Source organism: Brenneria populi (assembly GCF_036016195.1).
In the GTDB taxonomy this organism is placed as follows: Bacteria; Pseudomonadota; Gammaproteobacteria; order Enterobacterales; family Enterobacteriaceae; genus Brenneria; species Brenneria populi.
The window spans coordinates 56,933-229,388 of sequence record NZ_JAYWTM010000011.1 but is presented as its reverse complement, the minus strand read 5'-3'; the positions used below and the strand labels follow the sequence as shown (position 1 = coordinate 229,388).

Genomic DNA, 172,456 nt, shown 5'->3' with positions numbered 1-172,456 from the left:
TGAGCGGTCTTATGATGCGATAACAGAATCAAACTGAGCCTCGCAATAGCGGGGCTTTTTGTTGTAACCAGAAGACGAAGAAGGAAGCACAATGTTTACAGTAAAAACGATCATTGATGGTGTGACCCATATCTGCGAATTACCTAGCGTCACTATTGCCTATCCAGACTCAGAGCGATTCGGGGATATATTGAAACAGACCAATGAGCACTCAAATCCCGACTTTGCTATTTGGCTCCCGGCCGTTTATGAAGACGCTGAATGCACTAAAGCCCTGCAGGAAGAAGAGTTGATCGTCAGCGAGCGAGACGGGGTGTTGGATGAGAACGCTATCGCTATCCTGATTGAAGATTTCGAAAGCCCGATCAGCGCTCCGAGAAAAGCATTTGATGGGGTTCGGTATCAGTACATTTATCCCGGCGATCAAGTTTATGTGATGAACTCGCATGGCTCGACGATTGAGGCGGTCAAGTAGGCATTTAGCTGGCATTCACTGAGTGCCTGTGATAATGCTTGAAAAAACTCGTAAGTGCTACAAGATCAATGGTGCCAGTTAATTAGGGCTGGTTCTGATGATGGAGATAGTGATGCTGGAAAAATACAACACATATAGCCGTGAGAGTTTAGACAGACTTGAAGCCGTTAAAGCAGCTTTAGAGATAATTAAGGCTGGCGCTTCAGGGGATAACGTTGGTAGCGTGATCTCTTTTGCTAAAGAAGAAATTTCGAATCTTGCTGATGCGATACAGGCGGCAGTGGACAAGAAAAAATAGCACGTATGACGTGACATCATGCCGCTCTGGATGAAGCGTGACGCTGTTATAGGCGGGTGAGTGGTGCAGAGGATTATACCCAGTCGCTCATGGGTTCGAATTCCTTTCTTATTACCACTTTTAGCCCTGGCATCCGCCGGGGCTTTTTGTTTGGATAAGGACTGTATATGCCTGGGCTTAAAGAGTTGTCGGCAGAACTACGGCGTATTAGAAAGCAAATCCCGTTTGCCACCGCCCAAGCATTAACCAGTGTAGCTCGTAAGATTCAGTCAGCACAAAAGACCGCATTCCAGCGAAATCTGGAAAACCCAACACCATTTACTGTTAACTCGCTCGGCTCTGTCGGTGCTCGAAAGGACAACTTACACGCGAGGGTATTTGTTCGTGACATTGCGGCCAGTTACCTCGAACCATTTGAGTTCGGCGGCACGCATAAGTTGAACAGCAAAGCCTTGCTCAATCCCAAAAACATTAAGCTGAACAAATACGGCAACCTGACGCGTAACAAAATGGCGCAGCTCAAGGCCAAGCCTGATGTGTTTATTGGTGAGGTTGATGGTGTTAATGGTGTATGGCAGCGCCGCAAGGCAAAGAAAGTTAAGAAGGGCAAGAAGCGTCAAAAGCGTTCGGCAAATGGCACACGCCGCCCTCGTCAGAAAATGCCAGCACCGAAGCTGCTAATCCAGTTTGGCGATGCGTTACCAGTTAAACCCACACTGGGCTATATGGACAGGGCTAACACGATGGCCGCTGCGTTGATGCCGAGTGAGTTGAGTAAGGCGATAGCCGAGGCGATGAGGACCGCGAAATGATGGCAATAAATGACAATGATTATCATCTACATAAAAATGGGTCCTTCCTGACACTTTTGTAAAGCACGGGCATTGCGCGCCCCGTTTTTTCACTAGCTATGAAGTTTTGAAATTTGGGTAACAACCTTCCCAGGGTAACAACATGAACCAGTCCGATTTTGCGAAACTCCATGGCGTCAGCCGAAAGACCGTAACCGCCTGGAAGGCCCGCGGCTGGCTGGTTTTGGACGGAGAAGAGATTGACGTCGACGCGTCAAATTCCAACATTGAGCGTTTCCGAAAAACTGTTACCCGACCCGAAAAAAAACCAGTGGGTAACACCAAAGGTAACAAGAAAGGTAACAATCAGGGTAACAAGTCGGGTAACAAACAAGGTAACACTGTCGAGGGTAACAAATCGCCCGAGGACACCCCGGCAAAGATCGTTGAGCGGATGATCGCCGAACGCGGTGTAACGATGACGCTCGATGAAGCCAGGACGATGAAGGAAAACTTTTTGGCCCTGCTGACCCAATTGGAATACGACATCAAATCCGGTCAGGTGCTGCCGTACCAGGACATGATCGATGCTGTCCGTAAAGAGTATTCCCGAATGCGTACCCGTCTGATAGCCATTGCACCCGAACACGGCCCCCGCCTGCGCGTGCTGGCTTCCACTTCTACCGATGCGGAGTTTGTCCAGGCACTGCAGGAAGTGGTTCATGAGGCGATGGAGGAGTTGAGTATTGATGCGGCAGATGACAGAGGAGAGGGATAACGCTGCCGCCTGGCTGAATTTCTCGCGGGCCTTGATCAAGGCGCGTCAAGATATCCGTCCCCCGGAGCCGTTGTCGCTGAGCGAGTGGGCCAACCGGTACGCGGTATTGTCGAAGGAAACCAGCGCGCAAACCGGGAAATTCCGGTCATTCGCCTATCAGGACGGCATCATGGATGCCTTTACCGATCCGATCGTCACCCAGGTCACGGTAAAAAAATCGGCTCGCGTCGGCTATACCAAAATCCTCGACCACGTTACGGCCTATTACCTGTCGCACGACCCATCCCCGATCCTGGTGGTGCAGCCACGCGTCGAGGATGCGGAGGACTACAGCAAAACCGAAATCGTGCCGATGCTGCGGGATACGCCTGCGCTGGCGGAGATCTGTCCTGACCCAAAGGCGAAAGACAGCAACCAGACCATCCTGAAAAAAACGTTCGCCAACGGCGCCAACCTGACGCTGACGGGCGCTAACAGTCCCGGCGGTTTTCGGCGCATCACCTGCCGCATTATCCTGTTCGATGAAGTGGATGGCTACCCTGCCGGCGGTGCCGGGATGGAAGGGGACCAGATAGCTCTGGGCATCAAGCGATCGGAAACGTTCTGGAATCGCAAAATCGGTGTTGGCTCCACGCCCACAGTGAAGGGAACCAGCCGCATTGATACCGCATTCGAAGATTCAGATCAGCGCTATTACTACGTTCCATGTCCGCACTGCGGCGAGTATCAGGTGCTGGAGTGGGGCGGGCCGGATACGCCCTACGGCATCAAGTGGGAAAAGGATGCCGACGGCAACCACCTGCCGGATACCGCGTACTACGTCTGCCGACACAACGGTTGTGTGATCCATCACAACGAAAAGGCCGCGATGATAAAGCGCGGCGAGTGGCGTGCGACGAAACCGTTTACCGGCAATGCCGGGTTTCATATCTGGGCCGGCTACAGCCTGTTCCCCAATGCGGCCTGGAAATATCTGGCGGCTGAGTGGCTGCGCGTCAAAGATGATCCACTGGCGCGCCAGACGTTCATTAACTTGGTGCTGGGCGAATCGTACGAAGATCGCGGAGAAAAGGCGTTGAGCGAGCGCCGCCTGGCGGAACGCTGCGAGGTCTACCCGGCGGAAGTCCCGGACGGCGTGGCGGTACTCACTGCCGGCGTCGATACTCAGGATGACCGGTTTGAAATTTCAGTGTGGGGCTGGGGAACCAACGAAGAAAGCTGGTCTATCGTGCACGACGTGATTGAGGGCGATCTGGAAACCGCTGAACCCTGGCTGCGCCTGGATGCCTATCTGCAACAGATATGGCGGCGAGCTGACGGGCGCGGGCTTACCCTGATGGCGGTCTGCATGGACTCCGGCGGACACCATACCCAGAAGGTGTACGAATTTGCAAAGGAAAGGCTGGGACGGCGCATCTGGGCTATTAAGGGCGAATCGGCACGCGGTGGGCAGCGCTCCCCGGTGTGGCCGACGAAGCGGCCGACATCTCGGAGTAAGTCTCAGTTTCGTCCGATCATACTCGGGGTTAATGCGGCGAAAGACGCCATTCGTAGTCGCCTGCATATCGAACTGCCGGATGATTATGCGCCGGGCAATCCAGTGGCCGGCTACATGCATTTTCCCGTTGATCGCGATCTCAACTATTTCGGCCAGTTGCTGGCGGAACGGTCTGTGATGAAAACCTCCGGCGGTCGGCGCTATCGCATATGGGAGCAGTTACCGGGCCGCGCTAACGAGGCGTTGGATTGCCTAGTATACGCTTACGCTGCGTTATGCGGACTGCTGTTCTTCGGACTGAAACTCAACGTGATGGCGGCTAACCAGCAGAAAGACCCGTCTTCACTGCTGCCGCCACCGACAGAGCCGGAGGAAAAACAGAATCTACGCCTTCCCGGCGTCACCATTAAAACCCCGGATAAACCGGCGCCGAAATCGCTGCACAGGCGACTGGCTCACTAACGAGGCTCCTTTATGTTCGACCCCAACTCCAGTCTATTGGCTGGTGCGATGACTCGCGCCCAGTTGCTGGCCGCACTCACCACTGCACAACAGGCATACATAGAGTTGTCTTCCGGCGCCAAGGGGGTGTCGTTTTCCTATGCGCAGGGCGACGGCACGCGATCGGTGACGTATCAGCAAACGGACATCGGGCAACTGATGTCCCTGATCCAACTGTTACAGGCACAACTGGGCATCGTGAAACGTCCGCGCCGGACGTTAAGGTTTCGGTACTGATGAATGAAATTCGAATTCTGGGCGCTGATGGTCGGCCTCTGCCAACTTCCGGAGGCCCACGCCGTTCCGCGTTGAACGGAAGCGGACGTGTTCCTTACGATGCAGCCGATTCGTTCAGCGACCAGTTGGCAAACTGGCAGCCGGCGCTGTGGTCCCCGGACAACGAGATCAATATCTATCGTGACCGAATCGTCTCTCGCGTCCGGGATATGGTGCGCAACGATGGCTGGGCCGCCGGCAGCGTTACCCGCATTCTCGATTCTGCTGTGGGGGCGACGTTTCGGCCGCTGGCAAAAGCTGATTACCGCGCGTTACAGATGATGAGCGGGGTTAAGGGGTTTGATGCCGCATGGGCAGATGAATATGGGCGAGCCATTGAGGCCGCATGGCGGCGCTGGGCGAATGATCCCGGACGTTACTGCGATGTTGAGCGTAAGAAAACCGTTTCGCAGATCCTACGCATTGGGTTTCGCCACAAGCTGATCGACGGCGACACACTGGCAGTGATGCAATACCGTACTGACAGGCTGGGAACGGGCAAAGCTCGATATGCGACTACGGTGCAATTAATTGACCCCGATCGCCTGAGCAATCCCCAGGAGCAGTTCGATATGCCTAACGTTCGCGGCGGCGTGGAAATCGACGCCGACGGTGCGCCGGTGGCCTATCACATCCGCAAGGCACACATCGGAGACTGGTGGAGCGGTGAGAAAACCATGACGTGGGACCGCATCGAGCGGGAAACCTCATGGGGTCGCCCGATCGTCATCCATGACTTTGACGGCGACCGGGCGACTCAGCATCGCGGAACCAGCATGTTCACCCCCATTGTACAGCGCCTGAAAATGCTGACGAAGTACGACCAGACGGAACTGGAAGCGGCGATCCTGAATGCCGTTTTCGGCGCCTACGTTACATCGCCCTATGACCCGCGTCTGTTCGAAGATGGACTGCGGCAGGATGATGTGCTCGCCTATCAGGATATGCGCACCGATTTTCATAACGATCATCGCATTTCACTGCATGGCGGCGCGAAGATGCCAATTCTGCCGCCGGGCGAGACTATCACGACCGTCGATGCTTCACGGCCGAACAGTAACTTTGCCGCGTTTGAAAGTGCAGTGTTACGTAACTGTGCGGCAGCCACGGGCATTTCAACCCAGCAACTTACGCAGGACTGGAGCGACGTTAATTACAGTTCGGCCCGCGCTGCCATGCTGGAGGCGTGGAAAACCCTGACGCGCCGGCGTGAGGATTTTGCGGCCGGGTTTGCGCAACCGATCTTGTCCTGTTTTATCGAAGAGCTCCACTCTTTGGGAGAGGTTCCGCTCCCTGCCGGAGCACCGGATTTTCTTGAGGCGCGCGCGGAATATGTGCGCGCCAAGTGGATGGGGCCTGGTCGTGGTTGGGTTGATCCGGTTGCAGAAAAGAAAGGTGCCATCCTGGGACTTGAAGCGGGCATGTCCACATTAGAAAAAGAAGTGGCTGAAAATGACGGCGAGGACTGGGAAGAGGTGATGGACCAGCGCGCTCGGGAAATTGAAGCCTGTAAAGAGCGCGGATTGCCGTTGCCGTCATGGGCGCAGGCAAACGAATTCGCCAGTGACACAATCAAGGAGCCGGAGGCATAGTGAATTTACCCCATTTGGCGCAGCGGCTGTTTAATACTCCGCTGGCGCTGCATCCCCGAAAAGCCGAAGTGGTTATGACCGCATTGGCCGAGCGGATGGGCATTAGCAAGATACAGTCGAATGCCGCGTTCCTGGGTGACGGACTGGAGTTTGAGCGCGAGGGGCGCGACTGCGGCTATGACGTACTGGAGGGCGTCGCCGTCATCCCGGTATACGGCACGCTGGTGCAAAAACTCGGTTCGCTGCGCCCTTGGAGTGGCATGACCGGTTATGACGGCATCCGCCGCTGTTTCCTGACGGCAATGAATGATCCGGAAGTTCGGGCCATCTGCCTGGATATCGACTCCCCCGGCGGAGAGGTGGCCGGCTGCTTTGACCTAGTGGACACCCTTTACGGCGCCCGCGGCGAAAAACCAATCCATGCCATCTTGACCGAAAGCGCATACTCCGCAGCGTATGCCATCGCCAGCGCCGCAGACAAAATCATTGTGCCGCGCACCGGTGGCGTCGGCTCTGTCGGCGTCATCGTCATCCATTGTGACTGGTCTCAGGCCATCGCGGACGATGGGGTCAATGTCACTATCGTGACCTACGGATCGCGCAAGGCGGAAACGAATCCGTATAAGCCGCTGACCGATGAGGCGTTGGCATCTATTCAGGCCGAGGTCGACGAGGTCGGAAAACTTTTTGTGTCCACGGTATCTCGGAACCGTGGCATATCGGAATCAGCAATACGAGATACACAGGCCGCCACCTTCCTGTCATCTGAGGGAGTCCGCATCGGTCTGGCTGACGAAGTGAAAGCGCCCGATGCAGCCTTTCGTGATTTATTAAAAACCATAGGAAACTGACATGAGCAATAAATTCAGCTTTGCGCACCTACTCGGTCGATCCGCCTCTGCCAAAGTGGAAGAGGATGACGAGAAGGAAGAAAGTAAGAAATCCAAAGCCCGCAAGGCCGAGGATGAAGAAGACAAGAAGGACGCCGAAGAGGACGACCAGGACGACACTGACGCGAAAGAGGATGAAAAGGACGATCCGGACGCCGAAGATGACGACGACGAAAAGGACGCGGAAGACGATGGGGATGATGACGGTGATGACGAAGACGACTCAAAGGCCAAAAAAGCCGGGCGTCGCGCTGAACGTCAGCGCTGTGCAAAAATATTCGGCAGCAAGCATGCCGCGGCAAATCCGGCACTGGCCGCCTCTCTGGCGTTCAATACTGGCATGAGCTCTAAAGCAGCGATCCAGGTGATGGCCTCATCTGGTACGTCCCCTGCTCCGGCGCGCGTCACGCTCGATCAGCGCATGGCGTCGGTCAAAAACCATCAGTTGGGGGTGGACGCCAAGCCCGCCGACAAATCAACCAAATCAGGGCTGGCTGCAGCCATGTCCAGCCTCTACAGTAAAACGAAAGGGGGTAAATAATGGCGACGCTAAACGAATATGGGCAAAACGCCTGGGGGCCGTTGTATCGTCAGGATACGTTTATCCCCGACCAACTGATTGCGGGTCCACTTCAACTTGTGACCGACACCATAACCATTTTAACCGGCGCCACGGCGACGTATAAGCGCGGCACGGTATTAGGGCGGATCACGGCGTCGGGTAAATATACGCTGAGCCTGTCCACTGCAACGGACGGAAGCGAGGATCCGGTCGCCATTCTTGTCGATGATGTCGACGCCACTGCCGCGGACGTGACTGCGGGGATTTACGTGATGGGCGAGTTTAACGCCACTCGTATCACGTACGATGATTCCTGGACGCTGGCCGACCTCAAAGTCGCGCTGCGCCCGCACACTATTTTCCTGAAAGATGTTGTCGATGCGCCGGTAACCGTCGCTACCGAATAAATTCCCTTCAACGCCTGAATCCATGCTCTCACGGGTAGGGGTTTTCGCTTTTAAAATTCAGAGAGAAACAAACATGGCTGAACCGAATATTTTTGATACCGGGGTGCTGGTGCAGGTTGTACCTAATCTTATCACCTCACAAAACTGGCTGTTGGACCGGTTTTTCCCCAACGTAGTGACCAGCGATACCGAATTCGTCAGCATTGATGTGGATGTGGGGCTACGTCGTATGGCACCGTTCTGCTCACCGCTGGTGGAGGGGAAATTGGTGGAAAGCCGCCGCTACCAGACCAACACCTTTCGCCCCGCATATATCAAGGACAAGCGCGCACCTGATCTGCGCAAGCCCATCAAGCGCCAGATCGGCGAGCGTATCGGCGGGGAGTACACCGCCGCTCAGCGCGAGATGCTGAACATCCAGTTCGAGATGGAAGATCAGATCGATATCCTGAATCGCCGCCTGGAGTGGATGGCCGCAAGCGCTATGGTTTCCGGGGCAGTCACTATTGCTGGCGATGGATTTGAAACGACGGTGGTGGATTTCGGACGAGACAGCGCACTAACGATTGCCCTGTCGGGGAGCGATCTGTGGCCTACGTCCGTATCCGCCGGTGCCACGAACACCTTGCCTTCTGAAAACATTGAAGAATGGCAAACGCTGGTACTTCAGAAGTCAGGCGCAGTGCCCACCGACTTGGTATTCACCAATAAGTCATGGAAGGCATTTCGACTGGATACCTCCATTAAAGACAACGCCATTACGTTCCCCGCCCTAAGCCCGTTCGGCAATCAAATCGATGCAGGCGCGCGCATCCAGAAGGGGGCGGTATATAAAGGGCGTTGGGGGCAGTTCGATCTGTGGGTGTATAACGACTGGGTTATCGATCCCGTCACCGGTGTCGAAAAACCGATGATCCCCGACGGGTCTGTCATCATGAGCGGTGCCGACCTGATGGGAACCCGTGCATTTGGCGCTATCATCGATCCGGAATTCAACTACGGGCCGATGGCCTACGCCCCGAAAACGTGGGTCAATCCCGACCCGGCGCAGCGTTTCCTGATGATGCAGTCCTCGCCGATTGTCATCCCCAGCCGCGTTAACGCGGCCCTGTGCGCGACGGTGGTGGAATGATGGTAAAAAAAACCGAAGAGTCAACCCCATCTCAGGAGGAAACGGGGAATGAGGAGGAAACCGCCGCGATCGCTGTCGTGGTGCTCAAGGGGAAAACCGTGAAATACAACGGTGCCACTTATGAGGCTACCAACCGTCTGGAAGTATCTGAATCGGACGCTGTTCGGCTGGAAAAGTTGGGTTTCGTAGCCCGCCAGGATGCCCTGGTTGCCGTCGCTGCGGAGAAATCCGAGTCGGCCGTAAAAATTACGGTGTCTGACGGCGTGAAAATCACGCAGGGGTAACCTATGCCGGTGAACTGGGATATCAACCTGCTGCAACCGCTGCAAAACGTCTTTGGTGAGACGGTGAACTACCGTCCGACGGGTGCGGAGGCATACGACATTACAGGTATTTTTGATCGTGCCTACACCCGCGATGTTGAACCTATGGACCCCGGCGATCCGACGGTAAACACCACGCGCCCCGTCCTGGGCGTTCGTGATGCCTCATTCGCTGCCCTGCCGAAAAAGGGGGACCGGGTCTACGTCTACAGAGTAGAAACCCTGTTCGTGGTGAGTGACGTCCAGCCGGACAGCCACGGCGGAATGCGTCTGGAGCTTAATCGCGTGGGGTCATCGTCATGAACGCCGCCGATATTCGAGTGCTGGTAGTTTCCGCCATAAAGGGGAAAACTGACGCAGAAGATCGCGTCTATTCCCCGCGGGATTGGCCGACGTCAGAGGATATGTATCCGATTATTCTCGTGCAAACCCCAATGGACGTAAAGGATTCGCTGGGCCGCAACGCGCCGCAGTTCAACACCGTTACAACGGTGCGGATCACCGGGCGTTTACAGGAGTTGGACGGCGATTTCGATGATGGCGCAACCAAAGCCGAAGTGGCACTGGAAACATTGCGGGAACAAATTGAGCGGGCGGTCATTAACAGTTACGACCTCACCCGTCAGACACAGCAATTCATGCAGGTGCGCTCGACGATTGACATTGACGCCAGCGGCGAGGGGCATCTGGCCCAACTGCTGATGGAAATCGATATCGAATACTACCAGGGCCCCGAGGATTTTTATCCCATCGAAACCCATATGCTGGAGGGCATTGACGTCACCGTCAAGATGCCGGACGGCACCACCGAACCTATCGTAAAAATCGATCTGGAGTAATCCATGAAAGTTAAACCGACCGCCGGGCGCGCTGTACGCGACCCGGTCAAGGGTGTCCTTTTGCCTGAATCCGGCGCCGAGGTGGGAGATTCGCCGTTCTGGCGCCGCCGCCTGCGCGATGGCGATGTGGAGCTGGTGACGGAGAAATCCTCCAGAGCCAAAACTGGAGAAACTGAATAATGGTCTCATTCTCGAAAATTCCCGATCAGATCCGGGTGCCGCTGTTCTATGCGGAGTTTGACAACTCGCAGGCCAATACGGCCACGGCGACCCAGCGGACCCTGATTATCGGGCAAATGCTGGACGGCAGTTCACAGGCGGCGAACGTGCCGGCCGTGTCCGCCGCCGCCAGTACAGCGGCTGGTCTGTATGGAAACGGCTCAATGCTGCATTCGCTGATCACCGCGTACCTGGAAAATGACGCGTCGGCGATTATCCATGTTCTGCCGCTGGCCGACGACACCACATCCATGACGGCGGCGACGGGCACGATCACGGTGGCATCAGCCGCCACGGCAACGGGCGTCATTTCGCTGTACATTGCCGGGCTGCGTGTCCAACTGACCGTTACCGAGTCCGATACGGTAAACGAAATCGCGACCGCGCTGGCCGGAAAAATCAATGCAAAATCGGGTATGCCTGTAACCGCTGTCGCTGTAGCCGCGGTTATCACGCTGACCGCAAAGAACCGCGGTGCCCACGGCAACACTATCGATATTCGCCAGAACTATCAGGGTATCGCCGGCGGGGAATCCACGCCGGCCGGGTTGTCCCTGGCCGTTGTCGCCATGTCCGGCGGTGCGGGCGCGCCCGAGCTGGATGACGCACTGGCGAACCTGGGGGATACGACCTACGACTTTATCGTCAATCCGTATACGGACACCACGTCGCTGGATGCCGTAAAATCGTTCCTGGACGACTCCACCGGCCGCTGGAGCTATAACCAACTGCTCTACGGCCATTCGTTCGGCTGCGTGGCAGGCACCTACGGCGAACTGACTACTATCGGTGAGGCCCGCAATAACCCGCATGAAACCCTGCTGGGCGTTTATGACTCTCCGACACCGCCGTATATCTGGGCGGCTGCATTGGTGGGCGCCATTGCACCTGCGCTGCGCAACGATCCGGGACGTCCGACTCAGACGCTGAACATTTCCGGCGTACTGGCACCGTCGTCGGAAAGCCGTTTCGAATGGACCGAGCGCAATAATCTGCTGTTCAGCGGCATCTCAACGTTTACCGTTGCCAACGATGATTCCGTGCAGGTGGAAAACACTATCACCACGTATCGGAGCAACAGCTACGGCGAGGAGGATGACAGCTATCTGCAGATCGAAACTTTGTACCTGCTGGCGTTTGTCACCCGCTACATGAAAACCCAAATCACCTCCAAGTTCCCGCGCATGAAACTGGCGGCCAATGGCACGCGATTTGCGCCGGGGCAGGCGATTGTGACGCCGAACATCATCCGGGCAGAGCTGATAGCGCAGTACACCACGCTGGAAGCCAACGGCTATGTGCAGGATGTGGACGGGTTCTCCGACGGGCTGATCGTAGAGCAGGACGGCCGCAACCCGAACCGGGTTAATGTGCTGTGGGATGGCGTACTGATCAACCAGTTACGTATTTTCGCTGTTCTCAACCAGTTCCGGCTACAAGCGTCGGCGTAAGGAGTAAAACATGGCAGATACATCGAATCGCCTCGCCGGTACCGCGTATGTCACGGTGGACGGCGTGAGCATTATGGTCGCGGGCCAGTTTCAGTATCGTCCGTCCGGCGTAGAGCGTACCTCGCTGGTGGGAATGGATGGGGTGCATGGGTACAGCGAAAAACCCACCGTAGGGTTTATTTCCATTCAGGTGCGCGACGGCGGCGGCGCAAAAGTGGAGGACTTCAACGGCATGACAAATGTTACGGTCACCGCTGAACTGGCGAACGGCAAAACCATCATTGGCACCGGGTTGTGGTCGGTCAACACCCAGGATGTCGAATCGGAAAACGCAACGTTTACGCTCCGCTTCGAGGGCGGCAGTGTGAAGGAGTATTAATATGCTGGAAAAAACGAAAACCATCACCCTGTCGAAGGCGCTGGAAGACAAGACGCAGAAAACCGCGTGGGAGCAGATCGAGCTGCGTGAGCCGGCATTGCTGGAGGTCGAGCAGTTTTATGACAAGGAATCCAAATCCTCCCCTCTGGCTGCCATGCGGCTGCTCATCTCCCTGGTTTCCGGTATCCCTGAGTCAGTGCTGGGGCGGATGGCGTTTACCGATTACCGTGCCTGTGAGGGCTATTTACTGGGTTTTTTGACATACGGGAAATAGAGGAATGGCGGCAACTGGCCGCTGATGTTACCTACTATTTCCGCTGGGAACCGCATGTTGCCTGGGGCATGTCCCGTGCTTGTTTGGAGTGGTGGGAGTCCCAGGGCAGGCGCATCAAAAATATAAGGGCTGGCAATGGCTAACGCATTTGATTTTCAACTTAACGCTGATGACAAGGCGTCTGCGGCGATCATTCGCATTGAAGATGCTATTCGCCACCTTAATCCCCAACTGGACAAAACCCGTGAGGGATTAAAGTTGGGCGGCAACGACTCCGCGGACGGTGTGAGCAAAATCAATAAGGTGATCGACGGCCTGGGAAAGTCGGCAAAAGACAGCGTTCAACACATCGGCGATATCGTCCCGCCGCTGAAAATGGTCGGCGAGTTGGCCGGGAAATACTCTGGCATGGCGTTGAAGTTCGGCGCGGTGGGTGCTGCGGCCTACGGGATTGGGAAAGGAGTTGCGGCGGCGGCGGCCGGCTTGCGTCATGCGGCAGAAGGAGCCAACCGCCTGGACGTAGCCGCGAAGAATGCAGGGATGCGCGTGGATGATTTTTCCCGCATTTCCGGTGCGTTGCAAATTGTAGGAGCGGATGCGCAGTCAGCAAATGCGGCTGTTGAGGGGTTTTCCAAAAAGCTTTATGACGCTACACACGGAGATGCGCCAGAGGTGATTGGTGTATTCAATCGGCTTGGCGTTCAGATCGCGAAAACGAAAGACGGCACGATTGATGTTGTGAAAACGTTCGAGGATTTGGCGCGCGTGATACCGACGCTTAACCCTCAAGACCAGAAATCGGCCGCCGATCTGCTGGGATTCGGTGAACACGAACTGGCATTGTTGCGGCGTGGCGCCGAGTACAAGGAGTTATTGACGAAGTCGGACAACTTCGGCCTGACGATGGACCCGGCGCTCAACGATCAGTTGACCGACGCCAACGCGGCCATGAATGAGCTATCTGCTTCTTGGGATGGGTTTAAGCAAAAGGTGGCAAATACTCTCTGGTCGGCACTATTGTCTGATGGTTCAGTAAAAGATGGCATTGAGGGGATATCGGATTTTCTGACCAATGGTGACACCATTGGTTTTAACCATATGTTGGGCATCACTCGCAGTGACTCCGCTAAGACGCTGCGAGAAATTGAAGGTAATAAAGAATTTTATAATTCCCTGCCGTGGGATGAACAGGGTAGCGTTAATGTTGGTTACCTGACCGATAATGTCAAAAACAAATACGAACAGTGGAATCGCCCGGTCAATGCCGCCATACAATTGCAGCGAGACATTTACGCTGCGACACATCCCCGGTATTCCCCCGGTACGAACCAGAACGAACAGGCGTGGCTGTCTCAAATGGAGGGGAAATACAAGCTACCGTCCGGTGTTCTGGATAAGATATACGACGCTGAATCCAGCCGTGGTCGGTTTTTACATTCTCCAGCAGGGGCTCAGGGGCCATTTCAGTTCATGCCCGCCACAGGGCGCGATTATGGGCTGAATACGCAGGCCGATAGGATGGATTTCAAGAAGTCCAGCGAAGCCGCTGCGAAGTATTTTCGTGATCTGCTAAAAATGTTTGATGGTGATGTGGCGAAAGCAGTAGCGTCCTACAACTGGGGGCAAGGTAACGTGTCGAAGTATGGACTTGGACGAGCCCCTGCGGAAACGCGGGGTTATCTCGCAAAAGTGATGCCTGGACTGCCGCTAAATCATCCCGTTGAAAATAGTGCCGGCGGGACGTTTAACCGGGAATCTCTGTTTAGTGGGGGCGGGTCGGTATCCGAAATCTCTCAGCAGGTGGAAAACGGTGTTCGTGCAGGCATGGTGGATAGCAAAACCCAGGTGGAAGTCACGCTGATAAACCAGAATACCGGAGATCGGCAGACAGTTACCGGCCAGGGGGCGAAGGTGTCCACCTCTCTGCCGTGGTAAACATTTTTCCATTTCTGCCGATAACTTTGCAATAAGTTGGAGATATCTTTGTATCGAAGAGTGCAAATTAAATAAGGGAAAAATATGTTTGCAATAGCTGCTATTCTTGGTTTGGCTTTTGGTGCAGTGGCATATAGAAAGGGATATTCATTGTTTTTCTGGTGGTTATATGGATTTGTTGTTTTTATCCTTCCTACTTTTTTATTTGGGCCGATAGTTGGGATAGTTATTTATTTTGTCGTTTTGATTATTCTTTATTTTAAAAACCCTAACCCAAGAAAATTTAAGAAATGCGATAGTTGCGCAGAGATTGTTAGGATTGAAGCTGTGAAATGTAAACATTGTGGTGGGGATTTGCCTCATACCAGATAAACGTATCTCACAAATAAATTGAACCCCTCCAGTAGGGGTTTTTTTATACCCGAAGGAAAGCAAATGGCGTTAATTCCAACCCTACAAAGTCTGGTTTCCACCGGTAGCGATAGTTGGGACTGGACCGAACACCTTCAGCCCGCATCTTTCCGCGGCGTGCCGTTCGCGGTTGTGTCGGCTGATGGCGCATTCGGTCGCCGGCAGGCCGTGCATGATTACCCATACCGGGACATGCCCTGGATTGAAGATATGGGGCGATCTGCACGCCGGATAACTATTCGTGGGTTTATCGTTCAAAGCAGCCAGTCATACGCCGCATCTGATGTGTTCACGCAGCGCGATTCATTGATTGCTGCCTGCGAAACCGGGGAGGCTGGGACGTTGGTTCATCCCACGCTGGGCGAGCTGACGGTTAGCGTGCCGGATGGCGGTCTGCGTATTTCGGAGAGCATGGAGCAGGGGCGCATGTTCTCGTTCACCCTGACCCTGATCGAGTCCGGCGAAAAGCAGTTCTCTATCACCGACGCCTCGACGGCTACATCCTCCGTTACTACGTCATGGGCATCTCTGCTGTCAAAAACTGCCGCCGCCTACCTTGGGACAGTAAAGGGCGCAATCCGCACCGTTACGCAGGCGATCAAGACTATCGAATCAACCGCCGAGCACTGGACGGATTCTGTAACTTCGCTGGTGGATCAGGTAACAAACCTGGGTAATGTCTTGTCGGACACTTTCGGTAGCGATCGTTATGGGCGTTACAACAGCGGGGCTGTAGGCGGCAACAGTTCCGGTTCAACCGCCACAACGAGCATCGCCGATGATACGAGCGATTATGACGCCCTGGTGGAGTCTACTATTGCGGCTGTGGTGCAAGATCGGGCCGCTGTGGAAGCAACTGTTGAAAACCTGCTGGCTACCGACGAGCCGGACGGTTACCCGGATAATGTCGCAGCGGTCATCACTGCCGTTATTGAGTCAGTCCCGAGCGTCTATGACCAGATCCGGGTTTTTGAGAGTCTTTCCGGCACAACGGACGCGACGCTGTACGCATCAAATAGCGATACGACGGTGCAGTCGGCCACTTTGAACTACCTCAACATCATCAGTGCAGGCGCAATGGCTTACGTTGCCGCCAGTTATGCGCCAGCCAGCCGCGATGATGCCATGTCGATACTGAACCGCGTGATCGCCGTACTGGATGCGGCTGCCGTTACTGCTGCGGACGCCGGATACGTGGCGGTATACCAGGAACTGCTGATACTGCGCGCCCATATCACCGAGGTGCTGAAAAACGCCGGGGCAGATCTGGCCGGCGTGCGTACGGTGACATTCCCCAGCGCCCGACCGGCGCTGACCATCGCGAACCAACTTTACCAGGACGCCGGACGTTCTGCGGGGCTGATCAAGTCAGCCAATCCGGTTCATCCGGCATTCATGCCCACATCGTTTAAGGCGCTGACATCATGACCGACGAATTAACGCTGATCGTAGGAAACAAATCCTTGAAGGGGTGGGATCGCGTGCGCGTGACGCGCGGCATTGAGCGATTGCCATCTGATTTCGATCTGGGGGTGATGGACTACTACGCCGCCGATAAAGAACGGCAACTCGTAAAGCCCGGTGACGAGTGCCAGGTATTGCTGGGTGATGACCTGGTGATAACCGGCTACATCGATCGCTGGGCGTCAAGCATTGCCCGATCCCGCCACGAAGTCCGCGCGATGGGGCGTGGAAAATGTCAGGACCTGGTGGATTGCTCAGCGGAGTGGCCGAACAACGTTATTAGCCAGGCTACAGCGTTACAGATAGCCCAGAAACTGGCGCAACCCTACGGCATATCTGTAAAGAGCGACATCACGGATATGACTATTGTCCCGCAGATAACGCTCAACTGGGGTGAATCGCCTCAAGAAGTCATCGAACGTATATCACGCTGGGCAGCATTCCTGTATTACGACCAGCCTGACGGCAACCTGTACCTGACCCGCGTTGGCACGAAGTCCGCCGCCAGCGGGGTGGAGCAGGGAAGGAACGTTGAAGAGGCATCATATCAGTCCAGCATAGATGAGCGGTTCTCAGATTATGTGGGAGTATCATTGTCGACCACTCCATTGAGTGGTGATTACAGCAATGTGACGATCGCCACTGAACGCGACCCGGAAGCCGCCACAATGCGCTACCGAAAACGCATCATCATCGTCGAAAGCACAATGCAAGCAGCTAAGAGAGAGCATGACTGTATCCGGTGGGAGATGAACCGCCGTTACGGCCGCGCCAGGCAGCTAAGTGTCACCGTGGACAGTTGGCGTGACAGCCGCGGGGCGTTATGGGAGCCGAACACTCTGATCCCGATCTACATCCCCACTTTAGGGTTAGTGGACGAAAACTGGCTGCTGGGAGAGGTGACATTTATCCGTGACGACAACGGCACCCACGCCCACATGATGCTGATGCCGCCGGAAGCATTCATCGTTCAGCCCTACGAGTTCTATTCACAGCTATGGTGGGTGCAATGAACTTGAACGAGCTTTGCCGGCGGGTGCTCATGATGCTGGGTCTTGGGACTGTTACGAGATCATCTGATGGCGGGAAGGTGCAAAAAATCCAATACCGGGCATCTGGTGAGATTCGTGGCGACACGCCCCGCATGGCGGAATTCGGCTTCTCCTCTGGGCTACCAGCCGGCAGTGATGTGGTACTGGCGTTCCTGGGGGGAGACAGATCAAGTGCGGTAGTGATCGCGACTAATAACCAGTCCTACCGGCATACCGGGCTGAAACCCGGCGAGACGGTGATCTACAACCAGTGGGGGATGTTCGTCAAGCTGACGGAAACCGGTATCGAGGTTGAGGCCAATGGCCAACCCGTGGATGTCAAAAACGCCACCACGGTGACGGTGGTTGCAACCGAAAAAATCCGCCTGGAAACACCTGAACTGCTGGTGACTGGGGATATCACTGACAACTGTGACAGCCAATCTTCAACGCTGAAACAACTTCGGGACGCCTATAACCGGCACGACCACGATGTGCCGAATGTCGAGGCCGGCAGCGCCACGGCAATCAGCAACTCGCCGACGGAGACGGTCTGATGACGGACATTAAAACTGTGTGGATAGTCGATGAAGCGCGAGGGGACTGGGAGCTATCGCGGGGGGATTTGTCAAAAGGCGACGACCTGCGGACGGCGATCCTGATTAGCCTGTTCACTGATCGCCAGGCGCGCAGCGATGATGATTACGACGGCTCCGACCGGCGCGGTTGGTGGGGGGATTCAGGGGCCGGCTACAACATTGGCTCCCGGTTGTGGCTGCTGAACCGGCAAAAACTCACCACGAAGACCGCTCAGCGCGCGGAGGATTATGCCGCCGAGGCGCTGAAATGGTTGATTGATGACGGCGTGGTCGCGTCCATCGCAGCCGAAGCGCAAATCGTACATCCATCGCGGCTCTATCTCACGATCACTTACCAAAAGCCGGGCCAGGACCAGGCATCGATAAAATTCTACTGGGTATGGGAGCAAATCAATGCCATTTAACCGCCCGACACTGACAGAGCTACGTGAGCGTAACAAGGCGTTCGTCGAATCCGAACTTAAAGACGTTGGTGCGCTGCTGCGGTTTTCCAACCTGCGGGTTATCGCCGACGCTGATGCCGGCATGTCCTGGCTCCACTACGGCTATCTTGATTGGATCGCAAAACAGGCGGTGCCATACACGGCCACCGATGAGCATCTTGCCGCCTGGGGAGCGATGAAGTCGGTATACCGCAAGGCAGCCACGGCTGCGACCAGTCCGACCGCCCTGTTTACCGGCACTGCGGGATCGGTGGTATCCGCCGGTGCCGTGCTGAACCGTAGTGACGGTTATCAGTACACGCTGGACGAGGAGATCACGATCGGCAGCGACGGCGCGGCGACGGGCAGCATTACGGCCGTATTGCTCGATCCGGCTGATGACGCCAGCGCCGGGGGTGATGCCGGTAATGCTGACGCCGGCACGTTTCTGACGCTGGACACATCGTGGAGCGGCGTCGATTCGACCGTCACTATGACAGCAGCAGCTACCGGCGGTGCGGATATCGAGGACGAAGACGATTTCCGAATTCGTGTGCTGTACGCCTACCAACACCCGCTACAGGGCGGCGCAGAGGCTGACTATGTCCAATGGGCCACCTCTGTTCCCGGCGTCACGCGTGCATGGTGTTTAAAGCATTTGCTGGGGATAGGCTCTGTCGGTGTCTACATCATGACGGATGGTGATGACCGCACTAACGATGCCGGGTTCCCGGTTGGCACGGACGGCGTGGCCACGAAAGAAGTTTGGGGGATTGACGGGACAGGAACAGGCGCAGCAACCGGCGTGCAGCTTGCTGTTGCAGACTATATTTGGAATCGTCAGCCGGTAACGGCGCTCGTCTGGGTCTGCTCACCGATAGTCAAGGCCGTAGATTTTGTAATCGATGGTATCGCGGGTGCAGATAGCACGGTGAAATCAGCCATCGCCAAAGCGATCAACAGCGTGTTTTTCGATAAAGGCGATCCGCGTGGTGATGCCGGTGCCGGTGTCATATACCTATCCGATCTGGTCTATGCCATCGCAGACGTTCCTGGTTCGACGGGCTTTGTTCTGACCTCTCCCTCCACAAACATTACCCTGAATACTGGCGAGTTACCCGTTCTGGGTAACATGGAGTACACATGAGCGCGGGTTACAGTATCGACGATTACACTTCAGCCATCCAATCATTATTCCCCGTTGGCCGCGTCTGGCCTCGCGCCTCCGATTCAGTAATAACAACCCTGATCCGGGCGCTGGCGGCCGCGTATCAGCAAAACGATGCTGATGCTATACAGTTGCTGGTGGACGCGTTTCCGGCAACTGCTTCTGCGCTGCTGCCGGAGTGGGAGGCTACGCTGGGCCTCCCTGACGACTGCGCATGCAATACCTCCAATGACGAAATAATTCGCCGGCAGACGGTAGTGTCGAAACTGATCGGCACCGGCGGGCAATCAGCAGCCTATTTTTCCTCGCTGCTGGAGGCAATGGGGTATGGCATATCCATTAAACAATTTCGCACGGCGCGTTGCGGATTATCCGTATGTGGTGATGCGATAAATGGGGATCGCTGGCCGTATGTGTGGGAGGTTACTGTTACCGACGCGGCCAGCAACGCAGCGTGCACGCTGAAATTGCTGCTATGCCGGCTGGAAGAGTTTTCCCCCGCTCATACCAAGCTGATGACATCCTATGACGCCATAGCACTGTATGGCATAGGCATCTCGCTTACTTACGTTGATGGCATCCTGTCCGGAATTTTAACCGGAAGCGCTTGCATTGATACCGCCGACCAGGATGTCACGTTGATTTACACGCTGCCGGGCGGCGGGACTGTAACAGAGCGTCTGGTTACTGATGCCAACGGCCATTTCAGTACGACGCCATCCGTTGGTGACGAGTTCACTGTAGTCGCCCGCGCGCAGGTATTAACGCCGCTGTGTGAATGGGAAAACGTCGAATCGGGCGAGGTGGCTACGAATCTTTTTTTTGATGGGGCTGTGACGTACAGCGGCCAGCACACGTACAGAGGATAATATGGCGAATCTGACCGAAACCGCAGAATTCACCGCGGACGTGCCGCGCCTAGATGTTGACACGCCCGTAAAAGGGTGGGATGGCGCAGAGTTAGGTCCAGCAAACGAGCAGGCTCAGGCGCTGGCGAATCGGACCGCGTGGCTGCGTCAGCGAATTCAGGGGCAGGTAACATCCGTAAACGGTAAAACAGGAAGCGTCACGCTAACCGCTGGCGATGTATCTGCGGACAATGAAGGAACGGCAGACGGCCTGATGACTGCGCATCTTAATGATGCCGACCCGCATACGCAGTATTTCGATGAGTTGCGCGGCGATGCGCGGTATGTTCAGGCATCACTGGCGAATGCCGGCAACGGCTGGCTGCAGCTTGACGCATCCGGCAAAATCCCTGCGGCAATGCTGCAAACGCTAACGTCCCGGTATGTTGTTGTTGCAGATGAGGTGGCGCGGCTGGCGCTGGCGTCGTCGTCGAACCTGACAATTTGTGCGCAGGCCGACATTGATACGTTGTTTTACTTGAACGGCGGCGATAACCCGGCTGTGGCGGCAAATTGGGTGCAGGGACAAGCGGCCACGGTTTCCGGTGTTTCATCCGTCTACGGACGCACTGGCGCGGTAACTGCGCAGTCCGGGGATTACGACGCAGACCAGATTAACGAGACAACTAACCGTAAATTCGTCAGCGCGGCAGAAAAAACAGCGTGGAACGCGAAACAGGCTGCGCTGGTATCCGGCTCCAACATTCGCTCGCTGTTCGGCAACTCCCTGTTAGGTTCCGGCAATCTAGCACCAACTCCCGCGCAAATGGGTGCCGCGGCGGCGGTTCATGCTCATACAACGGCGGATATCACGGACTTCACCCAGCAGGCGCAGGCGTTGATTACCGCATCGTTGGAAGCGGGTTCGGGCGTTACGCTGGGGCAAAATCCTGTCAGCGGGAAAACGATTATCAGTGCGTCGGGTGGTTCAGGCGGAGGCGGTGGTTATATTGTTGTTGATCGCGATGGTGCAACGGCGAATCAAAATCATGTGTTTAATTTCTCGGCTCAATCTGATTATTCGTATTACGCGTATGCGCTGAAAGAAGAGGCGGGCGCACAGAACCAGACATATTTAATTGATGATTTTAGCGCGTCCAATATCTCCAATTACAATATTACGAGTGCGGTTATTTTTGATGGTGCTGCAAAATCTTATATCGGAGAAACATACGCGCTGAGTTCTGATGGCGTTTTTTATTCTCAGGAAATAAAAGCAGATGGTGAATCAATATCGATCAATATGATTGATGAATCACTGGTTCCCGCAATGGCATCTAATTCGCAAGATGGATTCACTGTGTCAGCATCTTCTCAATATAGTACTAACTATATGCCATATTTTGCCTTTGACAGAAAGGATACTGCTGGCGATACGAGAGATGCATGGGTTTCAGCGGCAAATACCAATCCCACCGAGTCATCGCCTCAGTGGCTTAGAGTAGACTTGTCATATTCAGTCATTTTGTCTGGCTATTCACTAACTAATCGGTCATATTCCAATGCGGTATTGAGCCCCAACAGTTGGCAGTTACAGGGAAGCAATGACGGTAGTGTGTGGGAAACTTTGCATCAAGTGTCTGCAGATACAAACAATAGCGCGGGAGCGATTAGAGAGTTTGGCATAGAAACGGAGAAAAGTTTTTCGAAATACCGCTTGCTGATTACGGCGAAAAACGGCAGTTCATATAATTATGTGGCATTGAAAGAACTATCTTTATTTCCTGCGGGACGTTCTCTTTTAATTAACAGTGCTGGTGGGGATTTTTATACGGTTAATAACGGCCAGTTATCATTAGTTCCCACCCCATCAGATGAAAATGGGTTTGATACAGGTTTTACATCATCGGGAGAAATAGTTAGTGATGTCTTGGCTGGATTATTACCGATTTCAATTTATTCACCCGCAAGTTTAAATATAAATACAGTTTACACGCCTCACCCGCAAATAGTCATTCCGCAATCACTTAGTGCGCTTGCGAGTTATTCGGAAGTCAATTCCGTAACCCTGACCGCCACGCAAACCGGCGCCGGCGTGGTGCGAGCGGCCGTGTCGCGCGACCTGTCCGACTGGATCACATGGGACGGCTCTGCATGGGTGTCCATCGGAGCTCTGTCAGCCAACACGGCAAGCGCGGAGAAACTCATCGCGCAGGGCATGACGCCGGCAGCACTGAATGCCATCACAACTGAGCAATGGGCGTTATTGTTCGGCGACAACGGCGGCGTGCCGGACGATCTGGCGTTCGCGCTGGCGCTGGATATCACCGACCCGGCGGCAGACGCGGTGACGATCGATAACCTGGCTCTTAACGTCAACGAAGCATCGAGTTGGAAGTTGCAGACGCCGGCGGAGGTGGAGATTCGCTGGCGCCCCAATAGCGTTACGTTCAAAACCGTCACGGCAGGCAATTACAAACTCGCGTATCAGATTCCGTAAAAATTCCCATCAAAACATCCCGGCCGCATATAGCGGCCTTTTTTATTTCTGGAGCACTCATGAAAAAAGTTGGTTCGGTAACGAATACCGCAGATGATAACGGTGAATTTACTGACGGTGTTGCCGCTGCCGGTATTAAGTCTACTCATTTGCTGGCGGGATGGTTTAATACCGTTCAGCGGGAACTGGTCGCCATTGTTGAGGGAGCGGGTGAAGACCTTGACGTAAATGATGATAAGCAAATCAGTAAAATAATCGGGAAAATATCGGCGGTTATTACGCATTACAGAAATTATGGATACCCGGACTGGGAAAGCGCCATCCCCTATTACGAGGGGGCTGTGGTTTATTATAACGGTGACCTGTATTTATCCTTGCTGGATAATAACCTCGCGCAGGTGCCAGGAACGGATGATTCAAAATGGCAGCCTTACATCCAGCGCGAGGCCACCGAATCGGAAGCGATATCGGGTGAGGGGAGCGAGCAGGTTATTACGCCGCGGCGATTGCCCCCGGTCCTGAACGCATTTAAATCAGATCTTAGCCCCTATTTGATGAATATTGGATTTATTGGGTTGTGGGGTGGCCCAGAGTCAACTATTCCGGCCGGATGGCTTAGAGCCAACGGACAGGCATTTGATACAGAACTAAATCCAATTCTGGCATCAATATATCCCGATGGCCGCGTACCCAACGCGGACGACCGCTATGTTATTGGTGCCAGCGATACGAACCCTGTAGGCACGTTACGCGCGGCGAAATGGGATCACCGGCATTTTACGGGGCAAATGAATAGAGATAATGGCCTCGGTGCGGATGATGTGTTTTTGTCCTATGTCATTGGGAAGACGGAATTTATAGACATCGGCGAGGAAATGGGCGCGCGGGGCGTATACGGCGATGATAAATCTAATTCGTTTGTCGGTGTGGGCCCGACGCAAGCCCGTGGTTATTCCCTGTTTACGGGCAAGCAACCCACTGATTTAGATGGTGACGGTGAGGTGGCAGAACTCCATCCCGCTGACATTTCACTGTACTACATAATCAAAACAGATCAGGCAGAATCAGAGCAGGGCACCGGCGCGCCGACATCCATTGTTATCACGCCTGGGTCTGTTTCGGTCAACGCAGGGACCACACGGCAATTCTCCGGCACTATTCTCCCCGTCGCATCGGCGGAGGGGTACACGATATCGTGGGCGGTCTCAGATAGTGCGCTCGGCAGCATCAACAGCAATGGACTGTACACCGCAACCGCAGGACAGAGCGGTACACAAACGATTATTGCCAGTCTGACGACCGGACTGACCGCAACGGCTACTGTAACGCAGCATATTTATCTCACGTCAATCACTATTGGCACGGTGCCATCGGAGCTTATTGCTGGGAATACGTACAATATCCCAGTTACATACTCGCCCGCTGGCTATACAGAGGCCATTAATCCTGCGTCATCTGACGCATCAGTCGCCTCACTATCAGCTGGTGGCGCATTAACAATCAGTAGTGCGGGCACAGTTACATTATCTCTGACGGGGGCCAGTTCTGGCGTAACTGCGTCGATCACGATTACGGCAACTGAAGAGGAGGTGCCGGAAGTCTATCTGCAGATCAGCGAGAATCTGTCGGAAATTGCTGGCGCTGGTGCAGCAGCACAAGTAGAGGCACGGAATAATCTGGGGCTGAAAGCGCTGGCGACGAAAGACAGTCTGGCTGCAGCAGATGTCGGCGCCGTTCCGCAGGACACGGAATCGCTCGGCACCGCTGACTTAAACACCGTTGTTTCGCCTGGGCGCAAATTCCAGTCGCTGGCGAGCAACGCGACCACCGCCATGCATTACCCCGTCGCGCTGGCTGGCATGCTTGATGTTATCAAAACCACCGGAACCGGCGTCCGGCAGATTTATTATCCGTACAACAGCACGGACGTTTATCACCGCTATTGTACTGACACGGCAACGCAGGAATTTGGCGCATGGGAGCAATCAGGCGGGGATTTCCTTGCCTTAGAAAACAATCTGTCTGATGTTGCGGACGTAGCAGAATCACGCGAGAACCTGGGCGTGAGCTATACGATATCGACCGATGCCGCGCCGACCGACGCCAGCGGCTATGCTGCAGGTCATATGTGGTATCAAACGGAGGCATAATGCCAATTTATCGCAAAACAGAAGGGGGCGTTTTCGCCCCTATTTCGTCGCTGAATATTAATTACGGGGGGGCGTTTAAATCTGTCAATGCCGCATGGGTGAATGATAACGGAACGTTTAAGAAGGTATTTCCGAATTATGTAGAGCAAGACGCATCACTTGCGTACGACACAGGAAATGCATCAGTAACGTGGCAATCTGCTGATGCTGGTTATTATAACAACACCGGAGCGGCGTCAGCGTATAGTTATATCCCGCTACTTGACGGATCGTCAGCCGACGCCAGCATTGTTTACACAAGAATTTCACTTGTGACTGCAAATGGCGAAGAAATCCCGTTTACAACGTCGTTTTCTGCATCATCTGGCACAGTGTATGACTTCTATGAGTATAACAACGGTAGTTATGTCGGGCCGAATAATAACGTAAGGCTGTCTGTCACAGATATATCTGGTGTCGGTAATTCATTGCGATCGGGAATTGCGATAGCACTTAATAAAAACATTGTCGATTACTCCAACCACATTGGTAAGACGGTTTATTTGAAGTGGAAATGGAGAGAAGAGGGCAGCAATATAATATGGACGTTCACATTTCCACAGGGGCAGTTAATAGATTACACGTTGTAATCATGCAAAAAAAGATAAGTGACCAGCGATGATGTCTAGTGCGTCTTCAAGCGTCGGAACGGGATCGATGTGTATCGCCGGCGCTTCTTTCTCTCCGACGCATACAGAAACATAGAAACCTGAATCTTCGATCACTGCGTATGAGTCGGCGGGACAGTCAGTGAGCATGTCATTCTTGTCGAGTATGCAGATCGTCGCTCCGTGATAATCGATTTGTCTCACCGTGTTTCCGCTCCAATCTCATGCATTTTCGTGATAACGCGCTGTAGCTCGTCGTCAGTGAGCGCAAGCTGTGCAGCCATATAGAACAGGATATGCGGAGACATCGCCCGCGGCGATTCGCCACCGGTATATTTTCGCCACTGGCTATTACTGGCGACGCCTGCCAGGTCCGCCATTTGGTTACCGGTATAGCCAAGTGCATCCTTCAGACGGTTTAGATCATCTGGTGATGGTGGAGTGTACTCATTGAACAATCGCATGTTGCACCTATTAAAAAGCCCCTTCCGGGGCTTCTGTTAGATAAACTTGATGATGATGGTTGTTACTGTAGCTACCGCACCGATCAGACCTGTTGCGACAGCGACGGGATACCACATTGTTTCCCTGTTAATCTTTGCTGTCTCGGCCATTAACTTGGCGATTTCAGCGTGAATCTTTTCAAGTTCGGCGGTAGTCATATCGTTCGTGCTCATCTTTTCTTCCTTTCGGGTTTGGGCTGCGGCCTTTCCGCTACCTCATGTGATAAATAATAGCCCCTTTGGTGCTAGTTGTCAACGAGTATTATCTAAAATTTTTTCGAGAATGAATTTATTGTGTGTACATAATTGAGTACATAAATAATGAATTTTTGAGGTTAAATTGCAATTAAAACATTATGTTATTGCTTTTATTTCATATATCCATTTAACTATGGGGACGCAACGCGGGGCCATTATACTCATTTTAACTCGGATAATAAGCACTTAACCGCGCGTTTGCTTAAACTGTCAGCAGTCGAGCGTATTTGGGGCCTCTCGCCTCGGGGCTATCTTTTCCTGCGCGCCGCGGCTTTGTGGGTTTTCTTGCTCATATCGTTACGTATTTGAGCATGGCTCATCAGGGCGAAAATAAAGGTGCCGCCGATGATGTTGCCCGCCAGCGTCGGCAGGGCGAACGGCCAGATGAAGTCCTGCCAGGCGATATTGCCGATAAACACCAGGTAAAAAATTTCCGACGCGCCGGCAACGATATGCGTGAGATGGCTGAATGCGATCATCCAGGTCATGAGGATGATTACCCAAATTTTGGCTGAACCGGCGTGCGGTATCATCCAGACCATCGTGGCGACGATCCAGCCGGAGACCACCGCGTTGGCGAACATCTCCGTCGGCGAATTCTTCATTACCTTCATGGATAGCTCGATCAGCGCATCGCGGGTGGCGCCGTCAAAAACGGGCATATGGGTGAATGCCAGAGCGGCAAGCGCCGTGCCCGCCAGATTGCCCGCCAGCACCACCCCCCATAGCCGGAATAACAGGTAGAAGTTATGCCGGGAGGGGTTTTGCATAATGGGGAGCACCGCGGTGACGGTATTCTCGGTAAACAGCTGTTGGCGCGCCATAATGACAATCACAAAGCCGATGGTATAGCCGAAACACTGCAGCAAAAAACCGCCGGGCACGCCCTCCAGGTTGCTATGCAGCATGCCGATGGCCATGAACGAGGTGCCCATCGACAGGCCGGCGGCAATGGCCGACCAGAACAACGCCATGGCGTCGCGCTCCAGCTCTTTCTCCCCCTCCTGACGAATTTCTTCATGTATGGCGGCGGCAGGCGACGGCAGCGTATCTTCATTGATTTCGATCTCTTTCCCCTGGCTTTTTTCTTCGCTTTCCACTTCTTCGACGTTTTGGCGATCGTGACGGCGGCTGCCGGTTTGCAGCCGATGGGCGCGCTCTGTGACGGGCGGTTGATTCATCTGAACTCTCTCCGATCTCTTTTTCTTATTGTGATAAGCGTAGTCGTTTTCACCCTATAGGGTAGCGCCGGCGTCACCGGCTTGCCGACCCTATGCTATTCTCGTCGTATCGACGGCGTCTGTGCGCGGATGCCGGTCATGACTCTGCGCGTGATTTCCGCCCGAGCGGGCGGGGATGGATTGAGAATGCTCTGGTAAACGCCGCAAAGCGTATGAATGTACAAGCCAAAGTAGAAGCGGGGCCATAAAATGTTACACTATCGGCAGATATCCCGCCTTTGTTCCCCGTTCTCATGGGTTGAGCAGGCTCGGGGAATTCCCCATTCCCGGCTGCGGGTATAACGCAATGTAATCAGGGAGAACAGATATGAATTACCGCCTGAGCGGGGTGGTGTTTGCCAGCGTATTGCTCATCGGCTGCGCCAGTACCGGAGATCGGTCTCAAGAAGGGCGTTCAGACCCGCTTGAGGGTTTCAACCGTTCGATGTTCAGTTTTAACTACAACGTGTTGGATCCGTATCTGGTGAGACCGGCGGCCGTCGCGTGGCGTGATTATGTGCCGACGCCGGCGCGCAACGGGTTGAATAACTTTTTTGGCAACCTGTCTGAACCCGCGTCCATGGTGAACTATTTTATCGAGGGCAAGCCGTATAAGGCGATGATTCATTTCAACCGCTTCTTCCTGAATACCCTGTTGGGGATGGGCGGCTTGATTGATGTGGCCTCGATGGCCAACCCCAAACTGGCGAAAGAGGAGCCGCGGCGTTTCGGCAGCACGCTGGGGTATTACGGCATGGGCTACGGGCCGTATGTGGTGCTGCCCGGCTATGGCAGCGCCACCATCCGCGAGGACGGCGGCGGTTACGTCGATACGCTTTATCCGGCGCTGAGCTACCTGACATTCTGGATGTCGGCGGGTAAATGGGTGCTGGAAGGGCTGGAAACGCGGGCCCAGCTGCTGGATTCGGACGCCATTTTGCGCAATTCCGCCGATCCTTACCTGATGATGCGCGAAGCCTATTTCCAACGCCACGATTTCTTGGCGAGCGATGGAAAAGTCGCCCCGGCGGAGAATCCGAATGCCGCAGCGATCGAAGATTCGCTGGGGGAAATCGACTCCGCCAAATAGCCCTATCTTGTTTATGCGGTTCAAAAGGCGCCTTCGGGCGCCTTTTTACGTTATCAGGGGGACAAACGCTTTCTATCGCCTGAATCGTGGGTTGTTTCGGAAACGTTACTCTATTGTTGTTGGTTTATTTACTTACAAAAATGTCTTTTCTCGTCATAGGTAACAATAATGTTACGTCGTCAGCCAGCGCTGGCGCTCTTTTCTGCTGAAAAGAGTCAGCCTATTGATCTTTTTGTTAAAAGACTTATTAACAAAAGGGTCATAAATAATGGCTCCGCCGCAAGGGGGAGAGTATGCTGACGATAAGGGATGCCAGAGTCTATTGCCTGCAATTATAAAAATTCAATGAATAGAGACATAAGCATGAAGAAACTACTCACTATGATTTTATGCCTAGGTGTGGCTGGGGTTTCCCAGCAGGTAACGGCGCAGGAAAATAACGCCGCGGAGAAAAGTACGGATGTCGTCCTGATTGGCGGCGGTATTATGAGTTCGACGCTCGGCGTTTATCTGCAAGCGCTCCAGCCGGACTGGTCGATCGATATGATCGAACGTCTGGATAACGTGGCGGAGGAGAGCTCCAACGGGTGGAACAACGCCGGTACCGGCCACTCCGCCTTTATGGAGCTGAACTACACGCCGGAGCCGGAGAATGAAACCGACCCGGTCAATATCAGCAAAGCGGTGGAAATCACCGAAGCCTTCGAAGTATCGCGCCAGTTCTGGTCGTATCAGGTTAAAAACGGCGTTCTGCATGATCCTAACTCCTTTATCAACAGCGTGCCGCATATCAGCTTTGTATGGGGCGATGAAAATAGCCGCTTCCTGCAGCGCCGTTATGAAGCGATGCAGCACAGCACCCTCTACCGCGGAATGGAGTTCTCCAACGATCCGAATACCATTAAAGAGTGGGCGCCGCTGATCATTGAAGGGCGCGATCCGGCGCAGAAAGTCGCCGCGACCCGCATGCCGATCGGCACCGATGTAAACTATGGCGAAATCACCCGTCAGTTGGTGGATTCGCTGAAGCAAAAACAGAATTTCGCCCTGCATCTCAACTCCGAAGTCAGGGCCATCAAGCGTAATGCGGATAATACCTGGAGCGTGACTTACGCCGATCTGAAAAACGGCGACAAAGAAACGGTGATTAAAGCCAAGTTCGTCTTTATCGGCGCGGGCGGGGCGGCGCTGCAGCTGCTGCAGAAGTCCGGCATTCCCGAAGCGGATCTGTACGGCGGTTTCCCGGTCGGCGGCGATTTTCTGGTAACGGAAAACCCGGATATCGTGAAGCGTCATCTGGCGAAAGTGTATGGCAAAGCTTCCGTCGGCGCGCCGCCGATGTCGGTTCCGCATCTGGATACCCGTATTTTTGACGGCAAGCCGGTGCTGCTGTTCGGCCCGTTCGCCACTTTCTCCAGCAAGTTCCTGAAAAACGGCTCGCTGTGGGATCTGCTCGGTTCAGTAACCTTCTCCAACGTGATGCCGATGACTCACGTAGGGCTGGATAATTTCGATCTGGTCAAATATCTGATTAGCCAGGTGATGATGGATGACGACGATCGCTTCGCGGCATTGCGGGAATATTTCCCCGACGCGAAGAAGGAAGACTGGAAACTGATCGTGGCGGGGCAGCGCGTTCAGGTCATCAAGAAAGACGAGGAGAAAGGCGGCGTGTTGAAATTGGGCACCGAGATCGTCAGTTCGCAGGATGGCTCGATAGCCGCGCTGCTCGGCGCTTCTCCCGGCGCGTCCACCGCGGCGCCGATCATGCTGAGCCTGCTGCAAAAAGTGTTTAAAGACAAAGTGGCTACGCCTGAGTGGCAGAGCAAGCTGAAGGAGATCATTCCTTCCTACGGTCAGAAGCTGAACGGCAATATTGAGTTGACCAATAAGATCCGCAGCTACACCAGCAGCACTCTGCATTTGAACTACATTGAAGTAAAACCGGAATAACGGTTAAGCGTATTTCTGATGAAAAGGCCGCGCATGCGGCCTTTGTTGTATGTTACGCCAACCAATCAGAACGAATAGTTAAAGTTTGCGCCATACAGCCAGGCCTGCCCCTTTGAACTGAAGCGGTAGCTGGGCGCATTCGCCCGATCTGAAATCGGCTCGTCAATTGAGACTTTCCGTCCGTGCATATAGGAGACGCCGACATCGAGCGACGCGTCTTTATTAAAGGCGTAGGTGGTGCCCGCGCTCAGCCAAAAGCGATCCTGATCGGGGATGGAGATCGAGCGTTTGTCCGCCGGAACCGGGCTGTCGTCAAAGGCGACGCCGGTACGAAAGGTCCAGCGCTCGTCGTGATAGTAGGTGGCGCCTAACGCGATACGGTAAGCGTCACGGAACCCCTCTTCTTTGCGGAACAGCGTTTGGCCGTCGCCGCCCGTCGCCCTCAGCTCCTGAAACTGACTCCAACTGGTGTAGGCGATGCTGTAATGCACCGCCCACTGCGGCGCGACGCGATGGTAGGCGGACGCTTCCCACATTTCCGGTAAGGTCAGCGTCAATTTGCCGGGAATGGTCGCGCCGCCCGTGCCGACGGGCGGGCCGGGCACCTGTGCCGGCAAATCGCTGCGATAGTCGCCTTTAAAATCGATATCGACCTTGGAGCGGTAGGTCAGGCCGAAGCGGTGCCGGTCGTTCACCTCATATAAAATACCGGCGTTCCAGCCGTAGCCCCACTCCTTGCCTTCCAGGCGCGCCAGCTCGGATGATGAACCGGCCACCAGCCCCTGTAATCCGCCTGCCGCCGTCGGAACATTGGCCAGTTCGCCGGCGCGCCGCACAATTTTTGCATCCGCGTAGACGGCATTGACGCCCAAGCCAACGCTAACGCGCTGATTCAGCCGGTAGGCCGCGCTGAAATTCAGATTAGAGGTAACCAGATCGGTCTGCCCGCCGATCGAGCCCGCGGCGTAATCGTCGTTAAAATCGGTCGCCAGACCGTAGTGGGTGACGGCGGAGGCGCCGATGGCCCAGCGATCGTTGAGCGGCATAATAAAGTGCAGGTTCGGCACCCAGGCGTGCGGCGCGATGTTTTGCGCGCTGCTATTTTGGCCGGTGAACGAATTTTGACCTTTTATATCAATATCCGGATTAATGTAGGTCGCGCCGCCGGAGAAAGCCGGGCGGGTGAAACGCGTCATGGTGGCCGGGTTGCGGCTACCGGACGCGGCGTTATCCGCGACGGCGCCTTCGCCGGAAAAGGCGCGCCCGAGCGCGGACGATGAATACTCGTTCAGTTGGAAGCCGGCGGCGGACGCGTTGGCCGAGATGACGGCCGCTACGACGGCCGTTGCGGCATGTTTTAGCGGTTTGTTACAGCTCATGACCAGAACCTCTATATGGCGGGTTGTGCCAAAGTAGCAAGGGCGCATTGCCGGGGGCGGCTCGGGCTGGCAAATCAGACCAGCGGCTAAAGTATAAGATGTGGAAAATTACAATGTTAATTAAATGTATGTAAATTGATAATAAATGATACACAAATAACATTTTTGTTATTTTTCCACCGGAGGATAACGATAATTTTACCTTCGCGCGGCGATGGCGCGTGACCAATCTCACTAAATGTCCCCGTGGGCAGTAAGTTCTAGTGCTGCGTCGACTCGGTGAGTAGAATGGGGGAACAATTCTTTTTTGAACCCGATCATATCTGTATACCCTAAATAATTCGAGTTGCAGCCAACGCACATGCCGCTTGAAGTAGACGGGGATACATAGGTTACCGCCCGTAGAGGAGCTCATGATGACGAACCCGATCAATAAATGTAATGCTGAAGAAACTGCCGCCTGCTGCTGCGTCGATGTCGGCACGATAATGGATAACTCGGATTGCACCGCGTCTTACAGCAAGATCTTCGCCGATCGCGCGCAGGCCGAAGCGACGCTGAACGCGTTGACGGAAAAAGCCCGCTCCGTGGAGTCCGATCCATGCCAGATCAGCAGCAAGCTGGACGCGGTGGAAGGCGGCGTGAAGCTGGACGTCGATTTTACCTTCAGCTGCGAGGCTGAAACGCTGATTTTCCAGCTCGGTCTGCGTTAATTCCCCTGATGTTCGCCGTGGCGCGCCATTTCCGGGCGCCACCCTTGCGGTAGCGATTTCCCACTCTCTTCCTGCTTCATTCCGCCCTATTTCTTGTCGATAGCGCCACTTTCGCGCGCCCTCGTTTGCGTAATAGCGGTATCTGGTTAACACTGATCTCAGGTCAGACCTGTTGTGCGCATCGTTAATTTTCTCGGTTGACAGGAGCCTTTATGAGCGAGGTATTGCCGTTGCTCACCCGTCGCGGCGATCGCGTGGCGATTGTGGGCGGATTGCGAACCCCGTTTGCCCGCCAGGCGACGGCCTATCATGGCGTGCCCGCCTTGGAACTGGGGAAAATGGCGGTGGGCGAACTCCTCATTCGCACCGGCATCGACCCCGAATTGATCGAATTATTGGTGTTCGGTCAGGTGGTGCCAATGCTCGAAGCGCCCAATATCGCCAGAGAAATTGTGTTGGGAACCGCAATGAGCGTGCATACCGACGCGTACAGCGTGTCCCGCGCCTGCGCGACCAGCCTTCAGGCGGTGGCCAACGTCGCCGAAAGTATTCTGGCGGGCGCCATCGATATCGGGATCGCCGGCGGCGCGGATTCCTCTTCGGTGCTGCCGATCGGCGTGAGTAAGACGCTTGCCAGAACGCTGCTGGACCTGCACAAGGCCCGCACGCTGAAGCAGCGCATGAAACTGCTGGCCCGGCTGCGCCCCCGCCATTTGCTGCCGATAGCGCCGTCGGCGGCGGAATATTCCACCGGCTTGCTCATGGGCGACATCGCCGAGCAAATGGCGAAAACATACGGGATCGCCAGAGACGAGCAGGACGCATTCGCCCATCGTTCGCATCGGCTGGCCGCCCGCGCCTGGGATACGGGCAGGCTGCGCGATGAGGTGATGACCGCCTATGCGCCGCCTTATCTGCAAGCGCTGAGCGAGGATAATCACATCCGCAGGGATTCGTCGCCGGAGCATTACGCCCGCCTGCGTCCGGTTTTTGACCGCAGGCACGGCAGCGTCACGGCGGCGAACAGCACGCCGCTGAGCGACGGCGCCGCGGCGATCCTGATGATGAGCGAATCCCAAGCCGCGCATTTGGGCTTTACGCCGCTCGGGTATCTGCGCAGCTATGCCTTCAGCGCCATCGGCGTGCGCCAAGATATGTTATTAGGCCCGGCCTACGCCTCGCCTATCGCGCTGGATAGGGCCGGGATCGCGCTGGATGATTTGACGCTGATTGATATGCATGAAGCGTTCGCCGCGCAGACGCTGGCGAACCTGAAGATGTTCGCCAGTCAGGATTTCGCGCGTAATAAGCTTGGGCGCGCCGCGCCGCTGGGGGCGGTCGATATGGATAAATTCAACGTGCTCGGCGGCTCTATCGCCTATGGGCACCCGTTCGCGGCGACGGGAGCAAGAATGATTACGCAAACCCTGCATGAACTGCGCCGTCGCGGCGGCGGTCTGGGGCTGGTCACCGCCTGCGCGGCGGGCGGCCTGGGCGCGGCAATGGTTTTGGAGGTGGCGCCATGAGCCAACGGCACGCCTTATTCGCCGAGGTTTCGGCTTTTTCCCTGACTCTCCGCCCGGACAATATCGGCGTCATCACCATCGATGTGCCGGGTGAAAAGGTCAATACGCTGAAAAGGGAGTTCGCCGGGCAACTGATAGCGGTGCTTGAGCAGGCGCAGCGGCACGCTTCGCTGAGAGGCCTGGTGCTGGTTTCCGCCAAGACGGATTCGTTTATCGCCGGCGCCGACATCGCCATGCTGGACCGCTGTACCAGCGCGCAGCAGGCGGAAAATTTGGCGCGGCAAGGGCAGGAGACCTTTGCCCGCGTCGCGGCGCTGCCTTTCCCGGTGGTGGTGGCGATTCACGGCGCCTGCCTGGGCGGCGGGCTGGAACTGGCGCTGGCCTGTGATTATCGGGTGTGTTCGCTGAGTGACAAAACGCGGTTGGGCTTGCCGGAAGTGAAACTCGGCTTGTTGCCCGGCGCCGGCGGCACCCAGCGTTTGCCCAGGCTGATCGGCGTGGATAATGCCCTGGATATGATCCTGACCGGGCGGCGCATTCGTCCTCGCCAGGCGGTGACGCTGGGGCTGGCGGACGATGCGGTGCCGCTCGACATTTTGTTGGAAAGCGCCGTCGAGATGATTCGACAGGGAAAACGCAGGGCCTCGCCGCCGGGCTGGCGCTCGCGCGCGCTGGGCAGTCCGGTTATTCGCAGGCTGTTGTTTAAGCTGGTTAAAATAAAAACGCGCGCCAGGACGCACGGCAACTATCCGGCCGCCGAGCGAATTATTCAGGTTATCCGCCGCGGAATGGAAAAGGGCATGGAGGAGGGCTGCCGGCAGGAGGCCAGCGCGTTCGGCAAGCTGGTGATGACGCCGGAATCCGCCGCGTTGCGGCATCTGTTTTTCGCTTCGACGTCGTTAAAAAAAGAGTCGGGGCTGGCGACCGACGCGCAACCCGTGCGCCGGGTCGGGATCCTGGGCGGCGGACTAATGGGCGGCGGCATTGCTTATGTCACCGCGGCGCGCGCCGCTTTGCCGGTGCGGATTAAAGATATCAATGAACAGGGAGTCGGCCATGCGCTGAGGTTTTGCTGGCAAGCGCTGACGGAGCAGGCGCGGCGTCGGCGCATAAAGCCCGGCGAGCAGCAGCGTCTGATGGCGTTGCTTTCCGGCGCTACCGATTATCGGGGGTTCGAGCATGTCGATATGGTGATTGAAGCCGTATTTGAAGACCTGGCGCTGAAACAGCGGATGGTGGCGGAAATCGAACAACATGGCGCGCCGCATACCATTTTCGCCTCCAACACTTCGTCACTGCCTATTCATCAGATCGCGCGGCACGCGCGCCGTCCGCAGCAGGTGATCGGTCTGCACTATTTCAGCCCGGCGGACAGAATGCCGCTGGTGGAGATTATTCCTCATGCGCAAACCAGTGCGCAAACTATCGCCGCCGCGCTGGCGCTGGCCGGAAAGCAGGGGAAAACGGCGATAGTAGTCGCCGATCGCGCGGGTTTTTACGTGAACCGCATATTGGCGCCGTATATCAATGAGGCCGCCTACTGCCTGCTGGAGGGCGAGCCGGTCGAGTCTATCGATAATGCGCTGGTGCGTTTGGGGTTTCCGGTCGGTCCGTTAACGCTGCTGGATGAGGCCGGTATCGATGTGGCGACGCGCATCGTTCCGGTGCTCAGCCAGGCCTACGGGGCGCGATTCGCATCGCCCCCCGCGCTCGACGCCGTGCTGAACGATGGCCGCAAAGGGCGCAAAAACGGCAAAGGATTCTATCGCTATAGCGAGAAAAGCCGCTTTTGGCGCGCCGCGAAACAGGCGGACGGCGCGATCTATTCGCTGCTCGGCGTTACGCCGAAGGTCCATATCGATCCAGCGCTGATCGGCCAGCGCTGCATGATGATGATGCTGAACGAAGCGGCGCGCTGCCTCGACGAGCAGGTGATTCGCTGCGCCCGCGACGGAGACATCGGCGCGGTGTTCGGCATCGGTTTTCCGCCGTTCCTGGGCGGGCCTTTTCACTATATGGATCGGCTGGGCGTGGCGACGGTGGTGAGCGCATTGCAGGCGTTGCAACAGCAGTACGGCGATCGCTTCGCGCCCTGCGCGCGCCTGCTGGCGATGCGCGAGCGCCGGCAGCGTTTCTATCCGCCGCCGGATAATGCCGCGCCCGCCGCGAGTGAAGAATCCGCCGGCGTTAATTAATCGTCACGGTGATGGTGACGGTATCGCTATAGGCGCCCGCCGGCTGATTGGCCTGGCTGGCGTTAATGCGCGCGGTGTAGGGAATGCTTTGCGTCACGCCGGCGCCGGTGCCGGCGTAATCCGCGTTTTCGGTCCAGGAGGTGTTATCCGTATGGTATAGCTGATATTGCAGATAATACTCGGCGCCGCCGACGGTGGCGGTCATTCTGCGCCAGCCGGCGTCGTCCGGATGAGAGCTGGTCAGCTTTACCGTATAGGCGCCCTGATTGGTGCAGTTAACGCCCAGGCTATTGCCGACCGTCGGAAAATCGGCCGGCAGAGCCGCCGAGCCGAAATTGACGTCGGGCGCGCTGGTGATCTGGCAGTCGTTGGTGATGGTCATCGACAGATTGAGCGTTGAGGTTAGCGTGCCGGTATCGTAGATACATATGCCCAGCAGCCCCAGCGCGCACAGGCTGTAATCCCATTGGATGGTCACCGTATCGGTATAGGTTCCCGCCGGCACGTTGTTGCCTATGCTGGTTCGGACATATATCGGCAGGGTGCCGTCGCTGGCGTTGAACAGGCCCAATATGCCCAGAAAGGATGTCTGGCTCCAGGTATAGCTTGAACCGATGCTATAGAGCGTTCCGCAGCTGGCGTCCATACACAGGTCGTAGGAGATGACGTCGCTGCCGCCGATGCCGCCTTTTAGCCGCATGCTGGAGCCGCTGGCGTTGGTGTCGCCGATAACGGTGGCGGTGATGGTATTGGTGCTGATAAGGCTTAATGCGCTGCCGCTGCAGCTAAAACCGCTGCCGGAGGTGATGATTTGCGGCGTCCCGTTGGGGCCGACGACGGAAGAGGCGTAAGATCCCAGCGCGGTGGAGCTGGCGGGGGCGGTGCAGCTCGCCATGCCGTCGCCCGCGTCGGCCAGCCCCAGCAGTAACATCAGCAGGCGTACGCCTAACCCTAATTTATTCATCTTTATCTCCTGGGGAAGCGGGTTGGCAGGTTAGCGGACCGACGCTGGCCATCATCCGGGCCGCCGCCGGCAGGGAAAATTCCACCCGGCAGTGTTGTCCGTCTTCCTGTTTAAAATGCAATCGATTTACAGTCTGAAGGTTGGAGAAATAGACCAGCCCGTCATGGCCGCTAATGGTGGTGGCGCCGCTGGCCTCATCGGTGATCCAGGTGCCGAGCGCCAGGGGGCGGCCCTGGCTGTTGCGTAGGGCGATATTGGCGGAAAGTACGTTGCGCACCGGGAATTTCACCACCATGCCGCTGCCTTCTTTTACCGATACGCGCGCCTCTACGTTGGGCGTTTCAACATTCGCCGGCAGCGGCAGCGGGTCGATCTCCACTTTTGCCGGATAGTTGGAAGTTACCCACGGCACCAGCAGATGGCCGTTATCGTTGGTTGTTCCCACCAGTTGGTTTTCATATTTAACCGGCACCCCCGCATAGCCCTCGGTATCGACGACAATAAAAGCGTCGTTGATACGGTTGCTGGGATAGACGCCGCCGTCCATATATATCAACGAGCCGCTGAGTTCCCCCCACCGCGTGGCATCGCCCTCATTGCCGTAAACGCCGCCCTGTATCAGGTTATACGGCCCGCGCCAGCTTAACGTGCCCTGCTGGTAGGGGGTTCGTCCCGCGGCGTAAGCCAGATTCCAGCCGAAGCCGCCCTCGGCCGGCGCGGAGTGCGTCACGCCGACGCGCGCCGAATAGTCGCCGTTGGCGTCGCGCTGTATGCCTGAGCTGGCGGTGTTTTGAGCGCCGAAGGGAATAACGAACTGAATCTGTAGGCTGTAGTCGCGTTCTCCCAGCGTTTTATTGAGCGCGGCGTAAACCGAGTTGTTTTGCCATAGCTGCCGGCTATACGACAGGTTCAGCAGTTTGACCCGCGAACGGTCGAAGGATTGAATATCAAAATAACCGACGCCCAGGGTGCCGTTCCCCTGTCCGAAGATCTGGCTGCTTACGGTCGCCTGATTGCTCTGGCGGCTGAGCCGTCCGCCGTTATTGACGGCGGTTAAATCGCGATATCCTTCGTCGCGCCCGGCGTGCTGAATATTCAGGCCGAACAGTCGGGAATAGTAGGAGTACCCCAGCGTATATTGCTGACCGAGCCGCTCTTTTTCGCTACGGCTATAAGAGGAGCTGAGGGTTCCCCAGCGGCCGGCGGTGAAGTCGGCGCCGACGCCCGCCAGATAAAGATCCCGCGTGGTTTCCGCGTGGGTCGATAGCGTTAGCCAGTTGGTTAATCCATAGCGGTAAATGCCGCTGAATGCCGGTTCGGACGTATAGTCCGCGTTTCTGACCCCATAGTCCCGGCGCAATGCGCCCAGGGAAAAATCGAAATCGCTTAGCCCGGCGCGCAGCAGGGTATTGGAGACATAAAATGGGATGGTGGTGGCGATGCGTCGTCCCTGGGCGTCCGTGGTGACGACGGTCGCTTCGCCGGCGCCGTTGAGATACGGCGTATTCGTCAGGGTGAAAGGGCCGGGGTCCAGGGTCGAACTGTTGGCTTTATAACCGTTGATGAACAGATCCAGCGTGCTGGGAACGGCCGCGGAGCCGGAGTACTGCAGCAGCGGATAGGTAACGATATCGGGGCGCAGGCCGAAGTTGCGGCTGATACGCATGCCGCCCATGCGTACGGAGTTGCTCCAGGTCAGCGAGTTACTGATCAGATCGCCCAACTGATATGAGATCATCCGCTCGCTGTCGCTGTACCGCCAGTAGGTATCGAAGCGCCGATAGCGATGATATCGATCGGCATGGCTTCCTGTCGTCGCGTCGTAAATGCCGGTGTTGGATAGTGCGCCGTAGTCGTTGAAGATTCGCTGCTCCATCCAGGTGCTCAGCGTATCGCCGCCGCCGCGCGGCGAAGAGTAGTAGGCGTTATAGTTAAACAGCATGCCGGGGCTGCTGCTCGGAACCAGACGCTCCGTTCCGCTCCCCTCATTTTCCACCCGCTGCGCCGGCAGCCAGTCGACCGGCACGGTCAGCTTTAACCGCTGTTCGCCGGGGTCATATTGCGCGCTAACGTTAGGCAGACGGTTTACGTTAATCTGACCGGCGCTGTGCGCGGGCAAGCGGATGCTATTTTTGCGCAGTACGTCGGCGTCGACATAATAGTCGTTATTGCGATAGTTAACCGGCACCACGCTCTGGTCGCTGCGATCGTTAACCGAAAGGGTTAAATAATAGATGGCTTCAGGGATTGACGGTTGAACGCGCGGCGGAGCGGGCAGGTCGGTATACTCTTCCTCATGAAGCGGCGCGGCGTCGGTATCTTCTTCCGCATGAAGAGAAGCGGAATAGCATAATGAGCAGACAAACGTGTCCAATAGAAAACGCCGCAGCGACGCGACGCCCGTTCTCGTATTGTCGGCACGCTTTTTCATATCCCTATTCCCCGCCGTGAGAACACACTACCTACGTTTAATCAGGACCGGATCGGGAATATCCGACAAATGGGTAAACAGGTTCATGGATGAAGCGGGGGCGGATATTCCCGCGGGCAAAGGCCAGCGCATCTCTTGTCCCGGCAAAACGTACCCTAAAAAGCCTTGCGTCATTGAGATTTTGCCGCCTTTGGCCGGCGACGATGACCAGAAAACGTTGCTTAAGCGCGCATGCACTTTGCCCTGATTGCGCACGTAAAGGTGCGGTTTCCCCGCGACGGCGGCGATGCGCCAGGACAACTCGGGCATGGTTGGCTCGCTATTGACGCGCGTCTTCCCAGGCCGCACCTGCGTCCATATCCCTTCGCCGTCAATAAACAGCGGCAGCAGGTAGCGCATTTGAAACTGCAGCCCCATGCGGGGCGTTTCCTGCTGTTTGGCGTAGGGCGCGCTGATTTCATCGATGATGATGCGGTAGGCGCGTTCGGTGCCGGCCGGGGCCGGGACAGCGCGCATCAGCCGCACCATATGGCGTTTTCCCGGCTCCAGCGTGGTAAATGGCGGGGTGCCGATAACCTCTTTTTGCTCCGCGTAGCGATCCTGAAAATTCATCTGTTTCCAGGCCATAATGCGAATTTGCAGAGCCACGGGCGCGCTTCCTTTATTCTCCAGCCACAGGGCGGAGCCGTTCTCATCGGATTCGATCACTTGATAAATCGGCCAGACAAGAATGCTGCTGGCGGCGAAGGAGGGCGCGCAGAAGAGGGCGCAGATGAAGGCGGCTGATTGAATAAAAATGGCTAATGTTCTTTTCATCTTTCTTCTACGCTTGTTTTAGTAGGTCAGGCTAACGGTTACGCTATCGGTATACACCCCCGCCGGCGGCAGCGGCGAAGCGCCGAAATAGCGCGCGTAAACGGTGTAGGTCTGGGTTGTCGTGGGAAAGGAGGCGATGCTCATCGCCAGGTCGCCGGTGCCCCAGACCTGCGTGCGGGCCGAATCGCGGTAAAGCTGATAAGGCAGCGAAACGCTGCCGGCGGTATTCATCACGTAACGCCGCGCGCTGCTTCCGCCGTGCAGCCCGTAATCCAGTTCGATGGAGATGGCGACGCCCGGCGTACAGGTCACGACTATCGAACCGCCCCCCACGGTGCTGGTTGCGTCGACATTGGTTGCGGATGCGCTCTGCGTGCCGAAATCGATGGCGCCCATATCCGTCTGGGCGGCGTTGGCGTCGTTGCCGAAAGCGCACCCTTTCACAATATCGGCGCTGACGGCGAAGGTGTCGCTTACCGTCAATGCGACGGCCGATAAAGGGTGCGAAGCGATGAACAAGAGTAGCAACCAGGGCGATATCTGCTGGAAAATCATCCTAATCCTCGCGCATGAGTAACCGTAGACAGGTCGGAAGCGCGGCGTTCCGGCCTGAACTCAGAACTACCACTCGACGGTGGCGGCAACCGTGTCGGTATAGGTGCCGGCGGTCGGAGATATAATGGTCTGATCGGCGGGCAGGATGCGGGCATAAACGGGAATTGACTGGGCGACGCCGGTTGCGGTGAGCGTTATGCCGTTGGTGTCGTTAAGCGGTATTTCCGTTGTGCGGGCCGAATCGCTGTAGAGACGATAGGGGATCTTATAGCTGCCGGAACTGGGCGCTAATGTGCGCAGCGTTGAGGAGTCGTTGGCGCCGGAACCGATGTAGACGGTGGCCGGCGTGCCTTCGGAGCAGGTGACCGCCAGGCCGCTGCCCGACGTGTTGGTGGTTTGCCCGTCGATATTGGCGGACAGGCTGCTGTATGAGCCGAAATCGATAGTGCCCCATGTACTGCCGGAACTGGCGCCGTTCTCCACCGTACAGGCCGTGGTGATGGTTAATGTCACGCCTATTTGGCCGGTGACGGTTGAACTATAGGCGGTGGGCATGACGCCCAGCGTTAACAACGCTGCCAGCGCGGACAGTATTTTTTTCTTGGCATTCATAGCGATTCCTTTATATGTGCATCGTATTTATTTCACCGGCATGGATTATTCAGAGTATAAATAGTCCATATCTATATTATTCATTAATAATGTTAGACGCGCCTATCTGTATATCGGCGTCAAGGTGGAAACACTATTAATTAAATATCCTGTATTTACAGTCTATTTTCGTTATTCCCGTAAGGTGAAATACAAATAAAACGTCACATGATAAAGTTAATTCTTTGGGCGTAATGCCGATCGTTTAAGCATCGAGATACGCGGGGCGACCACCGGGGTGAGGCGTCCCTACGGGAACTTCCCCCTGTGTTTCCCCTAAAAACCGGCTTAAGTGAGCGGAATTAATTCTCTGGGCGAGGGTTATTCGCCTTCCGCTATACTCGTCATACCTCAAGCTGCCTGTGCGTTGGCCTTGTTACTCGCTCCATCCGTGGAGTTGGCCCCGTTGGGGCCGCCGCAAGGCGCCGTGCAAAAACGTTTGTATTCTGCGGCTCGAATTATTTGGCGTAGAGAAAATATGCCGTTTTTTTCTTGCCGCTCACTCTTCTCTTAATTTATCGTAGGCGGCACTTCGCCTTTTAGACAATACGCCGCCACCGGCGCAGTCTGACCATAAAGGCGCGGACTTCACGCGGTATGAAAAATTTTTCTGGGGGCGGCTTTTAATTATTAAATTATGGCGTTCATTATGAATCATTTATTTTTATCTATTAATAAATAAATTTAACCATTCGCAGTAAAGATAGAAGCAGAATTAATGTTTAACAATACGGAACCGCCGATTTGCGATAAAAAAGTTTAAAAATATGTGATGTTATTTATTTTTGTTTATTTATGTTGAATTTTAAGATTTTATGGTATTTTAATCCGAATTATCGGCGACCGTCTCTGCGATGCCGCGGCGGGGTCGCCGGACGGAAATAGGTTTCATTTATACCCGTCATACTTCAAGTTGCCTGTGCGTTGGCTTTGTTACTCGCTCCATCCATGGCGCTCGCCCCGTTGGGGCCGCCGCAAGTGGCGTTCAACTCTGCTCTTGGCAGATTTGTCGCTCACCGCAGGCCAGCCTTTGGCTGGTCAAATTCGTTCCTGACGAATTTGTCACTGCGTCGCTGCCTTCCTGCAACTCGAATTATTTAGGGTGTAGTGATTAAATTAGCAGCGGAAATCTGCGATAATCAATCCCCTTTACGGGCCGAGATAAGGCTGGCTTGAAGCGGATATTCATTCAAGTTATACCCAAAATCATTCGAGTTGCGGGACAAAAACGGCGAAACGTTTTTGTACGGCGCTTTGCGTTGGTCCGAAAGGGCGGAGCCCTGTCACAGGACGAGTAACAAAGCCGCCGCGCGCGCAGCCTGAAGGATGAAGGTCTATTGCTTTTCCGGCTTTTTATTGCGATGTCCTATCAATATAGCGGTGTGATATGCAAGTTTTAATTATGCGTCATGGCGACGCGGTGCCTGAAGCGGCCAGCGATTCGCAGCGGCCTCTGAGCGCGCGTGGCTATGATGAGTCGCAGAAAATGGCGTATTGGCTGAATAACCAGACGGTAAATATCGATCGCGTCCTGGTCAGCCCGTATCTGCGCGCGCAGCAAACGTTGGCGGCCATGCGAGATATTTTGCCCCTGTCCGCGGAAGATGAATGCCTGTCTGAGTTGACTCCCGGCGGCAATGCCAAACTGGTCGGCTACTATCTGCAAACCCTGGCGAAGGAGGGGACCGGCGCGGTGCTGGTGATCTCGCATCTGCCGCTGGTCGGCTACCTGGTCGCGGAGCTATGCCCCGACGAAACCGCCCCGATGTTCGCGACTTCGGCTATTGCCTGCGTCAGCGTCGATTCGCAGTCGGGGAGCGGGGTGTTTGACTGGCAGGTCGGCCCATCTCAGCTGGCGCATAAGCCTTCATAACGGCGGCGCTTCCAGCGCGACGAGCACCAACAGCGCCGCATCCCCGCCAAATTCCTTGGGCGCCTGATGAAAGGCCAGCACGTCGGGATGCTGCGCCAGCCAGAGCGGCGTCTGCTGCTTTAGAATATGTTTGCCGTGGCCGTGCATCACGCAGGCGCAATAAACCTGTTCGCGACGGCAGGCGGCCAGCAGCGCCCCCAGTTCCTGTTTGGCCTGCAATTGCGTCAGGCCGTGCAGATCGAGGAACAATTCGGGCGAGTAGTCTCCGCGCCGCAGTTTTTTCAGCTCATAGTGGCTGGCTCCGGGACGGACGTAGCGCGTCGGCCCCTCGCTTTCCAACTGCGGCTGAAATTCGTCGGAAAAATAAAAACTGGCGTCCACCTGCTCCTGCAGCGCGCGTCTGGGCGGCAGCTCGCCGAGTTTGCGGCGCGCCGGCCTATGCCGATAGGTATCCTGGCGCAATTTTTTCGTACCGGAAACGGATGCGCGAAAAAGCTGCAATTCCTCGTCATTCAGTGAATATTTATTATTCATTGGTCGTTCGCCCTATATCAATCTGGCGACAGTTTACCTTTTCCCCCGCCCGTCGCTAAATAAAAGTCGCGCTAACCTTAGTTCGACAGGTTATAACTACTGATTTGTCGCGGGCTTCATGGCAAACTAGGCGCCAAATTTCCATTCAGATGTGTCTGCGGAGGATAATCTTGGACAAAATTTTCGTCGACGAGGCCATCAACGACCTTCATACCATACAGGATATGTTGCGTTGGTCGGTAAGTCGGTTTAACGCAGCCAATGTCTATTATGGTCACGGTACGGATAACCCCTGGGATGAGGCGGTGCAGCTGGTGCTGCCTACCCTGTTTTTACCCCTGGATATTCCGGAAGATATGTATACCTCGCGCCTAACCTCCAGCGAGCGCCACCGCATCGTCGAGCGTGTGATTCGCCGGGTGAACGAGCGTATCCCGGTCGCTTATCTGACCAATAAAGCCTGGTTCTGCGGCCTGGAGTTTTATGTCGACGAGCGGGTTCTGGTGCCGCGCTCGCCGATCGGCGAGCTGATCGGCAACTATTTCGCCGAGCTTTTGCCTAGGGCGCCGGGGCATATCCTGGATATGTGCACCGGCAGCGGCTGCATCGCCATCGCCTGCGCCCAGGCTTTTCCGCAGGCGGAAGTGGACGCCGTGGACATCTCCAGCGACGTGCTGGCCGTCGCCGAACAAAATATTCAGCAGCACGGTATGGAGCACTGCGTCACGCCAATCCGTTCCGACCTGTTCCGCTCACTGCCCGCCATCCGCTATGACCTGATTGTCACCAATCCGCCTTATGTCGATGAAGAGGATATGTCGGACCTGCCGGATGAGTTCCGCTACGAACCTGAATTAGGGCTGGCGGCAGGAAGCGACGGCCTGAAGCTGGTACGCCGAATTTTGGCCTGCGCGCCGGATTATCTCAGCGACGACGGCGTGCTGATTTGCGAAGTGGGCAACAGCATGGTTCACCTGATCGAGCAGTATCCCGATATTCCGTTCACCTGGCTGGAGTTCGATAACGGCGGCGACGGGGTATTCATGCTGACCAGGTCTCAGCTGGTTGATTGTCAAGAGCATTTCAGCATCTATCGCGACTGATTCGATGCGTAAGTTAATACTATTACCGATAGGCTAAGGAGTTGTGATGGCAGGAAACAGTATCGGACAGTTTTTCCGCGTCACCACATTTGGTGAGTCCCACGGCATTGCCCTGGGCGCGATTGTAGACGGCGTGCCGCCGGGGATCCCGCTGACGGAGGCGGACCTGCAACAGGATCTGGATCGCCGGCGTCCGGGCACGTCGCGCTATACGACGCAACGCCGCGAGCCCGACCGGGTGCGCATTCTTTCCGGCGTGTTCGAAGGGGTGACCACCGGCACCAGCATAGGTTTGCTGATCGAAAATACCGATCAGCGCTCGCAGGATTACGGCGCCATTAAAGATCTTTTCCGCCCCGGCCACGCCGATTACACCTATGAACAAAAATATGGTCTGCGCGACTATCGCGGCGGCGGCCGCTCTTCGGCGCGCGAAACCGCGATGCGCGTCGCGGCGGGCGCGATAGCGAAAAAATATCTGCAACAAAAGCACGGCGTGAAGATTCGCGGCTATCTGTCCCAAATCGGCGACGTGACCTGCAAATTGAAAGATTGGGATCTGGTTGAACAGAATCCTTTCTTCTGTCCGGATGCCGATAAGCTGGAGGCATTGGATGCGCTGATGCGGACGCTGAAAAAAGAGGGCGATTCCATCGGCGCCAAAGTCAGCGTGGTGGCCGAGTCGGTTCCCGCCGGATTGGGCGAACCGGTATTCGACCGACTGGATGCCGATCTGGCGCATGCGCTGATGAGCATCAACGCGGTGAAAGGCGTTGAAATCGGCGACGGCTTTGCGGTAGTGACGAAACGCGGCAGCGAAAATCGCGACGAGATTACGCCTCAGGGTTTCCAGAGCAATCACGCCGGCGGTATTTTAGGCGGCATCAGCAGCGGGCAGCATATTATCGCCCATCTGGCGTTGAAACCCACCTCCAGCATCATGGTGCCGGGAAGGACCATTGACCGTCAGGGCGAGGCGACGGAAATGGTGACCCGCGGGCGTCACGACCCCTGCGTGGGGATCCGCGCGGTGCCGATCGCCGAAGCGATGATGGCGATTGTGTTAATGGATCACCTGCTGCGCCAGCGCGCACAGTGCGGCGATGTCGATAGTCAGGTTCCCCGCTGGTAAGAAGATAATGAAAAAAGGATGTATTGGGTTTATCGCTTTAGCATGCTGCGCTCCGCTGTGGGCGAAAACCCCCTGGCAGGAAATAACCGCCCCGGTCGCGGGCGCGCCTCAGTCCATCGGCGCTTTCGCCAACGGTTGCATCATCGGCGCGCGGCCGCTGCCGCTGCAGTCGCCGGATTATCAGGTGATGCGCGTCGATCAGCGGCGTTATTACGGCCACCCCCATCTGCTGAATTTTATCACGCGCCTGAGCGCGACGGTTAAACGGCGTACGTCGGCCAATGTGCTGATCGGCGATATGGGCATGCCTGCCGGCGGGCGGTTTAGCAGCGGCCACGCCAGCCATCAGTCCGGCCTGGATGTCGATATCTGGCTGCAACTGCCGAAACAGCGCTGGAGTCAGCAGCAGCTTCTTAGCCCCCTGCCTATCGATCTGGTGGCGGGAAACGGCCGTCAAATTAATCCCCGTCTCTGGCAGCCCGAAGTGACGACGCTGGTGAAGACGGCGGCGCAAGATAGCGAAGTGACGCGGATTTTTGTCCATCCGGCGATAAAAAAACAGCTGTGCGCCGACGCCGGGCAGGATCGCGACTGGCTGCGCAAGATTCGTCCGTGGTTCGGCCATCGCGCGCATATGCACGTGCGCCTGCGTTGCCCGGCCGATAGCCTGGAGTGTCAGGAACAGACGCCGCCGCCCGCAGGGGATGGGTGCGGCGCCGAGCTGACCAGCTGGTTCCAGCCTAAGCAGCCGGGACAAGAGCCGCCGGCGAAAACCTCGCCGCCGCCTTTACCCGCGTCTTGTCAGGCATTAATCGATAGGCATTTTGCACCGGAATAACTATGGACATGTTTGTGATTGGCCCGGAAATGTTGGGCGTGCTGTTTTTTGTCGCCATACTGGCGGGATTTATCGACTCGATCGCCGGCGGCGGCGGCTTATTGTGCGTGCCGACGCTGTTGGCGGTAGGGCTGTCGCCCGCACAGGCGCTGGCGACGAATAAATTGCAGTCCGTGGGCGGCTCGTTTTCGGCCAGTCTCTATTTTATCCGCCGCCGGGCGGTTAATTTGGGTGAGCAGAAACTGGCGATCGCCTTGACGTTTATCGGGTCAATCACCGGCGCCTGGCTGATTCAGCAGATTCACGCCGATTTTCTGCGCCAGCTGTTGCCGCTGCTGATTATCGGCATCGGGCTCTACTTCCTGCTGTCGCCCAGAATTGGCGATGAGGATCGGCAGCACCGTCTGTCCGGGTTGCCTTTCGCCCTGATTGCCGGCGGCTGCGTCGGGTTTTATGACGGCTTCTTCGGCCCGGGCGCCGGTTCCTTTTACGCCCTGGCCTTCGTCACCCTGAGCGGTTTTAATCTGTCGAAGGCGACGGCCCACGCCAAGGTTCTCAACTTCACCTCTAACTTCGGCGGGCTGCTGTTCTTTATCCTGGGCGGAAAGGTGGTATGGATGCTGGGCCTGGTGATGCTGCTGGGGCAGTTTATCGGCGCGCGCATCGGCGCCAAAATGGTGCTGAGCAAGGGGCAAAAGCTGATTCGTCCCATGCTGGTGATGGTTTCCGCCATCATGAGCTGCAAACTGATTTACGACAATCACGGCGCTGAGATTGCACATTGGCTGGGGCGACTTTTCTGATGACGGCGAAAACGACGCAGGTTACGCATCATTACCAGCAGTTAATCGATATTTTTAATCATTGCTTTAGCGACGAGTACAACACCCGTCTGGTGAAGGGGGAGGATGAACCTATCTATCTGCCCGCCGACGATCGGGTGCCGTATCATCGGATTATCTTTGCCCACGGCTTCTATGCCAGCGCGCTGCACGAGATTTCCCACTGGTGTATCGCCGGCGAGCGGCGGCGCCTGCAGGTCGATTTCGGCTACTGGTATTGCCCGGACGGGCGCGACGCCATGACCCAGTCGCAGTTTGAGTCGGTAGAGGTTAAACCTCAGGCGTTCGACTGGCTGTTCTGCGCGGCGGCGGATTTTCCGTTTAACGTAAGCTGCGACAACCTGAATGGCGACATTGAGCCGGACCGTATAGCGTTTCAGCGCCGGGTTCATGCGCAGGTGATGCTCTACCTGGAACAGGGGATTCCGGCGCGGCCCGCGCGCTTTATTCATGCGCTGCGCGCGTTTTACCATACGCCGCCGCTGACGGCGGCGAATTTTCCCTATCCGGCCGATCTCCGCTGAGTCGCGCCGAACATCGATGAATTGAGGATGAGACATGATCGCAGAATTTGAGGCGCGCATTCTGGCGCTGATTGACGACATGGTGGAACATGCCAGCGACGACGAACTTTTTGCCGGCGGTTATCTGCGCGGTCATTTGACGGTTTCGGTGGCGGAAGCGGAGGAAAACGGCGAGCATACGCCGGAAGCGCTCTATGCGCGGGTTAGCGACAGCATTAGCGCCGCGATAAAGAACGGCGAGCTCTCCCCGCCGGATCAGGTTCTGGTGAACGGGATGTGGGAAAGGTTATTTCAGCAGGCGAAGAATCAGTAACGCCGCTTAAGATACGGTGAGCGCCTGCGCGGAGGATGGCGCGCAGGCGCTCGCCGTTACGCCGGAATCCGGAATCGCGCCGCGCGGTTTTAAAGAAACAGACACAGCAGATAAAAAAACAGCAGGCTGATCAGAACGCAAATAACCATGCTGCGGATAAAAAACGCGATAATGGCGCTGAAAATCGCCCCCCAGAAATAGGGGTTGTCGGGAAAAGGGCGCAATTCCCCCTGGGCCAATAAAATCACCGGCCCGCAGATGGCGCTAAGCAGGCAAGGAGCCGAGTATTTCAGCGCTTCGCGCACCCATCCCGGCAGCCTTACCGGCGTTCGGGGCTCAAGGAAAATATAGCGATTAAAAAATACGATCCCGGCCAGCGCGCACAGTAATAACCAACTCATTTCTTCTCCCCCGTTATACGGGCAATCATCACGGAAAATAACATTCCGCACAGGCCGGAAATAACGATGGCGCCTTCAATACGGTAATAAGAGAGCAGCATTGAGGCGGATAGCGAAAATATCACCCCGACAAAGACGCCGATCTGTTTAATCATCGGGACGATAAGCGTGATAAAGGTAGCGATGATGGAAAAATCGAGGTGATATTTCTCCAGATCGGGAATGGCGTTCGCCATAAAAATGCCCAGCAGGCTGCATATATTCCAGCAAAGATAAAAGACCAATCCCGCGCCGATTAAATAACCCGGCGTCATGGTTTTTTTATTCTTTTGCGCCATGCTCAGGGCGAACAGTTCGTCCGTGAGCAGGAAGCCAATGGGAATACGGTAGCGGGCATGCAGCAGGGAAACGAACTCCCGCAGCGTCAGGCCATAAATGAAATGCTGGGCGGTGAGAAAAAAGATGGAAATAATAATGGTCAACATGCTGGCGCCGGATAGTAATAGGCCGAGCGTAACAAGCTGCGCGGCGCCGGCGAAGATAATGGCGGACATCCCGATGGCCTGCCATAGGCTCAGCCCCGACTGTATCGCCATCGAACCGGCGAGAATTCCCCAGGGAATGACCGATAAACACAGGGGAAGCATCGCCACCGCTCCGGCGGCGAAACCGCGCCACGGGGATGGCGCATTATGCTTATCCGGCGCCGCCAGGCCAGTATCGGGTGTATTCATGGTTCACGGGTTCCTTAGACATATCTTATGGATATAGCTTACGGTGATGGCCTGAGGATGTATTGAATAAAATTGCTCTATGCCCGCGATACTTCAAGCCGCAGGCGCGTCGGCTCGGCTACCCGTCCCGCAGGGGGCGGCGCAGGCGTTGCGTAAAAACGCGTTTAGCGTTTCAGGCTGTTGATAAATAAGCGGATGATATAATTTTTTATGTCGGGCAGGGAAAAAATTTCGGGCGGATTGATCTCGGTATTTCTCTGCCGAACCATCGTCCGCCCGACAAGGAGCGCTCAAACGCCGCTGCTCCTTGACCTCATGGCTTGCGGCTGAAATTGCGTCGCTACGCGATGCCTTCGGCGCTAGCGATCACGATTCGGGCCGCCATTGACGCGCTCCCGGCGCGACACTGGCTTTCGCGGCGTCCTGCCGCTCACCCGGCGGCCGCTATCACCTCAGCGCAATTCCTTATGCCGGAAAAACAGCAAAGAACTCGGACATCCCAGACTTTGTCAGCAAACTCAAAACGCGTTTAGCGTTTTTATCTTATTTCAGGAATAGCGATAACATGCGCTTCTGGCGGCGTTATGGTTTTATTAACGCCGGCATGGTCACGCAGCGATCGTATAAATTCGCCCGGCGTAATCCCCTGCGCTTTTTTAAAGTGGCGGCTGAAATGGCTCTGATCGGAGAATCCGCACAGCGAGGAAACCGTTAATATGCCGTATCCCGCCAGTAATAGCGATTTCGCTTTTCGCAGCCGCGCCTGCGTTAAATACGCGTGCGGCGTCATGCCCGTCATTTTTTTGAACTGACGTAAAAAATGCCACGGGCTGAGCGTCGCGATATCCGCCAGTTCGATCAGCGAGAGATCCTGTTCCGGGCAGGCGTCGATTAACGCTTTAGCGCCGGCGATATGGCTGGCGGCGTCAGGCAAGTCGCGCCCGGAAACGCGGCTTTTTCCGTGGCGCGTCATCAGCCAGGCGAGCGACGAAAAGAGCAGCGTCTCTTTCAGCAGAGTATTGCCGCTCTGCGCCAGCAGGGTGAACGTCAGGCGTAGCTGTTCCGACAGACCGGGATCGTGCACCACGGCGGCGGGAAACCAGGGGATCGCCCCCTGCGGCCGCTGCAAATCGCGCGACAGGGAGAGCAGCAAATCCGGGCTAGGGTAAATGGCCCGGTATGACCATCCGCCCGCCGCCGCGGAATGCCCGGTGTGAACCTCATCGGCATTAACCAGAATAATATCGCCTTTGGGGGCGACATGTTCGCCGCCCGTGCGGTAAAACCGCTGCGCGCCTTCTTCAATGACGCCGATGCAAAAATTTTCATGCGAGTGGCGGGAGAAACGCTGCTGTTTGTAGTGGGCATGCAGCATTTCCAGGCCGCCAAACTCCTGCAAATGGCGAAAATGGGCGCGTTCCCGCTGCTTTTTCTTTTCCGTCATTGAACGCCCTCTTATGATTCTAATACCGTTCACTTAAGCCGCTTGTTAGGGGAAACGCAGGGGAGGTTCCGGTAGGGACGCCTCACCCCGGTGGTCGCTCGTGTATCTCGATGCTTAAACGATCGGCATTACTCTTATGCTTCGGCGGTTTTGGCACAAAATTGCCCTGTTACCTTTAGACCGGCCTGCCTTTCAGCAGTTTTCTGATCCAAAAACGATTAGGGTTCAGCGCGGCCAGCGTTTCGCCATCCAACGGCAACGGCTCGTCATAAATTTGCGCGGCCAGTATCTCCGCCGCCAAAGGCGCCGAGCACAGCCCGCGCGACCCCAGCGCGCCGATAACAAACAGATTGGGGTAGACCGGCGCCGGCGGCAGATCCGCCGCGTGGTCTTGTTGTTTCAGTAAATCATGATAATAGGCAATCGTCCGTGGGTAATCGGCAACCGCGCCCGCCAGAGGCATATGGTCGCGCAGCGCGCAGCGCACCCCCTGACGCGCCTGACGCGCGCTTATATCGATCTGCCGCGCCCATTGCGCCTGCGGTAAACAATCCAACAGGCGTTGATGGTTTTCCCGCTGTTCGTCTTCCCGGTAGTCGGTGGCGGTCTCGCCGCGCCGGTAGCTGGCGCCGATGCAGTGTTCCCCGCGCCGCGGGCTGACCGGCGTCAGATAGCCGTCATAGCACAGCACCTGTTTCAGCCGCTGCAACGCCGGCGTCGTCGGGATATGGCTGACCTGGCCGCGCACCGCATAGCACGGCAGGTGCCGCGTCTGCGTCCACTCGGAGAGCTGATGGCCGTTCGCCAGAATCAGCGTCGCATGTTCCGCCTGACGATCGCCATCCAGCGTCAGGCGCCAGCCTGCGTCGGTTTGCGTAAGCGCGCGCACCTTGACGTTCATGCGCGCGATCGCTCCCTGCCGCCGGGCCAGTTCCAGCGCGGAGGCGGTGAGCTCCGCCGGGCAGAGCCAGCCGCCCGCGGGGTAGGTGACGCCGCCGGCGCCTGAGATCACGCCGCTCGCCGCCGCCAGCTGTTGCTCCGTGACGGCGCAAACCAGCTCCGGCGGCCACTCTCCCTGCAAAATGCCGGCGATCTTGCGGGCGCTCTTTTCGTCATAGGCCAGTTGACTCACGCCGCACCACTGGTGTTCGAAATCGACGCCCTGCGCCGCCAGTTGGTCATAGCGGCGGCGCGCAAAAGCGAACGCGGCGGCGAAAAAGCGCGCCAGCGCGTCGTGCTTGCTATTCAATAAAGGATAGAGCGCGCCTTGACGGTTGCCCGAGGCGCCCTGCGCCGGCTGCGCATCGGCGCAGTACAGCGTTACCGACGCCCCGCGTCTTTGCAGCGCCAGCGCGGTTAACACGCCGGCGATACCGCCGCCGATAATGGCGATATCCTGAGGGGCGGCGGCGGGCGGACGGGCATACCAGGGCGCGGCGCGCGGCGCGGGAACGAATTCGGGAAGATGGCCGCTCAGCATTTCGCGCTTGCGTCCGAATCCTTTGACTTTACTGACGCTAAAGCCGGCCTGTTGTAGCCCGCGGCGGACGAATCCGGCGGCGGTGAAGGTGGCGAAGGTGCTTTGCCGGCGGCCGAGGCGCGCCATGGCGCGGAACAGATTTTCCGTCCACATATCCGGATTTTTCGCCGGGGCGAAACCGTCGAGAAACCAGGCGTCGACCTTATGGTTCATCGAGGCGTCCAGCGTCGGCAGCAGCGCATTGACGTCGCCGAACCAGAGATCGAGCGTTACGCTGCCCTGAGCCAATAGCAAACGGTGGCAGCCGGATAAGGGCAGGGGCCACTGTTGACGCAGCGCCTGCGCATATTTCTCCAGTTCGGGCCACTGTGCGTGGGCCGCCGCCAGATCGCGCCGGCGCAGCGGAAACTTCTCGAAGCTGATGAAGTGCAGGCGGCGCAGCGGCGCCTGCGGCGAACGGGCGCGGAAATCTTCGAAGGCCTGCCACAGCGTCAGAAAATTCAGCCCGGTGCCGAAGCCGGTTTCCGCCACCACGCAATTGTCGCGCGGGTGCGAGAGAAAGCGCTCGGGGAAGCGGTTGCCGGTTAAAAAAACATAGCGGGTCTCCGCCAGCCCATCCTGATTCGAGAAATAGACGTCATCAAACTGTTGCGATACAGGTGTACCCTGTTCGTTCCAACTCAACGTCGCTTGCTGGATAGGGGGGTTATTCACGGCAACTGACTCATTATTCAAGCGGTGACGCGATTTTAACGAGCTGAATGTCGAGGCGCAAATTTAGTAAAAGTTCGGCTGATCGGACTTGTTCAGCTTACAACTGTACGCTAAAGTGCGATGCGAAATCCCAAACTATATAAGTGGAAGAGGTATTGAATGAAACGTGCAGTGATTACAGGTCTGGGGATCGTATCAAGCATAGGTAATAACCAGCAGGAAGTTCTGGCGTCTTTGCGGGAAGGCCGCTCGGGTATTACTTTCTCTCAAGAGCTGAAAGATTCCGGCATGCGTAGTCACGTCTGGGGTAACGTCAAACTGGACACCACAGGCCTCATCGATCGCAAAGTTGTGCGCTTTATGAGTGATGCATCGATTTATGCTTATCTGTCTATGGAGCAGGCGATTAAAGATTCCGGCCTGAGCGACGATCAGGTTTCCAACGATCGCACCGGTCTGATCGTGGGCTCCGGCGGCGGCTCTCCGCGTAATCAGGTCGCGGGCACCGACGGCATGCGGGCGAAAGGTCTGCGCGGCGTGGGTCCTTATATGGTCACCAAATCCATGGCTTCCGGCGTTTCCGCCTGTCTGGCGACGCCGTTCAAAATCCGCGGCGTTAACTACTCCATCAGCTCCGCCTGCGCGACCTCCGCGCACTGTATCGGCAACGCGGTGGAAATGATTCAGCTGGGTAAACAGGATGTGGTATTCGCCGGCGGCGGCGAGGAGCTGTGCTGGGAAATGGCCTGCGAGTTCGACGCCATGGGCGCGCTCTCGACCAAATATAACGATACGCCGGAAAAAGCCTCCCGTACCTATGATGCGGATCGCGATGGTTTTGTTATCGCCGGCGGCGGCGGCATCGTGGTGGTTGAAGAGTTGGAACACGCGCTGGCGCGCGGCGCGCACATCTATGGCGAAATCATCGGCTACGGCGCGACGTCCGACGGCGCGGATATGGTCGCCCCGTCGGGAGAAGGCGCGGCGCGCTGCATGAAGATGGCGTTGCAGGGCGTAGATGCGCCGATCGACTACATCAACACCCACGGTACTTCTACGCCGGTCGGCGATGTGAAGGAGCTGGGGGCGATTCGCGAAGTGTTCGGCGAGAATATTCCGGCGATTTCCGCCACCAAAGCGATGACCGGCCACTCGCTGGGCGCGGCCGGCGTTCAGGAAGCGATCTATACGCTGCTGATGCTGGAGCACGGTTTTATCGCGCCGAGCATCAACGTTGAAACGCTGGACGAACAGGCGGTGGGGATGAACATCATCACCGAGCCGACGCAGCGCAAGCTGACGACGGTGATGTCGAACGGCTTCGGCTTCGGCGGCACCAACGCCACGCTGGTTATGCGCAAGTTCGATAAGTAACCGTCTGTAAGCATCAGGCGATAGCCCGCGCGCAGCGGGCTGAAATGATTCCGCGCCCCGTGAACACCATGTTGACGGGGCGTTTTGCGTTTTAACGTTTATCTATCGCGTTTGCCCGCCGCCGGCGCTAAAAGAGCACCCACAATAGAAAGAGCGCGACGCAGATGCCGATAATCACCGTCAGCATCGGTTTTTGCCATAGCGCTTGCCAGTTGGGCGGCAGCGCGGCGATCAGCGGGTTCAACAGCGGCTGCGGCGCCGTCCATCCGGCCGGCTGCGATGGCTGTAAGCGCTGACTGAACAGAAAGGCGAGCGCCTCGCCAAGCTGTGCCGGCGTCAGCGGCGCCGGCGCGCCGGCGTTAAGGGCGGTCTGCATATGCTCCAGCAGCATTTGCCGCTCCGGCGCGCTGATGGGATGCGGCAAGACCGACTGCAATAGCGCCAGGCTTGCGGCCGCGGCGCGTCCCGATGCGCCGGCGGCCGTATCGGCGCCGTTTGCGGCAGGTGGGTTCGGCGCGCCGGCGTTCGCGGCGGATGCCGGCGTGGTCGCCGTTTGCGGCGGCGGCGATAAGGTTTGCGCCTGCCGCAGCGCGATCTGCGCCTGCAGAAACTGGGTCAGCAGCGGCAGATTTTTCACCGGCACGGCGTCGCCCGCGGTTAAATTCTGCATCGTCATCAGCGACGCCCAGATTTTGGCGGCGGGCTCGCCGCTCTGAGCGGCCAGCCGGACGATCAGCTGATTCAGGCCATCGCGCTCGGCGGGCAGAAGCGGGCGTTCGGGCGCGCTGGCCGCCGGCTGCGGCTGGGCGGCCGCGGCGTTGGCCGTCGACTGCGGGGCTCGCCCGTGTTGCAATAACGCCACCACCTGTTGCAGCTGGGTATTATCGAGCGAGCTCAGAACGGTATGGCCGAACTGGCGGCGGATAAAGTCGCTCACCGCCTGACGGTTATCGCCCTCGGGCAGCATCGCCGTTAAGCGCTGCATCAACTGCTGACGGCCGCTATCGTCAGGTTTTTGTGCCGCGGTTAATTGTGTTTGCAGCAGTTGCTCCGCGGGCTGATAGTGGCGCGAGCTCAGCTCGGCGTTCTCCGTCAGCCCCAGCCGCTGTTTCACGCCGTTCCAGATATCGGCGGCTTTTAACGTGCTGAGCGCCGCGATTTTAACGATCAGGTTTTCAAGCGTCGCGCGCTGCGCCGGCGTCAGCGGCGGATCGCCTCCGTCGCCGGCCGTCGCGACGGGCGCCGCCGACGTCGTCGTGCCGACGGCGCGTTCGCCCGGCAGCGGGGCGCCTGGACCGTTTACCGGTTGCATATCGATTTTCCTCACCGCTCTTATCAGCGCCTGGCCCGGTGCCGGCGACGTCATCTTCGGGACGATAATAGCAAGCGCGGCCGTCATCCGATAGTCACGCACAAAACTGCCATGCATCGGCCGCCGTGCCGCACCAATACGGTGCGTTCCTCGGCTTTCTACGCTCATCCCTTACGGCTATCGGCATAAAATCATCTGAGAGATAAGTCGGTTATATCACCCCGACGCGTAACGCTGCGCTGCCTGAATCTCCCGTTTCCCCCGCCGGCCTATGGCTGGCATGAAATGTGCTTAATGTAAAAAATAGCAACAAAAATCAGATTGTTGACAAACCTACCCTCCGTTTATCGAACGATGAACCGGTGCCGATACATTATCCGAGGAGAAACGATGCCTTTTAATCGACGTTATTTTATGCCGCTGCTGGCGGGTTCGCTGCTGTTTGGCGGCTATGCGCATGCGCTTGATATCCCGCCGAAGACCGGGAAGTATTGCGACACGCCGTCGCGCTGCCTCAATCCCATGACCACGCAGGGAATGGTGACTTCGCCGAACTATCTGGCGACGCAGTCCGGGGTCGACGTCCTGCGCAAAGGCGGCAACGCGGTGGATGCGGCAATCGCCGTGGCATCCACGCTGGCCGTGGTCTATCCGCAGATGAACACCATCGGCGGCGACAACTTCTGGCTGATCTACAACGCGAAAACCGGTGAGCTGCGCGGCCTCAACGCCAGCGGGCGCGCAGGGGAGCGGGCGACGATCGATTTTTATAAACAGAAAGGGCTGGATAAGATCCCGGCGCGCGGCTATCTGGCCGCCAATACCGTCCCCGGCGCGGTATCGGGCTGGGATGAGGCGTATCGTTACGCCGCGGCCAGCATGGGACGCTCGCTGCCGTGGTCGTCTCTGCTCTCTTATGCCGTCGACTATGCGGAAAACGGGTTTGCCGTTAGCGCCAGCCTGAACTACTGGTCTACGGTAAACATCGACGCCGCGGACAAAACATTTCGCGCCCTGCAACGTTTTCCCGAATTCAAGAAAGTGTTCCTGAAAGACGGCGGCAAGGCATATGAGGTGGGGGAAACGCTCAAACAGCCGGATCTGGCGGCATCACTGCGTACCCTGGGGGCGCAAGGGGCGCGCGCGTTCTATCAGGGGGAGCTGGCGGATAAGATCGTCGCCGATCTTCAGGCTCACGGCGGCGTGCTGACGCGGAATGATTTCGCCAAACACAAAGCAACCTGGGTAACGCCGATTCACGTAAATTACCGCGGCTACACGGCCTATAACCTGCCGCCGAATACGCAGGGGATGGCGTCGCTGGAAATTCTTAACGTGCTGAATAACTTCGATGTGAAAGCGCTGGGCGAGGGCAGCCCGGATTATTACCACCTGCTGATTGAAGCGACGAAGGAAGCGTTCGTCGATCGCGATCGTTATCTGACCGATCCCGACTTCAACGATATTCCGCTGGATAAACTGCTGTCGCCGCGGCACGGGCAGGAGCAGGCCGCGCGTATCGATATGAAAAAGGCGCGCGCCGATTTGACGCCGCTGGATCCCAAAGGCGATACCGTCTGGTTCGGCGTCGTGGATGCCGAAGGCAACGCGGTGTCGCTGATTCAGAGTATTTATCACGATTTCGGATCCGGTATCGTCGCCAAAGACACCGGCATTTTGCTGCAAAACCGCGGGAGCTTCTTCTCGCTCGACCCGGCCAACGTGAATCATCTGGAGCCGAATAAGCGCACCTTTCATACCCTGAATCCGGCGATGTTGATGAAGGACGGACGGCCGTATCTGGTCTATGGCACGATGGGAGGGGAAGGACAGCCGCAGACGCAGGCCGCCATCGTGACCCGCATCGTGGATTTCGGCATGACGCCGCAGGATGCGCTGAATGCGCCGCGCTGGCTGCACGGCCGCACCTGGGGCGCCTCATCCAACGACCTGAAAATAGAGAGCCGGGTCGGCATGGCGGCGGCTGACGAGTTAAAACGGCGCGGTCATCCGGTGAAGATCGTCGCACCCTATACCGACACCATGGGGCACGCCGGCGCGATATTAATTACGCCGAAAAACCGTCTGATGCTGGGCGCCACCGATCCGCGCGGCGACGGGCTGGCGGCCGGTTACTGATGTAACGCGAACGCAAAAATTATCGGCTTCATAAGCCTGATCCGGGCGCAGCGCCGCATATGGTCGAAGGGCGGAGCGCTGCGCCGGCATTAGGCGCCTGCCTCATCGACGCGTCGAAGGCGTTCGCCGCAGCCAAAGCGTTGGGCTTCCTCGTCATTCAGTGGCAAAATATGCCCCCTAATTTGTTCAGGGCCACTGGCTATCGGGGAAAACGATGAAAATTCTGGTTGATGAAAACATGCCGTACGCGCGCGAGCTATTTAGCCGGCTGGGCGAAGTTCAGGCGGTGCCCGGACGGCCGCTGCCGCGTGAGGCGCTGCACGGCGCCGCCGCGCTGATGGTGCGTTCGGTGACCAAGGTGAACGCCGCGCTGCTGGCCGGCAGCGACGTGAAGTTTGTCGGCAGCGCCACGGCCGGCACCGACCATGTTGACCAGAACTGGCTCGACGCCAACGGTATCCGCTTTGCGGCGGCGCCGGGCTGTAACGCCATCGCCGTCGTCGAATATGTTTTTTCTTCCCTGCTGATGCTTGCCGAACGCGACGGATTCCAGCTGCGCGATAAAACCGTCGGCATCGTCGGCGTCGGCAATGTGGGCGGGCGGCTGAACGCGCGTCTTAAAGCCTGGGGCGTCAAAACATTGCTGTGCGATCCGCCGCGGGCGGAACGGGGGGACGATGAGGACTTCCGGCCGTTCGACGAACTGGTCAGAGACGCCGATATCCTGACGCTGCATACGCCGCTATACCTTGACGGCCCCTACAAGACTCACCATCTGGTCGATGCGTCCGTGCTGAGCCGGTTCGCCGCGGGCCGGATCCTGATAAACGCCTGCCGCGGGCCGGTGGTGGATAACGCCGCCTTGCTGGCGGTATTAAACCGGGGAAAAAAATTCAGCGTCGTCCTTGATGTCTGGGAGCCGGAGCCGGCGCTATCGGCGGATCTGCTGGCGCTGGTCGATATCGGCACGGCGCATATCGCCGGCTATACGCTGGAAGGAAAAGCCCGCGGCACCACGCAGGTGTTTGAAGCCTGGAGCCGGTTTATCGGCAATCCTCAACAGGTGGCGTTATCGTCCCTGCTGCCCAAACCGGAGGTCGCCGAAGTGGCGCTGACCTCGCCGTTAAATGAAGCGTTGTTCAAGCGTCTGACGCATTTGGTGTATGATGTCCGCCGGGACGACGCCCTGCTGCGCCATGCGGCGCATCAGGAGGGCGGGTTTGATCGCCTGCGTAAAAATTATCAGGAACGCCGCGAATGGTCGTCACTTCACGTTATCTGCGCCGACAGCGACAGCGCGGATTGTCTGAATAAGCTGGGGTTCAATGCCTCCGTGGCGCCTGGGCGTTAATCCGCATCTATTTTTATGATATCGGTTTTACGGGCGATAGGCTTATCGCCCCTGGATGTTTCATTCATCAGTTTGGAGAGAAAATCACATGTCCGACGGCTGGAATATTGCTCTGCTGGGCGCAACGGGGGCGGTGGGTTCGGCATTGCTGGAGCTATTGCAGGAGCGCGAATTCCCGGTGGGAGAGTTGTATCCGCTGGCCAGCGAACGCAGCGTGGGTGAAACTATCCGTTTTAACGGCAGGTCTTGTCCGGTGCAGGATGCCGCCGATTTTGACTGGTCTCAGGCGCAGCTGGCGTTTTTCGTCGCCGGTCAGGACGCCAGCGCGCGTTATGCCGAAGAGGCGGGCGACGCCGGGTGTTTGGTTATCGACAGCAGCGGTCTGTTTGCGCTGGAGCCGGATGTTCCGCTGGTGGTGCCGGGGGTTAACGCCCATACGCTGGCGGATTACCGGAACCGCAATATCGTGGCGGTGGCGGATAGCCTGACCAGCCAACTGCTGAGGGCGATAAAACCCTTGACGGATGCGGCCGGCCTGTCCCGTTTGCATGTGACGACGATGCTGTCGGTTTCCGCCCGCGGCAAGGCGGCGGTGGATGATCTGGCCGGACAAAGCGCGCGCCTGCTGAACGGCATTCCGCCCGAAGCGGGCGTGTTTCCCAAACAGCTGGCGTTCAATCTGCTGCCGCTGTTGCCGGATAACGAGGGCAGCGTGCGCGAGGAGCGTCGTCTGGTGGAGCAGACGCGCAAAGTGCTGCAGGACGAAGGTTTGCCGCTTTCCGTTTCCTGTATTCAGTCGCCGGTTTTCTACGGCCATGCCCAGGTGGTTCACCTTGAGTCTTTGCGTCCGCTCTCCGCGGAGGAGGCGCGCGATGAACTGCTGCGCGCCGACGACGTGCAGGTCAGCGACGAGCAGGACTATCCCACGCAGGTTGAGGACGCCTCCGGCAATGTGCGGCTAAGCGTCGGCTGCCTGCGTAATGACTACGGTATTCCCGAGCTGTTGCAGTTCTGGTCTGTCGCGGACAATGTTCGTTTCGGCGGCGCGCTGATGGCGGTGGAAACGGCGGAGTGTCTGGTGCGGGAGTATTTGGGGTAATGTCTGAATCGACTCGGGCGGCGGAAAGCGCCGCGCTGAAAATCGCGCTGGGAATTGAGTATGACGGCAGCCGCTATTATGGCTGGCAGCGGCAGGCCGAGGTCGGCAGCGTTCAGGCCTGTCTTGAAAAGGCGTTAAGCAGCGTCGCCAATGAGCCGATCGGCGTCTTTTGCGCCGGCCGTACCGACGCCGGCGTGCATGCGACCGGACAGGTGGTGCATTTCACCACTCAGGCGCGGCGCAAAGACGCCGCCTGGACGATGGGCGTTAACGCCAACTTGCCGGCGGATATCGCGGTGCGCTGGGTAAAAACGGTTGACGACGATTTCCACGCACGCTTCAGCGCCACGGCGCGCCGTTATCGCTATGTCATCTATAATCATCGCTACCGCCCCGCGGTGTTGGCCCATGGGGTCACGCACTATTATCACCCGCTGGACGCGGAGCGGATGGAGCGCGCCGGTCAATGCCTGCTGGGCGAGAATGATTTCACCTCGTTTCGCGCCGTTCAGTGTCAGTCCCGCAGCCCCTGGCGTAATGTAAATCATTTAAAGGTTACGCGTCATGGCGCTTATATCGTGGTAGATATCAAAGCCAATGCGTTCGTTCACCATATGGTGCGCAATATCGTCGGCAGCCTGATGGAAGTGGGATGCGGCAATCAGCCGGAAACCTGGATTGCGCAGCTGCTGGCGGCCAAAGATCGTACGTTGGCGGCGGCGACGGCCAGAGCCGAAGGGTTGTATCTGGTCGCGGTGGATTATCCCGCGCGTTTTGCGCTGCCGCGACCGGCGATGGGGCCGCTGTTTTTAAATGATTAGTTTTAACAAATTGATTTATATACCCTAAATAATTCGAATCGCAGAAAAGCCAACGCGCATGCCACTTGAAGTATGGCGGGTATAAAATATACGTTATTGCATAATCGGTTTGTGAGTGACGCTTTTCCAAGCGCCTAAACGGCCGCTCGGAGGCAAACGGCGCCAAGAAAGCAATGCCGATCGTTTAAGCGCCGAGATACGCGGGGCGACCACCGGGGTGAGGCATCCCTATGGGAAGCTCCCCCGGTGTTTCCCCTAAAAACCGGCTTAAGTGAACGATATTAGCCAAGAAAGAGATGTTTTAATGGAATTCATACGGTTTATTATCGATTTTATCCTGCATATCGACGTTCACCTGGCTGAACTGGTTGCGCAATACGGCGTCTGGATTTACGCCATACTGTTTCTGATTTTGTTCTGTGAAACCGGGCTGGTGGTGACGCCTTTTTTACCGGGCGACTCTTTGCTGTTTGTCGCGGGCGCCCTGGCCGCTTTGCCGTCGAACGAGCTGGACGTTCATATGATGGTCTTCCTGATGACCGTCGCGGCGATCCTGGGCGATGCGGTGAATTACACCATCGGCCGGCTGTTCGGCGAAAAGCTGTTCAGCAATCCGCAGTCAAAAATTTTCCGCCGCAGCTACCTGGATAAAACGCATCAGTTTTATGCGCGTCACGGCGGTAAGACAATAATTCTGGCACGCTTCGTTCCTATTGTGAGAACATTCGCGCCGTTTGTCGCAGGTATGGGGCACATGAGCTACCGGCATTTCGCCGCTTATAACGTCGCCGGCGCCCTGCTGTGGGTACTGCTGTTTTCCTATGCGGGCTACCTGTTCGGCGATTTGCCGGTGGTGCAGCAAAACCTGAAGTTACTGATTGTCGCGATTATTTTCGTCTCTATTCTGCCCGGCGTGATTGAAATCATCCGCCACAGAAGAGCGGCGGCGCGCAAGAATGTAAAGTAAATGAAATAAACTTTAACATCCGGTTTTACCAGTTTTTTATCCACAGCGCCGGAACGTTATGGTTTAATGGGCAGCATTTATGGTCTGTTCCTGGAGCAATCCCTGGCGCCGATATCGATGCCGCAATCAACGCGCGCCTCAGCCGTCTTTTCATCGGCGCGTCGTCAGGGAAAAGTAGCGCATGAACAGTGGACTGGCGTGTGCCAGGTTCAAGCAGAAAGGTTATCAATGAGCTGGATTGAACGAATTCTTAACAAAAGCAATATCACGCCGACCCGTAAAGCGAATATTCCTGAAGGCGTTTGGACGAAATGTGATAGTTGCGGGCAGGTTCTTTATCGCGCGGAGCTGGAGCGTAATCTGGAAGTTTGCCCTAAGTGCGATCACCACATGCGCCTCTCCGCGCGCGCCCGTCTACAATCTTTCCTGGATAAAGAAGGGACGGTGGAGTTAGGCAGCGAGCTGGAACCGAAAGATATCCTGAAATTCCGGGATTCGAAAAAATATAAAGATCGCTTGGTTGCCGCGCAAAAGCAATCCAATGAGAAAGATGCGCTGGTGGTGATGAAGGGCACCCTATACGGTATGCCGATCGTTGCGGCGTCGTTTGAGTTCGCCTTTATGGGCGGTTCGATGGCTTCGGTGGTCGGCGCGCGTTTCGTGCGCGCCGTTGAGCAGGCGCTGGAAGACGGTTGCCCGCTGGTCTGTTTCTCCGCCAGCGGCGGAGCGCGGATGCAGGAAGCGCTGATGTCGTTGATGCAGATGGCGAAAACCAGCGCGGCGTTGGCGAAAATGCGCGATCGCGGCCTGCCGTATATCTCGGTGCTTACCGACCCGACCATGGGCGGCGTGTCCGCCAGCCTGGCGATGCTGGGCGATCTGAATATCGCCGAACCCAAAGCGCTGATCGGCTTTGCCGGGCCGCGGGTTATCGAACAGACGGTGCGCGAAAAATTGCCGCCGGGCTTCCAGCGCAGCGAATTTCTGATTGAAAAGGGCGCTATCGATATGATCGTCCGCCGCCCGGAAATGCGTTATAAACTGGCGTCTATCCTCGCCAAGTTGACCAACTATCCGGAGCCGAGCGACGAAGTGGCGGAACACCATCAGGATGCCGCCGCCGAATCGCAGGACGACGCATAGTCGAAAGAATGAACAGGAAGCGGCGATCCGAGCGGACGTTATGCTTCCTGTATAAATGAACCGTAAGCCAGTGAACGGGACTCATGGATAATCTTCAAATACCCCAAGCCACGTCGCCTTTGGCCACGTGGCTTCATTATCTTGAGCACCTGCACGGTCAGCCCATCGATTTGGGACTGGCGCGCGTCAAGCAGGTCGCCGAGAATCTCCAATTATTACAGCCCGCCGGGGTGGTTTTTACCGTCGCGGGAACCAACGGCAAGGGCACGACCTGCCGTACGCTGGAGTCGATACTGCTGGCCGCCGGGCTGCGGGTCGGCGTGTACAGCTCCCCGCACTTGCTGCGCTATACCGAGCGGGTAAGGATTCAGGGGAAAGAGCTGCCTGAATCGACGCATTGCCAGGCGTTTGCGCATATCGAAGCCGGAAGAGGGGCGGTTTCGCTGACCTACTTCGAGTTCGGCACCCTGGCCGCATTGCAGATGTTTAAGCAGGCCGAACTGGACGTGGCGATTCTGGAGGTCGGTTTGGGCGGACGCCTTGACGCGACCAATATCGTCGATGCGGATGTCGCCGCGGTGACCAGCATCGCGCTGGACCATACCGATTGGTTGGGCGGCGACAGGGAGTCTATCGGCAGAGAGAAAGCCGGGGTGTTCCGTCAGGGGCGGCCGGCGGTGGTCGGCGAACCCGATATGCCGGCGTCGATCGCGCAGGTCGCCGAAGAAAAGGGCGCGCTGTTACTACGACGCGGCCGCGACTGGGACTTTTCCATTCAGCGCGACGCCTGGAGCTGGCAGAATAAACAGCGCGAATTATCGGGGCTGCCGCTGCCGAACGTGCCGTTAGCCAATGCGGCGACGGCATTAGCCGCGTTGCATTCCTCGCCTTTGAACGTAAATGAAGAGGCGATTCGTCAGGGGTTGCGCGCGGCGGCGTTGCCGGGACGTTTCCAGATCGTCGGCGAGCATCCGCTGCTGATACTGGATGTCGCCCATAATCCCCACGCCGCCGCTTATTTGGCGCGGCGGCTTGCCGCGCTGCCGAAGAGCGGAAAAGTCCGCGCGGTGGTGGGCATGCTGGCGGATAAAGATATCGGCGGCACGCTGGAGCATTTAAAACCGCAGGTCGACGAGTGGTACTGCGCTCCGCTGGAAGGCCCGCGCGGGGCGACGGCGCGGCAATTGGCAGAACATCTGGACGATTGCCGGCAATGTTCCGACGTGGCCGCCGCCTGGCGGCAGGCGATGGCGGCGTCGGCAAAAGAGGATATCGTTATTGTCTGTGGATCTTTTCATACGGTAGCGCACGTTATGGAAGCGCTGGATGAGGAGAGTTCGTATGGCGAGTAAATTTCAGAATCGGCTGGTGGGCACCATCATTCTGGTCGCGCTGGGCGTCATCGTATTGCCGGGGTTGTTGGACGGCAAGAAGAAGCACTATGAAGACAAGTTCGCGGCGATCCCGCTGGTTCCCTCATCCGATGAGAGCAACGAAATGGATTCGCTGCCCGCTCTGACGCAATCGCTGCCCAGTCAGCCGCCGGAAGGCGCCGAGGCGGCGATCAAGGGCAATGAGGCTGAGAGCGATACGGAAAATAGCGCCGCCGACGTTAAAGCGGAGAGCGCGCCTCCCGCGACCAGTGCGCCGCCCGCCGCCGCCGAACGGCCGGTGAAGAAACCCGCTGAGGTAAAACCGCAGCCTAAACCCGAGGTGAAGCCCAAGCCGGAACCGAAGCCTGAGCCGAAACCGGAAGCCAAACCCGAGACGAAACCGGAAGTTAAGCCGGAAGCCAAACCCGCGGAACAGGCGCCGGCCGGACAGGCTTACGTCGTACAGCTCGGCGCGCTGAAAAACGCGGACAAGGTTAACGAGATCGTCGCCAAGCTTCGGCTCTCCGGCTACCGGGCGTATACCCAGCCGGCGACCCCGGTTCCGGGGCAGATTACCCGAATTTATGTCGGCCCGGATGCGTCAAGGCAGAAATTACAGTCTTCGCTGGCGGAACTTCATCAGATCAGCGGGCTGAGCGGTCAGGTAAAATCGTATAGCGTGCGCTAAGGGATTGACGCGCCGAACGGCGTTTTTTGTTTGATTTCCGATTAATCAAATCGGCGGAAATACGCTACGCAAACGTTTTCTTTTTCTGTTAGAATGCGCCGCGAACAGGATGACGTGGCGACCTGACGGTTGACATCGTTCATTATTAGGATGACTCATGATTTGGGTTGATTACGTCATTATTGGCATCATCGGATTCTCGGCGTTGGTTAGCCTGATCCGGGGGTTCGTACGTGAAGCGTTGTCGCTGGTAACCTGGGGATGTGCATTTTTTATCGCCAGTCACTACTATGTTTACCTCGCGGTGTATTTCACCCGTTTTGATGACGAACTGGTACGTAATGGCATTGCCATCGCCATTCTGTTTATTGCGACATTGATTGTGGGTGCTATCGTCAACTATGCGATCGGTTCGCTGGTTGAACGCACCGGACTCTCTGGCACCGACCGCGTATTGGGCATTTGTTTCGGTGCGTTGCGCGGTGTGCTGATCGTTTCTGCGCTGCTATTCTTTCTGGATACCTTCACCGGTTTTTCACAGAGTGCTGACTGGAAACAGTCCCAGTTAATTCCGCAGTTCAGTTACATTATCAGGTGGTTTTTTGACTACCTGCAAAGCACGTCAAGTTTCTTGCCGCAGCATCTATAGCCGCGGCAGCGCTGATGAGGAAAAGACACCATGTGCGGTATTGTCGGTATCGCCGGTTTTACGCCGGTCAACCAGTCGATTTATGACGCGTTAACGGTGTTGCAGCACCGTGGGCAGGATGCCGCGGGCATCATCACCATCGATGCCTTAAATTGTTTTCGCCTGCGCAAGGCCAACGGCCTGGTGAAGGATGTGTTTGAAGCGCGGCACATGCAACGCCTACAGGGCAACATGGGCATCGGGCACGTGCGCTATCCCACCGCGGGCAGCTCCAGCGCTTCGGAAGCGCAGCCTTTCTACGTTAACTCGCCGTTCGGCATCACGCTGGCGCATAACGGCAACCTGACCAACGCGCACGAACTGCGTAAAAAGCTGTTTGAGCAGGGTCGCCGTCATGTGAACACCACGTCGGATTCTGAAATACTGCTGAATATTTTCGCCAGAGAGCTGGACCGTTTCCAGCACTATCCGCTGGAAGCCGATAATATTTTTGCTGCGGTGGCGGCGACGCATCAGCAGATTCGCGGCGCCTATGCCTGCGTAAGCATGATTATCGGCCACGGCATGGTGGCTTTCCGCGATCCAAACGGCATTCGGCCGCTGGTTATCGGTAAACGCGATCTGGAAGACGGCCGCAGCGAATATATGGTGGCGTCGGAAAGCGTCGCGCTGGATACGCTGGGCTTTGAATTCCTGCGTGATGTCGCGCCGGGAGAGGCGATTTACATCACGGAAAAAGGGCAGCTGTTTACCTGCCAGTGCGCCGAGAACCCGAAAAGCAATCCTTGCCTGTTCGAATACGTTTACTTTGCCCGTCCCGATTCGTTCATCGATAAAATTTCCGTTTACAGCGCCCGGGTGCGCATGGGGCAGAAGTTAGGCGAGAAGATCGCCCGTCAATGGGAAGATCTGGATATCGACGTGGTGATCCCCATCCCCGAGACCTCTTGCGATATCGCGCTGGAGATCGCGCGTATCATCAACAAGCCGTATCGTCAGGGATTCGTGAAAAACCGCTACGTAGGCCGTACCTTTATCATGCCGGGACAGCAGGCGCGCCGTAAATCGGTACGCCGCAAGCTGAACGCCAACCGCGCCGAGTTCCGCGATAAAAACGTTCTGCTGGTCGATGACTCCATCGTGCGCGGCACCACGTCCGAGCAGATCGTCGAAATGGCGCGCGAGGCGGGGGCGAAACGCGTCTATCTGGCTTCGGCCGCGCCGGAAATTCGTTTTCCCAACGTGTATGGCATCGATATGCCGAGCGCGAATGAGCTGATCGCCCACGGGCGCGAAGTGGATGAGATCTGTCAGCTTATCGGCGCGGACGCGCTTATCTTCCAGGATCTGGACGATCTGATCGCCGCCGCGCGCGAAGATAACCCGGATATCACCCAGTTTGAATGTTCGGTATTCAACGGCGTTTACGTGACCAAAGACGTCGATCAGCGCTATCTGGACTACCTGGAAGTGCTGCGCAACGACGATGCGAAAGCGCTGCGTAGCCAGAATGAAGTGGAAGATCTGGAACTGCATAACGAAGGCTAAGCGCTGAATCTTCAGCTGTCCGCCCGCGATGCCGCGCTGAGAGATGATTGAAGCAAAAGGGAGAACGGTGATGCGTTCTCCCTTTTCTTATTCTTGCTTATCGGTAATCAATGCGGCAAAGTCTGCGCAGATAGACGATCCGTGTAAATTATGCATCCGCGTTAACCATCTGGCGCGAGCGGTCAGAGGCACTATTGATGAAGCGACTTATTGTAGGTATTTCCGGCGCCAGCGGGGTGATTTATGGCGTTCGCCTGTTACAGGTTTTGCAGGCGATTGACGAGGTGGAAACTCATCTGATTATCAGTCAGGCGGCGCGGCAGACGCTGGCCTTGGAAACGGATTTCAGCCTACGCGACGTTCAGGCGCTGGCTGATGTGGCGCATGACATTCGCGATATCGCCGCCAGCATCTCCTCCGGCTCGTTTAGAACCGACGGCATGGCGATTTTACCCTGTTCGATCAAAACCCTGTCGGGGATTGCCCACAGCTACAGCGACAATCTGCTGACGCGCGCCGCCGACGTGGTGCTGAAAGAGCGCCGCCCCCTGGTGCTCTGCGTGCGTGAAACGCCGCTTCATCTGGGGCATTTGCGTATGATGACCGCGGTGGTGGAGTTGGGCGCGGTTATTATGCCTCCGGCACCTGCTTTCTATCACCGTCCGCAAAGCGTAGAGGATATCGTCGATCAAACGGTAAATCGCGTTCTCGATCAGTTTGATATCAGGCTGCCCGCAGATCTTTTCACGCGCTGGCAGGGCGCGTAAACGCCGGGCGTGTTACGCGCCGTGACGCCCAGGCAACGCCTTTCGCCCCTTTTTGGGGCTTTTTTATGCCATTGCACTATTCCATTCCGCCGTTGCTCCTTTATGGCGCCAGCCAGCGACTCCCTTTATTGGTTTACGCGCCGCTTTTTGCCCTTTTTCCGAAGTAAATGCTCTAATATTTTAATTATCAATTAGTTATGTTTCTCTGCCGCCGTCGGCGTTATACCCTTTGGTTAATGCGGATTTCTTATTGTGGCATGAAAACTGCAAGGATTTGGCCGTCGACGAACGATCTTTGACCTTCAATCACTCATTGGTAAAGGTAGCGATATGAAAAAACTGATAAAAGCTTTGCCGCTCGCACTGATTTTGGCCGCAGGAAGCGCCATGGCCGATATTCCCAAAAATCTTAAGCTGGGCACCGATCCCACCTATGCGCCGTTTGAATCTAAAAACGCCGGCGGCGAGCTGGTCGGGTTTGATATCGATCTGGCGAAAGAGTTATGCAAACGTATTGCGGCTAACTGTACCTTTGTCGAAAGCGATTTCGATGCGCTCATCCCGTCGCTGAAAGCGAAAAAAATCGACGCCATTATCTCTTCGCTCTCCATCACCGAAAAGCGCCAGCAGGAGATCGCCTTTACCGACAAACTTTACGCGGCCAACGCGCGTCTGATTGCGAAGAAGGGCTCCGGCATTCAGCCGACGCTGGCATCCCTGGCCGGCAAACGCGTCGGGGTGCTGCAGGGCACCACGCAAGAGTCCTACGCCAATGCATACTGGCAGCCGAAGGGCGTTGATATCGTCGCCTACCAGAACCAGGATCTGGTTTATGACGATTTGAGCGCCGGCCGTATCGACGCCGCATTCCAGGATGAAGTCGCGGGCAGCGAAGGCTTTCTGAAGCTGGATGTGGGCAAAGACTACGAATTCGCCGGGGCGTCGGTGAAAGACGATAAGTATTTCGGCGTAGGCACCGGTATGGGGTTGCGTAAAGAGGATACGGCGCTGAAGGCCGCGCTGGATAAGGCATTCGCCGCCATGCGCGCCGACGGCACCTATGACTCCCTGGCGAAGAAATATTTCGATTTCGACGTCTACGGCGGCTAACCGCCTATTCCGGCGGGGAGCGCACCATCTTGCTCCCCGCCGTTTGGCGCGGTTTGGGCAGCCGCTGGCGCGGCAAGCGCGGTGAAAATAGGCGCCGAAGCGTGCCGATTGGCGATTAACCTCTGTTCCACTTTAAGCGGAAATAAGCGATGTTCTACGGCTATTCCCAATTGATTCTGGATGGCGCGGCGATGACGCTGGAGCTGGCGGTGAGTTCGCTGATTCTGGCGTTGATCATCGGCTTGATTGGGGCCGGCGCGAAGCTGTCCGCCAATCGATTATTGTCCGGCGGTTTTTCCTGCTATACCACGCTGATTCGCGGCGTACCCGATCTGGTGCTGATGCTGCTGATTTTTTATGGCCTGCAAATCACGCTCAATAATGTGACCGAGGCGCTGGGCTTCAGGCAAATCGATATCGATCCGCTGACCGCGGGCATCATCACGCTGGGCTTTATCTACGGCGCCTATTTTACCGAAACCTTTCGCGGCGCCTATCTGGCGGTATCCCGCGGCCAGATTGAGGCCGCCGTCGCTTTCGGTTTTACGCCGATGAAAGTGTTCCGCCGGATTATGTTTCCCGCAATGATGCGCTTTGCCTTACCCGGCATCGGCAATAACTGGCAGGTCATCTTGAAAGCGACGGCGTTAGTGTCGTTGCTCGGCCTGAATGATGTGATTAAGGCCACGCAGCTGGCGGGCAAAGGGGCGCGCGAACCCTTCTATTTCGCGCTGGTCGCCGGGGGGATGTATCTGATCTTCACCACCGTCTCCAACGGGGTTTTGTGGTGGCTGGAAAAACGCTATTCCGCAGGAGTAAAAAAAATCAATTATGAGTGAGATCCTGCAACAATATTGGCAGCCGCTGCTGTGGAGCGACGGCTACCGTCTGACCGGCCTGGCGATGACGCTGTGGCTGCTGATCGCCTCCGTGACGATCGGCGGCGCGCTGGCGCTGCCGCTGGCGGTGGCCCGCGTCTCGCCCCGGCGCCGCTTCAGCCTGCCGGTTTGGGCGTTTACCTACGTCTTTCGCGGCACGCCGCTCTATGTGCAGCTACTGGTTTTCTACTCCGGCGTTTACAGCCTGGAAATCGTGCGGGGAACCGATCTGCTGAACGCGTTTTTCCGCAGCGGCTTGAATTGCGCCGTGCTGGCGCTGGCGCTGAATACCTGCGCCTATACCACGGAAATTTTCGCCGGCGCGATTCGCGCGCTGCCTTACGGTGAAATTGAGGCCGCCCGGGCCTACGGCTTCTCCCGCTTTAAACAGTATCGCTGCATTATTCTGCCGGGCGCTCTGCGCATTGCGCTGCCGGCCTACAGCAATGAAGTGATTCTGATGCTGCATTCCACGACGCTGGCCTTTACCGTCACCGTACCGGACATTCTGAAAATCGCCCGCGATATCAATGCGTCGACCTATCAGCCGTTTTACGCCTTTGGCATCGCCGCGCTGATCTATCTGACGATCTCCTTTGCGCTAATCGGGCTGTTCAGAAAAGCGGAGCGGCGCTGGCTGCGCCACCTCTCCCCCGGTTCATCCAACTAAACGCAGGAATAATAGCTATGTCGAATAATAAGCTGATGGTGACGGAACTGCGTAAACGTTATGGCCAGCACGAGGTTTTGCAGGGGATTTCGCTGCGGGCGCGGGCCGGAGACGTGATTTCGATTATCGGCTCGTCCGGGTCGGGCAAGAGTACGCTGCTGCGCTGTATTAATTTTCTGGAAAAACCCTGCGAGGGAGCCATCTACGTCAACGACCAGGAGATCCGCATGGTGCGCGATAGCGATGGTCAGTTAAAGGTTTTCGATAAACAGCAGCTGCGGCTGCTGCGCACGCGTCTGACGATGGTATTTCAGCATTTCAATCTATGGAGCTTTATGACGGCGCGGGAAAACGTCATGGAGGCGCCGGTTCAGGTGCTGGGGCTCAGCAAAGCGCAGGCGCGCGAACGTGCGATATTTTATCTGAATAAGGTGGGCATCACCGGCGACGCGCAGGATAAATACCCGGCCAACCTCTCCGGCGGCCAGCAGCAGCGCGTCTCGATTGCGCGCGCCCTGGCGATGGAGCCGGAAGTGCTGCTGTTTGATGAGCCGACGTCCGCGCTGGATCCCGAGCTGGTGGGCGAGGTGCTGCGTATTATGCAGCAACTGGCGGAGGAGGGGAAAACCATGGTTGTGGTGACGCATGAGATGGAGTTCGCGCGCCATGTTTCCAGCCACGTGATTTTTCTGCATCAAGGGGTCATTGAAGAAGAGGGGCCGCCGGGAGAGCTGTTCGGCAACCCGAAGAGCGCTCGTCTGCAGCAGTTTCTCTCCGGTTCTTTGAAATAATTTCATGGGGGCCGCCGCCCGGCCGGCGGCGCGTCAGCGGGATCTCCCGGTTACGTCTTCCAGCGCTTCTTTCAGCTCGAAGAAGCGAAAGCCGAAACCGGCGGCTTCCAGCCGGGTCGGAATAGCGCGCTGCCCGCCGAGCACCAGCGTCGCGGCTTCTCCCATCAGCAGTTTGATGGCGAATACCGGCGCGCGGAGGAAACCGGGGCGATGCAGCACCTCCGCCAGCATGGCGGAAAACTGTTCGTTGCGTACCGGGTAAGGCGACACCATATTAAACGGCCCGCTGAGAACCGGGGTATCCAGCAGATAAATAATCCCGTTCACCATATCGTCGAGATGAATCCACGGCATGTACTGTTTACCGGAGCCGATCGGCCCCCCCAGCCCTAAACGAAACAGCGGCAGCATTTTCGCCAGCGCGCCGCCCTGGTCGGAAAGCACAATGCCGGTGCGCAACAGGCAGACGCGGGTTTTATCGCTTTCGGCGGACTGCGCCAGCGCTTCCCAGCGCGCGCACAAATAGTGCGTGAACTCGTTGGCCGGCGTCTCATCTTCGGTGACCAGCGCCGCCCCCTGATCGCCGTAGTAGCCCACCGCGGAGCCCGAAATAAAAACCGCGGGCGGTTCGCTGCTGGCGTTGATCAGTGTGGCGAGCCGTTCGGTAATTTTCCAACGGCTCTGGCACAGGCGCTGTTTCTGCGCGGCCGTCCAGCGCTTGTCGGCGATAGGCTCGCCCGCCAGATTAATTACGCTGTCGAAATCGTTCAGCGAGGTTTTATCGTCCAGCGCGGACCAATACGCCACCCCGTCGCCCAGCAGCGTTCGGGCGCGTTCAGGATGGCGGGTCAGGACGGTAATATCGTGGGAAAGTATCAGTAATCGTTGAATCAAATGGCGCCCGATAAGGCCGGTGCCGCCGGTAATTAATAATCGCATCTCTGGCCTCGCTTATTACCTGCATTTTTATCGCGGTTTCTTCGTTCGCAGCGTATTGAAAGCGCTGGGGACATCACCCCGGTTTTACCGATTCCCGGCGCCCGACAGGCTAACGCAGCCCTTTATAGTAGCGCATGCTTATGGATACGGAGTCGGCGTACCGCAGGGCGAACAATTTGTCCACCTCAACTTCAGCATAGGTGATCCAGTCATGATTGCTGGCGATATCAAGCACATCCTGCGTTAATTTTTCCAGCAGGGCAAAGCGGTGCTCTTCCACGTGGCGGATAATATTCTTGGTGATGGTGCGGTAATTCAATGCGTCATTGATATCCTCGCTGGCGCGTGACTTTTCCGCCGGGTAGTGGATCTCGACGTTGATGACGATATCCTGCCTGTTGTTGATCTCCTCCTCCTTAATCCCAACGAAGGTACGCAGTCGCAGGTTTTTTATCCGAATAATGGCATCAGTATTACGGTGTGGCATTTATCGCCCCTTTTTATTTGCAATTACCGTGGTGAGGGTGTCGCGGAGGCGCATACGCCGCCGCCGCTGCGCCTCGGGTTCGCTTTACTACGTCAGAATAGCGAGATTTATCTATTTTGCCTTACCCCAGCCCCGCTTTACCACCGCGCCGTTGCCGCGGGGCAAGCGATTTTCCCCGCCGGTCTGCGCCGTGGCGGTTGCCGGCATAAACCCGCGCTGTATCGTCGGCGACAGGCATGGATCGTTACCCGGCGTCGGGGTATTCCGGCGGACGAATGCCCCAGCGCAGTGCATGCTCTCAAATTACGCATTAAATGCATCATGATGGAACCCGATGCTTCGGCGCGGTGCGCGTCCGGCGATAGCGGACTTTCTTAGGCCAGATCTTTCTGCTATTTCAATATCCTGATTTTTGGTACGGCCTTTGCAACGCCCTGCATACTTTATTGAAACCAGGGGCTGGTAATTATGGAAAATAATAAGACGGAGTCGGGGTTAAAACGCACCCTCGGCAGCTTTCATCTATGGGGAATCGCCGTCGGTCTGGTGATCTCGGGGGAATATTTCGGCTGGAGCTACGGTTGGGCGCAGGCCGGCACGCTGGGCTTTTTGATTACCGCGCTGGCGATCGCCGCCATGTATTGCGCGTTTATCTTCAGCTTTACTGAATTGACCACATCAATCCCCCATGCCGGCGGACCCTTTGCCTATGCTTACCGCGCTTTTGGTCCCACCGGGGGCTTTATCGCCGGGTTTGCGACGCTGATTGAATTCGTGTTTGCTCCACCGGCTATTTCGATGGCTATCGGCGCCTATCTGAACGTTCAGTTTCCATCGCTGGATCCCAAGTGGATCGCCGTCGGCGCCTACCTGATCTTTATGGGCCTCAATATTCTTGGCGTCGGCATCGCCGCGACCTTTGAACTGCTGGTGACGCTGTTGGCGATTTTTGAACTGCTGGTGTTTATGGGCGTGGTGGCGCCCGGTTTCGATTGGGGCAATTTCACCCGTTTGGGCTGGGCGGGCTCTGATGAATTCAGTACGCTGGCGATCTCCGGTATTTTTGCCGCGATCCCGTTCGCCATCTGGTTCTTCCTGGCGATCGAGGGGGCGGCGATGGCGGCGGAGGAAGCGAAGGATCCCCGGCGCACCATTCCGCGCGCGTTTATCTGCGGCATCCTGACGTTAACCCTGCTGGCCGTTGGGGTGATGCTGTTCGCCGGCGGCGTGGGCGACTGGCGCCAGCTGTCGAACATCAACGACCCGCTGCCTCAGGCCATGAAGCTGATCGTCGGCCACAACAGCGGCTGGCTGCATATGCTGGTATGGCTCGGCCTGTTTGGGCTGATCGCCTCGTTCCACGGCATCATCATGGGGTATTCGCGTCAGATCTTCGCGCTGGCGCGCGCCGGATATCTGCCCAAGCCGCTGGCGCGGATTCATAGGCGTTTTCGCACGCCTCATCGGGCGATTCTGGCCGGCGGGGTGGTCGGCATCGCCGCCATTTTCTCCGATTCGCTGATAACCATCGGCGGACAGCCGCTGACCGCCAACATCGTTACCATGTCGGTATTCGGCGCGATTGTAATGTACATCACCTCCATGGCTTCACTCTTCAAACTGCGCCGCAGCGAGCCGAATCTGAATCGCCCGTTCCGCGCGCCCTGGTATCCGATCGCCCCGGCTTTTGCGCTGGTGATGGCGGTAATCTGCCTGGCTGCTATGGTTTATTACAACACGCTATTGGCGATGATTTTTGCCGTCATGATGCTGATAGGCTACGGATGGTTCCGTTTGACCAGCGGCGCGCGCGATTCGGCCGAGTTTGATCCGCAACTGAGCACATCCAAGTAAGCGCCGGGCGCTCACTGGTTGCCGCGATATTGACGTGCCGGCTGTTTCGGCGGGATCGCCATCCTCCGTTCAGCCGTTATCAATAAGCGGTGAATGTCGAATAAAAGCGGCTCGTTATCCCGATGGCGGGCCGTGCCGAGTATGAATGAGGCGAAAGCATGTATCAGACTACGCTGAGTCACCGCAGTTACCGTTTCCATGATTTGCGCGAGCTGATGGCGAAGGCGTCCCCCGCGCGTTCCGGCGATATGCTGGCCGGCGTGGCGGCGGAAAGCGCGGAGGAGCGTATGGCTGCGCGTATGGCTCTGGCCGACCTGCCGCTGAGCGTTTTTTTGCAGCAGGCGTTAATTCCCTATGAGCGGGACGAGGTGACGCGGCTGATTATCGATAGCCATAACCGGGAAGCATTCAGTCTTATCTCCCATCTGACGGTGGGCGATTTCCGCAACTGGCTGTTAAGCGAAAGCACGGATAGCGCGCTGCTGGCGCGGGCCGCGCCGGGCGTCACGCCAGAAATGGCGGCGGCGGTCAGTAAAATCATGCGCAACCAGGATCTGATCCTGGCGGCCAAAAAATGCCGGGTAACGACAAAATTTCGCAACACCATCGGCCTGCCGGGCCACATTAGTGTGCGCCTACAGCCTAATCATCCGACTGACGATTTGAAAGGCATCGCCGCCAGCATGCTGGACGGTCTGTTGTACGGCAGCGGCGATGCGGTGGTCGGCATCAACCCCGCCAGCGACAGCCTGCCGCTGCTGGAGAAGCTGAATTATATGCTGGATGACGTGATCGGCCGTTTCGACATTCCGACCCAGTCCTGCGTACTGACGCATGTCACCAACACCCTGCAACTGATGGAGAGAGGGGCTCCCGTCGATCTGGTGTTCCAGTCGATTGCGGGAACCGAAGCCACCAACGCCAGCTTTGGCTTTAACCTGGCGACGCTGGAGGAAGCGCATCAGGCGGCGTTGAGCCTGAAACGCGGTACGCTGGGCGATAACGTGATGTATTTTGAAACCGGGCAGGGCAGCAGCCTATCCGCCAATGCGCATCACGGCGTCGACCAGCAAACCTGCGAGGCGCGCGCCTACGCGGTGGCCCGGCGCTTTTCTCCGCTGCTGGTGAATACGGTGGTGGGCTTTATCGGTCCTGAATACCTGTATGACGGCAAACAGATTATCCGCGCCGGCCTGGAGGACCATTTCTGCGGCAAGCTGTTGGGGGTTCCGCTGGGGTGTGACGTGTGTTACACCAACCACGCCGAGGCCGATCAGGATGATATGGATACGCTGTTGACGTTGCTGGCCAATGCCGGACTGACTTTCCTGATGGGCGTGCCGGGCGCCGACGATATTATGCTCAACTACCAGAGCACCTCTTTCCACGACGCGCTATATATTCGCGAGCTGTTGGGGCTGAAGCATGCGCCGGAATTCGGCGCCTGGCTGGAGAAAATGCGCATTATCGACGCGCGAGGCCGGCTGCGCGATACCGGCAGCCAGCACCCGTTATTGCAGCATCAACCCTATCTGGAGAAAAGCGCATGAGCAAGGTGATCCACGCTAATCCCTGGGAAGCGCTGCGCGAGTATACCGCCGCGCGCATCGCTTTGGGGCGCTCCGGCGCCAGTATGCCGACCAGCGAACTGCTGAAATTCGGCATGGCGCACGCTCAGGCGCGCGATGCGGTTCACCAGGCATTCGATAGCGAAACGCTTGCCGGCCAGTTGGAGCAGGCCGGGCTGAAAACGCTCAGCGTGCACAGCGCGGCGGAAAATCGGCAGCAATATCTTTGCCGGCCGGATTTGGGCCGCCGCCTGTCCGCCGCCAGCCGGGGGTTGCTGCTGGCGTCGGCCGGCAAATCCGCGGATTTGCTGCTGGTGGTGGGCGACGGCCTATCATCAAAAGCCGTACACCGGCAGGCCGTCCCCCTGATTAACGCTTTGCTGCCCTACATTTCCCAGCTAGGGCTCTCGTTGGCGCCCGTCGTTCTGGCGCACCAGTCCCGCGTGGCGCTGGGCGACGAGGCGGGCGAGTGCTTGCAGGCGAAAGCGGTCGCGATTTTGATCGGCGAGCGGCCGGGGCTTTCTTCGCCGGATAGCCTCAGCGTCTATATGACCTGGGGGCCGAATACCCGGCGGCTGGAGTCTGAGCGCAACTGTATTTCCAATATCCGCCCTGAAGGATTGGATTACCCCCTGGCGGCGTTTAAGCTGGCCTGGCTGCTGGAGCAGAGCTTTCAGCGCCGGCTATCGGGCGTGCAGCTTAAGGATGAGAGCGATAACCCCGCGCTTCACGGCCGCGTTAAGCCGCCGGCTTCCTGGCTGCTGCCGCGCTAGCCGTTTTTCCGCTTCGCGCGGAGCTCGGCAGAGGGGGATTTATCCGGAATTGGTGGTGAGACCCGAGACGCAACTTTGTTAAACTATACCCAATCGCAACCTCAAGTGAGAAAGGTATAAACGATGAAATTGATGTTTGCATCAGATATACACGGATCGTTGACCGCCACGGATCGGGTATTGGATATCTTTGAACAGAGCGGCGCCCGGTGGCTGATTCTGCTGGGCGATTTTCTCAATCACGGCCCCCGGAACCCGCTGCCGGAGCGCTATCAGCCCGGCGACGTCGCCGCCCGGCTGAATGCCTACGCGGAACGTATTATCGCGGTACGGGGCAACTGCGACAGCGAAGTCGATCAGATGTTGATTGACTTCCCGATCACGGCGCCTTGGCAACAAGTGCTATTGCCGCACCAGCGTCTTTTCCTGACGCACGGACATCTCTATCATCCCGACAATCCGCCGCCGCTGCATGACGGCGATGTGCTGGTTTATGGCCATACGCATATTCCGGTGGCGGAGAAACGCGGCGAGCTGTATTACTTTAACCCTGGTTCGACCAGCCTGCCGAAAGGCGGCTATCCCGCCAGTTACGGCATGCTGGAGCAGGGCGCTTTGCAGGTTCTTCCGCTGCTGGGCGGCGAGCCTATTGCGCAGGTGACCATTAGGCATTAATTTAGCGGGCAGCGGAAATCGATTACTCAAAACAGATGCGCGTAGCAACGCGCCCATACTAACTAAAGGGTTTCAGAGGATGGCGGAACAAAGTCAGTCAGCAGGCACAGAGTGGGTTGATATTGTCGATGAAAACAACGAGGTTATCGCCCAATCGAGTCGTCAGCAGATGCGTGCCCAGTGTCTGCGCCATCGGGCTACTTATATTGTCGTGCATGATGGTATGGGGAAAATCCTGGTTCAGCGCCGGACTGAAATCAAAGACTTCTATCCGGGGTGGCTGGACGCAACGGCGGGCGGCGTGGTGCAAAGCGGCGAGAATATGCTTGAGTCCGCCCGCCGCGAGGCGGAGGAGGAGCTGGGCATCGCCGACGTGCCGTTTGCCGAGCATGGTTTGTTTTATTACGAAGGGGACAACTGCCGGGTATGGGGCGGATTGTTCAGCTGCGTGACTCATGGGCCGTTTGCTTTGCAAGAGTCGGAAATCGATGAGGTAAGCTGGCTGTCGCCGGAGGAGATCACGGCGCGCTGCGACGAATTTACGCCTGACTCGCTTAAAGCGCTGTCGCTATGGTTAACGCGTTACAACGAACAAAGCTATGGCAAACCTCTGGCGCGCCTAAACAGCGTCAGCGGCGACGGCCAGAGCGGCGCCGAAGATAGCGGATTCATCGAACTGGAGAAGTGAGATCGCCGCCTCTCGCCGCCGCCGGGAATAATCACCGCCATATTAAGCAGATACAACGCGAACATGCCGATAATGCCCGCGGCGAAGCCGCTAAGAAAACCGACCAATACCGCATTCGGCGCATAGGGAAATACGATTGGGCAATCAAGTGCCGGTTTGGCATTGGGCGCCAGCCGGTCGGAGACGCCTTTAAACGCCGGCACGATTTCGGCAATCAGCATACGCACGCCCTGCGAAATGATATAGACGCCTGCCGCAAAGGTAATTCATTAATGATGCGGAGACCTTTGATGCGCTATCTTTACGGCGGTTACAATAGGACTATATGTCATCCAAATACCGTGGCGTGGCGGAGAACTATGTCGGCGTTGGCATGATGACCGTCTCACGCGCGCTGAGAACGCCGAAACAGGTATCGGATAGGCTGCGTGAAAAAATAGAGCGGGCGGTGGAGGCGCTGGGGTACATACCAAACCGTGCCGCGGGGTCGTTGGCTTCGGGGTACAGCAACACCGTCGCCGTGCTGATTCCTTCTCTCGCCGATAAGGCCAGTTCGCTGTTTATGCAATCGCTGCGACAGGCGCTTAATCGCAACAATTACCAGCTGCTATTGGGCTGCCATGATTACAGCCAGCAGAACGAGGCCAGCATACTCGGCACCCTATTGCAAAATAATCCCGATGCGCGGGTGGTATTCGGCTCGCCGCTTACCGATAACGCCTGGCAAGCTATTTCACATGGAGTGGTATAAAAAAATCCCCGCTTGCGCGGGGATCGGTATAGCGGCGGCAGAGGCGATTAAAGCTGGGTCGCCTGAATCGCCGTTAGCGCAACGGTATAAACGATATCGTCAACCAGCGCGCCGCGGGACAGATCGTTCACCGGTTTACGCATGCCTTGCAGCATCGGCCCGATGGAAACCAGGTTGGCTGAACGCTGTACCGCTTTATAGGTGGTGTTGCCGGTGTTCAGGTCAGGGAAGATGAACACGGTGGCTTTACCGGCGACCGGCGAGTTCGGCGCTTTGGATTTCGCGACGTCGGCCATAACGGCGGCGTCATATTGCAGCGGACCGTCGATAACCAGATCCGGACGTTTTTCCTGCGCCAGACGGGTCGCTTCGCGCACTTTCTCCACATCGCTGCCGGCGCCGGAGTTGCCGGTGGAGTAAGAGATCATGGCGACACGCGGGTCGATGCCGAAAGCGGTCGCGGAATCCGCGGACTGAATGGCGATTTCCGCCAGCTGCTCCGCGGTCGGATCCGGGTTGATGGCGCAGTCGCCGTAAACCAGAACCTGTTCAGGCAGCAGCATGAAGAATACGGAGGAGACCAGCGAACTGCCGGGCGCGGTTTTAATCAACTGCAGCGGCGGACGGATAGTGTTCGCCGTGGTATGCACCGCGCCGGAAACCAGCCCGTCGACTTCGCCCTGCTCCAGCATCAGCGTGCCGAGAACGACGTTGTCTTCCAACTGTTCACGGGCAACGACCTCGGTCATGCCTTTGCTCTTACGCAGCTCGACCAGGCGCGGAACGTAGCGTTCGCGCACCGCTTCCGGATCGACAATCTCTATGCCTTTGCCCAGCTCTACGCCCTGAGCGGCCGCGACACGCTGAATCTCTTCCGGGTTGCCCAGCAGCACGCAGTGAGCGATACCGCGTTCGGCGCAGAGAGACGCGGCCTTGACGGTACGCGGCTCGTCGCCTTCCGGCAGAACGATGCGCTTGGCGGCTTTGCGCGCCAGTTCGGTTAACTGATAACGGAACGCCGGCGGCGATAGGCGGCGCGAACCTTCAGAGGCCGCGCTCAGCGAGTCGATCCACTCCGGATCGATATGGCGGGCGACGTATTCCTGCACTTTTTCCACTCGCTGGTGGTCGTTCGGCGGAACTTCAAGGCTGAAGCTTTGCAGGCTGAGCGAGGTCTGCCAGGTGTTGGTCTTAACCATAAAGACCGGCAGGCCGGTCTGGAACGCGCGTTCGCACAGCTTGCTGATGCTGGCGTCCATTTCATAGCCGCCGGTCAGCAGAAGGGCGCCGATCTCCACGCCGTTCATGGCCGCCAGGCAGGCCGCGACCAGCACGTCAGGACGGTCGGCCGAGGTCACCAGCAGCGAACCCGGACGGAAATGCTCCAGCATATGAGGAATGCTGCGCGCGCAGAACGTCACGGATTTGATGCGGCGCGTCTGAATATCGCCTTCGTTGATGATATTCGCCCCTAGGTGGGTGGCCATATCGATGGCGCGGGTGGCGATCAGATCGAAATTCCACGGAATGGCGCCCAGCACCGGCAGCGGGCTGTTGGTAAACAGCTGACGCGGGTCGACGTTCGCCACGTTGGCTTTGGTGGAGTCGTCGAAAATTTCGGACAGATCGGGGCGGGTACGGCCCAGTTCGTCCACCGGCGCGTTCAGTTTGTTGATGATAACGCCGGTGATATTTTTGTTCTTGCTGCCGCCGAAGCTGGAGCGGGCCAGTTCGATACGCTCTTTTAATTGCGCCGGCGAGTCGTTGCCCAGCGCGATGACGAAGACGATTTCCGCATTCAAGGTTTTGGCGATTTCATAGTTCAGCGCGTTGGCGAACTGATGTTTGCGGGTTGGAACCAGACCTTCGACCAGGACGACTTCCGCATCTTGGGTGTTTTCATGGTAGCGGGCGATGATCTCTTCCATCAGTTCATCTTGCTGATTGGCGCTCAGCAGAGATTCGACGTGGCCCATTTGCAGCGGTTCGGCCGCATTGATGGTGGAGGAGTTGGCGCGAATAATGGCGGTTGTCTGGTCTGGCGATTGATCGCCGGAGCGGGGTTGAGCGATGGGTTTGAACACGCTCAGGCGCACGCCTTTTTGTTCCATGGAACGAATGACACCCAGGCTGACGCTAGTCAGACCGACGCTGGTGCCCGTAGGGATCAACATGATTGTTCGAGACACGGCTAAACCTCTTTACGGTTGCTCGTTGGTCAAAAACAACTCCGTCAGCCTAAGCTGACGGAGTTGGGATTCATTATTTACGCGGTTAGACGGAGGGCGTCTTGCGCGATAACTAACTCTTCGTTGGTTGGGATAACCAGCGCCGGACGGCTGCCGTCTTTGGCGATATTGCCGCTGTTGCCGAAGCGGGCGGCCAGGTTACGTTCGTGGTCGACTTCAAAGCCCAGCAGGCTCAGTTTGTTCAGCGTCAGTTCACGCACCATTGCGGCGTTTTCACCGATGCCGCCGGTAAAGACAATCGCATCCAGACGGCCTTCCATCAGCGCGCAGTAGGCGCCGATGTATTTGGCCAGACGGTGGCAGAATACGTCCATGGCGCGTTTCGCGTCTTCTTTGGTGGCGTAGTTTTCTTCCACATAGCGGCAATCGCTGGTGACTTCCGTCAGACCCAGCAGGCCGGACTCTTTCGTCAGCAGTTTGTTGATCTGCTCTACGCTCATGCCCAGGGAGTCATGCAGGTGGAAAACGATCGCCGGGTCGATATCCCCGCTGCGCGTTCCCATTACCAGACCTTCCAGCGGGGTCAGCCCCATGGAGGTATCGACGCATTTGCCGTTGCGCACCGCGGTAACGGAGCCGCCGTTGCCCAGATGGCAGGTGATGACGTTCAGCTCTTCCACCGGTTTGTTCAGTTCTTCGGCCGCGCGCTGGGTAACAAAGTAGTGGCTGGTTCCGTGCGCGCCATAGCGGCGAATGTGGTGGTCTTTATACAGTTTGTACGGCAGCGCATACAGGTAGGACTCTTCCGGCATGGTCTGATGGAACGCGGTGTCGAATACCGCCACGTTTTTATCAGCCAGTTGCGGGAATGACTTCATGGCTTCGGCGATGCCGATCAGGTGAGCCGGGTTATGCAGCGGTGCAAAAGGTACGGAGTCTTTGATACCCTGCAGCACGTCGTCGTTGATGATTGCGGATTGGGTGAATTTTTCGCCGCCGTGAACGATACGATGGCCAATGGCGACCAACTGCGCGGACAGATCCGGTTTCTGGGCAAGAATGGTATTAACGATGAAGTTCAGCGCCTCGCTGTGAGCAGCGCCGGCGCCCAGTGCGGATTCTTGTTTACCGCCGTCGATTTTCCATTTGATACGGGCTTCGGGAAGGTGGAAACACTCGGCCAGACCTGACAGGTATTCCTCCCCGTTAATCGCATCGATGATGGCAAACTTCAGAGATGAACTACCACAGTTAAGAACCAGTACTAACTTACTCGACATGGAAGTACCTACTTGTTATATATGGTTAAAAAAATGCCAAACGGAGGATAGCGTATCTTATCTCTTGATTGGCATTTATGATTAAAATCACACCCTGGTGTGATACGCCTGATATAACGGTGGTAACAGCGCCAATTTTATCAAGTATGTTATACCGTATTTACAGTATAATAACATGAAGCGACCCTGCGAGAGGGCCGCGGTCTAGCGCGCTGAATCACACCGCTGGCGGTTGTTTGCAATATTTGTTTCGCAGGGAAGGTATCCTTGCGTATATACCCTAAATAATTCGAGCTGCAGGACAAAAACGCCAACGCGTTTTTGAACGCCGCTTGCGGCGGCCCCAACGGGGCGAGCTCCATGGATGGAGCGAGTAACAAAGCCAACGCGCATGCAACTTGAAGTATGACGGGTATAGCCATGCTGCATCAGTAAATAAGGCGGCTAAAAGGCTGGACTAGAATACCGATAGCGTACGGCAAACACAAAATATATTTTAACATTGTCAAACTGAGTTGTTGATTTGTGCGAAATTTTTATTTTTTATCTGTAAAGTTGAGGTGTGACCATGGCGACGAAGCCTAGCGGTCGAATCGGTTGGCTACAGTTACTCCAGCGCGGGCAGCATTACATGAAAACCTGGCCTGCGGATAAACGCCTTGCTCCGGTCTTCCCTGAGAACCGGGTGGCCCGCGCCACGCGGTTCGCCATCCGGTTTATGCCTCCGCTGGCGGTGTTCACCCTGACGTGGCAGATTGCCCTCGGGGGGCAGCTCGGTCCGGCCATCGCCACCGCGCTTTTTGCCTGTAGCCTGCCGATGCAAGGGCTGTGGTGGCTGGGGCGCCGTTCCGTTACGCCGCTGCCGCCCATGTTATTGCAGTGGTTTCATGATATTCGCCACAAGCTGCTTGAGTCCGGCCTGGCGCTGGCTCCGCTGGAAGATGCGCCGACTTATCAAACCCTGGCGGAAGTGTTGAAACGCGCTTTTAAACAGCTTGATAAAACGTTTTTGGACGATTTGTGAATGTCATCAGATAGGCGACGGGCGGAATGCTATTTTTCTTTCCTGCTGTTTCAAATCAAAAAATCGCGCGCCGGCGCTACCTCGAAATGGCGCAGTGTGCGATTCTTCTTTCAGAGTACCCCCAGTGGATTTCAATATGCGGTTTGACGCCAAGCGGACGACAAATCGTCGGGCATGCTTCGGCCGGCCGATACGCCTGCAAATTGAAAGATAAGGAAATAGTTGTAATTGACGGCATACCGGAATGAGGTTCAGGAGAGCAAGATGGAAATGACAAATGCCCAAAGATTGATCCTTTCAAATCAATATAAAATGATGACGATGCTTGATCCGGCGAATGCGGAACGCTATCGCCGGCTGCAAACCATTATCGAACGCGGTTATGGTTTACAGATGCGGGAGCTGGACCGTGAATTCGGCGATTTGAGCGAAGAAGTGTGCCGTACGATTATCAATATTATGGAAATGCACCATGCGCTGCAGGTTTCCTGGGAGAACTTGAAAGACAGACAGGGGATTGACGAGCGCCGCCTGACCTTTTTGGGCTTTGACGCCGCTACGGAAGCCCGCTATCTGGGGTTCGTCCGCTTTATGGTGCATGTGGAAGGACGCTATCCGCATTTCGACGCCGGGACGCACGGTTTTAACGCCCAAACTAAAATGTGGGATAAATATGGCAGAATGTTGGCTATCTGGCAGTCCTGCCCGCGTCAATATCACCTGAGCGCAGTCGAGATTGCGCAAATTATTAATGCCTGATTAATTGCAAGGGGCTTTCTGTGGAGTGTAAAGGTTTTCTGTTCGATTTGGATGGTACGTTGGTTGATTCATTACCCGCCGTGGAGCGTTCCTGGCGTTTTTGGGCGCAGGCTCATGGTATCGAACCACAGGAAGTTTTTGACTTTATTCATGGCAAACAGGCGATCACCTCTTTGCGCCATTTCCTTAAAGGCGAGAGCGAGGAAACCATTCAGCGGGAATTCGCCGATCTGGAAAAAATAGAGGCGACGGATACGCAGGGGATTGTCGCCATGCCCGGCGCCAGGGCGCTGCTGGAACGACTGAATGAGTTAAACATTCCCTGGGCGATCGTAACTTCGGGTTCGATCCCCATCGCCAGCGCGCGCCATAAGGCGGGCGAACTGCCGATGCCGCAGGTTTTCATTACCGCGGAGCAGGTGGCGCGGGGGAAACCGAATCCGGACGCCTATTTATTAGGCGCGCAGCGGCTGGGGCTGAAACCGGAAGAGTGCGCCGTCGTTGAGGATGCGCCTGCCGGGGTGTTATCCGGGCTGGCGGCGGGCTGCCGGGTTATCGCGGTCAAGGCGCCGGCGGATACGCCAAAGCTGGATCGGGCCGACCTGGTTTTGCACTCGCTGGAGCAGCTTAGGATAGACGCCTCTTCCGATGGCGCGGTCATCACGGTCAATCCGTCGTGATATCGCGCTAACTTACTAATAAAGAGCGGCTAAACATGATCAAACCTCGCGTCTGCGGGGTTTTTTTATGACATTCTGTAGGCGTGGAATCTCTCAATAAATCTCTTTCCGTCAGGGGAACCGTTTTGAATAGCGAACTTCTCTGGGTTTTATCCCTGTTGCTGATCGCCATTGTGTTGTTTACCACCAATAAATTACGCATGGATGTTGTTGCACTGCTGGTCATTATCGCTTTTGTTTTAAGCGGAACATTGACGCTATCCGAGGCATTGGTCGGCTTCAGCGATCCCAACGTTATTCTGATCGCGGCCCTGTTTATCATTGGCGAAGGCCTGGTGCGTACCGGGGTGGCCTATCAGGTCGGCGACTGGCTGGTGCGCGCCGCCGGCAACAGCGAATTAAAAATGCTGGTGCTGCTGATGGTCACCGTCGCATTGCTGGGAGCCTTTATGAGCTCGACCGGGGTGGTGGCGATCTTTATTCCGGTGGTGCTGAGCGTTTCGGCCCGCATGAAGACCTCGCCGGCGCGGCTCTTGATGCCGCTGAGCTTTGCCGGGCTGATCAGCGGGATGATGACGCTGGTGGCCACGCCGCCCAACATGGTGGTGAGCAGCGAACTGATGCGGGAAGGCATTACGGGATTCGGCTTTTTCAGCGTGACGCCGATTGGCGTGGTCGTCTTGTTGGCCGGCGTCGCCTATATGATGGCGGCGCGCTACTGGCTGGGCGGCGCGACGGCTGAAACCGCCAAAGAGACCTGGAAGCGGCGGACGTTCCGCGATCTGATTCGGGATTACAAACTGACGGGCAGGGCGCGGCGTTTGGCGATCCGTCCCGGTTCTCCTTTTATCGGCCACCGGCTTGACGATCTGCGGTTGCGTCAACGCTATGGGGCGAATATCGTCGGGATCGAACGCTGGCGTAAATTTCGGCGCGTCATGGTCAGCGTGGCGGGAAATACGGAACTGCGCCTGAATGACGTTTTGCTGATCGATATGTCGACTTCCGAAGTCGATCTGCGCGAGTTTTGCGCCTCTCAGCGTCTGGAGCCGATGGTGCTGCGCGGTGAATATTTCTCCGAGCAGGCGCGCGATGTGGGTATGGCGGAAGTCTCTTTAATTCCTGATTCCGAACTGTTGGGAAAAACGCTTTATGAGGTCGGTTTTCGCAGCCGCTATGGCCTGACCGTCGTGGGGATCCGCCGTAATGGCGAGGCGATGGAGGGGATCCTGGCTGACGAACCCCTCCAACTGGGCGATATTTTGCTGGTTATCGGCGATTGGCGGATGATTCGGCAGTTGCATATGCAGAAAAACGACTTTCTCTTGCTTAATCTGCCTGCCGAGGTGGATGACGTGGCGCCGGCCGTCAGCCAGGCGCCTCATGCCTTATTCTGCCTGGCGCTGATGGTCGCCATGATGCTGACGGATGAAGTTCCCAACGCGATTGCGGCGCTGATCGCCTGTTTGTTAATGGGCAAATTCCGCTGCATTGATATGGAAAGCGCTTACCGTGCGATTCATTGGCCCAGCGTGATACTGATTGTCGGCATGATGCCGTTCGCGCTGGCATTGCAGAAAACGGGCGGCGTTACGCTGATTGTCGACGGGCTGATGGATATCGCCGGGGGCTCCGGGCCGCATGTGATGCTGGTGTGTTTATTTATCCTGTGCGCCGTGATTGGTCTGTTTATCTCAAATACCGCGACGGCGGTGCTGATGGCGCCTATCGCCGTCGCGGCGGCGAACCAGATGGGGGTATCGCCTTACCCTTTTGCCATGATGGTGGCGATCGCGGCCTCCGCGGCATTTATGACCCCCGTATCATCGCCGGTGAATACGCTGGTGCTGACGCCGGGAGGATATCAGTTTGGCGACTTTTTGCGTATCGGCGTGCCGTTCACCATACTGGTGATGGCCATCAGCGTGATGATGGTGCCGTGGCTTTATCCCTTCTGACGCGCGGCGGCGCGATTGAATTATTACAGCGGCGAATCCTGGCTGATTTCGTCCAGCGATAGGCTAAAGCTCGGGATGAACACGGCCATAAAGTAATCCATCTCCGGGCTTTGGCGCTGCTGTAATGTTTTCTCCAGCCGGGCTTTCGCCAGGGTAAATTCCGTGTTGCCCGCCGACAGCTCTTCCAGACATTTCAAATAGGCGCACAGCGCATCGGCCTGTTTGACGATCGCCCGTTCTTCCTCGCTCATATGCTGTTCATTCAGCAATGACTGAAAATCCCGCTGTAGTTCCGCCGGCAGCATATCGACCAGTTTCTGGCGGGCTATCTTTTCGATCTTTTTGTATTCATGGGCGATCTGCGCGTTGTAATACTTGATGGGCGTGGGCATATCCCCGGTCAGGACTTCGCTGGCGTCGTGATACATCGCCAGCAGGGCGATGCGTTCGGCGCTGACGTTGCCGTTGAACCTGCGGTTTTTAATCACCGCCAGCGCATGGGCGACGAAAGCGACCTGCAGGCTGTGCTCCGATACATTTTCCGTGCGCACGTTACGCATCAGCGGCCAGCGGCTGATGAGTTTTAGGCGGGACAGGTGGGCAAAAAAGTGACTCTGATTCATAGCAATCTCTCAGACAGCGGCACGGTGGAAATCTATTGTGGTCACTTGGCGGGGATTATGCAAACCATCCGATAAACCCGCCGCGCGGATGGTAGCGTCGGCTTAAGCCGTCTCTTACACGCAAGCGCGGGGATTCGTATCGGGTTTCGCCGTCGGTTTTCTGCCGATTTCCGGCCTTAAGGCGCCGGGCGCCATAGCCGCGCCCGGCGTGGGGGAGGGCGGCGCCGGTTATTGGTGGTAATGTTCCAGGAAACGTCCCAGTTTATGTACCGCCATATCCAACTCGTCAACGCGGGGCAGGGTCACGATGCGGACATGGTCCGGATAAGGCCAGTTGAAAGCCGTGCCCTGAACCAGCAGGACTTTTTCCTGTAGCAGAAGATCCAGCACCAGTTTCTGGTCGTCGTGAATATTAAAATGCTTGGCGTCGATGCGCGGGAACATATAGAGCGCGCCCTGCGGTTTAACGCAGGATACCCCTGGGATCTGGTTGATCAGCTCCCAGGCCCGGTTGCGCTGTTCATATAATCGTCCGCCCGGTTGGATGAATTCGCTGATGCTCTGATAACCGCCGATGGCGGTCTGAATGGCGTGCTGCATCGGCACGTTGGCGCACAAACGCATGGACGCCAGCATCTCCAATCCTTCGATATAGCCTTTAGCGTGCTTTTTCGGCCCGTTTAGCACCATCCAGCCCTGGCGGAAGCCGGCGACGCGATAGGTTTTTGACAGGCCGTTAAAGGTTACGGTCAGCAAATCCGGCGCCAGGGCGGCGATGGAGTGGTGCTGCGCGTCGTCATACAGAATTTTGTCGTAGATTTCGTCGGCGAAAATAATCAGGTTATGTTCGCGGGCGATCGCCACGATCTCCAGCAGCAGCGCTTTGCTATATACCGCGCCGGTGGGGTTGTTGGGGTTGATAATCACGATGCCGCGGGTATGCGGCGTGATTTTTTTACGAATGTCATCCAGATCGGGAAACCAGTCCGACGTTTCGTCGCACAGATAGTGCACGGCATTGCCATTCGAGAGCGATACCGCGGCGGTCCAGAGCGGGTAGTCCGGCGCCGGAACCAGCATTTCGTCGCCGGTATTGAGCAACGCCTGCATGGACTGTACGATCAGCTCGGAGACCCCGTTGCCGATATACACATCTTCGACCGTCATCTCACGCATGCCCCGGGCCTGATAGTGCTGTACGATGGCTTTACGCGCGGAATAAAGGCCCTTGGAGTCGCAATAGCCCTGCGCCGTCGGTAAATTGCGGATCACATCGACCAGAATTTCGTCAGGGGCGTCGAAGCCGAAAGGGGCGGGGTTGCCGATGTTTAGCTTAAGTACTTTATTACCTTCTTCTTCAAGACGTTTGGCTTCCTTCAGAACTGGGCCGCGAATGTCATAACAAACGTTCTCCAGCTTCTTGGATTTTTCAATCGGGGACATAAATATCACAAACCTTTTGCGGGAAAAGCGTATTCCTAGGTGGAATAGCATAACCTGCTCAATGTACTCCTCCTGTAGTACCTTTTGAAGAATGATTATCGCTTTCCCTGCAAATTATTCCGCTTATGCACTACATAGTTGTGTACTAGTCTGGTGGTGCGGTACTGTAGGCGGACGGTCGGCTTTAGGTCGGTCGGAACACTTTTCACGATGAAAATATATGTCGGTTATTTAAATGCGGCAGGCATTTATTTTGCGGGATGAAAAAAGAAACACGACGTTATCAGATTAAGAATTCAAGGGGGGATGACGCATTTAAGACAATGACGGCTCATCAATTGAAAAGGCGATTGTGGTAACGAAATATAAGTATTTTTTTGCCCTTATGGTGCGTCTGCGATAGTGTCTTTAAAATGTATGGGTTGTTACCATTACATGTAATAAAACACCAGGAATGTTTTTGTTAAAAATTAAAATAGATAAGTGATGAATCGTATGACTAACGCAAATCGACCAGTAATTAATCTCGATCTTGATCTATTGAGAACGTTTGTCGCTGTTGCAGATTTGAACACTTTTGCAGCCGCTGCTGTTGCTGTACGTCGGACTCAATCGGCCGTCAGTCAGCAAATGCAACGTTTAGAACAACTCATCGGCAAGGAGCTGTTCGCCCGCCACGGGCGTAATAAGCTATTGACCGAACACGGTATTCAGTTTCTCGGCTATGCCAGAAAAATATTACAGTTCAATGATGAAGCCTGCACTTCATTAATGTTCAGTGATATTCAGGGCACGCTGACTATCGGCGCTTCCGACGATACCGCGGATACCATTCTTCCTTATATTTTACACCGGGTAACCTCTGTTTTTCCTAAATTATCGATCGACGTTAACGTACAGCGCAGTGCGGAAATGTTGGAGATGCTACATCAAGGGAAAATTGATCTGGTGATTACCACAATGAACAGTATGGCATTTCCCCATGTCTTATTACGAACTTCGCCAACGTTATGGTATTGCGCCGCTGATTATCAATTCCGGCGGGAAGAGCCCGTTTCGCTGGTTGTTATGGAAGAGCCCAGCCCTTTTCGCGCATTGGCGCTGGAGTATCTGAACGCCATGGGCATTCCGTGGAGGATTGCTTATGTGGCGTCCACGCTGTCGGCCGTTCGCGCCGCGGTTAAGGCCGGCCTGGGGGTAACCGTGCGTTCGGTTGAAATGATGAGTCCGGGGTTCCGGGTGCTGGGCGAGGAGGATGGATTGCCCAGGCTGCCGGAAACCCGCTATTTCCTGTGTCGGAATCCGCAGCAGGAAAATGAGCTGGCGACGGCGATTTTTAGCGTGATCGGTTCGGGTAATCAGTCTTACGCGCCGGTAATGGATGCGGCATTGAAGGATGCCATGTAATTGTTGACCGGCCGGCATTGTTCGGGCCGAAGGGACGCGGCCCGAATGACGCTGCCCGAATAGCGATTGCGCCTTGCCTATCGCATTGTAAACGGCGGGCCGGAATCGGTGAAATCTGCCCACGTCTCCTGTCTGTGGCTGTTATGTCCCCTTCATATAAATCAAAATGCCATTACCCATTGAGTAAAACGTTGGTCCTGTTTTTTTAACGCGCCAGGCAAGAATCTTCCATTGGCTTTAAATTTGTACTTATCAATTTTTTTACTAACTAAATTGGCAAAAATGTGCCGCGGATCAAAAAATGCCCTTAATGACACTGTGGGTGAACAAGCAATCCTTGCGAAAATGATATAGTGGCGGGGTGAAGCTGAGTTGACCCTGTTCGTGGTTTGTTAACAAATAGTTGTCACTGACTCGATTTAGCGGCAAACGAGAATGTGAGTGTTAACAAAACTGTGTGCATGTAAACTGATATACTGTTACCTTTAGTAAGGTTGAAAAAAGGTTACAGAATTAGGGCTCGACCATCTGAATGCCCGTTGACCTGACACGTTTCCGTGCGTTTTGTGTGGTCTTTATCCTTCCTTTTAATCGATGTGGTGCCTAGCTGCCGAAAAAGAGCAGATGTTACTAACCACTTTTGATGAGTAAGCAACGAGTATGTCAACAACTACAGAAATCCTCGCCCATCATTGGGCGTTTGCGTTATTCGTTATTATTGCCGTTGGCCTGTGCGTATTCATGCTGACAGGCGGTTTTTTGCTTGGTGGCAGGGCAAGGGCCAGAGCCAAAAACGTACCTTATGAGTCAGGGATTGATGCGGTGGGGTCGGCGCGCATGCGTCTGTCCGCCAAATTTTATCTGGTCGCCATGTTTTTCGTCATCTTCGATGTTGAAGCCTTATATCTTTACGCCTGGTCCGTCTCTATCAGAGAAAGCGGCTGGATTGGCTTTATCGAAGCCGCCATTTTCATTTTGGTGTTGCTGGCTGGTTTGATCTACCTGGTTCGAATCGGCGCGCTAAACTGGATTCCCGAGCGCTCCAAAAGACAGGTCGTTAAATCGGACATCGTAAACATTACCAACAATCATCAGCAGTAACAGCGAGGCATTTAAGATGGACTATACGCTCACCCGCATAGAGCCGGACGGTGAAAACGACCGTTATCCTCTGCAACGGCAGGAGATCGTTTCCGACCCTCTGGAGCAGCATGTTCACCGCAGTGTGTATATGGGCAAGCTGGAGCATGCGCTTCACGATACGGTGAACTGGGGTCGTAAAAACTCTCTTTGGCCTTATAACTTCGGCCTTTCCTGTTGCTATGTTGAAATGGTGACATCCTTTACCGCGGTACACGACGTCGCGCGTTTCGGTTCTGAAGTCTTACGCGCATCGCCGCGCCAGGCCGATTTTATGGTGGTAGCGGGAACCTGCTTTACCAAGATGGCGCCGGTGATCCAACGCCTGTATGAACAGATGCTTGAGCCCAAATGGGTGATCTCCATGGGCGCCTGCGCAAACTCCGGCGGTATGTACGACATTTACTCCGTTGTGCAGGGCGTCGATAAATTCCTGCCGGTCGACGTCTATATTCCCGGCTGCCCGCCGCGTCCCGAAGCCTATATGCAAGCGCTGCTGCTGTTAAAAGAATCGATTGGCAAAGAGCGCCGCCCGCTGTCGTGGACGGTGGGAGAACAGGGCGTTTATCGCGCCAATATGCAGTCTGAACGGGAACGTAAGCGCGGCGAGCGTATCGCGGTGACCAACCTGCGTTCGCCCGATGAGATTTGAGCTGTAAACGATGAATAGCGTGGTCGCGTAATATCACGATAAGAGTGTGCGGCCTTATTCGGATACAGAAATAGCACATTTAATGTGGTGACATACCTATGACAGATTTAACGACGCACGATCTCGCTATGCCTGCCTGGCAAACTCGCGATCATCTTGATGATCCGGTCATTAGCGAGCTGTGCAACCGTTTTGGGCAGGAAGCATTTACTGTACAGGCAACCCGCACGGGCGTTCCCGTGGTGTGGGTTAAGCGTGAGCAATTACTGGAAGTCGTCTCTTTCCTGAAAAAACAGCCGAAACCTTATGTGATGCTGTTTGACCTGCACGGCATGGACGAGCGTTTGCGCACCCATCGTGAAGGTCTGCCCGCCGCGGATTTCTCCGTTTTCTACCACTTCATCTCCATTGAGCGCAACCGCGACATTATGCTGAAAGTCGCGCTGGTCGAAAACGACATGCACTTGCCGACCATGACCAATTTGTTCCCCAACGCCAACTGGTATGAGCGGGAAACCTGGGAAATGTTCGGCATGACCTTCGATGGCCATCCCCACTTAACGCGCATCATGATGCCGCATACCTGGGAAGGACATCCGCTGCGCAAAGATTATCCGGCGCGCGCCACCGAATTCGATCCCTTTGTGCTGACCAAGCAGAAAGAGGATTTGGAAATGGAGTCGCTAACCTTTAAGCCCGAAGCCTGGGGGATGAAGCGCGGCACCGAAAACGAGGACTTCATGTTCCTGAACATGGGGCCGAACCACCCTTCGTCGCACGGCGCTTTTCGTCTGATTTTGCAGCTGGACGGCGAAGAGATTCTCGACTGCGTGCCGGATGTGGGCTACCACCACCGCGGCGCGGAGAAGATGGGCGAACGCCAGTCCTGGCATAGTTATATTCCTTATACCGACCGCATCGAGTATCTGGGCGGCTGCGTGAATGAGATGCCGTATGTGCTGGCCGTCGAAAAACTGGCGGGCATTGAGGTGCCGGAACGCGTTAAAACGATTCGCGTTATGCTGTCCGAGCTGTTCCGCATCAATAGCCACCTGCTCTATATCAGTACGTTCATTCAGGACGTCGGCGCCATGACTCCGGTGTTCTTCGCCTTTACCGACCGCCAGAAGATTTACGATCTGGTGGAAGCCATTACCGGGTTCCGTATGCACCCAGCGTGGTTCCGTATCGGCGGGGTGGCGCACGATCTGCCGCGCGGCTGGGAGCGTCTGCTGCGCGAATTCCTCGACTGGATGCCGTCGCGTCTGGACACCTATGTCAAAGCCGCATTGCAGAACACTATCCTGAAGGGCCGTACGCAAGGGGTTGCCGCCTACAACGCCAAAGAAGCCCTGGAGTGGGGGGTGACGGGCGCCGGCCTGCGCGCCACCGGTATCGATTTCGACGTGCGTAAGCGCCGTCCGTATTCCGGTTACGAAAACTTCGACTTTGACGTGCCGGTCGGCGACGGCATCAGCGATTGTTACAGCCGCGTGATGCTGAAGGTCGAAGAGCTGCGTCAGAGTCTGCGTATTCTGGATCAGTGTCTGAAGAATATGCCGGCCGGGCCGTTTAAGGCGGATCATCCGCTGACGACGCCGCCGCCGAAAGAGCGCACTTTGCAGCACATCGATACCCTGATTAACCACTTCCTGCAGGTTTCCTGGGGACCGGTGATGCCCGCCAATGAATCATTCCAGATGATTGAAGCGACCAAGGGCATCAACAGCTATTACCTGACCAGCGACGGCGGCACCATGAGCTACCGTACGCGTATTCGCACGCCGAGCTATGCGCACTTGCAGCAGATCCCTTCAGTCATCCGCGGATGTCTGGTATCCGACCTGATCGTGTACCTCGGCAGTATCGATTTTGTCATGTCTGATGTGGACCGCTAATTATGCACGATCATAACAACACTACTCCCGATCATATCGACGCCCAGGGACGAACCGCCGCCGATTCACTGACGAAAGAACATGTTTTTGTGCTGAGCGACGCGGAGCGTGACGCGATTGAGCAGGAAAAACACCACTATGAAGACGCGCGCGCCGCGTCGATCGAAGCGCTGAAAATCGTGCAGAAGCAGCGCGGCTGGGTACCGGATGGCGCCATCAAGGCGATTGCCGATCTGCTGGGCATCGCCGACAGCGATGTCGAAGGCGTGGCTACGTTTTACAGCCAGATTTTCCGCCAGCCGGTGGGGCGCCATATCGTTCGCTATTGCGACAGCGTCGTGTGCCACATTAACGGCTATGAAGGCGTGAAGGCGGCCCTGGAGCGCAAGCTCAGCATTAAGCCGGGGCAGACGACGTTCGACGGCCGTTTTACCCTGCTGCCGACCTGCTGTCTGGGAAACTGTGATAAAGGCCCGTCGATGATGATCGACGACGATCTTCACAGTCACGTCAAGCCTGAAGATATCGAATCGTTATTGGAGCAGTATCAATGAGCAAAAACATTGTTCTGACTGCTGAACAGCATCCTCTGACCTGGCGTTTACGTGATGATAAACAGCCGGTGTGGCTGGATGAGTATCGCAGCAAAAACGGCTATGCCGGCGCGCAAAAAGCATTAAACGGCATGGCGCAGGACGAAGTGGTTTCTCTGGTCAAAGACGCCGGTCTGAAAGGACGCGGCGGCGCCGGCTTTTCCACCGGGCTCAAATGGAGCCTGATGCCGAAAGACGAAAGCATGAATATCCGTTATCTGCTGTGCAACGCGGATGAAATGGAGCCGGGAACCTATAAAGACCGCCTGCTGATGGAGCAGCTTCCGCACCTGCTGGTGGAAGGGATGCTGATCGGCGCCTTTGCGCTGAAAGCCTACCGCGGCTACATCTTTCTGCGCGGCGAATACGTCGCGGCGGCGGTAAATTTGCGCCGCGCCATCGAAGAGGCCAAACAGGCCGGGCTGCTGGGCAAAAATATTCTGGGCAGCGGGTTTGATTTCGAACTCTTTGTTCATACCGGCGCGGGGCGTTACATCTGCGGCGAAGAAACCGCGCTGATTAACTCGCTGGAAGGGCGCCGCGCCAACCCGCGTTCGAAACCGCCGTTTCCGGCGTCCGCCGGGGCATGGGGCAAACCGACCTGCGTTAATAACGTGGAAACCTTGTGCAACGTTCCGGCCATTATCGAGCACGGCGCCGAGTGGTACCAGGGGCTCTCCGCCGGCAAAAGTAAAGATGCCGGCACCAAGCTGATGGGGTTTTCGGGGCGGGTCAAAAATCCGGGGCTGTGGGAACTGCCGTTCGGCACCACCGCGCGCGAGATTCTTGAGGACTACGCCGGCGGCATGCGCGACGGGCTAACGTTGAAAGCCTGGCAGCCCGGCGGCGCCGGTACCGATTTCCTGACGGGCGATCATCTTGATTTGCCGATGGATTTCGAGAACATCGGCAAAGCGGGAAGCCGTTTGGGCACTGCGCTGGCGATGGCGGTCGACAACGAAATCAATATGGTCTCTTTAACCCGTAATCTGGAGGAGTTTTTCGCCCGCGAATCCTGCGGCTGGTGTACGCCCTGTCGCGACGGCCTGCCCTGGAGCGTAAAACTGCTGCGGGCGCTGGAGCGCGGAGAGGGGCAGCCCGGCGATATCGAAACGCTGGAGCAGCTTTGCCGCTTTCTGGGGCCGGGCAAGACCTTCTGCGCTCACGCGCCGGGCGCCGTGGAGCCATTGCAAAGCGCCATCAAATATTTCCGCGATGAGTTTGAAGCGGGTATTTCTCCACAGTATCTGGGTAACACCAAAGCGATTGGCGGCATTCAACCCAATTTGTTGAAAGAGCGCTGGTAATCAATCGTCTGATGAGCTTGAGATGCAGTAAATGTATCCGCCGGACGGCACCGACAAGCCGTCCTCATTAATAGAATTTTTGATTAGCGCCTGCGGCGACGCGGGCCATTATGGAAGCATGCTGACTATGGCTACTATTCATGTAGACGGCAAAGAGTATGAAGTCAACGGCGCGGACAACCTTCTCGAGGCCTGTCTGTCCCTGGGACTTGATATTCCTTACTTTTGCTGGCACCCCGCGCTGGGAAGCGTGGGATCTTGCCGCCTCTGCGCGGTAACGCAATATCAGAACGCGGAGGATACCCGCGGCCGGCTGGTGATGTCTTGTATGACGCCGGCTGCCGAGGGCACGTTCATTGCGATTGAAGACGAAGAAGCGAAGCTATTCCGCAAGACGATAGTCGAGTTTCTGATGACCAACCACCCGCACGACTGTCCGGTGTGCGAGGAGGGGGGCAACTGCCATCTGCAGGATATGACGGTGATGACGGGGCAGAACTTCCGCCGCTACCGTTTTACCAAGCGTACCCATCGCAACCAGGATCTCGGGCCGTTTATCTCCCATGAGATGAACCGCTGCATCGCCTGCTATCGCTGCGTGCGCTACTACAAGGATTACGCCGACGGCACCGATCTCGGCGTTTACGGCGCGCACGATAACGTCTATTTCGGCCGCCCGGAAGACGGCGCGCTGCAGAGCGAATTTTCCGGCAACCTGGTCGAGGTTTGTCCGACCGGGGTATTCACCGACAAAACGCACTCCGAACGCTATAACCGCAAATGGGATATGCAGTTCGCCCCGAGCGTCTGTCAGCAGTGCAGCGTCGGCTGCAATACCAGCCCCGGCGAGCGTTACGGCGAGCTGCGCCGCATTGAAAACCGCTTTAACGGCAGCATAAACCATTATTTCCTATGCGACCGCGGCCGTTTCGGCTACGGCTACGTCAATCTGCAGGATCGTCCCAAACACCCGCTTCAGCGCCGCGGCGGCGACTGGGTTGAACTAACTGCGGAACAGGCGGTGGAAGGCGCCGCCGACGTGCTGCGTCAGGCGAAGAAAACCATCGGCATCGGTTCGCCGCGCGCCAGTATCGAAAGCAACTTCGCGTTGCGCGAGCTGGTCGGGGCGGAAAACTTTTATACCGGCATCGCCCGCGACGAACAGCAACGTTTGCAGCTGATTCTGCAGGTTTTGCGCGACGGCGGCGTGCGCACGCCGGCGCTGCGCGAGATCGAAAGCCATGACGCCGTTCTGGTGCTGGGCGAGGATCTGACGCAGACGGGCGCGCGCATCGCGCTGGCGGTGCGCCAGGCGGTGAAAGGCAAGGCGCGCGAAATGGCGGCGGCGCAAAAAGTGGCGGACTGGCAGATCGCCGCTATTCTGAACATCGGTCAGCACGCCAAACATCCTCTGTTTGTCACCAACGTAGACAGTACCCGGCTGGACGATATCGCCGCCTGGAACTACCGCGCGCCGGTCGCCGATCAGGCCCGGTTGGGCTTCGCCGTCGCCCACGCGCTGGATGACAATGCGCCGGCGGTGACGGAGCTGGCCGACGGGCTCGATCGGAAAGTGGATATCATCGCCCAGGCGCTGGCCGGGGCGAAAAAACCGCTGATTATTTCCGGCACCAACGCGGGCAGCGACGCGCTGATCGCGGCGGCCGCCAATGTGGCGCGGGCGCTCAAGTCGCGCGGTTCCGACGTCGGCATCACCTTTGTCGCTTCCGCGGCGAACAGCATCGGCCTGTCGATGATCGGCGGCGGTTCGCTGGATGATGCGCTTGCGCAGTTGGAAAACGGCGCCGCCGACAGCGTGGTGATCATGGAAAACGATCTCTATCGCCACGCCTCCGCCGCGCGCGTTGATGCGGCGTTGGAAAAAGCCGGTAGCGTCATTGTGCTGGATCATCAGCGCACCCGCATCATGGATAAAGCCAGCTTTATTCTCTCCGCGGCGAGCTTTGCCGAAAGCGACGGCACGCTGATCAATCAGGAAGGGCGCGCCCAGCGATTCTTCCAGGTTTATGATCCGGCCTATTACGACAATAGCGTGGCGATGCTGGAAAGCTGGCGCTGGCTGCACTCGCTAAGCTCCACCTATAACAGCCGCAAGATCGACTGGACCCAGCTTGATCACGTTATCGACGCCTGCGTCGACGCCATGCCGCAGCTGGCGGCGATTAAGCAGGCCGCGCCCGATGCGGCGTTCAGAATTCGCGGGCAGAAGCTGGCGCGTTCGCCGAACCGCTCAAGCGGCCGCACCGCCATGCGCGCCAATATCAGCGTGCATGAACCGCGTCAGCCGCAGGATAAAGACACCATGTTCGCCTTCTCGATGGAAGGGAACAACAGCCCGCTGGCCGACCGTCAGCAGATCCCCTTCGCCTGGGCTCCCGGCTGGAACTCGCCGCAGGCCTGGAATAAGTTTCAGGATGAAGTGGGCGGCCATCTGCGCCACGGCGATCCGGGCGTGCGCATGATTGAAGCGGGGGAGAGCGCGTTGGGGTATTTCGATAACATCCCGGCGGCGTTTGTCGCCCAGGCGGGAAGCTGGCGCGTGGCGCCCTATTATCACCTGTTCGGCAGCGATGAAATGTCGCAGCGTTCGGCGGTGATTCAACAACGTATGCCGGAGCCTTACGTTATGGTCAACCCGGCCGACGCGGCGGCCCTGGGCGTTAATCCCGGCGCGCTGGTCGAACTGCGTTGCGAGGGTCAGACGTTGCGCTTGCCGCTGCGGTTAAGCGACGGGCTAAGTCAGGGACAGGTTGGTTTACCGCTGGGGCTGCCGGGCATTGCGCCCAGGCTGGCGGGCGCAACCGTCGACAATCTGCGGGAGGCTGCACAATGAGTTGGTTAACACCGGAACGCCTGGAAATCCTGATCGCCGTTGGCAAAGCGGTGGTTATCCTGCTGGTCGTGGTGACCTGCGGGGCGTTCATGAGTATGGGCGAACGTAAGCTGCTGGGCCTGTTCCAGGGGCGCTACGGGCCGAACCGGGTAGGTTGGGGCGGTTCGCTGCAGCTGGTCGCCGATATGATCAAAATGTTCTTCAAAGAGGACTGGGTGCCAAGATTTACCGACAAGGTGATCTTTACGCTGGCGCCGATGATCGCCTTTACCTCGTTATTGCTCTCCTTCGCCATCGTGCCGGTCAGCCCGACCTGGGGCGTGTCGGACCTGAATATCGGGATACTGTTCTTTTTGATGATGGCGGGGCTGGCGGTCTATGCCGTGCTGTTCGCCGGCTGGTCGAGCAACAACAAATACTCGCTGCTGGGGGCGGTGCGCGCTTCCGCCCAGACGCTGAGCTACGAAGTGTTTCTCGGCCTGTCGCTGATGGGCGTGGTGGCGCAGGCCGGTTCTTTCAATATGAACGATATTGTTGAATCGCAGGCGCACTTATGGAACGTCATTCCGCAGTTCTTCGGTTTCGTCACTTTCGCCATTGCGGGCGTGGCCGTGTGTCACCGCCACCCGTTTGACCAGCCCGAAGCGGAACAGGAGCTGGCGGATGGCTACCATATTGAATATTCCGGTATGAAGTTCGGCCTGTTCTTCGTCGGCGAATATATCGGCATCGTCACGGTTTCCGCACTGATCGTCACCCTGTTTTTCGGGGGCTGGCATGGTCCGTTCCTGCCGCCGTTCGTCTGGTTTGCGTTGAAAACGGCCTTCTTCATGATGATGTTTATTCTGATTCGCGCCGCGTTGCCCCGTCCGCGTTATGACCAGGTGATGGCTTTCGGCTGGAAAGTTTGCCTGCCGATAACGTTACTGAACCTGCTGGCGACGGCCGCGGTCATTTTGTACAACGCTCAATAAGGGGTGAGTGAACCATGACATTAAAAGATTTAGTGATTGGTTTCGGCACCCAGATACGCAGTATCTGTATGGTGGGATCGAATGCTTTCAAAAAGCGCGAAACCAGAATGTATCCCGAAGAACCCGTGAACCCGCCGCCGCGCTACCGCGGCCGTATCGTGCTGACGCGCGATCCGGACGGCGATGAGCGTTGCGTGGCCTGTAACCTGTGTGCCGTGGCTTGTCCGGTCGGCTGCATCTCCTTGCAGAAAGCGGAAACCAAAGACGGCCGCTGGTATCCCGAGTTTTTCCGCATCAACTTCTCGCGCTGTATTTTCTGCGGTTTTTGCGAGGAAGCCTGCCCGACCACGGCCATTCAACTGACGACCGATTTTGAGATGGGGGATTACAAACGCCAGGATCTGGTTTACGAAAAAGAGGACTTGCTGATTTCGGGGCCGGGTAAATATCCGGAGTACAATTTCTACCGGATGGCCGGCATGGCGATCGATGGGAAAGATAAGGGCGAAGCGGAAAATGAAGCCAAACCCATTGATGTTAAAGGCCTATTACCCTAAGGAGCTAACATGGAATTCGCTTTTTATATTGCGGGCCTGATTGCCGTAGTGGCGACGTTGCGCGTCATCACCCACACCAATCCCGTGCATGCGCTGTTATATCTGATCGTTTCCCTGTTGGCCGTCGCGTGCGTGTTTTTTTCGCTGGGCGCCTATTTCGCCGGCGCGTTGGAAATCATCGTTTACGCCGGCGCCATTATGGTGCTGTTCGTGTTCGTGGTGATGATGCTCAACCTCGGCAACTCCGTGGTCGAGCAGGAGCGCGCATGGCTTAAACCTACCGTATGGATCGGCCCTTCATTACTGTCGCTGGTGTTGCTGATCGTGATCGTGAAAGGCATTTTCAGCCTGGACGAACGGGGGATTAGCGGAGAGATGGTGGATGCCAAATCCGTGGGGATCGCGCTGTTCGGCCCTTATGTTCTCGCCGTCGAACTGGCCTCAATGCTGCTGCTGGCCGGGCTGGTGGTCGCATTCCACGTCGGTCGCGAAGAGAAACGCGGGGAGGTCGTCAGTAAGGAGACCGCGGGCCAGGGCGCCGATAACAAAAAAATAACAGGGGAACGCGCATGATTCCGTTACAACATGGGCTAATTCTGGCCGCCATTCTGTTCGTTTTAGGATTAACAGGGTTAATTATCCGCCGTAATCTGCTGTTTATGTTGATCAGCCTCGAAATTATGATCAACGCCGCCGCGCTGGCGTTCGTCGTCGCCGGCAGCTATTGGCAGCAGGCGGACGGGCAGGTGATGTATATTCTGGCGATTACGCTGGCGGCGTCCGAAGCGAGTATCGGACTGGCGCTGCTGCTGCAGCTTTATCGCCGTCGTCAGACCCTGAATATTGATACAGTCAGTGAGATGCGCGGATGAACTTACTCTATTTAACCATACTATTCCCGCTGCTTGGCTTCCTGCTGCTGGCGTTTTCCCGCGGCCGCTGGTCGGAGAATGTCTCCGCCGCCGTCGGCGTGGGTTCTATCGGTCTGGCGGCGTTGGTGACTATTTGGGCGGCGGCCGACTTTCTTGGCCGGCAGCATGCCGGCGTTAGCGTGTTCAACCAGCATTTGTGGACATGGATGGCGGTCGGCGACTTCAATATCGGCGTGACGCTGACGCTGGACGGCCTGTCGGTCACCATGCTGTCGGTCGTCGTCGGCGTCGGTTTCTTTATCCACCTGTTCGCGTCCTGGTATATGCGCGGCGAAGAGGGATATTCCCGTTTCTTCGCCTATACCAACCTGTTTATCGCCAGCATGGTGGTGCTGGTGCTGGCGGACAACCTGTTGCTGATGTACCTCGGCTGGGAAGGCGTGGGGCTGTGCAGCTATCTGCTGATCGGTTTCTACTACACCAATCCGAAAAATGGCGCGGCGGCGATGAAAGCCTTTATCGTCACGCGCATCGGGGATGTTTTTCTGGCCTTTGCGCTGTTTATCCTTTATCAGGAGCTGGGCACGCTTAACTTCCGCGAACTGATGGTGCTGGCGCCGCAGCAGTTGGCGGAGGGCTCTCCGGTAATTACCTGGGCGACTCTGATGCTGCTGGGCGGGGCGGTGGGCAAATCCGCTCAGCTGCCGCTGCAAACCTGGCTGGCGGATGCGATGGCGGGGCCGACGCCGGTCTCCGCGTTGATCCACGCCGCGACCATGGTGACCGCCGGGGTGTATCTGATCGCCCGTACCCACGGTCTCTTCCTGATGGCGCCGGACGTTTTACACCTGGTCGGCATCGTCGGCGCGGTAACGCTGGTATTGGCGGGGTTCGCCGCGCTGGTGCAGACGGATATCAAACGCGTGCTGGCTTACTCCACCATGAGCCAGATCGGCTATATGTTTCTGGCGCTGGGGGTACAGGCGTGGGATGCGGCGATTTTTCATCTGATGACCCACGCGTTCTTCAAAGCGCTGCTGTTCCTCTCTTCCGGTTCGGTGATCCTTGCCTGTCACCACGAGCAGAACATCTTCAAAATGGGCGGACTGCGTAAAACCATTCCGCTGGTGTATGTCTGCTTCCTGGTGGGCGGTTCGGCATTGGCCGCGCTGCCGCTGGTGACCGCCGGGTTCTTCAGTAAAGATGAAATTCTGGCGGGCGCCTGGGCTAACGGCCACCTCAACCTGATGGCGGCGGGACTGGCCGGCGCCTTTATGACCTCGCTGTATACCTTCCGTATGATCTTTATCGTGTTCCACGGCGAGGCGAAAACCCAAGCGCATGCGGGCAAAGGGCTCGCCCATCATTTACCGCTCATCGTGCTTATGGTGCTGTCCACCTTTATCGGGGCGTTGATCGTGCCGCCGTTGCACGGCGTGCTGCCGGAAACCACGGCGCTTGAGCACGGCCGTATGGTGATGCTGGAGATCGCCTCCGGCGCCATCGCCGTCGCGGGCATAGTACTGGCCGCCGCGCTGTGGCTGGGCAAGCGTCAATGGGTGAGCGCTATCGCGCAGAGCGCGCCGGGCCGTTTCTTCTCGACCTGGTGGTTCCATGCCTGGGGATTCGACTGGCTGTACGACAAAGTTTTCGTCAGGCCCTATCTGGCCGTTGCGCGGCTGCTGCGGCGCGATCCGCTGGACGTACTGATGAGCGTTCCGGTCTTTATTACCCGTTGGTGCAATCGCGGCCTGGCGGTGAGCGAAAATGGCCAGGTGCGTTGGTACGTTGCCTCCATGGGGGTGGGCGCCGTCGTTGTGCTGGCCTTGCTACTGCTGGTTTAAGGCGATACCCGGAACGTATGAAGGGCAGGGCATTCCGCTAAGAGTGCCCGCCACGGCAAGTTTTCAGATTTCTTTAATTTAGGGACACAAAGCGCCATGCTACTACCTTGGCTAATTCTTATCCCCTTTATCGGCGGTCTGCTGTGTTGGCAGTTCGAGCGTTTGGGCTCGCAGGTGCCGCGCTGGATCGCGTTGATTGCGATGGGGCTGACTCTGGCGCTATCTCTGCAACTGTGGTTGCAAGGTGGCTATTCTCTGGCGACGCCTGACGGTCTGCCGCAGTGGCAGGCCGAGTTCAATGCGCCGTGGATCCCGCGGTTCGGCATCAATATCCATCTGGCGCTGGACGGACTCTCGGTGCTGATGGTGGTGTTGACCGGCCTGCTGGGGATTCTGGCGATCCTCTGTTCGTGGCGGGAAGAGCAGCGCAATCAGGGCTTTTTTCACCTTAACCTGCTGTGGATCCTGGGCGCGGTAATCGGCGTTTTCCTCGCCATCGACATGTTCCTGTTCTTCTTCTTCTGGGAGATGATGCTGGTGCCGATGTATTTCCTCATCGCGCTGTGGGGACATAAAGGCTCCGATGGCAAAACCCGCATCGCCGCCGCGACCAAGTTCTTCATCTATACCCAGGCCAGCGGGCTGGTGATGCTGATAGCGATCCTGGCGCTGGTCTTCGTACATTATTCCGCGACCGGCGAGTGGACCTTCGATTATGAGAAGCTGCTCGATACCCCGATGTCCCGCGGCGTTGAATATCTGTTGATGCTCGGCTTCTTTATCGCCTTTGCGGTCAAAATGCCGGTGGTGCCGCTGCACGGCTGGCTGCCGGATGCTCACAGTCAGGCGCCGACGGCCGGTTCGGTCGACCTGGCCGGCATCCTGCTGAAAACCGCGGCTTACGGCTTACTGCGCTTTAGCCTGCCGCTGTTTCCGAACGCTTCCCACGAGTTCGCGCCCATCGCGATGTGGCTGGGGGTCGTCGGCATTTTCTACGGCGCCTGGATGGCCTTCAATCAGAGCGATATCAAACGGCTGATCGCTTATACCTCGGTTTCCCATATGGGCTTTGTGATGGTCGCCATCTACTCCGGCAACCACCTGGCCTACCAAGGGGCGGTTATTCAGATGATCGCCCACGGGCTCTCCGCCGCCGGCATGTTTATTCTGTGCGGCCAGCTGTACGAACGCCTGCATACGCGCGATATGCGCAAGATGGGGGGACTGTGGGCGCGCCTTAAATACCTGCCGGCGATCTCCCTGTTCTTCGCCGTCGCGACCTTGGGTATGCCGGGAACCGGTAACTTTGTCGGCGAATTCATGATGCTGTTCGGCAGCTATCAGGTGGTGCCGGTGATTACCGTGATCTCCACGTTCGGTCTGGTATTCGCCTCGGTCTACTCGCTGATCATGATGCAGCGCGCCTACTACGGCGCGCCCCGGTCGGATCAGCCGCTGCCGGGCATGACGGCGCGCGAGCTCTCCCTGGTGATGCTGCTGGTGGTGCTGCTGGTGTTGCTGGGGGTTTACCCGCAGCCGGTTCTGGATACCTCCAGCGCGGCGATGTCCAATATTCAGCAGTGGTTTATGTCGTCTGCTCCAGATTCAATAATTTCAACAACAAGGCCGTAATTCGCCATGACAATAACTCTTCAACAACTAATCGCGCTGTCGCCGCTGTTGATCGTCGGATTGACGGTAGTGGTTGTGATGCTGTGCATTGCGTGGCGACGCAACCATTTTGTCAACGCAACCATGACGGTCATCGGCCTGAATATCGCGCTGCTGTCGCTGTACTTCGTCGCGCAGGTTGAGCCGACGGACGTGACGCAGCTGCTGCGGGTCGATGGTTTCTCCATGTTCTATACCGGACTGGTGCTGCTCGCCAGCCTGGCGACCAGTACCTTCGCCTATCCGTGGCTGGAAGGTTTCCCGGACAACCGCGACGAGTTTTATCTACTGGTGCTGATCGCCGCTCTGGGGGGGATTCTGCTGGCAAGCGCCAATCACCTCGCGTCCCTGTTCATCGGCATTGAGTTGATTTCGCTGCCGCTGTTCGGGCTGGCCAGCTACGCATTTCGCCAGAAGCGTTCGCTGGAAGCCGGCATCAAGTACATGCTGCTGTCGGCGGCGTCCTCCGCTTTTCTGCTGTTCGGCATGGCGCTGCTGTACGCCGATTCGGGCAGCCTGACGTTCGCCAGCCTGGGGCGGAGCCTGAGCGATCTTCATATCCATGAACCGTTGCTGTTGGCCGGGCTGGGGATGATGATGGTCGGCATCGGCTTTAAATTGTCGCTGGCGCCGTTCCAACTGTGGACGCCCGACGTGTATCAAGGCGCGCCGGCGCCGGTCTCCACCTTTCTGGCGACCGCCAGCAAAATCGCCATTTTCGGCGCGGTGATGCGTCTGTTCCTCAACGCGCCGCTGGTCGACAGCGAATCCGTCAGGATCGCGCTCGGCGTTATCGCCTTTGTTTCCATTCTGTTCGGCAACCTGATGGCGGTGTCGCAAAATAACATCAAGCGGCTGCTGGGGTACTCGTCCATTGCGCATATGGGGTATCTGCTGGTGGCGCTGATCGCGGTGCAAAGCCATCAGCTAGCGCTGGAAACCGTCGGGGTTTATCTGGTCGGCTACCTGTTCAGCAGCCTCGGCGCGTTTGGCGTGGTCAGCCTGATGTCCAGCCCCTATAGCGGCCCGGACGCCGAGTCGCTGTTCTCCTACCGCGGCCTGTTCTGGCATAAGCCGATTCTGTCCGCGGTGATGACGGTGATGATGCTGTCTCTGGCCGGTATTCCGATGACCCTGGGCTTCTTCGGCAAGTTCTATGTGCTGGCGACGGGGGTCAATGCCGAGCTGTGGTGGCTGACCGTTACCGTCGTGGTGGGCAGCGCCATCGGTCTTTATTACTATCTGCGCACCATGGTCAGCCTGTATCTGCACGCGCCTAAAGAGCTGCAGCGCGATACGCCCAGCAACTGGGCGCTGACGGCGGGCGGCGTGGTGGTGCTGATTTCGGCCATCGCGGTGCTGGTCTTGGGGGTTTACCCGCAGCCGTTGATCTCGCTGGTTCAGTTGGCCCAGCCCATGATGTAGCCGCTTAGTCCGACGGGCGTGACGAAAACCGCCGCGGGTGATGAGCCTGCGGCGGTTTTTTTCTTTCCCGCGGCGCTACGCGATGCAACGTCCGCCGCTTTAGGAATGGTCCGTGCTTAAACGCCATAATAGATACGCAAAATTGTCTATAGTTAATAAGACAATTATGTTTCATTCATAACGGGAGTATTGTATGGCGGAAGCAAAAAAACAGCCTGAAGAGATTGGCGTCGATGACGATCTGAAGCTTTTGTCCGACACGCTGGATGAATTACTGCGCTATTCCGGCGATCAGGCGGATAAAGCCTATCTTGAATTGAAGACCAAGGCTGAAAAAGCGCTGCTTGAGGTGAAAACCAGAATCGGCGCGACCGACAGTTACTATGCCCGGGCCAAACAGGTCGCTGATAAGGCGGATATTTACGTACATGACAAGCCCTGGCATGGCATCGGCATCGGGGCCACCGTCGGTCTGGTGCTCGGGCTGTTGTTGGCCAGACGCTAACGATGGCGCGCCGGCCGCGGCTGATATTCGCCGCAGTCCGGCATTCATTCCGCGCGCGCAGAAAGGCCGCGCGCAGAGCGCTCCGGTTACGCCGCCGGCCGATAAGCGTTGGCGATGCGTAACTACCGCCGCGCTTTATGGCTGGTAGTAATAAACATTCTGATCGAAACAGCGATCGCCGATTTTCTCGGCGTTTTTGCGCTGGTGATGAAAACGAAAGCCAATCCGCTGAGCCAGCGCGTTGCTGCGCGGGTTGGCTACCGAGGCCCTAATAACGCACTTATTCAAGACGCCTGCGTTAATGTAGGCATTCACCATGGTTCGCACCGCTAACGAAACAATGCCCTTGCCCTCGAATGGTGCGGCGATCCAATAACCAATCACGCCTTCTTGGTCCCTGATCGTATTGAATGAGACGATACCGGCAATATCCCCGTCCCAGCGGATAATGTAGACCGCGGCGGCGCCCGCGGCGAACTCGCTGCGGTTCGCCCTTATCGTGTTCAGCGTATCCGCGACGCAGGTTACCGAATCCGGCCAGGGCAGGGTAAGACGCAGACGCGATTTCTCTTGTTGCACCAGGGAGAAAAGGGCATCGGCATCGCTCTCCTCTTGCAGGGTTAAATGCAGATGCGGCGGATGATGTAGTTCACTAAGCGTTCTCACGCGGTCCTCTCCTGTATCCGATCTATTATTCATTGTCGCCATATGTGGCCGTATGCCCGATCCGGCTGTTAAATCCTATACCCGCAGCGTACCGTCAATAAGGGTTACGCTATGCCCGCCGACCCAAGGCTCGTCATTCAGATATACCACGGATATCCGGCCGTCGCTCTGAAGTTTGGTGCCTTGCCTAACGCGGTAATCAAGCTGTTGCGAGGCGTCGCTATCCGGGTAGTGCTGTTGGCGCAGAATACAGGCCAGACAGGCATTGGCGCTGCCGGTGACCGGATCTTCCTTGATGTGGCCCAGCTCGATATAAAACGTGCGGACTTCGTAATCCGTCGGAATGGCGTTGTCGTGCGGCCCGTAGACGGCGATGCCGTTGATGCGGCAGGCCGCCTGCAAATCGGCCAGCGATTGCGCGTCCGGCGCGACCTCCAGACAGCTCCTGGCGTCGTCCATGCGTATCATCAGCCAGCTTATGCCCATACGCACCGTGGCCGGGGCGTAGCGCTTATCTATTCTGGCGCTGCCGAGCGTGCGCTCCAGCAAGGGGGTGAGGGTGGCATCAAAAGGCTCGATGGTGGCCGGCGGCACGTGAAAAGCCAGCGAGTCGTCGTCATTAATATTGATCGGCACCAGGCCGATGCCGCTTTGTTGGATAATCTGCCCGGGGGATTTGGTCGGAAAGCCCGACTCCAGCAGCGCGTGCGCCGTACCCAGCGTTGGGTGCCCGGCAAACGCCAGCTCCTGCTCAGGGGTAAAGATGCGCACGCCGTAGTCGGCCAGCGGATTGGTTGGCGGCACGACAAAGGTGGTTTCCGACAGGTGGGTCCAACGGGCGATATTGCGCATCTGTTCGTCGCTCAGGCCGTCGGCGTCGAGAACGACGGCCAAAGGGTTCCCCTTGAGCGGCTGCCGGGTAAATACGTCGATTTGTTTAAAGCGTCGCTGTTGTGGCATAAGGCACTCTTTCCTGACATCCCGCTATTTTTCAAATCGCGCTTATGGACGCGGGATGAAATCCAGGGGCATAGATGATGAGATCGCTAATTATGGCTGTAAATCAGCGCGTTGTCTTTCGCTTCGCACGCCGTTTCTTCATGTCGATGGCAATCCCGGGTTAAATCTCGCGCACAGCTGGCCGCGATTATGGGTAGTGCTGTTCACTTAAGCCGATTTTTAGGGGAAACACAGGGGGAGGTTCCCGTAGGGACGCCTCACCCCTGTGGTCGCCCCGTGTATCTCGATACTTAAACGATCGGCATTACCGCGATTATAGGGGGCTTTTGTGGCATAATGCGGCCAACATCACATTCTGACTTGAGTAAGTTCTGTGCTAAGTACCAACAATATCACGATGCAGTTTGGCAGTAAGCCATTGTTTGAAAACATTTCAGTTAAATTCGGCGGCGGTAATCGCTACGGCCTGATCGGCGCCAACGGCTGCGGTAAATCCACCTTTATGAAAATACTGGGCGGCGATCTGGCGCCCAGCTCCGGCAATGTTTCCCTCGATCCCAACGAGCGTTTGGGGAAATTGCGTCAGGATCAGTTCGCTTTCGAAGAGTACAGCGTGCTGGATACCGTCATCATGGGGCATGCCGAGCTCTGGGCGGTGAAAGAAGAGCGCGATCGCATTTACGCGCTGGCCGAGATGAGCGAGGCCGACGGCTATAAAGTCGCCGATCTGGAAGTGCAGTATGGCGAGATGGACGGCTACAGCGCGGAAGCGCGAGCCGGAGAACTGCTGTTGGGCGTCGGTATTCCTTTGGAGCAGCATTATGGTCCGATGAGCGAGGTGGCGCCCGGTTGGAAACTGCGCGTTCTGTTGGCGCAGGCGCTGTTTTCCGATCCGGATATCCTGCTGCTTGATGAACCGACCAACAACCTGGATATTGATACCATTCGTTGGCTGGAGCAGGTGCTGAACGACCGTAACAGCACCATGATCATTATCTCCCATGACCGCCACTTCCTGAACATGGTGTGTACCCATATGGCGGATCTGGACTACGGCGAGCTGCGTATTTATCCCGGTAACTATGATGAATATATGACGGCGGCGACGCAGGCGCGCGAGCGCCTGCTGGCGGACAACGCCAAGAAGAAAGCGCAAATCTCCGAGTTGCAGTCGTTCGTCAGCCGGTTTAGCGCCAACGCCTCCAAATCCAAGCAGGCGACTTCGCGCGCCCGCCAGATCGATAAAATTCAGTTGGAAGAGGTGAAAGCCTCCAGCCGTCAGAATCCGTTTATTCGCTTCGAGCAGGATAAGAAACTGTTCCGCAACGCGCTGGAGGTGGAGGCGCTGGCGAAAGGGTTTGATAACGGACTATTGTTCAGCAAACTTAATCTAATGATCGAGGTCGGGGAGAAGGTCGCCGTCCTGGGAACCAACGGCATCGGGAAGTCGACGCTGCTGAAAACCCTGGTCGGCGATCTCCAGCCCGATAGCGGCACGGTGAAATGGTCGGAAAACGCGAAGATCGGCTATTACGCTCAGGATCACGAATATGAATTCGACGACGCGCTGACCGTGTTTGACTGGATGAGCCAGTGGAAGCAGGGGAGCGATGACGAGCAGGCGGTGCGCAGCGTACTCGGGCGTTTGCTGTTCAGCCAGGACGACATCAAGAAAAAAGTGAAGGTGTTGTCCGGCGGCGAGAAAGGCCGCATGCTGTTCGGCAAGCTGATGATGCAGCGTCCTAATATTTTGGTTATGGATGAGCCGACCAACCACATGGATATGGAGTCCATTGAGTCGCTGAATATGGCGCTGGAAATGTATGAAGGCACGCTGTTGTTCGTCTCCCACGATCGGGAGTTCGTCAGCTCCCTGGCGACCCGTATTATTGAAATGACGCCGAACAAAACGATCGATTTCAGCGGGAATTATGAGGATTACCTGCGCAGCCAGGGTATCCAATAACGGTCTTAATTCGCTTCGTGCTGTTTTAATCAGGACGGCATGGCTGATAGCCATGCCGTCTTTTTATTAACATTTTTCATGATTCTTTATATTTTTTACGCAGATAAAAATAATCCGCCGATATTTATTCGTTAAGCATTGCCCTTAAACGGGAATTTAAAATGCGAGTTATTTCACTCTCCATTTTTAAACTAAAAAATCTAAAGTAAGTAATTTTTTCTTATGGCGAAGAGTACGCCGTCCCAAAGATGGTCAATCCAGGAAATAAATAAATTAAAATAATGTGTTTTGAGAAATTTTGATGTTTATCAAAATATTAAGCTAGTCGTTTTCCGAGATGGCCGATGAGGTTAATCGGTTTAGCTAACGAAAAATAAACGCATGGATAATTTATGATGGCTATTGAGATTATTTCTCATTTAAACAAAACGCCTTCTTTTAAATAGAGCCCATACGCATAAGGTCACAGTTATAAAAGAAATAAACCGCTTATTGTCCTGACGATTGATGAAGATCAAGTCTGTTAAATAAACTTCCTCATTACCATACCCACACACATATCGCGTGTTACTCCGTTCGGGTTACAGGAGAATAATAAAAAATGAGTGGGGAAAATTTAATGATTTCCCATCACGGTATTAATCGCCGTGATTTTATGAAGTTATGTGCAGCACTGGCGGCATCAATGGGATTGGCGGACTCCGCCGCCGCGGAAATCGCGCAGTCGATAGGCTCTACGCAGCGTCCGCCGGTTATCTGGATCGGGGCGCAAGAGTGTACCGGGTGTACGGAGTCTCTGTTGCGGGCGACGCATCCAACGATTGAAAATCTGCTGTTGAACACCATCTCGCTGGAATATCACGAAGTGCTGTCCGCCGCTTTCGGCGAACAGGCGGAAGAAAATAAGCATCGTGCTATTGAGCAATATAAAGGGAAATACGTTCTGGTCGTTGATGGATCCATCCCCATCAAAGACGGCGGCATCTACTGCATGGTGGCGGGGAAGCCGATCGTCGAGCATATCCGTGAGACGGCGGAACACGCGGCGGCGATCGTCGCTATCGGTTCTTGCTCAGCCTGGGGCGGCGTTCCGGCCGCCGGCAGCAACCCCACGGGCGCGGTCAGCCTGCAGGATGTCCTGCCGGGGAAAACCGTGATTAATATCCCCGGCTGTCCGCCGAATCCGCACAACTTTCTGGCGACCGTCGCGCATATCATCACCTATCAGCGTCCGCCCGCGCTTGACGCCGAGGGCCGTCCGACGTTTGCCTACGGCCGCTTGATTCATGAAAACTGCGAACGCCGCCCGCACTTTGACGCCGGTCGCTTCGCTAAAGAGTTCGGCGACGAAGGACATCGGCAGGGGTGGTGTCTCTACCATCTGGGCTGTAAAGGGCCGGAAACCTACGGCAACTGTCCGACGCTGGAATTCTGCGACGTCGGCGGCGGCATTTGGCCGGTCGGCATCGGGCATCCTTGCTATGGCTGCAACGAGAAAGGCATCGGTTTTACCAAAGGCATTTTTCAGTTGGCCAACGTGGAAAATCCGACGCCGCGGGTGGAGAAACCGGACGTCCATAGCCCTGAAGGCGGCCATATCTCAACCACGGCTACGGGATTAATCGGCGGCGTGCTCGGCGTGGTTGGCGGCGTCAGTCTGATGGCGGTGCGCGAGCTGGGGCGTCAGCAAAAGCAGGCGGCGCAAAAAAACAGTCAGCAGGATGCTGGAAACGCACCACGGGAGGGTTAGGCCGTGAACAGACGCAATTTTTTCAAGCTGGCCTCCGCCGGCGCGTTGCTGGCCGGCACGCCGTTGGCGGGGCAGGCCGCGGCGACCAATAAACCGCCGATCCCCGGATCGCTAGGCATGCTTTACGATTCGACGCTGTGCGTCGGCTGTCAGGCCTGCGTCAGCGAATGTCAGCAGCTCAACAAGCTGGACTACAAGCCGGACAGCAAAATCTACGCCGGCGGCGATCCCGCCTGGTCGAACAACGATAAGCTCAGCCCTTACACCAATAATATCATTCAGGTGTGGCGCTCAGGCGACGGTAAAAACAAGGATCAGGTTGAGAACGGCTACGCCTATATCAAAAAACAGTGCATGCACTGCGTCGATCCGAACTGCGTTTCGGTTTGTCCGGTCTCGGCGCTGAAAAAAAACCCAAAAACCGGCGTCGTGCATTACGACGCCAGCGTTTGTACCGGTTGTCGTTACTGTATGGTCGCCTGCCCGTTCAACATCCCCAAATACGATTATGAGAATCCGTTCGGCAAACTGCATAAATGCGAGCTCTGCAATCAGCCGGGGCTGGAGCGCTTAGATAAGGGCGGCCTGCCGGGATGCGTGGATGTCTGCCCCACCGGCGCGGTTATTTTCGGCACCCGCGAAGCGCTGCTGGCGGAGGCGAAACACCGGCTCTCCCTGCAGGCGGGGGAGGAATATCGCTATCCGCGCCAGACGTTGGCCAAGAAGGATACGTATCTCCATACCGTGCCCAAATACGACCAGTATGTTTATGGCGAGAAAGAGGCGGGCGGGACGCAGGTGCTGGTTTTGGCGGGCGTGCCTTATCAGAATCTCGATCTGCCGGAGCTGGCCGAACTCTCTACCGGCGCGCGTTCCGAGCATATTCAGCACACGCTGTACAAGGGGATGGTCCTGCCGTTGGCGGTACTGGCGGGCCTCTCCGTACTGGTGCATCGCAATACCCGCGCGGACCGGCTGGATCACGACGACGCGCAGGCGGGTAAAAAACAGGAGAACGATCATGACGGCGCATAAAGCGAGTCCATTGGGGGGACGTCTGGTCAGCTGGCCGGTGATGTTGCTGGCGCCGTTTGTCATGCTGTGCGCGCTGCTGATTGTCAAACGTCTGGTGTTCGGCATCGGGTCGGTCGCCGCGCTAAACGGGGGCTATCCCTGGGGGATCTGGATCGCCTTCGACCTGCTGGTCGGCACTGGTTTCGCCTGCGGCGGCTGGGCGCTGGCCTGGGCCGTCTATGTTTTTAACCGCGGGGAGTACCACCCGCTGGTGCGTCCGGCGCTGTTGGCCAGTCTGTTCGGCTACTCGCTGGGCGGCCTGTCGATCACCATCGATGTCGGCCGTTACTGGAACCTGCCCTATTTCTATATCCCGGGTTTCTTTAATACCTCATCCGTGCTGTTCGAAACCGCGGTCTGCATGACGATTTATATCGGTGTGATGGCGCTGGAGTTCGCGCCGGTGGTGTGCGAACGCTTTGGCTGGAAAGTGTCGCTCAAGCGATTAAATAAGGTGATGTTTTTTATTATCGCCCTGGGCGCGCTATTGCCGACCATGCACCAGTCGTCCATGGGGTCGCTGATGATTTCCGCCGGCTATAAGGTGCATCCGCTGTGGCAAAGCTATGAGCTATTGCCGCTGCTGTCGCTGCTGACCGCCTTCATCATGGGCTTCTCCATCGTGATGTTCGAAGGTTCGCTGGTGCAGGCCGGGCTGAAGGGCCGCGGCGCGGATGAGAAACCGCTGTTCGCCCGCTTGACGCGCATCCTTCAGGTCTTGCTGCTGCTGTTCGTGGCGCTGCGCTTCGGCGAAATCATCTGGCACGACAAGACCAGTTATCTGCTCAAGGGCGACCGCTTTGCGCTGACCTTCTGGTGCGAAGCCGCGTTAATGATTTTCCCGCTGATCATGTTCCGCTTCAAACGCTGCCGCGATGACTCGCGCCTGCTGTTTTTAGGCGCGCTGAGCATGCTGTTCGGGGCGGCCGTATGGCGGCTGAGCTATTCTATGCTGGCTTTCAACCCCGGCGGGGGCTACCACTACTTCCCGGCGACATCGGAAGTGTTGATCTCCATCGGTTTTGTCGCGATTGAAGTCTGCGCATACATCTTGTTAATCCGGCTGCTGCCGGTACTTCCCGCGCTGGAAGGCGTTCATAAGAATTATCAGGCCGAGGTAAAGCATGAGCCAACGCATCACCATTGATCCTATTACCCGCATTGAGGGGCACCTGCGCATTGACTGCGAAATCGAACAGGGAAAAGTCACTAAAGCCTGGTCGTCCGGCACCATGTGGCGCGGTATGGAAGAGATTGTTAAAGGCCAGGATCCGCGCGATGCCTGGATGATCGTGCAGCGTATTTGCGGCGTCTGCACCACGGTGCATGCCATCGCATCCGTGCGCGCGGTGGAAAACGCGCTGCAGCTGAATGTTCCGGTTAACGCGCAGTATATCCGTAACCTGATCCTGGCCGGGCATAGCATCCATGACCATATCGTTCACTTCTATCAGCTCTCCGCGCTCGACTGGGTTGACGTCACCTCGGCGTTGAACGCCTCGCCGCAGAAAGCGGAAGCGTTGCTGAAAGGGCTGTCCGACTGGCCGCTGAACAACGCGGCGGAGTTCACCAAGGTGCAGCAGAAGCTGAAAGATCTGGTGACCAGCGGCCAACTGGGCATTTTCGCCAACGGCTACTGGGGTCACCCGGCGATGGCGCTGCCGCCGGAAGTCAACCTGATCGCGGTCGCCCACTATCTGCAGGCGCTGGAGTGCCAGCGCGACGCCAACCGTATCGTGGCGATCCTCGGCGGTAAAACGCCGCATATCCAGAACCTGGCCGTGGGGGGCGTCGCCAACCCGATCAATCTGGACGCGCCCAGCGTGCTGAACCTGGAACGCCTGATGTATGTGAAGTCGTTTATCGATCGCCTGGGCGATTTTATCGAGCAGGTCTACAAAGTAGACTGCGCGGTGATTGCCGCCCACTATCCCGACTGGCTGACGCTGGGCAAAGGCGCCGATCACTATCTCAGCGTGCCCGAGCTGCCGACGGACAATAAAAACGGCAGTTTCCTGCTGGCCGGCGGTTATCTGGAAAACGGCGATTTCGCCAAATTCCGCCCCATCACCAGCCATAACGACAAGTTTTTGATTGAAGGCATCAAAGAGAGCGGCAAGCATGCCTGGTATCAGGATGATGAACCGCTGGCGCCGTGGGAAGGGCTGACGCGTCCCAACTATACCGGCTGGCAGGACGACGGCAAATATTCGTGGGTGAAATCGCCGACCTTCTACGGCAAGACCGTGGAGGTCGGGCCGTTGGCGTGGCTGCTGTGCGGCCTGGCGGCCAAGCATACGGAGACGGAAAAACACTTCGCCGAGGTGACCGCCGCGTACCAGAAGCTGACCGGGCGGAAACTGGAGGTGGAACAGCTGCACTCCACGCTGGGCCGGGTTATCGGCCGCACGGTGCACTGCTGCGTGCTGAAAGATTCGCTGGCGCAGCAGTGGCAGGCGCTGGTGACCAATATCGGCAACGGCGATCATCAGACTTTCATCAAGCCCGATCTGTCGCCGGATACCGAGTTCCGCGGCGTCGGCTTCGGTGAAATGCCGCGCGGCATGCTGTCGCACTGGGTCGTGTTTAAAAACGGCAAGATTACCAATTACCAGGCGGTGGTGCCCTCTACCTGGACATCCGGCCCGCGTAACTTCGACGGCGTTCCCGGTCCTTACGAGCAGTCGCTGGTCGGCACGCCGGTCGCGGATCCGCATAAGCCGCTGGAAGTGGTGCGCACCATCCACTCTTTCGACCCGTGCATGTCCTGCGCGGTGCATATTGTGGATACGGTAAGCGGCAATGAAGTGACCCGGGTCAAGGTGCTGTGATGAATATACTGGTGTTGGGTATCGGTAACCTGCTGCTAAGCGACGAAGCCGTCGGCGTACGCATTGTCGAGGAGTTGGAACGGCGCTATCAGTTTACGCCGGCGATCGACATCCTTGACGGCGGCACCTCGGGCATGGAGCTGATGGACGCCATGGCCGACCGCGATCATCTGATCGTGGCCGACGCCGTGCTTACCGGGCAGGCGCCGGGCGAGGTGGCGGTACTGCGCGACGGCGAAGTGCCGGCGCTGTTTACCCGCAAGATTTCTCCGCACCAGTTAGGTTTGTCCGATGTGCTGATGGCGCTGCAAATGACGGGCGAATTTCCTCGCCGGCTGACGCTGGTCGGCGTGGTGCCCGAATCGCTGGAGGTGCATATCGGCCTGAGCGAGACGGCGGCGCGGGCGGTGGCGCCCGCGCTACGGCAAATTATTGCGGTGCTGCGGCAAAACGGGGTCACGGTGAGTGAACGTGAACAGTGCGAGGTCTGCGGTGAATAGACAATCCGAAGCCGGCGATTTGCGCGTAATGCCGGATCAACGCAAAGAATCTTCGCCGGTTATCCGCCATGATGAGGATCATCCGGCGGCCTGGCTGGAGGCGATGTTCTCGCAGATTGGCCGGGAAAAGATGCAGATGCTGCCTTTTTACCGTAAAGGCATTCCGGTGAAAGCCTGCGGGTTTACGCTGTTTGAACGGCAGTGGGCGGGCTGTCTGCTGACGCCGTGGATGATGAGTCTGCTGGTGTTGCCGGGGCCGGGGCAGATTTGGCCCGTCAGAACATTGGCCGACCGTCTGGCGCTGTCGCTGCCCTGCGGCGACGTCACCTTTATCGTCGGCGAAATGGCGGGAAAACAGTATCTCTCCTGTTCGTTAATGTCGCCGATCGATAGCCGGATGAGCGGCGAACAGGCGGTTGCGCTGGCGGAACAGAGCGCGAAAATGGCGCTGTCGTTCCCGGTCGCCGATGCCGATGCGCCGCAAAACCTCAGCCGGCGCGCGCTGTTTAGCCGCAACCGGAGTACGCATCATGCATGAAATTTCCATGTGCTATAACGCACTGGAGCTGATTGAACAACAGGCCCGCCGGCACAACGCCCGGCGGGTGACCGATGTCTGGCTGGAGATCGGCGCGCTATCCTGTATTGAAGAGAGCGCGCTGCGTTTCTGTTTTGCGTCCGTTTGCCGTCAAACGCTGGCCGAAGGGTGCCGGCTGCATATCGCGGTCCGCGCGGCCAAAGCCTGGTGCTGGGAGTGCAGCGCCGTGGTGGATGTGGTCGAGCACGGCGCGGGATGCCCGCGGTGCGGCAGCTACAACCTGCGCGTTGATGACGGCGAAAGCATGCAGATCAAACAGTTAGCCATTGAGTGACGGTATAGAGCAACGGACGGTTAAGTTCTCTCGGTGTCATTCCCGCGCAGGCGGGAATCTCACTCGCCGAGTGGGCGAATTTTAAGCAGATCCCCGCCTACTGACGCGGGGATGACGACGCTAAAGATAGCGGGAGGAGATCCCTATGTGTACCACCTGCGGTTGCGGTGAAGGGGAAAGCAGCATCGAGGGTGAAGAACAGCTTCATCATCACGGCCATCACCATGACCACCATCACGACCACGGCCATCATCACGACCACGGCCATCCGCATGACCATCATCATGATCATAAAGCGGATCGTCACGATCATGGCGGCAAAATAAAAGGCCGCTGCGTGATTATCCATCATCATCACTATCACGGCGATGTGCATAATCACTATTACGCGCTGCCGCCCAAGGGCGTACAGGGCGCGGCGCCGATGCGGCAGCGCGCCGCCGAAGAGAGCGCGGCGGACTTTCAGCCGGAGGTGAGCGACCAGGATCTGCACTACGGGCACGGCGAGGCGGGAACCCATGCGCCGGGCGTCGGCCAGCAGCGCCTGCTGCAGATTGAAATGGACGTGCTGAGCAAGAATAACCAGCTGGCGGCGCACAACCGGGAGCACTTCAGCGCTCAGAACATTCTGGCGTTGAACCTGGTGTCCAGCCCCGGCTCCGGAAAAACCACCTTACTGACCGCCACGCTGAATCAGCTCGGCCGGCGTTTTCCCTGCGCGGTTATCGAGGGCGATCAGCAAACCACCAATGACGCCGAGCGCATTCGGGCGACGGGCGTGGCGGCGATTCAGGTGAATACCGGCAAAGGGTGCCATCTGGATGCGCAGATGGTGCATGACGCCGCCCATCGCCTGCAATTGCCGGACAACTGCCTGCTGTTTATCGAGAACGTCGGCAATCTGGTGTGTCCGGCGGGTTTTGACTTGGGCGAGCGCGCTAAAGTCGCGGTGCTGTCGGTGACGGAAGGCGAGGATAAGCCGTTAAAATATCCGCATATGTTCGCCGCGGCGTCGTTGATGATTATCAACAAGATCGATCTGCTGCCCTATCTGGATTTCAATCTGGAAGCCTGCGTGGCGAACGCCCGGCGCGTCAATCCGGACATTCAGGTTATCGCGCTGTCCGCCAGCCATGGCGACGGCATGGATGAGTGGCTCGGATGGCTGGAGGCGCAGCTATGTGCCTAGGCATTCCGGGTAAAGTGGTCTCCGTCGGCGATGATATTCACCAGCCCGCGTATGTCGACGTCTGCGGCGTACAGCGGGCGGTGAGCATCGCGCTGGTCTGCGAAGGCTCTCCCGCCGATCTGGTCGGGCAGTGGGTGCTGGTGCATGTCGGTTTCGCCATGAGCCTGCTGGATGAGCAGGAAGCGCGCGACACGCTGGCGGCGCTGCAGTCGATGCGCGCCGTGGGGCTGGAGCTGGATGAAATGCGACAGACCGGGGCCGCCCATGCGCTACGTTGATGAGTTCCGCGATCCCGAGCTGGCGAAAGCGCTGCTGCAGCGTATCCGCTCGCTGGTGGCCGATATGCCGCCGCTGCGCGAGCGGCCGCTACAGCTGATGGAGGTGTGCGGCGGGCATACGCACGCCATTTTCAAATTCGGACTGGATCGCCTGTTGCCGCCGGAAATTGAATTCATCCACGGCCCCGGCTGCCCGGTCTGCGTGTTGCCCATGGGGCGCATCGACGCCTGTCTGGAGATCGCGGCGCGCCCCGAGGTGATCTTCTGCACCTTCGGCGACGCCGTACGCGTGCCGGGCCGCAACGGTTCGCTGCAGGACGCGCGCCGTCACGGCGCCGATGTGCGCATTGTCTATTCGCCGCTGGATGCGCTGGCGCTGGCGGAAAACCATCCCGAGCGCCAGGTGGTGTTTTTCGGGCTGGGGTTCGAAACCACCATGCCGAGCACCGCGCTGACGCTGCAGCAGGCCAAACGGCGCAACATCGCCAACTTCAGCCTGTTTTGCCAGCATATCACCATCATTCCCACCTTAAAGAGCCTGTTACAGCAGCCGGACCTGCGTATCGACGGCTTTCTGGCGCCGGGGCACGTCAGCATGGTGATCGGCGCGCATCCGTATCAGCCGCTGTGCGACCGCTTCCATAAGCCTTTTGTGGTTACCGGATTTGAGCCGCTGGATATCCTGCAGGCGCTGTTGATGCTGGTGAGCCAGATTCACGACGGGCGTTGCGAGGTGGAGAATCAGTACCGGCGCATTGTGCCTGACAGCGGCAACCTGTTGGCGCAGCAGGCGATGGACGAGGTTTTTGCAACCAAATCCAGCAGTGAATGGCGCGGCCTGGGGGAGATAGCCGACTCCGGCATGCAACTGCGCGCGGCCTACGCCGATTTTGATGCGGAGCGCCGTTTCCATCCCCGGCAGCAGCGTATCGCCGATGAGCCGGGGTCGCGCTGCGGCGACGTGCTGACCGGGCGCTGCAAACCGGCGGATTGTCCGCTGTTCGGCCGGCGCTGCACGCCGCAAAACGCCATCGGCGCGCTGATGGTCTCTTCCGAGGGCGCCTGCGCGGCTTATTATCAGTATCGGCGGGAGTGCGCCTGAATGAGTGATGCAACACAACCTATAGACCTTGATTTAGATGAGAAATTTTTAGCGGAAATACGGCTAAAAGAGATTACGCTGGCGCACGGCAGCGGCGGCCGGGCGATGCAGCAATTGATTGAGCAGCTGTTTTTACAGGCGTTTGACAATCCGTTGCTGGGAGAGCGGGAGGATCAGGCCAGACTGCCTCTTGCCGCGCTGGCGCGGCAGGGCGATCGTCTGGCGTTCACCACCGACAGCTACGTTATCGATCCGATCTTTTTCCCCGGCGGGGATATCGGCAAATTAGCGGTGTGCGGCACGGCGAACGATATCGCGGTCAGCGGCGCGACGCCGAAATATCTCTCCTGCGGCTTTATTATCGAAGAGGGATTTCCGGGCGCCGACCTGCTGCGTATCGTGGCGTCTATGGCGCAAACCGCGCGCGCCGCCGGGATACAGATCGTCACCGGCGATACCAAAGTGGTGCCGCGCGGCGCGGCCGACAAAATCTTTATCAATACCGCCGGCATCGGCGCCATCCCGGCGGATATTCGCTGGGGAACGGGAGAGATCCGCCCGGGGGATAAAATCATCGTCAGCGGCACGCTGGGCGATCACGGCGCGACCATCCTTAACCTGCGCGAGCAACTGGGGCTGGAGGCGGAGCTCTCCAGCGACTGCGCGGTGTTGGCGCCGCTGATTGCGCCGCTGCGCGCTATCGACGGCGTGCGCGCGCTGCGCGACGCCACGCGCGGCGGGGTGACGGCGATCCTGCACGAATATGCGCAGGCCAGCGGCTGCGGGATGGAAATCGATGAAAGCGCGTTGCCGCTGAAGCAGGCGGTGCGCGGCATTTGTGAAATTCTGGGGCTGGAGGCGCTCAATTTCGCCAATGAGGGCAAACTGGTGCTGGTGGTCTCCGCAGCGGCGGAAAGCGCCGTGCTGGACGCGCTGCGCGCGCACCCGCTGGGCCGCGACGCGGCGACTATCGGTACGGTGACGGAAAACCGCCAGGTGCGTCTGTGCGGCGTGTTCGGCGCCGCGCGGCTGCTGGATCTGCCGCACAACGAACCGATGCCGAGGATTTGCTGACGACATTACCTCTTTGCCGGGAGAAAGTATCTTGCCCTGACAAAGGCTATCTCTTATACACAAATGCAGGGGAGCATGACGGTTTTTACCGTTACCCGGCGTAAGAAATTATGCTGAGGAGATAGCTGGCTTAGGATGAGCCGCATGGACGCGGCGAAAGCTTGCGCCACGTCGGGAGCGTGTCGCAAGCGGTCCGTTAAGCCTGATATCGACGAAGGCACCTGCGTAGCAGGCATAATTTCAGCCGGAAGCCAGGGTTCTCAGGGCTGCGGCGACTGAGCGCCCTGAGTCGGGCGCGTGCTTCGACATAGTATAAAAATACCTTTCTCTTCGCGCACGAAATAGCACTGAACTTACATAGAAACCAGTCTAAACAGGAAAGGATATCTTCCACGTGAGCGTGAACCATAACGGTATTCAGATCCGCGTCAAAGGCAAAGTGCAGGGGGTGGGATTCCGGCCTTATGTCTGGCAACTGGCGCAGAAGTTGGCGCTGCGCGGCAAAGTCAGCAACGACGGCGCCGGGGTGCTGATTCATCTCTATCAGTCGGAAAACATCGCGCGTTTTATCACTGAACTGCCGGCGATGTGTCCGCCGCTGGCGCATATCGACAGCATTACCCATCAACCGTGGCAGTGGCCGTCCGCGCCCGCTGCGTTTGTTATCGAACATAGCGGGGCGGGACGGATGGATACCCAGGTGGTGCCGGACGCCGCGACCTGCGAGGCGTGCCTGCGCGAGCTGCTCGATCCGGCCGATCGCCGTTACCGCTATCCGTTTATCAACTGCACGCACTGCGGCCCGCGTTTTACCATTATCCGCCGCATGCCCTATGACCGCCCGTTTACCTCAATGGCGGCGTTTCCGCTGTGCCGCCGCTGCCTGGCGGAGTATCGGCATCCCGCCGACCGGCGTTTTCATGCCCAGCCCAACGCGTGCGCGCAGTGCGGCCCGCAGGTCTGGCTGGAGAATGGCGCGGCGGCGCGACAGGCGGAGGGGGATGAGGCGATCCGTCAGGCCGCCGACGCGCTGTCGGCCGGCGATATCGTGGCGATCAAGGGGATCGGCGGCTTTCATCTGGCCTGCGACGCCACCGATACGCAGGCGGTGCAACGTCTGCGCCGGCGCAAGCATCGGCCCGGCAAACCGCTGGCGGTGATGCTGCCGCATGCCGGCTGGCTTGAGCGGTGCTCCACCGTGGTGGATGTTACCGCCGCGCTGCGATTATTGAAGAGTACGGCGGCGCCGATTGTGCTGTTGCCGCTGCGGCAGGATGGCCCGCTATCGGCGATGATCGCCCCCGGCTTGCGCGAAGTGGGGCTGATGCTGCCCGCCAATCCGCTGCAGCATCTGTTGCTGGCAAGCGTGGGGCGTCCGCTGGTGATGACCTCCGGCAACGCCGGCGGCAAGCCGCCGGCGTTGAGCAACGCGCAGGCGACGGCTCAGCTTGACGGCATTGCCGACCGGTGGCTAATGCATAATCGGGAGATTGTGCAACGCGCCGATGATTCGCTGGTCAGGCTGCATGAAGACCGGGCGGAGATGCTGCGCCGGGCGCGGGGCTACGTGCCGGATGCCTTGCCCCTGCCGCCGGGATTCGTCGAACAGCCGGCGCTGCTGGCCATGGGCGCGGATTTAAAGAACGCATTTTGCCTGCTGCGCGATGAGAATGCCGTTGTCAGCCAGCACCTCGGCGATCTGGCCGACGGCGATATCGAACGGCAATACCGCCATGCCATTGCGCTGTTTGAAGATATTTACCGTTTTACCCCGCGCGCGCTGGCGGTCGATGCGCATCCCGGCTATATCAGCCATGGTCTGGGAAAAGCGCTGGCCGAACGGCGCGGCATCCCCTGTATCGAGGTGCTGCACCACCACGCCCATATCGCCTCTTGTCTGGCGGAGCATCAGTGGCCGCGCGACGCCGGGCCGGTTATCGGGCTGGCGCTGGACGGTATCGGATTCGGCGCCGACGGCCAGTGGTGGGGCGGTGAATGTCTGCTGGCGGACTATTCCAACTGCCGCCATCTTGGCGGACTGCCGGCCGTGGCGCTGCCCGGCGGCGATCTGGCGGCGCGCCAGCCGTGGCGCAATCTGCTGGCGCAGTGGCTGCGCTTCGTTCCCGGCTGGGAGTCGTTACCTGAAGCCGCGGCTATTCCGGCGGAGTCGTCCCGGCTGCTCGCTAAAGCGATTGAACGGGGAATCAATGCGCCGCCTGCCTCATCCGCCGGCCGCCTGTTCGACGCGGTCGCCGCGGCGAGCGGATTTCCCGCTGCGGCGCAAAGCTGGGAAGGGGAGGCCGCCTGCTGGCTGGAAGCGCTGGCATGGGAGGGCGAACAGCGTCAGCCGCCGGTCTCGCTCCCGGTACTGGCCGACGGCCGGCTGGATTTGGCGGCTTTCTGGCGGCAGTGGCTGAACTATCGCGCCGCGCCGGCGCAGAGAGCCTATGCGTTTCATTATGCGCTGGCTCAGGGGTTTGCCCGGCTGGCGCGGCGCGCGGCGCGCCAGCATGCGATTAATACCATCGCGCTGTCCGGCGGCGTGATGCACAACCGCCTGCTTTGCGAACTGTTGCGCCGGGAACTGCGGGAATTCACGATACTGCAACCGCAACGTCTGCCCGCCGGCGACGGCGGGCTGGCGCTGGGGCAGGCGCTGATCGCGGCGGCGTCTCTGGGCGAAGCGGACTAAAATACGCCTTGACCGTCCGCTTGTCAGGCGGTGAAAAGCATTTAGCCTTCGCGCCGCGCCCGCCGGAGGACTTACGCTGTCCGAAACTTGCCGGGCGATCGCCCGCCGTCTGATAAAACCGTTCGTGCCGACGTCCCCTATCGGCCAACGGCATGCCGAAAACGCTCGGCATTAGCCGTATGCCCGCTTTTATGGCGTAATAGATCCGCTTCTTAATCCTCCCCTGACGGCATAAAACCGCGATAATGTGGGTAAAATCGGGGATTATGTTATGCGGAAGAGGGGCGAAAAATGGTATATTTTGGAATACATTCAAACAGTTCAACATGCCTTAACACGCGAGGTTTTAGATGGGAATAAGCCAATGAGAGTGAAAACCCATGAGCGGCGGCAGAAGATCCTGAAGGTGGCCACGGAGGTGTTTCAGGAGTTGGGCTATGCCCGCGCCAGCATGTCCGCGATCTCTGCGCGCATCGGCGGTTCCAAGGGGACTCTCTACGGCTATTTCAAATCTAAAGAAGAGCTGTTTATCGCCGCGATGCTGGGCGCGATGAAAGAAGCCAATGAGGTCGAGTTAGTCAGATATTTAGACCCGGAGGAGCCGGATATCGCGCTGGCGTTACGCCGCTTCGGCGCCGCCTATCTGCACTTCGTCACCCAGCCGGATTTTCTGTCTCTGCGGCGCACCGCCATTGCGGAGGGCGATAACTCCAGATTGGGCGTGCTGTTTTATGATAACGGCCCGAAATACGGCTGGGAAAAAATAGTGACCTACCTGACCGCCCTACGCGAGCGCGGCGTCATTCGGCCGGTGGACCCGCACGTCGCCGCCCAACATCTCAAAGCGCTATTCGAAGCCGGTATCGTGGAGCCGCTGCTCTTCGGCGCCGCGCCGGAGTTCGCGCGCCAAAACGCGGTGGACGCCGCCGTCGATATCTTTCTGCGCGCCTATGGTGCGCCGGTGGCGTAATTCCGTATCGCAGCCAACGGCGATTAATGCCCCTCCTCCGTGTTGACCGGCGTTTTGGGGTTGGGAACGAACCAGACCAGAACGGCGGTGAACAGGAAACAGAGCGCGATAATGGCGAAGATGTCCAGCGTCGCCAGCATCACGCTCTGCCCCTCGACAATGTGGGTAAGCGACGCGGTCGCCGCCTGTTGAGACATGCCGTTCGCGGTCATGGCGTCAATCGCCGCCGACTGCCGCGTCATGCCGTTGACCAGTTCGGTCTGATTTTCGCGCGCGGCATTCATCCAGCCGGTTTGCACCAGCGAGGTGGCGAACGCGGCGGCGATGGTGCGCATAAAGTTGGAGATACCGGCGGCGTTGGTCTGTTCATGCCGTTCGACGCTGGCCAATACCAGGCCGATCACCGGCACTAGCATCATCACCTGGAACGGCCCGGTCGCCAGGGTGGGCAGCGCCATCTGTCCGAAGGTGATCTGCGAGTTGAATCCCATACGCCAGATCGTCGTGGCGCTCAAACCGAGCAGGCCGATACAGACGATGGCCCGCGCGTCGAACCTGTGGGCCGCCTTGCTGATAAAGGGGGCCGAAAGCGCCGAGAACACTCCCATAATGCCGGTGGCGTACCCGGTCCAGGTGGAGGTGTAGCCCATATGCTGCTGTAGCCACATCGGCAGTAGCACCACGATCGAGAAAAAGGAGCCGAAACCGACGGAATAGGTGAGTGAGGAGGCGACGAATCCCCGGTGTCGGAAAACCCGCAGATCGACAATCGGGTTCTCCTCGGTCAACTCCCAGATCAGGAATGCCGCAAAGCCGATGGCGGCCACCACCGCCAGCACGCGGATCTCCGTCGATGCGAACCAGTCGTGGTTACGCCCTTCATCCAGCATAATCTGAAATGCGCCGACCCAGATAATCAACAGGGCGAAACCGACGATATCGATCGGCGCGCGTTCGGTCGGGTCCGGCCGGCCGCGTAATATGTAGAGCGCCAGCAAACCGCCGGCCGCCGCGAAGCCGGCCGGCAGCAGGAATGCCCAATGCCAGCTCATCGACTCGCTGACCATGCCGCCCAGAATCGGCCCCAGCACCGGGCCGATCAGCGTCGTCATCGCCCAGATCACCGTGGCGATGGCCGCCTTCTCGCGCGGGAAAATGCGTAGCAGCATCACCTGCGACAGGGGAATGATCGGGCCGCCGACCAGACCGAGCAGGATACGGGCGGCGACCAGCATGCCCAGCGAGGAGGACAATCCACACAACACCGACACCACGGCAAACGCCAGATAACAGAAGATAAATACGCGCTGGGCGCCGAACTGCTTGGAGAGCCACCCCGTCAAGGGCACGGTAATGGCTTCGGCGACCGCGTATGAGGTGATGGTCCAGGTCGCCTGCGTGGGCGAAACGCCGAGCGAACCGGCGATGGTCTGGAGCGAGACGTTGGTGATGGTGGTGTAGAGCACCACCAGCAGATTGGAAAGACCGATGCCGATGGCCGCGATGACCAACGCGGCGCCGCGCATCGGCGTCTCTGGATTATCGGAATGAGCCATGATGGGTTACCCGTAGCATCAATGCGAGACATCAACGGTGGCGGTCATCGACAGGCCGACCTGTAGCGGATGCTGCGCCAACTGTTGCGCATCCAGCGCTATCCGCACCGGCAGCCGCTGGACCACCTTGATCCAATTGCCGGTGGCGTTTTGCGCCGGCACCACCGAAAAAGCCGCGCCGGTGCCGCCGGAGAAGCCGACCACCGTGCCGCGATACTCGACCGCGCCGCCATAAAGATCGGACTCCAGCGTGACGGATTGGCCGGCGCGCACCTGGGCGAGCTGCCCCTCCTTGAAATTGGCGTCGACGTAGGCCTGGTGGATGGGAACCACCACCATCAACATCGCGCCGGGCTGGACGCGTTGGCCGACCTGGACCTGACGGCGGGAGACGACGCCGTCTATCGGCGCGCGGATGACCGTACGCGCCAGATCGAGACGGGCCTGTTCGAGCGCCGCTTTGGCCGAGAGGACTTCCGGATTGTCGTCGACGCCGGCGCCGGCGACCAGCGCGTGGTTCGACTTATAGGAGCCTTCGGCGGAAAGGCGATCGGAGCGCGCCGAGGCAAGACGGGCTTTGGCGGTGGCGAACGCGTTCTGCGCGGTGGTCAGCTCATCCCCCGACACCGAGCCTGATCTGGCCAAATTTTTACGGCGATCCAGATCGATGCGCGCTTTTTCCAGATCGGCATCGGCGGCGTTCTCCGTCCAGGTGAGCGCGGAAACCCGCGCTTCCAGACTCTCGTCATTGGCGATATAGCTTTCGACCTTCCTGCGCGCGTTGTCGTATGCCGCCTCGGCCTGCGCCAGCGTGTGACGGGCGTCGGCATCGTCCAGGACGACCAGAATATCGCCGTGTTTCACCGTCTGGGTGTCCGAGACGTTAACCTGTTTCACCGGACCGGGAACCAGCGGCGTCACCTGCGCCACATCTGCGCCGACATAGGCGTTATCCGTGGTGACGCTGCGCGAGGCGATCAGGACGTAATAGGCATAATAGGCGGCGCCCAGCACCAGCACCGTTACCAGCAGCGCGAGAAAAAGCCGTTTGCGTTTGCCGTTGGGGGCCGGCTGTCGCTCTTCTCCGTTGGGGGAGGCCGTATGCTCGATGTTTGCATTATCAGACATAGTCAATATTTCCTTCAGGAGCGAAAACCGCCGCCGAGCGCGCGGATCAACGCGACATCTAGGGAGAAAGCACGGGCTTGTAGAGTTGCCACAGCGCGCCGGCTGGTGATAAGAGCGTCCTCTGCCGTCAGGACATCAAGATAGGTCGCCAGGCCGCCGCGGTAGCGGTTGTTCGCCACCGTCCAGGCGTTCTGGGCGGCGCGTTCGGCGTCTTGCGCATACGCGAGCCGCTGCCGGAGCGCGCGTTCGCTGGCGATGGCGTCGGCGACATCGTGCAGCGCCTGCACCAGCGCGGCGTCATACTGGGCCACCGCCGATTCATAATCGGCTTCCGCCGCGCGCTGCTGACCGCGCAGATAGCCGCCGTCGAAGATCGGCAGACTGATCGCCGGGCCGATGGTGCCGAATTTGGAGTCCGGTTTTAACAAATTGTCCAGCCCCAGCGACTGCATACCGACCAGCGCGCCGAGATTGATATTGGGATAGAAAGCGGCGCGCGCCTGTTTGATGCGGCTGGCCGCGGCTTCGCTGCGCAGTTTGGCCGCAAGAATATCGGGGCGGCGTCCGAGCAGCTCGGCGGGAATATTGGCGGGCAGCGCGGCGACGGCTTGCGACCTGACGGCCGGCGCCTTGATGGACAAACCGCGATCCGGTCCGGCGCCGAGCAGAGCGGCGATGCGGTAACGGGTCAGGGTGATCGACTCCTCGATTGAGGCGACTTCGCCCCGGGCGGTGGACAACGCCGATTGCGCCTGTTCCGTCGCCCCAAGGTTCTCCAGGCCCGACGCCTCGCGCTCGCGCATCAGCGCCAGCGTTTGGCTGCGCACCTCGACGGCTTGTCGTGCGGCGTCATATTCGGCGAACAGGCTGGCGAGTTCGGCGTAAGCGCTGGCGATGCCGGCGGAAACCGTTAAGCGCGTCGCCGCAGTTTCCGCTCGCTCCGCTTCGACTTCCGAGAGCGCGGCGGCCAGCGCCGCCCGGTTGCGGCCCCAAAAATCCAGCTCCCAGGTGAGGTTAAATGAGAATTGGCCATATTCGTCCCACTGGCTGGGATTGCGGGTAAAGTTGTAGCTTTGTCGGGTCGAGCCGCCTTCCGCGTCGGCCTGGAGCGACGGGCGCAGTTGGCTGCGCGCCTGTCCGGCCAGCGCCTCGGCGCGCGTGAAACGCGCCCTGGCCACGCGCAGATCCGTCGCCCCCGCCAGCCCCTCGTTAATCAACCGGTTCAGTTGCGCATCGCCGAAGCTCTCCCACCAGCGGTCCGTGGGCCAGGCCGCGGCGGGCGCGGAAAACGTGGTTGAATGGGCCAGACTGTCGGCCGATTTTATCGACGACAGATTGGCGGATTCCGGCCAAAACGCGCAGCCGGCCAGCAGCAGAGACGCCGCCATGACGGTGGTTCCCGCAAGCGCGGAACGCGGTCTGGGGACTGACGTATAACGCATTGTGAAGGTCTCTTATTTAACCATACGGTATGGTATATCATCGGCGCGAAAACCGGTCAAGCAGGGGAATGAACGGCAGCGCCCATATGCGAACGCACTCTATTTGGCGCCTATTTACGCTGCGGCAATCGTTGGGCGGCGGGGCTATCGTTTTTGCCGCCGGGACGCCAGGTAATCGGCATAAAGGGCGGATAGAGGGGAATATTATGGCTAGGGTGGCGGTGGTGTATCCGAGCGATATGGGAAGCGCGTGCGCCACGGCGAAGAGATGGCGGCGCTGCCGCCGCTGTTGCGGGCGCTCGTTTCCCCCGCGCCGGCCGCGCGGTTGAATTTAGCGCGCGGCGAACTCCGCCTGCGCCACCGCGAGCAGCTGCCGGGTCACCGGATCCTGGGGATTACGCAACGTCACAAGCGAGAGATCGGGCTTGACGTTAACCTTGCTAACGGGTTTTAACACCGCGCCCGCCTGTTTTGCCGCCGATGCCATAGAGGCGGGAAGAAGGCCGAGACCTAATCCCGCGCCGACCAGCGCGATGACCATGTTAACGGTGGCGACGCGTTGACCGATCGCGGGGATAAAGCCCAGGGCGTGACGAAATATCGAGGTGCCGTCATCCCGGTCGTGCGCCGCGCAGACCACAAAAGATTCCTGCTCGATGTCGGCGATATGGATCTGTTTTTTGTCCAGCAGCGGATGATTGTTCGGCAGCGCCAGGCGCAGCGGCCACTCTCCCAGTTTGAGCGCCTGCAACTGCGCGGGCAGCGTGAGTGAAAGCGTTGGCATTAAGGCGGCATGGATATCGCCATTGGTCAGCGCCGCCAGTTGTAACCGCGGGTGCATCTCCGCCGCGCGGATTTCAACATCAGCCGCCCGCCGCTGAAAAGAACGCGTGACCTTCGCCAGAATCCCCGTCTCTGCGGCGCTGCCGGAGTACGCGAGACGCAGCAATCCGATCTCGCCCATCAGCGCGCGGCGCGTAAGCCGGGTGAGGCTATCCACCTGGTTCAGGATCTGGCGCGCCTGCTTGAGAAACAGGTGCCCGGTGTCGGTCAGTTCGACACGGCGATTGTTGCGCGCGATCAGCTTGCCGCCCAGATAGGCTTCCAGCGCCTTGATTTGAACGCTTAACGCCGGTTGGGCGATATGTAAGCGTTCCGCCGCCCGTCTAAAATGCAACTCTTCGCCGACTGCGACAAAATAACGGAGATGTTTTAAGTCCATTGATATTATAACCTTATCAATCACGCAATAATAATATATTAGACGATATTGCCGGGGGAAGATATCGTGCCATTGATGGATTTTGCCGCTGTTCACCGGCTTCATACGCATTTCTATCAATAAATCGTCTGTAAAGCAGATGATTGATGGGGATGATTCCTTGGCGGATAAAGATATTTCGCAACATTTTTTTGGTAAATATCCGCAGTTGATCACCGGGCATCCTCAGCGTGGCGCCACTGCCGCAGGCAGGCGTTTTTTCACTTCAACAGTAGGAAAAGAACATGGCACATACTATTCGCAAAGCGGCCGGCATCGCCGCCGCTGCATTCGTTCTTTCACTTTCGTTTACCAGCATGGCAAATGCGGACCCGGCCAACGACACGCAGGCGATTTCGGTGCGGCTAAATGGCGAAACGTTGCAGTATCCTTACCGCTATGACAAAACCGGCGCTCATTTCGACTGGACGCATGACGGGGTGACGGCGCGGCAGATCGATTGGTTTTGGAGCAATATGGAAAAAGGTTTCATCCTCTGGCATCCGGAACAGCACGAACCGCTGGAATGGCCGGTACCGGTTAAGAACGGCAACCCGCTGGGCGCAATTCACAACGCGCCCCAGACCTGGAGCGACGGTAAACGACAAAATCTCTATATCCGTTTCGAAAAGCTGGAGGATGTGCCCGCTGAAATCAGAGAGTTGATTATTTACGAACACGTCATTGTGGTTGCCGGTCTGGGTTTTGATGAAGCCTCCATCAAGGATCCCAAACCTCTGGGTTATCGCGTGCATCAGTGGCAGAAGACCGATCAAGGCGTCGTCGGACGCTCTTCCGCCATCGGCACGCGCAAGAAAGAGAGCGCGGAGGACGGGCTGGTCTGGGCGAAACATGCCGGACAGGAAATTGCCAATTGGGGCGCCTTTTTACCGCAGGTTTATAATCTCTACCGCGTGGTTAAAGATGAAAAGCGCAATCCTTTTTCCGATTTAAGCGTTGAAGGCACCGGGCGCGATGCGGTGTATAAGCACATCAAATAAGTGAAAACAGCGGTCGCGGCTTTGGTTTCATCACCCGGCGCAATGGGCGCCGATCGCGACCGCCATACCTGGTTCTTTTCAGCGGAACGGGCTTAAGCGTCAGCGGGGCGTGCGATGTATACGCAAGCGGCGCGTGATGCATTGTTCGCTTTTTGAACAGTATCACAACATACTCCCCGACTTACTGCTATTTACTGAACGAATATTTTCTCTGGGCGATGGAAGCTCAACATCTCGCTGTTGTTCCTTAACATTGACCGGAGACGATCGATGCATACCGAATCGCTACAGTACGATATCCACGGCTGGAAAAATATCTCACCGGTTTTGCAGCGGTTCATCATCCAGCATGCGCGCCGGCGCTCCGCCAGCGCCGGCACCGTCCTGTTTCACCAGGGAGCCGTGGCGGAGGTGGTGGCCTGGACGATGGACGGGCTGGTATTTACCCGCGTTAATCATGACAGCGGCGGGCAGACATTGTTGAACCATATTCCGCCGGGGCGCCTGATCCTGTTCAATTTTATGTGGAAGAACGAAGCGCTGGATCGCGAATTTTACGCTATGACCAACGTAGAACTGCTGGTGTTGCCCAAACGCAACATGGTGCAGTTGCTGGCGCAGCACGATGAATTAAAGATGCTGGTCATCGACTCGCTGACCAGGAACATTGACGACCTCACCCAGGTGATGTTTACCCACAAAGCCGCCTCCCGCGAGGCGAACGTGGCGCGTTTTCTGCTTGATTGCGAAGTTGCCCGGCAGCGCGACGGCAGCGCCGCCGTTCCTCTTTCGATGCAGTTTATGGCGGAGTGTCTGCGGCTATCGCGGCCGTTTATCGCCAAAACGCTAAAGGATTTCGCCGAACGCCTGCTGATCGGCATGCGTTACGGCGCCATCACCGTTCTGGACCGTAAGGGGCTGCGGCGCATCGCCGGGGAGTAAGCGATTGTCGGAAATGTGATGGCTTTCCCGGTGGAAATGTCATTTTTTGCCATTGTCCCCGTTTTCTTTACGTTACCATCGCAGCAAGTTTCGTGGGAAAGAGAAAACGCTATGTTTAATGCAAGCGAAGTATTGCCCTGTGAAATAAAAAGTATGGGTTCGCAGAACGCCGATCCTCATCTTATTACCAAAATGCTGTTTTTTATTAATTTAGTCACCAGCGGTTCTATCTCTACCGCTTCGGAGAAAATGGGGGTTTCCATCTCTTCCGGATCGCGCTGGCTGTCTGATTTGGAAAAAGAGATTGGCTGTACGTTGTACCGTCGGAATAATAAAAATGCGCCGTTGACCGACGCCGGAGAATACCTTTTTAATCACTTTTCCGCTATCAGTAATAAAATTAATCAACTGCAATGCGAACTGAGCTCTTTTTCCAACGAAGTGTGCGGAAATATTCGTATTTGCTGCACCCCGGTTTACGCCAATGATTATCTTATCCCGGTGGTGACCGATTATCTTGCGCGTTATCCCCAGGTGAATTTTTCTATTAATATTTCTGCTTACGGCATTCAGTATTGGAAAGATTACGACATTATTATCGGCGCGGTGAATGCTTTCAGTTGTCAGAAAGAGAAGACGCTGCCGCTGGTGCGGCGCAATCTGATGAGCGAACCCTTTATTACCGTGGCCACGCCGACTTATCTGGCGCAACACGATCTGCCGCATACGCCGGGCGAACTGTTGCAGCACCGCTGTCTGTACGCCAGTTCGTTGACCGGCGGCAATGAGTGGGCTTATGAAAAGGACGGCGAGCGGCACTTTTTCAAAATTCCGAAATCGCTGGAGGTGTGCGACAGCCTGCTGCTGCGTGAAGCGGTGCTGCACCATGCCGGCATCGCCTATCTGCCGCGCTACGTGGTACAGCAGGATATCGCCTGCGGTCGGCTGATGGTGCTGCTGCGTGAATGGAATACCTCGCAGTGGCTGCTGAATCTGTACTATCCCGCACCGGGCTACCTGACGGAGGGCGTGGCGTCGTTCAAGCGTTTTTTACTGGAGCGCCATGCGCGCTATTTGGGCAGCGAACCGCTGTTGCATGCCTGCGTCGGCGCCTGATTTCTTGATATTTCCAACTGAGGCGCTATCCGACCCCGATACCCTGTTATTCGCCTCTTCTTCGAACTGCGTTATCCAGAAAAATTGTTTTATTCCAGCTATTAATTTCATGACTGATTCGAGCGCAACGGTGGCTGAAATCTATGTGAGTTAGTACGCCCGAAATCCCAACGGTGCTGACAGAAACTCTCTTCCTAAATTTGTGGGGATAGCGCCACCTCCCCCGTGAGGGGGTAATTAAGACAATATTTACTTTCCGATAATGATCATCCTCTCCTTTATTTCCGTGATATTTATGGTGTTATTATATTTGTGTTTTTGCAGTATTTTTTGATGAAGATCGCATAATTTATTTAGGTATTGCATAAATGAAAATTGGTTTTTTATTTGTGCTCTTCATTACCTTTTATCACTGTGTGAAACTTCCGGTAAATAAGTTAACGACTGTTAATAAATAGTGATTCCGCCAATATTGTGACAGCGATCAATATATTAATTCCTCAATAAAAATGGCGTTTTTATTATTCCCTTGATTATCTGGATGGTCATTATGCGACAATCGAACAATATATCCGAAAATACGCTCGTCATCGCCGACACCCGGAGTAATTTTGGCGGCTGGGGTTGGAGCATGGTCGGTTTCAGCTTCCTGATGTACTACAACTTCGCCGCCTGGACGGCCGATGGCCTTAACGTCATCGTGCAGAGTTTCGTCGATTTGCACGGCTGGGACTTCGCCACGCTGTTGTCGTTTTCGACGCCCGCGGGCTGGATCGGCGTTATCGGCGCGCTGGTGATCGCGGAGTTTATCAAACGGCAGGGCGCCAGATACGTCGCCGTCATCGGCCTGGCGGCGCTGGGCGTGACGATGATCTGGTTCGGCCGCATCACCAGCTACTGGGAGTATGCCGTCGGGCTGATGTTGATGAACCTGCTCGCCACCGGCTGTTGCTTCAATGTGCCCTCCACGCTGCTCAATAGCTGGTTTCCGCGCAAAAAGGGGCTGGCGCTCGGCTGGGCGACTATGGGCATGTCTTTCTGCACCGCCACGCTGGTGCCGCTGATGTTCTTCCTGTTCGGCCGGGTCGGCGTTGCCAACGCCTACGCCGTGGTGGGGGGCGCCTTAATCCTGCTCGGACTGCTTACGCTGCTCTGGGTGCGCAATACCCCGGAAGAGCGCGGCCTCTATCCCGACAACCAGCCTATCTCCGAGCAACAGCGGGCGGCCAATCTGAAATCCCTGGATAACTACCAGAGTCCGTTCACCTATCGGGTACTGCTGCGGGATCGGGATATGTGGCTGATCTCCATCGGTTTCGGCCTGTTGTGGCTGGTGGATATCGGCGTGGTCAGTCAATTGGTGCCGCGGCTTGTCTCCGTCGGCTACAGCCGGGATACGGCGGTGTGGATGTTTACCACGGCGGCGCTGGTTTGCGCGGTGTTCAGCTACTTTTGGGGTTGGCTGGACGTGCGGCTGGGCACCAAAAAGGTCAGCGTCGCCTATGCCTTCTTCTTCGCCGTCACCCACCTCTGTCTGCTGGTGCGCGGCAACGACTATTTCACCTATTTCACCTTATTGATGGTGGGCGCCAGCATCGCCGGTATCAAAGAGCTTTGTACCTCGATCGTCGGAACTGTCTATGGCCGCTACGACTTCGCCGCCGCCAACCGGCTGATTTCCACTATTGCCTGCCTGTTCCGCGTCAGCTGTTTCGTGGTTATCGCGGTGAGCCTGAAGTACACCGGCAGTTATGACGGCGCCTATATCGCCTTCATCCTACTCGACCTTATCGCGGCCTGGCTTATCTTTCGCATCAACGACCGTTGCAAAGGAAAGCAGGACCCGGCCCCGATAGCGGGACAGAGCGAAAAAACGGCACCCCTCGTGTGACGAATCGGAGAGAACGCAATGCGTGAAAAAGAGCGAATAACGGCGCAACAGGCGGCGGAAAGCGTACGGGACGGCATGACGCTGATGATCGGCGGTTTTATGGCGGTGGGTACGCCGGAGAAGATCATCAATGCCCTGGTGGAACTGGGCCGGCGCGATTTGACCATTATCGCCAACGATACCGGCCTTATCGATCGCGGTATCGGCAAGCTGGTGGCCAACCGCCAGGTGAGGAGGGTGATCGCCTCGCACGTCGGCCTGAACCCGGAGACGGGGCGGCAGATGTCCCGTGGCGAACTGGAAGTGGAACTGGTGCCGCAGGGGACGCTGGTGGAGCGCATCCGCGCCGGCGGCGCCGGCCTGGGCGGCGTGCTGACGCCGACCGGCCTGGGCACGCTGGTGGCTGAGGGCAAGCAACGGATAGAGATCGACGGCAAGAGTTTTCTGCTGGAGAAACCGCTGCGCGCCGATATCGCGCTGATCCGCTGCTCGCTGGCGGATAGCGTGGGCAATGCGGTGTTCAACAAAACCACGCGCAACTTCAATCCGGTTATGGCGACGGCGGCGGATCGGGTGATCGTCGAATGTGAAACCATCATCCCGGTCGATGCGCAGGTTAACGACCGTTACCACATTCCGGGCATTTTCATCGACTACCTGGTGGATGGCGAGGAGGCCGCATGGATAAGAGAACGCTAAGGGAACGCATCGCCCGGCGCGTGGCCCGCGAACTGCAAACGGGAGACCTGGTCAATCTGGGCATCGGCCTGCCGTCGCTGGTGGCCAACTACGTCGCCGACGACCTGGGGGTGATCTTCCAGTCGGAGAACGGGCTGGTGGGGCTGGGGCCGATGCCGGACCGGGCGCACATCGATGTCGATCTGACCAACGCCGGCGGGCAGCCCGTCACTGCGCTGCCGGGCGCCGCTTTCTTCGACAGCGCGCTGTCGTTCGCCATCATCCGCGGCGGACATGTGGATGTCACGGTGCTGGGCGCGCTGGAGGTGGATGGCGAGGGGAGCCTGGCCAACTGGATCATCCCCGGAAAAATGGTGCCCGGCATGGGCGGCGCGATGGATCTGGTGATCGGCGCCCGGCGGGTCATTGTGGCGATGGAGCACTGCGACAAGCAGGGCGGGCCGAAGATCCTGCCGCGCTGCACGCTGCCGCTGACGGCCCGCGGACAGGTCAATCTGATCGTGACGGAAAAAGCCGTTATCGAGGTGACGGAGAGCGGCCTGTTGCTGAAGGAGATCGCCTTTGATACCTGCGCCGACGAGGTGCGGCGAGCGACCGGCGCGGAACTGCGCGTTGACGACAACGTAAAACAATTCGGTCAAGAGGAGCTAACGCAATGAAAGTGATTCGAATCAGTGATAGCGCGGCCTACGCCCCACCGCTGCATCACGGCATGGTGGCGCTCAAGCTGAGCGATGAAAAACTGACCGGCGCCCGCCGTTTCTGGTGCGGACTGTCGCATTTTCTGCCGGGCGGCGGCGCGGAGTGGGCCTATGACGACTCTCCCACCGAGAAACTGTATGTGCTGTTGGAAGGCGAACTGACGCTGCGCACTGGCGAAGGCGACCAGGTGCTGCGCAAGGGCGATGCGGCGTATCTCGCGCCCAATGAGGGGAGGGAACTGGTCAACCACACCAACTATCCGGCCAGCATGCTGGTTCTGGTCAGTAATGAGTGACGATCGACGAGGAAACGACAATGGACAAACAGTGGGACGACAAGATTAAGCGCCTGTTCAGCCTGGAGGGCAAGGTGGCGGTAGTCACCGGCGGAGCCGGTTCGCTGGGCGCGGGGGTAGCGCGCGGGCTGGCGAACTTCGGCGCCAAAGTGGTGATAACCGGACGCACCGCCTCCTCGCTGGCGGAGTCCGCAGAGCAGGTGAAACAGGCCGGCGACGTGCTGGCGGTGGTCGCCGACGTCACCGATGAAGCGTCGGTCGAGCGGTTGGCCGACCAGGCTATTGACGCATTCGGCCGGGCGGACATTCTGGTCAACGTGGCGGGCATCGCCATCCGTCACCCGGCGGAAGCGTTCGATATCGCGGATTTCCGCAAAGTGATCGACAGCAACGTCACCGGCACCTTTATCCCCTGCAAGGTATTCGGCGCCCGCTTCAAGCAGCAGGGCGGCGGCAAGATCGTCAACACCTCTTCGGTACGCGCTTTCGCCGGCCACCCCGGCGGCTATGCCGCCTACGGCACATCCAAAGGCGCCATCAACCTATTGACCCGCCAACTGGCGACGGAGTGGGCGAAGTACCGCATCAACGTCAACGCGGTGGCGCCGACCATTTTCTGGACGCCGCTGACCCAGGAGGTGCTGGAGGATGAAAAACTGAAAAAAATCTTCCTCGATCGTATTCCGCTGGGCCGGGCGGCGGTGGTGGAGGATATGGTCGGCACCACGGTGTACCTCTGCTCCGCGGCGGCGGATTTCATCACCGGGCAGGTAGTGTATGTGGACGGCGGCTGTACGGCCGGTTAAATCACGCAATAGGCGCGCGGCATAAGGCGCGGCGCGCGGTAAACTGAGGAGTAGCAACATGGGTAAGAAAATATTTGTCGATTTAACGCACCCTTTCAGCGCGGATACCCCGCGCTGGCCCTATTTTGATAAACCGCTGATTGATAACGCCCATACCATGGCGAAAGGCGGGGTTTTGACGCAAAGAATCTCCTGCACCATGCACACCGGCACCCACTGCGACGCGCCTCGCCATGTGATGGAGGTCGAATTTGACGGCAAAAGGGCGCGTTATACGCACGAAATGCCGGTGGACGCCTACACCGGCGAAGCGATCTGTCTGGAAATCAAAGTCGGGCGCTGGGAGCTGATCGGACCCGAACATCTCGAGGACGCCTGCCGGCGCGCCAATATAAAACCGGAAGAGTTGGCCGGCATGGTGGTGTGCCTGAATACTGGCATGCACCGTAAGTTTGATGATTCGAAAGCGTATTATCACTACTCCTGCGGCACCGGCGTTGAAGCCGGGAAATGGTTCGTCAAGCATAAAATCAAGTGCGTGGCGATGGATATGCAGGCGTTGGACCATCCGCTGCATACCGCCATGGGCAATAACGGCGCGACGCGCATGAATCTGCTTGGTGCGTCCGGCCGTCCGCTCACCGAGGAGTATGCGGAAAAATTCGGCGCGGAAGCCTACGCCGAATTCGATAAAGAGCGCTATATCGAGCTGCACGGGCAGGAAGCCTATGACGCCAAATTCGGCGATCTGGAGGAAATTGGCTGCTGGGGCACCTGGGAACCCTGCCACAAACAGATGCTCGGCCACGGTATCGTCGGCGTGGAAAACCTGGGCGGCGATCTGGATAAGGTGGCGGGCAAGCGTTTCCGCTTTTTCTGCTTTCCACTGCGCTGGTATTTGGGCGACGGCTCCATGGTGCGCTGCGTCGCGGAAATAGACGAAGACGATGTTAATAATGTGCCGGAAAGAACTTACAGTTACGGCGGCTGTATTTAATACCTGAAATTCAAATACGCCATATATATACCCCGAATAATTCGAATTGCAGGCGTCAACGCGCCCGCGACTTGAAATATGAAGGGTATAGCGGCGAGTGATAAATAGCTCTGGGTGAAGAGAACGTTCCGCCTTTAATTAATTCCTACGCCTAAAGATGGAAATTATAGCGGCCCGTTTTTCCGGTTTTTTATTAAACGGCGGCGCCGTGCCGGCATATTAATTTGCGCCGGAAAAAACGTTTATTTTTATTTTAAATAAAAATAAACGCCGCGGCGTATCACCCTGTTTTCAACAGGAGTCGCAACATGGGTACGAAAGATGTGGTGATTGTCAGCGCCGTCCGCACGCCGATTGGCAGTTTTGGCGGCGTATTGAAAGACCTCTCCGCAATACAGTTGGGGAATGATGCGATTAGCGAGGCGATCGCCCGCGCGGCAATCAAGCCCGGCGACGTCGATGAAGTGATTCTGGGCAATGTGCTGGGCGCCGGATTGGGGCAGAACGTGGCGCGCCAGGTGGCCATCGCCGCCGGCGTACCACCGGAAAAGAGCGCCTTCACGGTGAGCAAAGTGTGCGGTTCGGGGCTGAAGGCGGTGATTCTGGCGGCGCAGGCCATCTCGCTGAAAGATGCGCAGATTGTCGTCGCCGGCGGCACGGAAAGCATGAGCAACGCGATGTATCTCGCCAGCGCCGCGCGCTGGGGGCAGCGCATCGGCGACAGCAAATTGGTGGACAGCCTGTTGCTGGACGGACTGACGGACGCCTTTTCCGGCGAGCATATGGGTATCACGGCGGAAAATCTGGCGCAGAAATACGGCCTGTCGCGCGCCGAACTGGACGCCTTTGCGCTGGAGAGCCAGCGGCGTACCGAACAGGCGCAGAAAAACGGCCGTTTCGACGCCGAGATCGTTCCGGTGGCGGTGCGTAAGCGCAAAGAGACGATAACGGTGACGGCGGACGAATTTCCGCGCCCCGGCACCACGCTGGACAAACTGGCGGCGCTGGCGCCCGCCTTTAGGCCCGATGGCGTCGTCACCGCCGGCAACGCCTCCGGCATCAACGACGGCGCGGCGGCGCTGGTATTGATGAGCCGGGAGCGGGCCGAAGCGCTCGGACTGACGCCTCTGGCGACGATCCGCTCCTGGGGCAACGGCGGAGTCGACCCCGCTATCATGGGCTACGGTCCGGTGCCTGCTACGCAGAATGCGCTCAAACGGGCCGGGCTAACCGTGGACGATCTCGATGTTATCGAGGCTAACGAAGCGTTCGCCGCCCAGTCGCTCAGTGTGATGAAGGGGCTGAATCTGCCGCTGGAAAAAACCAACGTCAACGGCGGAGCCATCGCGCTCGGCCACCCCATCGGCGCGTCCGGCGCACGCATTCTGGTGACGCTGCTGCATGAAATGCAGCGCCGTCGTTCCCGCTACGGACTGGCGACTCTCTGCATCGGCGGCGGCATGGGGCTGGCGCTGGTGGTCGAACGAGCATAATTATCAACAGGAGAAAAATATGTCTCTGGAAAATCGTGTCATTCTTACCGTGGCCTGCACCGGTGCCTGGCCGCAGAAATCCGATACGCCTCATATTCCGCTGACGCCGCAGGAACAGGCCGAGGAGATTGAACGTTGCTGGCTGGCCGGCGCGTCCATCGCTCATATTCATGTGCGCGACGACAATCATCAGGCGTCGATGGATTTCGATAAATTCAGCGAAACCGTGGCGCTGGTACGTGAACGTTGCGACATCGTCATCAATCTGACCACCTCCGGCGGACTGGGGCTGGACGATGAGGTGCGCATTCGGCCGTTCCGCGAACTGCGTCCGGAAATGGCCTCGTTTGACGCCGGCACCATGAACTGGGCGCACAGTACGGTATTCGAAAACAGCCCGCGTTTTCTGGAAAAACTGGCTCAGGAGATGAATGCGGTCGGCGTGAAGCCGGAGTTCGAGATTTTCGACGGCGGCATGATCTACAACGTGCTCTATTACATCAAAAAAGGGCTTATCGTCGGTCGGCCGCATTTCCAGTTCGTGCTGGGCGCCCCCGGCGGCATGACGGCGGAGGTGCGCAACCTGCTGTTCCTGCTGGAAACCTGCCGTCACAACCTGGGGAACGATTTCACCTGGTCGGCGCTGGGCATCGGCCGCGGGCATTTGCCGATCCTGTACAGCACGCTGGCGCTGGGGGGGCATATCCGCGTCGGCATGGAAGACAACATCTTCTATCGCAAGGGCGAGTTGGCATCCAGTAATGCCCAGTTTGTCGAGCGGGTGAAACGCCTGGCCGGCGAGATGGACAAAACTATCGCTACCCCGGCGGAAACGCGGGAAATCTTGAAACTATCGGAGAACCGGCCATGATCCGCAAAATCGCCGTGATAGGTGCGGGAACGATGGGGCATGGCATCGCGCAGGCGTTCGCCACCTATGGTTATGACGTGGTGATGTACGACACCGATCCCGCCGCGTTGCACCGGGGGCTGGCGGCCATCCGCCGCGAGCAGACGATGATGATCGAGGAGGGTTTTCTGTCGGACGAGGCATTGGAGCGGACGCTTGCGCATATCGCGACCAGCACCGATCTGGCTCAGGCCGTCGCCGATCGCGACTATGCGATCGAAGCCACGCCTGAGGACATGGCATTGAAACAGAACCTGCTGGAGAGCCTGGATGCCTTCATGCCGCCTCACGGGATTATCGCCAGCAACACCTCCAGCCTGCCCCTGGCCGGGATGATGGCGCGTTTGGGCAAGGCGCGTCAGGCGCGCACCATGGTCAACCACTGGTACAACCCCGCACATCTGATGCCGCTGGTCGAACTCTCCTTTTTCGGCAATATGCCGCAGGAGATTTTCGCCGAGGTGGAGGCGCTGTACGCGTCGATTAAAAAACAGACCGCCAAGGTGCTGAAGGATATTCCGGGGCTGGTGGCCAATCGTATCCAGCAAGGGGTGGCGCGCGAAGCGTTCTGGCTGATACAGAACGGCGTCGCTGAACCGGCCGATATCGACAAGGCGTTGAAATTCGGCCCCGCTTTCCGCTACGCCACCACCGGACAACTGGAAGTGGCGGATTTCGGCGGCCTGGACATCTGGTGCGTGGTTGGCGACAACCTGCTCAAAGCGATGGATAACTCGCAGCAGGCCAATCCGCTGCTGCGTGAAAAGGTAGCGGAAGGCAAGCTGGGCATCAAAACCGGCGAGGGCTTTTACCGCTATCCCGGCGATAAGGTGGAGGAGGTTCGCGCGCGATTTATGCGCAAACTGATTCACCAGCTAAAAGCGTCCGCGTTTTACGTCGACTAATCGATCGAAGAGAAGAGGGTTAAGTATGATTAACCGCATGGTGATGTTCTTTGTCAACCTGATGAACAAATATCTTCCCGATCCCTTCACGGTTGCGTGGCTGATCACCCTTGTCGTCGTGGCGATGGCCTTCGCTTTCACCAGCGCCACGCCGGGGGAGGTCATCGGTTACTGGGGCGACGGCTTCTACGATCTGCTGGCCTTCGCCATGCAGATGAGCCTGGTTCTGGTCACCGGCTACGCGCTGGCCGATGCGGCCGTGATACAGAAGGCGATGCGCGCCCTGGTGCGTATTCCCAAAACGCCGCAACAGACGGTATTTTTCGTCTCTTTGGCGTCAGCGATACTTTGCTATCTGAATTGGGGTCTGTGCATTATCGCCGGCGCTTTTCTGGCGCGCGAGGCCGCGCGGGCGCACCCTGACGTCGATATCCGGCTCATCGTCGCCGCGGGTTTCTCCGGCATTATCGTCACGCACGGCGGCCTGTCGGCGTCGATACCGTTGCTGATCAATACCCAAGGCCATTTCCTGCAACAGGAAATCGGCCTGATCCCGCTCGAACAGACGATTTTCGCTCCGCAAGCGCTGGTGATAACTATTTTGTTGCTGATCTGTATCCCGTTTTGCTGCCTGCTGATGATGCCGAAGAAGGGGCAGGAGGTGCTGGTCGATCCCTCGGTGTTCGATGATGCGCCGTCCGGGCTCGAGGTCAAAACCAGCGATAAGCCGACGTTCATCGCCGATCGCCTGGAGCAAAGCAAAATTCTGAAGTATCTGCTGGGGTTCTCCGGTCTGGGTTACCTTGCCTATACCTGGGCGACGAAGGGTTTGGTCTTTAATCTCAATATCCTGATCTTTCTGTTTCTGGTGCTGGGCATTCTCGCCCATGGTACGCTCCTCGACTACGCCCGGTCGATCACCCGGGGCGCCACCACCTGCGGGGGGATCATTCTGCAATACCCCTTTTATGCCGGGATTATGGGTATCATGAAAGGAAGCGGGCTGGTGTTCATTATTTCCGACGCGCTGCTGGCGATCTCGAATGCCCACACATTCGAGCTGATGTGCTACCTCTCGTCGATGATCATCAGCATTTTCGTGCCGTCGGCGGGCGGGCATTGGGCCGTTCAGGCGCCGTTCATGTTGCCGGCGGCGCAAGTGCTGGAGGTCGAAACCTGGAAAGTCGCCATGGGGGTCGCCTGGGGCGAGAGCATATGGAATATCGTCACGCCGTTTTGGGCGCTGCCGGTGCTGGCCATCACCAAGACCAGCCTGCGGGATTTGATCGGCTTCACCGTATTTCTGTGGATCGTCGGCAATATTATCGTCATACCTTGCATCCTCTTTATTGGCAATTAAAAATCCAGGAGGCTTTAACCGAGGTGGAAAACGCTAATACGACGCCGTGAATGGATTTATATGAACAAAGTTTAATAATGCGTCTTTTAGTATCATTCCGATAACATTCGGATGTTTTTTTAATTTATAACAAATTGAAAAATAAATTGAATATCGGCTTTCCGCTCTCTGCCGCTCGCTCTGATGGTTAATGGTTTGGTTAATAAATCGCGCTTTTGCCGTCACCGCGGCATAAGCGCCGTGCCTATCGCTTCAGCCTGGTTGATAAATAAAAATTATTATCATTTAATTTGAAACAGTGCTTTTGAAGGGATGGATATGAATGAACATCGATTTGATGCCCTATTATGCTCAACCCGGCGAACAGCCGTTTGGCGCGCGGCGCATGGCAATGCCCTGGCGTAATCATGTGCCGCTGCCGCCGGAGCAGATCTCCGCCAGCTGGCAGGCGTTGACGCAACAAACCTTGCCCGCACGCAAACGTCTGTTGTATCTGCATATCCCTTTCTGTGCCACGCATTGTACCTTCTGCGGTTTTTATCAGAACAAGCTGCGTGACGACAGTACGGAAATCTATACCCGTTATCTGCTGAAAGAGCTGGCGATGGAGGCGGACAGCCCGTTGTATCAGACGGCGCCGATCCACGCCGTCTATTTCGGCGGCGGCACGCCGACGGCGATGGCGGCTAAAGAGCTTGCCCGGGTTATCAGCGCGATTCGCGCTTCGCTGCCGTTGGCGCCCGACTGCGAAATTACGGTGGAAGGGCGCTCGCTCGATTTCGACGATGAGCGTATCGACGCCTGGCTGGATGCGGGCGCGAACCGCTTTTCCATCGGTATTCAGACCTTTGACAGCCGCATTCGTCAGCGGATGGCGCGCACCTCCGATAAACAGCAGCTGATCCGCTTTCTGGAACGGTTATGTCAGCGGGACCGGGCCGCCGTGGTGTGCGATCTGATGTTCGGGCTTCCGGGGCAAACGCCGGAAACCTGGCGGGAAGATCTGAATATTGTCGCTAGCCTGCCGCTGGACGGCGTCGATCTCTACGCCTTGAATTTACTGCCCACCACGCCGCTGGCGAAAGCCGCTGAAAATCAGCGCGTTGTCTTGCCGGATGTCACCGCCCGCCGCGATTTCTACCGTAGCGGCGCGTCATTTTTGGCGGATGCCGGCTGGCATCAGCTCAGCAATAGCCACTGGGCCAGAACCACCCGCGAGCGTAATCTGTATAACCTGCTGATTAAACAGGGCGCCGACTGCCTGGCGATGGGGTGCGGCGCGGGCGGCAACCTTAATGGCCGCGCCTATATGATGGAGCGCAGTCTGGAACGTTATTACCAGGTTCTGGATCAGGAACAAAAACCGATCATGATGATGACGCCGGCCAGCCCGACCGGAGCCTGGCAACATCAGCTTCAGGCCGGAATCGAAGTCGGTCGGGTTAAATTACCGCAACTGACCCGCCATGCCGATGCGCTCCGGCCGCTGCTGAGCCAGTGGCATCAGGCGGGACTAACCTGCGACGATTCTACCTGTCTGCGTTTAACCAACGATGGCCGTTTTTGGGCCAATAACCTGATGCAGGCATTACAACAACTTATTCCTCAGCTGAATGCCGAAGAACACGCTCACTAACCGGAGACTTAACCATGACATTGAATGAATTATTGGCGACCGAGCCGGATGGCACGCTGGAAGAGATCGCCAGTCAGTATGATACCTCGCTGCTCAATGTGGTTAAGGCGCTGCCCGCGGCGCAGCGCACGCTGGTCTCCGGCGAACGGTTTGACCAGGTTTGGGAGGCGATTACCGGTTGGGGCGAAGTGACGTTAATCAGCCATACGGCGGACGCCATTCTGGAATTCAAAAGCGAACTGCCGAGCGGCGCGCATCGTCATGGTTACTTTAACCTGCGCGGAAAAAATGGGCTGAGCGGGCATATTCGTGCGGCCAATTGTCGGCATATCGCCTTTATCGAACGCAAATTTATGGGCATGGACACGGCGTCCGTGGTGTTTTTTAATACCGGCGGAGAGGCGATGTTTAAAATCTTTCTTGGACGGGATAGCCATCGCCAACTGCTGACGACGCAGGTCGATGCGTTCCATACGTTAGCGGCCGGATTGCTGCGGGAGCCGGTATGACGTGGTTACTCTTTGGCGCGGGTCAGGGCGTCGGCGGCTGTTTGTTGCAGCGCGCCATGGAGTGCGAGCAGCCGGTGGTTGTGGTGTTGCGCGACGCGGAACAGAGCGCGCGCTGGCGTGAGCAGGGCGTCGCCGTGGTGCAGGGCGATGCCTGCGACGCCGATACCGTCGCGCAGGCCTGTCGGCTGGCGGGCAAGGAGGCTATCGTCGTCTCTACTATGGGCGGCGGCGCGGTGAACTACCTGGGGCACCGGGTGGTGATTGACGGCGCCGAGCAGGCCGGGATAAAACGCATGCTGCTGGTGACCTCCATGGGCTGCGGCGAGCAATGGCCGCTGCTGTCGCCGCGCGCCAAAGCCGCCTTCGGTCTTGCGGTGCGGGAGAAGTCGCTGGCGGAAAGCTGGCTGCAAACCAGCTCGCTGGACTATTGCATCGTCCGTCCCGGCGGCTTGCTGGACGTGGTCGCCACACATAACGCGCGGCTGACCCAGGGCGATGCGGTATTGGGGCTGGTTTCCCGGCAGGATGTCGCGCTGGCCGTCGACCGTCTGTTACAGCAGCCGGTGTTTGGCAATCAAATCTACAGCCTGATCGATCCCGACCTCGAATTACCGCTTATGCCCTAATTGCGCTCCGCGGGTAACGTTATCCGCGGTGTGCAATGATGGGCTGATATTCGCTTCTCCAAATATCCTATCCCGCCTATTTATATTAATAAATTATGGTACTGATTTTTTTTAAATAAAAAGATACGGCAGGCCGCATATGGCATGGTATACCATAAATAATTCAAGTTGCGGGAAAGCCAACACGCCTGCCACTCGGAATCTATTGGATATATACGGTCTTTGTTAATCACTCATCGTTGCGGGGTAGAGTAGAAGCATGGGTACAAAGGTATTACTGGTTATTCAGATGGGTGAACCGCCGGAGGATATCGCTTCACAGGTTGGGCCGCAGGGAAAATGGTTTGCAGATACGCTGCCGGGCGAAACGCACGATCTGCGAGTGATTCGCCCCGATATCGGGGAAGCGCTACCGTCGTTTGATCAGGTATCGGCGGTGATTATTTCTGGTTCGTGGTCAATGGTGACGGATCGGCTGGACTGGAGTGAGTATACGGCCGGCTGGCTGCGAGAAGCGTTTTATGCCGATGTGCCGATGCTGGGAGTTTGTTATGGACACCAACTGTTGTCTCATGCCCTGGGCGGGACGGTGGGCGATAACCCCAACGGCGCCGAAATGGGGCTTCAGACGGTAACATTGAATCCCGAGGCGGAAACCATTGGCTGGCTGCAACACCATCCTGAACGGTTTCCGGCTTACCTGAGCCATCGCCAGTCGGTGCTGGTTCCACCTGCCGGGGCTCAGGTGCTGGCCAGCTCAGAGGTTGATCGTTGTCAGATTATTCGCTATAGCGATAACGTGCTAAGCGTACAGTTTCATCCGGAGTTTAACGCGAAAATCATGTCGGCCTGTTTACGACGCAATGAAGACAGGATGCGGCAGTTAGGATTTGATGTCGATCGGATGATGGCGCAGCTCACGGAAGAACCACGCTGGGCAAGACGGATTCTGCTGGATTTTATTCAGCGCTACGCTACTTGCTAACACCGGCGGTCTGAGTGCGCTTAACCAGGCGGCGGCTTTTGTTCGTTGCCGCCAATAAACCATCCGGCCGCCATTTTACTGATACGGCATCGCGTTTAGCTGGGCGATCCGTTCCTTATCCATTCTTATCACACAGCCGTCAGTCAACTCGGCGTTGGCCGCCGATCCCTCTTCCGCGATAAACGCTTCCAGACGGCACTGTCCGTCACGATATTTCAGCCAGCCGCGCTGTGAGTCCAGCAGCGTTTGCAGATAATGCTTTCCCAGACCCTCATCGGCCCTATAGGCTGCTTCGATGCGTTTTTTAGCATTGCGATAGGCCGTATTGAGTTCAGACTCGGCGGATGATTTCATCAAGGGCGAGCAATTTCCTGTTTCATTATCAGATGCGATCGGTGAGCAGGCATGCTGAGCCGCGGCGGCCGCGCTGATTTGCATGGTTATCGTTATCAATAGTAATAGCAGCTTTTTCATTAATCATTCCCGATTGATGATTTTTCCTTAAGCGAAAGTCCGGGCGCATAGTGTCGCAAAGCGCGTCCGTATTCAATACGGATAATCCGTATCTATTTATTCTTATTCGTCTTCCATTAATCCTCTGGTTAATAACCGAATCGTTTTATTTATCCGATAAAGATAAATAAAGGAAAATGCTCAATCGTTATATAAAAAATAACATAGCGGTCAATGCGTTAAAGTGATAACGGGAATAGCAACCATTCTCAAAATATAGATTTTCTGGTTATTTAGTAAACGATTTTTACTTATTTTGTGACCTAAATGTTATTAATTGGATAAATATTTGAGGTTTCCATTTTTACTCTCATAATACTTATTGTTAGTAAGGTTTTGGCTATCGAAAGTTGCTTCTTATAAAAAAGAAATAAAAATTTCACCACGATTTTACCGTGAGCAATGCGGTGCGAGGAGTTATCCATGCAGGTCAGCAGACGACAATTTTTTAGAATCTGTGCGGGCGGTATGGCCGGAACCACGGTTACCGCCCTGGGGTTTTCTCCGGCGGCCGCGCTGGCGGAAACCCGGCAATATAAGTTATTGCGCGCCAAAGAAACGCGTAATAACTGTACCTATTGTTCGGTCGGGTGCGGGATTTTAATGTACAGCCTGGGGGACGGCGCCAAAAACGCCAAACCGTCCATTTTTCATATCGAGGGCGATCCGGATCATCCGGTAAGCCGCGGATCATTGTGCCCGAAAGGCGCCGGACTGATTGATTTTATCCATAGCGATCAGCGTCTTAAATATCCCGAATATCGCGCGCCGGGGTCGGATAAATGGCAGCGTATCAGTTGGCCGGAGGCATTCGATCGCATCGCGCGCTTAATGAAGGCCGACCGGGATGCCAATTTCGTTGAAAAGAACGGCGCGGGAGTTACGGTCAACCGCTGGCTGACGACGGGGATGCTCTGTTCATCGGCCGCCAGCAACGAAACCGGCATGCTGGACCACCGCTTCGCCCGCGCGCTGGGGATGCTGGGGATAGATACCCAGGCGCGGCTGTGCCACGCCCCCAGCGTATCGGCGCTGGCGCCGACTTTTGGCCGCGGGGCGATGACTAATAACTGGGTGGATATTAAAAACGCCAACGTGGTGATCGTCATGGGGGGAAACCCCGCGGAAGCGCATCCGGTGGGGTTTAAATGGGCGGTGGAAGCCAAGGTAAAAAACGGCGCCAAACTGATCGTGGTCGATCCGCGCTTTAACCGCACCGCATCGGTCGCCGACCTCTACGCGCCCATCCGGGCGGGATCGGATGTCGCCTTTCTGCTAGGGGTGATTCAGTATCTGCTCAGCAACAACAAGGTACAGATGGAATATGTGAAGTCCTACACCAATGCCAGCCTGCTGGCGCGCGAGGACTACGCTTTTGATGACGGCATTTTCAGCGGGTACGATCCGCAGGCGCGTAAATATGATCGCGCCACCTGGCAGTATGAACTGGACGAAAACGGCTTTGCCAAACGCGACGCCACGCTGAGCCACCCCAGGTGCGTATGGAATCTGTTGAAACAGCACGTCAGCCGCTATACGCCGGAGGTCGTTACCAATATTTGCGGCACGCCAAAGGAAGATTTTCTCACCATCTGTGAAATTTTGGCCTCGACCTGCGTGCCGGACAGAACCACCACCTTCCTGTATGCGCTGGGTTGGACGCAGCATACCACCGGCTCCCAGATGATTCGCGCCGCCGGCATGATTCAGCTTCTGTTGGGAAATATCGGTATGGCGGGAGGCGGCATCAACGCCTTGCGCGGACACTCCAATATTCAGGGCTATACCGACCTCGGCCTGCTCTCTTTGCGGCTGCCGGGCTACATGGATTTACCGTCGGAAAAGCAGACCACCCTGCAAGACTATTTAGGCCAGATTACGCCTAAAGCGTTGTTACCCGACCAGGTAAATTACTGGAAGAATACCCCCAAATTCTTTATCAGCATGATGAAGAGTTTCTACGGCGATAACGCGCGCAAAGAAAACGACTGGGGTTTCGACTGGCTGCCCAAGTGGGATCAAAGTTATGACGCGCTGCACTACACGCAGATGATGCTTGAAGGCAAGGTGAACGGTTATATCGCTCAGGGTTTTAACCCGATAGCGGCGTTCGCCGACTCCAATAAAGCCCGCGATGCGCTGAAAAAACTGAAGTTCCTGGTCATTATCGATCCGCTGGCGACGGAAACCTCCAATTTCTGGCAAAACCACGGCGAGCTTAACGAGGTGGAAAGCGCCGGCATTCAAACGGAAGTGTTCCGCCTGCCGTCCAGCTGCTTTGCCGAGGAGAACGGCTCGATCGTCAACTCCGGGCGCTGGCTGCAGTGGCACTTTAAAGGCGCGGAGCCGCCGGCGGAAGCGCGGCATGACGGGGTGATTCTGGCCGGCATCTTCCTGCGCCTGCGCGAGATGTACGCCAAAGAGGGGGGCGCCAATCCCGAGCCGGTGCTCAATATGGCCTGGAACTACCTCAATCCGGAAGATCCGTCGCCGGAAGAGGTGGCGAAAGAGGGCAATGGCTACGCGCTGGCGGATCTCTACGACGATCGGGGCAATCTGGTGCTGAAAAAAGGGCAACTGCTCTCCGACTTCTCGCAGCTGCGCGACGACGGCACCACCGCCAGTTTCTGTTGGGTGTATACCGGCTGCTGGACCGAACAGGGCAACCAGATGGCGCGGCGCGATAACGCCGACCCTTCAGGACTGGGCAGTACGTTGGGATGGGCCTGGGCCTGGCCGCAGAACCGCCGCATTCTTTACAACCGCGCCTCGGCCGATGAGCAGGGCAACCCCTGGGATCCGCAGCGCGCAATCCTGCGCTGGGACGGCCAGCGCTGGCAGGGGATCGACGTGCCCGATTACGGCAATGCGGCGCCGGGCAGCGGCGTCGGCCCCTTTATTTTGCAGGCCGAGGGCATGGGGCGCCTGTTCGCCATCGATAAGCTGACCGACGGCCCGTTCCCGGAACACTACGAACCGGTCGAATCGCCGCTGGAGAAAAGTCCGCTGCATGAAAATACGCGCTTTAATCCCGCCGCCCGGCTGTATGACGCCGATCGGCAACGTATGGGATCGGCGTCTGAATTCCCTTACGTGGCGACCACCTACTCGATAACCGAACTGTTTCGTCACTGGACCAAACATGCGCGGCTGAACGCCATTGTTCAACCGGAGCAGTTCGTCGAGATCGGCGAAGCGTTGGCCGAGCAGAAAGGCATTCGCGCCGGCGACATGGTGAAGCTCAGCAGCCGACGCGGCTATATCAAGGCCAAAGCCGTCGTCACCAAGCGCATTCGCACGCTGACGATCGAAGGCCGGCCGGTGGAAACTATCGGCGTGCCCTGTCACTGGGGGTTCGAAGGCACCACGCAGAAAGGGTTTTTGGCGAATATCCTGACGCCGCACGTCGGCGATGCCAATACCCAGACGCCGGAATACAAGGCGTTCCTGGTTAATGTGGAAAAGGCGTAGCGGAGAGAGATTATGGTCATGCAATCACAAGATATTATCCGTCGTTCCGCCACGAACTCGCTGACGCCGCCGCCGCAGGCCCGCGACCACCAGCAGGAGGTCGCCAAATTGATCGACGTTACCACCTGTATCGGCTGTAAAGCCTGTCAGGTCGCCTGCTCGGAATGGAACGACATCCGCGACGAGGTGGGGCATAACGTCGGCGTGTACGATAATCCGACCGACTTAACCGCCAAATCCTGGACGGTGATGCGTTTTTCGGAAGTGGAAGAAAAGGGCAAACTGGAGTGGCTGATCCGCAAGGACGGCTGTATGCACTGCGCCGATCCGGGCTGTCTGAAAGCCTGTCCGTCGGCGGGCGCCATCATTCAGTATGCCAACGGCATCGTCGATTTTCAGTCCGAACACTGTATCGGCTGCGGCTACTGCATCGCCGGCTGCCCGTTTGACGTGCCGCGCATGAACAAAGAGGATAACCGCGTTTATAAATGCACGCTGTGCGTGGATCGCGTCGCGGTCGGCCAGGAGCCGGCCTGCGTTAAGACCTGCCCGACCGGCGCCATTCATTTCGGCAGCAAAGAGGCGATGAAAGATCTGGCGGCGGAACGCGTCGCCGATCTCAACAGCCGCGGCTATGACAACGCCGGGCTGTACGACCCGGCCGGCGTCGGCGGAACGCACGTAATGTATGTCCTGCATCATGCCGATAAACCCCAGCTTTATCACGGCCTGCCGGATAACCCTTCCATCAGCCCGACGGTGACTTTCTGGAAAGGCATCTGGAAACCGCTGGCGGCCATCGGTTTTGCCGCCACCTTCGCCGCCAGCGTATTCCACTACGTCGGCGTGGGTCCGAATCGCGTAGAAGACGACGAAGAGGACGCGGAGGATGAGGCGCATCATGAGGATAAGCAGCATGAAAAAGAGTAAGCGGATTCAGCGCTATAGCGCGCCGGAGCGTATTAATCACTGGATTGTGGCTTTCTGTTTCGTATTCGCCGCCGTCAGCGGCCTGGGATTTTTCTTTCCCTCGCTCAACTGGCTGATGAATATTCTGGGAACGGCGCAGCTGGCGCGCATTCTGCACCCGTTTGTCGGCGTCGTGATGTTCGCGGCTTTTCTGCTGATGTTTTTCCGCTACTGGAAACACAATTTGATTAATCGCGACGACATCGAATGGGCGAAAAACATTCATAAGATCGCCAGAAATGAGGAAGTCGGCGACACGGGCAGGTATAATTTCGGCCAGAAGTGCGTATTCTGGTTAGCCATTATCAGCCTGGTCCTACTATTGGCGAGCGGCGTGGTGATGTGGCGGCCCTATTTCGCCGACGCGTTCCCCATTCCCGTTATACGCCTGGCCCTGCTGGTTCATTCGCTGTCGGCGATTGGGCTTATCCTGGTTATCATGGTGCATGTCTATGCGGCGTTATGGGTGAAAGGGACGATTACCGCCATGGTGGAAGGCTGGGTGTCTACCGCCTGGGCGAAGAAACACCACCCGCGCTGGTACCGCGAGCTACAACGTAAACAACAGGAAAAACAACCCTGATGAGTATCCGTATTGTTCCTCAGGAACAGTTAGAAAATAATGAAAAATCGGCATCGGTGGGGCATATCCCGCCGTTGCTTTTTGCTAATTTGAAAAGCCTTTACGGCAGCCGCGCCGAGCGTCTGCGCCAGCTGGCGCAGGACCATCCGCTGGCGGATTATCTGACGTTCGCCGCCGCCGTGGTGGAAGCGCAGCGCAAGGTGCTGCACGATCACCCGTTGCAAATGGATCTCTCCGAGGCGCTAAAGCAGGCGGGCGATCGTCCGCCGCTGGATATTGCGGCGTTCCCCCGCGATACGCATTGGCTCATTCTGCTGCGCGCGCTGATCGAGGAACTGAAGCCGGATGCGGACGGGCAGGTATTGGCGACGCTGGAAAATCTGGAGAAGTCGTCGGCGCAGGAGCTGGAAACCATGGCGAGCGCGCTGTTCAACCATGAGTTCAGCGCTGAAATCAACGATAAGGCGCCGTTTATCTGGGCCGCGCTGTCGCTGTTCTGGGCGCAAATGGCCAGCCGGATACCCGGCAAGGCGCGCGCCGAACCGGGCGAGCATCGCCAGTTCTGTCCGGTATGCGGCAGTATGCCGGTGTCCGGCGTGGTCCAGCTCGGCGCCGGCAGCGGGTTGCGCTATCTGCACTGCAATCTGTGCGAAAGCGAGTGGCATATGGTGCGGGTGAAATGCAGCAACTGCGAGGAGTCGGGCGATCTCAACTACTGGTCGCTGGACAGCGAAAACGCCGCGATCAAAGCGGAGAGCTGCGGCCACTGCGGCACCTATCTGAAAATCCTCTATCAGGAAAAAGATCACCGGGTGGAAGCGGTCGCCGACGATCTGGCGTCGCTGGTGCTGGACGTAAAAATGGAAGAAGAGGGGTTTTCCCGCAGCAGCATTAACCCGTTTCTGTTTCCGCAAAGTTCAATCTGATCGCGAACCGGCGCCGCCTGCGTTATCCGCGCCGATAGCGCGTCATCCCCGCGTCAATAGGCGGGGACCTGCTGCTAACATCGTAAATAGCCGCTGGCGGCGCAAACCCGTTACCGCGCCCGGCGCGCCAGCAGCGCGAACGTGGCGATGGCCAGCGCATAGCAGATGACGATAACCAACGCCATGGAGACGGCGGAAGTCCCGAACAGGCCGGTCAGCGTAAACATGCTGACGCCGAGCAGCGCCGAGGCGCTGCCTGCCTTGTCGCCCTGGCTTTGCATGGCCAACGCCGAAGCGCTGGGGCCGACGATGCCGATAATGATGATGGTAAAGAACAGCGGAATCAGCAGCCATACCAGCGAGGCGTGCAGCATGGCCGCCAGCAGCAACGATAGCGACGACACGCCGGCGATGAGCAGTCCGGCCTTCAGCACCCGCATCTCCCCGAAATGACCGCTTAGGCGCGAGGAGATCTGCGCGGAAAAGATCAATCCCACGCCGTTGACGGCGAAGCATAGGCTGAACATTTGCGGGCTAAGCCGGTAAATCTCCTGCAGCACGAACGGCGATGCGCCGATGTAGGCGAACATGCCCGCGCCCGCGAAGCCCTGGGCGAGACAAAGCCCCATGAATTGGCGCTGCGTCAGCAGGCTGCCGACCGATAAGACCAGAGATCCTATGCCGCCGCTCACCCGGCGCCGCGGCGGAAGGGTTTCGTGCAGATGCCGGAATGTGAGCAGCAGCAGCAAAATAGAGATCGCCGCCAGCGCGATAAAAATCCCCCGCCAGTCCATGACGCCCAGCATAACGCCCCCCATTATCGGAGCGATAATCGGCGCTAGCCCGTTGATCAGCATCAGCAGGGCGAAAAAGCGGGTTAACTCATGGCCGGAGTAGAGATCGCGCGCGACGGCGCGCGACAGAACGGCGCCGCCGGCGCCGGCCAGCCCCTGAATAAGCCGCGCGGCGATCAGATGATTAATATCCTGCGCCAGGGCGCACCAGACCGAGGCGAGCAGTAAAATAAACAGTGAAATCAGCAGGGGACGGCGGCGTCCCAGCTTGTCGCTCAGCGGTCCGAAAATCAGCTGGCCGAAGCCCAGCCCCAGCAGCCCGGCGGTCAGGCTCAACTGCGCGGCGGCGGCGGTGGTCGACAATTCCGCCGCCAGTTCGGGCAGCGCGGGAAGATAGAGATCGGTACACAGGGGGCCAAGCGTGGCCAGCAGCCCGAGCACCAATGCATAACCTAAACGGGATGATGGCGTTATTTTAGTCATTGTCTGTATTTTCAGGGAAAGTGTGGTGGAAGATATGCCGATAAAGCTGATTCAGCATATCCGGCTCGGCTTTTTGGCGGGTTACGGCGCGAAACGCCGTGCCTTCGGACAATACGGCCATGACCTCGACGCGGGCGGCGATTTGCGGCGCGCTCAGTTGGGGATAGCGCCGTTGCAGCATTTCGGTCGCCTGCCGGAACAGCTGGTCATCGGCCTCTTGCAGTATTGACGCGACGCGGGGATTACGCGTCGCTTCGGCGGTGACTTCCAGCATCAGCGCGTTATCGTCTTCGCGGGTTTGTTCATCGCCGTTCAGGGCGCGTTCCGCCAGCGCTTTCGCCATTTGCGCCGGGTGATCCTCGCCTAGCCTGATGATTTTCAGCTTCTTATTAACGATCTGGCTGACGATCTCCTCGATGATGGCGTCTTTGTTGGCGAAGTAGCGGTATATTTGCCCTACGCTAAGGCGCGCCTGCGCGGCGATGCTCGCCATCCCCGCGCCATGGAATCCCGAACGGCGAAAACAGCAGCGCGCCGCCGCGATGATCTGATCGCGGCGGGCGTTTATTCGCTCGGATTTAGCGATAGTTTTTTGCATTTTTTCCTCCAGATTAAAACGTTCATCCGCGCAAAAATTTTTGCCACCTGCGCGCGACGCGTCGCTCCGCTTTGTGATAATTAAGAATGAACGTTCATTCTCAATTGTAAGGCATGCCTTTATGTCAGGTAAACGCTTTATTTTTTACGCGATCGCGGATTATCCGGCGGACGGCGCGTCGCCGCGCGCTATGTCTTTGGCTTTGAAGCGGGTCAGGCGCGCAGCATATGCTGCAGCAGCGCCAGTGCGGAAATGACGATGGCGATGGAGGTAAGGGCGATAAGGCCGTGGCTGAACCAGGATAACGCCTGATGTCGGGCGTCGTTAAAGTGATAACGCATCACGGCAAGGATAGCCATCATGCAGGCAACGCACAGCAGTAAAATACCGCAGCCGAAAACGATGGGGCTGTCGTCCGCCATCCCGGCGCGAAAGAACAGCAGGCTGTCGATCAGCAGCACAAACAGGGTGCGCGACCAGGCCATCCCCGTCCGCTGGGGCTGCAAACCGGGATCGCGCGTCGTTGTCATCGGCAGCCTAGTCAAGGATTATGATCGCCGCCAGCGCCGCCGCAATGACGGTGATAAACAGCGTAACGGTCAGCAGCATCGGGGTGTAGGGCATATCGCTCTCCCGCCGCATGGCTTTCTCGTTGCCGGCCCAGCGGCGATAGGCCTGCACGCCGAGTAGGGCCGCGCCGGCGATCAGCAGCAGCGCCAGCCCCTGACGCACCATCGGCGAGGCGAGGTGCACTGTGAACTGGTCGATGGCGACCGCGCCGGCCAGAAAGGCCAGCGCGGTTCTGATCCAGGCGAGAAACGTACGCTCGTTAGCCAGCGAAAATCGGTAATCGGGCGTTTTCCCCTGCCGCCACCATGGCGTTTTCTCTTGTTTTGACATCGTCTGTTCACCGGCGGTAGTGGTGTTTGGCGCCTGTCGTCGCGTTTACATGGCCTGAGCGGTCAGAAGCTCAACCTTGCCGGCCTCGCTGACGCGCTTGAGGTAGTCGGCGACATGCGGTCCGAAAGTGATGCTTTTTACAATAGTCAGCGAACGCAGCACGGGGAACAGAATAAAGTCGCCGGTGGAGATCCCCTGTTTATTCGCCAATAGCGGTTCGAGCTCTTCCAGCTTGTGCTGAACGTCGGCGGCCAGCGCCGGCGTGTCGGCCAGCAGCGCCTCCAGGTCGCCGAATGCTTTCTCTTCCCGCGCGCGGTAGGCTTCGCGCGCTTCGGGCGTAGACAGCTCTTTAAAATCCGCTTTGGTGAAGCGCGGAACGGCCAGTTTGAAAATCGCTCCGGATGCCGCCCGGCACCAGGCCTCGATGGCGGGCTCAGCCGGCCGGTCGGCGATTAACGGCGCGCGCAGGCCATCGACGTAATGAACGATATCCATGCTTTCCGGCATAAAGGCGCCGTCGTCTTTTTGCAAAATGGGAACCACCTTACGTCCCACCATGCGGGTAGGGGTTTCAACGTCGCCTTCCATAATCACGGACAGCTCGAAGGGAATCGCCTTCAGAGCGAAAATCATTCTGGCTCTGACGCAGAACGGGCAGTGTTCATAGATGAAAAGTTTCATTTTTAGCACCTTAGCGGTAGGAAATGACGGAGTAGCCTATTTTCGCATAGCCGTTAGCGGCGGCTATCGACGGTCTGGCGGAATCATACCTGAAATGAATAAAGGCGACGCCGGTTACCTGTCGCCCAATTGTGACATATTTTTACCGCGCGGCGGCGGCTTATCCGCGGCGCGGCCGGGGAATCGGGTTTTACCGTTTAGTCACGCACGAACTTCACGCCGGGCTTGGCGCGTTCGTCCACCGTTAACTCAAACACATCGGGGCGGGCATAGTGGCCGACCACATCGAAATCGTAACGGGCGCGTTTAAGCTCCGCCGTATCGATTTCCGCGCTGATTAGCCCGGAATCGTTTTTGAACGGACCGGCCAGAATATCGCCCAGCGGGCCGACGATCACGCTGCCGCCCTGAATCAACGGACGGTTTTCATCCCAGCCCGGCACGTCGATTCCCAGCGCTTTCGGCGAAGGCTGCACCTGACAGGCGCTGACCACGAAACAGCGTCCTTCGTGCGCGATATGGCGCATGGAGCACAGCCACATATCGCGTTCGTCAACCGTCGGCGCGCACCAGATCTCCACCCCTTTGGCGTACATCGCGGTGCGCAGCAGCGGCATGTGGTTTTCCCAGCAGATCGCCGAGCCGATGCGTCCGGCCTCCGTCTCGACCACCGGCAGGGTGGAGCCGTCACCCTGGCCCCAGATTAGGCGCTCGGTGCCGGTCGGCATTAATTTACGGTGTTTCGCCGCCAGTCCTTGCGTCGGCTCAAAAAACAGCGACGAACAGTACAATGAACTGCCGGCCCGTTCGATAACCCCCACCACCAGCGACGCGCCGGTACGGGCGGATAACGCGGCCAGCGCTTCGGTTTCCGCGCCGGGAACCTCGATGGCGTTGTCAAAATAGCGCGCGAACGCTTCCCGGCCTTCCGGCAGGCGGTAGCCGAGATGGGTGCCGAATATCTCCCCTTTGGGATAACCGCCGAGTATCGCTTCCGGCAATACCACCAGCCTGGCGCCGCTGGCGGCGATGGTTTTTTCATAGGAGAGAATGCGTTTCAGCGTATCGGCCTTGCCGCTGGGCAAGGCGCCGATCTGAAGCGCGGCGACGATGGATTGGGTCATGTTAAAAACCTCTGCAGGGACGGGGAAATAATAATATAAAATGCCGCGTTACCAATGAAGAGCGAGCGATTGCTAATCGATATGAATAATATGGATATCGCCAAGGTCGACCTGAACCTGCTAAAAGTGTTTGAAGCGCTTTATGAAGAGGAGAGCGCCAGCCGGGCGGCCATTCGTCTGCATCTCACCCAGTCGGCGGTCAGCGCCGCGCTCGCCCGTCTGCGCGCGCTTTATGGCGAGCGGCTGTTTCAGCGGACCGGGCATGGGCTGGCGCCTACGCCGCTCGCCAGCCAGCTAAAACCGGTGGTTACCGAAGCGCTGAACCGCTGTCGGCAAAGCCTGACGATGGTCTCCCCCGATACCGGCAGCTATGAGGGGCGCTCGGTGATTATCGGGCTTTCCGACGATTTCGAAATCGCCATCGGCTCGCGTCTTATCGCCATAATGGCGCAACGGGCGCCGAAACTCCGGCTGATCTTTCGGCAGACCCATAGCCAGATTGTGTCAAACGCGCTGATGGAGCGCCAAATCGATATTGCGATTGCCTCCGGCGGCTTTTCCAGCCGCGCTCTGAGTCATGAGTGGGTGGGGGAAGGGGAGTACGCCTGCCTGGTCGATCCCGAATTCCATCATGAGGATGAGCCGATGGATCTGGCGCGCTTTGTGGCGAGCGACCATATTCTGATCTCATCCGGCGGATTTATCGGCATTGTGGATGAGGCGCTGGCGGCGGCCGGTCTGAAGCGCAATATTACGGCCGCCACCACCCACTTCGCGGCGCTGCCCTATCTGCTGAAAGGATCGCCGGCGATCGCCACCATTCCGGCGCATGCCGCGCGGGCCATCGTCGGGAGCGGCGGATTACGCATGCTGCCCTGTCCGGTCGATTTGAGCCGTTATCCCATTGAGGTGGGCTGGCGCACCACCGGTTCATTCGACAAAATTGAAATCAAGATTAAGGGGGCGATAGCGGAATGTTTCCGGCGACGCTAGCCGGATAACCCGCGCCGGCGGCAATCAGCTTTTGCGCAGGCGAGCCGTCAAGCCCTTCAGGAAATAACGCAGTACCTGATCGCCGCACGCGCGGTAGTTTTTATGTTCCGGCGCGCGCAGCATTGCGGTCAGCTCCGGTTGCGAAAGGCGGAAATTCTGCGACTGAAGAATCTCCTGAATATCCGTGGTCTTCAGCGCGAACGCCACGCGCAGCTTTTTCAGGATAATGTTGTTGGTGATGCGGCGTTCGATTTTTGCGGCCGGGCGGCTGTCGTCTTTGCCGCGCTGGCGGATAATCAGGCCATCGAGAAACGCGCCCATCAAGATATCCGGACAGAGCTGGAAGCCCTCTTCTTCCTCTTTTTTGACGAAAGCGGCCATCTGCCGCGGCGTGACGCCAGTGTCCATCAGCGTCAGAATTTCAATCAATTGTTCGTTGTTCAGATTTAGCATGTAGCGCACGCTGCGCAATACATCGTTATTTATCATTACCGGATGGTTCCCGCCGCTGGTGGCCGTAATGGCCGAGTTGTTATCGCCGGCTAGTATAAAGCGATCCGACGATAAACGCAGCAGCCGCGGGCATTTCCGCTGCGCTCCGATCAGTGGAACGTCTCTCTGCCGGTAAAATGCCCGACCCAGCCGGCGGGGTTGGTGAAGATACGTATCGCGACGAAATCGGGGGATTCGCCGCTGTCGAACCAGTGCGGCGTATTGGCGGGAACGCGCAGCAGATCGCCGGCTTCGCAGGTTAGGCGGAAAACGCGGTCGTTAATCGGCACGAAAAAGGTGCCGGCGCCGTGGATGAAAAAGCGCACTTCATCTTCGCTATGGGTGTGTTCCTGCAGGAATTTCTCTCGCAGTTCCCGGCGTTGCGGGTGGTCCGGCGTCAGGCTGATCACATCCGCCGAGGTGTAGCCTTCCTGCCGTTTGAGCCGTTCGATTTCCGCCTGAAAATGCGCCAGCAGCGCTTCTCCACCGGCGTCATGGCCGATGCCGCCGATCGGCCAGCGCTCCAGCTGAATGCCGGCGCCGGCAAGCAGCGAGGCGATCTCGTCGAAGCCGGTCAGCTGTTGAATGGGGCGGGCCGTCTGCGGACGCTGGAAAATAGAGAGAGTGGTCATGGTTTTTACCTCCGGCCTTTATCAAGAATCCGTTAACCATCATCTTTATAAGGGTAAAAAACAAGACGCTTTATTTATATCTTATTCCCGCATTGTCCGAGGAGAAATGGCGCGGCGCTTAGATCTCGACCACCACGACCTGCAGCCCGCCGGCCTGCCATAGATCGAGCTGATGCCGGCGCGCCTGCGTCAGCGGGCCGGCGGTGACCAGCACCCAGAGCTTGTCGGCCTGCGTTTCCGGGACGACGTCGTCCAGCGGGGCGCCCAGCACGTCAAAGCGGAACGCGGCGGTGGAGCGCTTCAGCGCTTCCAGCCACACTTCCGTGCCGTCGCGCAGATGCCAGCCGGCCAGAAAAGCGTCCTGTCCGCGACGGCGGCGGTTGCCTGCCAGGCAAAACGCGCTGTATCCCATAATCTGTCCGTCGAGAATTTCGCGCAGCGTCCGTAGCGCGGCATGATTGCCGCTCAGCCGCGCGCGCAGCGGGCGTAATACGTTATCCACCAGCGCGGCGCGCGGATATTCGCGCCCCGTTTCATAAAGAAGATGTCGCAGCGCGGACACCTGGCCCTGTTGCAAATGCGCCAGCATTTTATCCTGCAACCGGCGCCAGTTATCTTCCGGCGCATAGCCGTGCGCGCCGTCGGCCAGCAGCGGTTTGACCTGACCGATCGAGACGCCTTTTTTCAGCCAGACCAGGATCCGCTGCACCTGCTTCAGATCTTCATCGTTATATAGCCGGTGGCCCCCCGGCGTACGCTGCGGCTGCAGCAGGCCGTAGCGGCGCTGCCAGGCGCGCAGCGTGGCCGGGGAGATGCCGCACTGTTCAACGAATTCGCTGATGGTATAGATTGCCATAATGCTTCACGAGACGATTGTTATCTATTGATAATCAAAAAGTAGCGCAGGGATGAAAGCTGTACAAATGATTTATCCTGTTCACCTTTGACGCGCCCGATACGGGCGCGCCGCCGATCAGAGATTATTCTCCTGGGTATTGAGCGCCTGGCGCAGATCGTCGATCAGGTCCTGCGGGTTTTCGATGCCGACGGAGAGGCGCAGCAGCTGCGGCGTGATCCCTTTTTGCAGCCGTTTTTCCAGCGGCACGGAGGCGTGGGTCATGGCAAAGGGCTGGCTGATCAGGCTTTCTACGCCGCCCAGACTTTCCGCCAGCGTGAAAAGACGGGTTTTCTGAATCACCGCGCGGGCGTAGCCTTCGTCGCCCTGCAAACGCACCGAGATCATGCCGCCCGCGGCGGACATCTGCCGCCGCGCCAGGTCGTGCTGCGGGTGGCTGGGCAGCCCCGGATAATAGACCCGCGCCACCTGCGGTTGCTGTTCCAGCCAGCGGGCGAGGAGCAGGGCGTTTTCGCTGTGTTGCGCAATGCGCAGCGACAGCGTGCGTATGCCCCTTAGGGTGAGAAAACTGCTGAAGGGATCGAGGATGCCGCCCACCGCGTTTTGTAAATAGGCGAGCCGCGCGGCCAGTTCGTCGTCGCCCGTCGCCACGAGCCCGGCAATCACGTCCGAATGGCCGTTCAGGTATTTGGTGGCGGAGTGCACCACGATATCGAACCCCAGCTCCAGCGGCCGCTGCAGCGCCGGCGAGGCGAAGGTGTTGTCCGCCACGCCGATCAGCCGGTGTTTTTTGGCGATGACGGCTATCGCCGCCAGATCCGCCAGTTTCAGCAGCGGATTGGTGGGGGTTTCCACCCAAATCATGCGCGTCTGCGGGGTAATGGCCTGTTCCAGCGCCTGCAGATCGGCCGGATCGACGTAGGTGACCTGTAGCCCGGCGCTGCGCTTACGCACATTTTCCAATAAGCGCCAGGTGCCGCCGTACAGATCGTCCACCGCCACGATATGGCTGTCGCGATCGAGCAGTTCGAGGATCGTGGCGCTGGCGGCCAGCCCGGAAGCGAAGGCGAATCCACGGCTTCCCCCCTCCAGCTGCGCAATGGCGGCTTCCAGCGCGCTGCGGGTCGGGTTGCCGCTGCGCGAATATTCGTAGCCGGTATGTTCTCCCGGCGCGGGCTGCGCAAAGGTTGAGGTGGCGTAAATCGCCGGCATTACCGCGCCGGTGCTGTCGGGCGTATAGCCGGCGTGGACGGTTTGGGTGGCAAAATGGCTCATAGCGTATTCCTTGTGTCAGAGAGCGGGCGAGCGAAACGCGCGTTTAGCGCAGCGCCTGTCGCCAGTGGTTCAGAACGTCGGTACGGGTTATCAGGCCAAGAAAACGCTCGCCGTCCAGAACGATGGCGACGTGTCCCCGATCGAAAGTCGCGAGCAATTCATCATGCGACGCGGATTTATCCAGGGTATTTACCTTGCCGGACATGGCGTCGCGGGCGGTGAGCGAGAAGTGCTGCGCGTCTTTTTTCAGGCTGTTGAGCAGGTCCCATTCATCGATAATGCCGACAACGCGATCGTTCTCCAGCACCGGCAGTTGGGAAATGTCGTACAGACGCATGCGGGCGTGGACGATCGCCAGCGTATCCTCGGGGGAGACCGATACCGTGGCCCCCTCGTCGTGCCGGTAGGTGATCAGATCGCGCAGATCGCCGTGCGGCGGGCGCTGAATCAGACCCTGCTCGATCATCCAGTAGTCGTTGAACATTTTGGAAAGGTATTTATTGCCGCTGTCGCAGATCAGCGTGACCACGCGTTTCGGCTCCGTCTGGGCGCGGCAGTAGCGCAGCGCGGCGGCCAGCAGGGTGCCGCTGGACGACCCCGCCAGTACGCCCTCCCTGCGCAGCAGTTCCCGCGCGGTGGTTAAGGATTCGGCATCGCTGATGGCATAGGCCCGGGTTACCTGGCTGAAATCGGCCAGCTCCGGGACAAAATCCTCCCCGATGCCTTCCACGCGCCAGCTTCCCGCTTCCCCCTGGGCGCCGTGCTGGAGATAATCGGCGAGGATAGAACCTTCCGGGTCGGCCAGCACGAATTCGGTTTCCGGCGATACCTGCGCGAAGTAGCGGCTCAGGCCGCCCAGCGTACCGCCCGAGCCCACGCCCACCACCACCGCGTCGATATGTTGTTCCAGCTGTCGCCACAGTTCCGGGCCGGTGGCGCGGTAGTGCGCGTCCGGATTGGCCGGGTTATTGAACTGATCGATGTAGTAGGCGCCGGGTATCTCCGCCGACAGCCGGCGGGCGTAGTCCTGATAATAAGCGGGATGCCCCTTGGCGACATCGGAGCGCGTCAGCAGCACCTCCGCTCCCAGCGCCCGCAGATGGAAAATCTTTTCCCGGCTCATTTTATCCGGCACCACCAGCACCAGGCGGTAGCCTTTGAGCGCGGCCACCAGCGCCAGTCCCAGCCCCGTATTGCCGGCCGTGGCCTCAATAATGGTGCCGCCCGGCTTCAGCTGGCCTTGCCGCTCCGCATGTTCAATCATCGACAGGGCGACCCGATCTTTAATCGAGCCGCCGGGGTTCTGGTTTTCCAGTTTGATGAACAGCCGGCATGGGCCGGTGTCGAAGCGCGTCAGTTCGAGTAGCGGCGTGCGGCCGATAAAATCGAGCACTGAGGTAGAGATAGGCATGTGTTTTCCGTCCTGAAATAAAACGCGAGGCACCATATTAGATCTGCGATAAATCAGGATGAACGAAATAAATCACCAATGGATATGCATATGTGTAATATAAAATCCTGTTTAGACGTATAGATGTGCGGCGGCTCAGCAGTTTAGACGTATATGCGTCCGCCCGATCGGCTATGCCGAAACGCGCAGTGTCCAGCCCTGCGCGTCCTGCTGCCGCCGCCACAGGCGCGCATAGAGTCCGTCGCGCGCTATCAGCGTTTGGTGATCTCCCTGTTCGACCAAGCGTCCGTTATCCAAAACAAGGATGTGGTCGGCATGGCGAATATTTTTGAGCCGATGGGCAATCACCACTACGGTGCGCCCGCGCGCCAGCTCGGTCATCGCCTGCTGAATCTCGGCTTCCGCCGAAGGGTCGACGTTGGCGGTCGCTTCATCCAGCAGCAGTATCGGCGCGTTTTTCAGCAGCGCTCTGGCGATGGAGATCCGCTGGCGTTCGCCGCCGGACAGAGAACCGCCGCCCTCATCCAGCGGGGTATCGTAACCCTGTGGCAGCGCTTCGATAAACCGATGCGCCTGGGCGCGCCGGGCGGCGGCGATCGCCTCCTCGCGGCTGGCGTCCGGCCTGCCGAGGCGCAGATTATCCAGCACCGAGCCGGAGAACAGCAGCACATCCTGAAACACCATCGCCACGTGGCGGTGAAGCCGTTCGGTGCCGATATCGCGCAGATCGACGCCGCCCAGACGGATACGGCCGCTCCGCACGTCCCATAGCCGCGCGATAAGATGAACCAGCGTGCTTTTACCCGCGCCGCTGGGGCCGACGATGGCGGTAAAGCGCCTGGCGGGAATGACGCATGTGACGTCGTTGAGCGTCAGCGGCCCCCGATGCGCGGCGTCTTGGTCGTCATAGGCGAAGCCGACGTGTTCAAAGACGATCTCCTCTCCCTGCGGGAGCGCCGGGCGAACGGGCTCCGGCAGGTTTTTTTCCGCCAGCAGCGCTTCAATTCGCATCAGCGAACGGCGCGCGAAGCGCAGCATCAGGGTTGACAGACCGACGTCGAATAGCTGTCGGTATATCGGCAGAGCCAGTATCAGGAACACGATCAGCGCGTCCGGGGACAAGGCGCCGTCGGACAACCAGCAGACGCCGGCCAGCACCAGGCCGACGTACCCCATTTCCAGCATAAATCCGTAGCCGGCCAGCCAGGGCGCCGGTTTGGATTCGACGGCCAGCGCGGCGTCGTGGTGTTCGGTCAGGATCGACTCCAGGCGTTTCCACGCCTGGCCGAAGCGCCCGAAGCTGCGAATGACCGCAATGCCCTGCACGTACTCCAGCAGGGCCGCCTGCGCCGCCGTGCCGGAGGCGAGCATCTGGTCGCCGGGCCGGGCCGCCATACGCTGGCTCCAGCTCAGCATCAGCAGCGCCAGCGGGATCCCGACGCAGGTCAACAACGCCAGATGCCAGTCTACCCACAGCAGGAACAGCATGAGAAATACCGGCATCGCCAGGCCGGAGACGAAGACGCCTAGAAAATGCGACCAGAGGTGTTCGATCAGCTCCAGATCCGACGTCAGGCGCGCGGCCAGATCGCCGCCGCGCTGGCGGTTAAACCACCCCATCGGCAGCCGCCCCAGGTGGTCGGCGACGCGCAGCCGCGCTTCGCCCATCATGGCGTAAGCGCCGCAGAAGATCAGCGGCATGGCGCAGTAGCCGGCGCCGACGCGCAGCGCCACGGCGGCGAACATGGCCAGACCGTATGCGGCGGCCCGCATCGGCGTATTGGCGCCGGCGAAAACGTCGCGCAGCAGGCCATACAGGGCGAGATAGAACAGCGCGGAAAAGAATCCTTCGGCGATGCTCCACGCCAGTCCGCGCACCAGCCGGGGATCGCGCGTTCCCGAGAGCCTGAAGCCGGAGCGTATCAATTCACTAATCATTATTTTTCCTCCCCGGCCGCGCCGTTCGCCGCTGCCCCGAGCGACCACGCCTCGGCCTGAATATAATCGTTCCACAATTTTTGGTATGCCGGGCAGTCCGTCAGCAGCGCCTCATGGGTTCCCTGACCCGCCACCCGGCCCTGTTCCAGCACCACGATATTGTCGGCGTGCATAATGGTGCCCAGGCGGTGGGCGATCATTAATACCGTTCTGCCCGCGCATAGCCGGTTCAGCGCCTGTTGGATCAGGATTTCGTTTTCCGCGTCGATGCTGGCCGTGACTTCATCCAGCAGCAAGATCGGCGCGTCTTTAAGCAGCGCGCGCGCGACGGAGAGGCGCTGGCGCTCGCCGCCGGATAAGCTGGCGCCGCGTTCGCCCAGCACCGTGTCATAGCCCTGCGGCAGCGCGCGGATAAAGTCATGCGCCTGCGCCGCCCGGGCCGCGGCCTCGATTTGCGCATCGCTGGCGTCGGGGCGGGCCAGCGCCAGGTTGTCGCGCACGGTGCCGTGCAGCAAAAACACCTCTTGAAAGACGATGCTCATACGCGCGAGCAGGGCATCCAGCGGCCATTGGCGGATGTCCACGCCGCCGATGGTCAGACTGCCGGATTCGAACTCGTAAAGACGGGCGACTAATTTAACCAGCGTGCTCTTCCCCGAACCGCTGGCGCCCACCAGCGCGGTTAATTGGCCGGCCCTGGCTTGAAAGCTGACGCCGTCCAGCGCCAGCCGCGCGTCGTAGCGCTGGCGCAGATCGCGACACGCGATATGCAGCGGCCCGGCGGGGATGGGCATAGCGTTCTGAATCGGCAACGGCGGGGCGGCGAGGATATCGTTGATGCGCTCCAGCGCCGCCGCGCGCTGCAGCTGCTCGCCCATGGCGAAGGTCAGCCGCAGCAGGGGAGATAGCACCGCCGGCGCCACCAGCAGAAACATCACCAGGGTGGGCAGATCCAGCGCGCCGCGCGCCAGCAGCCAGGCGCCGAGCGGCGCGACGACCAGCAGATTGACGGATAGCAGCGTGGTAAACAGCACCCAGCCTCCGGTGCTGCTTTTGGCGTAGTCCTGCACCCAGTCGACGGCGCCGTGGATGGCGTCGGCGAGATCGCCGAACGAGCGTGCGGTCAGGCCGAAACTCTTGATGACATGCACGCCGCGGATATATTCGCCCACCTGATTGGCGATGCGTTTTTGCAGGTCGTTCCAGGCGCCAATCCGCCTACGCGAGCGCCGCATCATCCACCACTGGGCCAGCATCGCCAGAGGGAGCGGCGCCAGCGCGGCCAGCGTCAGCGGCCAGTTGGCGGCGAACAACAGGATTAAAGCCGCGACGGGAACCGCCGCCGCCGCGGCCGCATCGGGCAGCATATGGGCGAAGAAGCCCTCAAGACTGTTGACGTCGTCGTTCAGCACGCGCCGCAGGCTGCCGGAACCCCGGCGGGCGAAGAAAGAGAGCGGCACCTCGCCCAACCGCTTCGCCATGCCGATTTTTAACCGGTACTGAATGCTAAAGGCGCCGATGTGGGCAAGAACATGGCTGACGGCCATAAAGGCCCAGCGTAACGCCAGCAGCGCCACGGCCCAGCCAATCAGCCGCCATACGGCCGTCATATCCGGCTGGGGGGAGAAAAGCTGCGCCGTGATGCGGTAGATGATCCAGAACGGCGCCACGCTTAGCGCGGCCGAGGCGATGGCGGTGGCGATGGCGCCGCCGAGCGCATAGGGCGCGAGCGTGATTAATTGCAGAAACCCTTTGGGCGTAAGCTCGCTTGAGCTCGTGGTGGTTCGACGCATAATAATGCGCATCCTTTTTTAGCTAGACGGGGAGATAACGCTAATGATGATGACAACCCCGATGACGAACTACCCGATTAGGTACGATTATCCCCCGGATAGGGATAAATTTATGCCGCGCGGTCGGGATGACGCGCGCGGAAGGGGCGTATCGGGCCGAGCCAACGGCGCGGCGGGCACGGCTGTTGCAACTGAGAATGACTTGCAATAGCATGTTTTTATTCTAAATATTCGCAGGCCGCCCACTCTCGCGAGCGCGTTCCCGCGAGAGTGAAACGTCAAACGTAAAAAGGAACGGTATGCAATGATGAAGTCGGCGGAGTTTTTTACCGATCCCGGTTTTCCTTGTCCGCCGGGCATGAGCGTGAAGACGCTGGCGATACGTCCCGGTATGGAGTTATCGCTCGCCACTTCCTGTGGCGCCCAGACGCTGTCCGCGGCGACGGAAAGCGCGGGAGACGCCGCGCGGGTGCATTTTAATTGTCAGCTCAGCGGCCAGACGCGGGTTGCCTGCCGCGAACGCCGCCTGGAGCTGGCGCGCGGCCGGGCGTTGACCACCTTTCTTCCCGATGAGCGTTTCCAACTGCGCTGCAGCGCCGACTGGAGCAACATCGAGCTGAGAGTCTGTCCACCGTTGCTTAGGGAGCTGGCGGGGGATGATTACGGCGCGGTGTGCGCCTCTCATCAGAGAAAAGACGGCCTGCTTTGCCACGCCAGCGGCCAGAGAAGTATTGATGCGGCCGAGCGGATCGGCCGTTTGATGACGAGCGATTCCCCTTCTGTGCTGCTGGTGCATGCGGCCGCGCTGGAGTTTCTGGCCTGGAATTTAATGGCCGTCCGCGCCGTCAGTCCGCGCGACGAGACTATCGGCTCCCGGGAGCAAAAGCAGCTCTGGCAGGCGCGCGAGCTGCTCCTCAACAATCTGAGCAAGCCGCCGACCATCGAACAGCTGGCGCGGGCGACCGGGTTAAACCCGCTGAAAATTAAGCGCGGTTTCAAGCAGCTGTTCGGCGTCGGCGCCTATGCGTTATTTCAGCGTAAGCGTATGGAGCGCGCGCGGGAGCTGCTGCGGCGCCATAGCGTAACGGAAACCGCCGCGATGCTGGGCTACAGTAATCCATCGCACTTCAGCGCCGCCTTTCGCAAACAATTCGGCGTGTTGCCGAAAGAGGCGAGGAGGCTGTGCCTGTAAAACGCCGGTCATAACGCCCGGAATATAGCCGCGGACGATCGGCCGCGGGGTTATATATCCACTATTCGCATGAGTTTTCTCACTATTGGTATTTCACCTGACGGCGTAATTCAGCATTAATACAGCGGAGGAGAGAAGCCGGCGGAATTATTGTAATCGGCTGAATTATAAATAGAGAGGAGCAATCATGAACCATTACCGCTGTTGTAGCGACTCCAGATTTTATCTCAGCGATGTTTATCGGCTAATAATTGGAGTCTGCCATGAGCAATATCACATCCCTGCCAATCCTGGATTTATCGCAACTTGACGGCAATACGGAACAGCGGGCGAATTTCCTGAGCAAACTGAACCGGGCCGCTCGCGACGTCGGTTTCTTCTATTTAGTTCATCATGGCGTCGATAGCGCGCTGCTGCAGCGCGTGCAGCAGCTGGCGCAGGCGTTTTTTGCTTTGCCTGACGCGGAAAAACAGCGCGTCGCCATGATTCACTCCCCCCATTTTCGCGGCTACAACCGGGCCGGCGCCGAACTGACGCGTAGCCGGCCGGACTGGCGCGAGCAGTTTGATATCGGCGCCGAACGCCCCGCGCTGCGTCTGCTGGCGAACGACCCCGCCTGGCGTCGGCTGCAAGGGCCGAATCTCTGGCCGGCGGCGCTGCCTGATCTGAAAACCACTCTGCTGCAGTGGCAGCAAGAGATGACGCGTATGGCGTTGCGCCTGCTGCGGGCGTTTGCCGAGGCGCTGGAGCTGCCGGTCACCGCGTTTGACGCGCTGTACGGCGAAAAGCCCAACGAACACATCAAGCTGATTCGCTATCCCGGACAGCCGCACGATCGCAGCCGGCAGGGCGTCGGCGCGCACAAGGACTCCGGATTTCTCAGTTTTCTGCTGCAGGATAACCAGCAGGGGCTTCAGGTGGAGGTCGAACCCGGGCGTTGGATCGACGCGCTGCCGCTAGGCGGTTCTTTTGTCGTGAATATCGGCGAACTGCTGGAGCTGGCGACCAACGGCTATCTGCGGGCGACGGTGCATCGGGTGGTTTCGCCGCCGCCGGGCCGGGAGCGTCTCTCCGCCGTCTTTTTCCTCGGCGCGCGGCTGGATAGCGTGGTGCCGGTGTATCAATTGCCGGCCCATCTCGCCGCGCAGGCGCCGGGGCCGACCAGCGACCCCCATAATCCTCTGCTGCGCGACGTGGGCTGGAATTATCTCAAGGGGCGTCTGCGCTCCCATCCCGACGTCGCTACCCGGTATTACGGCGATGTCTTGCAAGCCAAAGAAACGATAACGCTTTAAAACAAGGAATATCCCTATGAAAAAACATGTCATTTTCTCTTTGGCAGGGCTGGCGTTATCCGTAAGCCTGGTCTTTTCGGCGCAGGCCGCGCAGGCGCTAAGGGTGGCGGCGGATCCGGTGCCGCACGCCGAGATCCTGGCGCAGGTGAAAAAAATCGATCCCTCTCTGAATCTGAACATCGTGGAGCTGACCAGCGGCGTGAACGCCAACGAACTGCTGGCCCACGGCGATGTGGATGCCAACTATTTCCAGCATGTGCCCTACCTGCGCGATCAGGAGAAAGCGCTGGGCAAGGAGTTTGTGGTCGCCGCGACGGTGCACCTCGAGCCGCTGGGGATCTACTCCAGAAAGCATAAGATATTGAGCGAGGTGCCGAATAATGGCACGGTGGCGCTGCCGAATAACGTCACCAACCTCAGCCGCGCGCTCTATCTACTGCAAAGCCAGGGATTGATAAAATTGAAGAGCGGCTATAAAGATCCGGCGAAGGTGCAGGCGACGCCGCAGGATATCGCCGAAAATCCCAAAAACCTGAAGATCGTGGAAATTGAAGCGCCGCAGCTGCCCCGTTCGCTGGATGACGTCGATCTGGCGGTCATCAACGGCAACTATGCGCTGGAAGCCGGGCTGACGCCGGCGAAAGACGCCCTCGGGCTGGAGAGCGCCGCTAATAACCCGTATGCCAATATTCTGGTGACGACGTCGGCGCTGAAAGAGGATCCGCGCGTCAGGCGGTTGGCGCAGGATCTGGAGTCCGGCCAGATCGCGGACTTTATCAATAGCCGTTATAACGGATCGGTTATTCCGGTGGCAGGGCAAAAATAATGATCGTGATTGAACGGCTCGGCAAGCATTATTCCGCCGGCGCCCGGCCCGCGCTGGATAATGTGTCGTTAACCATTCCCGATGGCGCGGTTTACGGCATCCTGGGGCGCAGCGGGGCGGGGAAGAGCACCCTGATCCGCTGTATTAATCTGCTGGAGCGGCCCACTTCCGGCCGTATTCTGATGGACGAGCGGGATATCGCCGCCCTGTCGCCGCAGGAGCTGCGCCGCCATCGCCAGCGTACCGGCATGATCTTCCAGCATTTTAATCTGCTGCATGCCCGCAACGTGCGGGATAACGTGGCGGTGCCGTTGGAAATCGCCGGCGTCGGCAGGCGGGAGCGGGCGGCCAGGGTGCAAGAGCTGTTGGCGCTGGTGGGGCTGAGCGACAAGGCGCGCGCCTATCCCTCCC

163 protein-coding genes and 2 pseudogenes (1 of these 165 only partly in view) are annotated in these 172,456 nt (G+C 57.7%); 122 read left to right on the top strand and 43 right to left on the bottom strand.

Annotated elements, in window-relative coordinates:
* Window positions 1–91: 91 nt before the first annotated feature.
* The 29 genes from VSX58_RS13830 to VSX58_RS13690 all read left to right on the top strand — a co-directional run bounded on the left by VSX58_RS13830 (window position 92) and on the right by VSX58_RS13690 (window position 25,842).
* Window positions 92–475, top strand: coding sequence for a hypothetical protein (locus tag VSX58_RS13830; protein WP_327618599.1), 384 nt, complete (start codon window positions 92–94; stop codon window positions 473–475).
* 112 nt (window positions 476–587) lie between these two features.
* Window positions 588–773 (top strand): hypothetical protein, encoded by a 186-nt coding sequence (locus VSX58_RS13825; RefSeq protein WP_327618598.1) that lies wholly within the window; start codon window positions 588–590, stop codon window positions 771–773.
* A 167-nt stretch (window positions 774–940) separates the two neighbouring features.
* The gene (locus tag VSX58_RS13820) at window positions 941–1,585 is read left to right on the top strand and encodes a hypothetical protein (protein ID WP_327618597.1); all 645 of its coding nucleotides are present in this window, start codon (window positions 941–943) and stop codon (window positions 1,583–1,585) included.
* Window positions 1,586–1,727: 142 nt separating this feature from the next.
* Window positions 1,728–2,342, top strand: a complete 615-nt coding sequence (locus tag VSX58_RS13815; RefSeq protein WP_327618596.1) for an RNA polymerase subunit sigma-70 — start codon at window positions 1,728–1,730, stop codon at window positions 2,340–2,342.
* Window positions 2,314–4,302, top strand: a complete 1,989-nt coding sequence (locus VSX58_RS13810; protein ID WP_327618595.1) for a phage terminase large subunit family protein — start codon at window positions 2,314–2,316, stop codon at window positions 4,300–4,302. The genes VSX58_RS13815 and VSX58_RS13810 overlap by 29 nt, the downstream gene beginning before the upstream one ends.
* Before the next feature lie 12 nt (window positions 4,303–4,314).
* Complete coding sequence (gpW, locus tag VSX58_RS13805; RefSeq protein ID WP_327618594.1) at window positions 4,315–4,578, top strand: gpW family head-tail joining protein; 264 nt, start codon at window positions 4,315–4,317, stop codon at window positions 4,576–4,578.
* Entirely contained in the window at window positions 4,578–6,209 is a 1,632-nt protein-coding gene (locus VSX58_RS13800) for a phage portal protein (RefSeq protein ID WP_327618593.1), read from the top strand. The genes gpW and VSX58_RS13800 overlap by 1 nt, the downstream gene beginning before the upstream one ends.
* Window positions 6,209–7,060: a S49 family peptidase gene (locus VSX58_RS13795; RefSeq protein WP_327618592.1), complete on the top strand. Its 852-nt coding sequence runs from the start codon at window positions 6,209–6,211 to the stop codon at window positions 7,058–7,060. Before VSX58_RS13800 ends, VSX58_RS13795 begins: the two co-directional genes overlap by 1 nt.
* 1 nt (window position 7,061) lies before the next feature.
* Complete coding sequence (locus VSX58_RS13790; protein WP_327618591.1) at window positions 7,062–7,640, top strand: hypothetical protein; 579 nt, start codon at window positions 7,062–7,064, stop codon at window positions 7,638–7,640.
* Window positions 7,640–8,068, top strand: coding sequence for a head decoration protein (locus VSX58_RS13785; RefSeq protein WP_327618590.1), 429 nt, complete (start codon window positions 7,640–7,642; stop codon window positions 8,066–8,068). The genes VSX58_RS13790 and VSX58_RS13785 overlap by 1 nt, the downstream gene beginning before the upstream one ends.
* 73 nt (window positions 8,069–8,141) lie before the next feature.
* Entirely contained in the window at window positions 8,142–9,200 is a 1,059-nt protein-coding gene (locus tag VSX58_RS13780; protein WP_327618589.1) for a major capsid protein, read from the top strand.
* On the top strand, window positions 9,197–9,484 hold the full coding sequence (locus tag VSX58_RS13775; protein WP_327618588.1) for a hypothetical protein: 288 nt from the start codon (window positions 9,197–9,199) through the stop codon (window positions 9,482–9,484). The genes VSX58_RS13780 and VSX58_RS13775 overlap by 4 nt, the downstream gene beginning before the upstream one ends.
* A 3-nt stretch (window positions 9,485–9,487) precedes the next feature.
* Window positions 9,488–9,826: a head-tail joining protein gene (locus VSX58_RS13770; RefSeq protein ID WP_327618587.1), complete on the top strand. Its 339-nt coding sequence runs from the start codon at window positions 9,488–9,490 to the stop codon at window positions 9,824–9,826.
* Complete coding sequence (locus tag VSX58_RS13765; RefSeq protein WP_327618586.1) at window positions 9,823–10,362, top strand: ATP-binding protein; 540 nt, start codon at window positions 9,823–9,825, stop codon at window positions 10,360–10,362. The genes VSX58_RS13770 and VSX58_RS13765 overlap by 4 nt, the downstream gene beginning before the upstream one ends.
* A gap of 3 nt (window positions 10,363–10,365) precedes the next feature.
* Window positions 10,366–10,542: a DUF2635 domain-containing protein gene (locus VSX58_RS13760; RefSeq protein WP_327618585.1), complete on the top strand. Its 177-nt coding sequence runs from the start codon at window positions 10,366–10,368 to the stop codon at window positions 10,540–10,542.
* The gene (locus VSX58_RS13755) at window positions 10,539–12,032 is read left to right on the top strand and encodes a phage tail sheath subtilisin-like domain-containing protein (RefSeq protein WP_327618607.1); all 1,494 of its coding nucleotides are present in this window, start codon (window positions 10,539–10,541) and stop codon (window positions 12,030–12,032) included. The genes VSX58_RS13760 and VSX58_RS13755 overlap by 4 nt, the downstream gene beginning before the upstream one ends.
* A 10-nt stretch (window positions 12,033–12,042) precedes the next feature.
* The gene (locus tag VSX58_RS13750; protein ID WP_327618584.1) at window positions 12,043–12,411 is read left to right on the top strand and encodes a phage tail tube protein; all 369 of its coding nucleotides are present in this window, start codon (window positions 12,043–12,045) and stop codon (window positions 12,409–12,411) included.
* A 1-nt stretch (window position 12,412) separates the two neighbouring features.
* Entirely contained in the window at window positions 12,413–12,685 is a 273-nt protein-coding gene (locus tag VSX58_RS13745) for a phage tail assembly protein (protein WP_327618583.1), read from the top strand.
* A 135-nt stretch (window positions 12,686–12,820) separates the two neighbouring features.
* The gene (locus VSX58_RS13740; protein WP_327618582.1) at window positions 12,821–14,620 is read left to right on the top strand and encodes a lytic transglycosylase domain-containing protein; all 1,800 of its coding nucleotides are present in this window, start codon (window positions 12,821–12,823) and stop codon (window positions 14,618–14,620) included.
* Between the two features lie 84 nt (window positions 14,621–14,704).
* On the top strand, window positions 14,705–14,992 hold the full coding sequence (locus tag VSX58_RS13735; protein WP_327618581.1) for a zinc ribbon domain-containing protein: 288 nt from the start codon (window positions 14,705–14,707) through the stop codon (window positions 14,990–14,992).
* A 63-nt stretch (window positions 14,993–15,055) separates the two neighbouring features.
* Entirely contained in the window at window positions 15,056–16,459 is a 1,404-nt protein-coding gene (locus VSX58_RS13730) for a DNA circularization protein (RefSeq protein WP_327618580.1), read from the top strand.
* Window positions 16,456–17,508, top strand: a complete 1,053-nt coding sequence (locus VSX58_RS13725) for a phage baseplate assembly protein (protein ID WP_327618579.1) — start codon at window positions 16,456–16,458, stop codon at window positions 17,506–17,508. The genes VSX58_RS13730 and VSX58_RS13725 overlap by 4 nt, the downstream gene beginning before the upstream one ends.
* Window positions 17,505–18,083, top strand: coding sequence for a phage baseplate assembly protein V (locus VSX58_RS13720; protein WP_327618578.1), 579 nt, complete (start codon window positions 17,505–17,507; stop codon window positions 18,081–18,083). Before VSX58_RS13725 ends, VSX58_RS13720 begins: the two co-directional genes overlap by 4 nt.
* Complete coding sequence (locus VSX58_RS13715) at window positions 18,080–18,529, top strand: phage GP46 family protein (protein ID WP_327618606.1); 450 nt, start codon at window positions 18,080–18,082, stop codon at window positions 18,527–18,529. Before VSX58_RS13720 ends, VSX58_RS13715 begins: the two co-directional genes overlap by 4 nt.
* Complete coding sequence (locus VSX58_RS13710) at window positions 18,519–19,694, top strand: baseplate J/gp47 family protein (protein WP_327618577.1); 1,176 nt, start codon at window positions 18,519–18,521, stop codon at window positions 19,692–19,694. The genes VSX58_RS13715 and VSX58_RS13710 overlap by 11 nt, the downstream gene beginning before the upstream one ends.
* A complete protein-coding gene (locus VSX58_RS13705; RefSeq protein ID WP_327618576.1) occupies window positions 19,691–20,584 on the top strand; it encodes a YmfQ family protein in 894 nt (297 codons plus the stop codon). The genes VSX58_RS13710 and VSX58_RS13705 overlap by 4 nt, the downstream gene beginning before the upstream one ends.
* 1 nt (window position 20,585) lies before the next feature.
* Window positions 20,586–23,063 carry a discoidin domain-containing protein gene (locus tag VSX58_RS13700; RefSeq protein ID WP_327618575.1) on the top strand — a complete coding sequence of 826 codons (2,478 nt, stop codon included), beginning with the start codon at window positions 20,586–20,588 and terminating at the stop codon, window positions 23,061–23,063.
* Between the two features lie 59 nt (window positions 23,064–23,122).
* Window positions 23,123–25,213 (top strand): phage tail protein, encoded by a 2,091-nt coding sequence (locus VSX58_RS13695; RefSeq protein ID WP_327618574.1) that lies wholly within the window; start codon window positions 23,123–23,125, stop codon window positions 25,211–25,213.
* Window positions 25,213–25,842, top strand: coding sequence for a hypothetical protein (locus VSX58_RS13690; protein ID WP_327618573.1), 630 nt, complete (start codon window positions 25,213–25,215; stop codon window positions 25,840–25,842). The genes VSX58_RS13695 and VSX58_RS13690 overlap by 1 nt, the downstream gene beginning before the upstream one ends.
* Here the strand turns inward: VSX58_RS13690 and VSX58_RS13685 are convergent, their stop codons facing one another.
* The 4 genes from VSX58_RS13685 to VSX58_RS13670 form a co-directional block, all read right to left on the bottom strand.
* Window positions 25,843–26,064, bottom strand: coding sequence for a hypothetical protein (locus tag VSX58_RS13685; protein WP_327618572.1), 222 nt, complete (start codon window positions 26,062–26,064; stop codon window positions 25,843–25,845).
* The gene (locus VSX58_RS13680; protein ID WP_327618571.1) at window positions 26,061–26,240 is read right to left on the bottom strand and encodes a hypothetical protein; all 180 of its coding nucleotides are present in this window, start codon (window positions 26,238–26,240) and stop codon (window positions 26,061–26,063) included. The genes VSX58_RS13685 and VSX58_RS13680 overlap by 4 nt, the downstream gene beginning before the upstream one ends.
* A 120-nt stretch (window positions 26,241–26,360) precedes the next feature.
* Complete coding sequence (locus VSX58_RS13675; protein ID WP_233963553.1) at window positions 26,361–26,537, bottom strand: hypothetical protein; 177 nt, start codon at window positions 26,535–26,537, stop codon at window positions 26,361–26,363.
* Between the two features lie 332 nt (window positions 26,538–26,869).
* Window positions 26,870–27,802, bottom strand: coding sequence for a formate/nitrite transporter family protein (locus VSX58_RS13670; RefSeq protein WP_327618570.1), 933 nt, complete (start codon window positions 27,800–27,802; stop codon window positions 26,870–26,872).
* 367 nt (window positions 27,803–28,169) lie between these two features.
* On the opposite strand from VSX58_RS13670, the gene mlaA reads away from it, so the two are divergent.
* Together mlaA and mqo are read left to right on the top strand one after the other, a co-directional pair.
* Window positions 28,170–28,931: a phospholipid-binding lipoprotein MlaA gene (mlaA, locus tag VSX58_RS13665; RefSeq protein ID WP_327615658.1), complete on the top strand. Its 762-nt coding sequence runs from the start codon at window positions 28,170–28,172 to the stop codon at window positions 28,929–28,931.
* Between the two features lie 363 nt (window positions 28,932–29,294).
* Window positions 29,295–30,884, top strand: coding sequence for a malate dehydrogenase (quinone) (gene mqo, locus VSX58_RS13660; protein ID WP_327618569.1), 1,590 nt, complete (start codon window positions 29,295–29,297; stop codon window positions 30,882–30,884).
* A 65-nt stretch (window positions 30,885–30,949) separates the two neighbouring features.
* Here mqo and fadL read toward each other — a convergent pair whose 3' ends face one another.
* On the bottom strand, window positions 30,950–32,263 hold the full coding sequence (gene fadL, locus VSX58_RS13655) for a long-chain fatty acid transporter FadL (protein WP_327618568.1): 1,314 nt from the start codon (window positions 32,261–32,263) through the stop codon (window positions 30,950–30,952).
* A gap of 416 nt (window positions 32,264–32,679) precedes the next feature.
* Here fadL and VSX58_RS13650 point away from each other — a divergent pair, with 416 nt between their 5' ends.
* The 3 genes from VSX58_RS13650 (at window position 32,680) to fadJ (ending at window position 36,697) form a co-directional block, all read left to right on the top strand.
* On the top strand, window positions 32,680–32,976 hold the full coding sequence (locus VSX58_RS13650; RefSeq protein ID WP_327618605.1) for a YfcZ/YiiS family protein: 297 nt from the start codon (window positions 32,680–32,682) through the stop codon (window positions 32,974–32,976).
* A 212-nt stretch (window positions 32,977–33,188) separates the two neighbouring features.
* Window positions 33,189–34,502 carry an acetyl-CoA C-acyltransferase FadI gene (gene fadI, locus VSX58_RS13645; protein ID WP_327618567.1) on the top strand — a complete coding sequence of 438 codons (1,314 nt, stop codon included), beginning with the start codon at window positions 33,189–33,191 and terminating at the stop codon, window positions 34,500–34,502.
* Window positions 34,499–36,697 (top strand): fatty acid oxidation complex subunit alpha FadJ, encoded by a 2,199-nt coding sequence (gene fadJ / locus VSX58_RS13640; protein ID WP_327618566.1) that lies wholly within the window; start codon window positions 34,499–34,501, stop codon window positions 36,695–36,697. Before fadI ends, fadJ begins: the two co-directional genes overlap by 4 nt.
* Here the strand turns inward: fadJ and VSX58_RS13635 are convergent.
* The 5 genes from VSX58_RS13635 to VSX58_RS13615 all read right to left on the bottom strand — a co-directional run bounded on the left by VSX58_RS13635 (window position 36,690) and on the right by VSX58_RS13615 (window position 42,075).
* The gene (locus tag VSX58_RS13635; RefSeq protein WP_407654873.1) at window positions 36,690–37,661 is read right to left on the bottom strand and encodes a Csu type fimbrial protein; all 972 of its coding nucleotides are present in this window, start codon (window positions 37,659–37,661) and stop codon (window positions 36,690–36,692) included. The genes fadJ and VSX58_RS13635 overlap by 8 nt on opposite strands.
* Window positions 37,654–40,092 (bottom strand): fimbria/pilus outer membrane usher protein, encoded by a 2,439-nt coding sequence (locus tag VSX58_RS13630; protein WP_327618565.1) that lies wholly within the window; start codon window positions 40,090–40,092, stop codon window positions 37,654–37,656. Before VSX58_RS13630 ends, VSX58_RS13635 begins: the two co-directional genes overlap by 8 nt.
* Before the next feature lie 27 nt (window positions 40,093–40,119).
* The gene (locus VSX58_RS13625) at window positions 40,120–40,908 is read right to left on the bottom strand and encodes a fimbrial biogenesis chaperone (protein WP_327618564.1); all 789 of its coding nucleotides are present in this window, start codon (window positions 40,906–40,908) and stop codon (window positions 40,120–40,122) included.
* A gap of 18 nt (window positions 40,909–40,926) precedes the next feature.
* Window positions 40,927–41,463, bottom strand: a complete 537-nt coding sequence (locus VSX58_RS13620) for a Csu type fimbrial protein (RefSeq protein WP_327618563.1) — start codon at window positions 41,461–41,463, stop codon at window positions 40,927–40,929.
* Between the two features lie 66 nt (window positions 41,464–41,529).
* Window positions 41,530–42,075, bottom strand: a complete 546-nt coding sequence (locus VSX58_RS13615) for a Csu type fimbrial protein (protein WP_327618562.1) — start codon at window positions 42,073–42,075, stop codon at window positions 41,530–41,532.
* Between the two features lie 1,426 nt (window positions 42,076–43,501).
* On the opposite strand from VSX58_RS13615, the gene sixA reads away from it, so the two are divergent.
* Window positions 43,502–43,987 (top strand): phosphohistidine phosphatase SixA, encoded by a 486-nt coding sequence (sixA, locus tag VSX58_RS13610; RefSeq protein ID WP_327618561.1) that lies wholly within the window; start codon window positions 43,502–43,504, stop codon window positions 43,985–43,987.
* Here the strand turns inward: sixA and smrB are convergent.
* Window positions 43,982–44,521 (bottom strand): endonuclease SmrB, encoded by a 540-nt coding sequence (smrB, locus tag VSX58_RS13605; protein ID WP_327612976.1) that lies wholly within the window; start codon window positions 44,519–44,521, stop codon window positions 43,982–43,984. The two genes, sixA and smrB, sit on opposite strands and share 6 nt — an antisense overlap.
* A gap of 170 nt (window positions 44,522–44,691) precedes the next feature.
* Between smrB and prmB the strand changes: the two genes are divergently transcribed.
* From prmB to VSX58_RS13575, 6 genes are read left to right on the top strand one after another with little or no spacing between them, the layout of a single operon-like run.
* A complete protein-coding gene (prmB, locus tag VSX58_RS13600; RefSeq protein WP_327618560.1) occupies window positions 44,692–45,624 on the top strand; it encodes a 50S ribosomal protein L3 N(5)-glutamine methyltransferase in 933 nt (310 codons plus the stop codon).
* A gap of 46 nt (window positions 45,625–45,670) precedes the next feature.
* Window positions 45,671–46,756: a chorismate synthase gene (gene aroC, locus VSX58_RS13595; RefSeq protein WP_327618559.1), complete on the top strand. Its 1,086-nt coding sequence runs from the start codon at window positions 45,671–45,673 to the stop codon at window positions 46,754–46,756.
* Window positions 46,757–46,763: 7 nt separating this feature from the next.
* On the top strand, window positions 46,764–47,594 hold the full coding sequence (mepA, locus tag VSX58_RS13590) for a penicillin-insensitive murein endopeptidase (RefSeq protein WP_327618558.1): 831 nt from the start codon (window positions 46,764–46,766) through the stop codon (window positions 47,592–47,594).
* A gap of 2 nt (window positions 47,595–47,596) precedes the next feature.
* The gene (locus VSX58_RS13585; RefSeq protein WP_327618557.1) at window positions 47,597–48,397 is read left to right on the top strand and encodes a sulfite exporter TauE/SafE family protein; all 801 of its coding nucleotides are present in this window, start codon (window positions 47,597–47,599) and stop codon (window positions 48,395–48,397) included.
* Window positions 48,397–48,960, top strand: a complete 564-nt coding sequence (locus VSX58_RS13580; protein WP_327618556.1) for an elongation factor P hydroxylase — start codon at window positions 48,397–48,399, stop codon at window positions 48,958–48,960. Before VSX58_RS13585 ends, VSX58_RS13580 begins: the two co-directional genes overlap by 1 nt.
* Before the next feature lie 34 nt (window positions 48,961–48,994).
* The gene (locus tag VSX58_RS13575; RefSeq protein ID WP_327618555.1) at window positions 48,995–49,273 is read left to right on the top strand and encodes a YfcL family protein; all 279 of its coding nucleotides are present in this window, start codon (window positions 48,995–48,997) and stop codon (window positions 49,271–49,273) included.
* Window positions 49,274–49,362: 89 nt separating this feature from the next.
* On the opposite strand, the gene VSX58_RS13570 is transcribed toward VSX58_RS13575, so the two are convergent.
* The 4 genes from VSX58_RS13570 to mnmC form a co-directional block, all read right to left on the bottom strand.
* A complete protein-coding gene (locus VSX58_RS13570) occupies window positions 49,363–49,674 on the bottom strand; it encodes an AzlD domain-containing protein (RefSeq protein WP_327618554.1) in 312 nt (103 codons plus the stop codon).
* A complete protein-coding gene (locus VSX58_RS13565) occupies window positions 49,671–50,408 on the bottom strand; it encodes an AzlC family ABC transporter permease (RefSeq protein WP_407654872.1) in 738 nt (245 codons plus the stop codon). The genes VSX58_RS13570 and VSX58_RS13565 overlap by 4 nt, the downstream gene beginning before the upstream one ends.
* 538 nt (window positions 50,409–50,946) lie before the next feature.
* The gene (locus tag VSX58_RS13560; protein WP_327618553.1) at window positions 50,947–51,852 is read right to left on the bottom strand and encodes an AraC family transcriptional regulator; all 906 of its coding nucleotides are present in this window, start codon (window positions 51,850–51,852) and stop codon (window positions 50,947–50,949) included.
* A 175-nt stretch (window positions 51,853–52,027) separates the two neighbouring features.
* The gene (mnmC, locus tag VSX58_RS13555; RefSeq protein WP_327618552.1) at window positions 52,028–54,046 is read right to left on the bottom strand and encodes a bifunctional tRNA (5-methylaminomethyl-2-thiouridine)(34)-methyltransferase MnmD/FAD-dependent 5-carboxymethylaminomethyl-2-thiouridine(34) oxidoreductase MnmC; all 2,019 of its coding nucleotides are present in this window, start codon (window positions 54,044–54,046) and stop codon (window positions 52,028–52,030) included.
* Window positions 54,047–54,205: 159 nt separating this feature from the next.
* Here mnmC and fabB point away from each other — a divergent pair, with 159 nt between their 5' ends.
* Window positions 54,206–55,420 (top strand): beta-ketoacyl-ACP synthase I, encoded by a 1,215-nt coding sequence (gene fabB / locus VSX58_RS13550; RefSeq protein ID WP_327612966.1) that lies wholly within the window; start codon window positions 54,206–54,208, stop codon window positions 55,418–55,420.
* Window positions 55,421–55,547: 127 nt separating this feature from the next.
* On the opposite strand, the gene flk is transcribed toward fabB, so the two are convergent.
* Window positions 55,548–56,849 carry a flagella biosynthesis regulator Flk gene (flk, locus tag VSX58_RS13545; RefSeq protein WP_327618551.1) on the bottom strand — a complete coding sequence of 434 codons (1,302 nt, stop codon included), beginning with the start codon at window positions 56,847–56,849 and terminating at the stop codon, window positions 55,548–55,550.
* Between the two features lie 273 nt (window positions 56,850–57,122).
* Between flk and ggt the strand changes: the two genes are divergently transcribed.
* The 15 genes from ggt to hisP all read left to right on the top strand — a co-directional run bounded on the left by ggt (window position 57,123) and on the right by hisP (window position 72,726).
* Window positions 57,123–58,871, top strand: a complete 1,749-nt coding sequence (gene ggt / locus VSX58_RS13540; protein ID WP_327618550.1) for a gamma-glutamyltransferase — start codon at window positions 57,123–57,125, stop codon at window positions 58,869–58,871.
* A 214-nt stretch (window positions 58,872–59,085) separates the two neighbouring features.
* Complete coding sequence (gene pdxB, locus VSX58_RS13535) at window positions 59,086–60,222, top strand: 4-phosphoerythronate dehydrogenase PdxB (protein ID WP_327618549.1); 1,137 nt, start codon at window positions 59,086–59,088, stop codon at window positions 60,220–60,222.
* 88 nt (window positions 60,223–60,310) lie between these two features.
* Complete coding sequence (locus tag VSX58_RS13530) at window positions 60,311–61,321, top strand: aspartate-semialdehyde dehydrogenase (protein ID WP_327618548.1); 1,011 nt, start codon at window positions 60,311–60,313, stop codon at window positions 61,319–61,321.
* Window positions 61,321–62,142, top strand: a complete 822-nt coding sequence (gene truA, locus VSX58_RS13525) for a tRNA pseudouridine(38-40) synthase TruA (RefSeq protein ID WP_327618547.1) — start codon at window positions 61,321–61,323, stop codon at window positions 62,140–62,142. Before VSX58_RS13530 ends, truA begins: the two co-directional genes overlap by 1 nt.
* Window positions 62,143–62,446: 304 nt before the next feature.
* Entirely contained in the window at window positions 62,447–63,109 is a 663-nt protein-coding gene (locus tag VSX58_RS13520) for a DedA family protein (RefSeq protein WP_327612960.1), read from the top strand.
* A 228-nt stretch (window positions 63,110–63,337) separates the two neighbouring features.
* On the top strand, window positions 63,338–64,252 hold the full coding sequence (gene accD, locus VSX58_RS13515; protein WP_327612959.1) for an acetyl-CoA carboxylase, carboxyltransferase subunit beta: 915 nt from the start codon (window positions 63,338–63,340) through the stop codon (window positions 64,250–64,252).
* 83 nt (window positions 64,253–64,335) lie between these two features.
* Window positions 64,336–65,604: a bifunctional tetrahydrofolate synthase/dihydrofolate synthase gene (folC, locus tag VSX58_RS13510; protein WP_327618546.1), complete on the top strand. Its 1,269-nt coding sequence runs from the start codon at window positions 64,336–64,338 to the stop codon at window positions 65,602–65,604.
* Entirely contained in the window at window positions 65,594–66,313 is a 720-nt protein-coding gene (gene dedD / locus VSX58_RS13505; RefSeq protein ID WP_327618545.1) for a cell division protein DedD, read from the top strand. Before folC ends, dedD begins: the two co-directional genes overlap by 11 nt.
* A 157-nt stretch (window positions 66,314–66,470) precedes the next feature.
* Window positions 66,471–66,962, top strand: coding sequence for a colicin V production protein (cvpA, locus tag VSX58_RS13500; protein WP_327612956.1), 492 nt, complete (start codon window positions 66,471–66,473; stop codon window positions 66,960–66,962).
* Window positions 66,963–66,992: 30 nt separating this feature from the next.
* The gene (gene purF / locus VSX58_RS13495) at window positions 66,993–68,510 is read left to right on the top strand and encodes an amidophosphoribosyltransferase (protein ID WP_327618544.1); all 1,518 of its coding nucleotides are present in this window, start codon (window positions 66,993–66,995) and stop codon (window positions 68,508–68,510) included.
* A 197-nt stretch (window positions 68,511–68,707) separates the two neighbouring features.
* Window positions 68,708–69,277, top strand: a complete 570-nt coding sequence (locus VSX58_RS13490; RefSeq protein ID WP_327618543.1) for a UbiX family flavin prenyltransferase — start codon at window positions 68,708–68,710, stop codon at window positions 69,275–69,277.
* A 330-nt stretch (window positions 69,278–69,607) separates the two neighbouring features.
* Window positions 69,608–70,387: a lysine/arginine/ornithine ABC transporter substrate-binding protein gene (locus VSX58_RS13485; RefSeq protein WP_327618542.1), complete on the top strand. Its 780-nt coding sequence runs from the start codon at window positions 69,608–69,610 to the stop codon at window positions 70,385–70,387.
* 149 nt (window positions 70,388–70,536) lie between these two features.
* Complete coding sequence (hisQ, locus tag VSX58_RS13480; protein ID WP_327618541.1) at window positions 70,537–71,226, top strand: histidine ABC transporter permease HisQ; 690 nt, start codon at window positions 70,537–70,539, stop codon at window positions 71,224–71,226.
* Window positions 71,219–71,935 (top strand): ABC transporter permease, encoded by a 717-nt coding sequence (locus VSX58_RS13475; protein WP_327618540.1) that lies wholly within the window; start codon window positions 71,219–71,221, stop codon window positions 71,933–71,935. Before hisQ ends, VSX58_RS13475 begins: the two co-directional genes overlap by 8 nt.
* Window positions 71,936–71,952: 17 nt before the next feature.
* A complete protein-coding gene (hisP, locus tag VSX58_RS13470) occupies window positions 71,953–72,726 on the top strand; it encodes a histidine ABC transporter ATP-binding protein HisP (RefSeq protein ID WP_327618539.1) in 774 nt (257 codons plus the stop codon).
* A 33-nt stretch (window positions 72,727–72,759) separates the two neighbouring features.
* Here hisP and VSX58_RS13465 read toward each other — a convergent pair whose 3' ends face one another.
* Together VSX58_RS13465 and folX are read right to left on the bottom strand one after the other, a co-directional pair.
* The gene (locus VSX58_RS13465; RefSeq protein WP_327618538.1) at window positions 72,760–73,665 is read right to left on the bottom strand and encodes a TIGR01777 family oxidoreductase; all 906 of its coding nucleotides are present in this window, start codon (window positions 73,663–73,665) and stop codon (window positions 72,760–72,762) included.
* Window positions 73,666–73,774: 109 nt separating this feature from the next.
* Window positions 73,775–74,152, bottom strand: a complete 378-nt coding sequence (folX, locus tag VSX58_RS13460) for a dihydroneopterin triphosphate 2'-epimerase (RefSeq protein WP_327612948.1) — start codon at window positions 74,150–74,152, stop codon at window positions 73,775–73,777.
* Between the two features lie 468 nt (window positions 74,153–74,620).
* On the opposite strand from folX, the gene eat reads away from it, so the two are divergent.
* The 5 genes from eat (at window position 74,621) to yfcD (ending at window position 79,710) form a co-directional block, all read left to right on the top strand.
* Window positions 74,621–76,006 carry an ethanolamine permease gene (gene eat / locus VSX58_RS13455; RefSeq protein ID WP_327612947.1) on the top strand — a complete coding sequence of 462 codons (1,386 nt, stop codon included), beginning with the start codon at window positions 74,621–74,623 and terminating at the stop codon, window positions 76,004–76,006.
* A gap of 158 nt (window positions 76,007–76,164) precedes the next feature.
* Window positions 76,165–77,556, top strand: a complete 1,392-nt coding sequence (locus VSX58_RS13450; protein ID WP_327618537.1) for an ethanolamine ammonia-lyase subunit EutB — start codon at window positions 76,165–76,167, stop codon at window positions 77,554–77,556.
* The gene (gene eutC, locus VSX58_RS13445; RefSeq protein WP_327618536.1) at window positions 77,553–78,347 is read left to right on the top strand and encodes an ethanolamine ammonia-lyase subunit EutC; all 795 of its coding nucleotides are present in this window, start codon (window positions 77,553–77,555) and stop codon (window positions 78,345–78,347) included. Before VSX58_RS13450 ends, eutC begins: the two co-directional genes overlap by 4 nt.
* A gap of 123 nt (window positions 78,348–78,470) precedes the next feature.
* On the top strand, window positions 78,471–79,022 hold the full coding sequence (gene yfcE / locus VSX58_RS13440) for a phosphodiesterase (protein WP_327612944.1): 552 nt from the start codon (window positions 78,471–78,473) through the stop codon (window positions 79,020–79,022).
* Between the two features lie 79 nt (window positions 79,023–79,101).
* The gene (gene yfcD / locus VSX58_RS13435) at window positions 79,102–79,710 is read left to right on the top strand and encodes an NUDIX hydrolase YfcD (protein WP_327618535.1); all 609 of its coding nucleotides are present in this window, start codon (window positions 79,102–79,104) and stop codon (window positions 79,708–79,710) included.
* A 20-nt stretch (window positions 79,711–79,730) separates the two neighbouring features.
* On the opposite strand, the pseudogene VSX58_RS13430 reads toward yfcD, so the two are convergent.
* Window positions 79,731–79,976, bottom strand: a pseudogene (locus VSX58_RS13430) (PTS transporter subunit IIC); the annotation flags it as partial.
* Window positions 79,977–80,035: 59 nt separating this feature from the next.
* Between VSX58_RS13430 and VSX58_RS13425 the strand changes: the two are divergent.
* Window positions 80,036–80,443, top strand: a pseudogene (locus tag VSX58_RS13425) (LacI family DNA-binding transcriptional regulator); the annotation flags it as partial.
* A 65-nt stretch (window positions 80,444–80,508) separates the two neighbouring features.
* Here VSX58_RS13425 and pta read toward each other — a convergent pair.
* Window positions 80,509–82,650: a phosphate acetyltransferase gene (gene pta, locus VSX58_RS13420; RefSeq protein WP_327618534.1), complete on the bottom strand. Its 2,142-nt coding sequence runs from the start codon at window positions 82,648–82,650 to the stop codon at window positions 80,509–80,511.
* 77 nt (window positions 82,651–82,727) lie between these two features.
* Complete coding sequence (ackA, locus tag VSX58_RS13415) at window positions 82,728–83,930, bottom strand: acetate kinase (RefSeq protein ID WP_327612937.1); 1,203 nt, start codon at window positions 83,928–83,930, stop codon at window positions 82,728–82,730.
* Between the two features lie 568 nt (window positions 83,931–84,498).
* Between ackA and yfbV the strand changes: the two genes are divergently transcribed.
* The 4 genes from yfbV (at window position 84,499) to VSX58_RS13395 (ending at window position 88,351) form a co-directional block, all read left to right on the top strand.
* The gene (yfbV, locus tag VSX58_RS13410; protein WP_327618533.1) at window positions 84,499–84,954 is read left to right on the top strand and encodes a terminus macrodomain insulation protein YfbV; all 456 of its coding nucleotides are present in this window, start codon (window positions 84,499–84,501) and stop codon (window positions 84,952–84,954) included.
* Between the two features lie 264 nt (window positions 84,955–85,218).
* Window positions 85,219–85,713 (top strand): YfbU family protein, encoded by a 495-nt coding sequence (locus VSX58_RS13405; RefSeq protein ID WP_327612935.1) that lies wholly within the window; start codon window positions 85,219–85,221, stop codon window positions 85,711–85,713.
* Window positions 85,714–85,733: 20 nt separating this feature from the next.
* Complete coding sequence (locus VSX58_RS13400) at window positions 85,734–86,393, top strand: sugar phosphatase (RefSeq protein WP_327618532.1); 660 nt, start codon at window positions 85,734–85,736, stop codon at window positions 86,391–86,393.
* Between the two features lie 125 nt (window positions 86,394–86,518).
* Complete coding sequence (locus VSX58_RS13395; protein WP_327618531.1) at window positions 86,519–88,351, top strand: SLC13 family permease; 1,833 nt, start codon at window positions 86,519–86,521, stop codon at window positions 88,349–88,351.
* Between the two features lie 23 nt (window positions 88,352–88,374).
* Here VSX58_RS13395 and yfbR read toward each other — a convergent pair whose 3' ends face one another.
* Together yfbR and VSX58_RS13385 are read right to left on the bottom strand one after the other, a co-directional pair.
* Window positions 88,375–88,974 (bottom strand): 5'-deoxynucleotidase, encoded by a 600-nt coding sequence (yfbR, locus tag VSX58_RS13390; protein WP_327618530.1) that lies wholly within the window; start codon window positions 88,972–88,974, stop codon window positions 88,375–88,377.
* A gap of 228 nt (window positions 88,975–89,202) precedes the next feature.
* A complete protein-coding gene (locus VSX58_RS13385) occupies window positions 89,203–90,417 on the bottom strand; it encodes a pyridoxal phosphate-dependent aminotransferase (RefSeq protein ID WP_327618529.1) in 1,215 nt (404 codons plus the stop codon).
* Between the two features lie 495 nt (window positions 90,418–90,912).
* On the opposite strand from VSX58_RS13385, the gene lrhA reads away from it, so the two are divergent.
* From lrhA to elaB, 15 genes are all read left to right on the top strand, one after another.
* The gene (gene lrhA, locus VSX58_RS13380) at window positions 90,913–91,824 is read left to right on the top strand and encodes a transcriptional regulator LrhA (RefSeq protein ID WP_327618528.1); all 912 of its coding nucleotides are present in this window, start codon (window positions 90,913–90,915) and stop codon (window positions 91,822–91,824) included.
* Between the two features lie 660 nt (window positions 91,825–92,484).
* Entirely contained in the window at window positions 92,485–92,925 is a 441-nt protein-coding gene (locus VSX58_RS13375) for an NADH-quinone oxidoreductase subunit A (protein WP_327612929.1), read from the top strand.
* Between the two features lie 16 nt (window positions 92,926–92,941).
* Complete coding sequence (locus tag VSX58_RS13370) at window positions 92,942–93,616, top strand: NuoB/complex I 20 kDa subunit family protein (RefSeq protein WP_327612928.1); 675 nt, start codon at window positions 92,942–92,944, stop codon at window positions 93,614–93,616.
* A 98-nt stretch (window positions 93,617–93,714) separates the two neighbouring features.
* Window positions 93,715–95,514: an NADH-quinone oxidoreductase subunit C/D gene (gene nuoC / locus VSX58_RS13365; protein WP_327618527.1), complete on the top strand. Its 1,800-nt coding sequence runs from the start codon at window positions 93,715–93,717 to the stop codon at window positions 95,512–95,514.
* Between the two features lie 2 nt (window positions 95,515–95,516).
* Window positions 95,517–96,068, top strand: a complete 552-nt coding sequence (nuoE, locus tag VSX58_RS13360; protein WP_327618526.1) for an NADH-quinone oxidoreductase subunit NuoE — start codon at window positions 95,517–95,519, stop codon at window positions 96,066–96,068.
* Entirely contained in the window at window positions 96,065–97,414 is a 1,350-nt protein-coding gene (gene nuoF, locus VSX58_RS13355) for an NADH-quinone oxidoreductase subunit NuoF (RefSeq protein ID WP_327618525.1), read from the top strand. Before nuoE ends, nuoF begins: the two co-directional genes overlap by 4 nt.
* A gap of 127 nt (window positions 97,415–97,541) precedes the next feature.
* Complete coding sequence (gene nuoG / locus VSX58_RS13350) at window positions 97,542–100,268, top strand: NADH-quinone oxidoreductase subunit NuoG (protein WP_327618524.1); 2,727 nt, start codon at window positions 97,542–97,544, stop codon at window positions 100,266–100,268.
* On the top strand, window positions 100,265–101,242 hold the full coding sequence (nuoH, locus tag VSX58_RS13345) for an NADH-quinone oxidoreductase subunit NuoH (RefSeq protein ID WP_239782907.1): 978 nt from the start codon (window positions 100,265–100,267) through the stop codon (window positions 101,240–101,242). The genes nuoG and nuoH overlap by 4 nt, the downstream gene beginning before the upstream one ends.
* A 14-nt stretch (window positions 101,243–101,256) precedes the next feature.
* Window positions 101,257–101,799 carry an NADH-quinone oxidoreductase subunit NuoI gene (gene nuoI, locus VSX58_RS13340; protein WP_327618523.1) on the top strand — a complete coding sequence of 181 codons (543 nt, stop codon included), beginning with the start codon at window positions 101,257–101,259 and terminating at the stop codon, window positions 101,797–101,799.
* A 9-nt stretch (window positions 101,800–101,808) separates the two neighbouring features.
* A complete protein-coding gene (nuoJ, locus tag VSX58_RS13335; protein WP_327618522.1) occupies window positions 101,809–102,372 on the top strand; it encodes an NADH-quinone oxidoreductase subunit J in 564 nt (187 codons plus the stop codon).
* Window positions 102,369–102,671 carry an NADH-quinone oxidoreductase subunit NuoK gene (nuoK, locus tag VSX58_RS13330; protein ID WP_327612922.1) on the top strand — a complete coding sequence of 101 codons (303 nt, stop codon included), beginning with the start codon at window positions 102,369–102,371 and terminating at the stop codon, window positions 102,669–102,671. The genes nuoJ and nuoK overlap by 4 nt, the downstream gene beginning before the upstream one ends.
* Entirely contained in the window at window positions 102,668–104,515 is a 1,848-nt protein-coding gene (gene nuoL, locus VSX58_RS13325; protein ID WP_327618521.1) for an NADH-quinone oxidoreductase subunit L, read from the top strand. The genes nuoK and nuoL overlap by 4 nt, the downstream gene beginning before the upstream one ends.
* A gap of 96 nt (window positions 104,516–104,611) precedes the next feature.
* Window positions 104,612–106,147 (top strand): NADH-quinone oxidoreductase subunit M, encoded by a 1,536-nt coding sequence (nuoM, locus tag VSX58_RS13320; protein WP_327618520.1) that lies wholly within the window; start codon window positions 104,612–104,614, stop codon window positions 106,145–106,147.
* Window positions 106,148–106,153: 6 nt separating this feature from the next.
* Entirely contained in the window at window positions 106,154–107,611 is a 1,458-nt protein-coding gene (gene nuoN, locus VSX58_RS13315) for an NADH-quinone oxidoreductase subunit NuoN (RefSeq protein ID WP_327618519.1), read from the top strand.
* A 193-nt stretch (window positions 107,612–107,804) separates the two neighbouring features.
* Window positions 107,805–108,116 carry a stress response protein ElaB gene (gene elaB, locus VSX58_RS13310; RefSeq protein ID WP_327612918.1) on the top strand — a complete coding sequence of 104 codons (312 nt, stop codon included), beginning with the start codon at window positions 107,805–107,807 and terminating at the stop codon, window positions 108,114–108,116.
* Window positions 108,117–108,251: 135 nt separating this feature from the next.
* Here the strand turns inward: elaB and VSX58_RS13305 are convergent, their stop codons facing one another.
* Together VSX58_RS13305 and VSX58_RS13300 are read right to left on the bottom strand one after the other, a co-directional pair.
* Window positions 108,252–108,815 (bottom strand): GNAT family N-acetyltransferase, encoded by a 564-nt coding sequence (locus VSX58_RS13305; protein ID WP_327618518.1) that lies wholly within the window; start codon window positions 108,813–108,815, stop codon window positions 108,252–108,254.
* Between the two features lie 42 nt (window positions 108,816–108,857).
* Window positions 108,858–109,742 (bottom strand): PhzF family phenazine biosynthesis protein, encoded by an 885-nt coding sequence (locus VSX58_RS13300; RefSeq protein ID WP_327618517.1) that lies wholly within the window; start codon window positions 109,740–109,742, stop codon window positions 108,858–108,860.
* A 373-nt stretch (window positions 109,743–110,115) separates the two neighbouring features.
* Here VSX58_RS13300 and VSX58_RS13295 point away from each other — a divergent pair, with 373 nt between their 5' ends.
* The 14 genes from VSX58_RS13295 to VSX58_RS13230 all read left to right on the top strand — a co-directional run bounded on the left by VSX58_RS13295 (window position 110,116) and on the right by VSX58_RS13230 (window position 126,040).
* A complete protein-coding gene (locus VSX58_RS13295) occupies window positions 110,116–111,708 on the top strand; it encodes an ABC-F family ATPase (protein ID WP_327618516.1) in 1,593 nt (530 codons plus the stop codon).
* A 601-nt stretch (window positions 111,709–112,309) separates the two neighbouring features.
* On the top strand, window positions 112,310–113,458 hold the full coding sequence (gene hybO / locus VSX58_RS13290) for a hydrogenase 2 small subunit (protein WP_327618515.1): 1,149 nt from the start codon (window positions 112,310–112,312) through the stop codon (window positions 113,456–113,458).
* 3 nt (window positions 113,459–113,461) lie between these two features.
* Window positions 113,462–114,493, top strand: coding sequence for a hydrogenase 2 operon protein HybA (gene hybA / locus VSX58_RS13285; RefSeq protein ID WP_327618514.1), 1,032 nt, complete (start codon window positions 113,462–113,464; stop codon window positions 114,491–114,493).
* Window positions 114,480–115,679 (top strand): Ni/Fe-hydrogenase cytochrome b subunit, encoded by a 1,200-nt coding sequence (hybB, locus tag VSX58_RS13280; RefSeq protein ID WP_327618513.1) that lies wholly within the window; start codon window positions 114,480–114,482, stop codon window positions 115,677–115,679. Before hybA ends, hybB begins: the two co-directional genes overlap by 14 nt.
* A complete protein-coding gene (hybC, locus tag VSX58_RS13275) occupies window positions 115,657–117,363 on the top strand; it encodes a hydrogenase 2 large subunit (RefSeq protein ID WP_327618512.1) in 1,707 nt (568 codons plus the stop codon). The genes hybB and hybC overlap by 23 nt, the downstream gene beginning before the upstream one ends.
* Window positions 117,363–117,863, top strand: coding sequence for a HyaD/HybD family hydrogenase maturation endopeptidase (locus tag VSX58_RS13270; RefSeq protein ID WP_327618511.1), 501 nt, complete (start codon window positions 117,363–117,365; stop codon window positions 117,861–117,863). The genes hybC and VSX58_RS13270 overlap by 1 nt, the downstream gene beginning before the upstream one ends.
* Window positions 117,864–117,891: 28 nt before the next feature.
* Window positions 117,892–118,401, top strand: coding sequence for a hydrogenase-2 assembly chaperone (gene hybE, locus VSX58_RS13265; RefSeq protein ID WP_327618602.1), 510 nt, complete (start codon window positions 117,892–117,894; stop codon window positions 118,399–118,401).
* Entirely contained in the window at window positions 118,394–118,735 is a 342-nt protein-coding gene (gene hypA / locus VSX58_RS13260; protein ID WP_327618510.1) for a hydrogenase maturation nickel metallochaperone HypA, read from the top strand. Before hybE ends, hypA begins: the two co-directional genes overlap by 8 nt.
* A 145-nt stretch (window positions 118,736–118,880) precedes the next feature.
* A complete protein-coding gene (hypB, locus tag VSX58_RS13255; RefSeq protein WP_327618509.1) occupies window positions 118,881–119,924 on the top strand; it encodes a hydrogenase nickel incorporation protein HypB in 1,044 nt (347 codons plus the stop codon).
* Window positions 119,915–120,202, top strand: coding sequence for a hydrogenase maturation factor HybG (hybG, locus tag VSX58_RS13250; protein WP_327618508.1), 288 nt, complete (start codon window positions 119,915–119,917; stop codon window positions 120,200–120,202). The genes hypB and hybG overlap by 10 nt, the downstream gene beginning before the upstream one ends.
* The gene (hypD, locus tag VSX58_RS13245) at window positions 120,189–121,304 is read left to right on the top strand and encodes a hydrogenase formation protein HypD (protein WP_327618507.1); all 1,116 of its coding nucleotides are present in this window, start codon (window positions 120,189–120,191) and stop codon (window positions 121,302–121,304) included. Before hybG ends, hypD begins: the two co-directional genes overlap by 14 nt.
* Window positions 121,305–121,361: 57 nt before the next feature.
* Complete coding sequence (gene hypE, locus VSX58_RS13240) at window positions 121,362–122,378, top strand: hydrogenase expression/formation protein HypE (RefSeq protein WP_327612993.1); 1,017 nt, start codon at window positions 121,362–121,364, stop codon at window positions 122,376–122,378.
* A gap of 400 nt (window positions 122,379–122,778) precedes the next feature.
* The gene (gene hypF, locus VSX58_RS13235) at window positions 122,779–125,070 is read left to right on the top strand and encodes a carbamoyltransferase HypF (protein ID WP_327618601.1); all 2,292 of its coding nucleotides are present in this window, start codon (window positions 122,779–122,781) and stop codon (window positions 125,068–125,070) included.
* Between the two features lie 364 nt (window positions 125,071–125,434).
* Complete coding sequence (locus VSX58_RS13230) at window positions 125,435–126,040, top strand: TetR/AcrR family transcriptional regulator (protein ID WP_327618506.1); 606 nt, start codon at window positions 125,435–125,437, stop codon at window positions 126,038–126,040.
* Between the two features lie 23 nt (window positions 126,041–126,063).
* Here VSX58_RS13230 and VSX58_RS13225 read toward each other — a convergent pair whose 3' ends face one another.
* From VSX58_RS13225 to VSX58_RS13210, 4 genes are all read right to left on the bottom strand, one after another.
* A complete protein-coding gene (locus VSX58_RS13225; RefSeq protein ID WP_327618505.1) occupies window positions 126,064–127,596 on the bottom strand; it encodes a DHA2 family efflux MFS transporter permease subunit in 1,533 nt (510 codons plus the stop codon).
* An 18-nt stretch (window positions 127,597–127,614) separates the two neighbouring features.
* Entirely contained in the window at window positions 127,615–128,724 is a 1,110-nt protein-coding gene (locus tag VSX58_RS13220; protein ID WP_327618504.1) for an HlyD family secretion protein, read from the bottom strand.
* A gap of 14 nt (window positions 128,725–128,738) precedes the next feature.
* A complete protein-coding gene (locus VSX58_RS13215) occupies window positions 128,739–130,112 on the bottom strand; it encodes an efflux transporter outer membrane subunit (protein WP_327618503.1) in 1,374 nt (457 codons plus the stop codon).
* Window positions 130,113–130,497: 385 nt separating this feature from the next.
* Window positions 130,498–131,388: a LysR family transcriptional regulator gene (locus tag VSX58_RS13210; RefSeq protein ID WP_327618502.1), complete on the bottom strand. Its 891-nt coding sequence runs from the start codon at window positions 131,386–131,388 to the stop codon at window positions 130,498–130,500.
* A gap of 284 nt (window positions 131,389–131,672) precedes the next feature.
* Between VSX58_RS13210 and VSX58_RS13205 the strand changes: the two genes are divergently transcribed.
* From VSX58_RS13205 to VSX58_RS13125, 17 genes are all read left to right on the top strand, one after another.
* A complete protein-coding gene (locus VSX58_RS13205) occupies window positions 131,673–132,428 on the top strand; it encodes a hypothetical protein (RefSeq protein WP_327618501.1) in 756 nt (251 codons plus the stop codon).
* 270 nt (window positions 132,429–132,698) lie between these two features.
* Window positions 132,699–133,370, top strand: coding sequence for a Crp/Fnr family transcriptional regulator (locus VSX58_RS13200; protein WP_327618500.1), 672 nt, complete (start codon window positions 132,699–132,701; stop codon window positions 133,368–133,370).
* A gap of 111 nt (window positions 133,371–133,481) precedes the next feature.
* Window positions 133,482–134,486: a LysR family transcriptional regulator gene (locus VSX58_RS13195; protein WP_327618499.1), complete on the top strand. Its 1,005-nt coding sequence runs from the start codon at window positions 133,482–133,484 to the stop codon at window positions 134,484–134,486.
* Between the two features lie 550 nt (window positions 134,487–135,036).
* A complete protein-coding gene (locus VSX58_RS13190; RefSeq protein WP_327618498.1) occupies window positions 135,037–136,377 on the top strand; it encodes an MFS transporter in 1,341 nt (446 codons plus the stop codon).
* Window positions 136,378–136,395: 18 nt separating this feature from the next.
* A complete protein-coding gene (locus VSX58_RS13185; protein WP_327618497.1) occupies window positions 136,396–137,076 on the top strand; it encodes a CoA transferase subunit A in 681 nt (226 codons plus the stop codon).
* On the top strand, window positions 137,058–137,735 hold the full coding sequence (locus VSX58_RS13180) for a 3-oxoacid CoA-transferase subunit B (protein ID WP_327618496.1): 678 nt from the start codon (window positions 137,058–137,060) through the stop codon (window positions 137,733–137,735). Before VSX58_RS13185 ends, VSX58_RS13180 begins: the two co-directional genes overlap by 19 nt.
* On the top strand, window positions 137,732–138,073 hold the full coding sequence (locus tag VSX58_RS13175) for a cupin domain-containing protein (RefSeq protein ID WP_327618495.1): 342 nt from the start codon (window positions 137,732–137,734) through the stop codon (window positions 138,071–138,073). Before VSX58_RS13180 ends, VSX58_RS13175 begins: the two co-directional genes overlap by 4 nt.
* Window positions 138,074–138,093: 20 nt before the next feature.
* Window positions 138,094–138,879 (top strand): SDR family NAD(P)-dependent oxidoreductase, encoded by a 786-nt coding sequence (locus tag VSX58_RS13170; protein WP_327618494.1) that lies wholly within the window; start codon window positions 138,094–138,096, stop codon window positions 138,877–138,879.
* 58 nt (window positions 138,880–138,937) lie between these two features.
* Entirely contained in the window at window positions 138,938–139,876 is a 939-nt protein-coding gene (locus tag VSX58_RS13165) for a cyclase family protein (protein ID WP_327618493.1), read from the top strand.
* A gap of 308 nt (window positions 139,877–140,184) precedes the next feature.
* Window positions 140,185–141,369: an acetyl-CoA C-acetyltransferase gene (locus VSX58_RS13160; RefSeq protein ID WP_327618492.1), complete on the top strand. Its 1,185-nt coding sequence runs from the start codon at window positions 140,185–140,187 to the stop codon at window positions 141,367–141,369.
* The gene (locus VSX58_RS13155; protein WP_327618491.1) at window positions 141,278–142,240 is read left to right on the top strand and encodes a BKACE family enzyme; all 963 of its coding nucleotides are present in this window, start codon (window positions 141,278–141,280) and stop codon (window positions 142,238–142,240) included. The genes VSX58_RS13160 and VSX58_RS13155 overlap by 92 nt, the downstream gene beginning before the upstream one ends.
* Window positions 142,237–143,184 (top strand): 3-hydroxyacyl-CoA dehydrogenase family protein, encoded by a 948-nt coding sequence (locus tag VSX58_RS13150; protein WP_327618490.1) that lies wholly within the window; start codon window positions 142,237–142,239, stop codon window positions 143,182–143,184. Before VSX58_RS13155 ends, VSX58_RS13150 begins: the two co-directional genes overlap by 4 nt.
* Window positions 143,185–143,209: 25 nt before the next feature.
* Entirely contained in the window at window positions 143,210–144,544 is a 1,335-nt protein-coding gene (locus tag VSX58_RS13145; RefSeq protein ID WP_327618489.1) for a short-chain fatty acid transporter, read from the top strand.
* Between the two features lie 322 nt (window positions 144,545–144,866).
* Entirely contained in the window at window positions 144,867–146,180 is a 1,314-nt protein-coding gene (gene hutW, locus VSX58_RS13140) for a heme anaerobic degradation radical SAM methyltransferase ChuW/HutW (RefSeq protein ID WP_327618488.1), read from the top strand.
* A 14-nt stretch (window positions 146,181–146,194) separates the two neighbouring features.
* Entirely contained in the window at window positions 146,195–146,689 is a 495-nt protein-coding gene (hutX, locus tag VSX58_RS13135; protein WP_327618487.1) for a heme utilization cystosolic carrier protein HutX, read from the top strand.
* The gene (locus VSX58_RS13130; RefSeq protein WP_327618486.1) at window positions 146,686–147,315 is read left to right on the top strand and encodes an NAD(P)H-binding protein; all 630 of its coding nucleotides are present in this window, start codon (window positions 146,686–146,688) and stop codon (window positions 147,313–147,315) included. Before hutX ends, VSX58_RS13130 begins: the two co-directional genes overlap by 4 nt.
* A gap of 259 nt (window positions 147,316–147,574) precedes the next feature.
* Window positions 147,575–148,300, top strand: a complete 726-nt coding sequence (locus tag VSX58_RS13125; protein ID WP_327618485.1) for a glutamine amidotransferase — start codon at window positions 147,575–147,577, stop codon at window positions 148,298–148,300.
* Between the two features lie 75 nt (window positions 148,301–148,375).
* Here VSX58_RS13125 and VSX58_RS13120 read toward each other — a convergent pair whose 3' ends face one another.
* A complete protein-coding gene (locus VSX58_RS13120) occupies window positions 148,376–148,774 on the bottom strand; it encodes a lysozyme inhibitor LprI family protein (RefSeq protein ID WP_327618484.1) in 399 nt (132 codons plus the stop codon).
* 462 nt (window positions 148,775–149,236) lie between these two features.
* On the opposite strand from VSX58_RS13120, the gene fdnG reads away from it, so the two are divergent.
* From fdnG to fdhE, 4 genes are read left to right on the top strand one after another with little or no spacing between them, the layout of a single operon-like run.
* The gene (gene fdnG / locus VSX58_RS13115; protein ID WP_327618483.1) at window positions 149,237–152,284 is read left to right on the top strand and encodes a formate dehydrogenase-N subunit alpha; all 3,048 of its coding nucleotides are present in this window, start codon (window positions 149,237–149,239) and stop codon (window positions 152,282–152,284) included.
* Between the two features lie 12 nt (window positions 152,285–152,296).
* Entirely contained in the window at window positions 152,297–153,214 is a 918-nt protein-coding gene (gene fdxH / locus VSX58_RS13110; protein ID WP_327618482.1) for a formate dehydrogenase subunit beta, read from the top strand.
* Complete coding sequence (gene fdoI, locus VSX58_RS13105; RefSeq protein ID WP_327612898.1) at window positions 153,201–153,836, top strand: formate dehydrogenase cytochrome b556 subunit; 636 nt, start codon at window positions 153,201–153,203, stop codon at window positions 153,834–153,836. The genes fdxH and fdoI overlap by 14 nt, the downstream gene beginning before the upstream one ends.
* Window positions 153,836–154,762, top strand: coding sequence for a formate dehydrogenase accessory protein FdhE (gene fdhE, locus VSX58_RS13100; RefSeq protein WP_327618481.1), 927 nt, complete (start codon window positions 153,836–153,838; stop codon window positions 154,760–154,762). The genes fdoI and fdhE overlap by 1 nt, the downstream gene beginning before the upstream one ends.
* A 110-nt stretch (window positions 154,763–154,872) precedes the next feature.
* Here the strand turns inward: fdhE and VSX58_RS13095 are convergent, their stop codons facing one another.
* From VSX58_RS13095 to VSX58_RS13070, 6 genes are all read right to left on the bottom strand, one after another.
* Window positions 154,873–156,039, bottom strand: coding sequence for a multidrug effflux MFS transporter (locus VSX58_RS13095; RefSeq protein WP_327618480.1), 1,167 nt, complete (start codon window positions 156,037–156,039; stop codon window positions 154,873–154,875).
* Window positions 156,032–156,637 (bottom strand): TetR/AcrR family transcriptional regulator, encoded by a 606-nt coding sequence (locus VSX58_RS13090; RefSeq protein ID WP_327618479.1) that lies wholly within the window; start codon window positions 156,635–156,637, stop codon window positions 156,032–156,034. Before VSX58_RS13090 ends, VSX58_RS13095 begins: the two co-directional genes overlap by 8 nt.
* 212 nt (window positions 156,638–156,849) lie before the next feature.
* Window positions 156,850–157,167 carry a DUF202 domain-containing protein gene (locus VSX58_RS13085; RefSeq protein WP_327618478.1) on the bottom strand — a complete coding sequence of 106 codons (318 nt, stop codon included), beginning with the start codon at window positions 157,165–157,167 and terminating at the stop codon, window positions 156,850–156,852.
* 7 nt (window positions 157,168–157,174) lie between these two features.
* A complete protein-coding gene (locus tag VSX58_RS13080; protein ID WP_327618477.1) occupies window positions 157,175–157,537 on the bottom strand; it encodes a YidH family protein in 363 nt (120 codons plus the stop codon).
* Window positions 157,538–157,582: 45 nt separating this feature from the next.
* Window positions 157,583–158,218 (bottom strand): glutaredoxin 2, encoded by a 636-nt coding sequence (gene grxB, locus VSX58_RS13075; RefSeq protein WP_327618476.1) that lies wholly within the window; start codon window positions 158,216–158,218, stop codon window positions 157,583–157,585.
* Between the two features lie 197 nt (window positions 158,219–158,415).
* Window positions 158,416–159,342 carry a carbon-nitrogen hydrolase family protein gene (locus tag VSX58_RS13070; protein WP_327618475.1) on the bottom strand — a complete coding sequence of 309 codons (927 nt, stop codon included), beginning with the start codon at window positions 159,340–159,342 and terminating at the stop codon, window positions 158,416–158,418.
* A gap of 81 nt (window positions 159,343–159,423) precedes the next feature.
* Here VSX58_RS13070 and VSX58_RS13065 point away from each other — a divergent pair, with 81 nt between their 5' ends.
* Window positions 159,424–160,335: a LysR family transcriptional regulator gene (locus VSX58_RS13065; protein WP_327618474.1), complete on the top strand. Its 912-nt coding sequence runs from the start codon at window positions 159,424–159,426 to the stop codon at window positions 160,333–160,335.
* Between the two features lie 24 nt (window positions 160,336–160,359).
* Here VSX58_RS13065 and VSX58_RS13060 read toward each other — a convergent pair whose 3' ends face one another.
* The 7 genes from VSX58_RS13060 to VSX58_RS13030 form a co-directional block, all read right to left on the bottom strand.
* On the bottom strand, window positions 160,360–160,824 hold the full coding sequence (locus tag VSX58_RS13060) for a YehS family protein (RefSeq protein ID WP_327618473.1): 465 nt from the start codon (window positions 160,822–160,824) through the stop codon (window positions 160,360–160,362).
* A 113-nt stretch (window positions 160,825–160,937) separates the two neighbouring features.
* Window positions 160,938–161,459 (bottom strand): 1,2-dihydroxy-3-keto-5-methylthiopentene dioxygenase, encoded by a 522-nt coding sequence (locus tag VSX58_RS13055; protein WP_327618472.1) that lies wholly within the window; start codon window positions 161,457–161,459, stop codon window positions 160,938–160,940.
* Window positions 161,460–161,577: 118 nt separating this feature from the next.
* Window positions 161,578–162,315, bottom strand: coding sequence for a MerR family transcriptional regulator (locus tag VSX58_RS13050; RefSeq protein ID WP_327618471.1), 738 nt, complete (start codon window positions 162,313–162,315; stop codon window positions 161,578–161,580).
* Window positions 162,316–162,432: 117 nt separating this feature from the next.
* Complete coding sequence (locus tag VSX58_RS13045) at window positions 162,433–163,590, bottom strand: trans-sulfuration enzyme family protein (protein ID WP_327618470.1); 1,158 nt, start codon at window positions 163,588–163,590, stop codon at window positions 162,433–162,435.
* Between the two features lie 43 nt (window positions 163,591–163,633).
* Window positions 163,634–165,001, bottom strand: a complete 1,368-nt coding sequence (locus tag VSX58_RS13040; protein ID WP_327618469.1) for a cystathionine beta-synthase — start codon at window positions 164,999–165,001, stop codon at window positions 163,634–163,636.
* Window positions 165,002–165,172: 171 nt separating this feature from the next.
* Window positions 165,173–166,939, bottom strand: a complete 1,767-nt coding sequence (locus VSX58_RS13035; protein WP_327618468.1) for an ABC transporter ATP-binding protein — start codon at window positions 166,937–166,939, stop codon at window positions 165,173–165,175.
* Window positions 166,939–168,732 carry an ABC transporter ATP-binding protein gene (locus tag VSX58_RS13030; RefSeq protein ID WP_327618467.1) on the bottom strand — a complete coding sequence of 598 codons (1,794 nt, stop codon included), beginning with the start codon at window positions 168,730–168,732 and terminating at the stop codon, window positions 166,939–166,941. The genes VSX58_RS13035 and VSX58_RS13030 overlap by 1 nt, the downstream gene beginning before the upstream one ends.
* A gap of 304 nt (window positions 168,733–169,036) precedes the next feature.
* Here VSX58_RS13030 and VSX58_RS13025 point away from each other — a divergent pair, with 304 nt between their 5' ends.
* The 4 genes from VSX58_RS13025 to VSX58_RS13010 form a co-directional block, all read left to right on the top strand.
* Entirely contained in the window at window positions 169,037–169,924 is an 888-nt protein-coding gene (locus VSX58_RS13025) for a helix-turn-helix transcriptional regulator (RefSeq protein WP_327618466.1), read from the top strand.
* Window positions 169,925–170,187: 263 nt separating this feature from the next.
* Window positions 170,188–171,219 (top strand): isopenicillin N synthase family dioxygenase, encoded by a 1,032-nt coding sequence (locus tag VSX58_RS13020; protein WP_327618465.1) that lies wholly within the window; start codon window positions 170,188–170,190, stop codon window positions 171,217–171,219.
* A 16-nt stretch (window positions 171,220–171,235) separates the two neighbouring features.
* Complete coding sequence (locus VSX58_RS13015; protein ID WP_327618464.1) at window positions 171,236–172,045, top strand: MetQ/NlpA family ABC transporter substrate-binding protein; 810 nt, start codon at window positions 171,236–171,238, stop codon at window positions 172,043–172,045.
* On the top strand, window positions 172,045–172,456 hold the 5' portion of the coding sequence (locus tag VSX58_RS13010) for a methionine ABC transporter ATP-binding protein (RefSeq protein ID WP_327618463.1). Its footprint extends 380 nt past the window's final position; only the first 412 of its 792 coding nucleotides appear in the window; it begins with the start codon at window positions 172,045–172,047; its stop codon lies beyond the right edge, outside the window. The genes VSX58_RS13015 and VSX58_RS13010 overlap by 1 nt, the downstream gene beginning before the upstream one ends.

Bases quoted from the DNA above. Each gene is read 5' to 3' on its own strand.
- VSX58_RS13095 (WP_327618480.1), bottom strand. From the start codon at position 156,039: ATGACTAAAATAACGCCATCATCCCGTTTAGGTTATGCATTGGTGCTC.
- cvpA (WP_327612956.1), top strand. From the start codon at position 66,471: ATGATTTGGGTTGATTACGTCATTATTGGCATCATCGGATTCTCGGCG.
- VSX58_RS13825 (WP_327618598.1), top strand. From the start codon at position 588: ATGCTGGAAAAATACAACACATATAGCCGTGAGAGTTTAGACAGACTT.
- VSX58_RS13760 (WP_327618585.1), top strand. From the start codon at position 10,366: ATGAAAGTTAAACCGACCGCCGGGCGCGCTGTACGCGACCCGGTCAAG.
- hybO (WP_327618515.1), top strand. From the start codon at position 112,310: ATGAGTGGGGAAAATTTAATGATTTCCCATCACGGTATTAATCGCCGT.
- VSX58_RS13780 (WP_327618589.1), top strand. From the start codon at position 8,142: ATGGCTGAACCGAATATTTTTGATACCGGGGTGCTGGTGCAGGTTGTA.
- VSX58_RS13820 (WP_327618597.1), top strand. From the start codon at position 941: ATGCCTGGGCTTAAAGAGTTGTCGGCAGAACTACGGCGTATTAGAAAG.
- VSX58_RS13085 (WP_327618478.1), bottom strand. From the start codon at position 157,167: ATGACAACGACGCGCGATCCCGGTTTGCAGCCCCAGCGGACGGGGATG.
- VSX58_RS13155 (WP_327618491.1), top strand. From the start codon at position 141,278: ATGAAATGCAGCGCCGTCGTTCCCGCTACGGACTGGCGACTCTCTGCA.
- VSX58_RS13405 (WP_327612935.1), top strand. From the start codon at position 85,219: ATGGAAATGACAAATGCCCAAAGATTGATCCTTTCAAATCAATATAAA.
- eutC (WP_327618536.1), top strand. From the start codon at position 77,553: ATGAGCAAGGTGATCCACGCTAATCCCTGGGAAGCGCTGCGCGAGTAT.
- VSX58_RS13750 (WP_327618584.1), top strand. From the start codon at position 12,043: ATGGCAGATACATCGAATCGCCTCGCCGGTACCGCGTATGTCACGGTG.
- folX (WP_327612948.1), bottom strand. From the start codon at position 74,152: ATGCCACACCGTAATACTGATGCCATTATTCGGATAAAAAACCTGCGA.
- mepA (WP_327618558.1), top strand. From the start codon at position 46,764: ATGAAAAAAGGATGTATTGGGTTTATCGCTTTAGCATGCTGCGCTCCG.
- VSX58_RS13150 (WP_327618490.1), top strand. From the start codon at position 142,237: ATGATCCGCAAAATCGCCGTGATAGGTGCGGGAACGATGGGGCATGGC.
- sixA (WP_327618561.1), top strand. From the start codon at position 43,502: ATGCAAGTTTTAATTATGCGTCATGGCGACGCGGTGCCTGAAGCGGCC.
- VSX58_RS13385 (WP_327618529.1), bottom strand. From the start codon at position 90,417: ATGTCCCCGATTGAAAAATCCAAGAAGCTGGAGAACGTTTGTTATGAC.
- VSX58_RS13205 (WP_327618501.1), top strand. From the start codon at position 131,673: ATGGCACATACTATTCGCAAAGCGGCCGGCATCGCCGCCGCTGCATTC.
- nuoL (WP_327618521.1), top strand. From the start codon at position 102,668: ATGAACTTACTCTATTTAACCATACTATTCCCGCTGCTTGGCTTCCTG.
- mlaA (WP_327615658.1), top strand. From the start codon at position 28,170: ATGAATTACCGCCTGAGCGGGGTGGTGTTTGCCAGCGTATTGCTCATC.
- VSX58_RS13575 (WP_327618555.1), top strand. From the start codon at position 48,995: ATGATCGCAGAATTTGAGGCGCGCATTCTGGCGCTGATTGACGACATG.
- VSX58_RS13215 (WP_327618503.1), bottom strand. From the start codon at position 130,112: ATGGCGGCGTCTCTGCTGCTGGCCGGCTGCGCGTTTTGGCCGGAATCC.
- ggt (WP_327618550.1), top strand. From the start codon at position 57,123: ATGCCTTTTAATCGACGTTATTTTATGCCGCTGCTGGCGGGTTCGCTG.
- VSX58_RS13165 (WP_327618493.1), top strand. From the start codon at position 138,938: ATGGGTAAGAAAATATTTGTCGATTTAACGCACCCTTTCAGCGCGGAT.
- VSX58_RS13810 (WP_327618595.1), top strand. From the start codon at position 2,314: ATGCGGCAGATGACAGAGGAGAGGGATAACGCTGCCGCCTGGCTGAAT.
- VSX58_RS13185 (WP_327618497.1), top strand. From the start codon at position 136,396: ATGCGTGAAAAAGAGCGAATAACGGCGCAACAGGCGGCGGAAAGCGTA.
- VSX58_RS13560 (WP_327618553.1), bottom strand. From the start codon at position 51,852: ATGACGGAAAAGAAAAAGCAGCGGGAACGCGCCCATTTTCGCCATTTG.
- truA (WP_327618547.1), top strand. From the start codon at position 61,321: ATGTCTGAATCGACTCGGGCGGCGGAAAGCGCCGCGCTGAAAATCGCG.
- VSX58_RS13065 (WP_327618474.1), top strand. From the start codon at position 159,424: ATGAATAATATGGATATCGCCAAGGTCGACCTGAACCTGCTAAAAGTG.
- VSX58_RS13190 (WP_327618498.1), top strand. From the start codon at position 135,037: ATGCGACAATCGAACAATATATCCGAAAATACGCTCGTCATCGCCGAC.
- VSX58_RS13230 (WP_327618506.1), top strand. From the start codon at position 125,435: ATGAGAGTGAAAACCCATGAGCGGCGGCAGAAGATCCTGAAGGTGGCC.
- fdnG (WP_327618483.1), top strand. From the start codon at position 149,237: ATGCAGGTCAGCAGACGACAATTTTTTAGAATCTGTGCGGGCGGTATG.
- VSX58_RS13830 (WP_327618599.1), top strand. From the start codon at position 92: ATGTTTACAGTAAAAACGATCATTGATGGTGTGACCCATATCTGCGAA.
- nuoN (WP_327618519.1), top strand. From the start codon at position 106,154: ATGACAATAACTCTTCAACAACTAATCGCGCTGTCGCCGCTGTTGATC.
- VSX58_RS13570 (WP_327618554.1), bottom strand. From the start codon at position 49,674: ATGAGTTGGTTATTACTGTGCGCGCTGGCCGGGATCGTATTTTTTAAT.
- VSX58_RS13080 (WP_327618477.1), bottom strand. From the start codon at position 157,537: ATGTCAAAACAAGAGAAAACGCCATGGTGGCGGCAGGGGAAAACGCCC.
- VSX58_RS13015 (WP_327618464.1), top strand. From the start codon at position 171,236: ATGAAAAAACATGTCATTTTCTCTTTGGCAGGGCTGGCGTTATCCGTA.
- VSX58_RS13220 (WP_327618504.1), bottom strand. From the start codon at position 128,724: ATGTCTGATAATGCAAACATCGAGCATACGGCCTCCCCCAACGGAGAA.
- VSX58_RS13790 (WP_327618591.1), top strand. From the start codon at position 7,062: ATGAGCAATAAATTCAGCTTTGCGCACCTACTCGGTCGATCCGCCTCT.
- nuoC (WP_327618527.1), top strand. From the start codon at position 93,715: ATGACAGATTTAACGACGCACGATCTCGCTATGCCTGCCTGGCAAACT.
- VSX58_RS13630 (WP_327618565.1), bottom strand. From the start codon at position 40,092: ATGAAAAAGCGTGCCGACAATACGAGAACGGGCGTCGCGTCGCTGCGG.
- fadI (WP_327618567.1), top strand. From the start codon at position 33,189: ATGAGCGAGGTATTGCCGTTGCTCACCCGTCGCGGCGATCGCGTGGCG.
- nuoG (WP_327618524.1), top strand. From the start codon at position 97,542: ATGGCTACTATTCATGTAGACGGCAAAGAGTATGAAGTCAACGGCGCG.
- VSX58_RS13370 (WP_327612928.1), top strand. From the start codon at position 92,942: ATGGACTATACGCTCACCCGCATAGAGCCGGACGGTGAAAACGACCGT.
- VSX58_RS13050 (WP_327618471.1), bottom strand. From the start codon at position 162,315: ATGGCAATCTATACCATCAGCGAATTCGTTGAACAGTGCGGCATCTCC.
- VSX58_RS13040 (WP_327618469.1), bottom strand. From the start codon at position 165,001: ATGCCTATCTCTACCTCAGTGCTCGATTTTATCGGCCGCACGCCGCTA.
- yfcD (WP_327618535.1), top strand. From the start codon at position 79,102: ATGGCGGAACAAAGTCAGTCAGCAGGCACAGAGTGGGTTGATATTGTC.
- VSX58_RS13465 (WP_327618538.1), bottom strand. From the start codon at position 73,665: ATGCGATTATTAATTACCGGCGGCACCGGCCTTATCGGGCGCCATTTG.
- lrhA (WP_327618528.1), top strand. From the start codon at position 90,913: ATGACTAACGCAAATCGACCAGTAATTAATCTCGATCTTGATCTATTG.
- nuoE (WP_327618526.1), top strand. From the start codon at position 95,517: ATGCACGATCATAACAACACTACTCCCGATCATATCGACGCCCAGGGA.
- hybG (WP_327618508.1), top strand. From the start codon at position 119,915: ATGTGCCTAGGCATTCCGGGTAAAGTGGTCTCCGTCGGCGATGATATT.
- VSX58_RS13200 (WP_327618500.1), top strand. From the start codon at position 132,699: ATGCATACCGAATCGCTACAGTACGATATCCACGGCTGGAAAAATATC.
- accD (WP_327612959.1), top strand. From the start codon at position 63,338: ATGAGCTGGATTGAACGAATTCTTAACAAAAGCAATATCACGCCGACC.
- nuoF (WP_327618525.1), top strand. From the start codon at position 96,065: ATGAGCAAAAACATTGTTCTGACTGCTGAACAGCATCCTCTGACCTGG.
- VSX58_RS13720 (WP_327618578.1), top strand. From the start codon at position 17,505: ATGAACTTGAACGAGCTTTGCCGGCGGGTGCTCATGATGCTGGGTCTT.
- VSX58_RS13765 (WP_327618586.1), top strand. From the start codon at position 9,823: ATGAACGCCGCCGATATTCGAGTGCTGGTAGTTTCCGCCATAAAGGGG.
- nuoI (WP_327618523.1), top strand. From the start codon at position 101,257: ATGACATTAAAAGATTTAGTGATTGGTTTCGGCACCCAGATACGCAGT.
- VSX58_RS13620 (WP_327618563.1), bottom strand. From the start codon at position 41,463: ATGATTTTCCAGCAGATATCGCCCTGGTTGCTACTCTTGTTCATCGCT.
- fabB (WP_327612966.1), top strand. From the start codon at position 54,206: ATGAAACGTGCAGTGATTACAGGTCTGGGGATCGTATCAAGCATAGGT.
- VSX58_RS13090 (WP_327618479.1), bottom strand. From the start codon at position 156,637: ATGCAAAAAACTATCGCTAAATCCGAGCGAATAAACGCCCGCCGCGAT.
- VSX58_RS13775 (WP_327618588.1), top strand. From the start codon at position 9,197: ATGATGGTAAAAAAAACCGAAGAGTCAACCCCATCTCAGGAGGAAACG.
- VSX58_RS13300 (WP_327618517.1), bottom strand. From the start codon at position 109,742: ATGCCACAACAGCGACGCTTTAAACAAATCGACGTATTTACCCGGCAG.
- VSX58_RS13735 (WP_327618581.1), top strand. From the start codon at position 14,705: ATGTTTGCAATAGCTGCTATTCTTGGTTTGGCTTTTGGTGCAGTGGCA.
- VSX58_RS13680 (WP_327618571.1), bottom strand. From the start codon at position 26,240: ATGGCGGACCTGGCAGGCGTCGCCAGTAATAGCCAGTGGCGAAAATAT.
- hybC (WP_327618512.1), top strand. From the start codon at position 115,657: ATGAGCCAACGCATCACCATTGATCCTATTACCCGCATTGAGGGGCAC.
- VSX58_RS13690 (WP_327618573.1), top strand. From the start codon at position 25,213: ATGCCAATTTATCGCAAAACAGAAGGGGGCGTTTTCGCCCCTATTTCG.
- VSX58_RS13210 (WP_327618502.1), bottom strand. From the start codon at position 131,388: ATGGACTTAAAACATCTCCGTTATTTTGTCGCAGTCGGCGAAGAGTTG.
- hisP (WP_327618539.1), top strand. From the start codon at position 71,953: ATGTCGAATAATAAGCTGATGGTGACGGAACTGCGTAAACGTTATGGC.
- VSX58_RS13770 (WP_327618587.1), top strand. From the start codon at position 9,488: ATGCCGGTGAACTGGGATATCAACCTGCTGCAACCGCTGCAAAACGTC.
- VSX58_RS13705 (WP_327618576.1), top strand. From the start codon at position 19,691: ATGAGCGCGGGTTACAGTATCGACGATTACACTTCAGCCATCCAATCA.
- nuoJ (WP_327618522.1), top strand. From the start codon at position 101,809: ATGGAATTCGCTTTTTATATTGCGGGCCTGATTGCCGTAGTGGCGACG.
- VSX58_RS13580 (WP_327618556.1), top strand. From the start codon at position 48,397: ATGACGGCGAAAACGACGCAGGTTACGCATCATTACCAGCAGTTAATC.
- VSX58_RS13025 (WP_327618466.1), top strand. From the start codon at position 169,037: ATGATGAAGTCGGCGGAGTTTTTTACCGATCCCGGTTTTCCTTGTCCG.
- VSX58_RS13490 (WP_327618543.1), top strand. From the start codon at position 68,708: ATGAAGCGACTTATTGTAGGTATTTCCGGCGCCAGCGGGGTGATTTAT.
- grxB (WP_327618476.1), bottom strand. From the start codon at position 158,218: ATGAAACTTTTCATCTATGAACACTGCCCGTTCTGCGTCAGAGCCAGA.
- VSX58_RS13225 (WP_327618505.1), bottom strand. From the start codon at position 127,596: ATGGCTCATTCCGATAATCCAGAGACGCCGATGCGCGGCGCCGCGTTG.
- VSX58_RS13585 (WP_327618557.1), top strand. From the start codon at position 47,597: ATGGACATGTTTGTGATTGGCCCGGAAATGTTGGGCGTGCTGTTTTTT.
- VSX58_RS13650 (WP_327618605.1), top strand. From the start codon at position 32,680: ATGACGAACCCGATCAATAAATGTAATGCTGAAGAAACTGCCGCCTGC.
- VSX58_RS13305 (WP_327618518.1), bottom strand. From the start codon at position 108,815: ATGAATAATAGATCGGATACAGGAGAGGACCGCGTGAGAACGCTTAGT.
- fdhE (WP_327618481.1), top strand. From the start codon at position 153,836: ATGAGTATCCGTATTGTTCCTCAGGAACAGTTAGAAAATAATGAAAAA.
- VSX58_RS13485 (WP_327618542.1), top strand. From the start codon at position 69,608: ATGAAAAAACTGATAAAAGCTTTGCCGCTCGCACTGATTTTGGCCGCA.
- VSX58_RS13450 (WP_327618537.1), top strand. From the start codon at position 76,165: ATGTATCAGACTACGCTGAGTCACCGCAGTTACCGTTTCCATGATTTG.
- VSX58_RS13030 (WP_327618467.1), bottom strand. From the start codon at position 168,732: ATGCGTCGAACCACCACGAGCTCAAGCGAGCTTACGCCCAAAGGGTTT.
- VSX58_RS13020 (WP_327618465.1), top strand. From the start codon at position 170,188: ATGAGCAATATCACATCCCTGCCAATCCTGGATTTATCGCAACTTGAC.
- yfbR (WP_327618530.1), bottom strand. From the start codon at position 88,974: ATGAATCAGAGTCACTTTTTTGCCCACCTGTCCCGCCTAAAACTCATC.
- folC (WP_327618546.1), top strand. From the start codon at position 64,336: ATGGATAATCTTCAAATACCCCAAGCCACGTCGCCTTTGGCCACGTGG.
- mqo (WP_327618569.1), top strand. From the start codon at position 29,295: ATGAAGAAACTACTCACTATGATTTTATGCCTAGGTGTGGCTGGGGTT.
- VSX58_RS13785 (WP_327618590.1), top strand. From the start codon at position 7,640: ATGGCGACGCTAAACGAATATGGGCAAAACGCCTGGGGGCCGTTGTAT.
- VSX58_RS13670 (WP_327618570.1), bottom strand. From the start codon at position 27,802: ATGAATCAACCGCCCGTCACAGAGCGCGCCCATCGGCTGCAAACCGGC.
- VSX58_RS13530 (WP_327618548.1), top strand. From the start codon at position 60,311: ATGTCCGACGGCTGGAATATTGCTCTGCTGGGCGCAACGGGGGCGGTG.
- hutX (WP_327618487.1), top strand. From the start codon at position 146,195: ATGACATTGAATGAATTATTGGCGACCGAGCCGGATGGCACGCTGGAA.
- nuoK (WP_327612922.1), top strand. From the start codon at position 102,369: ATGATTCCGTTACAACATGGGCTAATTCTGGCCGCCATTCTGTTCGTT.
- VSX58_RS13120 (WP_327618484.1), bottom strand. From the start codon at position 148,774: ATGAAAAAGCTGCTATTACTATTGATAACGATAACCATGCAAATCAGC.
- gpW (WP_327618594.1), top strand. From the start codon at position 4,315: ATGTTCGACCCCAACTCCAGTCTATTGGCTGGTGCGATGACTCGCGCC.
- hisQ (WP_327618541.1), top strand. From the start codon at position 70,537: ATGTTCTACGGCTATTCCCAATTGATTCTGGATGGCGCGGCGATGACG.
- fdxH (WP_327618482.1), top strand. From the start codon at position 152,297: ATGGTCATGCAATCACAAGATATTATCCGTCGTTCCGCCACGAACTCG.
- ackA (WP_327612937.1), bottom strand. From the start codon at position 83,930: ATGTCGAGTAAGTTAGTACTGGTTCTTAACTGTGGTAGTTCATCTCTG.
- purF (WP_327618544.1), top strand. From the start codon at position 66,993: ATGTGCGGTATTGTCGGTATCGCCGGTTTTACGCCGGTCAACCAGTCG.
- VSX58_RS13170 (WP_327618494.1), top strand. From the start codon at position 138,094: ATGGACAAACAGTGGGACGACAAGATTAAGCGCCTGTTCAGCCTGGAG.
- VSX58_RS13070 (WP_327618475.1), bottom strand. From the start codon at position 159,342: ATGACCCAATCCATCGTCGCCGCGCTTCAGATCGGCGCCTTGCCCAGC.
- hypB (WP_327618509.1), top strand. From the start codon at position 118,881: ATGTGTACCACCTGCGGTTGCGGTGAAGGGGAAAGCAGCATCGAGGGT.
- dedD (WP_327618545.1), top strand. From the start codon at position 65,594: ATGGCGAGTAAATTTCAGAATCGGCTGGTGGGCACCATCATTCTGGTC.
- VSX58_RS13675 (WP_233963553.1), bottom strand. From the start codon at position 26,537: ATGAGCACGAACGATATGACTACCGCCGAACTTGAAAAGATTCACGCT.
- VSX58_RS13475 (WP_327618540.1), top strand. From the start codon at position 71,219: ATGAGTGAGATCCTGCAACAATATTGGCAGCCGCTGCTGTGGAGCGAC.
- VSX58_RS13565 (WP_407654872.1), bottom strand. From the start codon at position 50,408: ATGAATACACCCGATACTGGCCTGGCGGCGCCGGATAAGCATAATGCG.
- VSX58_RS13035 (WP_327618468.1), bottom strand. From the start codon at position 166,939: ATGATTAGTGAATTGATACGCTCCGGCTTCAGGCTCTCGGGAACGCGC.
- flk (WP_327618551.1), bottom strand. From the start codon at position 56,849: ATGCATGGCAGTTTTGTGCGTGACTATCGGATGACGGCCGCGCTTGCT.
- pdxB (WP_327618549.1), top strand. From the start codon at position 59,086: ATGAAAATTCTGGTTGATGAAAACATGCCGTACGCGCGCGAGCTATTT.
- VSX58_RS13695 (WP_327618574.1), top strand. From the start codon at position 23,123: ATGAAAAAAGTTGGTTCGGTAACGAATACCGCAGATGATAACGGTGAA.
- fadL (WP_327618568.1), bottom strand. From the start codon at position 32,263: ATGAGCTGTAACAAACCGCTAAAACATGCCGCAACGGCCGTCGTAGCG.
- nuoH (WP_239782907.1), top strand. From the start codon at position 100,265: ATGAGTTGGTTAACACCGGAACGCCTGGAAATCCTGATCGCCGTTGGC.
- VSX58_RS13745 (WP_327618583.1), top strand. From the start codon at position 12,413: ATGCTGGAAAAAACGAAAACCATCACCCTGTCGAAGGCGCTGGAAGAC.
- VSX58_RS13725 (WP_327618579.1), top strand. From the start codon at position 16,456: ATGACCGACGAATTAACGCTGATCGTAGGAAACAAATCCTTGAAGGGG.
- VSX58_RS13730 (WP_327618580.1), top strand. From the start codon at position 15,056: ATGGCGTTAATTCCAACCCTACAAAGTCTGGTTTCCACCGGTAGCGAT.
- VSX58_RS13740 (WP_327618582.1), top strand. From the start codon at position 12,821: ATGGCTAACGCATTTGATTTTCAACTTAACGCTGATGACAAGGCGTCT.
- VSX58_RS13055 (WP_327618472.1), bottom strand. From the start codon at position 161,459: ATGACCACTCTCTCTATTTTCCAGCGTCCGCAGACGGCCCGCCCCATT.
- VSX58_RS13635 (WP_407654873.1), bottom strand. From the start codon at position 37,661: ATGAATAAATTAGGGTTAGGCGTACGCCTGCTGATGTTACTGCTGGGG.
- VSX58_RS13700 (WP_327618575.1), top strand. From the start codon at position 20,586: ATGGCGAATCTGACCGAAACCGCAGAATTCACCGCGGACGTGCCGCGC.
- nuoM (WP_327618520.1), top strand. From the start codon at position 104,612: ATGCTACTACCTTGGCTAATTCTTATCCCCTTTATCGGCGGTCTGCTG.
- hypD (WP_327618507.1), top strand. From the start codon at position 120,189: ATGCGCTACGTTGATGAGTTCCGCGATCCCGAGCTGGCGAAAGCGCTG.
- VSX58_RS13815 (WP_327618596.1), top strand. From the start codon at position 1,728: ATGAACCAGTCCGATTTTGCGAAACTCCATGGCGTCAGCCGAAAGACC.
- VSX58_RS13800 (WP_327618593.1), top strand. From the start codon at position 4,578: ATGAATGAAATTCGAATTCTGGGCGCTGATGGTCGGCCTCTGCCAACT.
- yfbV (WP_327618533.1), top strand. From the start codon at position 84,499: ATGGCGACGAAGCCTAGCGGTCGAATCGGTTGGCTACAGTTACTCCAG.
- fdoI (WP_327612898.1), top strand. From the start codon at position 153,201: ATGAAAAAGAGTAAGCGGATTCAGCGCTATAGCGCGCCGGAGCGTATT.
- yfcE (WP_327612944.1), top strand. From the start codon at position 78,471: ATGAAATTGATGTTTGCATCAGATATACACGGATCGTTGACCGCCACG.
- smrB (WP_327612976.1), bottom strand. From the start codon at position 44,521: ATGAATAATAAATATTCACTGAATGACGAGGAATTGCAGCTTTTTCGC.
- aroC (WP_327618559.1), top strand. From the start codon at position 45,671: ATGGCAGGAAACAGTATCGGACAGTTTTTCCGCGTCACCACATTTGGT.
- hypA (WP_327618510.1), top strand. From the start codon at position 118,394: ATGCATGAAATTTCCATGTGCTATAACGCACTGGAGCTGATTGAACAA.
- VSX58_RS13520 (WP_327612960.1), top strand. From the start codon at position 62,447: ATGGAATTCATACGGTTTATTATCGATTTTATCCTGCATATCGACGTT.
- VSX58_RS13175 (WP_327618495.1), top strand. From the start codon at position 137,732: ATGAAAGTGATTCGAATCAGTGATAGCGCGGCCTACGCCCCACCGCTG.
- VSX58_RS13625 (WP_327618564.1), bottom strand. From the start codon at position 40,908: ATGAAAAGAACATTAGCCATTTTTATTCAATCAGCCGCCTTCATCTGC.
- fadJ (WP_327618566.1), top strand. From the start codon at position 34,499: ATGAGCCAACGGCACGCCTTATTCGCCGAGGTTTCGGCTTTTTCCCTG.
- VSX58_RS13195 (WP_327618499.1), top strand. From the start codon at position 133,482: ATGTTTAATGCAAGCGAAGTATTGCCCTGTGAAATAAAAAGTATGGGT.
- VSX58_RS13130 (WP_327618486.1), top strand. From the start codon at position 146,686: ATGACGTGGTTACTCTTTGGCGCGGGTCAGGGCGTCGGCGGCTGTTTG.
- eat (WP_327612947.1), top strand. From the start codon at position 74,621: ATGGAAAATAATAAGACGGAGTCGGGGTTAAAACGCACCCTCGGCAGC.
- VSX58_RS13060 (WP_327618473.1), bottom strand. From the start codon at position 160,824: ATGATAAATAACGATGTATTGCGCAGCGTGCGCTACATGCTAAATCTG.
- VSX58_RS13145 (WP_327618489.1), top strand. From the start codon at position 143,210: ATGATTAACCGCATGGTGATGTTCTTTGTCAACCTGATGAACAAATAT.
- VSX58_RS13045 (WP_327618470.1), bottom strand. From the start codon at position 163,590: ATGAGCCATTTTGCCACCCAAACCGTCCACGCCGGCTATACGCCCGAC.
- hybE (WP_327618602.1), top strand. From the start codon at position 117,892: ATGCCGGATCAACGCAAAGAATCTTCGCCGGTTATCCGCCATGATGAG.
- VSX58_RS13615 (WP_327618562.1), bottom strand. From the start codon at position 42,075: ATGAATGCCAAGAAAAAAATACTGTCCGCGCTGGCAGCGTTGTTAACG.
- elaB (WP_327612918.1), top strand. From the start codon at position 107,805: ATGGCGGAAGCAAAAAAACAGCCTGAAGAGATTGGCGTCGATGACGAT.
- hutW (WP_327618488.1), top strand. From the start codon at position 144,867: ATGAACATCGATTTGATGCCCTATTATGCTCAACCCGGCGAACAGCCG.
- hybB (WP_327618513.1), top strand. From the start codon at position 114,480: ATGACGGCGCATAAAGCGAGTCCATTGGGGGGACGTCTGGTCAGCTGG.
- VSX58_RS13270 (WP_327618511.1), top strand. From the start codon at position 117,363: ATGAATATACTGGTGTTGGGTATCGGTAACCTGCTGCTAAGCGACGAA.
- VSX58_RS13375 (WP_327612929.1), top strand. From the start codon at position 92,485: ATGTCAACAACTACAGAAATCCTCGCCCATCATTGGGCGTTTGCGTTA.
- VSX58_RS13180 (WP_327618496.1), top strand. From the start codon at position 137,058: ATGGATAAGAGAACGCTAAGGGAACGCATCGCCCGGCGCGTGGCCCGC.
- VSX58_RS13125 (WP_327618485.1), top strand. From the start codon at position 147,575: ATGGGTACAAAGGTATTACTGGTTATTCAGATGGGTGAACCGCCGGAG.
- VSX58_RS13160 (WP_327618492.1), top strand. From the start codon at position 140,185: ATGGGTACGAAAGATGTGGTGATTGTCAGCGCCGTCCGCACGCCGATT.
- VSX58_RS13710 (WP_327618577.1), top strand. From the start codon at position 18,519: ATGCCATTTAACCGCCCGACACTGACAGAGCTACGTGAGCGTAACAAG.